Origin of the sequence: Curtobacterium sp. PhB137 (assembly GCF_003814955.1) — a bacterium.
Taxonomy (GTDB): domain Bacteria; phylum Actinomycetota; class Actinomycetes; order Actinomycetales; family Microbacteriaceae; genus Curtobacterium.
In genome coordinates, this window is record NZ_RKQO01000006.1 from 286,235 (window position 1) to 513,904 (window position 227,670).

The 227,670-nt window shown below is 71.0% G+C and carries 209 protein-coding genes and 3 tRNA genes (2 of these 212 only partly in view); 88 read left to right on the forward strand and 124 right to left on the reverse strand.

Annotated features, from left to right (window positions below; all coding sequences use genetic code 11):
* Both EDF28_RS10995 and EDF28_RS11000 read right to left on the reverse strand, forming a co-directional pair.
* Positions 1-425, reverse strand: the 5' portion of a protein-coding gene (locus EDF28_RS10995) for an SGNH/GDSL hydrolase family protein (protein ID WP_185094215.1). Its footprint begins 271 nt before the window's first position; the window shows 425 of its 696 coding nt (coding positions 1-425); it begins with the start codon at positions 423-425; its stop codon lies beyond the left edge, outside the window.
* Between the two features lie 92 nt (positions 426-517).
* A complete protein-coding gene (locus EDF28_RS11000; RefSeq protein ID WP_123938298.1) occupies positions 518-2,191 on the reverse strand; it encodes a glycosyltransferase family 2 protein in 1,674 nt (557 codons plus the stop codon).
* Between the two features lie 133 nt (positions 2,192-2,324).
* On the opposite strand from EDF28_RS11000, the gene EDF28_RS11005 reads away from it, so the two are divergent.
* The 4 genes from EDF28_RS11005 (at position 2,325) to EDF28_RS11020 (ending at position 9,594) form a co-directional block, all read left to right on the forward strand.
* The gene (locus EDF28_RS11005; RefSeq protein ID WP_185094216.1) at positions 2,325-5,012 is read left to right on the forward strand and encodes a CDP-glycerol glycerophosphotransferase family protein; all 2,688 of its coding nucleotides are present in this window, start codon (positions 2,325-2,327) and stop codon (positions 5,010-5,012) included.
* Positions 5,013-5,039: 27 nt separating this feature from the next.
* Positions 5,040-6,149, forward strand: coding sequence for an acyltransferase (locus EDF28_RS11010; RefSeq protein WP_123938300.1), 1,110 nt, complete (start codon positions 5,040-5,042; stop codon positions 6,147-6,149).
* Positions 6,149-7,846: a polysaccharide pyruvyl transferase family protein gene (locus tag EDF28_RS11015; RefSeq protein ID WP_185094217.1), complete on the forward strand. Its 1,698-nt coding sequence runs from the start codon at positions 6,149-6,151 to the stop codon at positions 7,844-7,846. The genes EDF28_RS11010 and EDF28_RS11015 overlap by 1 nt, the downstream gene beginning before the upstream one ends.
* Positions 7,847-7,917: 71 nt before the next feature.
* On the forward strand, positions 7,918-9,594 hold the full coding sequence (locus tag EDF28_RS11020; protein WP_123938302.1) for a DUF563 domain-containing protein: 1,677 nt from the start codon (positions 7,918-7,920) through the stop codon (positions 9,592-9,594).
* A gap of 72 nt (positions 9,595-9,666) precedes the next feature.
* On the opposite strand, the gene EDF28_RS11025 is transcribed toward EDF28_RS11020, so the two are convergent.
* Both EDF28_RS11025 and EDF28_RS11030 read right to left on the reverse strand, forming a co-directional pair.
* Positions 9,667-10,365, reverse strand: a complete 699-nt coding sequence (locus tag EDF28_RS11025) for an ABC transporter ATP-binding protein (protein WP_260154878.1) — start codon at positions 10,363-10,365, stop codon at positions 9,667-9,669.
* 26 nt (positions 10,366-10,391) lie between these two features.
* Positions 10,392-11,213, reverse strand: a complete 822-nt coding sequence (locus EDF28_RS11030; RefSeq protein WP_123938303.1) for an ABC transporter permease — start codon at positions 11,211-11,213, stop codon at positions 10,392-10,394.
* 168 nt (positions 11,214-11,381) lie between these two features.
* Here EDF28_RS11030 and EDF28_RS11035 point away from each other — a divergent pair, with 168 nt between their 5' ends.
* Together EDF28_RS11035 and EDF28_RS11040 are read left to right on the forward strand one after the other, a co-directional pair.
* Positions 11,382-12,752 carry a glycosyltransferase family 4 protein gene (locus tag EDF28_RS11035; RefSeq protein WP_123938304.1) on the forward strand — a complete coding sequence of 457 codons (1,371 nt, stop codon included), beginning with the start codon at positions 11,382-11,384 and terminating at the stop codon, positions 12,750-12,752.
* Positions 12,749-14,203 (forward strand): glycosyltransferase family 2 protein, encoded by a 1,455-nt coding sequence (locus EDF28_RS11040; RefSeq protein WP_123938305.1) that lies wholly within the window; start codon positions 12,749-12,751, stop codon positions 14,201-14,203. The genes EDF28_RS11035 and EDF28_RS11040 overlap by 4 nt, the downstream gene beginning before the upstream one ends.
* Positions 14,204-14,256: 53 nt before the next feature.
* Here the strand turns inward: EDF28_RS11040 and EDF28_RS11045 are convergent, their stop codons facing one another.
* The 25 genes from EDF28_RS11045 to EDF28_RS11165 form a co-directional block, all read right to left on the reverse strand.
* A complete protein-coding gene (locus EDF28_RS11045) occupies positions 14,257-15,093 on the reverse strand; it encodes a phosphotransferase (RefSeq protein ID WP_123938306.1) in 837 nt (278 codons plus the stop codon).
* Positions 15,090-15,440, reverse strand: a complete 351-nt coding sequence (locus tag EDF28_RS11050; RefSeq protein ID WP_123938457.1) for a DUF2200 domain-containing protein — start codon at positions 15,438-15,440, stop codon at positions 15,090-15,092. The genes EDF28_RS11045 and EDF28_RS11050 overlap by 4 nt, the downstream gene beginning before the upstream one ends.
* A gap of 13 nt (positions 15,441-15,453) precedes the next feature.
* Positions 15,454-18,936, reverse strand: coding sequence for a DNA polymerase III subunit alpha (gene dnaE / locus EDF28_RS11055; RefSeq protein ID WP_395875176.1), 3,483 nt, complete (start codon positions 18,934-18,936; stop codon positions 15,454-15,456).
* Positions 18,937-19,421: 485 nt separating this feature from the next.
* A complete protein-coding gene (locus EDF28_RS11060; protein ID WP_123938308.1) occupies positions 19,422-20,351 on the reverse strand; it encodes an RluA family pseudouridine synthase in 930 nt (309 codons plus the stop codon).
* Positions 20,348-21,016: a signal peptidase II gene (gene lspA / locus EDF28_RS11065; protein WP_311394738.1), complete on the reverse strand. Its 669-nt coding sequence runs from the start codon at positions 21,014-21,016 to the stop codon at positions 20,348-20,350. Before lspA ends, EDF28_RS11060 begins: the two co-directional genes overlap by 4 nt.
* 2 nt (positions 21,017-21,018) lie before the next feature.
* Positions 21,019-21,705 carry a DivIVA domain-containing protein gene (locus tag EDF28_RS11070; RefSeq protein WP_165900993.1) on the reverse strand — a complete coding sequence of 229 codons (687 nt, stop codon included), beginning with the start codon at positions 21,703-21,705 and terminating at the stop codon, positions 21,019-21,021.
* A gap of 198 nt (positions 21,706-21,903) precedes the next feature.
* Positions 21,904-22,200, reverse strand: a complete 297-nt coding sequence (locus tag EDF28_RS11075) for a YggT family protein (RefSeq protein ID WP_111085780.1) — start codon at positions 22,198-22,200, stop codon at positions 21,904-21,906.
* A gap of 71 nt (positions 22,201-22,271) precedes the next feature.
* On the reverse strand, positions 22,272-22,850 hold the full coding sequence (locus EDF28_RS11080) for a cell division protein SepF (RefSeq protein ID WP_123292468.1): 579 nt from the start codon (positions 22,848-22,850) through the stop codon (positions 22,272-22,274).
* 43 nt (positions 22,851-22,893) lie between these two features.
* The gene (locus EDF28_RS11085) at positions 22,894-23,619 is read right to left on the reverse strand and encodes a YggS family pyridoxal phosphate-dependent enzyme (protein WP_123938309.1); all 726 of its coding nucleotides are present in this window, start codon (positions 23,617-23,619) and stop codon (positions 22,894-22,896) included.
* Positions 23,620-23,626: 7 nt separating this feature from the next.
* The gene (gene ftsZ / locus EDF28_RS11090) at positions 23,627-24,787 is read right to left on the reverse strand and encodes a cell division protein FtsZ (RefSeq protein WP_111085783.1); all 1,161 of its coding nucleotides are present in this window, start codon (positions 24,785-24,787) and stop codon (positions 23,627-23,629) included.
* A gap of 145 nt (positions 24,788-24,932) precedes the next feature.
* Entirely contained in the window at positions 24,933-26,306 is a 1,374-nt protein-coding gene (locus tag EDF28_RS11095; RefSeq protein ID WP_123938310.1) for an FtsQ-type POTRA domain-containing protein, read from the reverse strand.
* Entirely contained in the window at positions 26,303-27,706 is a 1,404-nt protein-coding gene (murC, locus tag EDF28_RS11100) for a UDP-N-acetylmuramate--L-alanine ligase (protein ID WP_123938311.1), read from the reverse strand. The genes EDF28_RS11095 and murC overlap by 4 nt, the downstream gene beginning before the upstream one ends.
* Complete coding sequence (gene murG, locus EDF28_RS11105) at positions 27,703-28,842, reverse strand: undecaprenyldiphospho-muramoylpentapeptide beta-N-acetylglucosaminyltransferase (RefSeq protein WP_260154880.1); 1,140 nt, start codon at positions 28,840-28,842, stop codon at positions 27,703-27,705. The genes murC and murG overlap by 4 nt, the downstream gene beginning before the upstream one ends.
* Positions 28,839-30,098 (reverse strand): putative lipid II flippase FtsW, encoded by a 1,260-nt coding sequence (ftsW, locus tag EDF28_RS11110; protein WP_123938312.1) that lies wholly within the window; start codon positions 30,096-30,098, stop codon positions 28,839-28,841. Before ftsW ends, murG begins: the two co-directional genes overlap by 4 nt.
* Positions 30,067-31,596 carry a UDP-N-acetylmuramoyl-L-alanine--D-glutamate ligase gene (murD, locus tag EDF28_RS11115; RefSeq protein ID WP_123938313.1) on the reverse strand — a complete coding sequence of 510 codons (1,530 nt, stop codon included), beginning with the start codon at positions 31,594-31,596 and terminating at the stop codon, positions 30,067-30,069. Before murD ends, ftsW begins: the two co-directional genes overlap by 32 nt.
* 4 nt (positions 31,597-31,600) lie before the next feature.
* The gene (mraY, locus tag EDF28_RS11120) at positions 31,601-32,704 is read right to left on the reverse strand and encodes a phospho-N-acetylmuramoyl-pentapeptide-transferase (RefSeq protein WP_123938314.1); all 1,104 of its coding nucleotides are present in this window, start codon (positions 32,702-32,704) and stop codon (positions 31,601-31,603) included.
* Positions 32,701-34,209, reverse strand: coding sequence for a UDP-N-acetylmuramoyl-tripeptide--D-alanyl-D-alanine ligase (murF, locus tag EDF28_RS11125; protein ID WP_123938315.1), 1,509 nt, complete (start codon positions 34,207-34,209; stop codon positions 32,701-32,703). Before murF ends, mraY begins: the two co-directional genes overlap by 4 nt.
* On the reverse strand, positions 34,206-35,882 hold the full coding sequence (locus tag EDF28_RS11130; RefSeq protein WP_123938316.1) for a Mur ligase family protein: 1,677 nt from the start codon (positions 35,880-35,882) through the stop codon (positions 34,206-34,208). Before EDF28_RS11130 ends, murF begins: the two co-directional genes overlap by 4 nt.
* A 14-nt stretch (positions 35,883-35,896) precedes the next feature.
* Positions 35,897-37,666, reverse strand: coding sequence for a penicillin-binding protein 2 (locus EDF28_RS11135; protein WP_123292460.1), 1,770 nt, complete (start codon positions 37,664-37,666; stop codon positions 35,897-35,899).
* A 49-nt stretch (positions 37,667-37,715) separates the two neighbouring features.
* Positions 37,716-38,432, reverse strand: coding sequence for a hypothetical protein (locus EDF28_RS11140; RefSeq protein ID WP_123292459.1), 717 nt, complete (start codon positions 38,430-38,432; stop codon positions 37,716-37,718).
* A gap of 1 nt (position 38,433) precedes the next feature.
* Positions 38,434-39,399 carry a 16S rRNA (cytosine(1402)-N(4))-methyltransferase RsmH gene (gene rsmH / locus EDF28_RS11145; protein ID WP_123292832.1) on the reverse strand — a complete coding sequence of 322 codons (966 nt, stop codon included), beginning with the start codon at positions 39,397-39,399 and terminating at the stop codon, positions 38,434-38,436.
* 106 nt (positions 39,400-39,505) lie between these two features.
* Positions 39,506-39,937, reverse strand: a complete 432-nt coding sequence (gene mraZ, locus EDF28_RS11150) for a division/cell wall cluster transcriptional repressor MraZ (RefSeq protein ID WP_071254530.1) — start codon at positions 39,935-39,937, stop codon at positions 39,506-39,508.
* Positions 39,938-40,592: 655 nt separating this feature from the next.
* Complete coding sequence (locus EDF28_RS11155) at positions 40,593-41,927, reverse strand: sugar ABC transporter substrate-binding protein (protein ID WP_173169216.1); 1,335 nt, start codon at positions 41,925-41,927, stop codon at positions 40,593-40,595.
* Between the two features lie 100 nt (positions 41,928-42,027).
* The gene (locus EDF28_RS11160; protein ID WP_207906668.1) at positions 42,028-43,017 is read right to left on the reverse strand and encodes a carbohydrate ABC transporter permease; all 990 of its coding nucleotides are present in this window, start codon (positions 43,015-43,017) and stop codon (positions 42,028-42,030) included.
* Entirely contained in the window at positions 43,014-43,961 is a 948-nt protein-coding gene (locus EDF28_RS11165; protein ID WP_111086247.1) for a carbohydrate ABC transporter permease, read from the reverse strand. Before EDF28_RS11165 ends, EDF28_RS11160 begins: the two co-directional genes overlap by 4 nt.
* A gap of 191 nt (positions 43,962-44,152) precedes the next feature.
* On the opposite strand from EDF28_RS11165, the gene EDF28_RS11170 reads away from it, so the two are divergent.
* Entirely contained in the window at positions 44,153-45,184 is a 1,032-nt protein-coding gene (locus EDF28_RS11170; protein WP_123938317.1) for a LacI family DNA-binding transcriptional regulator, read from the forward strand.
* Between the two features lie 443 nt (positions 45,185-45,627).
* Here the strand turns inward: EDF28_RS11170 and EDF28_RS11175 are convergent, their stop codons facing one another.
* Complete coding sequence (locus tag EDF28_RS11175; protein ID WP_123938318.1) at positions 45,628-47,133, reverse strand: alpha-N-arabinofuranosidase; 1,506 nt, start codon at positions 47,131-47,133, stop codon at positions 45,628-45,630.
* Positions 47,134-47,441: 308 nt separating this feature from the next.
* Here EDF28_RS11175 and EDF28_RS11180 point away from each other — a divergent pair, with 308 nt between their 5' ends.
* The 3 genes from EDF28_RS11180 to EDF28_RS11190 all read left to right on the forward strand — a co-directional run bounded on the left by EDF28_RS11180 (position 47,442) and on the right by EDF28_RS11190 (position 50,769).
* The gene (locus EDF28_RS11180) at positions 47,442-48,797 is read left to right on the forward strand and encodes an extracellular solute-binding protein (RefSeq protein ID WP_111086245.1); all 1,356 of its coding nucleotides are present in this window, start codon (positions 47,442-47,444) and stop codon (positions 48,795-48,797) included.
* An 84-nt stretch (positions 48,798-48,881) separates the two neighbouring features.
* Positions 48,882-49,853 (forward strand): carbohydrate ABC transporter permease, encoded by a 972-nt coding sequence (locus EDF28_RS11185; protein ID WP_111086244.1) that lies wholly within the window; start codon positions 48,882-48,884, stop codon positions 49,851-49,853.
* A 1-nt stretch (position 49,854) separates the two neighbouring features.
* A complete protein-coding gene (locus tag EDF28_RS11190) occupies positions 49,855-50,769 on the forward strand; it encodes a carbohydrate ABC transporter permease (RefSeq protein ID WP_123938319.1) in 915 nt (304 codons plus the stop codon).
* Positions 50,770-50,946: 177 nt separating this feature from the next.
* On the opposite strand, the gene EDF28_RS11195 is transcribed toward EDF28_RS11190, so the two are convergent.
* Entirely contained in the window at positions 50,947-51,786 is an 840-nt protein-coding gene (locus EDF28_RS11195; RefSeq protein ID WP_123938320.1) for a siderophore-interacting protein, read from the reverse strand.
* A gap of 28 nt (positions 51,787-51,814) precedes the next feature.
* Here EDF28_RS11195 and EDF28_RS11200 point away from each other — a divergent pair, with 28 nt between their 5' ends.
* From EDF28_RS11200 to EDF28_RS11215, 4 genes are read left to right on the forward strand one after another with little or no spacing between them, the layout of a single operon-like run.
* Positions 51,815-52,894 (forward strand): iron ABC transporter permease, encoded by a 1,080-nt coding sequence (locus EDF28_RS11200; protein ID WP_235035880.1) that lies wholly within the window; start codon positions 51,815-51,817, stop codon positions 52,892-52,894.
* Positions 52,891-53,967 (forward strand): iron chelate uptake ABC transporter family permease subunit, encoded by a 1,077-nt coding sequence (locus EDF28_RS11205; RefSeq protein ID WP_243648873.1) that lies wholly within the window; start codon positions 52,891-52,893, stop codon positions 53,965-53,967. The genes EDF28_RS11200 and EDF28_RS11205 overlap by 4 nt, the downstream gene beginning before the upstream one ends.
* Positions 53,964-54,833 carry an ABC transporter ATP-binding protein gene (locus EDF28_RS11210; RefSeq protein WP_123938321.1) on the forward strand — a complete coding sequence of 290 codons (870 nt, stop codon included), beginning with the start codon at positions 53,964-53,966 and terminating at the stop codon, positions 54,831-54,833. The genes EDF28_RS11205 and EDF28_RS11210 overlap by 4 nt, the downstream gene beginning before the upstream one ends.
* A gap of 11 nt (positions 54,834-54,844) precedes the next feature.
* Positions 54,845-55,855: an ABC transporter substrate-binding protein gene (locus EDF28_RS11215; RefSeq protein ID WP_123938322.1), complete on the forward strand. Its 1,011-nt coding sequence runs from the start codon at positions 54,845-54,847 to the stop codon at positions 55,853-55,855.
* Between the two features lie 98 nt (positions 55,856-55,953).
* On the opposite strand, the gene EDF28_RS11220 is transcribed toward EDF28_RS11215, so the two are convergent.
* Positions 55,954-58,008, reverse strand: coding sequence for a transglycosylase domain-containing protein (locus tag EDF28_RS11220; RefSeq protein WP_260154885.1), 2,055 nt, complete (start codon positions 58,006-58,008; stop codon positions 55,954-55,956).
* A 148-nt stretch (positions 58,009-58,156) separates the two neighbouring features.
* Entirely contained in the window at positions 58,157-58,603 is a 447-nt protein-coding gene (locus tag EDF28_RS11225; RefSeq protein ID WP_123938323.1) for an NUDIX hydrolase, read from the reverse strand.
* Positions 58,604-58,645: 42 nt separating this feature from the next.
* Between EDF28_RS11225 and EDF28_RS11230 the strand changes: the two genes are divergently transcribed.
* Complete coding sequence (locus EDF28_RS11230; RefSeq protein WP_123938324.1) at positions 58,646-58,876, forward strand: hypothetical protein; 231 nt, start codon at positions 58,646-58,648, stop codon at positions 58,874-58,876.
* Here the strand turns inward: EDF28_RS11230 and EDF28_RS11235 are convergent.
* Positions 58,873-59,829, reverse strand: coding sequence for a phosphotransferase enzyme family protein (locus EDF28_RS11235; protein ID WP_123938325.1), 957 nt, complete (start codon positions 59,827-59,829; stop codon positions 58,873-58,875). The genes EDF28_RS11230 and EDF28_RS11235 overlap by 4 nt on opposite strands.
* A gap of 62 nt (positions 59,830-59,891) precedes the next feature.
* Between EDF28_RS11235 and EDF28_RS11240 the strand changes: the two genes are divergently transcribed.
* Positions 59,892-60,131 (forward strand): hypothetical protein, encoded by a 240-nt coding sequence (locus tag EDF28_RS11240; protein WP_123938326.1) that lies wholly within the window; start codon positions 59,892-59,894, stop codon positions 60,129-60,131.
* Between the two features lie 4 nt (positions 60,132-60,135).
* Here EDF28_RS11240 and EDF28_RS11245 read toward each other — a convergent pair whose 3' ends face one another.
* The gene (locus EDF28_RS11245; RefSeq protein ID WP_123938327.1) at positions 60,136-60,384 is read right to left on the reverse strand and encodes a hypothetical protein; all 249 of its coding nucleotides are present in this window, start codon (positions 60,382-60,384) and stop codon (positions 60,136-60,138) included.
* Positions 60,381-60,887: a MarR family winged helix-turn-helix transcriptional regulator gene (locus EDF28_RS11250; RefSeq protein WP_123938328.1), complete on the reverse strand. Its 507-nt coding sequence runs from the start codon at positions 60,885-60,887 to the stop codon at positions 60,381-60,383. The genes EDF28_RS11245 and EDF28_RS11250 overlap by 4 nt, the downstream gene beginning before the upstream one ends.
* A 92-nt stretch (positions 60,888-60,979) precedes the next feature.
* On the opposite strand from EDF28_RS11250, the gene EDF28_RS11255 reads away from it, so the two are divergent.
* Positions 60,980-61,909 (forward strand): NADP-dependent oxidoreductase, encoded by a 930-nt coding sequence (locus EDF28_RS11255; protein WP_185094218.1) that lies wholly within the window; start codon positions 60,980-60,982, stop codon positions 61,907-61,909.
* A 6-nt stretch (positions 61,910-61,915) separates the two neighbouring features.
* Here the strand turns inward: EDF28_RS11255 and EDF28_RS11260 are convergent, their stop codons facing one another.
* Positions 61,916-62,776 (reverse strand): pentapeptide repeat-containing protein, encoded by an 861-nt coding sequence (locus EDF28_RS11260; protein WP_123938329.1) that lies wholly within the window; start codon positions 62,774-62,776, stop codon positions 61,916-61,918.
* A gap of 224 nt (positions 62,777-63,000) precedes the next feature.
* Between EDF28_RS11260 and EDF28_RS11265 the strand changes: the two genes are divergently transcribed.
* Positions 63,001-63,192 carry a hypothetical protein gene (locus EDF28_RS11265; protein WP_123938330.1) on the forward strand — a complete coding sequence of 64 codons (192 nt, stop codon included), beginning with the start codon at positions 63,001-63,003 and terminating at the stop codon, positions 63,190-63,192.
* Here the strand turns inward: EDF28_RS11265 and EDF28_RS11270 are convergent.
* Genes EDF28_RS11270 through EDF28_RS11285 form a run of 4 tightly spaced genes read right to left on the reverse strand, consistent with a single transcriptional unit; the run spans position 63,189 to position 66,953 of the window.
* Positions 63,189-63,845: a response regulator transcription factor gene (locus EDF28_RS11270; protein ID WP_123938331.1), complete on the reverse strand. Its 657-nt coding sequence runs from the start codon at positions 63,843-63,845 to the stop codon at positions 63,189-63,191. The genes EDF28_RS11265 and EDF28_RS11270 overlap by 4 nt on opposite strands.
* Positions 63,842-65,182, reverse strand: a complete 1,341-nt coding sequence (locus EDF28_RS11275) for a sensor histidine kinase (protein ID WP_185094219.1) — start codon at positions 65,180-65,182, stop codon at positions 63,842-63,844. Before EDF28_RS11275 ends, EDF28_RS11270 begins: the two co-directional genes overlap by 4 nt.
* Positions 65,179-66,045 (reverse strand): ABC transporter permease subunit, encoded by an 867-nt coding sequence (locus tag EDF28_RS11280; protein ID WP_185094220.1) that lies wholly within the window; start codon positions 66,043-66,045, stop codon positions 65,179-65,181. Before EDF28_RS11280 ends, EDF28_RS11275 begins: the two co-directional genes overlap by 4 nt.
* Positions 66,042-66,953 carry an ABC transporter ATP-binding protein gene (locus EDF28_RS11285; protein ID WP_123938333.1) on the reverse strand — a complete coding sequence of 304 codons (912 nt, stop codon included), beginning with the start codon at positions 66,951-66,953 and terminating at the stop codon, positions 66,042-66,044. Before EDF28_RS11285 ends, EDF28_RS11280 begins: the two co-directional genes overlap by 4 nt.
* Before the next feature lie 113 nt (positions 66,954-67,066).
* Between EDF28_RS11285 and EDF28_RS11290 the strand changes: the two genes are divergently transcribed.
* Together EDF28_RS11290 and EDF28_RS11295 are read left to right on the forward strand one after the other, a co-directional pair.
* Positions 67,067-68,062 carry an alpha/beta hydrolase gene (locus EDF28_RS11290; protein ID WP_123938334.1) on the forward strand — a complete coding sequence of 332 codons (996 nt, stop codon included), beginning with the start codon at positions 67,067-67,069 and terminating at the stop codon, positions 68,060-68,062.
* 9 nt (positions 68,063-68,071) lie between these two features.
* The gene (locus EDF28_RS11295) at positions 68,072-68,638 is read left to right on the forward strand and encodes a GNAT family N-acetyltransferase (RefSeq protein ID WP_123938335.1); all 567 of its coding nucleotides are present in this window, start codon (positions 68,072-68,074) and stop codon (positions 68,636-68,638) included.
* A 215-nt stretch (positions 68,639-68,853) separates the two neighbouring features.
* Here EDF28_RS11295 and EDF28_RS11300 read toward each other — a convergent pair whose 3' ends face one another.
* The 4 genes from EDF28_RS11300 to EDF28_RS11315 form a co-directional block, all read right to left on the reverse strand.
* Entirely contained in the window at positions 68,854-69,225 is a 372-nt protein-coding gene (locus tag EDF28_RS11300) for a VOC family protein (protein ID WP_123938336.1), read from the reverse strand.
* 107 nt (positions 69,226-69,332) lie between these two features.
* Positions 69,333-70,040, reverse strand: coding sequence for a YafY family protein (locus tag EDF28_RS11305; protein ID WP_123938337.1), 708 nt, complete (start codon positions 70,038-70,040; stop codon positions 69,333-69,335).
* Positions 70,037-70,537 (reverse strand): AAA family ATPase, encoded by a 501-nt coding sequence (locus tag EDF28_RS11310; protein ID WP_123938338.1) that lies wholly within the window; start codon positions 70,535-70,537, stop codon positions 70,037-70,039. Before EDF28_RS11310 ends, EDF28_RS11305 begins: the two co-directional genes overlap by 4 nt.
* A 96-nt stretch (positions 70,538-70,633) precedes the next feature.
* On the reverse strand, positions 70,634-72,115 hold the full coding sequence (locus EDF28_RS11315) for a mannitol dehydrogenase family protein (RefSeq protein ID WP_123938339.1): 1,482 nt from the start codon (positions 72,113-72,115) through the stop codon (positions 70,634-70,636).
* Positions 72,116-72,299: 184 nt separating this feature from the next.
* Between EDF28_RS11315 and EDF28_RS11320 the strand changes: the two genes are divergently transcribed.
* The 7 genes from EDF28_RS11320 to EDF28_RS11350 all read left to right on the forward strand — a co-directional run bounded on the left by EDF28_RS11320 (position 72,300) and on the right by EDF28_RS11350 (position 80,761).
* A complete protein-coding gene (locus EDF28_RS11320) occupies positions 72,300-72,938 on the forward strand; it encodes a TetR/AcrR family transcriptional regulator (RefSeq protein ID WP_165901448.1) in 639 nt (212 codons plus the stop codon).
* A 75-nt stretch (positions 72,939-73,013) separates the two neighbouring features.
* Complete coding sequence (locus EDF28_RS11325; protein ID WP_123938341.1) at positions 73,014-75,689, forward strand: MMPL family transporter; 2,676 nt, start codon at positions 73,014-73,016, stop codon at positions 75,687-75,689.
* A gap of 300 nt (positions 75,690-75,989) precedes the next feature.
* On the forward strand, positions 75,990-76,430 hold the full coding sequence (locus EDF28_RS11330; RefSeq protein ID WP_123938342.1) for a MarR family winged helix-turn-helix transcriptional regulator: 441 nt from the start codon (positions 75,990-75,992) through the stop codon (positions 76,428-76,430).
* A 52-nt stretch (positions 76,431-76,482) separates the two neighbouring features.
* Positions 76,483-76,695, forward strand: coding sequence for a hypothetical protein (locus tag EDF28_RS11335; RefSeq protein ID WP_173169183.1), 213 nt, complete (start codon positions 76,483-76,485; stop codon positions 76,693-76,695).
* A 41-nt stretch (positions 76,696-76,736) separates the two neighbouring features.
* The gene (locus tag EDF28_RS11340; RefSeq protein WP_123938344.1) at positions 76,737-77,828 is read left to right on the forward strand and encodes an alkene reductase; all 1,092 of its coding nucleotides are present in this window, start codon (positions 76,737-76,739) and stop codon (positions 77,826-77,828) included.
* 241 nt (positions 77,829-78,069) lie between these two features.
* The gene (locus tag EDF28_RS11345; RefSeq protein ID WP_123938345.1) at positions 78,070-80,196 is read left to right on the forward strand and encodes an acyltransferase family protein; all 2,127 of its coding nucleotides are present in this window, start codon (positions 78,070-78,072) and stop codon (positions 80,194-80,196) included.
* A 241-nt stretch (positions 80,197-80,437) separates the two neighbouring features.
* Entirely contained in the window at positions 80,438-80,761 is a 324-nt protein-coding gene (locus EDF28_RS11350; protein ID WP_185094221.1) for a DUF4190 domain-containing protein, read from the forward strand.
* Positions 80,762-80,815: 54 nt separating this feature from the next.
* Here the strand turns inward: EDF28_RS11350 and EDF28_RS11355 are convergent, their stop codons facing one another.
* Entirely contained in the window at positions 80,816-81,190 is a 375-nt protein-coding gene (locus EDF28_RS11355) for an HIT family protein (RefSeq protein ID WP_123938347.1), read from the reverse strand.
* A 36-nt stretch (positions 81,191-81,226) separates the two neighbouring features.
* Here EDF28_RS11355 and EDF28_RS19255 point away from each other — a divergent pair, with 36 nt between their 5' ends.
* Positions 81,227-81,388 carry a hypothetical protein gene (locus EDF28_RS19255; RefSeq protein ID WP_165901078.1) on the forward strand — a complete coding sequence of 54 codons (162 nt, stop codon included), beginning with the start codon at positions 81,227-81,229 and terminating at the stop codon, positions 81,386-81,388.
* A gap of 97 nt (positions 81,389-81,485) precedes the next feature.
* Here the strand turns inward: EDF28_RS19255 and EDF28_RS11360 are convergent.
* From EDF28_RS11360 to EDF28_RS11370, 3 genes are all read right to left on the reverse strand, one after another.
* Positions 81,486-81,558: transfer RNA gene (locus tag EDF28_RS11360), tRNA-Arg, on the reverse strand.
* A gap of 110 nt (positions 81,559-81,668) precedes the next feature.
* Complete coding sequence (locus tag EDF28_RS11365; protein ID WP_123938348.1) at positions 81,669-82,454, reverse strand: dienelactone hydrolase family protein; 786 nt, start codon at positions 82,452-82,454, stop codon at positions 81,669-81,671.
* 28 nt (positions 82,455-82,482) lie between these two features.
* Positions 82,483-83,904, reverse strand: a complete 1,422-nt coding sequence (locus EDF28_RS11370; protein ID WP_123291881.1) for a glucose-6-phosphate dehydrogenase — start codon at positions 83,902-83,904, stop codon at positions 82,483-82,485.
* 76 nt (positions 83,905-83,980) lie between these two features.
* Here EDF28_RS11370 and EDF28_RS11375 point away from each other — a divergent pair, with 76 nt between their 5' ends.
* The 3 genes from EDF28_RS11375 (at position 83,981) to EDF28_RS11385 (ending at position 88,530) form a co-directional block, all read left to right on the forward strand.
* A complete protein-coding gene (locus EDF28_RS11375) occupies positions 83,981-85,138 on the forward strand; it encodes a Gfo/Idh/MocA family protein (RefSeq protein ID WP_165901077.1) in 1,158 nt (385 codons plus the stop codon).
* On the forward strand, positions 85,135-86,058 hold the full coding sequence (locus EDF28_RS11380) for a sugar phosphate isomerase/epimerase (RefSeq protein ID WP_123938349.1): 924 nt from the start codon (positions 85,135-85,137) through the stop codon (positions 86,056-86,058). Before EDF28_RS11375 ends, EDF28_RS11380 begins: the two co-directional genes overlap by 4 nt.
* 111 nt (positions 86,059-86,169) lie before the next feature.
* The gene (locus EDF28_RS11385; RefSeq protein ID WP_123938350.1) at positions 86,170-88,530 is read left to right on the forward strand and encodes a bifunctional UDP-sugar hydrolase/5'-nucleotidase; all 2,361 of its coding nucleotides are present in this window, start codon (positions 86,170-86,172) and stop codon (positions 88,528-88,530) included.
* A 329-nt stretch (positions 88,531-88,859) separates the two neighbouring features.
* On the opposite strand, the gene efeB is transcribed toward EDF28_RS11385, so the two are convergent.
* Genes efeB through efeU form a run of 3 tightly spaced genes read right to left on the reverse strand, consistent with a single transcriptional unit; the run spans position 88,860 to position 92,960 of the window.
* The gene (gene efeB, locus EDF28_RS11390; RefSeq protein WP_123938351.1) at positions 88,860-90,161 is read right to left on the reverse strand and encodes an iron uptake transporter deferrochelatase/peroxidase subunit; all 1,302 of its coding nucleotides are present in this window, start codon (positions 90,159-90,161) and stop codon (positions 88,860-88,862) included.
* A complete protein-coding gene (gene efeO / locus EDF28_RS11395; protein WP_123938352.1) occupies positions 90,158-91,378 on the reverse strand; it encodes an iron uptake system protein EfeO in 1,221 nt (406 codons plus the stop codon). Before efeO ends, efeB begins: the two co-directional genes overlap by 4 nt.
* Entirely contained in the window at positions 91,365-92,960 is a 1,596-nt protein-coding gene (gene efeU / locus EDF28_RS11400) for an iron uptake transporter permease EfeU (protein WP_123938353.1), read from the reverse strand. The genes efeO and efeU overlap by 14 nt, the downstream gene beginning before the upstream one ends.
* A gap of 69 nt (positions 92,961-93,029) precedes the next feature.
* Between efeU and EDF28_RS11405 the strand changes: the two genes are divergently transcribed.
* Complete coding sequence (locus EDF28_RS11405; RefSeq protein ID WP_123291876.1) at positions 93,030-93,815, forward strand: trimeric intracellular cation channel family protein; 786 nt, start codon at positions 93,030-93,032, stop codon at positions 93,813-93,815.
* A 258-nt stretch (positions 93,816-94,073) separates the two neighbouring features.
* Positions 94,074-94,682, forward strand: coding sequence for a TetR/AcrR family transcriptional regulator (locus EDF28_RS11410; RefSeq protein ID WP_159573171.1), 609 nt, complete (start codon positions 94,074-94,076; stop codon positions 94,680-94,682).
* A gap of 135 nt (positions 94,683-94,817) precedes the next feature.
* Here EDF28_RS11410 and EDF28_RS11415 read toward each other — a convergent pair whose 3' ends face one another.
* The 5 genes from EDF28_RS11415 to EDF28_RS11435 form a co-directional block, all read right to left on the reverse strand.
* The gene (locus EDF28_RS11415; RefSeq protein WP_123938355.1) at positions 94,818-97,163 is read right to left on the reverse strand and encodes a DUF3488 and transglutaminase-like domain-containing protein; all 2,346 of its coding nucleotides are present in this window, start codon (positions 97,161-97,163) and stop codon (positions 94,818-94,820) included.
* Positions 97,160-98,491, reverse strand: coding sequence for a DUF58 domain-containing protein (locus tag EDF28_RS11420; protein ID WP_123673877.1), 1,332 nt, complete (start codon positions 98,489-98,491; stop codon positions 97,160-97,162). Before EDF28_RS11420 ends, EDF28_RS11415 begins: the two co-directional genes overlap by 4 nt.
* A complete protein-coding gene (locus tag EDF28_RS11425) occupies positions 98,491-99,483 on the reverse strand; it encodes a MoxR family ATPase (RefSeq protein ID WP_235035938.1) in 993 nt (330 codons plus the stop codon). Before EDF28_RS11425 ends, EDF28_RS11420 begins: the two co-directional genes overlap by 1 nt.
* Positions 99,484-99,655: 172 nt before the next feature.
* A complete protein-coding gene (locus EDF28_RS11430) occupies positions 99,656-100,660 on the reverse strand; it encodes a sugar phosphate isomerase/epimerase (protein ID WP_123938356.1) in 1,005 nt (334 codons plus the stop codon).
* Positions 100,657-101,877, reverse strand: coding sequence for a Gfo/Idh/MocA family protein (locus EDF28_RS11435; RefSeq protein WP_123938357.1), 1,221 nt, complete (start codon positions 101,875-101,877; stop codon positions 100,657-100,659). Before EDF28_RS11435 ends, EDF28_RS11430 begins: the two co-directional genes overlap by 4 nt.
* Positions 101,878-101,974: 97 nt before the next feature.
* On the opposite strand from EDF28_RS11435, the gene EDF28_RS11440 reads away from it, so the two are divergent.
* Positions 101,975-102,976, forward strand: a complete 1,002-nt coding sequence (locus EDF28_RS11440; protein ID WP_123938358.1) for a LacI family DNA-binding transcriptional regulator — start codon at positions 101,975-101,977, stop codon at positions 102,974-102,976.
* A 64-nt stretch (positions 102,977-103,040) separates the two neighbouring features.
* Here the strand turns inward: EDF28_RS11440 and EDF28_RS11445 are convergent, their stop codons facing one another.
* Positions 103,041-103,490 (reverse strand): MarR family winged helix-turn-helix transcriptional regulator, encoded by a 450-nt coding sequence (locus EDF28_RS11445; RefSeq protein WP_123938359.1) that lies wholly within the window; start codon positions 103,488-103,490, stop codon positions 103,041-103,043.
* A 171-nt stretch (positions 103,491-103,661) separates the two neighbouring features.
* Between EDF28_RS11445 and EDF28_RS11450 the strand changes: the two genes are divergently transcribed.
* Positions 103,662-104,858 (forward strand): MFS transporter, encoded by a 1,197-nt coding sequence (locus EDF28_RS11450; RefSeq protein ID WP_123938360.1) that lies wholly within the window; start codon positions 103,662-103,664, stop codon positions 104,856-104,858.
* Between the two features lie 141 nt (positions 104,859-104,999).
* On the opposite strand, the gene EDF28_RS11455 is transcribed toward EDF28_RS11450, so the two are convergent.
* The 4 genes from EDF28_RS11455 to EDF28_RS11470 all read right to left on the reverse strand — a co-directional run bounded on the left by EDF28_RS11455 (position 105,000) and on the right by EDF28_RS11470 (position 109,342).
* Positions 105,000-105,088: transfer RNA gene (locus EDF28_RS11455), tRNA-Ser, on the reverse strand.
* 464 nt (positions 105,089-105,552) lie between these two features.
* A complete protein-coding gene (locus EDF28_RS11460; RefSeq protein WP_260154915.1) occupies positions 105,553-106,743 on the reverse strand; it encodes an LCP family protein in 1,191 nt (396 codons plus the stop codon).
* A 293-nt stretch (positions 106,744-107,036) separates the two neighbouring features.
* Positions 107,037-107,717 carry a GntR family transcriptional regulator gene (locus EDF28_RS11465; protein ID WP_123938362.1) on the reverse strand — a complete coding sequence of 227 codons (681 nt, stop codon included), beginning with the start codon at positions 107,715-107,717 and terminating at the stop codon, positions 107,037-107,039.
* A 170-nt stretch (positions 107,718-107,887) separates the two neighbouring features.
* A complete protein-coding gene (locus tag EDF28_RS11470) occupies positions 107,888-109,342 on the reverse strand; it encodes an MFS transporter (protein WP_311316753.1) in 1,455 nt (484 codons plus the stop codon).
* A 284-nt stretch (positions 109,343-109,626) separates the two neighbouring features.
* Here EDF28_RS11470 and EDF28_RS11475 point away from each other — a divergent pair, with 284 nt between their 5' ends.
* Positions 109,627-111,012, forward strand: a complete 1,386-nt coding sequence (locus EDF28_RS11475) for an AAA family ATPase (protein WP_123291862.1) — start codon at positions 109,627-109,629, stop codon at positions 111,010-111,012.
* Positions 111,005-113,023 (forward strand): VWA domain-containing protein, encoded by a 2,019-nt coding sequence (locus EDF28_RS11480; protein WP_185094222.1) that lies wholly within the window; start codon positions 111,005-111,007, stop codon positions 113,021-113,023. The genes EDF28_RS11475 and EDF28_RS11480 overlap by 8 nt, the downstream gene beginning before the upstream one ends.
* Positions 113,024-113,386: 363 nt before the next feature.
* Here EDF28_RS11480 and EDF28_RS11485 read toward each other — a convergent pair whose 3' ends face one another.
* Genes EDF28_RS11485 through EDF28_RS11505 form a run of 5 tightly spaced genes read right to left on the reverse strand, consistent with a single transcriptional unit; the run spans position 113,387 to position 117,252 of the window.
* Entirely contained in the window at positions 113,387-114,145 is a 759-nt protein-coding gene (locus tag EDF28_RS11485; protein WP_123291860.1) for an SCO1664 family protein, read from the reverse strand.
* Positions 114,142-114,669, reverse strand: coding sequence for a DUF3090 domain-containing protein (locus EDF28_RS11490; RefSeq protein ID WP_123291859.1), 528 nt, complete (start codon positions 114,667-114,669; stop codon positions 114,142-114,144). The genes EDF28_RS11485 and EDF28_RS11490 overlap by 4 nt, the downstream gene beginning before the upstream one ends.
* A gap of 33 nt (positions 114,670-114,702) precedes the next feature.
* Positions 114,703-115,425: an MSMEG_4193 family putative phosphomutase gene (locus tag EDF28_RS11495; RefSeq protein WP_123938363.1), complete on the reverse strand. Its 723-nt coding sequence runs from the start codon at positions 115,423-115,425 to the stop codon at positions 114,703-114,705.
* A 10-nt stretch (positions 115,426-115,435) separates the two neighbouring features.
* Entirely contained in the window at positions 115,436-116,137 is a 702-nt protein-coding gene (locus tag EDF28_RS11500) for an ABC transporter ATP-binding protein (protein ID WP_123291857.1), read from the reverse strand.
* Entirely contained in the window at positions 116,134-117,252 is a 1,119-nt protein-coding gene (locus EDF28_RS11505; RefSeq protein WP_123938364.1) for an ABC transporter permease, read from the reverse strand. Before EDF28_RS11505 ends, EDF28_RS11500 begins: the two co-directional genes overlap by 4 nt.
* Before the next feature lie 150 nt (positions 117,253-117,402).
* Here EDF28_RS11505 and EDF28_RS11510 point away from each other — a divergent pair, with 150 nt between their 5' ends.
* Genes EDF28_RS11510 through EDF28_RS11530 form a run of 5 tightly spaced genes read left to right on the forward strand, consistent with a single transcriptional unit; the run spans position 117,403 to position 122,096 of the window.
* The gene (locus EDF28_RS11510) at positions 117,403-118,572 is read left to right on the forward strand and encodes a sensor histidine kinase (protein WP_123938365.1); all 1,170 of its coding nucleotides are present in this window, start codon (positions 117,403-117,405) and stop codon (positions 118,570-118,572) included.
* On the forward strand, positions 118,569-119,189 hold the full coding sequence (locus EDF28_RS11515) for a response regulator transcription factor (protein WP_123291854.1): 621 nt from the start codon (positions 118,569-118,571) through the stop codon (positions 119,187-119,189). Before EDF28_RS11510 ends, EDF28_RS11515 begins: the two co-directional genes overlap by 4 nt.
* 46 nt (positions 119,190-119,235) lie before the next feature.
* Positions 119,236-120,450, forward strand: coding sequence for an MFS transporter (locus EDF28_RS11520; RefSeq protein WP_123938366.1), 1,215 nt, complete (start codon positions 119,236-119,238; stop codon positions 120,448-120,450).
* A gap of 59 nt (positions 120,451-120,509) precedes the next feature.
* Entirely contained in the window at positions 120,510-121,655 is a 1,146-nt protein-coding gene (locus tag EDF28_RS11525; RefSeq protein WP_123291852.1) for an AI-2E family transporter, read from the forward strand.
* 12 nt (positions 121,656-121,667) lie between these two features.
* Positions 121,668-122,096: a BLUF domain-containing protein gene (locus tag EDF28_RS11530; protein ID WP_111084665.1), complete on the forward strand. Its 429-nt coding sequence runs from the start codon at positions 121,668-121,670 to the stop codon at positions 122,094-122,096.
* Here the strand turns inward: EDF28_RS11530 and EDF28_RS11535 are convergent.
* The 4 genes from EDF28_RS11535 to EDF28_RS11550 all read right to left on the reverse strand — a co-directional run bounded on the left by EDF28_RS11535 (position 122,059) and on the right by EDF28_RS11550 (position 126,094).
* Positions 122,059-122,691, reverse strand: coding sequence for a ScbR family autoregulator-binding transcription factor (locus EDF28_RS11535; RefSeq protein WP_134194579.1), 633 nt, complete (start codon positions 122,689-122,691; stop codon positions 122,059-122,061). The two genes, EDF28_RS11530 and EDF28_RS11535, sit on opposite strands and share 38 nt — an antisense overlap.
* A 97-nt stretch (positions 122,692-122,788) precedes the next feature.
* Entirely contained in the window at positions 122,789-124,162 is a 1,374-nt protein-coding gene (locus EDF28_RS11540; RefSeq protein ID WP_123938368.1) for a sugar ABC transporter substrate-binding protein, read from the reverse strand.
* A gap of 27 nt (positions 124,163-124,189) precedes the next feature.
* Positions 124,190-125,131, reverse strand: coding sequence for a carbohydrate ABC transporter permease (locus EDF28_RS11545; protein ID WP_123291849.1), 942 nt, complete (start codon positions 125,129-125,131; stop codon positions 124,190-124,192).
* A gap of 15 nt (positions 125,132-125,146) precedes the next feature.
* A complete protein-coding gene (locus tag EDF28_RS11550) occupies positions 125,147-126,094 on the reverse strand; it encodes a carbohydrate ABC transporter permease (protein WP_123292300.1) in 948 nt (315 codons plus the stop codon).
* A 230-nt stretch (positions 126,095-126,324) separates the two neighbouring features.
* Here EDF28_RS11550 and EDF28_RS11555 point away from each other — a divergent pair, with 230 nt between their 5' ends.
* Both EDF28_RS11555 and EDF28_RS11560 read left to right on the forward strand, forming a co-directional pair.
* Positions 126,325-127,557, forward strand: a complete 1,233-nt coding sequence (locus tag EDF28_RS11555; protein ID WP_333925394.1) for a Gfo/Idh/MocA family protein — start codon at positions 126,325-126,327, stop codon at positions 127,555-127,557.
* 74 nt (positions 127,558-127,631) lie between these two features.
* Positions 127,632-128,645: a LacI family DNA-binding transcriptional regulator gene (locus tag EDF28_RS11560; protein WP_243692417.1), complete on the forward strand. Its 1,014-nt coding sequence runs from the start codon at positions 127,632-127,634 to the stop codon at positions 128,643-128,645.
* 57 nt (positions 128,646-128,702) lie between these two features.
* Here EDF28_RS11560 and EDF28_RS11565 read toward each other — a convergent pair whose 3' ends face one another.
* Positions 128,703-129,158, reverse strand: a complete 456-nt coding sequence (locus tag EDF28_RS11565) for a helix-turn-helix domain-containing protein (protein WP_123938370.1) — start codon at positions 129,156-129,158, stop codon at positions 128,703-128,705.
* A gap of 85 nt (positions 129,159-129,243) precedes the next feature.
* Here EDF28_RS11565 and EDF28_RS11570 point away from each other — a divergent pair, with 85 nt between their 5' ends.
* Positions 129,244-129,939: an SDR family oxidoreductase gene (locus tag EDF28_RS11570; protein WP_123938371.1), complete on the forward strand. Its 696-nt coding sequence runs from the start codon at positions 129,244-129,246 to the stop codon at positions 129,937-129,939.
* A 41-nt stretch (positions 129,940-129,980) separates the two neighbouring features.
* Positions 129,981-130,235, forward strand: coding sequence for a hypothetical protein (locus tag EDF28_RS11575; RefSeq protein WP_123938372.1), 255 nt, complete (start codon positions 129,981-129,983; stop codon positions 130,233-130,235).
* A gap of 42 nt (positions 130,236-130,277) precedes the next feature.
* On the opposite strand, the gene EDF28_RS11580 is transcribed toward EDF28_RS11575, so the two are convergent.
* The 5 genes from EDF28_RS11580 to serS form a co-directional block, all read right to left on the reverse strand.
* On the reverse strand, positions 130,278-130,841 hold the full coding sequence (locus tag EDF28_RS11580) for a GrpB family protein (protein WP_123938373.1): 564 nt from the start codon (positions 130,839-130,841) through the stop codon (positions 130,278-130,280).
* Positions 130,838-131,380, reverse strand: coding sequence for a GNAT family N-acetyltransferase (locus EDF28_RS11585; protein WP_123938374.1), 543 nt, complete (start codon positions 131,378-131,380; stop codon positions 130,838-130,840). Before EDF28_RS11585 ends, EDF28_RS11580 begins: the two co-directional genes overlap by 4 nt.
* A tRNA-Ser gene (locus EDF28_RS11590) sits at positions 131,380-131,467 on the reverse strand. Before EDF28_RS11590 ends, EDF28_RS11585 begins: the two co-directional genes overlap by 1 nt.
* Before the next feature lie 88 nt (positions 131,468-131,555).
* A complete protein-coding gene (locus tag EDF28_RS11595) occupies positions 131,556-132,419 on the reverse strand; it encodes an HAD-IIB family hydrolase (RefSeq protein ID WP_123938375.1) in 864 nt (287 codons plus the stop codon).
* Positions 132,416-133,678 carry a serine--tRNA ligase gene (gene serS, locus EDF28_RS11600; protein WP_123938376.1) on the reverse strand — a complete coding sequence of 421 codons (1,263 nt, stop codon included), beginning with the start codon at positions 133,676-133,678 and terminating at the stop codon, positions 132,416-132,418. The genes EDF28_RS11595 and serS overlap by 4 nt, the downstream gene beginning before the upstream one ends.
* Positions 133,679-133,750: 72 nt before the next feature.
* On the opposite strand from serS, the gene EDF28_RS11605 reads away from it, so the two are divergent.
* Positions 133,751-134,827 carry a diacylglycerol kinase family protein gene (locus tag EDF28_RS11605; RefSeq protein ID WP_123291840.1) on the forward strand — a complete coding sequence of 359 codons (1,077 nt, stop codon included), beginning with the start codon at positions 133,751-133,753 and terminating at the stop codon, positions 134,825-134,827.
* Positions 134,828-134,961: 134 nt separating this feature from the next.
* On the opposite strand, the gene pheA is transcribed toward EDF28_RS11605, so the two are convergent.
* The 4 genes from pheA to EDF28_RS11625 all read right to left on the reverse strand — a co-directional run bounded on the left by pheA (position 134,962) and on the right by EDF28_RS11625 (position 138,376).
* Positions 134,962-135,918, reverse strand: coding sequence for a prephenate dehydratase (gene pheA, locus EDF28_RS11610; protein ID WP_123338582.1), 957 nt, complete (start codon positions 135,916-135,918; stop codon positions 134,962-134,964).
* A 65-nt stretch (positions 135,919-135,983) separates the two neighbouring features.
* Positions 135,984-136,529, reverse strand: coding sequence for a MarR family winged helix-turn-helix transcriptional regulator (locus EDF28_RS11615; RefSeq protein ID WP_123291838.1), 546 nt, complete (start codon positions 136,527-136,529; stop codon positions 135,984-135,986).
* 9 nt (positions 136,530-136,538) lie between these two features.
* On the reverse strand, positions 136,539-136,988 hold the full coding sequence (locus EDF28_RS11620; protein ID WP_123291837.1) for a hypothetical protein: 450 nt from the start codon (positions 136,986-136,988) through the stop codon (positions 136,539-136,541).
* Positions 136,985-138,376 (reverse strand): molybdopterin-dependent oxidoreductase, encoded by a 1,392-nt coding sequence (locus EDF28_RS11625; RefSeq protein ID WP_185094223.1) that lies wholly within the window; start codon positions 138,374-138,376, stop codon positions 136,985-136,987. Before EDF28_RS11625 ends, EDF28_RS11620 begins: the two co-directional genes overlap by 4 nt.
* A gap of 21 nt (positions 138,377-138,397) precedes the next feature.
* Between EDF28_RS11625 and EDF28_RS11630 the strand changes: the two genes are divergently transcribed.
* From EDF28_RS11630 to EDF28_RS11640, 3 genes are read left to right on the forward strand one after another with little or no spacing between them, the layout of a single operon-like run.
* A complete protein-coding gene (locus EDF28_RS11630) occupies positions 138,398-139,837 on the forward strand; it encodes a glycosyltransferase family 87 protein (protein WP_123938377.1) in 1,440 nt (479 codons plus the stop codon).
* A gap of 5 nt (positions 139,838-139,842) precedes the next feature.
* Positions 139,843-140,907, forward strand: a complete 1,065-nt coding sequence (gene moaA, locus EDF28_RS11635; protein WP_123938378.1) for a GTP 3',8-cyclase MoaA — start codon at positions 139,843-139,845, stop codon at positions 140,905-140,907.
* 3 nt (positions 140,908-140,910) lie between these two features.
* Positions 140,911-141,150, forward strand: a complete 240-nt coding sequence (locus tag EDF28_RS11640) for a MoaD/ThiS family protein (RefSeq protein WP_123938379.1) — start codon at positions 140,911-140,913, stop codon at positions 141,148-141,150.
* 293 nt (positions 141,151-141,443) lie between these two features.
* Here the strand turns inward: EDF28_RS11640 and EDF28_RS11645 are convergent, their stop codons facing one another.
* Genes EDF28_RS11645 through EDF28_RS11670 form a run of 6 tightly spaced genes read right to left on the reverse strand, consistent with a single transcriptional unit; the run spans position 141,444 to position 146,725 of the window.
* Entirely contained in the window at positions 141,444-142,544 is a 1,101-nt protein-coding gene (locus EDF28_RS11645) for a calcium:proton antiporter (protein ID WP_123938380.1), read from the reverse strand.
* A 12-nt stretch (positions 142,545-142,556) separates the two neighbouring features.
* Complete coding sequence (locus EDF28_RS11650; RefSeq protein WP_123938381.1) at positions 142,557-143,582, reverse strand: ATP-binding cassette domain-containing protein; 1,026 nt, start codon at positions 143,580-143,582, stop codon at positions 142,557-142,559.
* Entirely contained in the window at positions 143,579-144,379 is an 801-nt protein-coding gene (locus EDF28_RS11655) for an ABC transporter permease (protein ID WP_123938382.1), read from the reverse strand. Before EDF28_RS11655 ends, EDF28_RS11650 begins: the two co-directional genes overlap by 4 nt.
* Before the next feature lie 3 nt (positions 144,380-144,382).
* On the reverse strand, positions 144,383-145,189 hold the full coding sequence (gene modA / locus EDF28_RS11660; protein WP_123938383.1) for a molybdate ABC transporter substrate-binding protein: 807 nt from the start codon (positions 145,187-145,189) through the stop codon (positions 144,383-144,385).
* Positions 145,186-145,602 carry a molybdopterin-binding protein gene (locus EDF28_RS11665; protein WP_123938384.1) on the reverse strand — a complete coding sequence of 139 codons (417 nt, stop codon included), beginning with the start codon at positions 145,600-145,602 and terminating at the stop codon, positions 145,186-145,188. The genes modA and EDF28_RS11665 overlap by 4 nt, the downstream gene beginning before the upstream one ends.
* Positions 145,603-145,654: 52 nt before the next feature.
* A complete protein-coding gene (locus tag EDF28_RS11670) occupies positions 145,655-146,725 on the reverse strand; it encodes a HesA/MoeB/ThiF family protein (RefSeq protein WP_185094224.1) in 1,071 nt (356 codons plus the stop codon).
* 95 nt (positions 146,726-146,820) lie between these two features.
* On the opposite strand from EDF28_RS11670, the gene EDF28_RS11675 reads away from it, so the two are divergent.
* Positions 146,821-148,473: a glycosyltransferase family 39 protein gene (locus EDF28_RS11675; protein ID WP_123938386.1), complete on the forward strand. Its 1,653-nt coding sequence runs from the start codon at positions 146,821-146,823 to the stop codon at positions 148,471-148,473.
* Positions 148,474-148,539: 66 nt separating this feature from the next.
* Here EDF28_RS11675 and EDF28_RS11680 read toward each other — a convergent pair whose 3' ends face one another.
* The 5 genes from EDF28_RS11680 to EDF28_RS11700 form a co-directional block, all read right to left on the reverse strand.
* Complete coding sequence (locus EDF28_RS11680; protein ID WP_111084697.1) at positions 148,540-149,472, reverse strand: 4-(cytidine 5'-diphospho)-2-C-methyl-D-erythritol kinase; 933 nt, start codon at positions 149,470-149,472, stop codon at positions 148,540-148,542.
* 9 nt (positions 149,473-149,481) lie between these two features.
* A complete protein-coding gene (locus tag EDF28_RS11685) occupies positions 149,482-150,789 on the reverse strand; it encodes an O-acetylhomoserine aminocarboxypropyltransferase/cysteine synthase family protein (RefSeq protein ID WP_123938387.1) in 1,308 nt (435 codons plus the stop codon).
* Complete coding sequence (locus EDF28_RS11690; protein ID WP_123938388.1) at positions 150,789-151,841, reverse strand: LLM class flavin-dependent oxidoreductase; 1,053 nt, start codon at positions 151,839-151,841, stop codon at positions 150,789-150,791. The genes EDF28_RS11685 and EDF28_RS11690 overlap by 1 nt, the downstream gene beginning before the upstream one ends.
* A 108-nt stretch (positions 151,842-151,949) precedes the next feature.
* Entirely contained in the window at positions 151,950-152,939 is a 990-nt protein-coding gene (locus EDF28_RS11695) for a RimK family alpha-L-glutamate ligase (RefSeq protein ID WP_123938389.1), read from the reverse strand.
* Positions 152,940-153,109: 170 nt separating this feature from the next.
* On the reverse strand, positions 153,110-153,952 hold the full coding sequence (locus EDF28_RS11700) for a helix-turn-helix transcriptional regulator (protein WP_123938390.1): 843 nt from the start codon (positions 153,950-153,952) through the stop codon (positions 153,110-153,112).
* 102 nt (positions 153,953-154,054) lie between these two features.
* Here EDF28_RS11700 and EDF28_RS11705 point away from each other — a divergent pair, with 102 nt between their 5' ends.
* On the forward strand, positions 154,055-154,795 hold the full coding sequence (locus EDF28_RS11705; RefSeq protein WP_123938391.1) for an SDR family oxidoreductase: 741 nt from the start codon (positions 154,055-154,057) through the stop codon (positions 154,793-154,795).
* Between the two features lie 11 nt (positions 154,796-154,806).
* Here EDF28_RS11705 and EDF28_RS11710 read toward each other — a convergent pair whose 3' ends face one another.
* From EDF28_RS11710 to rsmI, 8 genes are all read right to left on the reverse strand, one after another.
* Positions 154,807-155,274, reverse strand: a complete 468-nt coding sequence (locus EDF28_RS11710; protein WP_123938392.1) for a hypothetical protein — start codon at positions 155,272-155,274, stop codon at positions 154,807-154,809.
* 52 nt (positions 155,275-155,326) lie between these two features.
* Positions 155,327-155,866 carry a hypothetical protein gene (locus EDF28_RS11715; protein WP_123938393.1) on the reverse strand — a complete coding sequence of 180 codons (540 nt, stop codon included), beginning with the start codon at positions 155,864-155,866 and terminating at the stop codon, positions 155,327-155,329.
* 37 nt (positions 155,867-155,903) lie between these two features.
* Positions 155,904-156,437 (reverse strand): type II toxin-antitoxin system VapC family toxin, encoded by a 534-nt coding sequence (locus EDF28_RS11720; RefSeq protein WP_123291820.1) that lies wholly within the window; start codon positions 156,435-156,437, stop codon positions 155,904-155,906.
* Between the two features lie 2 nt (positions 156,438-156,439).
* Positions 156,440-156,712: a hypothetical protein gene (locus tag EDF28_RS11725; RefSeq protein ID WP_123938394.1), complete on the reverse strand. Its 273-nt coding sequence runs from the start codon at positions 156,710-156,712 to the stop codon at positions 156,440-156,442.
* Between the two features lie 92 nt (positions 156,713-156,804).
* Positions 156,805-157,656 carry a 16S rRNA (adenine(1518)-N(6)/adenine(1519)-N(6))-dimethyltransferase RsmA gene (rsmA, locus tag EDF28_RS11730; protein ID WP_123938395.1) on the reverse strand — a complete coding sequence of 284 codons (852 nt, stop codon included), beginning with the start codon at positions 157,654-157,656 and terminating at the stop codon, positions 156,805-156,807.
* Positions 157,656-158,564, reverse strand: a complete 909-nt coding sequence (locus EDF28_RS11735; RefSeq protein ID WP_123338561.1) for a TatD family hydrolase — start codon at positions 158,562-158,564, stop codon at positions 157,656-157,658. Before EDF28_RS11735 ends, rsmA begins: the two co-directional genes overlap by 1 nt.
* A complete protein-coding gene (gene metG / locus EDF28_RS11740) occupies positions 158,561-160,138 on the reverse strand; it encodes a methionine--tRNA ligase (RefSeq protein ID WP_123291816.1) in 1,578 nt (525 codons plus the stop codon). The genes EDF28_RS11735 and metG overlap by 4 nt, the downstream gene beginning before the upstream one ends.
* Positions 160,139-160,272: 134 nt before the next feature.
* A complete protein-coding gene (rsmI, locus tag EDF28_RS11745) occupies positions 160,273-161,094 on the reverse strand; it encodes a 16S rRNA (cytidine(1402)-2'-O)-methyltransferase (protein ID WP_123292295.1) in 822 nt (273 codons plus the stop codon).
* Between the two features lie 66 nt (positions 161,095-161,160).
* Here rsmI and EDF28_RS11750 point away from each other — a divergent pair, with 66 nt between their 5' ends.
* Positions 161,161-162,792: a dolichyl-phosphate-mannose--protein mannosyltransferase gene (locus EDF28_RS11750; protein ID WP_123938396.1), complete on the forward strand. Its 1,632-nt coding sequence runs from the start codon at positions 161,161-161,163 to the stop codon at positions 162,790-162,792.
* A gap of 155 nt (positions 162,793-162,947) precedes the next feature.
* Here the strand turns inward: EDF28_RS11750 and EDF28_RS11755 are convergent, their stop codons facing one another.
* Positions 162,948-163,610, reverse strand: a complete 663-nt coding sequence (locus tag EDF28_RS11755) for a TetR/AcrR family transcriptional regulator (protein WP_165901439.1) — start codon at positions 163,608-163,610, stop codon at positions 162,948-162,950.
* 169 nt (positions 163,611-163,779) lie between these two features.
* On the opposite strand from EDF28_RS11755, the gene EDF28_RS11760 reads away from it, so the two are divergent.
* The 7 genes from EDF28_RS11760 (at position 163,780) to EDF28_RS11790 (ending at position 174,278) form a co-directional block, all read left to right on the forward strand.
* Positions 163,780-165,321 carry an MFS transporter gene (locus EDF28_RS11760; RefSeq protein WP_123291813.1) on the forward strand — a complete coding sequence of 514 codons (1,542 nt, stop codon included), beginning with the start codon at positions 163,780-163,782 and terminating at the stop codon, positions 165,319-165,321.
* 244 nt (positions 165,322-165,565) lie between these two features.
* Positions 165,566-166,438 (forward strand): sulfurtransferase, encoded by an 873-nt coding sequence (locus EDF28_RS11765; protein WP_159573772.1) that lies wholly within the window; start codon positions 165,566-165,568, stop codon positions 166,436-166,438.
* Positions 166,439-166,469: 31 nt separating this feature from the next.
* Entirely contained in the window at positions 166,470-167,537 is a 1,068-nt protein-coding gene (locus EDF28_RS11770; protein WP_123938399.1) for an NAD(P)-dependent oxidoreductase, read from the forward strand.
* 2 nt (positions 167,538-167,539) lie between these two features.
* Positions 167,540-168,079, forward strand: coding sequence for an AAA family ATPase (locus tag EDF28_RS11775; RefSeq protein WP_123938400.1), 540 nt, complete (start codon positions 167,540-167,542; stop codon positions 168,077-168,079).
* A gap of 90 nt (positions 168,080-168,169) precedes the next feature.
* Positions 168,170-170,014, forward strand: coding sequence for a thioredoxin domain-containing protein (locus tag EDF28_RS11780; protein ID WP_123938401.1), 1,845 nt, complete (start codon positions 168,170-168,172; stop codon positions 170,012-170,014).
* Positions 170,015-170,032: 18 nt separating this feature from the next.
* The gene (gene hrpA / locus EDF28_RS11785; protein WP_123938402.1) at positions 170,033-173,890 is read left to right on the forward strand and encodes an ATP-dependent RNA helicase HrpA; all 3,858 of its coding nucleotides are present in this window, start codon (positions 170,033-170,035) and stop codon (positions 173,888-173,890) included.
* Between the two features lie 19 nt (positions 173,891-173,909).
* Positions 173,910-174,278 carry a VOC family protein gene (locus tag EDF28_RS11790; protein ID WP_123292292.1) on the forward strand — a complete coding sequence of 123 codons (369 nt, stop codon included), beginning with the start codon at positions 173,910-173,912 and terminating at the stop codon, positions 174,276-174,278.
* On the opposite strand, the gene EDF28_RS11795 is transcribed toward EDF28_RS11790, so the two are convergent.
* On the reverse strand, positions 174,279-174,833 hold the full coding sequence (locus EDF28_RS11795) for a YbaK/EbsC family protein (RefSeq protein ID WP_123938403.1): 555 nt from the start codon (positions 174,831-174,833) through the stop codon (positions 174,279-174,281).
* Between the two features lie 42 nt (positions 174,834-174,875).
* On the opposite strand from EDF28_RS11795, the gene EDF28_RS11800 reads away from it, so the two are divergent.
* Genes EDF28_RS11800 through EDF28_RS11810 form a run of 3 tightly spaced genes read left to right on the forward strand, consistent with a single transcriptional unit; the run spans position 174,876 to position 176,403 of the window.
* Positions 174,876-175,529 carry a CatA-like O-acetyltransferase gene (locus EDF28_RS11800; RefSeq protein ID WP_123938404.1) on the forward strand — a complete coding sequence of 218 codons (654 nt, stop codon included), beginning with the start codon at positions 174,876-174,878 and terminating at the stop codon, positions 175,527-175,529.
* On the forward strand, positions 175,526-176,026 hold the full coding sequence (locus tag EDF28_RS11805) for a GNAT family N-acetyltransferase (RefSeq protein ID WP_260154921.1): 501 nt from the start codon (positions 175,526-175,528) through the stop codon (positions 176,024-176,026). The genes EDF28_RS11800 and EDF28_RS11805 overlap by 4 nt, the downstream gene beginning before the upstream one ends.
* On the forward strand, positions 176,023-176,403 hold the full coding sequence (locus tag EDF28_RS11810; RefSeq protein WP_123938405.1) for a VOC family protein: 381 nt from the start codon (positions 176,023-176,025) through the stop codon (positions 176,401-176,403). Before EDF28_RS11805 ends, EDF28_RS11810 begins: the two co-directional genes overlap by 4 nt.
* 178 nt (positions 176,404-176,581) lie before the next feature.
* Here EDF28_RS11810 and EDF28_RS11815 read toward each other — a convergent pair whose 3' ends face one another.
* The 3 genes from EDF28_RS11815 to EDF28_RS11825 are packed head-to-tail and all read right to left on the reverse strand — an operon-like array spanning position 176,582 to position 180,122.
* Entirely contained in the window at positions 176,582-178,204 is a 1,623-nt protein-coding gene (locus EDF28_RS11815; RefSeq protein WP_123938406.1) for a hypothetical protein, read from the reverse strand.
* Positions 178,205-178,209: 5 nt separating this feature from the next.
* Positions 178,210-179,136 (reverse strand): carbohydrate ABC transporter permease, encoded by a 927-nt coding sequence (locus EDF28_RS11820; RefSeq protein ID WP_123291805.1) that lies wholly within the window; start codon positions 179,134-179,136, stop codon positions 178,210-178,212.
* Positions 179,133-180,122: a sugar ABC transporter permease gene (locus EDF28_RS11825; RefSeq protein WP_235036018.1), complete on the reverse strand. Its 990-nt coding sequence runs from the start codon at positions 180,120-180,122 to the stop codon at positions 179,133-179,135. The genes EDF28_RS11820 and EDF28_RS11825 overlap by 4 nt, the downstream gene beginning before the upstream one ends.
* A 164-nt stretch (positions 180,123-180,286) precedes the next feature.
* On the opposite strand from EDF28_RS11825, the gene EDF28_RS11830 reads away from it, so the two are divergent.
* On the forward strand, positions 180,287-181,294 hold the full coding sequence (locus EDF28_RS11830; RefSeq protein ID WP_123938407.1) for a LacI family DNA-binding transcriptional regulator: 1,008 nt from the start codon (positions 180,287-180,289) through the stop codon (positions 181,292-181,294).
* 40 nt (positions 181,295-181,334) lie between these two features.
* Positions 181,335-181,721, forward strand: coding sequence for a VOC family protein (locus EDF28_RS11835; protein WP_260154922.1), 387 nt, complete (start codon positions 181,335-181,337; stop codon positions 181,719-181,721).
* Between the two features lie 189 nt (positions 181,722-181,910).
* On the opposite strand, the gene EDF28_RS11840 is transcribed toward EDF28_RS11835, so the two are convergent.
* Positions 181,911-182,657, reverse strand: coding sequence for an alpha/beta hydrolase (locus EDF28_RS11840; RefSeq protein ID WP_308221997.1), 747 nt, complete (start codon positions 182,655-182,657; stop codon positions 181,911-181,913).
* 83 nt (positions 182,658-182,740) lie between these two features.
* Here EDF28_RS11840 and EDF28_RS11845 point away from each other — a divergent pair, with 83 nt between their 5' ends.
* The 3 genes from EDF28_RS11845 (at position 182,741) to EDF28_RS11855 (ending at position 185,211) form a co-directional block, all read left to right on the forward strand.
* Positions 182,741-183,241: a hypothetical protein gene (locus tag EDF28_RS11845; protein ID WP_123938408.1), complete on the forward strand. Its 501-nt coding sequence runs from the start codon at positions 182,741-182,743 to the stop codon at positions 183,239-183,241.
* Positions 183,242-183,260: 19 nt separating this feature from the next.
* Positions 183,261-183,809, forward strand: a complete 549-nt coding sequence (locus EDF28_RS11850; protein WP_123938409.1) for a dihydrofolate reductase family protein — start codon at positions 183,261-183,263, stop codon at positions 183,807-183,809.
* Positions 183,810-183,912: 103 nt separating this feature from the next.
* Positions 183,913-185,211, forward strand: coding sequence for an NAD(P)/FAD-dependent oxidoreductase (locus tag EDF28_RS11855; protein ID WP_111084726.1), 1,299 nt, complete (start codon positions 183,913-183,915; stop codon positions 185,209-185,211).
* Between the two features lie 266 nt (positions 185,212-185,477).
* Here EDF28_RS11855 and EDF28_RS11860 read toward each other — a convergent pair whose 3' ends face one another.
* Positions 185,478-186,383, reverse strand: coding sequence for an SDR family oxidoreductase (locus tag EDF28_RS11860; protein ID WP_123938410.1), 906 nt, complete (start codon positions 186,381-186,383; stop codon positions 185,478-185,480).
* A gap of 109 nt (positions 186,384-186,492) precedes the next feature.
* Between EDF28_RS11860 and EDF28_RS11865 the strand changes: the two genes are divergently transcribed.
* Together EDF28_RS11865 and EDF28_RS11870 are read left to right on the forward strand one after the other, a co-directional pair.
* A complete protein-coding gene (locus tag EDF28_RS11865; protein ID WP_123938411.1) occupies positions 186,493-187,065 on the forward strand; it encodes a TetR/AcrR family transcriptional regulator in 573 nt (190 codons plus the stop codon).
* Between the two features lie 35 nt (positions 187,066-187,100).
* Positions 187,101-188,282 (forward strand): NAD(P)/FAD-dependent oxidoreductase, encoded by a 1,182-nt coding sequence (locus tag EDF28_RS11870; protein ID WP_123938412.1) that lies wholly within the window; start codon positions 187,101-187,103, stop codon positions 188,280-188,282.
* A gap of 30 nt (positions 188,283-188,312) precedes the next feature.
* Here EDF28_RS11870 and EDF28_RS11875 read toward each other — a convergent pair whose 3' ends face one another.
* Entirely contained in the window at positions 188,313-189,182 is an 870-nt protein-coding gene (locus EDF28_RS11875) for a UbiA family prenyltransferase (protein ID WP_123938413.1), read from the reverse strand.
* Positions 189,179-190,102, reverse strand: coding sequence for a DMT family transporter (locus EDF28_RS11880; protein WP_111084731.1), 924 nt, complete (start codon positions 190,100-190,102; stop codon positions 189,179-189,181). The genes EDF28_RS11875 and EDF28_RS11880 overlap by 4 nt, the downstream gene beginning before the upstream one ends.
* A gap of 71 nt (positions 190,103-190,173) precedes the next feature.
* Here EDF28_RS11880 and EDF28_RS11885 point away from each other — a divergent pair, with 71 nt between their 5' ends.
* From EDF28_RS11885 to EDF28_RS11925, 9 genes are all read left to right on the forward strand, one after another.
* Positions 190,174-191,022 (forward strand): LysR family transcriptional regulator, encoded by an 849-nt coding sequence (locus EDF28_RS11885; RefSeq protein WP_123938414.1) that lies wholly within the window; start codon positions 190,174-190,176, stop codon positions 191,020-191,022.
* 74 nt (positions 191,023-191,096) lie between these two features.
* Positions 191,097-191,531 (forward strand): excisionase family DNA-binding protein, encoded by a 435-nt coding sequence (locus EDF28_RS11890; protein ID WP_221182561.1) that lies wholly within the window; start codon positions 191,097-191,099, stop codon positions 191,529-191,531.
* A gap of 28 nt (positions 191,532-191,559) precedes the next feature.
* Positions 191,560-192,126 carry a putative toxin-antitoxin system toxin component, PIN family gene (locus EDF28_RS11895; protein ID WP_235036020.1) on the forward strand — a complete coding sequence of 189 codons (567 nt, stop codon included), beginning with the start codon at positions 191,560-191,562 and terminating at the stop codon, positions 192,124-192,126.
* A 45-nt stretch (positions 192,127-192,171) separates the two neighbouring features.
* Entirely contained in the window at positions 192,172-192,984 is an 813-nt protein-coding gene (locus tag EDF28_RS11900; protein WP_123938416.1) for a fructosamine kinase family protein, read from the forward strand.
* Positions 192,985-193,173: 189 nt separating this feature from the next.
* Entirely contained in the window at positions 193,174-195,351 is a 2,178-nt protein-coding gene (locus EDF28_RS19685) for a glycosyltransferase family 39 protein (protein WP_311394739.1), read from the forward strand.
* Between the two features lie 35 nt (positions 195,352-195,386).
* Positions 195,387-196,109 (forward strand): response regulator transcription factor, encoded by a 723-nt coding sequence (locus EDF28_RS11910; protein WP_123938417.1) that lies wholly within the window; start codon positions 195,387-195,389, stop codon positions 196,107-196,109.
* Entirely contained in the window at positions 196,106-197,692 is a 1,587-nt protein-coding gene (locus tag EDF28_RS11915) for a cell wall metabolism sensor histidine kinase WalK (protein WP_123938418.1), read from the forward strand. Before EDF28_RS11910 ends, EDF28_RS11915 begins: the two co-directional genes overlap by 4 nt.
* 108 nt (positions 197,693-197,800) lie before the next feature.
* Positions 197,801-198,070 (forward strand): hypothetical protein, encoded by a 270-nt coding sequence (locus tag EDF28_RS11920; protein WP_123938419.1) that lies wholly within the window; start codon positions 197,801-197,803, stop codon positions 198,068-198,070.
* 308 nt (positions 198,071-198,378) lie between these two features.
* Positions 198,379-198,867: a hypothetical protein gene (locus EDF28_RS11925; RefSeq protein WP_111084734.1), complete on the forward strand. Its 489-nt coding sequence runs from the start codon at positions 198,379-198,381 to the stop codon at positions 198,865-198,867.
* A 57-nt stretch (positions 198,868-198,924) separates the two neighbouring features.
* Here EDF28_RS11925 and EDF28_RS11930 read toward each other — a convergent pair whose 3' ends face one another.
* On the reverse strand, positions 198,925-199,755 hold the full coding sequence (locus EDF28_RS11930) for a helix-turn-helix transcriptional regulator (protein WP_123938420.1): 831 nt from the start codon (positions 199,753-199,755) through the stop codon (positions 198,925-198,927).
* Between the two features lie 122 nt (positions 199,756-199,877).
* Here EDF28_RS11930 and EDF28_RS11935 point away from each other — a divergent pair, with 122 nt between their 5' ends.
* The 3 genes from EDF28_RS11935 (at position 199,878) to EDF28_RS11945 (ending at position 208,869) form a co-directional block, all read left to right on the forward strand.
* Positions 199,878-201,173 carry a bifunctional glycosyltransferase family 2/GtrA family protein gene (locus EDF28_RS11935; RefSeq protein ID WP_123938421.1) on the forward strand — a complete coding sequence of 432 codons (1,296 nt, stop codon included), beginning with the start codon at positions 199,878-199,880 and terminating at the stop codon, positions 201,171-201,173.
* A gap of 341 nt (positions 201,174-201,514) precedes the next feature.
* Positions 201,515-207,082 (forward strand): glutamate synthase-related protein, encoded by a 5,568-nt coding sequence (locus EDF28_RS11940; protein ID WP_123938422.1) that lies wholly within the window; start codon positions 201,515-201,517, stop codon positions 207,080-207,082.
* Complete coding sequence (locus tag EDF28_RS11945; protein ID WP_123938423.1) at positions 207,079-208,869, forward strand: sulfite reductase subunit alpha; 1,791 nt, start codon at positions 207,079-207,081, stop codon at positions 208,867-208,869. Before EDF28_RS11940 ends, EDF28_RS11945 begins: the two co-directional genes overlap by 4 nt.
* Positions 208,870-209,267: 398 nt before the next feature.
* Here the strand turns inward: EDF28_RS11945 and EDF28_RS11950 are convergent, their stop codons facing one another.
* From EDF28_RS11950 to EDF28_RS11965, 4 genes are read right to left on the reverse strand one after another with little or no spacing between them, the layout of a single operon-like run.
* The gene (locus tag EDF28_RS11950) at positions 209,268-209,663 is read right to left on the reverse strand and encodes an ATP-dependent DNA ligase (RefSeq protein WP_123938424.1); all 396 of its coding nucleotides are present in this window, start codon (positions 209,661-209,663) and stop codon (positions 209,268-209,270) included.
* Positions 209,664-209,671: 8 nt separating this feature from the next.
* Complete coding sequence (locus EDF28_RS11955; protein ID WP_123938425.1) at positions 209,672-210,829, reverse strand: S9 family peptidase; 1,158 nt, start codon at positions 210,827-210,829, stop codon at positions 209,672-209,674.
* A gap of 4 nt (positions 210,830-210,833) precedes the next feature.
* The gene (locus EDF28_RS11960) at positions 210,834-211,739 is read right to left on the reverse strand and encodes a hypothetical protein (protein WP_123938426.1); all 906 of its coding nucleotides are present in this window, start codon (positions 211,737-211,739) and stop codon (positions 210,834-210,836) included.
* Positions 211,739-212,128 carry a hypothetical protein gene (locus EDF28_RS11965; RefSeq protein ID WP_123938427.1) on the reverse strand — a complete coding sequence of 130 codons (390 nt, stop codon included), beginning with the start codon at positions 212,126-212,128 and terminating at the stop codon, positions 211,739-211,741. Before EDF28_RS11965 ends, EDF28_RS11960 begins: the two co-directional genes overlap by 1 nt.
* Positions 212,129-212,286: 158 nt before the next feature.
* Here EDF28_RS11965 and EDF28_RS11970 point away from each other — a divergent pair, with 158 nt between their 5' ends.
* Both EDF28_RS11970 and EDF28_RS11975 read left to right on the forward strand, forming a co-directional pair.
* Complete coding sequence (locus tag EDF28_RS11970) at positions 212,287-212,631, forward strand: helix-turn-helix transcriptional regulator (RefSeq protein ID WP_123291783.1); 345 nt, start codon at positions 212,287-212,289, stop codon at positions 212,629-212,631.
* Positions 212,631-213,614, forward strand: a complete 984-nt coding sequence (locus EDF28_RS11975) for an SRPBCC family protein (RefSeq protein WP_123938428.1) — start codon at positions 212,631-212,633, stop codon at positions 213,612-213,614. Before EDF28_RS11970 ends, EDF28_RS11975 begins: the two co-directional genes overlap by 1 nt.
* Before the next feature lie 171 nt (positions 213,615-213,785).
* Here EDF28_RS11975 and EDF28_RS11980 read toward each other — a convergent pair whose 3' ends face one another.
* From EDF28_RS11980 to mvk, 5 genes are read right to left on the reverse strand one after another with little or no spacing between them, the layout of a single operon-like run.
* Positions 213,786-214,946: a hydroxymethylglutaryl-CoA synthase gene (locus tag EDF28_RS11980; RefSeq protein ID WP_123938429.1), complete on the reverse strand. Its 1,161-nt coding sequence runs from the start codon at positions 214,944-214,946 to the stop codon at positions 213,786-213,788.
* Positions 214,943-216,007: a hydroxymethylglutaryl-CoA reductase gene (locus tag EDF28_RS11985; protein WP_123938430.1), complete on the reverse strand. Its 1,065-nt coding sequence runs from the start codon at positions 216,005-216,007 to the stop codon at positions 214,943-214,945. Before EDF28_RS11985 ends, EDF28_RS11980 begins: the two co-directional genes overlap by 4 nt.
* Entirely contained in the window at positions 216,000-217,082 is a 1,083-nt protein-coding gene (locus EDF28_RS11990; protein ID WP_123291779.1) for a phosphomevalonate kinase, read from the reverse strand. Before EDF28_RS11990 ends, EDF28_RS11985 begins: the two co-directional genes overlap by 8 nt.
* Positions 217,079-218,104 carry a diphosphomevalonate decarboxylase gene (gene mvaD, locus EDF28_RS11995; protein WP_260154926.1) on the reverse strand — a complete coding sequence of 342 codons (1,026 nt, stop codon included), beginning with the start codon at positions 218,102-218,104 and terminating at the stop codon, positions 217,079-217,081. The genes EDF28_RS11990 and mvaD overlap by 4 nt, the downstream gene beginning before the upstream one ends.
* The gene (gene mvk, locus EDF28_RS12000; protein ID WP_123938432.1) at positions 218,104-219,099 is read right to left on the reverse strand and encodes a mevalonate kinase; all 996 of its coding nucleotides are present in this window, start codon (positions 219,097-219,099) and stop codon (positions 218,104-218,106) included. Before mvk ends, mvaD begins: the two co-directional genes overlap by 1 nt.
* Positions 219,100-219,180: 81 nt before the next feature.
* Between mvk and EDF28_RS12005 the strand changes: the two genes are divergently transcribed.
* From EDF28_RS12005 to EDF28_RS12015, 3 genes are read left to right on the forward strand one after another with little or no spacing between them, the layout of a single operon-like run.
* Positions 219,181-219,654: a MarR family winged helix-turn-helix transcriptional regulator gene (locus tag EDF28_RS12005; RefSeq protein ID WP_185094226.1), complete on the forward strand. Its 474-nt coding sequence runs from the start codon at positions 219,181-219,183 to the stop codon at positions 219,652-219,654.
* A gap of 21 nt (positions 219,655-219,675) precedes the next feature.
* Entirely contained in the window at positions 219,676-220,098 is a 423-nt protein-coding gene (locus EDF28_RS12010; protein ID WP_017885422.1) for an organic hydroperoxide resistance protein, read from the forward strand.
* Positions 220,099-220,125: 27 nt separating this feature from the next.
* Positions 220,126-221,100: a zinc-binding dehydrogenase gene (locus tag EDF28_RS12015; protein ID WP_185094228.1), complete on the forward strand. Its 975-nt coding sequence runs from the start codon at positions 220,126-220,128 to the stop codon at positions 221,098-221,100.
* A 152-nt stretch (positions 221,101-221,252) separates the two neighbouring features.
* Here EDF28_RS12015 and EDF28_RS12020 read toward each other — a convergent pair whose 3' ends face one another.
* The 4 genes from EDF28_RS12020 to EDF28_RS12035 all read right to left on the reverse strand — a co-directional run bounded on the left by EDF28_RS12020 (position 221,253) and on the right by EDF28_RS12035 (position 224,797).
* Complete coding sequence (locus EDF28_RS12020) at positions 221,253-222,710, reverse strand: sugar porter family MFS transporter (RefSeq protein WP_123938434.1); 1,458 nt, start codon at positions 222,708-222,710, stop codon at positions 221,253-221,255.
* 158 nt (positions 222,711-222,868) lie between these two features.
* Positions 222,869-223,402 (reverse strand): hypothetical protein, encoded by a 534-nt coding sequence (locus EDF28_RS12025; RefSeq protein WP_123938435.1) that lies wholly within the window; start codon positions 223,400-223,402, stop codon positions 222,869-222,871.
* Positions 223,403-223,442: 40 nt separating this feature from the next.
* Positions 223,443-224,246, reverse strand: a complete 804-nt coding sequence (locus tag EDF28_RS12030; protein WP_123938436.1) for a zeta toxin family protein — start codon at positions 224,244-224,246, stop codon at positions 223,443-223,445.
* Positions 224,243-224,797 (reverse strand): hypothetical protein, encoded by a 555-nt coding sequence (locus EDF28_RS12035; RefSeq protein ID WP_123938437.1) that lies wholly within the window; start codon positions 224,795-224,797, stop codon positions 224,243-224,245. The genes EDF28_RS12030 and EDF28_RS12035 overlap by 4 nt, the downstream gene beginning before the upstream one ends.
* Before the next feature lie 140 nt (positions 224,798-224,937).
* Between EDF28_RS12035 and EDF28_RS12040 the strand changes: the two genes are divergently transcribed.
* Positions 224,938-225,840: a LysM domain-containing protein gene (locus EDF28_RS12040; RefSeq protein ID WP_123938438.1), complete on the forward strand. Its 903-nt coding sequence runs from the start codon at positions 224,938-224,940 to the stop codon at positions 225,838-225,840.
* A gap of 184 nt (positions 225,841-226,024) precedes the next feature.
* On the opposite strand, the gene pgi is transcribed toward EDF28_RS12040, so the two are convergent.
* On the reverse strand, positions 226,025-227,670 hold the 3' portion of the coding sequence (pgi, locus tag EDF28_RS12045) for a glucose-6-phosphate isomerase (protein ID WP_123938439.1). 76 nt of this gene lie beyond the right edge of the window; only the last 1,646 of its 1,722 coding nucleotides appear in the window; its start codon lies beyond the right edge, outside the window; the stop codon is at positions 226,025-226,027.

The window sequence follows — 227,670 nt, forward strand, 5'->3', positions numbered from 1 at the left end:
GGGTGGATGACCTCGGCGATGCGGTCGTAGGAGTCGGCCGTGTCGGCGACCGTCTCCCCGTGCAGCACGGCGTTGGTGCCCGCCAGGACGACGAGCACGTCGACGCGCTCGACGGGGCGGACGGCGTCGGCCATCTGCTCCGGCGTCGCGCCGGCCCGTGCCCACCCGCCTGCGAACTGGATCCCGTCGCCCACGGCGTACGTCATCCAGGAGTCCTCATCGAATCCGTTGCCGAGGAACGGCGAGTGCCCGGCGCTAAGCGAATCCCCGACGACCGCCACCCGGAGCGGCGCCGACGGTGAAGCGTCGGCCGCGATCAGGGTCGACTCGGTGTCGCGGAGCGACTCGGCGCTCACCCAGGCGAGCGCCGCCACGACGAAGGCCACCACCAGCACGGCCACGACGACGGGTACGGAACGGCGCATGTCCCCCATTCTCGACGATGCGCGCCATGGGCCGCACATTGCTCGGCGCAACTGCGGCGATCGACCTGCGGGTCAGCGGCCATCCCTTCCGGTCAGCGGAGGCGGCGCGCGATCCTGGCAAGGAGGCTCCCGAGCCCCGGGCGTTCCGGGGTGCGGCGGTCGACCAGGAAGCGCCAGCCGTCCTTGCGGTCCGCGAGGGGTTGCATCGGGACGGTGTCGGCGACGGGCGGGAGAGGCATCCGTGCGGTGACCACCGGGAAACGGCCGTCGACACCGGCGAAGGACACCGACACCCTGTGGCGACCTGACGTGACCCGCTCAGCGAGCACCTCCGCTCGCCAGCGAGCACCGTCGGCGAAGACCGCGACGGCGTGCTCGTTGGCGTCGGTATCCGCCAGCAGCACGGTGGCTCGGAGCCCGCGTGCCACGAGGTCGACCGGGCCACCGATCACCAGGCCCGTCGCCGTGACCTCGACTCGGTCAACCATGAGGGGCACGACGTGCCGGAGCGCCGACACCGCCCGGACGCCGTCGGGGTCGCGCATTCCGACCGCAGCTGTCATCGCGTCGGCGAGGACCGCGCCCGATGGAGGCACGACGACCGCGACCGCCGGCAGCCGGTGAGCCAGCCAGACCGGGTCGACCTCCTCGGCGGTGTTCACCAGCGTCGGCACGAGCCCATCCCGGGCAAGGGTCTCAGCGATGTCCGGTTCCGCCCGGGACGCCCGCGCCACGGCGTCGATCCACGCCCCGATCCGTTCGGTCGCGATCGTGCTCGCCTCGCCGAGCACGAACGACCGCGCAGCGGGCCAGTCGCCCTGCAGGACCAGTGCCCAGAGCGCACGACGGGCGGGAGCGACGTCGCGCAGGAGATCGACCGGGAGGGCCGCTGCGAGCGCTGCCGTAGCTCGCGCGACCGTCGCCATCGCAACGGCGTCGGGATCGGTGAGCAGGAACCGGTGCAGGTGCGCCCAGCCGTCCGCGTCGAGGACGACCATAGCGTGCTGAGCACGGAGCACGGGGCTACCGCTCACCGCAACGGCGCAGGCAAGCTCCTGTTCGAGGTAGCGCACGGTGCCCGCCGCATCGGCGCGGAGCGACAACGACGTCGTGTCCCCGCGGTCACGGTACAGGTAGACACACTGAGGGACGATGTCGATGCTGCGCGCCTCGACGAACGCCCGCGTCATCGGCTGTATGTCCTCGACGCTCTGGACCTCGGGGAACCACAGTCCCATACGGTCCCAGGCGGACCGACGGAACACCCGGTTCCAGCAGGCGCGTCCGGACAGGAGCTCCGGAACAGCCTCCGGAGCGGCGGCTCGGACGACCTCGTCGAACCGGTACCAGCGGCGGGTGGGACTCCACGTCCTCGTCGCGGAGAACTTGAGGTGGTCGCCGATCACCACGTCGGAACCGCTCGCCTCCAGCGACGCGAGCATGGCCGCGTAGGCGCCGTCAGGGACGATGTCGTCGGCGTCGGCGAAGGCGAGGTACTCGCCCGTCGCAGCGGCGACACCCTCGTTCCGTGCGGCGGCGGCGGTCGGTGCGGTCGAGACGAGGAGACGAACGCGAGGGTCGGACCGCGCCGCGGCTGCCACCCGTTCCGCGGTGTCGTCCGTCGACCCGTTGTCGACGACGAGCACCTCGGCCACCGATGGCCCCTGGGCGAGCAGGGAGTCCAGCGCTTCGTCGATCCAGCGCCCAGCGTTCCGCGCCGCTATGACGACCGAGAGGAGGGCGTCGTCGTCACTGTGCTCGATCACCCGCCGACGCTACCAAGAGTCGGGCGTTCCTCCTGCACCGGGCGCGGCTGCTGATAACCTCTCCGGGCGTCGCTCCGCTCGGCGCGTTCGCCCATGGCCGAGCTCGACGTCCACACCCCGAAAGGCACGCGCGTTGCGCAGCGAAACTTCCCCCCTCATCTCTGCCGTCATCCCGTGCTACAACGTCGGTCGGTACCTGCCCGAGTTCCTCGCCTCGCTTGACGCTCAGACGAGCGGCCTCGACGACGTCGAACTCGTCTTCGTCAACGACGGTTCCCCGGACGACTCGCTCGCAGTCATCGAGCGCTGGGCCGTCGGGCGCGACGGCGTCGTCGTGGTGGACCAGGAGAACGCTGGGCTGTCGAACGCGCGGAACGCCGGCATGGCCGAGGCCTCGGGCGTGTGGGTGAGCTTCCCAGACCCGGATGACCGGCTCGACGCGAACTACTTCGCCGAGGCGCTGAAGTTCATGCGCCTCTACGACCTTCCCGACCTGACCCTGCTGGGCACGCACCAGGTGGTGTGGGATGAGACGACCGGCCTTCTCACAGACACCCACCCGCTCCGTCACAAGTTCGCGACGGGGAGCCGGATCGCGGACTTGCACGTGGAGCCTCTCGTCCACATGAGCGCGAACTCCTCGTTCATGCGCCTCGGACTCATCCGGGAGCTCGGGCTGCTCTTCGACCCCGAGGTGCGCCCCAACTTCGAGGACGGGCACTTCATCGCGCGGTACTTGCTCCTCAACGGGACACACAAGCTCGGACTGCTCGCCTCGGCGAAGTACCACTACCGGACCCGCACCGACGGCAGCTCCCTCGTCCAGGTGAGCTACCTCAAGGAGGACAAGTACACGCAGCTCCTCGAGGCCGGGTACCTCGACCTCGTCGAGACAGCGCACCGAGCAGCCGGCGACCTGCCGCGGTGGCTCGAGAACGTCCTGCTCTACGAACTCTTCTGGTACTACAAGAACGAACGCAAGATCCGCTCCATCACGGCGGCGGCACCCACGACGGTGCTCCCCCGCTTCCACGAGCTCGTCGGGCTCGTCCTGCAGTCGATCAGCGACGACGCGATCCGCGAGTTCAACGTGATGGGCGTCGAGTTCCCGATCAAGGCGACGTTCCTGCACGGCTACGCCGGCGCACGGTGGGCTCCCGAGTACGTCCGACTGAACGAGGTCGACGAAATCCGTCAGGAGGTTCATCTCACCTACTGGTTCACCGGGGTGAACCCGCAGGAGCGCTTCGTCGTCGACGGTCAGCAGGTCGAGCCCTTGCACGCCAAGACCGAGGACTTCGCCTTCTACGGTCGGGTGACGATGCGACGACGCCACGTCTGGCTCGCCCGTGGCACGAGGACCGTCGTCGAGGTCGACGGCCGCGCCCTCCCGAGCGTGCGGCACGAGCAGTGGGGGCACACCGAGGCGATCACCATCCGTGACCTCGCACCGGTGATCCACGACGAGCGCCGCCGAGCCACCCCACGGCTTGGCGCACCCGAGGAGACAACTCGTCAGCGCACCGGTGCGCTGCTCCGCCGCATCCGCGGCGACGTCCGCAAGTACGTCTCGAAGCGCGCCCGCGAGAACGCCGCGACCTCCCGCCACCTGCACAAGCAGTCGACCCGCGACAAGTTCGCGCACGCTTGGGCGTTCATGGACAAGGACACCGACGCCGGTGACAACGCTGAGCACCTGTACCGGTGGGTGGCGGCGAACCGGCCGGACATCAACGCCTGGTTCATCCTCGACCGGCGGTCGAGCGACTGGGACCGGCTGGAGCGCGAGGGCTTCCGGCTCGTCGAGTACAAGTCGAAGGACTGGGCGTCGCTCCTGCTCTCGGCCGACCACCTCGCCTCGTCACACATCGACCACTACGTGATCCACCCGCTGGACGCGCGTCGGTACGGCAAGTCGCACTTCAAGTTCACCTTCCTACAGCACGGCATCACCAAGGACGACCTCTCACGCTGGCTGAACATCAAGCCGATCGACGTGTTCGTCACAGCGACGCCGCCGGAGTGGCACTCGATCGCGGGAGATGGACCCTTTGTGTTCACCTCACGCGAGACGCAGCTCACTGGCTTCCCGCGGCACGACGCACTCCTCGCCAAGCGGGCGGCGTTGTCCGAGACCGAACGCGACTCGATCGTGCTGATGCCGACTTGGCGGCAGGTGCTCCTTGGGGCCTCGATTCCGGGCTCCAACGCTCGGGCGAAGGGCGAGAACTTCGCCTCGAGCGAGTACGCCCAGCAGTACGGAGCGTTGCTCCGATCCGAGCGGCTGCGCGCGATCGCGGAGGCGTCGGGCAAGCGCATCGTCTTCATGCCGCACCCGAACATGAAGCCTCACCTCGACGACTTCGACGTCCCGGACCACGTCACCCTGCTCGGCTACGACGGCAACGACGTCCAGTCGGTCCTCGCGCGTGCCTGCCTCGTCCTCACGGACTACTCCTCGCTCGGTTTCGAGGCCTCGTTCCTGCACATCCCGGTGGTCAACTTCCAGTTCGACGCCGAGGACTTCTTCAACGGCATGCACATCGGGCGACGCGGGTACTTCGACTACGAGCGGGACGGGTTCGGCGAGCGCGTGCTGACCGTCGATGCGGCGGTGGACGCCATCGGGGCGGTCGCCGCCAACGGCTGGCAGCTGGCTGAGCCGTTCGCATCGCGGGTGGCGCGGACGTTCACGATGCGGGACGGCCGCAGTTCCGAGCGCGTCATCGCTGCCATGCAGGCCACGCGTGGGCGCGGCCCTCGTCCCGCGGCCCCCGCCGCGCTCGCCACCGACTCCGACGCTGACCTGATCCGCGGCTGAGCCGCGGCCCGACCGAGAGGTTCGAGCATGGTCGAGATGACCCCTGCCCCCCTGCTCCGTGAGCGGGCGCTCCCGCAGACCCAGCGGTACGCAGCGCTGGACGGTCTTCGCTTCGTTGCCGCACTGGCGGTGTTGGCCTTCCACTACACTGCGCGCGAGACCGACGCCTGGACGACACCCGCCTCGGAGTTCGCCCCAGGAGTGTTCGACGTTTCGAAGTACGGAGTCTTCGGAGTCGACCTCTTCTTCGTCATCAGCGGCTTCGTCATCCTGATGAGCGCGTGGGGCAGACCGCTGGACGGTTTCGTCGCTTCGCGCATCGCACGGCTGTACCCCGCGTATTGGGTCTCGGTGCTTCTGACGGCCGCGGTGCTGATCGCGACCGGGGCGTACTGGCTCTCACCGAGCGAGATCGCCATCAACCTCACGATGTTGCACGAACCGTTCGGCGTCGACCACGTCGATGGGGTCTATTGGACGCTCTGGGTCGAGATGCGGTTCTACTTGCTAATCGCGATCTTGCTCTGCTTCAGGCTGACCGAGCGGAAGGTGCTCGTCTTGTCGGTCGTGTGGCCCGTTGTCGCCGTTCTTGCAGAACGCCACGGCTTCGACTTTCTGGCGTACATGCTCGTCTGGCAGCACGCTCCGCTGTTCGCGGGCGGCATGTTGATCTACCTCATCGTGCGTGAGCGTCGCAACGTCATGGCTTGGATGCTGCTCGCCGTCAACATCGCCTTTGCGATCACCACTGCTGGCCCGGAAGCCGCGCAGAGGATCGAGAGCACCACGGGGAGCCCGATCCCTGAGTGGACCCAGTTCGTGCTCATCGTGATGTGCTTCGGCGCAGTACTCCTCGTCACGCTGACTCCCGTCCGGCGCCTGTCGTGGAGCTGGCTCACAACCGTCGGAGCGTTGACCTATCCGCTCTATCTCCTGCACGAACACATCGGCTGGAAGGTCATCGCCCACACGCAGCAGTACGGCTGGCTCGTCGCGGTCCTACTTGCAACGACCGTGAGTATCGCACTTGCCGCCGGTGTTCATTACGGGATCGAACGCCCGTTCGCCCCGAAGCTCCGTCGTGCCGTGCAGGCTGCCATCGGCGATGCCCGGTCTCATGGCCGGAGGGCTGAATGATGAACGACCATCCCGCTCCCGCGCGTCGGGTCGTCGTCATGGGCGACGTCGGCTGGCCGCACCTGTACCACGTGGGTGACGAAGCGATGACCCAGGTCGCGATCGACCGGCTCACCGCTGACGGTGTCGTCGACGTCACCGTGGTTGCGGCCGATCCCGAGGTTGCGGCACGGCTCCATGGAGTGGCAGCAGTCCCCCGCTTCCACTTCAAGCTCGGGTGGCCCCGTGACTGGCACGACAGCCACCTCGAGAAGGTCCTCGCCCCGTTGGCCGGCTTCCAGCGCAGGACGGGACCGGCGCAGACCGTCCTGGACGCTGTGCACGACGCGGACGCGGTCGTCATCGCCGGCGGCGGAAACATGACGAGTCAGTACGTGCACCAGCTGTACGAGCGACTCGCCCTGGTCCGTGTGGCTCGCCATTTCGGCCGGCCGGTCTTCGTCACGAGCCAGACGCTCGGCGCCACCTTCAGGGAAGTCGACCTGCCGGTGATGACCGAGATCATCGACTCAGCGGCTGTGTTCGGGGCTCGCGAGGGGACCAGTGCCACGCTCGCTCGCTCGCTGGCCGCCGATGCCGGACGCGTCTTCACCACCGGCGACGACGCGTTGCTCCTCCCCCGGGCACCGCTCGACGACGAGGTAGACGACCTGCCGGAACGCTACTTGGTCGCGAGCTTCGAGCGGCCGCCGGGCCTCGACGACGAGAGGGCACGAGCACATGCCGACCGCGTCGGCCGGGCACTCGAGGCGGTCAGCCAGGCGCTCGACTGCGCCGTCGTGTTCGTCCCACACGCGGGCTCGCTCGACGTCGAGACTCCGAAGGACGACATCGTCTACCACGCTGCGATCGCCGTTAATGTCTCCCGGCCGGTGCTGCTCCCGGTGCTGCCTGCCGGCCAGACCCTCGCGGTGACGTCGCGCGCGCTCGTGTCCCTGTCCACCCGGTACCACCCCGTCGTGTTCGCCGCGGCCGCAGGTGTTCCGGCGCTCGGCTTCGCCGACACGGCCTACACCTGGCAACGCATGGTCGGAGCCACATCGCAGTACGGACTGGCACGGACCGTGCTCCCCGGTACAGTCCTCGACGACCCGACGGTCCTCGCGGGCCTCGTCTCGTCGCTCGTAGACGAGTGGCCGCACGTGACCGAAGGCGTCAACTCGGCGGTCCGGGCCGTCCAGCAGGGCCAATCGGATTGGTGGCGCGCGCTCGGCTGCGCATTGCGGGGTGAGCCCTTCATGTTCAAACCGATGGACCCGCCTGCCCAAGTGCCGCTCGGAGTCACCGAAGCAGTGTTGGCCGACGCCGCCCCCGTCCTCGGTGTGGATTCCGGACGCGAGCGCGAAGCGCACCGCTGGACCACCGAGCGCTTGGAGGCCGTCGCTGCGGAACGCTCGGAGCTCGAACTCCGGCTCGGACGCGAGTCGCGGGAGCGTCGAACAGTCGAGCAGCAGCTCGGCGAGGCGCGGGAGCTCGTCGAGCACACACGCTCCGAAGCGGCGGCCCTCAGGAGAGAGTTCGCCGAGGAGCAGCGTGCCACCGCCGACCTGGCCGCCGAGGGCGAGCGTCTCTCTGCGGAGAAGGCGCGGTGGCGTGCAGCAGCGCTCGGGTACCGGCGCGAGGTCCAGCGGTACCGGGACCGGCGTATCACCCGTATCAGCGACGCACTCGCCCGCGCCTTCCGCCGTCCGTCCTGACCGGCCTCGTGGCCGCGACACCCCGGCGCTTCGGCGCTTCGGCGCTTCGGCGCTTCGGCTAGCCTGAAGGGATGAGAATCCTGCGTGGACGTGGCGACCGAACCGACGGTGGAACGCAGCTGAACGCAGCAGGACCCGACCTGGAGGAACACCTCGACGACCTCCGCCGGATGAAGCGCCCAGTCGTGCTCATCGCCGGCCCGACGTCGAAACGGGACCTCCCTCGGTGGCGCGCCGCGTTCGAGTACCGGCTCCACGTCTTGGCGGACCTCCGCGCCCGCCCAGAACTCGAGGAGTCGGGTGCCGTGCAGGCCGCGACCAACGACGAGATCGCGGCGTACCTCCGCTCTATCGGTCCCGTCGCCGCCGTGGTCGACGAGCAGGCAAGGACGCTCGTCGAGCAGCTACAGCGCTGGCAGCGGAGCTTTTTCCACATCGCGGCCGGGGGCTCGTTCATCTCGCTGCGCACCGAAGAACGCTCGCCGTGGGCTGCGGCGCTCGAGTCGCTTGGGTCGCGCCGCATCGGTGCCGGTGAAGTCGAAGAGCTCCAGGACAGCATCACTCGCACGTGGGACAGCGATGGCAGGACGATCTCCGCGAAGCAGCGGGACCACCTCGTCAAGGTACGACACGAAGACGCTCTCGAACTGCTTCCCGGCCGTCTCGGAGCCCAGAACGTCCGAGTCCTCGGCTCACGTAGGGCAGCGACGGTCAAGGACCAGCCAATCGTCCGCTCGACCGGTTCCGACGTCGCCCACAAGCTGCCCGCCTTCCCGATGCAGGCTCCGGAACTGTCCCTGCTCGAGGTGCGGGGCGGAACCACCCTCGGCCCGGCCATGCTGGCCGTGACCGGGTCGACGGTGCTCCCCAGCTCGTTCAAGCACCCGTGGCGCGCATGGAACGACGAGCTCCGCAACGTAAGTGAGCAGATCGCCCTGCCCATGACGGAGCCTCGGCCTGAAACGCCGCGGCTCGACGGCGTCTTCTTCGATCTCACGGCCCCGGAACCCGGCGACCGGGCCCAGTTCCTCTCGGTGTCGCTGTCGAAGCTGTGGGGGTGGGCCGAGGCAAAGCGCCGCGAACCGGCACTGCGCGCCCTGTACCGGACCAGCCCCGAGGACCCCGAGGCGGTGTTCCAGCGCGACGTCCTGCATGCGTTCGGCATCGTGCCGGAGGACGTCCACATGGTGGACTGCGACGTCGTGGTGGAGCGCCTGGTGATCGCGTCACAGTCCTGGCAGGACGGCGGCCACCACTACGCGCACCCGGTGAACGCAGAGACTTGGGCTGCGATCAGACGAGGTCTCGGGGTCGATGGAGATGGTCCGGACCGAGTCTTCCTCACCCGTCATGACAGCAACGGCGCGCCGCTCCCCCGCAACGCGGCAGAGGTCATGGCACGCTTCGGTGCGCTCGGCTTCACCATCGTCAACCTTGACTCCGCGACCGCATCCGAGGTTGCTCGGACCCTGCGCGGAGCGCGGACGGTGGCGGGGTTCTCCGGCGGCGCGCTCCACGCCTCGCTCTTCGCGGCGGACCCGGAGCACATCGTGGTCGTGACGCACGACTCGAACACGAGTCGGAGCGAGCACTTGTTCGCGACACTGCTCGCAACCGAAATTGATTACCTGTGGTCTCGCCCGGACGTAGCCCAGCCGAAGGACAAGTTCTCCTCAGCTGCCTTCCGGTCGACCTGGGACGTCGACCTCGGTGCCAACGCGACCGCTCTGGACGCGCTCCGGCGCTGACCTGGGTGTCTCACTCCAGGCGAGCGTCAGAGCGACGCCCGTCCGGGTTGAAGGAAGCGAGGTACGAGGCCGTCAGACGGTGGCGTTGTACGCCTTGGCGATCTCGTCGGTCTTGCCGATCATCTTCAGCTCACCCTGATTGAGCCAGGCCACCTCGTCGCACATGTCCTTCACCGTGCTCATCGAGTGGGAGACGAGGATGACCGTGCGGCCGTCCTGCTTCATCTCCTTGAACTTCTCACGGCACCGTTTCTGGAACGTGGCGTCACCGACGGCCAGCACCTCGTCCACGACGAGGATGTCCGGTGTGACGGCTACGGCGACCGAGAAGCCGAGGCGGACGTACATGCCGGACGAGTAGTTCTTGACCGGCTGGTCGATGAAGTGACCCACGCCGGAGAACGACACGATCTCGTCGAACTTCCGCGCCACCTCCTTGCGGCTCATGCCGAGGATCGAGCCGTTGAGGAAGACGTTCTCGCGCCCGGAGAGCTCGGGGTGGAAGCCCGAACCGACCTCGAGCAACGAGGCTTGCTTGCCACGGGCGGTGATCGACCCCTCCTCCGGCCAGAGGATCTTGGCCAGGCACTTCAGCAGCGTCGACTTGCCCGAGCCGTTCTTGCCGATCAGCCCGAACGTCGTTCCGTGCGGCACCTCGAATGAGACGTCCTTCAACGCCCAGAAGTCTTCGTGGACGGACTTCTTCCCCCGCATCACCATGCTCTTCAGCGAGTCGTTCCGCTCGTGGTACATGCGGAAACGCTTGGACACGTGTTCGACGGTCACGGCAGCATCGGTCACAGCAGTTCAGCCAGTTTCTTCTCGTTGCGGGAGAACACGAAGTAGCCGAGTGCGAGCGAGGCGCATCCCGCGAGGGCGCACGCGACCAGGTCGGTCCAGTTCGGGAGACGGTTGTCGTACATGAGGTTCCGGAAGACCTCGGAGAACCGCTCGATCGGGTTGAGCTTGTAGACGTGGATGATCCACGGGTGTCCGGCCTTGTTCGCGGCGTCCTCGACGAGCGACAGCGGGTAGATGATCGGCGACAGGTACATCCACATCTGCAGGCCGATGCCGACGAGGTGCTGCATGTCGCGGAAGTGCACGTTGATGATCGACAGGATCAGCCCGAGGCCGGCGGCGAACATGGCGAGGAACACCATCGTCAGCGCGATCAACGGAAGGTAGATCCAGAAGTTCGACCCCGCGATCGCGAGGGCGATCAACAGCACACCCATCTCGACTAGCCAGGTGAAGCCGAACGACCCGACGGCCGCGAGCGGCAGTGTCATCCGCGGGAAGTAGACCTTCTTGATCAGCGAGCCGTTGGCCACGATCGAGGTCATGCCCGAGTTGATGACGTTGCGCGCGAAGATCCACGGCAGCAGGCCGCACATCAGCCACAGCGGGTAGATGTTCAGTCCGCTGGGGTCGCCGACCTCGAGACGCGCCCGGAAGATGAACGAGTACACGATCGTGTAGATCAGCATCGTCGCGAGCGGGTTGATCAGGGACCACAGCTGCCCGAAGACCGTGCGGCGGTACTTGCCCTTGACCTCGCGCGCAGTGAGGTTCGCCAGCAGCTCGCGCGACGACATGAGCTCGTTCAGGTACGTCATGCTTCGGGTGCAGGCTCCTCCGGGGCGCAACGGAGCGCTCCTCACAGGGATTCAGGGACGAGGCATTCTCGCACACTGGTTGCACAACGCACGTTCGACGCGGTGACACGGGCGCGCGGCGAGTGGCCAGAGAGCAAACGCTTGGAAAATCATTAGTAGAGTTGATGGGTGATCGTCAGCTTCGCCAACCACTCGACGGCGCCCGTCAACCTCGGCGGCGCGGAGCGGTCCCTCCTCCGGTTCGTCGAGGACTGGCTGGCGATCGACCCGACGATGACCCCGACCTTCGTCACGAAGGCCCCGAAGGGCAAGTTCATCGAGGCGCTCGACGACCGCGGCTGGTCCTACGACGCCCTGCGGTTCCGCGGGTGGGCGCTGCCGAGCCCGCAGCCGGCTCCGGCCGCGGAACGTGCCGCGTTCGCCACCGTCGACTACGCCGCGGTGAACGCGATCATCCGTCTGTACGAGCGGCAGCGCCCGGACCTGGTGGTCACGAACACCCTCGTCGCACCGTGGGCGTCGTTCGCCGCCGCGGTCCTCGGGATCCCGCAGGCGTGGTTCGTCCGTGAGTACGGCGACCTCGACCACGGGCTGCAGTTCCAGACCGGGCGCGCGGGTGTCCTCGGCGACATCGGCCTGCTGTCCGGCGCCGTCGTCACCAACTCCGAGGCGATGCGCGAGCACCTGGCGCAGTACATCCCCGCCGACAAGCTGTCCGTCGCGTACCCGACGGTCGACACCGAGCGACTCCTGGCCACGAAGGACGAGAAGCCGGCGGTCGCACCGTTCCCGCAGGCCGAGCCCGGACTCCGGATCACGGTCCTCGGGCGTGTCGAGGAGTCGAAGGGGCAGCACCGGGTCGTGGACGCCCTCGGCGCGCTGCACGAACGTGGCGTCGCCGCGAGCGTGTGCTTCGTCGGCAGCTGGAAGCACCCCGGCGAGGACCAGCGCCTGACCGAGCGCGCCCGCGCGCTCGGCGTCGCCGACCGTGTCGTGTTCGCGGGCGAGCAGCACATGCCCGCTCCGTTCATCCAGGCGGCGGACGTCTGCATCACACCGTCGACGATCGAGGCCTTCGGCCGCACGACGGCCGAGTACATGACCCTGGGCAAGGCGGTCGTCGCGACCCGCCAGGGCGGGAGCGCGGAGCTGGTCGACGACGGTGTCACCGGCGTGCTCGTGGACGCCGACGACGTCTCGGCCCTCGCGGACGCGCTCGCGTCGTACGCGACCGACCCGGACACGGCCAGGAGGCACGGTGCGGCTGCTCCGGACCGGCTCGGCTCGGTCACGGGCACAGGCCACGACAACGCGGCAGCGATCGCACGCCTCGTCGCGCTGGTCGGCACCGAGGGCTACCGACTCCCCCAAGCCGCGCGGTACTGGTTCGAGCTCCCGGGCGCGTACGCGTCGCTCGGTGCCACGAGTGCGCGCGCCGCGCTCGGCCTGCTCGCGAACCGGGTGCGCGCCCGCTCCGGGACGGTCGGCCGACTGCTCGCCCGACCGGGTGTGGTCGCGCGGAAGCTGGTGCGACGATGAGCCGCGACCGACGTCCGGTGACGATCGTCGTCCCGATCTACGACGACCTCCCCGGCCTCGAGCGCTGCATCCAGGCGCTGCTGGAGACCGTCGACTTCTCGGTCGACCGGGTCCTGCTGGCCAACGACGTCGGTCCCCACGTCGACACGATCGAAGCCCGCGTCCTCGAGCTCGTCGGCGAGCACCCCGGTTTCGAGTACACCCGCAACCCGCGCAACCTCGGGTTCGTCGGCAACTGCAACCGCGCCGTCCTCGACCTCGACCGGACCGGCAACGACGTCCTGCTGCTCAACAGCGACACGGTGCCGATGCCCGGGTTCCTCGACGAGATGACCGCGGTGCTCGCGTCCGACGACGCGATCGGCGTCGTGTGTGCGCGGAGCGACAACGCGACCATCGCGTCGTTCCCGTACGCCCGGCGCAACCCGCGTGCGACGCTGCCGCCGCGCCGGACGCGCGAGCTGCACGGCCGCACGAAGTACCTGCTCCCCCGCTCGACCGTGTCACCGGTGGCGATGGGGTTCTGCTTCCTGATCCGGCGCGAGATGGTCGACCGCTTCGGCCTGTTCGACGAGGTCTTCTCCCCCGGCTACGGCGAGGAGAACGACTTCTGCCTGCGCATCAACGAGCACGGCTACACGTCGGTCCTGGCGAACCGCGCGCTCGTCCTGCACACCGGCTCGACGAGCTTCAGCGGTGACCGCGGCCCCTCGCTCCGGTTGGAGCACGAGCGCGTCCTGCTCGAGCGGTACCCGTTCTACGCCGGTGCCGTCGCCCTGTTCCTCGCCCGCTACCGCGATGCCGTCGACGTGTTCGCCGACGCGTTCCTGCCCGACGACGACGTGGTCCGCGTCGCACTGCACGTGCCGGCGGACCTGACGAACGAAGTCGTCGCTCGAGTCCTCAACACCCTCGAAGCCGCTCCGGACGACGTGGTCGTGACGGTCATCGTCGCGAAGTCGCAGATCCGGACCGCGCGGCAGGCGTTCCCCGGGGCAGCCATCGCCGTGGGCGGTCGCCCGCGGCAGATCTTCGACGTCGCGATCGCCCTCGGCACCCTGACGACGTTCGCGCAGCTCTCGGCGCTCAACGCGAACGCCCCCCGCTGGATCCTCGTCGACCCGGTGTCGCAGGACGTGCGCTGGTCGCACGCCGTCGCGAACCACCGTGCCTCGGCGATCGACCGCATCCTGCGCCGCTTCGAGAACCAGAGCACCTCCTGGCGTGGCGGCGAGGGGCTCGTCGAGCTGATCCGGATGGCGGCCGCCACCGAGATCGACCCGGCATCGCTCCGTGCCCGGTGGCACGCCGTCTCCGACATCGCCGAGGCGACGGGCCTGCTCGTCCACCGGGCGACCGTGTCGCTCCGCCGGCTCACCGCGCTGAGCTTCGGGGCGCGCAACCCCCGCGTCGTCGCGCGGATCCGCGCGATCACCGGGCGCGGCGCCTGACACGACGCACCTGCTGACGGGAGGCCCGTGGCGGCCCCGCCACGGGCCTCCCGTCAGACGGCGACCACGTCGACCACCGGACGGTGGCGTGCGACGCACGTCGCGTCCCACGCGCCCAGCTGGTGGAGCGTCGCGATGCGGAACACGAGCGCCCGGACCAGCAGCTGACGCCACTCCGGCTCGTCGTCGCCGAGCGCGTCGAGCCGACCAACCGGGACCCCGTGCCAGCACACCGCGTCGACGGCCGCGATCGCGGTGCCGAACCCCGCCGGACGCCAGTACGGCGGCCAGTCGATGATCGTCGGTGGCTGCCCGTCGGCGAACAGCACGTTGCCGAGCAGGTCCCCGTGGACCAGCTGCGACGGTGCTCGGACCGGGCGGAACGCCGCGGCGAGCCGGTCGAGGGTCGGGTCCGACGGCAGCGGTTCCTCGCCCCACGCCATCCGGTCGGCACGTGCCCACGGGTCGGTGCCGGCGCTGGATGCGGTGCCGGGATCGGTGCCGAGGAACGCGGGCCGTTCCAGGCCGGCGATCGCGCGGTGGAAGGCACGACCCGCCCGGATCACGTCCTCGACGCGGGACTCGTCGGCCGCGCCGGGCACGAACTCCCATGCTTCCCAGTCCCCCGACCGCCAGCTGCCGTCGCGGGTGGCCACGGGTCGGGGTGTGCGGAACTCGGCCGGGTGCTCGGACTCCGCTGCGCGCTCGAGTTCCGACAGGACGCCGGCACGCCAGTCGGTCACCGCAACGCCGTCGTGGGGCCGGAGGACGATGCCCCCGGCACGCCAGGTCAGCCCGCGGCCACCCGCGAGCGGCACGGGCGTGGACCCGGCGACCCCGAACGCACGCAGCACCTCGGCGCCGGGAACGCTCCCGCCGGCTCCGGTCACGCGGTCCGCAACACCTTCGCCATCGGACGGCCCTTCGCGACCTCGTCGACGAGCTTGTCGAGGTACCGGATCTGCCGCATGAGCGGGTCGTCGATCTCCTCGATCCGGACGCCGCAGATCACGCCCGTGATCAGCGGCGCGTTCGGGTGCAGCTGCGCGGCGGCGAAGAAGTCCTCGAACGTGGTCTCGTCCGCCAGGTGCCGTGCGAGCGCTGCGTCGTCGAACCCGGTCAGCCACGTGATGACGGCGTCGAGCTCGCCCTTCGTGTGGCCCTTCCGCTCCACCTTCGCCAGGTAGTGCGGGTAGACCGCCGCGAGGGGCGTCCCGAAGATCCGGTGTCCGGCCACGGTCACGCCCCCGCTACACCAGGCAGCGCGGCCCGAGCAGGCTCTTCAGCTCGCCGAACAGGTCGGGTGTCAGGTTCACCGGGAACGGCAGCTCGAACGTGCGCGCGACGTCGTCCTTCAGCAGCTTCAGCCGGACCTCGGTCTCGCCCTGGTGCCGTCCGAGCACGGCCGCGAGCTCCGTGACCGTCGAGGTCGTGGCCTGCCGCTCCGGCAGCGACAACGTGAGCGGGCCGGAGCCCATCGCGTCGCCGATCGCCGGCTGGAACATGCTCACCGCGTGCAGGGCCTTGCCGTCGTCGCGGACGTTCACGCGACCGCGCAGGACCACGATCGAGTCGGCCACGAGCGACGGACCGAACTCCTGGTAGGTCTTGCCGAGGAACATCACGCCGATCTGGCCGCCGAAGTCCTCGATGTCGACGATGCCGTACGGGTTGCCGCTCGTCTTCGCCACCCGGTGTTGCACGCTCGTCAGCAGACCCGCGACCGTGACGGTCTCGCCCTCGACCGAGTCGTCGGCCGCGATGAGGTCGGCGATGGTGATCGACTGGTGCTTCGCGAGCTCGATCTCGAGCCCGGCGAGCGGGTGGTCGGAGACGTAGAGGCCGAGCATGTCGCGCTCGAACGCGAGCTTGTCGCGCTTGGACCACTCCGGACGGTCAGGCACCTGTGACACCGGACCGGTGGCCGGCGATTCCTCGGCGACCTCGGCGAACAGCGAGTCGAAGTCGAAGCCGACGTTGCCGTGGGCCTCGTCACGCTTGACCTTGACGGCGCCTTCGACCGCGCCCTCGTGGATCTCGACCAGGGCGCGGCGGGAGTCGCCGAACTCGTCGAAGGCACCCGCCTTGATGAGCGACTCGACGGTCCGCTTGTTCGCCGACGAGATCGGGATCTTGCGCAGGAAGTCGTGGAACGACTCGAACGCGCCCTTTTCGGTGCGGGCCTTCACGATGTCGTCGACGACGTTGAACCCGACGTTGCGGATCGCGCCCATGCCGAACCGGATGTCCTCACCGACAGCGGCGAAGAAGCCGATCGACTCGTTGACGTCCGGCGGCATGACCTTGATGCCCATGCGGCGGCACTCGTTCAGGTACAGCGCGAGCTTGTCGCGGGCGTCGCCCACCGAGGTGAGCAGCGCCGCCATGTACTCGGCCGGGTAGTGCGCCTTCAGGTACGCGGTCCAGAACGAGACGACGCCGTACGCGGCGGAGTGCGCCTTGTTGAACGCGTAGTCGGAGAACGGCAGCAGGATGTCCCACAGCATCTTGATCGCCGCGGCCGAGTAGCCGTTGTCCAGCATGCCCTTCTCGAAGCCCGCGTACTGCTTGTCGAGCTCGGACTTCTTCTTCTTGCCCATCGCGCGGCGGAGGATGTCCGCCTGGCCGAGGGAGAACCCCGCGACCTTCTGCGCGATGGCCATGACCTGCTCCTGGTAGATGATCAGGCCGTAGGTCCCGCCGAGGATCTCCGCCAGGGGCTCTTCGAGCTCCGGGTGGATCGGTGTGATCGCCTGCTCGCCGTTCTTGCGGAGCGCGTAGTTCGTGTGCGAGTTCGCACCCATGGGGCCCGGACGGTACAGGGCGATGAGCGCGGAGATGTCCTCGAAGTTGTCGGGCTTCATCAGGCGCAGCAGGCCACGCATCGGTCCGCCGTCGAGCTGGAAGACGCCGAGTGTGTCACCGCGCTGCAGGAGCGCGTACGCCTCGGGGTCCTCGAGCCCCATGGTCTCGAGGTCGAGCTCGATGCCACGGTTGTTCTTGATGTTGTCGAGGGCGTCACTGATGATCGTGAGGTTGCGGAGCCCCAGGAAGTCCATCTTGATCAGGCCGAGCGACTCCGCTGCCGGGTAGTCGAACTGCGTGACGACCTGGCCGTCCTGCTCCCGCTTCATGATCGGGATGATGTCGATGAGCGGGTCGCTCGACATGATGACGCCGGCCGCGTGCACGCCCCACTGGCGCTTCAGCCCCTCGAGCCCGAGCGCGGTGTCGAAGACCGTCTTCGCCTCGGGGTCGGTCTCGACCACGGTGCGGACGTCGACGGCTTCCTTGTAGCGCGGGTGGTCCTTGTCGAAGATCCCGGTGAGCGGGATGTCCTTGCCCATCACGGGCGGCGGCATCGCCTTGGTGAGCTTCTCGCCCATGCCGAACGGGAACCCGAGGACGCGCGAGGAGTCCTTCAGTGCCTGCTTCGCCTTGATCGTGCCGTACGTGACGATCTGCGCGACGCGCTCCGACCCGTACTTCTCGGTGACGTACTTGATCGCCTCACCGCGGCGCCGGTCGTCGAAGTCGACGTCGAAGTCGGGCATCGAGACGCGGTCCGGGTTCAGGAACCGCTCGAAGATCAGGCCGTGCCGGATCGGGTCGAGGTCGGTGATGCGCATCGCGTAGGCGACCATCGAGCCGGCACCGGAACCACGGCCGGGGCCGACGCGGATGCCGTTGTTCTTCGACCACAGGATGAAGTCGGAGACCACCAGGAAGTACCCCGGGAACCCCATCTGGTTGATGATGCCGACCTCGTAGTCGGCACGCTCCTGCACCTCGGCCGGGATGCCGTCGGGGTACCGGTAGTCCAGCCCCTTCGCGACCTCTTTCTCGAACCAGGAGTGCTCGGTCTCGCCCGCCGGCACCGGGAACTTCGGCATGTAGTTCGCCGAGGTGTCGAACTCGACGTTGCACCGCTCGGCGATGAGCAGCGTGTTGTCGCAGGCCTCGGGGTTGTCGCGGAAGACGTGCCGCATCTGCTGCGGGGACTTCAGGTAGAACTCGTCGGCGTCGAACTTGAACCGGTTCGGGTCGTTCAGCGTCGAACCCGACTGCACGCACAGCAGGGCCGCGTGCGACTTGGCGTCGTGTGCGTGCGTGTAGTGCAAGTCGTTCGTGCCGACCAGCGGGATGTCGAGGTCCTTCGCCAGCCGGATCAGATCACTCATGATCCGACGCTCGATCTCGAGCCCGTGGTCCATGACCTCGGCGAAGTAGTTCTCCTTGCCGAAGATGTCGCGGTAGTCAGCGGCAGCCTTGACGGCTTCGTCGTACTGGCCGAGGCGCAGGCGCGTCTGGACCTCGCCCGACGGGCACCCCGTCGTGGCGATGATGCCCTCGTGGTACTCCTCGAGCAGTTCGATGTCCATGCGCGGCTTGAAGTAGTAGCCCTCGAGCGACGCCTTCGACGACAGCCGGAACAGGTTGTGCATGCCCGTCGTGTTCTCGGCGAACATCGTCATGTGCGTGTACGAACCGGCACCGGAGACGTCGTCCCCACCGCCGTCGCCCCACCGCACACGGGTCTTGTCCGTGCGGTGCGTCCGGGGCGTGATGTACGCCTCGGTCCCGATGATCGGCTTGACGCCGCCGGCCTTGGCGGCCTTCCAGAACTCGAAGGCGCCGAACATGTTGCCGTGGTCGGTCACCGCCACGGCCGGCATGCCCTGCGCAGCGGTCTCCTGCACGAGGTCGCCGAGCCTGGCCGCGCCGTCGAGCATCGAGTACTCGCTGTGCACGTGTAGGTGGACGAAGGAGTCGGAATCCGCCACGGAACCTCCGGTCGAACGAGCTGCTTGCGGGACGCGAACAGCCTAACCGCGACCGCGGACAAACCCGCGCGTGTCCGAGCGGTCCGACGCCGAGGTCGCACGACACGCCGCGCGCAGCCCGTCGAGGGTGCAGGAACCGTCGGTCGGCGGGCCCGAAGCCTGCAGATCGTGTCACCACGGCGGTGGAGCCCGCGCGTGGCGGACGGGAGGCACAGGGCGGCGGCGCCACGGGCCTCCCGGCCGGTTGTGGGCGTCACGCGCTCGTCACGCGCGCGACACGCCCGTCGCTCCCCTGTCGAGGTTCCACAACACGCCGCGGGCGCTCCGCCGGGGTTCCACAGACCGACGCACAGCGCGCCCAGATGCCGAGATTTCGGAACCTCGGCGGGACGACGCGACCGGCGCGACCGGCGCGACGACGACGCGCACGCGCGTCAGGACGAAGCGGCTCGGATGCGGTCGAGCGCGAGGCGCAGGTCGTCGGGGTACTCCGCCTGGAACGACACCCACTCGCCGGTGCGCGGGTGGTCGAACCCGAGTCGCACGGCGTCGAGCCACTGGCGGGTCAGCCCGAGCTCCTGCGCCAGCACCGGGTCGGCGCCGTACATCGTGTCGCCGACCAGCGGGTGGCGGGTCGCGGCCATGTGCACGCGGATCTGGTGGGTGCGCCCGGTCTCGAGGTGCACCTCGAGCAGGGTCGCCGACCGGAACGCCTCGAGGGTCTCGTAGTGGGTGACGCTCGGCTTGCCGTCGGCCGTGACCGCGAACTTCCAGTCGCTCGACGGGTGCCTGCCGATCGGGGCGTCCACGGTGCCGGAGGTCGGGTCGGGGTGCCCCTGCGCGAGCGCGTGGTAGACCTTCTCGACCGTGCGCTCCTTGAAGGCGCGCTTGAGGTGGGTGTACGCGAGCTCGGTCTTCGCGACGACCATGAGTCCCGACGTGCCGACGTCGAGGCGGTGCACGATGCCCGCACGCTCGGCGGCGCCCGAGGTCGCGATGGTGAACCCAGCTGCGGCGAGGCCCCCGGGCACGGTCGGGCCGTCCCAACCGGGCGAGGGGTGCGCGGCGACGCCGATGGGCTTGTCGACGACCACGATGTCCTCGTCGTCGTGCACGATCGTCATCCCGGGCACGGCCGCCGGCACGATGCGCGGCGGCTCCTTCGGGGACCACTCGACCTCGAGCCACGAGTCGGCGTGCAGGCGGTCGGACTTGTCGACGGGGACGCCGTCGACCCGGACCCCACCGGCGGCGACCACGTCGGCCGCGAACGACCGGCTGAACCCGAGGAGCTTCGCGATGGCGGCGTCGACACGCTCGCCGGCGAGCCCGTCGGGGACGGGAAGGGAACGCGACTCGCTCACGTGGCGTCGTGCCCCAGCGCGTCGCGCCGGTCGCCGTCGTTCGGTCTGGAGGCGCGGGTCGGCTCGTCGACAGCAGCGTCAGCTGACGAGAACGCGGCCCCACCGTCGAGCGGCTCCGTCGTGTCCGCCTGCGCAGCGCGCTTGGCGGACACCGTGCGGGACCCGTCGAGGTTCACCCCGAGGATCACCAGCAGCACGAAGACCACCATGCTGATGCAGATGAACGAGTCGGCGACGTTGTAGATGGCCGGCATCATCCACGGCGTCGAGATGAAGTCGACCACGTGGCCGCGGCCGAAGCCGGGCTCACGGAAGAGTCGGTCGATCAGGTTGCCGAGCGCGCCGCCCAGCAGCATGCCGAGCACGACGGCCCACCACATCGACCGGATCCGACGCGAGTAGATGATGATCGCGACGACGACCGCCGCCGAGATGATCGAGAACACCCACGTCATGTTCACCGCGAAGGAGAACGCAGCCCCGGGGTTCCGGACGTACAGGAACTGGAGCGCCCCGCCCAGGATCGGGACGGGGGTGCCGTACGGCAGGTTCGCGACGACCAGTGCCTTCGCGACCTGGTCGAACGCCACCACCACGACAGCGGCGAAGGCCAGTGCCGCGATAGCGCAGACACTGACCTTCGCTCGTGATGCTGGTCGCGACAACGTCAGTTGCCGAAGCCCTGCGCCGATGCCGGCGCCGGGGTGAGACCGGACTGCTCGTTCGAGGAGTCGAGCTCGGAGAGCTGCCCCTGGATGTAGCTCTTGAGCTGGGCGCGGTAGTCGCGCTCGAACGTCCGGAGCTCGTCGATCTTGCCCTCGAGCTGGCGCTGCTCCTGCTCGAGCACCTGGACACGCTGACGGTTCGTGTTCTCGGTGTCGGCGATGATCTGGCGCTGCTTGGCCTCGGCCTCGGAGACGAGACGCGCTGCCTGGGCGGTGCCCTCGGCGATGAGCGCGTCGCGCTTCTCGACGCCTTCGCGGACGTGCTCCTCGTGGAGACGACGCGCGAGCGTCAGGAGGTTCGTGGTGCCCTCGGTGTCCTCGTCCGCCGGGACCGTGGTCGCCGGGGCGGCCGCTGCGACCGGAGCGGGCTCGGGAGCCGCCTCGACCGGGGCCGGCACGGGCTCCGGCTCGGGTTCTGCCGCGGGAGCGGGCTGCTCGGCCTGCGCCGACTGCGGGGCCGACTCGGCCGCCTGCAGGCGCTGGCGGAGCTCGTCGTTCTCCGCGGTCAGGCGACGCAGCTCGACCACGACCTCGTCGAGGAAGTCGTCGACCTCGTCCTGGTCGTAGCCCTCGCGGAACTTCGTCGGCTGGAACCGCTTGTTGACTACGTCTTCCGGCGTCAAAGCCATTGCCGTCACCTCAATAGAACTGCTGAACGTGTGGAACCACTTGCGTCGTGACCGAACTTACCAGTCACCACGTGTGGTGCGGATGCCGCGCCGGAGGCGAGCATCGATCCCGACCACCGTACACCGACGACGGGGAGGAACGACGACCACTGCATCGGCGCGGCGCGTGTCGCGGACCTGGATCGACCCTGGATCGGGTCAGACCGCGACGGCGATGCCGTTGACGACGACCCGGGCGATGATCACGACGAGCATGACGATCGTCCAGCCGAAGTCGAGTGCCACCGGCCCCATGCGGAGCGGCGGCAGGACCCGCCGGACCGCGCGGATCGGCGGATCGGTGATCGTGTAGACGAACTCGGAGACCACGAGCAGTCCCCCGCGCGGCCGCCAGGACCGGTTGAAGTTCTGCACGAGGTCGAGCGCGAACCGCCCCCACATGACGAAGAAGTACAGCAGGAGGGCGAGGGAGATGATCCCTAGGATCACGGACACGATGGGGCTCGCTCGTCTCGGGCGAGTGCCGTCATGCGACGACGCTCACGGGCGGGTGGCCGGGGGACGGCTCAGGACTGGGCGAAGAAGTTCGCCTCGATGTCGGACTCTACCTCAGCCGGCTCACCGCTCACTGCGACGTGTGCGGGCGACAGCAGGAAGACCTTGTTGGTGACGCGCTCGATCTTGCCGTACAGGCCGAGCGACAGGCCGGAGGCGAAGTCGATCATGCGTCGGGCGTCGTTCTCGGTCATCTGCGAGAGGTTGATGATGACGGGGATCCCGTCGCGGAAGCTCTCGGCGATGGACTGGGCGTCCTTGTACTCGCGCGGGTGGACGGTGAGGATCTCGTTCATTTCCTGGACCGGGGTCGCCTTCTGTGCGGTCGTGTGCGAGCGGCGGAGCGGAGTGACCTGGGCGCCGCGCTGGTGGGTGTGCGTCTTCGCGGGAGCGGCGGCCGGGGCCGCTGCCGGAGCTGCGGCGGCCGCGGGAGCGTCCGCCGGGGCGGGGGCATCCTGCGGGGCTGCGGCCGGAGTGGCGGGAGCCTGCTGGCGCGCGGGCGCGGCCTGCTGCGGCTGCTCGTCCTCGTAGTCGAGTTCCTCGTCGGCGAGGCCGAGGTAGACCATCGTCTTCTTCAGCGGGTTGGCCATGGTTCCTCCGGAGGTTGGTGCACGTGGATGCCCTGCAACGAGGCTAGGGTGCCGCCGGCCGATTTCCCGTGATTGCGGTGCCGATCCGCAGGTGTGTCGCGCCCTCGAGCACGGCGTCGGCGTAGTCGCCGCTCATGCCGGCCGAGATGTCGGTGGCGCCGGGCTCGAGCGCCACGACCCGGTCCGAGATCGCCCGCAGCCGAGCGAACGCCGCACGGGGCTCCTCGTCCAGCGGCGCGACGGCCATGACCCCGCGCAACCGGATGGTGCCGGTCTCGAGCACGCGTGCGGCCATCGCCTCGACGTCGTCCGGTTGCACGCCGCCGCGGCCGGGGTCGTCGGTCAGGTTGACCTGCACGAACCCGTCGATGACCGGTGGATCCGGCTCGGCCTCGGTCGGTGCGAAGGCATCCACGACCGACGTGCGGTCGAGGGACTGCACGACGTGCGCGTAGCGACGGACCTGCCGGGCCTTCTTCGACTGCAGCTGCCCGATGAAGTGCCAGGTCAGGTCGAGGTCGGCGAGCTCCGCGGCCTTGGCCTGTGCCTCTTGGTGGCGGTTCTCCCCCACGTCGGTGACGCCGAGTGACGCCAGCGCACGGACGAGTGACGCCGGGTGGTACTTCGTGACGACGATCAGCGTGAGGTCGTCGGCCGAGCGCCCTGCGGCGCGCGCCGCGTCGGCGATGCCACCTCTGACGGACGCGAGACGCGCCTCCAGTCCGTCGTCTGATGACGAGGCGGACGGGAGGCGCGTGTCTGCTACCAAGGAGGGGTTACTTCAGGAAGTCGGGGACGTCGAGCTCGTCGTCGTCGTCGAACGCCGGGTCGGCGGCGCGCTGCACCGGCGGCTGGTGTTCCTGCGAGGCCCAGGAGGGGCTCGACGTGCTGGAGTCCTCGATCGCACCGGTCGAGGCGGCGACGGGGGCCGTCGCGCTCGACTCGGGGTCGACGTAGCTCGAGCGACGCTCCTTCTGCTGCTGCGCCGGCTCGCCGCCGTCGAAGCCCGCGGCGATGACGGTCACGCGGACCTCGTCGCCGAGGGTGTCGTCGATGACCGCACCGAAGATGATGTTCGCCTCGGGGTGCACGGCTTCCTGCACCAGACGCGCGGCGTCGTTGATCTCGAAGATGCCGAGGTTCGAGCCACCCTGGATCGAGAGCAGCACACCGTGCGCTCCGTCGATCGAGGCCTCGAGCAGCGGGGACGCGACGGCGAGCTCGGCGGCCTTGATGGCACGGTCGGCACCGCGCGACGAGCCGATGCCCATGAGCGCGGAGCCCGCACCCTGCATGACGGACTTGACGTCGGCGAAGTCGAGGTTGATGAGACCCGGGGTGGTGATGAGGTCGGTGATGCCCTGCACGCCGGCGAGGAGCACCTGGTCGGCCGTGGCGAAGGCCTCGACCATCGAGATGCCGCGGTCGCTGATCTCGAGCAGGCGGTCGTTCGGCACGACGATGAGCGTGTCGACCTCGTCCTTGAGCCCGGCGACACCGTTCTCGGCCTGGGACTGGCGACGCTTGCCCTCGAAGCTGAACGGCTTCGTGACGACGCCGATGGTGAGGGCGCCGATCGACTTGGCGATGCGGGCGACGACGGGCGCACCACCCGTGCCGGTCCCACCGCCCTCACCGGCGGTGACGAAGACCATGTCGGCACCGGCGAGGGCCTCTTCGATCTCCTCGGCGTGGTCCTCGGCGGCACGACGGCCGACCTCGGGGTCCGCGCCGGCGCCGAGGCCGCGGGTGATCTCGCGGCCGACGTCGAGCTTGACGTCGGCGTCGCTGAGCAGGAGCGCCTGCGCGTCGGTGTTGATCGCGATGAACTCGACGCCACGGAGGCCGAGTTCGATCATCCGGTTGACGGCGTTGACGCCGCCGCCGCCGACACCGACGACCTTGATGACGGCGAGGTAGTTGTGGTTCGTGGTCACGTCAGTCAGGCCTCCGGTTGAACCCTCAACCTCTACTTGAAGTTCAGGGGCAATGCTGGTAGATGTGGTGCTGGCTTCGACGCTACGGGTGGGTTCCGCGCACTGTCGCCCCGCCACGCCGCGTGTCGCCGATCAGGTCGGCAATTCAGTCCTTCGCGCGGATCACGCCGTTGTCCGGTGCGGACACGTCGTACTCGACCACGACACCCGGGTTCCGCGCCGCGTGGTCCTTCACCAGGGCGGCGAGCAGCGCGGCCTTCGCCTCGGAGTCGTCGGGGCTCCCCCACACGACGGTCGAGCCGTCCTTGAGCGTCAGGGTCACGTCGTCGGCGGTGGACCCGGCGACCCGCGTGACCTGCGACCGGACGGTCGACGGCAGCGCCAGCACGACCTCGGTCATCGTGCGGAAGCTCGAGGACCCGAGGCGCGCACGGGCGATGTCGGCGAGCGGCATGGTGGCCGGACGCTGCGGCGACGACTGCACGACGATGCCGGCCGGGTCGACGAGGTCGAACGAGCTGCCGGACTTCACCGCGACGACGGGGGTGCGCTCGGTCACCGTCACGACGAGGGTGTGCGGCGGGGCCTCTTCGGTCACGTAGCTCTCGATGAGCGGGAAGCCGGCGATGTCCTGCTTGATCTCGTCGAAGTCGAGCCGCGCGAGCGGGGTGCCGATCTGGTCGGACAGGGCCTGCCGCAGCGCGGTCTCGTCGACGCGGTTGGTGCCCTTGACCTCGATCGTCTGCAGGGCCATCAGCGGCGAGAACACCGCCACCAGGATCGAGACGCCGAGCACGAGCACGATGCCGGCCGCGGTGATCCACGCGGCGCGACGGTGGCGGCTCCGCCGGGTGAACCGCCGCACCTCGGCCCGCTCGAGCAGGCGACGGCGACGCTTCGCGATGCGCGCCTCACGCGCGGTCTCGGCAGCGCGGACGCCGGCACCGATGGGTGCGTCGTCGTGCTGGACCGGCCGGGAGGCACTGCCCGCGTCGAGCACGTCGGTCACGGTCGCGTCGTGGTCGCGTGCACTGCCCGCCGCGCCCCCGGACGGTCGTTGCGCCCCGTCTCCTCGGGGCGCGTTGCCCGCGTCGGGGCGCGGGTCGCGGTGCTCCTCGTCCGGTGTGTACTCGCGCAGGCGGTCGGCGACGGCACCGAAGCCGGCGCCGACGCGGCGGCCGGCCGCGCCCGCGAGGGCGCCGACGCGGTCGCGCGTCGAGTCTGCGGCATCGGTGGTCGGTTCCGCGCCCGCGGACGGCCGTCGCGCCCCGGTGCTCGGGGGCGCACCGACCGCTGGGGGGCGCGATTCGGAGGAACCGGGTGCGGGAGTGACGGCCGGGGCCTCGTCGCCCGCAGCGGACTCGTCGGGCGCGGGACGGGCCTCCCGGTCGTCGGGTGTGCGCCCACGGAACGGGAGCCGCGGCATCGAGGGGCCACGACGCTGCCGGGGCGCGTCGGCGCCCTCGACCGGGGCGTCCCTACGGGCGTCCCCCTCGTCGAACCCCTCGGGTCGCCTCACCGGCCCAACGCTCCCAGTACCTGCGGGATGATCCGGTACACGTCACCGCAGCTGAGCGTCATGATGATGTCGCCGTCGCGGGCGACCGCGGCGGCACGGGTGGCGGCCTCGTCCCAGTCCGGCAGGAACTCCACGCGGGACTGGTCGGCGAAGCGCTCCTGCACCAGGGCGCCGGTGACGCCGGGCTCCGGGTCCTCGCGCGCGCCGTAGACGTCGAGGACGACCGTGTGGTCGGCGAGCTCCTCGTAGACCCGCGCGAAGTCACCGGCCATCAGACGGGTGCGCGAGTACAGGTGGGGCTGGTGGATCGCGATGATGCGGCCGTCGCCGACGACGTTGCGGGCGGCCTTGAGCGCCGCGGCGACCTCGGTCGGGTGGTGCGCGTAGTCGTCGTAGACCGACACCCCGCGCTCGACACCGTGCAGTTCGAAGCGGCGCTGGGTGCCGCCGAAGGCCTCGAGCCCGCGGATCGCGTCGGCGGCGCTCACGCCCAGACCGGTCAGGACCGCGAAGGCACCGACGGCGTTGATCGCGTTGTGCCGGCCCGGCACGCGCAGGGTCAGGTGGTGTGCCTCGCCGCCGGCGCGGAACGCGACCTCGACGCCCGCGGACTCGATGATCCGCTCGATGCGCACGTCGGCGTCGACGGCCTCGCCGAAGGTGACGACCTCGGGGGCGTCGGCACGCGCGCGGATGCCCGCCGTGACGGTCTTCGCGCCGGCGTCGTCGCTCGAGATGACGACGCGCTCGCTCGCCTTCGCGGCGAACTCGACGAACGCCTCGGTGAAGGCCTCCTCGCTGCCGTAGTGGTCGAGGTGGTCGGCGTCGACGTTCGTGATCAGGGCCACGGCGACGTCGTAGAGCAGGAACGAACCGTCGGACTCGTCGGCCTCGACCACGAACAGGTCGCTCGAGCCCGGCGCCGAGCTCGTGCCGAGCGACTGGATGACGCCGCCGTTGACGAAGCTCGGGTCGAGGCCGAGCTCGACCATCGCGGTGACGATCATGCCGGTCGAGGTGGTCTTGCCGTGCGCGCCGGCGACCGCGACGAGGCGGTGCTCGGCGATGAGGGCGGCGAGGGCCTGGGACCGGTGCAGCACCGGCAGGCCGCGGCGCTGCGCCTCGAGCAGTTCGGGGTTGTCCGGCCAGAGCGCGCTCGTGACGACGATCGTGTCCGCGTCGCCGACGTTCGCGGCGTCGTGGCCGATGTGCACCGCGGCGCCGAGGTCGCGCATGATGCCCGTCGTCTCGGTCTCGCGGGAGTCGCTGCCCGTCACGCGGTGACCGGCGGCGAGGAACATCCGGGCGATGCCGCTCATGCCGGCGCCGCCGATGCCGACGAAGTGGACGGTGCCGAGGTCGTCCGGGATCGGCTGCGTCAGGTCCGGCTTGATGGTCATGGTTCCTCCGTGGTGCTGGCGGCGCCGTTGCCTCGTTCGGTTCCTCGTGCGGCACCTCGTTCGGTGCCTCGTGCTGCGTCCAGGACGAGGTCGGTCATCCGGTCCGCGCCGTCGCGGTGTCCGACGCTGCCTGCCCGGACCGTCATGTCCGCGATGCGGGCCCGGTCCTGCAGGATCGTCAGGAGCTGGAACGTCACCCAGTCGGGGTCGAATTCCCCGTCCGCCACGAGCACTGCTCCCCCGGCGTCGACGACGTCCTTGGCGTTGTGCCGCTGCTCGCCGTTGCCGACAGGGTACGGCACGAGCACGCTCGGCAGCCCGACCGCGGTGAGCTCGCAGACCATGCCGGCGCCGGAGCGGGACACGACGAAGTCGCTCGCCGCGTACGCCAGGTCCATCCGGTCGCAGTAGGCGAGCACGTGGTAGCCGTCGAGGTCGCTCGGACCGATGTCCGACGCGGCACCGACGACGTGCAGGACCTGCCAGCCGGCGCCCACGATGGTCGCCGCGGACTTGTTGATCGTGCGGTTGATGCTGCGGGCGCCCGAGGAACCCCCCGTGACGAGGAGCACCGGGCGAGCCGGGTCGAGCCCGAACTCGGCGAGGGCCTCGGTACGACTGGCACGGCGGTCGAGCGACTCGATCTCGCGCCGGAGCGGCATGCCGACGACCCGGCCGTGCCGCAGTCGGGTGTTCGAGAAGGTCAGGCCGACGTGCTCGGTGAGGAACGCGGCGAGGCGGTTCGCCAACCCCGGCTTCGCGTTCTGCTCGTGCACGACGATCGGGGTGCCGGTGCGCCGGGCAGCGATGTACGCCGGCGCCGCCGCGTAGCCGCCGACGCCGAGGACGACCTCGACCTCGTGCTCGCGGATGATCTGCTCGGTGCGCTTGACGGCCGCGGCGAAGCGCTGGGGGAAGCGCAGGGCCGCGCCGTTCAGCTTCCGGGGGAACGGCAGGCGCGGGATCGTCAGGAGCTCGTAGCCGCGCATCGGCACCAGGCGGGCCTCGAGACCCTCGGCGGTGCCCAGGACGAGCACCTCGGCATCCGGCTCGCGCTCGGTCAGCCGGTCGGCGACCGCGAGCAGGGGGTTGACGTGTCCGGCGGTGCCCCCGCCGGCGAAGAGGTACTTGCTCACCGGAGTCGTCCGTTCGTGGTGGTGCTGTCGAGGGGCGGGTTCGTGGTGCGCGGGTCGTTCTTGCCGGGCAGGTCGCGGGCGAACGACAGCACGACGCCGATCGCCACCAGGGTCATGATGAGCGCGGACCCGCCGGCCGAGATCAGCGGCAGTGGGACGCCGAGGACCGGCAGCAGGCCGAGCACCACGGCGATGTTCACGAGCGCCTGACCGATGATCCACGCCAGGATGCCGCCCGTGACGGTCTTCACGAACGGGTCGCGGGACTGCCGGATGATCTTGATCATGCCGACGGCGAGCACGACGAACAGTGCGAGCACGACGACGGCGCCGATCAGGCCGAGTTCCTCGCCGATGATCGCGAAGATGTAGTCGTTGTCCGCCTCGGGCAGCCACGACCACTTCGCCTTGGAGTTGCCGAGTCCGACGCCGAACACGCCACCGGACGCCAGCGCCCACATGCCGTGCACGGGCTGCCAGCACAGGTCGGCGTACTGGTTCGAGTCGGTGCAGCCGGACAGCCAGGCGCTGATGCGCACCTGACGGGACGACGACGCCATCGTGACGAACGGCAGCATGACCGCCATCGCCGCCAGGCCGACGAGCAGGTGGCGGGCGCGGGCTCCGCCGACGTAGAGCGCACCGAGGATCAGGATGAGCATGATCATCGCGGTGCCCTGGTCGCCACCGAGGATCACGAGGCCGAGCGACAGGAGCGAGGCGATCCCGATCGGGATGAACACCTCTTTCCAGTCGTCGAGCTTGTCGCGCTTGACGTACATGATCGCGCCGATGCCGAGCACCAGGCCGAGCTTGACGACCTCGGACGGCTGCGCGGTGAACGAGCCGATGCCGATCCAGTTCCGGTTGCCCTGGACGTCGATGCCGAGCGGTGTGTACACGAGCAGCTGCAGGACGAGCGCGGCACCGAGCAACCGCATCGCCCACTTCCGCCACAGCCGTGTCGGGATCCGGCTCGCGACGAGCATGAGCGGAACGCCGAGGACCGCGTACAGACCCTGGCGGGACGCTGCGCCGAAGAAGTCGTGCGTCGCGGCGTACTGCTCGACGCTCGACGACGACAGGACCATCACGACGCCGAAGACGACCAGGAAGAGCGTGACGCCGAGGATCGTGTAGAACGTGCTGGACTCGGCGACGAAGACGTTCTTGACGGCGACGAGTGCACCGTTCGTGCGACGCGGGTTGCCCGTCGCCGGCGTGCTACGACTGTTCGGAAGATCCGTCGTCGCCATCGGCGTTGCCTCCCAGGTGCTCGTGGACCGCCGCCGCGAAACGACGCCCCCGGTCGGCGTAGGAGCCGAACTGGTCGAACGACGCAGCCGCCGGGGCGAGGAGGACCGTGTCGCCCGGCCTCGCGACCGATGCGGCATGCCGGACCGCCTCGGGCATGACCTGATCAGTGTCCGTCGTCTCCACCTGGAGCACCGGCACCCCGGACGCGTGTCGCGCGAATGCCTCCAGGACGGGGGTCCGGTCGGTGCCGATCACGACGACGGCACGGACCTCGGGGCCGAAGCGTGCGACGAGCCCGTCGACGTCGACGCCCTTGAACAGGCCGCCGACGATCCACACCACGGTGTCGAACGAGGCGAGCGAGGCGGTGGCGGCGTGCGGGTTCGTGGCCTTCGAGTCGTCCACCCACGCGACGCCGGCCGACTCGGCCACGAGCTCCGTGCGGTGGTGGTCGGCGCGGAAGGCCCGGACGGCGGACTGGATCGCACTCGGCTGGACGGTGCCGGCACGGGCGAGGGCCGCGGCGGCCAGGACGTTCATCGTCATGTGCGGGCTGGCGAGCCCGGCGACCTCGAGGTCGGCGAGGGTCGACAGCTCGAGCGCGCTGTTCCGACGGTCGTCGTTGAAGGCGCGGTCGCACAGGACGTCCTCGACGATGCCGACGTCCCCGGGCGCGGGCACCCCCGGCGTGAAGCCGACGGCACGGCAGCCCTCGACGACGTCGGCGTCCTGCACCATGTCGCGCGTGACGTCGTCGGCGGTGTTGTAGACGCACGCCATCACGGTGCGCTCGTAGACCTTGGCCTTCGCGGCGCGGTACGCCGCGGCGGAGCCGTGCCACTCGAGGTGGTCGTCGGCGATGTTCAGGCAGGCGCTCGCGAGCGGCACGACCGCGCCGTCGCCCGAGGTCGCCATGTAGTGCAGCTGGTGGCTGGAGAGCTCGACCACGAGCACGTCGTAGCCGTCCGGGTCGCGGACGACGTCGAGCACCGGCACGCCGATGTTGCCGCAGGCCACGGCACGCAGGCCGCCGGCCTCGTACATCGCGGTCGTGAGCTGCGTCGTGGTGGTCTTGCCGTTCGTGCCCGTGATCGTGATCCACGGCGCCGCGACCGGACCTCGCACGACCTTGTCGCGCACGCGCCAGGCGAGCTCGATGTCACCCCAGACCGTGCTGTTCTGGACGGACCACTCGACGGTCGCGTTGTGCGGCGGCAGGCCGGGCGACACGATGACGACGTCCGGTGCCTGCTCCTGCAGCGCGGCCGGCACGGTGTCGAGCGCCGTCTGCACGAAGCGCGCGCCGATGACGTCGAGCAGGTCGACGTTGTCCGACGGCGCGTCGGACGAGTAGACCGTCACCGCACTGCCGAGCTCCACCAGGGTGTCGGCGACCGAGAACCCGGTCGCGCCGAGCCCGAGGACGGCGACGTTCAGGCCCTTCCACCCCTCGGAGTACCAGCTGTCGAGGGACTGGAGGCGGGAGGACGTGGACACCGGGTCAACCAACGCGTGCGATCCATTCGAGGTAGAAGAGGCCGACCCCCGCGGCGACGAAGAGCCCCGCGATGATCCAGAACCGGACGACGACCGTCACCTCGGCCCACCCCTTCAACTCGAAGTGGTGGTGCAGCGGACTCATCCGGAAGATCCGCTTGCCGTGGGTGATCTTGAAGTACGCCCGCTGCAGGATGACCGAGCCGGTGACGATGAAGAACAGGCCACCGATCAGGATGAGCAGGAGCTCGGTGCGGCTGAGGATCGCGAGACCCGCCAGCGCCCCACCGAGGCCGAGCGAACCGGTGTCGCCGAGGAAGATCTGCGCCGGCGAGGTGTTGTACCAGAGGAACCCGATGAGCCCACCGCAGACCGCGGCCGCGACGACCGCCAGGTCGAGCGGGTTGCTCACGGTGTAGCAGGCGTGCTCCGTGCTCGCGTCGAGACGGGCGCCGCCGCAGATCTGGTTGGACTGCCAGAAGCCGATGATGACGTACGAACCGATCGCCAGGATGCTCGAGCCGGTCGCGAGACCGTCGAGCCCGTCCGCCACGTTGACGCCGTTCGACGTCGACACCGTGAGCAGCACGATCCAGGCCAGGAACAGCACGGTGCCGATGACCGTGCCGAGCGCCATGAAGTCGAGCCACGGGATGTCACGGATCGCGGAGATCATGGTCGACGCCGGGGGCTTGCCGTTCGACGTCGGCACCACCAGGGCGACCGTGGCGAAGATGACGCCGACGATGACCTGGCCGAGGACCTTGGCCCACCCGCCGAGCCCGAGGCTCCGCTGGCGCCGGACCTTGAGGAAGTCGTCGATGAACCCGACGAAGCCCAGCCCCACCATGAGGAACAGCACGAGCAGGCCGGACAGGGTGATCGAGTCACGTCCGACCAGGTGGCCGACGAAGTACCCGATCACGGCGCCGATGATGAGGACGATGCCGCCCATCGTCGCGGTGCCGCGCTTGGTGTGGTGCGACTGCGGACCGTCGTCACGGATGAACTGTCCCCACCCGAGACGGTGGAACAGCTTGATGAAGAACGGGGTGAGCAGCAACGTGAACACCAGCGACGTAGCGCCGGCGATGAGGAGCGCGATCATTCGGTGACACCTCCGAGGCGGTCGCCGAGGAATCGCAGTTCGGCCGACTTCGAGGACTTGACCAGGACCACGTCGCCGGGGCGGAGCATGTCCTGGAGTGACCGGACGGCGTCGTCGACGTCCTCGATGAACACCGACTCGCCGTCCCACGATCCCTCGAGGGTGGCGGCCTGGTGGATGGGCATCGCGCCGCGGCCGACGACCACGAGCTGTCCGATGCCGAGACGGACGACGAGCCGACCGATGCGGTCGTGCTCCTCGGTCGAGAACTCGCCGAGCTCGGCCATCTCGCCGAGCACGGCGACGGTCCGCTCCCCCGGGCGCACGATCTGCGCCAGGGTCCGCAGCGCCGCCGCGGTCGAGTCCGGCGACGCGTTGTAGGCGTCGTTGATCACGGTGACGCCCTCGGGGCCGCCCTGCAGCAGCTCCATGCGCCAGCGCTCGGCGCGCGTCATCGACGCGAGCGCCGCGGCGCCGTCGGCGAGCGGGACGCCCCAGCGGTGGGCGACCGTCAGGGCCGCGGCCGCGTTCATCGCGTGGTGCTCACCCAGGATCGCGAGGCGCACGTCCACGTGATCCGGGCCTCCAGGCTGGCTACCGTCCGTCGGACGGTCGCCTTCCTGATCGACGGGAGGCGCGGTGAGGGTGAAGCGGGTGCCGCTGCGGTCCGTCTCGATGCCGGTGATGCGGTAGTCGGCATCCGCCGACGTGCCGAAGCCGACCACCTGGGCGGCCGTCAGGTCGCGCATCGACGCGACCCGGTCGTCGTCGACGTTGAGCAGTGCGGTCGCGGAGGCAGGCAGGTCGGTGACCATCTCGGACTTCGCGCGCTGCGTCGCCTCGATGCCGCCGAACTCGCCGGCGTGCGCCAGGCCCACCTTGAGCACGACACCGACGTCCGGCTCGGCGATGCGGACGAGCGCCGCGATGTGGCCGACGCCACTGGCCCCCATCTCGACGACCAGGAACCGGGTGTCGTACGTGACCCGGAGCATCGAGATCGGTGCCCCGACGTGGTTGTTGAAGGACCCCTGGGGCGCGACGGTCTCGCCGTGCTGCTCGAGGATCGTCCGGAGCATGTTCTTCGTGCTCGTCTTGCCGTTCGAGCCGGTGATGCCGACGACCTTGAGCGGTGCCGGACGCCCCTCGGCGTCGACGCGGTCGGCGGATGCCATCCGGACCCGGGTGACGACCTCGTGCGCGAGCGCGGCGAGGGCTGCGTAGCCGTCCGCGACGACGATCTGCGGCGCGGTGGTCTCGACGCGCTCGGGCGTGATGACCAGCGCGGCACCCGCCTCGGTCGCGGCGGGCACGAAGCGGCGCCCGTCCGTGACCTCGCCGGGCAGGGCGAAGAAGACACTGCCGGGGCGGACCAGGCGCGAGTCGGTCTCGACCGAGCCCTCCACCACCAGGTCGCCGGGCTCGGCGACGTCGGTCGCCTGGGCACCACCGATCAGCTCGCCGCCGACCGCGGTGGCGATCTCGGCGAGGGTGAGCGCGATCATCGGAGGTCCTCGGCCGGACCGGAGTTCGGCTCCCAACCGGCTTCGCGCAGGGCCTGACGGGCCTCGTCGCGTGCCGAGTAGGGGGTGCGGACCCCGGCGATGTCGCGGTAGTCCTGGTGGCCGGGGCCGGCCCAGAGGATGGAGTCGCCTTCGCCGAGCAGACCGACGGCCAGGCGGATGGCGGCCTCGGGCGGGCTCACCTCGTGCAGCTCGTGGTCCGGGAACGCCTCGCGCGCGGCGTCGACCAGGGTCTTCCGGATCGACGCGGCGTCCTCGAAGCGGGGGTGGTGATCGGTGACGACGAGGATGTCGCTGCCGGCCGCCGCGACGCGAGCCATGTCGCCGCGCTTCGTGGTGTCGCGGTCGCCGTCGGCGCCGAACAGCATGAGGACCTTGCCGGACGTGAACTGCCGGACGGCCGCGAGGGTGTTCTCGAACGCGTCGGCGCTGTGGCCGAAGTCGACGTAGACGCTCGGGCCGTGCTCGCCCGAGACGCGCTCGGTCCGGCCGGGCAGGTAGCACTCGATGGCGGACACGCGGCGCACGGCGCCGTCGCGGTCGCGGTCGCGGTCGCTTCGGGCCTCGTGCTCGTCGCGGTCGTCTTCGTCCGGGTAGCGGCGGTGGTTGCTGTCGAGCGCGTGTGCGATGGCACCGAGCTCGAAACCGCCTTCGACCAGCATGACGATCGCCAGTGCGGCGTTCGCGGCCATGTGCCAGCCGATCAGGGGCACACGGGTGGTGAGCTCGCGGCCCTCGGGACCGGTCAGGCGGAACTCGGTGTACGCGGCGTGCGCCTCGACGATGTCGACGTGCCACTCGGCCTCGACGTCCGGGTGCACCGTGATCGTCGTGACCGGGATGCGGGAGTCCTGCACCACGCGGTGGCCCCAGTCGGTGTCCAGCGAGACGACGCCGCGACGGGCGTGCTCGGGCTGGAACAGCGGGAGCTTCGCCTGGTAGTACTCCTCCATGTCGGCGTAGTCGTCGAGGTGGTCGTGCGACAGGTTCGTGAAGGCCGCGACGTCGAAGACGATGCCGTCGACCCGGTGACGGCTGAGGGCCTGCGCGCTCACCTCGACGGCGACCGCGCGCACCTCGCTCTCGCGCATCCGGGCGAGGAGCGCGTGCATCTCGCTGGCCTCGGGCGTGGTGAGGCGGCTCGTCACGCTGAGCGTGCCGATGTGGCGCTCGGCGGTCGAGCTCAGGCCGGTGACCAGGCCGAGCTGCTTGAGGATCCCTTCGAGGATGTACGACGTGCTCGTCTTGCCGTTCGTGCCGGTGACGGCGAACAGCTGCGGCAGGTCGGTGGCCTCGTCCGGGTGGGTGCGGTACACCCAGGCGGACACGTCGCCCAGGGCTGCACGGGGGTCGTCCACGACGAGGACCGGCAGGCCGGCCGCTCGTGCGCTCTCCACGCCCGCGTCGTCGGTCAGGACGGCGACGGCACCGCGCTCGGCGGCCTCGGCGGAGAACTCCGCGCCGTGCCGGTTCGCACCGTGCACGCCGACGAAGACGTCACCCGGCTGCACCTCGGCGGCGCTCAGCGTGACACCGGTCGTCTCGACGGCGTCGAGGGACCCGACGACGCGGAGGCCGAACGCGTTCGCGAGTTCGGCGACCGCCCTCGGGGTCGGGTGTTCGGGCCGGAGGACCGGGGGGATCCGTGCGGACAAGTGTTCCTTCTTCCTCACCACGTGGACGGGTAGAGCTTCGCCTCGGACGCGGAGGGGGCTACTCGGTACTTCTCGAGCACCTGGGACATGAGTGTGCGGAACGCCGGAGCCGCTCCGCTCGACCACTTGTTGGTCTGCGGCTTCGTGAACGTCACCGTGACAACATACTGGGGGTCTTCGGCGGGTGCCATTCCGGCCACCGAGGTGATGCGCTGACCGCCGTAGCCCTTCGACCCTTCGGCCACCTCGGCGGTACCGGTCTTCGCGGCGATGTTGTAGCCCGAGATCGGCTTCATGCCCACGAGCGTGCCGCCCGTGACCACGCTCTGGAGCATGTCGGTGACCTGGGTCGCAGCGTCGGCGGACACGACGCGCTGCTTCTGCACGTCGGGCGCGTCGATGGTCTTGCCGTCCGAGGTGGTGCAGCCCTTGACGAAGTGCAGCGGGATCCGGACACCGTCGTTCGCGATGGTCTGGAACACGCTGGCGACCTGGACCGCGGTCGTCGAGATGCCCTGGCCGAACATCGAGTTGATGTTCGTCTGCTGGTCCCAGTTCGGGCTCGAGCCGTAGTCCATCGACGGCTGGCCCGGGTAGTCGATCGCCGACTCCGGCTCGAACAATCCGAACTTCTGCATGTAGTCGTACCGCTGCTGCGCGGTGAGGCGCGACCCGAGCTCGGTGATGCCGACGTTCGACGAGTTCTGCAGGATGCCCGTCAGCGTCAGGTTCTCGGTCTCGTGGAACTCGGAGTCGTGGATCGTGCCACCCCAGGGGAAGGTGCGCGAGTACGGCACGACCGCCTGGTCGGTGGGACTCGACTTGCCCTGGTCGATCAGGGCCGCGGCGATGGCGGCCTTGATCGTCGATCCGGGCTCGTAGCTCGCCGTGAGCGCCCGCGAACCGTACGCCCCCTTGTCGGTGGTGGCGTCCACGTCGTTCGGGTCGACGGTGGGGTAGTCGGCGACCGCGAGCAGCTCACCCGTCTTGACGTTCGTGACCGTGGCCGTCGCGGACTCGGCCTGCAGGGTCTTCGAGGCAGAGGCGATGGTCTGCAACGCCATGTACTGCAGGTCGCTGTCGATGGTCGTGACGAGCGTGCCGCCGTCCTTGGCCTGCTTCTTCGTCACGGTGCTGCCGGGCAGCTGGACGCCGTCCTCGCCGCGCTCGTACGTCTCCGAGCCGTTCGTGCCCGCGAGGCACTTGTTGTAGGCGTACTCCAGGCCGGCCTGTGCGCCGTCGGTGCCCATGAAGCCGGTGACGTTGCCCGTGGTCGCACCCGTCGGGTAGACCCGCGACGCCTGCTGCTCCTTGTAGATCCAGGGGATGCCGAGGTCGGTGACGGCCTCGTAGTGCTTCACGTCGAGGCCCTTGACCAGGTAGGCGAAGTCCGACTTCGGGTTCGCGGCGATGTTCTTCCGCATGGTCGCGACGTCGCCACCCGAGGCCTTCGCCAGGGCGGTGAGCGCCGTCGACACGCTGATGTCCTTGACCCGGGTCCCGCCGAGCTTGCCCTTGAACTTCTTGACCAGGCGCGGGGCGGTGGTGATGTTGTACCGGGTGACGCTGTCGGCGAGTTCCGTGCCGTTGCGGTCGACGATCGACCCGCGGGTGCCGTAGATCGTCACCGGGATGCTGCGCTTCTGGGTCGACTGCTCGTTGAGGGCCGAGGCCTGCACGACCTGGATGTCGACGAGGCGGACCACGAAGACACCCACCAGGGCGATCACGGCGATCATCACGATGCTGTAGCGCAGTCGGCGGTTGCGGATCGTCTTCGTCACGCGGTGCGGTCCTTCCCGGATGGTGCTGAGGGTGGTTCAGACCCGCAGGTCACCGGGTGGAGGGCGCCTGGAGCTGGTTCGCGTCGGACTCTACGGAGGACTTCGAGGAACCCCCGTCCGACGCGCTGGCGCCGCTCGTCTTCTCAGACGCGGCGCTGCCGGCCGTGCTGCTCGTCGCGCTGTCGGCGGCGTCATCGGCCTTCGCGTCGGCGCTGCCGGCGGTGCTGGCGCTGCCGGTGGTCGAGCCCGTCTCCTTGCTCGTCGACGTGTCGCCCTGCTTCGCGGCGAGGGGGACGTCGTTCAGCAGGGAGTTCGGCACCTGGTTCTCCGTGCTCGCCGTGGCCGGGTCGGCGACCGCGGGCGTCGGCGTGCCGTACACCCGGCCCGTCTTGGGGTCGAGGTACACCGGCGTGGAGTTGGCGATCATCCCGAGCGACTGCGCGTTGCGGGCCAGGTTCTGCGGCGAGTCGAGCACCCGGAGTTCCTCGGAGAGCGACTGCTGCGTGCGGGAGAGGTTCGTCTGCTCCGTGCCGAGGGCGCTCAGCGTGTAGGCCCCCTGGCTGAGCACCATGCTGATGCCGAGCTGGGCGAGCAGCAGGATGCCGAGCGCGACGACCGCGGTGACGGCGTAGCCGATGCGGGGCCGCGCACGGCGCTGGGCCGCGGTCGGTGTGACCTCGACGAGCTCCGGTCGGCTCTGGCGGTCCGGGCGCGGGGCGCGGGACGGGACGACGGCGGGGTCGACGAGTGCGAGGTTCGTGCTCATGTCACTTCCGGATCCGCTCGGCCGCGCGCAGGCGCACGGGTGTTGCTCGGGGGTTGGCGGCGCGCTCGGCCTCGTCGGCCAGCTCGGCGCCCTTGACGATCAGGGAGAAGGTGGGGGCGTGCTCGGGGAGCTCGACCGGCAGCCCGGCAGGGGCGCTCGACTTCGTGCGCGCCACCAGTGCCCGCTTGACGATGCGGTCCTCGAGCGACTGGTACGACTCCACGACGATGCGACCGCCGACCGCGATGGCGTCGAGCGCCGCCGGGATCGCGCGTTCCAGGACGCTGAGTTCGGCGTTCACCTCGATGCGCAGCGCCTGGAACACGCGCTTCGCGGGGTGGCCCTGGCGCTGGATCGCGACCGGGGTCGCGTCGTGGAGCACCTGCACCAGGTCGCCCGACATCTCGAACGGCACGCTCGCGCGGCGGTCGACGATGGCCCGGGCGTAGCGGCCGGCGAGCTTCTCCTCGCCGTAGCGCTGGAAGATGCGGCGCAGTTCGCCCTCGTCGTAGGTGGCCAGGACGTCGGCGGCGGTCTGCCCCTCGGTCCGGTCCATGCGCATGTCGAGCGGGGCGTCCTGGCTGTACGCGAACCCGCGCTCGGCCCGGTCGAGCTGCAGCGAGCTGACCCCGAGGTCGAACAGCACGCCGTCGACCTGGCGGAAGCCCTCGCCCTCGATCGCGTCGACGATGCCGTCGTACACGGTGTGCACCAGGCGGACGCGGTCGCCGAAGCGGGCCAGGCGCTCCCCCGCGATGCCGAGGGCGTCGGTGTCACGGTCGAGACCGATCAGCGTCAGGTCCGGGAACCGCTCGAGCAGCCCCTCGGAGTGTCCGCCCATGCCGAGCGTGGCGTCGACGACGACCTTGCCCGGTCCGTCGAGCGTCGGCGTGAACAGGTCGACGATGCGCTCGAGCATCACCGGCGTGTGCGGGAAGCGTGGTGTCCCGTTGTCGTTGTCGGCCATGTGCAGCCCCTCGTCTTCCGGGCCGCGGGTCCGGATCCCCATCCATGCGACCTGACATCGGGGAAGTGATGTCAGGGCTTCACGGCTGGGAGTCCCGATCCACGGATCAGAAGATCCCCGGGATCACCTCCTCGTCGTTGTCGGCGAACGCCTCTTCGGCTTCGGCGTAGTAGGCCTCCCACGCGGTGGTCGACCAGATCTCGGCACGGTCACCGCTGCCGATGACCGTCAGGTCCCGCTCGAGCCCCGCGTACTCACGGAGGTTCTGCGGGATCGTCACGCGGTTCTGCTTGTCGGGCTGCTCGGCGCTGGCCCCCGAGAGGAACAGGCGCATGTAGTCCCTGGTGCGCTTCGACGTCATCGGTGCGGTCCGGATGCGTTCGTGGAGTTCCTCGAACGTCCGGGCGCTGAAGACCACGACGCAGCGTTCCTGGCCGCGGGTCATCACGAGTCCCCCGGACAGTTCGTCCCGGAACTTGGCGGGGAGGATCACGCGACCCTTCTCGTCGAGCTTCGGGGCATGAGTACCGAGCAGCACGTCGGGCCTCCCCTCCGCTCCACCGGACCGTTGCGAGCCCCACTTTACTCCACTGCCCTCCCCTCGGCCAGGATCCCGCTCCCTTTTCGCCCCGTGGCACCCCTTTTGGGGCCGTTTCGGCAGCACCGAAGCCCGGACAGCGGTGGCGGATGCCCGTCGTGCCGGGGATCTGGGCGGGTGTGGCGGCCGTGGAGGAAAGTGGAGGACTTTCGCAGCCAGTGGAGCGTCCCGTGGCGCGCCGAGGCTCACGGTCCGCTCCACCACGGCCGGCCACCGGTCAGCGCACGGTCACGACGCGCTGCCGCCGCGACGCCGAGTGGTCACGAACCGTCGCTCGCGCGGACCCCAGCCGACAGTTCGTGACCCCCGGGCAACCACCGCGCGGCATGTCGTGACCACTCGCGCGCACACGACCCTACCCCCCCCCCCCCCGGCCCCCCCCCCCCCCCCCCCCCCCCCCCCCGGCGCGCCCCCCCCCCCCCCCCCCCCCGCCCCGCCCCCCCCCCCCCCCCGCGGCCCCCCCCCCCCCCCCCCCCCCGCCGCCCCCCCCCCCCCCGCGGGCCCCCCCCCCCCCCCCCCCCCACCCCCCCCCCCCCCCCCCCGGGGGGGGGGCGCCCCCCCCCCCCCCCCCCACCCCGGGGAGTTGGTGCCGGTGCTACTTGGTCGAGACCGTGAAGCCCTGGTCCTTGCCGTACTTGGCGAGGGCCTTCTGCCAGGCCTCGAGGCCGGCGTCGAGCGAGGTGCCGTTCTCGTACGCCTGACCGACGGTGTCGGCGTAGACGCTGTTCGCGTACACCTGGTACGGCAGGTAGGTGAAGTCGTTGTCCGAGGACTTCGACGCGTCGACGAGCACCTTGTTGATCTGCTGCCCACCGAAGTAGGACGGCTTCTCGTCGAGGAAGGCCGACGAGTCGAGGTCAGCGGTCGTCGATGGGAACCCACCGGACTTCATGAAGACGCCGGTCGACTCCTTGGACGAGTTCAGCCACTTCAGGAAGCCCGCGGCGAGGGCCGGGTTCTTCGACTGCTTCATGACGACCTCGGCGCTGCCGCCGTTGTTCGCGGTCTGGGCGGTGCCGCCGTCGTAGGTCGGCATCGGGGCGACGCGCCAGTCACCCGAGGCCTGGGCGACGCCGGACTCCAGGTTGCCGGGCATCCAGGCGCCGGTGATCATCGTGGCGATCTCACCGTTGCCGAGCTGCTTGTACCAGTCGTCGGTCCAGCCGACGGTCTTCGACAGCAGGCCCTGCTCGACGAGCTCGTTCCAGGTGCTCGTCCACTTCTTCGAGCCCTCGTCCTGCAGGTTGATGGTCACCTTGTCACCGTCGGTGGTGAACGGGGTACCGCCGGCCTGGGCGATCATGCTCGTGGTGAAGCCGGCGTCGCCGGAGTCGGCCGCGATGTAGGCGTTCGGGTCGGCCTCGTGCAGCTTCTTCGCGGCGGCGACGTACTCGTCCCAGGTCTTCGGCACGGCGATGTCGTGCTTGTCGAAGACCGTCTTGTTGTAGAACAGCGCCATGGGGCCGGAGTCCTGCGGCAGGCCGTAGACCTTGTCGTCGATCGACACCGAGCTCCAGGTGCTCTTCGCGAACTTGTCCTCGAGCGAGTCGAAGCCGTAGCCGGACAGGTCGAGCAGCGAGTCGGACAGGGCGAACTGCGGCAGCGCGAAGTACTCGACCTGGGCGACGTCGGGGGCGCCCGAGCCGGCCTTCACGGTGTTCTGGAGCTTGGTGTACTGGTCGGCGCCGGTGCCGGCGTTGACGAGCTTGACCTTCACCTTGGGGTACTGCTTCTCGAACGCGGCGACCTGGGCCTTGGCGGAGGGGGTCCACGACCAGTAGGTCAGGGTGCCACCGTCCTTCAGTGCCTTGGTGATGTCGTCGGACGAGCCACCGGACGACGAGCCGCCGGTCGCGCAGGCGGCGAGGGCGATCGTGGCGGTGACGCCGATGGCGAGGGCGCTGAGCCCGCGCCGGAGACGCTTGTTCATGGGGGTGCCTTTCACTTCTTCGTGGAGAGGGGGGTAGGGCTGCTGCGTTCCGGACCGGATGGCGCGTGGCGAGGTCGCCACGGGCCTCCCGTCCGACGGATCAGGCCTTGACGGACCCGGCCGCGAGGCCGGACTGCCAGAAGCGCTGGAGGAAGAGGAACGCGACCACGATCGGGATGATCGTGAGGAGCGATCCCGTGACGACGAGGTTGTAGATCGGCTGCGCACCGGAACCGGTGGCCTGGGCGTTCCACTGGTTCAGGCCGACCGTCAGGGGGTACCACTTCGGGTCGCTCAGCATGATGAGCGGCAGGAAGTAGTTGTTCCAGGTGGCGACGACCGCGAAGAGCAGGACGGTGACGACACCGGGAGCGAGCAAACGGAGCGCGATGGTGAAGAAGATCCGGAACTCGCCGGCGCCGTCCATGCGGGCGGCCTCGAGGAGTTCGGCGGGGATCGCGTCGACCGCGTAGGTCCAGATCAGGTACATGCCGAACGGGCTGATGAGCGACGGCAGGATGATCGACCACGGGGTGTTGGTCAGGCCGACCTGCGAGAAGAGCAGGAAGGTCGGAACCGCCAGGGCCGTGCCGGGGACCGCGATGGCACCGAGCACGATGGCGAACACCGCGCGGCGTCCGGGGAACTGGAACTTCGCCATGCCGTAGCCGGCGACGGTCGCGAGCAGGGTGGCGCCACCGGCACCGACGACCACGTAGAGCAACGTGTTGCCGAACCACTGCAGGAAGATGCCGTCGTTGTACGTGACGGTGTCGACGATGTTCTGCCAGAGGTTGAAGTCCCCGCCGAACCAGAGCCCGAACGTGGAGAGCAGCGACGCCTGCGTCTTCGTGCTGTTCACGAGCAGGTAGAACAGCGGCGCGAACGAGTAGACGACGAAGACGACCATGACCGCGGTCAGCAGGCCGGAACGCTTCGGCTTGCGTCCGTCGACGTGCTGCTCAGCCTTCCGCTCGGCCTTCCTGGAGGCCCGGGTCGAGCGGGTGCGCGGGTCGCGCTGCGTCGTGGTCGCCTCGGTGACCGTGGCCGGTCCGGCGGCGCCGGTCGCGGGGTGCTGGATGGTGCTCATCGGTTCTCCTGGCGGGTTCCGCGGACCTGGACGACGTAGGCGATCACCGCGGTGATCACGCCCATCACGATCGCGACGGTGGCGGAGTAGTTGAACTGCTGGCCGCTGAAGGACAGCGAGTAGGCGTACATGTTCGGGGTGAAGGCGCTGCCGATGACGTTGGGGGCCAGGGTCTTCAGCAGGTTCGGCTCGTTGAAGAGCTGGAAGCTGCCGATGATCGAGAAGATCGTGGCGATGACCATCGGGCCGCGCAGCGCCGGGAGCTTGATCGAGAAGACCGTGCGCAGGGGGCCGGCGCCGTCGAGCTCGGCGGCCTCGTACAGCTCACCGGGGACCGTGCGGAGTGCGGCGTAGAAGATCAGCATGTTGTAGCCGAGGAACTCCCACGTGACCACGTTGCCGATGGAGGTCAGCACCCAGCTGGGGCTGAACGGCTGCAGCAGGTCGATGCCGAGCGCGTCGTTCGCCGCACCGGTCAGGCCGAACTGGTTGCCGTAGATGAAGCCCCAGATCAGGGCCGCGACGACACCGGGGACGGCGTAGGGCAGGAACACCGCGATGCGGAAGAACGACGTGCCCCAGAGCCGTGCGCTGTCGAGTGCGAGGGCGGCGACGAGTGCGAGCCCGAGCATGATCGGCACCTGGACGACCAGGAAGATCGCGACCCGACCGAAGCCGGACCAGAACTTGGCGTCCTGGAAGAGCTGGACGTAGTTGGCGAACCAGACGAACTGGTTGCCGCCGATGAGCTGGTCGCGGAACAGGCTGAGCCAGAGGGCGTAGCCGATCGGGACGATGAGCATGGCGATCAGGACGACCACGAAGGGGCCGACGAACAGCCAGCCGGTGTAGCGCCCCCGCGCCTTGGTCCGGCGACCTGCCGGGCGGGGGGCTGCCGGCTGCGCTGCGGCTGCCTCGCCGGGCCGCGCTGCGAGCGTGCTCATGTGACTCCTTCGTCTGCTGCGTTCGGGTGTCCGGTGTCTCGGCCGCGACCCGGGCCCGGTGACGGGCGCCCTGGCGGTCGCAGATGTTGACGTCAACATCGAACGTCAGGACGATAGCATGGCAACGTCAACATGCGCTAGCGTCCGGGAACGCAGACTGCGTGATCCCGCAACGGAAGGAGCTCGAGCCGATGACGACCGAGTCCCCCGCCGGCACCCGCCGCTCCCCCTCGATGGCCGCCGTCGCCGACGCCGCCGGGGTCTCGATGCAGACCGTCTCGCGCGTCGCCCGCGGGTTCGACAACGTCAGCCCGGACACCCGCGACCGCGTGCAGCGCGCGATGGACACCCTGGGCTACCGGCCCAACCGTGCCGCACGGGCCCTGCGATCGGGGCGCTTCCGCACCATCGGCGTGATCATGTTCACGCTCGCGTCCTTCGGCAACATGCGCACGCTCGAGGCGATCGCCGACGCCGCCGGCACCGCCGACTTCACGATCACGTTGCTGCCGATGGCCTCGCGCACCGAAGAAGGCGTGCGCTCCGCGTTCTCCCGCCTGCACGAACAGGCCGTCGACGGCGTCGTGATCATCATCGAGTCGCACATCATCGACACGGCCGAGGTGGTGCTGCCCGACGGCGTGCCCATGGTCATCATCGACTCCACCGGCAGCACCGACCACCCGGCGATCGACACCGACCAGACCGACGGCGCGCGCCAGGCCACCCAGCACCTGCTCGACCTCGGCCACGAGACCGTCTGGCACGTCGCCGGACCGACCTCGTCGTACTCTGCCGCGCGCCGGTTGGCCGCGTGGCAGGACACCCTCGAGCGCGCCGGACGGCTCGTCCCGCCGGTGTTCCACGGTGGCTGGAGCACCGACTCCGGCTACCGCGCCGGCCTGACCATCGCCGCACGCCCGGACATCACCGCCGTCTTCGCCGCCAACGACCAGACCGCGCTCGGAGTGCTCCGCGCCGCGCACGAGCTCGGGCGGTCCGTGCCGTCGTCGCTCAGCGTGGTGGGCTTCGACGACTCCCCCGAGTCCGACTCCTTCTGGCCGCCGCTCACCACCGTGCACCAGTCCTTCGACGAGGTCGGGCGCCGAGCCGTCGCGAACCTGCTCGCCCAGATCGACGGCGAGAGCGTGTCCTCCGCCCCCGACCTGGTGCCCGTGCGCCTGGTGGAGCGGGCGAGCACCGCGCCGCCGCCCGAGCGCTGACGCGCCCGGGCTCGGGCGCCGGATCGCGGCCCCGGTTCGCGGAAGCGACACTGTGCCGCCAACCTTCCGCGGAGAACTGTCGCTTTCGCGGGCCTGACGGCGCAGCGGGCCGCACATCTGTCGCTTTCGCGACCAACAGGCGGACGGGAGGCACGGTGCCAGCCCGCCACGGGCCTCCCGTCCGCCGCCCGGGGCACACCCGCGAAAGCGACAGTGTGCTGCCAACCATTTGCGGAGAACTGTCGCTTTCACGGACCGGACGCCGCAGCATGCCGGGAGACTGTCGCTTTCGCGGACCGGACCGGACCGGACCGGACCGACACACGACACGCGACACGCGCCCCGCGCCCGCGCCCCGCACGAACGAGCAGAGGACGTCGGGCGCGAGCGCCCGACGTCCTCTGTGCTCACTCGACGCCCGCCGCAGCGAACGCCGAGGCGTCTCAGCCGATCGACACGGCGGTCCAGGACACGGGCGGCAGCTCGATCGTGATGGTGTCGCCGTCGCGGCTGACCGTCTCGTTCGTGCGGAGCCCGACGCGCTCGGTGGACGAGAGGTCGTTCACGGCGTGGATGTCGTCGTCCCAGACGCCCTCGGCACGGACGTCGCCCGAGGCCGCCAGGCCCGCGAGGTCGATCGTGACGGTGGTCGACTCGGACGGGTGGCGGTTGATGAGGAAGACCGCTGCCTTGCCGTCCTCGGTCACGGTGGCGGCCGAGTCCACGACCGGCACGTCGCCGTACTTGCCGCCGTCGACGGTGTCACCCGAGGACTTGACCTGCAGCGACGTGCCGTTCGCCAGGCGCGACGTCACCGAGAACGGGAAGAACGTCGTCTGGCGCCACGCCGGGCCGCCGGGCTCGGTCATGATCGGGCCGATGACGTTGACGAGCTGCGCGAGCGAGGCCGATGCGACGCGGTCCGCGTGGCGGAGCAGCGAGATGAGCAGCCCACCCACGACGACGGCGTCGGCGACGGTGTAGACGTCCTCGAGCAGACGCGGGGCGACGGGCCACTCGTCGAGCGTGAACTCGGCGGCCTGCTCGTGCCACTTCGTGATCGACCAGACGTTCCACTCGTCGAACGAGATGTCGATGCGCTTGTCGGACTTCTTCTGCGCCTGCACGTGGTCGGCAGCGGTGGTGACCGTCTTGATGAAGTGGTCCATGTTGACGCCGGCGGCGAGGAACGACGGCAGGTCGTTGTCCTCTTCGTAGTAGGCGTGCGCGGAGATGTAGTCCACGTCGTCGTAGGTGTGCTCGAGGACGGTGCGCTCCCACTCGCCGAACGTCGGCATCGACGCTCCGGACGAACCGCAGGCGACCAGCTCGAGGTCGGGCTGGATCTGGCGCATGGCCTTCGCGGTCATGGCGGCGAGCTTGCCGTAGTCCTCGGCGTTCTTGTGGCCGAGCTGCCACGGGCCGTCCATCTCGTTGCCGAGGCACCACATCTTGATGGCGAAGGGCTCCTGGCGGCCATTGGACTTGCGGTACTCGGACAGTGCGGTGCCGGCGTTGATGTTCGCGTACTCGAGCAGCTCGATCGCCTCGGCGGTGCCGCGCGTGCCGAGGTTCACGGCGAGCATGAGCTCCGAACCGACCTGGTCGAGCCAGTGCTGGAACTCGTGCAGGCCGACCTCGTTGGTCTCGGTCGAGTGCCAGGCCAGGTCGAGGCGCTTCGGGCGCTGCTCGACGGGGCCGACGCCGTCCTCCCACTTGTAGCCGGAGACGAAGTTGCCGCCGGGGTAGCGGATGGCGGAGACGCCGAGTTCCTTGACGAGCTCGACGACGTCCTTCCGGAAGCCGTGCTCGTCAGCGGTCTCGTGCGCGGGCTCGTGGATGCCGTCGTAGACGTGGCGGCCGAGGTGCTCGACGAACCCGCCGAACAGGCGACGTCGCACCGGCCCCACGGTGAACGCGGCGTCGAGGACGAGGTGTGTGCGGGGCATGGATCTCCTTCGATCGTGCGAGAGCGGGTACTGCGGGTCGTGCGGTGCGCGTGCTCGGTCCGGCGCCAGGGGTAGCGAAGCGGACCGTCACGAAAGTGAGCGCTCACCTGCCTGAAACGCTACCGGGTTCCACGGCGACGCGAAAGGGGTGGCGGATGATCTTCGCGAGCGCTAATGTGAGCGCTCACGGAGCACCGACCCACGGCTCTCGTGCACGGAGCAGCAGTGTTCCGCGAACGGAGCAGCGATGCTCCGGCGGGAGCACCGACCCTGCTCCCGAGCCCGGCCCATCCCGATGGAGTGATGCCATGCCGAACCGCCCAGCAACACCCGCGTCGCGCCTCTCGCGCCGCGGCTTCCTCGCCGCAGGAGCGGCCGCCGCGACGGTGCTGCCGCTCGCCGCGTGCTCGAGCCCGATCGCGGCCGGCCTGGCCGGCAGTGCGCTCAACCCCGAGACGCTCGTCTTCTGGAACCTCTTCGGCGGCGGTGACGGCCTCCGCATGCAGGCGATGGAGGACGGCTACGCAAAGCAGCACGGCGGATCGAGCTCACTGCAGGCCACCACGTTCGCGTGGGGCAACCCGTACTACTCGAAGCTGACACTGGCCACCGTCGGGAACAAGCCGCCGGACGTCGCGGTCGCCCACCTGACCCGCGCGAAGCCACTGTGGGACGGCGACCTGCTCGACCCGATCACGTCCGAGGACCTGGCGAGCGTCGGCCTGAGCGCCGCCGACTTCAACCAGAAGGCGTGGACGGCGCAGAAGACCGACGGCAACAACATCGCCATCCCGCTCGACACCCACCCCTTCGTGCTCTTCTACAACGTTGATGTGTGCAAGAAGGCGGGCCTGCTCGACAGCGACGGCAACCTCAAGGACCTGTCCGGCATGGACACGTTCGAGAGTGCCCTCGCCGCGGTCGCGAAGGTCACCGGCGGCACCGCGCTCAACGTCGCCAACGTCGTGCCGGAGACCGCCACCCCGTGGCGCTTCTTCTGGACGATGTACAACCAGATCAACGACGCGACCCCCTTCATCAGCGACGGCGGCGCGAAGCTCACCGTCAACGAGGACGCCTACAACGAGGTCACCAGCCGCACCCAGAAGTGGGTCAAGCAGGGCTGGATGAACAAGGCGCTCGACTACGCCACGGCACAGTCCCTGATGTTCGACGGCAAGGCCGGCTTCTTCATGCAGGGCGAGTGGGAGATCAGCACGGCGCAGTCCATCAAGGGACTGAAGTTCGGCATGGCCCCGATCCCGCAGCTCTACGACAAGCCCGCGACGCAGGCGGACTCGCACACCTTCGTGCTGCCGAAGAAGGACCGCACGCCGGAGCAGCGCAAGCAGCACATGCTCTTCATCAAGCAGATGCTCGAGCAGAGCCTGACCTGGGCCGAGGGCGGGCACGTCCCCGCCTACATCCCGACCTTCGACAGCAGCGCCTACAAGGAGCTCAAGCCCCAGTCGAACTACGCGGCCGCAGCCGAGACCGCCGTGTTCGACGACCCCGCCTGGTACGGCGGCTCCGGCTCGACCTTCGAGGGCACCGTCGGCGCCCAGCTGGCACTCGTGCAGCAGGGCAGCTCGTCGCCCGCACAGGCGCTCAGTGCCATCAAGTCGCAGCTCGCGACCTACCTGAACACCCCGAGCCCGCTGTGACCGGGCACACGACCGCCCGGCTCGTACGCTCCGGGCACACGACCCACGCGATCGCCGTGAACACCGCGCGAAAGGCACGATGACGTGACCACAGCACCTGTCCTCGACCGGCCCACGGACGCAGCCACCGCGTCGCGTCCGCGCCGGAACCGCACCTACGGCACCAGCCTCACCCGTGGCCAGGGCCGCAGCGGCTGGCTCTTCCTCGCCCCGTTCGGCTTGTTCTACGCGGCCTTCCTGCTCGGCCCGACGGTCTGGATGATCGTCTCGAGCTTCTTCAACACCTCGACCGTGCGCACGGGCCTCGGCAGCTTCGCCGGGTTCGCGAACTACGCCGAGATGCTCGGACGCTCCGACTTCTGGTCGTCGCTCTGGCACACGCTGCAGTTCACGCTGTACACGACGCCGCCGCTCGTCATCCTGGCGTTCGTCTTCGCCGTGCTGACGAACCGGATGAACCGCGGCCAGTGGTTCTTCCGACTGGCGTTCTTCCTGCCGTTCATCCTGCCGTCGGCGACGATCTCGCTCATCTGGGTGTTCATCTTCACGCCGGCGACCGGCCTGTGGGCGAGCATGCAGTCGGCGATCGGCCTCACCCCGGGCTCCGGCATGCTGTCCAGCCCGAACACCGCGATGATCGGTGTCGCGATCGCCACCGTCTGGTGGACCCTCGGCTTCAACTTCGTGCTCTACCTGGCCGGCCTGCAGGAGATCCCGCGCGAACTGTACGAAGCGGCCGCCGTCGACGGTGCGTCGAACTGGCAGCAGATCAAGTCGATCACGCTGCCGCTGCTCGGCCGCACCACGACGCTGGTCATCCTGTTGCAGATCATCGCGAGCCTGAAGATCTTCGACCAGGTGTACCTGATGACGAACGGCGGACCGGGCATCTCCACCCAGGTCTCGCTGCAGCTCATCACGGGCGTCGGCTTCACCGACAACCGACTCGGTGCCGCCTCGGCAGCGTCGGTGCTCCTGTTCATCGTGATCGTCGCGATCGCGGTCATCCGGCAGCTCGTCGAGCGCGCTGCCGCCAAGCGAGAGATCGGGGCCTGACATGACCGCCACCGAGAGCATCACCACCGGCCGCGCCAAGCTCCGCACCGGCGTCTCGGCCGCCGCCCCCGCGAACGCCGCCAAGATCGGCGTCTCCGGCAAGGGCTTCAACCTGGTCGCCGGGATCATCCTGATCGTCTTCGCGATCATCTGGCTCATCCCCAGCCTGTTCGCCCTGAAGACGTCGCTGTCCGACAACGGCGTCGCCGCCCTCGGCGCGAACTCGATCCTGTCGAACTGGAACCCGACGCTGCACTCCTACGCGGCACTGTTCCAGGCCGGTGACATCTGGAACTGGTACCTCGCCAGCGCCATCACGAGCGTGATCACGGCCGTCCTGACGGTCATGTTCGCCTCGATGGCGGCGTTCGCGCTGTCCCGCCTGGTGTTCCGCGGTCGGAACATCGCGTTCCTGCTCATCATCCTCGGCATCATGATCCCGACGCAGGTCCTGATCATCCCGATCTTCCAGGAGCTCAACGCCGTCGGCCTGCTGAACACCTACTGGTCGGTCATCTTCCCGCAGGTGCCCGCCGTGATCGCGGTGTTCATCTTCAAGCAGTTCTTCGACGGCATCCCGAAGGAGCTGGAGGAAGCGGCTCGCATCGACGGCGCCAACATCTGGAAGATCTACTGGTCGGTCATCCTGCCGCTGTCACGTCCGGTGATCGCCGCGGTGACGATCCTGACGTTCGTCGGTGTCTGGAACAACCTGCTGCTGCCGCTGTTCGTGCTGTCGAACCCGGACCTCATGACGATCCCGGTCGGGCTCGCCACGGTTCAGGGCAGCTTCGGTCAGCGCTACGCGGACATCCAGGCCGGAGCGATCCTGGCGGCGTTGCCGCTGATCATCCTCTACCTGATCTTCCAGCGGCAGATCGTGGAGGGCGTGACGGGTTCCGGCCTCAAGGGCTGACGCCACCCCACGACGGACGGGAGGCCCGGTGCCAGCTGGCACCGGGCCTCCCGTCCGTCGTGCTGGTCGCGTTCCGGGCGTACCTGGCGGAAACGGGCGTACCTGGTGAGAAGTTCCGTGACGGTACGCCCGGAAGCACCAGGCATCGCACACGCCATGGGAAGGAACGGGCACCGCTCAGGCGGAGACGGACTCCTTGGCCTCGTGCTTCCAGAAGCCCGAGAACGTGATGCGCGCCTTCGGCAGACCCGCACGGTGCAGGTGCCGGCGGCCCTCGGTGGCGAGGGTCGACTCGCCGACCACGAAGGCGTACCCGCGGTCGTCGACGGGCACGTGCCGCTGCAGTTCGGCGAGCGCGGCGCGGCCCGGGACGGCGTGGTGGTCGACCTCGTCGCGGACGATCCACGTGACCGCGACCCCGGCCGGTGCGTCGATCTCGCGGACGTCGCCGGCGGTGGGGACCTCTTGGATGATGCGTCCGACGGCGTTCCGGGGCAGCGATGCGGCGATGCCGAGCACGCCGGGCAGGCCGGTCTCCTCGGCCGCGATCACGATCTCGCTGGTGTCGTCCGGGCAGTCGAAGATGCAGCCCTGGTCGAGCATCGCCAGCTGGTCGCCTGGGCGGGCGCCGCAGGCCCAGATCGCGGCACGGCCCTCGGGCTCGCCGTCAGCGTCGGTGTGCACGACGAAGTCGATGTCCATCTCGGCGGTGCCGTCGGGCATCGGGCGGAACGCGGCGACGGTGTAGTTCGCGCAGTGCGGACGGACGTCCTCGGGGATGGCCAGGAACGTCGGCCACCACTTCTTGCCGTCGAGGTCCGGCATCCGGAACGCGTCCTGGTCCGGACGCCCGGTGAACAGGCGGAACCAGTGGTCGAAGCCGAGGAACGGGAACTCGTGCAGGTCGTCGCCGGTGACGGTGACACGCTGCATCGACGGCGTCGTGCGCTCGGTCCGCAGGACCCGGGCACGGAAGAGCCGGGGATTCTCGGGCAGGAGCCGCGGAGTCTTCGCCATGAGGCAAGGCTAACCTAAGATGTTCTCCGTGCCAGCCCCCTCCCCTGCCCTGGCTTCCGTCTCGGAGGCCCGCACCGCCGATGCGTCAGCAGCCCTCGGTGTCCACCGCACCGCCGTCCGTCGGCGCGTCCTGGTGATCGCCGGACTGGTCGTCGTGCTGGTCCTGGTGGCGGTCGCGAGCATGCTCCTCGGCAGCAACCGGATCGGCGTCGACCGGGTGCTCGACGGCCTCTTCCGGACCGGGTCGACCACCGACGAGGCGATCGTCTGGGGCTCCCGGGTCCCGCGCACGCTCATCGGTGCCGCGGTCGGTGCGGCGCTGGGGATCGCGGGACTCCTGATGCAGGGACACACGCGCAACCCGCTCGCCGACCCCGGACTGTTCGGGGTCTCGTCGGGCGCCGGGCTCGCCGTCGTCCTCGGCGTCTACGTGTTCGGGGTCACGAGCACCGGCGCGACGGTGTGGTTCGCCCTCGGCGGTGCGCTGGTCGCGAGCGTCGTGGTGTTCTCGGTGACCATCGCGGGCAGCGGGACGGCGAGCCCGGTGCCCCTCGCCCTCGCGGGCGCCGCCGTCTCGGCCCTGTTGGGCGCGCTGACCTCGTTCGTCGTCCTGACCGACCAGGACTCGCTCGACGCGTACCGGCTGTGGGTCGTCGGTTCCCTCGCCGCACGACAGCTCGACATCCTCGGGGCAGTGTGGCCGTTCCTGGTCGCCGGGCTGGTGCTCGCGATCCTGAACGTCCGGGCACTCGATGCGCTCGGGCTCGGCTCGGACCTGGCCAAGGGCCTGGGCGAGAACGTGCTCGTCGCGCGGCTCGTCGGGCTCGGGGCCATCACGTTGCTCGCAGCCGGTGCGACCGCCGCCGCCGGGCCGATCGGCTTCGTCGGCCTGACCGTGCCGCACGTCGCCCGAGCCCTCGTCGGCACCGGGCACCGGTGGACCCTGCCGGTCTCCGGGCTCGTCGGAGCGGCGCTCGTGCTGCTCGCCGACGTCGTCGGACGCCTGATCGGCGGGTTCTCGGAGGTCGAGGTCGGCATCGTCCTGGCCGTCATCGGCGGCCCCGTGTTCGTCGCCGTCGCCCGTCGCCGATCGCTGGTGTCCCTGTGACGGGCGCTGCGGTCCGCGCGCCCGGCCGTTCCGGTGTCCGCATCGGTCCGATCGGCCTCGCCTGGCGCCCGCGGGTGTTCTGGTACACGGTGGCCTCGCTCGGTCTGGTCCTGGCGCTCGTCGTCCTCGGTGTGGCGATCGGCTCGACCTGGATCGCCCCGGGCATCGTGCTCCGCTCCCTGGTCGGGCTCGAGACCGGCCCGGACGGCTTCATCATCACCACACTCCGGCTGCCCCGTGTCCTCACCGGAGCGCTCGTCGGGCTGACCCTCGGCATCGCCGGCGCACTGACCCAGACCTTCACGCGGAACCCCCTGGGCACCCCGGACATCATCGGCGTGACCTCGGGCGCGAGCGTCGGCGCCGTGGCGGCCATCGTGCTCGGCGGGGGCACGTACTCGGTGTCCTCGATCGTGCTCAGCGGCGGGATCCCGGTGGCCGCGACGATCGGTGCGCTCGTCGCCGCCGCCGTCGTGTACGGGCTCGGCTGGCGCGGCGGGGTGCAGAGCTACCGGCTCATCCTGGTCGGCATCGGCGTGAGCGCGACCCTCGACGCCGTGACGAGCTACCTGCTCGTCCGCGCCAAGATCACCATCGCGACCGCGGCGTCGCAGTGGCTCGTCGGCAGCCTGTCGAGCACCTCGTGGTCGAGCGTCTGGCCCTTGCTGATCGTCGCCGCGGTCGCGGTGCCGATCGCCCTGGCGACGAGTGCGGCGCTCGGCATCGGACAGCTCGGTGACGAGGTCGCGACCGGGGTGGGGCTCGCCGTCCAGCGGCACCGCCTGCTCGTGATCGCCCTGGCCGTCGTGCTCACCGCCGCCGCCGTCGCCGCCGCCGGACCGGTCGGTTTCGTCGCGTTCGTGGTACCGCAGGTCGGACTCCGGCTGGCCGGCACGAACCGTCCGCCCCTGCTGCTCGCCGGTCTGCTCGGCGCAGCTCTCGTCCTCGCCGCGGACCTGCTGTCCCGATCGGCGTTCCCGTGGCAGGTGCCCGTCGGCATCATCACGACCGTGATCGGTGCCCCGTACCTGATCTGGCTCCTCATCCGTCACCGCAAGGAGATGTCCCGATGACTCCCCCGTCGACACCCCCGTCCACCCCGGTCCTCGAAGCCCGCGGCCTGTCCGTCGGCTACGACCGGCACCCCGTGCTGACCGATCTCGACCTGCGCATCGAGCGCGGCACCGTGACGACGTTCCTCGGCGCGAACGGCTGCGGCAAGTCGACCCTGCTCAAGGCCTTCGGGCGCGTGCTGAAGCCGCAGTCCGGCGAGGTCCTGCTCGACGGTGCCCCGATCCGCAAGGAACCGAACCGCCAGGTCGCGCGGAAGCTCGCGATCCTGCCGCAGTCCCCCGTCGCACCCGCGGGCACGAGCGTGCTCGACCTGGTGATGCGCGGCCGCAACCCGCACCAGTCGTGGGCGAAGCCGTGGACCGCGGACGACGCCGACGTGGCGGAGCAGGCCATCGCGGCGACCGGGCTGACCGACGTCGCCCACCGCGACGTCGCGAGCCTGTCGGGTGGCCAGCGACAGCGTGCATGGATCGCCCTGGTGGTGGCGCAGCAGGCCGACACGTTGCTGCTCGACGAACCGACGACCTACCTCGACCTCGCGCACCAGCTCGAGGTCCTGCGCCTGGTGCGCCGACTCAACCGCGAGCAGGGCTCCACCATCGTGATGGTCCTGCACGACCTGTCGCTCGCGGCCCGGTTCTCCGACCGGCTCGTCGTCCTGCACGACGGCGGCGTCGCTGCCGACGGCGCACCGCACGAGGTGCTGACCCCCGCGTTGCTCGAGCACGCCTTCGGGCTGCACGCGCGCGTGTTCCCGGACCCCGTGACCGGTGCCCCGATGATCGTGCCCGAGGCCGACGAGCACGACCCGGCGCCGCATGCCGAACCGGACGTCGAACTGGCGGGTGCCGCGCACTTAGGTTAGCCTCTCCTAACGTGAAGCTCTCCCGACGCGGCTCCCTCCGAGCCACTCTCCTGACCTCCGTGGCCGTCTCGGCCCTCCTCCTCGCCGGCTGCTCGAGCACCGACTCGAACGACTCCGACGGTGACACCGCGGCGTCGAAGGCCTGGTCCTACGAGGACGCCACCGGCACGACCGTCAAGGTCGACCACACGCCGAAGCGCGTCGTCGTGCTGAACGACATCGCGATCTCGTTCATCGAGTACGGCCTGAAGCCGGTCGGCACCTTCGGCCAGCTGACCATGGCGAAGGACGCCCGCTTCGACGACCTGGACACCGACGGCATCACGCAGCTCGGCACCGGGTACGGCGACGTCGACCTCGAGAAGCTCGCCGCGCTGAAGCCCGACCTCGTCGTGACCTCGGTCTACCCGACCGACGAGAAGGGCACGCTCGACGACACGCAGCCCGGCTACGGCTTCAAGGACAACGAGCAGGAGAAGCAGATCGAGGCCATCGCGCCGGTCGTCCAGGTCAAGTGGGGCGGCAAGGGCGAGGACGTCATCGAGAAGATCGCCGACCTGAGCGAGTCGCTCGGTGCGAAGGAGTCGACGATCGAGGCCGCCGAGAAGCGCTTCGACACCGCCGGCGACGAGCTCGAGAAGGTCGCGAAGGAGCAGGACCTGTCGGTCGTCTCCATGTACGCCGACGGTGACGGCGCCTACGTCACCCGCCCGACCGACGAGCCGCTGCTGCAGATGTACTCGTCGTTCGGTGTCGACTTCGTGAACCCGAAGCCGAAGGGCTTCTACTGGGGCATCTACTCGTGGGAGAACGCGGGCCAGATCAAGGCCGACGTCCTGCTGCTGTCGCAGCAGGGCTACCAGGTCGCGGACCTCGAGAAGCAGCCGACCTTCGCCGACAACGCGGCGCTCGAGGCCGGCCAGGTGCACAGCTTCACCTTCCCGGCGCTCGACTACGCCTCGCAGGCCGGCTACATGACGGAGCTGGCGGGCTGGCTCGAGGACAGCAAGAAGTTGTCCTAGGACGCAACCAACGATCGGACGGGAGGCCCGTTGCCAGCTGGCAACGGGCCTCCCGTCTGTTCGGTGTCGCGTCTCGTGCACGTGACCCGCTGCTGTCGTCAGCCCGCCGGCAAGGCGGCGTTCACCGCGGTCTGCGCATCGCGCCAGACCGCTGCGCGGGACCCCGCGTAGGTGCCGCCCTGACCGTTCGAGTAGTACCGCAGGTTGTGCTTCCCGCCGTCGGTGTTGCCCTGCCAGTACGCGGTCACAGCACGCGAGCTCCCGCCGACCAACCACACCTGGTCGGCGGCGTCGGCCGTCCCGGTCTTGCCGAACAGCGTGGTGCCGTCCGGGGTCTGGCCGCCGCTCGCCGTGCCGCCTCGGAACGCGCCCTGCATGACCTCGAACGCCGTCGCCGCGGTCTGCGGCGAGACGGCCTGCGAGCAGGTGCGCGGCTGCCCGCCGAGCTCCGTGCCGTCCGGTGCGGTGACCTGGTCGATGACGACCGGCGCGCAGTACCGACCACCGTTCGCGACGCCCGCGTACGCCGCCGCCATCGTCAGCGGCGCGATGCTCTCGGTGCCGAGCAGCGACGCGGGGTTCCACGGCAGCTCGCCGCCGGCGGCCAGGTGCACACCGAGGCGCTTCGCGACGTCGCGGATGTCGCAAAGGTCGAGCTGCGCGGCCATCGACTGGTAGGCGGCGTTCACGGACTGGGCCGTGGCCGAGCGGACCGAGTACGGCCCCTTCTGGCCGGGCGAGTCGTTCTTCGGCTGCCAGAAGGCCGTCGTCTGTTCGCCGCACGCCGTCCACGTGCTCTGCGGGTGCGGGGTGCCGTTCACGACCGTGTCCGGGCTGCGGCCGGCTTCGAGCCACGCCAGCAGGGTGAACATCTTGTAGGTCGAGCCGGTCTGGAAGCCCGTCGAATCTCCGTCGGTCTGGTCGACGGCGTAGTTCAGCGACGTCGCCGTCGGTGGCGCCTGCTCCGACCGGTCGTAGTCGGTGTTCTGCGCCATCGTGAGCACCCGGCCGGTGCCCGCCTCGACGGTGTTCAGCGTCGCGCCCAGCGCCAACCGGGTCTCGGTCTTCGGGTCGTACCGGTCGAGCAGTTCCTTCTGCTTCGTGTTCAGGTCGAGGTCGAGCGTCGTCTGGATGCGGTACCCACCCGTCCGCCAAGCATCGGCGCGCTGCTGCTTCGTCGCGCCGAGCTGCGGCAGACGTTCGGCGACGCGCTTGGCGTAGTCGCAGAAGAACTCCGCCCCGGTCTCGACGGCCTCGCACCCCTGCTGCGGCGCGGTGATGCGCACGTAATCGGCCAGCCGCGACAGCCGTGCCGTGCGGTACTCGTCGGTCGTCAGGTGCCCCTGCTCGTGCATCGAGCGGAGGATCACGTTCCGCCGCGCAGCGTTGTCGCGGTAGTGGTCCGGCGTGGACAGGTCGCGGCGCTCCGGCCACTGCACGATCGCGATGAGCGATGCCGCCTCGGCCGGGGTCAGGTCGGTGGCGGACTTGCCGTAGTAGTGCTGCGCGGCCGACTGCACGCCGTAGGTCTGGTCGCCGAAGTACGCGATGTTCAGGTACGCCGTCAGGATCTGCTCCTTGGTGTACTTCTTCGCCAGGCCGATCGCGAGCTTCATCTCGGCGAGCTTCCGCTGGGGCGACCGCTTCGTCGCCTCCTTGTAGCCGGCCTTCTGCTCCTCGAGCGTCGGCAGCTCGCTCGCCCGCTGGATCTTGATGTTGCGCACGAGCTGCATCGTGAGCGTCGAGCCACCCGATCCGCCCTCGCCCTGCGACGCGGCGACGCTCACCAGGGAGCGGACCATCGATGTCGCGTCCACACCACCGGTCTCGTAGAACCGCTTGTCCTCGCCGTCGACCGCAGCGTGCTTCAGCTGGTCGCTGATCTGGTCGAACGACAGCTCCTGCCGGTCCTGCGCCCACACGTTCGCCAGGTGCACCGGTTCGCCACCGCGGTACGCCCAGACCTGGTTGCGCTGCGGCAGGTCCCCGATCTCGATGTGCTCCGGCAGCGACTCGAACACCCCGATCGCCGACGTCGTGCTCACCCCGGCGACCGCGATCATCGGCGTCACGCCGACCCCGATCATCAACCCGGCGAGCACACTGCCGCCCACGAAGCCGAGCGCGGCTCCCCCTGCACGTCTCATCGTCATCGCTCTGGATCCCCCGTGGTGCATCACCGCACCGATCTGGTGCTGTCGTTCGGGAGCGTCCCAGCCGATCTCGGGCGGTCGCCGGGACTTCGCCGCGGAACACCGCCGTGTCCGCTGGGAATGCGCCCGTCGTGACGGGATCGTGACGTCAGCGGGTCGAGTGGTCACCTTGCGTCGCCGGGATGGTGCCTGCGAGCAGGTCGAGCACGCCGTCCGGGAACACCGGGACGTCCGTGTCGACGGGTACCCAGCGCACCGGGCTGCCCTCGTCCAGCACCACGAGTTCAGCGTCCAGCGGCACCGCGTCCAGCTCCGCCGACCGGACGGCGAACACGTGGACGTACTCGTGTCCGGGCTGCCCCTCGTACTCGAACAGGTTCTCGAGGACACCGAGCAGCCGGACGTCGTCGAGGGCGACGTCGAGCTCCTCGCGGAACTCCCGGCGGAGCGCCTGGACCGCGGTCTCGCCGAACTCGATGCCGCCGCCGACGGCACGGTGGAAGCGGAGGTCCCGCACGCCGTCGAACGACTCGGACAGCAGCACGTGGCCGTCCTTGACCGGCAGCCCGACCGCGATGTTCCGGATGCTCCCCATCACGCCACTCTGCCACCGGTTCGGGTTCGGTAGGTTCGGACCATGCACGCCATCCGCTCGATCGTCACCCTCGCGATCGTCTTCCTCGGTCTGGGCTTCCTGCTCACCGCCGGTGGTTCCGTCTGGACGATCCTCACCCCGGACGGCACCGGCGTGAACTTCGCCGCGGGGTTCATGTACATGGGCGGCATGGTCGTCGGCATCGCCGGGATCGCACTCGGGGTCACCGCGCTCGTGGCCGTCGCCCGGTCGGCGAAGCGCTTCGTCCGCTAACCGGCGAGCGCCCCGGCGGCAGCGCCCCACCCGGTGGGGTCATCCCCCGGCGGGACGAACAGCATCGTGTTCCAGAGCACCAGGACGTCCCACCACGCGAGCTCGTCGGCAGTGAGCGCGCTCACCGAGCGGTAGCCGTCGAGCAGCTCTCGGTGGACCGCCGCGGGGACCGGGCCCCAGTCGTGGAAGAGCGTCCCGAGCAGGACGGCCGAGCGTGCCAGCTCGACGATCCTGTGATCGAGGCGCAGGTCCTCGAAGTCGATGACGGCGACGACGTCCGCGTCAGCGCACAGGACGTTCGCCGCTCGGTAGTCGCCGTGCACGATCTGGACCGGCAAGTCGTCGGAGGGCGCGGCCCCGAGCCGGCGTCGAAGCGTCCGCTGGACACGCTCCGGCAAGTGCATCGGCGCAGCCTCGAGCCACCCCTCGACCTGCTGCACGAGCGGGGTCGGTGGCGGGCGCACACCGGCTGCGCGCGCCCGATCGGGGCTGTCCCGCAGGGCGTCGTGGATGCGGGCGAGCGTCGCACCGGCGGCGTGGACCTGTGCCGGGTCGCGGACGTCCAGCAGGGTTCCGCCGATGACGTGCTGGAGACCCATCGAAACCCCGTCGTCCTCGACCTGCACCCGTCCGTCGGGTGTCGGCACCGGGGCGGAAACGGGCAGGCCGCGCTCCGTGAGCCACGCCGTGAGGTCCGCCGCGAACGCCAAGCGCTCGAACCCCTCCGGTGCGATCGACCACTTCAGGAGCATCCGGCCGCCAGCGGTCGAGACCCAGGCGAGCGCGTTGTGGTCGCTCATCACGATGCGCTCGCATACGACGACGCGCACGTTCCACCACCGCTCGAGCGTCCGGATGAGCCAGTCCTCGGCAGCGGCGACGTCCGTGAACCCGAAACGGCTCCGCAGCACCTCGGTGGGATCGGCTCGTTCCCAGAGCATCTCGAGGGTCATCGCTCCACCCTCGCAGGTCGCGCTACCATCCGGTACCGGTCCACGCACGGAAGCGAGCCACCATGACCTCCCAGAGCACGAGGGTCCTGCACGTGATGTGCACGGTGTTCCTGTTGGGCGCCTTCCTGTCGGTCGGGATCGGTGGGTGGTCGCTCGCGAACGACACCGGGGGCGGTGCGAACATCGGCGGCGGAATCCTGATGCTGTTCGGCTACCTGCTCGGTCTGATCGGGATCGCGCTCGGCGTCGCCACGCTCGTCGTCGGCACCGTGTCGCGGCGACGGTCACGCACGCGCAGCTGACGCCTCAGCGGCGGCGGGTGCGGAGCCGCTGCACGCCCACCCATCCGGCGACCGCGAAGCAGCCGAGCGCGAGGATGTACGAGACGAGCAGGTCTGCCCATGCGCGCGGGTTGATCGATCCGTCGGGCAACCGCTCCTGGAGTTGGAACGACGTCGGGAACAGCCAGTAGGACGTCGCGTAGACGGTCAGCGCCAGTCCGACGACGACCGAGCCGACGACGATCCACCGAGCGGCGCGCGCTCCGACGGTCACGCGGACGCCCCCTTCACGGATCGTCGCGACGCCGACCGCGGTGGGTTCGCTCGCAGGTGTTCGCTGATGCGTCCGAGGACCCGGGCGAGGTCACTCGCGTCGTCGTCCGTGATCGGTGCGAACAGGAGTCCGTGCACGGTGCCGATGTGGCCGGGGAACACGTCGGCAAGGACTTCGCGCCCCGCGTCGGTGATCGCGACGACGGTGCTGCGTTCGTCGTCCGGCGACGGTGACCTCGTGACGAGGCCGCGCTGTTCGAGCAGTTGCGCCTGGTAGGTCAGCCCGCTGCGGCTGTACACGACACCGTCGGCCAGGTCCGTCATGCGCAGGTGCCCCTCCGGAGCGTCCCCCAACCGCGCCAGGAGCTGGAACTGCACGGCGCTCAGCCCGCCGACGTCGCGGAGCTGCTTCTCGACCGCAGGGCGCAGGAGCGCACTCACCTCGGTCAGCGCGAAGTAGGCCCCGAGCTGTGTCGGGGTCAGTGCGGTGGGGGTGTCGCTCATGGAGCCATCCTACCTGTTGCTTCGAGTTCGAAGCAGTGCTAGCGTCTCCGACAAGCGCTTCGAATTCGAAGCAAATCCGAGAGGACATCACCATGAAGGCAGTGCAGTTCCACGAAGTCGGCGGACCCGAGGTCCTCCAGTACGGCGAGGTCGAGCAGCCGACTCCGGCAGCAGGACAGGTGCGACTGCGCGTCGCGGCGTCCGCGTACAACGCCGCGGACAACGGCATCCGGGCCGGCTTCCTGCCGATCCCGATCCAGCTGCCGCACGTCCCCGGATACGACGTCTCCGGCACGGTCGAGGCGATCGGCGAGGGCGTGACCGGGTTGACCGTGGGCGACGCGGTCATCGCGTTCCTCCCCATGGACCGCGACGGCGGGGCAGCCGAGTACGTCATCGCACCGGCGGACGCCGTGGTCGCAGCGCCGACGAGCATCCCACTGGCCGACGCGGCCGCCCTGCCGTCCGTCGCTCTGACCGCCTGGCAGGCCCTGTTCGACGACGGCCGGCTCACCGCCGGGCAGCGGCTGCTCGTCGTGGGTGCCGGCGGGGTCGTCGGCAAGTACGCCGTCCAGCTCGCCAAGCGCGCCGGAGCACACGTCATCGCGACCGCCAGCCCCCGCAGTGCCGATGCCGTGCGCGCGGCCGGTGCCGACCAGGTCATCGACCACACCGCCACCGACCTGCTCGACGCCCTCGACGGTCAGGTCGACGTGCTGCTCAACCTGGCGCCGATCGAGCCCGAGCAGTTCGCGGCGGATGTTGCTGCGGTCCGTGACGGCGGAGTCGTCGTGAGCACGACGGCGTTCATGGCCACGCCGGGTGACGCGTCCCGAGGCGTGCGCGCGTCGACCGTGTTCGTCCTGCCGAACCGGGAACGCCTGGCGAAACTCGTCGCGCTGGTCGACGACGGTGCCCTGACGGTCGAGGTCACGCGGCGCATCTCCCTGGCCGACCTGCCGGCGCTGCACGCCGAGGGCGCAGCAGGTCGGATCGCCGGCAAGGTCATCGTCCTGCCCTGACCCGGATCACGGGAGCGACCAGTGCCCTGGACGATCGAGGTCGTCGGGCAGCACCGTTGACGCATCGCCCTGAGCGGCGTTCACCTGCGGCTGGGTGAGGAACAGCGCGTTCGACAGGTCCGCTCCCCCGAGCCGGGCATCGCGCAGGTCCGCCCCGAGCAGGTCCACGCCCGACAGGTCGCATCCCCGCAGGTCCGCGGCGATCAGGACCGCACCGCGCAGATCGGCGCCGACCAGGACGCGAGATCGCAGGTCGCGGCCGGCCAGGTCGGTCGACGGGTGCAGGTCACCGGCCGAGTCGCCGGCAGCGGGGTACCCACCTCGGGCCTCCGCGCTGACGTCGATCAGGACGGAACGGACCTCGGACCGGAGCGACTCGACGTCCACCGCGAGGACGCCGGCCAACTCACCGTCGAGGACCTGCTGGACACGGTGCTGGCGCACGGTCGGTGCATCCGCTGACCCCAGAGTCGTCGAGCGGGACACCGCCTCGGCCAGGTACCAGAGCATCTCGTGGAGCTGCCGGGCGACGGCGAAGGCCCGGAACATCTCGGGCTTCGAGTCCGGCCGGTCCACCCAACTCGTGCCGTCGAACAGGACCTGCGAGACGTACTGGCCGGCCCCGAAGCAGTCGAACGTGGTGCACCCGGTGAAGCCCCGCGGACGGAGCGCCTGGTGGATCGTGCAGGAGAAGTCGTCGGCCAGGTTCCGGCACGGGGTGCCGGCGGGCTTGTCGATCGGGAAGTCGCTGGACCGCTGGAACCCGAAGGCGGTGCAGCAGAGCGCGAAGCAGTCACCGCACGAAGCGCGGAGCCCCGAGCGGTCGGAGGGAGCAGAAGGAGAGGATGAAGAAGAAGACGATGACATGGACGAACGGTCTCTCTGGAGTGGTCTCGACAGGGCGCCGGGGTGCTGGGGAACTCCGTCGGGAGTCCCCGTTCCGGGCGCACGAGATCACCGCCCCTCGTCCGAGGAGCGAACCGGTGTCGCTGGATGGGCTCTGCGTCACAGAGCGGGAGATTGTGTCACTTCGGCCAGGCTAGCGGCGCGCGACTGCGCCCGTCCGCAGTCCCGACGCGTACGGTGCACCTGTGACCAGAACCCACCCGGCAAGACCGCACCGCCTCGTGCTGATCGCCGCCGCCGTCGTGCTGGTGATCGGCATCGTGCTCCTGTTCACACCGTGGGACGGCTTGATCCCCGTGCTCGCCTGGGTGCTGATCGTCGCGTCCATCGCCCTCGGCGCGATCACCCTGTTCTTTGCGAGGGCCCCGCGCAGCTAGGACCGCGGCACGAGACCGTGCTCGTAGGCGAAGATCACCGCGTGCACCCGGTCGCGCAGGCCCAGTTTGCCGAGCACCCGCCCGACGTGCGTCTTGACCGTGGACTCGCTCGTCACCAGGTGTGCGGCGATCTCGGGGTTCGACAACCCGCGGGCCATAGCGAGCAGCACCTCGCGCTCCCGCGGGGTCAGGGGCTCCAGCGGGTCCGGACCCGCCGGCCGGTCGTCCGGCAGCACGGAGCCGAAGAGCTCGAGCATCCGCTGCGTCACCCGCGGTGAGACGGCGGCCTCTCCCGCTGCCACGGACCGGACGGCGTCGAGGAGCTGCGCGGCGCTGACGTCCTTGAGCAGGAACCCGCTCGCCCCGGCACGCAGGCCACCGAACGCGTACTCGTCCAGGTCGAAGGTCGTCAGCACGAGCACCCGGGTCTCGGGGACCTGCTCGACGATCGCGGCCGTCGCCGTGACGCCGTCGACGTGGGGCATCCGGACGTCCATCAGCACGACGTCCGGACGCAGGGCACGCACGAGCCGAACACCCGCACCGCCGTCGCCGGCCTCACCGACGACCTCGATGTCGGACTGTGCCTCGAGCAGCAGTCGGAACCCCGTCCGGATGAGCTGCTGGTCGTCGACGATCGCCACGCGGATCACCGGTCCTCCGTCCTGACCGGGATCGTCGCCCGGATCTGCCAACCATCGGTGCCGTCGCGGGAGCCCGCGCGCACCTGCCCACCCAGCGCACGGATGCGCTCGTCGATCCCGATGAGCCCTCGACCCGACCCCGCTGGGGCGTGGGCCGATCCGCCCGGCCGAGTCGGGCCTCCTGTCCGTCCGTCGTCGGTGACGACCACGGTGACCTCGGTGGCGGACGCGGCCACGCGGACGTCGACCGATCGGACGTGCTGCGCGTGCCGGGCGGTGTTGGTGAGGCCCTCCTGCACGACCCGGTACACGGCGAGCTGCAGGGCGTCGTCGTCGGGGACGACGCCGACCAGTTCGAGGGCGACGGGGGCGCCCAGCGCGCGGAACCGGTCGACGAGCTGCGGGACGTCGTGGATGCCCGGTTGCGGCGCGAGCGCGGGTTCGCCGTCGCCTCCGAGCACCCCGAGCATGCGGCGCATGTCGCCCATCGCGCCACGGCCGACGTCGGCGACTCCGCGCATGGCCGCCGTCGCTGCGGACTCGGCCCCACCGGACGACGCCCCACCGGACGACGCCCCCGCGGACGTCGCGGCCGCCGATCCGGCCGCCGACCCGGCTGCCGACCCGGCCGCCGCGCCCTCGGCCAGCCGCACCATCACCGTGAGCGAGTGCGACACGATGTCGTGCATCTCCCGCGCGATCCGGGCCCGCTCCGCGGCGGTGGCGAGCTGCGCCTGCTGGTCGCGCTCCCGGGCCAGCTGGTGCGCGCGGTCGATGAGGGCCTGGGTGTAGCGACGGCGGTTCGACACGTTGACCCCGATCAGGACCGCTGCCAGCAGGAACGTCGTGGGCTGCGGGTACAGGACGTCCGCGAGTCCTCCGGACCCCGGCGCGACCACGAAGACGCGCAGCGCCGTCGCCCCCGCCGCCAGCACGACGGCGACCGCGCCCGTCCACCACCCGGCGGCACGCGACCACCACACGGTCGCGGCGTACACGGTGAAGAGCACCGGCGAGTACCCCGCTTCCGTCCACGTCATCGCGACGACGGACGCGAGCCCGAGCACCGCCGTCACCGCGGGGTGCGTGCGCCGGAGCGGGATGCCGGAGACGGCGATGACCACGAGGACGACGACCGTGCCCCGCGCGGCGGGGCTCCCGTCGACCTGCCACGCACTCCGGAACGCGACGACGACCTCGATCGCACCCCAGAAGACCATGAGCAGCGCGTCGGTCATGACCGGGTGGCGTGCCCAGAACCGCCGGAGCCGGCCGGGTGCGTCGGGCAGGGCGATGCCCCCGGCACCGTCCTGGACGGCACCGGGGGCGAGGTCGGCAGGGGTCACGCGTCCCGCTTCTCGACCAGGGCGAGCGCCGTCACCGAGGCGACGACCACCCAGGCCAGCAGTACCGCGAATCCGCTCCATCCCCCCAAGGCTAGGACGCCGTCGTGCCACCCCGACGTCACCTCGGTGCCGAACTGCATGAGCGGTTGGCCCGCGTTCTGCGGCAGCAGGTTGGTCAGCGTGCCGAGCCAGTCCGCCCCGGTGAACGACTGCACCAGCTGCACGACGACCGGGGCGACCAGCATCAGGCCGAGGACCCCGGCGATCGCGCCAGCTGTGGAGCGCAGGACCACGCCGACCGCGAAGGCCAGCAGCGCGATGAGCGTCAGGTAGACGGAGGCACCCAGCAGCGGCATCGCGACACTCGCGTCCAACGACGCCTCGACGTTCCGTCCCGCGGCGATGGGCAGGGTGGTGAACGCGGTGGCCCAGACGCTCACGGCACTCGTGACGAAGACGGCCACGGCGAGGACGATCGCCTTCGCCGCCAGCGCGACCGACCGCCGTGGGACCGCCGCGAACGACGAGCGGATCATGCCGGTGCCGTACTCGCCGGTGACGACGAGGGCGCCGATCACCGCGACGATCAGCGACGAGAGCATCGTGCCGCTCGTGCTGTAGAGGACGAGGGCGTTCCGAGCCGCGTCACCCGAGAGCCCCTGACCGCCGTTGTCCGCGAAGGACGCCAGGAGCACACCGATGCCGATCGGCAGGACGAGCACCAGCAGGAAGCTCCACGCCGTCGACCGCAGCGAGCGGAGCTTGATCCACTCCGAGCGCAGGACGCCGGAGAAGTGGACGCCGGACGAGTGGCCGCCGGCTCCGTCGTGCCGCGGCAGGGTGTTGCTCGTGACCGCGCTCACCGGGCCACCTCCGATCGGTACTCGACCTGGTCGTGCGTGAGTTCGAGGTAGGCCTGCTCCAGGCTCGCCTCGGTGGTGGCCAGCTGGTGCAGGACGATGCCCGCGGCACCCGCTGCCTCGCCGATCTGCTCGGCGCCGAGGCCACGGACCTGCAGCGACCCGTCGCCCTCGTAGCCGATGGTGACGTCCGGTCCGGCGATCGCGTCGAGGAGCCGCTCGGGCTCCGGCGTCCGCACGGTGACCGACCGCTCCGTGGCGGCGGCGACCAGGTCCGCGATGTCCATGTCCGCGAGCACCCGGCCGCGACCCATCACGACGATGCGGTCGGCGGTCAGGGCCATCTCGCTCATCAGGTGGCTCGAGATGAACACCGCACGTCCCTCGGCGGCCAGGCTGCGGGCGAGCCGACGCACCCACACGACGCCCTCGGGGTCGAGGCCGTTGACCGGCTCGTCGAGGATCAGCGTCTGCGGGTCTCCCAGCAGGGCCGCCGCGATCCCGAGCCGCTGCCCCATGCCGAGCGAGAAACCGCCGACGCGCTTCTTCGCGACGTTCTCGAGGCCGGTCATCCCGATGACCTCGTGCACCCGGGCCGTCGGGATCCGGTGCGTCGCGGCGAGCGCCGACAGGTGGTCGAAGGCGCTGCGTCCCTTGTGGACCGCCTTGGCCTCGAGCAGTGCGCCGACGCGACGCAGCGGGTCGCGCAGCTCGCGGTAGGGGCGTCCGTCGACGTGGGCGGTGCCCGAGGTCGGCCGGTCGAGTCCGACGACGGCGCGCATCGTGGTGGACTTGCCCGCGCCGTTCGGACCGAGGAAGCCGGTGACGACGCCGGGGCGCACCGTGAAGGACACGTCGTCGACGGCGACCTTCTCGCCGTAGCGCTTGGTGAGGTTCTGGATCTCGATCATGCGGCAACGGTACGGAGACGGCCGGGTCCACCACATCGCCGTCGCAGACGATCTCCGCGGAGCGACCGTGGTACCCCGGTACCACCCGCAGCGGTGCCGGATACGGTGGGGTCATGGTCGTCCAGCGGTGGCACGAGGACGTCCTCGGAGCGCCCTACGAGCGACTCGAACTGCCGCTCGGCTCCGACCCCGAGGGGCCGGTCGTCGCCACCCTCGTCCGTCGTCGGCACACCCCGACGGACCTGCTGCTGCACGGGCGCGGGCCGCTGCACGGCGCTGACGTGCTGTACGTGCACGGGTGGTCGGACTACTTCTTCCAGACCGAGCTGGCGGAGCGGATCGAACGGCTCGGGGCCCGCTTCCACGCGCTGGACCTGCGGAAGTACGGCCGGAGCCTCCGCCCCCACCAGACCCCGGGCAACGTCGACGACCTGGCGGTGTACGACGAGGACATCGCCGCAGCGCTCGACGCGGTGTCCGCCGAGCACCCCGGCCCCGGCGAGCGGCGGCTCGTGCTGATGGGGCACTCCACCGGCGGTCTGACGCTGTCGCTGTGGGCTGCGCGCCACCCCGAACTCGTCGACGGCGTCGTCCTGAACAGTCCCTGGCTCGAGTTCCAGGCGACCGCCGTGGGCCGGGCGATCGTCGCGCCCGTCATCAAGCTCGGCGCGAAGCGGAACCCCCTCGCCCCGATGCCCGCCGTCGACCCCGGCTTCTACACGCGCACCGTGTCGGCCGCGGGCGAGGGCTCGTGGACGTACGACCAGCAGTGGCGGCCGGAACGCGGGTTCCCCCTGCACCCCGGTTGGCTCGCGGCGGTCTTCGCGGGGCAGGAGACGGTCGAGCACGGGCTCGACATCCAGGTCCCCGTCCTGGTCATGCTCAGCGACAAGAGCATGTTGCAACCCCGGTGGGACCCCGGCATGGCACACGCCGACGTCGCGCTGAACGTCGACACGGTGGCCCACCGAGCCCTGTCACTCGGCAACGAGGTGACGGTCCGCCGACTGCCGGGAGCCGTGCACGACGTGGTGCTGTCCGCGCCCGACGTGCGGGAGCAGGCGTACGACGCGATCGGACGCTGGGCCACCACGCTGCAGCCCCGCTAGCGTGGCGCGATGACCGACCGCTCCGTCCGGCTGACCCGGCTCGACCCGATCGGGATCGACCACGATGCCCTCGTCGACTTCCTGTCGACCGAGGACTTCCCCTTCCACGTGCGGCGGTCGTGGACCCGTGCGCAGGCCGTCGAGGCCGTGGCGTCCGGCTCCTACCGCGACGACGAGCACGACTCGTACTGGGTCGACCACACGGAGCACGGCCGCATCGGGTTCGTCCGGCTGGAGGATCTGGAAGACCCGGTCCCGCTCTTCGACCTGCGCATCGCCGGCGCGTTCCGCGGCCGCGGACTCGGCGTCCCGACGCTTCGCGCGGTCACCGACCACGTCTTCGGCACCCTGCCGTCGGTGACCCGCTTCGAGGGCCAGACCCGCGAGGACAACACGGCGATGCGCCGGGTCTTCGTGCGTGCCGGGTGGGTCAAGGAGGCGCACTACCGCGAGGGGTGGCCGATCGAAGGCGGCCGCGCGGTCGCGTCGGTCGGGTACGGGATGCTGCGCCACGACTGGGAGACGGGCGAAACGACGCCGGTGCCGTGGGACGACGACGTGCTTCCTGACGACTGACGGTTCTGGTTCGTGATCCACGGGGAACGTGAACCAGAACCGTCACCGCACGAGGAACGTGCTTGCCCGGCGCGTCTCGCGTCACGGTCCAGAGCGGACGGGAGGCGCGGGGCACGCCCGCCACGGCCACTCCGCTGGGGCGGGTGGCTGCGTCCAGGGCGTGACGCGCGATCGGCCGCCGGTGGCCGTCCGCAGCGCCAGCACCGCCAGCGTGCTCATGCGGGACGGGTGAAGATGTTCACGAGGTTGCCGTCAGGGTCACGGAACAGCGCCGACCGGTTTCCCCAGGGCATCGTCGTCGGCGGCAGCACCACGTCGTCGAGGGCACCACGCAACCCCGCGAACGCGACGTCGACGTCGTCCACCACGAACTCGAGGAACACGCTGCCGTTCGTGCGGGGCTCCGGCGCGGCCGGTCCGAGCATCGCCACGGTCACCGGGATCGCGAGGGCGAGCACGGCGCCACCGGTCACGATCTCGGCGAAGACGGGTGCGGGCCGCCGCGCCTCGGTCCCGGTGACGCGCTCGTAGAACCGCACCATCCCGTCGAGGTCGTCGGTGATGATCCGGATGGACGCGAACTGCATGGGAAGCCCTCCTGGCCGGCCACCGTGACCGGACTCGTCGAGCATGCGCGACCACCGCGACACCGTCCTGTCGGTGTTTCGGCGAATGAGCAAGCGGATCTGGCGGTTCAGTTCCCGAGCAGTTCTCCGAGCACGGGGCGCAGGACGCCGTGCGGGATGTCGAGTTCGTCGAGGTCGACCACCCGGGGCGGGGCCTGTTCATCGGTCTCCTCGACCGCCAGCACCCGGTCTCCGCGGAAGGCACGGACGCCGTCGCGCAACCGGCACCACGCGACCAGGTACCAGTCCTCGCCCTTCCCGATGTACCCGAGCGGTTCGACGACGCGATCGGTCTCCACGCCCGCTGCGTCGCGGTACCGCATCCGGACGACGCGCCCGCCGGTCAGCGCACCGGCGAGCGCCGTGGGAGCAGGCGCGCGCTCCCCCGACTCCAGCAGGTGCACGCGACTCGCGAGTCGCGCTGCCCGTCGGGCGTCGTCCTCGGCGAGCACCGCGGTGACCTTGCGGGCAGCGCTGCGCGCCGCGTCCCGGAACGGGCTGGAGCCGAGCGTGCCGAGGCCGATCGCCACCGCGAGCGCTTCGTCGACGGTCAGCCCGAGCGGCGGGAGCGTCGCACGGGCGTCGATCGTGTACCCGCCGGTCCGCCCCGGCTCGGCCCAGATCGGCACTCCGGCTTGCTGCAGGGACAGCAGGTCCCGCTCGACCGTGCGCACACTGACCCCGAACCGCTCAGCGAGTCGGCGCGCGCTCCGCAGCGCGGGCGCAGCGGCGCGGAGCTCCTCGACGAGCGCGTACAGGCGGTCGGTCCGGTTCACGACGGAGCACGCAACCAGTCGACGACCCGCAGGAGCTCTGGGTCGTAGCCGTCGGTCGTGTCCACGTCGAGGCGTGAGACCCCGAGGTCGAGCGGCTCGGTGACGACCGGCGCGTTGCGTGCGACCCGGTCGTTCAGCTCCTGTGGGTGACCTCGGGCGACGAACCGGTCGAACGCCAGCGCGGATCGGCAGTGCACGTTCCGCACGTCCCCGACCGACACCAGGGCAGTGCGCACGTCAGCCTCGGACTGACCGCGGTACAGCGTCGCGTCGGCGATGACGCTGCACCCGGCTGCCGCGAGGTGCGCCGTCACAGTCCAGAACAACCGGACGCCGTGCGGCACGACCTCGTCGCGACCGAAGTCGGCACCGGCCATCAACCCGGCGTACAGCTGATCGCGGTCGACGCGCGGCCAGCCGAGTTCGGCGGCGAGCGCCGACGCGAGCGTCGTCTTGCCACTCCCGGGAGCGCCACTGATGAGCGCGATCGTCGCCATGGTCTCGACGCTACCGGGCACCGGACGGGAGGCACGGTGCCAGCTGGCACCGGGCCTCCCGTCCGCCGTCTGGTCACGCGCAGAGCGCGACTCGCGTCAGGAACGCGACAAGCGTTCGACCGTGGCGTGGGCGCCGTCGGCGATGAGCCCGTCGAGGGCGTCGCGGTACGCCGCGACGAACCGTTCGTCGTCGATCAGGTCGCCGAAGACCTGCCGGTTCGCGATGAAGGCGAGCCGGTCGTCGCGCTGGGTGAGGGCGATGCGGTGCAGCGGTTCGGCCAGCCGGTCGACGATCTGGATCGGCTCGCCGGACTCGTCCGTTCCCTCGTCGTAGCGCGCCCACGACGCGACGATGCCGGCGGACAGCGTGACGGGCCGGCCGGCGGCGAGGTTGTCGCGGACCACCGGCAGCAGCCACTTCGGGATCCGGTCGCTCGACTCGGCACAGAGCCGGGCCAGGGTGTCGCGGACCTCGGGGTTCTGGAAGCGCTCGATGAGGGTGGACTTGTAGTCCTCGAGGTCGATGCCGGGCACGGGGTGCAGGGTCGGCGAGCCCTCTTCGTCCATGTAGCGGCGCAGGAACGTGGCGATCGCGGGGTCCTGCGTGGCCTCGTGCGCGTAGCGGTACCCCGAGAGGTACCCGAAGTAGCACAGGCCCTGGTGCGAGGCGTTGAGCAACCGGAGCTTCATCAGCTCGTACGGCTCGACGTCCTCGACGATCTGCACGTCGGCGTCCTGGTACGGCGGACGTCCGGCGGGGTGGTCGTCCTCGAGCACCCACTGGAAGAACGGTTCGGCGACGACGGGCCAGGCGTCCTCGATGCCGAGCTCGTCGCGGACCCAGGCGCGGTCCTCGTCGGCGGTGACCGGGGTGATGCGGTCGACCATCGAGTTCGGGAACGACACGTGCTCGTCCATCCAGTCGGAGAACGCCGGGTCCTGCAGGCGTGCGTAGGCGGTGAACATGTCGCGGGCGACGTGGCCGTTGCCCTGGATGTTGTCGCAGGACATCACGGTGAACGGCTGCTCGCCGCGGTCACGCCGTCGACGCAGGGCTTCGACGACCAGACCGAACACCGTGCGGGGCGGTCCGTCGCCGCGCAGGTCGGCCGCGACGCCGGGCTCGTCCGCGACGAACTCGCCGGTGACGTGGTCGAAGTTGTAGCCGCCCTCGGTGATGGTCAGGCTGACGATCCTGGTGTCCGGGTGCGCCATCTTCTCGACGACGGCGTCCGGGTCGTCGACGGCGAGCAGGTAGTCGACGATGCTGCCGACGACGCGGGACTCGCGGGTGCCGTCGGGGTGTTTGAGGACGAGCGTGTAGAGCCCGCCCTGCTCCGCCATGGCCGTGGCCATCCGGCGGTCCTGCTCGAGGACACCGACGCCGCAGATGCCGTACTCGCGCGCCTCGCCCTGCTGGAGCAGCCGGTCGATCACCATCGCCTGGTGCGCGCGGTGGAAGCCGCCGACGCCGAAGTGCACGATGCCGGCGGTGATCCCGCTGCGGTCGTAGGTCGGGACGGCGACACCGCTCGCGGCGATCTCGTCGAGGGTCTCCGGGGACAGGCGGACGGGCATCGGGTACTCCTTCGTACGGCGGTCGTTCTGGTGGTCGCGCCGCCGGTCGCACCGGCGGTCGTGCTGGGTGCAGTCAACCATGCGCACATCTGTTCAGAACCGAGTTTCCACCGCGGGGTACGAACCTGAAGATGTACTCCTGGTCGTTGCACCGAGTGCATCGATGCACCTAGTGTTCTCATTCGTGACCCTCACGACCGACCGCCGCGCCGCCCTCAAGGCGAAGCACCGTGCGGCGATCCTGCAGGCCGCACGCGACCTGGTCGACGAACGCGGCGGCCGTGAGTTCAGCGTCGACGACCTGGCAGCACGGGCCGACATCGCGCGGCGGACGGTGTTCAACCACTTCGCCTCGCTCGACGAGGTCCTGCTGGCCGTGTGCGAGCAGGAGCTGTCCGTGATCATCGACCGGTTCCTCGCCGACATGGCACGCACCCCGGTCGGCGACGGCAGCCGGGCCTCGATGTTCGACGAGCTCGAGTCCGCCGCACGCGGGGCCGACCTGGCAGCCGCGATCTCGAGCATGTACCGGATCCTCGGCGACCCGGGCAAGGACGACCCGAAGGCCGCGGTCCTCACCCAGACGGCGTTCTCGCGGGTCACCGAACGACTCCGCGACGAGGTCGCACGTCGCTACCCGGCGGCGGATCCCCTCGATGCCGCCCTGCTCGTCGAGTCGCTCATGAGCGGCATCGTCGTGATCGCGGAACACTGGTTGGCCACCTCCGGCCCCGCGATCGACGAGCAGTCCGTCGCCGACTGGGACGCCCTGCTGGCACGACTGGTGCACAGCGTCCGCAGCGGCTACATGCCCACCGACTGACACTTCCCTCCCCAGGGGTCCACCGGCGCACCCCGCTCCACACAGCACCTGCAACGAAAGGAACGGGGCAACCGCATGGCCGGTCTCCTCTACCGTCTCGGACGGTTCTCCGCACGACGCCACTGGTTCGTGATCATCACCTGGGTGGTGATCATGGCCGTCGCCGGCGTCACCTACAGCCTGTTCTCGGGCACGATCTCGTCGGCGATCTCGATCCCGAACACCAAGACCAGTCAGGTGCAGGACGAGCTCGCCGACAAGTTCCCGTCCGCGAACGGCGGCAACGGCACGATCGTCTTCGAGACGAAGAACGGCAAGGCGTTCACCGACGCGCAGAAGTCGGAGGTCGCGGACTTCCTCACCAAGGTCGAGAAGCTCGACGGCGTCAAGGGCGCGACGAGCGGCTTCGACACCCAGGACCAGCTCGACGAGCAGCGTCAGAAGATCGTCGACGGCCGCAAGGAGATCACCGACGGCCGCGCGAAGCTCGAGACCGGCCAGGACCAGCTCGACGCCCAGAAGGCGCAGCTGACCTCCGGCAAGCAGCAGATCAAGGACGCCCAGGCGCAGCTCGACGCCCAGAAGGCCCAGGCCGAGGCCGCCGGCGCAGCGCTCCCCGCAGCGCAGGCGCAGGCCGCGGCCGCGCAGCTCCAGCAGGCCCAGGCGCAGGTCGACGCCCAGCAGGCGCAGATCGATGCCGGCGAGCAGCAGATCGCCGACGCGCAGAAGACGATCGACGCCAACACGAAGAAGCTCGACGACAGCTCCGAGGAGCTGGAGCAGGGCTCGAAGCTCCTCAACCTGTCGAAGGACGTCCGCTTCGTGTCGTCGAACGGCAGCGCCGTCATCGGCACCGTCCAGTTCACGAAGTCGACCTACGAGGTCCCCGCCGACACGAAGACCGCCATCGCGGACGACGCCGACTCGGCCGACATCAGCGGCGTGAACGTCTACGTGTCGAACGACATCGCGCAGGGCGTGCCGTCGATCCTCGGCCCGGGCGAGATCGTCGGCGTCATCATCGCCGCGCTCGTGCTCTTCCTGATGCTCCGCACCATCATCGGTGCGGCGATCCCGCTCGTCAGCGCCGTGCTCGGTGTCGGCGTAGCGTCACTCGCATCGCTGTCGTTCTCCGGCCTGGTCGAGTTCATCTCGGTCACGCCGGTGCTGGGGGTGATGTTGGGCCTGGCGGTCGGCATCGACTACTCGCTCTTCATCCTGAACCGACACCGCACCCAGCTGAAGCAGGGCATGCAGGTGCACGAGTCCATCGGCCTCGCGAACGGCACCTCGGGCAACGCCGTGGTCTTCGCGGGTGCGACCGTCATCGTCGCGCTGCTCGCGCTGAACATCACCGGCATCCCGTTCCTCGGGCTCATGGGCACGGTGGGTGCGGTCGCGGTGCTCTTCGCGATTCTCATCGCCACGTCCTTCACGCCGGCACTGCTGTCCGTCATCGGCATGCGGATCCTGCGGAAGAAGGAGCGCACGACGATCGGCAACACCGGCTCGACCCGGGTGCCGAACAAGCCGATGAAGACCTGGCGCGCGATCGTCACGCTCGTCGCCGGTGTCGCCGTGCTCGGTGTCATCGCACTCCCCGCGACGCAGATGCGCCTCGGCCTGCCGACCGGTGCGTCCGAGTCCGTCGACTCGAGCCAGTACAAGGCGTACAAGGCCCTCGACGAGGAGTTCGGTGCCGGTCAGAACGGCCCGCTGCTCGTCGTCGCGACCCTGCCGGAGTCGATCAGCAAGTCCGACGTCACCGCGACCGAGGTCACCATCGGCGAGGCCCTGGCGAAGAACGACGACGTCAAGGCCGTCCTGCCGATCGGCACCTCGTCGGACCGCGACATCATCGCGTTCCAGGTGAAGCCCGGCGGCGGTCCCGACAGCATCTCCACCGAGAACCTGGTCAAGGACCTGCGCGAGCAGACCGTCACGACCGACGACGGGACGGTCACGCTCGGTGTCGCGGGCAACGCGTCCGCCAACATCGACGTGTCCGAGAAGCTGTCGAACGTCCTGCCGCTCTACCTCGTGGTGGTCGTCGGCCTGTCGCTCATCATCCTGATCATCGTGTTCCGGTCCTTCCTGGTCCCGATCACGGCGACGGCGGGCTTCATCCTGTCCGTGATGGCGTCCTTCGGTGGCCTGACCGCGATCTACCAGTGGGGCTGGCTCGGCTCCGTGTTCGGCGTGCACGACCCGGCGCCGATCCTGAGCTTCCTGCCCATCATCGAGATCGGCATCCTGTTCGGTCTGGCGATGGACTACCAGCTGTTCCTGGTGTCCGGCATGCGTGAGGCCTACGCCCACGGCGCCTCGGCGAAGGTCGCGGTCCAGCGCGGGCTGCACGCCGGTCGCGCGGTGGTCACGGCAGCGGCGATCATCATGATCTCGGTGTTCGCGGGCTTCATCTTCTCGGACTCCTCCACCATCAAGCCGATCGGCTTCGGGCTGGCGTTCGGTGTGCTCATCGACGCGTTCGTCGTCCGCATGCTGCTGATCCCGGCGGCGATGCACCTGCTCGGCCAGAGCGCGTGGTGGTTCCCGAAGTGGCTCGACCGGATCGTGCCGGACGTCGACGTCGAGGGCGCGAAGCTCGAGCGGTCGCACCCGGTCGCCGGTCAGCCCGGCCAGCCCGGCCAGCCCGGTCGCGAGGACACCCACACGGGGTCGCACGCCCTCCCCGTGGCGCCGGACGCCAACGCGCACGAGTCGGGGCACCCGCCCGCGCACCGAGCGTAGTCGACGCACCCAGCCTGGAGGCCCGGGGCCAGTCCACGAGACCGGCACCGGGCCTCCCGTGCGTGCGCCCACCCCGCGCCCGGCGGCCGGACGCATGCGTCCGCACCTTCCGACGAACCACCCGTTGATCGACGCGTGGAACGTCGGAACATGCGCACGCACCTGATGTGTCCGCATGGTGCGACAGAACACGCGTTGATCGACTGGTGTTCTGTCGAATCCTGCTCACGCATGGAAGCGCCCGCGCGGCATCGTGAGAGGACCCCGGAACACTTCGTGGGCGAACGGTATCGTGGGCGCATGACCTCCGCACCCGACCCGCTCGCGCTCGACCGGCAGCTCTGCTTCGCCCTCGCGGCCACGAGCCGGAGCGTCATCGGGCTGTACCGCGACCTGCTCGAGCCGATGGGCCTGACGCATCCGCAGTACCTCGTGATGCTCGCACTCTGGGAGCAGGACCCCCGGTCGGTGCGCGAGATCGCCGGCGAACTGCGGCTCGACTCGGCCACCCTCAGCCCGTTGCTCAAGCGGCTCGAGGCCTCCGGCTACGTCCGCCGGACCCGCAGCGCCGCCGACGAACGGCAACTCGAGGTCTCGCTCACCACGGCCGGGCGGGCCCTGCGCGACCGCGCACGAGCGGTCCCCCTGGCGGTCGCGGACCGGCTCGGGTGGCCACTGGAACGCCTCGAAGCGCTCAAGGACGACCTGATGGAACTGCTGGAGCGGGTCGACCAGGTGTGATCCCGGGGCCGATGGTGCCATAATGGTTCGTGCACGAACGAAAGGACGCACCGTGGGGCGCTTCGGCAAGTGGTACGAACGGTGGAACACGACGCTCATCAACAAGATGGGACCGTCGCAGATCGGCGCCGGACACCCCGAGGGGGTCGACGACCGGTCAGTGGACCGCGGCTGCCCGATCTGCGGCAAGCCCCTCTCCCTGCACCAGGTGATCCGCCCCGAGGGCCAGGTCCGTTCGTCGACCCTGGTCTGCCCGCGCGACTGACGGCGGGAATTGCACCGAGCAACACGACGTTCCACTCCCTCGTGAAGCTCTTCGAACCCACCTCCTTCGGCGCCCTGCGCCTGTCGAACCGCGTCGTCATGGCCCCGCTCACGCGCACCCGCGCCGGTGAGCACGGCATCCCGAACGACCTGCTCGTCGAGCACTACCGTCAGCGTGCGGGCCTCGGCATGATCATCACCGAGGGCACCTGGCCCGTGCAGGAAGGCCGCTCCTACCCCGGGCAGCCCGGCATCGAGACCGACGAGCAGATCGCCGGCTGGCGCCGCGTCGCCGACGCCGTGCACGCCGAGGGCGGCACCATCGTGATGCAGCTCATGCACGGTGGCCGCGTCTCCCACCCTGACATCTCGCAGACGCCGCGCATCGTCGCCCCGAGCGCCATCGCCGCTCCCGGACAGACCCACACCGCGACCGGCAAGGCCGACATGCCCGTCCCCCACGAGCTGACCACCGCCGAAGTGCAGGACGCCGTGCAGGGCTTCGCGCAGGCCGCCCGCAACGCGATCGCCGCCGGACTCGACGGCGTCGAGGTCCACGGTGCCAACGGCTACCTCGTGCACGAGTTCATGTCCCCGGTGTCGAACACCCGCACCGACCAGTACGGCGGCTCGCCCGAGAACCGCGCCCGCTTCGCGATCGAGGTCACGACCGCCGTCGCCGAGGCCGTCGGCGCGGACCGCACCGGCATCCGCCTGTCGCCCGAGCACGGCATCCAGGGCGTCATCGAGGACGACGCAGCCGACGTCCGCGCGACCTACACCGCGATCGCCGAGGGCCTCGCGCCGCTCGGACTCGCCTTCATCGACGTCCTGCACGCCGAGCCGACCGGCGGCCTGGTGCAGCACGTCCGTCGCACCGCGGGCGCACCGTTCATCGTCAACTCGGGCTTCAGCGCGATGACGACGCGTGAGGAAGCGATCACCGTCGTCGACGACGAGGACATCGCCGACGCGATCGCCGTCGGCCGTCCCGCCATCGCGAACCCGGACCTCGCGCACCGCTGGGAGCAGGATGCGGAGCTCAACGAGCCCCGCCCCGAGCTCTTCTACGGCGCGACCGCCGAGGGCTACACCGACTACCCGTCGCTGGCCGAGGTGCGCGCGACCGTCTAGGGCTGCGCGCGGATCCGCGACACGCAGCGCGCTGTGCGTCGAGGTTCCACGACACCCCGCGTGCGTTCCGTCGAGGTTCCGATCAGGACGGCGCGTGCCCGCGAGGTTCCGAGATCTCGGAACCCCACGGGGTGGGGGCGAGCGAACGACGGACGGGAGGCCCGTGGCGAGACCGCCACGGGCCTCCCGTCTTCTCGCGTGCCGTCCCAGGGCGTGACGCGCTTCTCGTAGGATCGTCGCAGTGAACACTGCAACGCCGGGCGAGCGGGGCCCCGCGCACCGCGCGCGCGACACGACGCGGTGGGACATCCAGGGTCTCCGCGCGTTCGCGGTGCTGGCCGTCGTCGTGTACCACCTGTGGCCGCACGCCCTGCGGGGCGGGTTCGTCGGGGTCGACGTCTTCTTCGTGATCTCCGGGTTCCTCATCACCGGACTCCTGCTGCGCGAACAGGTCGCCACCGGCACGATCCACCTCGGCCGGTTCTGGTCACGCCGGGCCAAACGCCTGCTGCCGGCCGCGTTCCTCACCATCCTCACCACCGGCGCAGCGGTGCTCGTCGCCGTGCCGAGCGCCCTGTGGGGGCAGTACGGCCGCGAGCTCATCGCGTCGACGGTCTACCTGCAGAACTGGGAGCTGGCGGCGAACTCGGTCGACTACCTGGCCTCGGCGGACGACCCCTCACCGTTCCAGCACTTCTGGTCGCTGTCGGTCGAGGAGCAGTTCTACATCGTCCTGCCGCTGCTGCTGATCGGGTTGGCCGTCGCCGTGCGCGGGCGCCTCTCGACGCTGACCACCGCACGCCTGCTGCTCGGCGCGGTCGTCGTGCTGTCCCTGGTGTGGAGCATCGTGCAGACCAGCACGAACCCCGGCGTCGCGTACTTCTCCACCGGCACCCGCGCGTGGGAGTTCGCACTGGGCGGCCTCGCCGCGACCGTGCACCTGCCCGAGGTCCGCACCGAGGTCGCCCGGCGGGTGCGCATGATCCTGACGAGCATCGGCGCCGTGGCCCTCGTCCTGTCCCTGTTCGTCATCGGGGCGGAGACGCCGTTCCCCGGGATCGCCGCGCTGCTCCCCGTCGCCGGTGCGACCCTCGTGGTGCTGTTCGGCGGACGCACCGTGTTCGAGTCGATCGGCGCGCTCGGACCGGTCGCGTTCACCGGACGGATCTCGTACGCGCTGTACCTCTGGCACTGGCCGCTCGTCGTGATCCTGCCGATCATGCTCGGAGGCCCGCTGGACTGGGCGACCAGCACCTCGGTGCTCCTGGTGTCGGTCGGACTGGCAGCCGTCACGACCATCTGGTTCGAGGAACCCGTCCGCTTCTCGACCTGGCTGCGCGACCTGCGGCCCCGCGGGGTCGTCGCGCTCGGCGTCATCTGCACCTTCACGGTCGTCACGCTCGGCGCCTCGACCCTGACCGCCGTCTACGTGCAGGAGGTCCACGCCGAAGGCGCCACCCAGCAGCTCACGAAGCGGCTCGCGACCGAACGGGCACAGGACGACGAGTCCTGCATCGGAGCAGCCGCACGGATCAGCTCAGCCGACCCCTGCGTCGACCCGGCCCTCGCCGACACACGGATCCCGGCCCCCGCCGCGGCCGAGGACGACGACGCGAACCGCCCCGAGTGCTGGAACGGCACCTTCCGCACCTGCGTGCTCGGCAAGGCGACCGGCTGGTCGAAGCACCTGATCGTCATCGGTGACTCGCACAGCAACGCCCTGCTCGGCGCCTACGAGAAGATCGCCGACGACAACGGGTGGCGCATCGACCTGGCCGGCATCGGCGGCTGCTACCTCACCACGGCGCAGCAGAACTCGGTGAACGCCGGCGCGCTGCGCGGCTGCAACGCGTGGAAGCACGCGGCCATCGACTACGTCCGAGCCAACCGCGACGCCGACGCCCTGGTCGTCACCCACTCCGCCACGCAGATGCCCGTCAGCCTGCCGGCCGGAGCCTCACGCGACATCGCGACCCGCAACGGCCTCGTCGACGCCTGGGAGCAGGCCGCCGGCGACGAACTCCCCGTCATCGCGATCCGCGACAACCCGGTCCCCCGGCCCGACGTCATCGCCTGTGTGAGCAAGATGTCCGGGCCGACGAACACGTCGTGCGACCGGCCCCGCTCCGAGGCGCTCGCCCAGACCGACTCGTCGATCGAGGCCGTGCGGGCGTTCAAGGCCGCCGGAGGACGAGCCGGGGTGATCGACCTGACCGACTACTACTGCACCGAGACGACCTGTCCCGCGGTGATCGGCGGCGTGCTGGTCTACCGGGACACCACCCACATCACGGCGACGTGGGCGACGTCGTTGGAGCCGTACCTCGAGCGCGGATTGCAGAAGCAGCTCACGGCGCTCGGGCGCTGAGCGCGTGCGCTTCGTGAGCGCGAGCGCTTCGTGAGCGCGTGCGCTTCGTGAGCGCGTGCGCTTCGTGAGCACAAATGGTCGAGTCCCGTCGATGAACCCGACCATTTCTGTTCACGAAGTCGCCCGACCGGGCAGCTGGACCCCGAATGCGGGCCTCCGCTCCGGGCGCCGTCGCTCTACTCTTGAGCGGACCTCGCACGCCCGCAGCTCGCCACGTGCGCCGACTGAACGGAAGACACCCGTGACCGACCTCGCCCCCGAGCGTTCCGCGCCGGCCGCCTCCGCCCCGGCAGCCTCCACCCCGAGCACGGACGGGACACCCGGACTCGCGCCGCTGAGCCTGCTCGCCGTCGTGGCGATCGCGCTCGCCTTCGTCGCCCCGATCGGCGGCGTCGTCGTCGGGTTCATCGCGCGGCACGAGGTCCGACGGACCGGCGAGCGCGGGGACGGACTGGCGTTCGCGGCCATCCTGATCGGCGCGACGCTCACGCTGTTCGGCGTGCTCGTCCCCGGAGCCCTCGCGCTGTCCGGCGTCATCGACTCGACGATCCACCTCTGGGGCTGACTCGTCGCCCCGTCGTTCCACCGGCCACTGGCCACTGGCCAATGACCACCGCGCTCAGGAGTGGCCGCGCCCGACGACGGCGTGCCGCACCCCGCCAGCCGGCGCCGGGACATCGCCGTCGAAGCGCGGGATGACGTGCAGGTGGGCGTGGAAGACGGTCTGGCCAGCGGCCGATCCGTCGTTGAACCCGACGTTGTAGCCGTCGGGGTGGTGCTGCTCGTCGAGCCGGGCCTTCAGCAGCGCCACCATCCGGGTCATCGCGGCGAGCTCTCCCTCGGTCGCATCGAACCAGCTGGTGATCCGCCGCTTCGGGATGACGAGCGTGTGACCAGGTGACACCGGGTGTGCATCGAGGATCGCGAAGACGAACTCGTCGTCCGCGACCCACTGCGCTCGTGGTACCTGTTCGAACACGGACGTCGTCGTCATGTTCCCCATCCAACCTCGCCGTGCTTCACTCGGACCATGACCGCGACGACCGTCCTCGCCTCCTGTGCCGTCGCGAACGTCGACTGCCACGACGACACCGCGTCGATCAACCTGCTTCCCCTGCTCGTCGTCGTCGGGCTCGTCGTCGTGGCGCTGGTCGTACTGGGGATCGCGCTGCTCGGGCGTCAGCGCCGGTGAAAGACGACTCGCGCACGAACCACCAACGACGAAGGGCCCCGGCGGAATCCGCCGGGGCCCTTCATCTGTTCGGTGTCGCGCCGTTCAACCGGCACTGTGCGCTCGAAGGGACTCGAACCCCCAACCTTCTGATCCGTAGTCAGATGCTCTATCCATTGAGCTACGAGCGCGTGGCCTTGCGGCCGTGGAAGACTCTACAACAGCTCCGGCCCGGGCGCCAATCGAGGCCGCCCGACCGCTCCACCCGGCGTGTCGCGAGGCGACAGCCGAGCCCTCGACCTCACAGCGCCGCGGCCTCCTCGCCGAAGACCTCGGCCAGGAACACCCGCAGCGCCTGCCACGATCGGCGGTCGGCGCGCTCCTGGTACTGGGCGCCGTGGTCGGGCGCGTCGGTCCCCGGCACGGCGAACGCGTGCATGGCCCCGGCGTACGTGACGACCTGCCAGTCGACGCCGGGCTCGGTGCGCATCTCGTCCTGCCAGGCGTGCACGGCGTCGTCGGGCACGACGGGGTCCGCTCCCCCGGTCAGCACGAGCAGCTTCGCCTGGATCGCCGAGGCGTCGGCGGGGTCGTGCGTGATGAGCCCGCCGTGGAACGACACCGCACCGACGAGGTCCGCGCCGGTGCGTGCGAGCTCGATCGCGGTGGAGCCGCCGAAGCAGTAGCCGATGACGACGATGCGGGCCGGATCGACGTCGGGGTCCTGTCGCAGCCGGTCGAGGCCGGCGGTTGCACGTGCCCGGAGCAACGGCAGGTCCTGGTAGTACGACCCGGCGACCTGGCCGGCGGTGTCGTCACCGGGCCGCACGCCGGCACCGTAGATGTCCGCACCGAAGGCGACGTAGCCCAGGCGGGCGAGCATCGTCACGCGCGCTTCGACGTGCTCGTTCACGCCGTGCCAGTCGTGCACGACCAGGACGGCCGGGCGAGGACCGGCGACGGCCGCGTCCTTCGCGAGCACGCCGAGCAGGTCGGTGCCCTCGTGGTCGTAGTGGACGGGCTCGACACGGATGTCGGCGCCGGCGGGTTCGGGAACGGTCTGCAGGACGTCGTCGATGGTGGTCACGTCGTCCGACGCTACGCCGCCGTCCGGCTCAGGCGTCGATGTTGTCCCAGTCCTCAGGACCGCTCGACCCGGCCGGGTACTCGTCGAGCGGCGTCGTGCCGGCCTTCCACGCCTCGAGGAACGGTCCGACGACCTTCCAGCCCTGCACGGCACTGTCACCGCGGACCGACAGCGTCGCATCGCCCTCGAGCACACCGGCCAGGACCTCGCCGTAGGCGCTGAGTCGTCCGGGGTTGAACGTCGTCTCGAGACTCGTGCGGTCGATCGTGTACGGGTCGCCGGGCCCGTTGACGTTCAGCTCGAGCTGCATCTCGTCCGGGGCGATCCAGATCCGGAGCCGGTCCGGGTGGGCGGCACCGGACAGGCCGACGGGCACCTGCGGGGAGTCCTTGAACGTGATGACGATCTCGCGGCGCTGCTTCGCGAGCGCCTTGCCGGAACGCAGCGTGAAGGGGACGCCGGCCCATCGCCAGTTCGCGATCTCGAGGGTCAGCTGGGCCAGGGTCTCGGTGCCGAGCGACGGGTCGACCCCGTCCTCGTCGGCGTACGACGGCAGCTTGCGGTCGCCGACCGTGCCCGCGGTGTACCGGGCGCGCTTGCCGGCGGCGACGACGTCGCCGCCCCACGGCCGCACGGCGCGCAGCACGAGTTCCTTCTGGGTCCGCAGGTCGTCGGCGTCGATCGACGCCGGCGCCTCCATGGCCACGACGGCCATGACCTGGAGCAGGTGGCTCTGGATCATGTCGGTGAGGGCGCCGGCCTTGTCGTAGTAGCGGGCGCGACCCTCGAGCCCGAGGGTCTCGTCGTACACGATGTCGACGCGTTCGACGTGCTGCGAGGACAGCAGGGGCTCGATGATGCGGTTCGCGAAGCGCAGCCCGATCAGGTTGAGCACCGTCGAACGGCCGAGGAAGTGGTCGACCCGGTGGATGCGCTCCTCGGGGATGAACGAGTGCAGCAGGTCGTTCAGGTGCTCGGCGCTGGCGGCGTCGGTACCGAACGGCTTCTCGAGCGCCAGGCGGGTGCGCTTCGGCAGGTCGAGGTGGGCGAGCTGTTCGCAGCTCTTCTCGGTCACGGCCGGGGGCAGCGCGAAGTAGATCGCGGGGTCGTGGTCGCAGGCTCCGAGCAGCGCGCGCAGGTCGTCGGCGCTCGTGACGTCGGCCTTGCGGTACGAGGACGCGTCGATCACGGCCTGCAGCCGCTCCGACAGCGACGACTCGCCCTCCGCGCCTTCGTCGCCCTCGTTCTTCGACGCCTGCGCGTTCTCGAAGGACTCGCGCACCTGCGCCTTCCAGTCGGCGTCGGAGAGGTCCTCGACACCCGCCCCGATGAGCTGGACGTCCCAGTCGTCCTTGACCTCGAGCAGGGTCGCGAGACCCGGCAGGAGCAGGCGCTTGGACAGGTCGCCGCTGGCTCCGAGGATGAGCAGGCTGGTCTGGAGGCTCGACATGCCTCCGACCGTACTCATCGGCCCCGGTGGACGGCCGGGCCGCTACGGTGGTGACAGTTCGGCGCGAGGGAGCACCATGAGCAGTGGGTACGAAGGACGACGCCTCCGCGTCGTCGTGATCGGCACCGGCATGATCGCGGGGGTCCACGCCCGCGCGGCCCGGGCCGCTGGTGCCGAGGTGCTCGGGGTGCTCGGCCGGAACGCATCGCGCTCCGAGCAGGTCGCGGCGCAACTCGACCTGCCTCGTGGGTACGCCTCGCTCGACGACGTCATCGCGGACGCCCCCGACGTCGTGCACATCTGCACGCCGAACGACCAGCACCACCCGCAGGCGATGGCGGTCATCGCCGCGGGCATCCACGTGGTGTGCGAGAAGCCCCTCGCGATCGACCCGGCGCAGGCCGCCGAACTCGTCGCCGCGGCGGCGGACGCCGGTGTCGTCGCCACGGTGCCGTTCGTGTACCGCTACCACCCGATGATCCGTGAGATCCGCGCGCGCATCGCCGACGGCGACCTCGGTCGACTGCTCGCCGTGCACGGCCACTACCTGCAGGACTGGATGCTCGACGAGGACGCCTCGAGCTGGCGGGTCGACCCGACCTCGAGCGGGTTGTCCCGCGCGTTCGCCGACATCGGCTCGCACTGGTGCGACCTGGTCGAGTTCGTCACCGGTGAGCGCTTCACCTCGGTGTCCGCGGCGACCGACATCGTCTACCCGACCCGCCCCGCGGCCTCGGGGCCGTCGTTCTCCGGCTCGCCGGACCCCGACCCGGTCGCCGACGCCGCGGAACGGGCCGAGGTCACCACCGAGGACACCGCGGTCGCGACGTTCCGCACCGGCACCGGGCGCATCGGCAACGTGGTGATCTCGCAGGTGGCGTCCGGTCGGAAGAACCGCCTGTGGTTCGAGGTCGACGGCACCCGGGGCAGCGCCGCCTTCGACCAGGAACAGCCCGAGTCCGCGTGGTTCGGCAACGAGCGTGGTGCGCAGATCGTCGTGCGCGACCCGTCGCAGGGGTACCCGGACCAGCGGCGTCTGGCGGTCGTGCCGTCCGGGCACCCGCAGGGCTACCTCGACGCCTTCGCCGCGTTCGTCGCCGACACCTACACCGCGGTCCGCACCGGTGTGGCCCCCGACGGCCTGCCGACCTTCGCGGACGGCGCACGTTCCGCCGACATCATCGACGCCGTGATCACCAGCGCGGCCGAGACCACGTGGCGGGAGATCCGGTGAAGCTCGGCATGCTGACGGCCTGCCTGCCCGGCTGGCCCCTCGACCGCATCGCGGACTTCGCCGCCGAGCAGGGGTACGAGCGGCTCGAGGTCGGCGTGTGGCCCGGCACCGGTGGCCGCGACTTCGAGGCGGCGCACCTGCCGGTGGCGACGTTCACCGACGAGGACGCCGCTGCGACCCGTGACCTGCTCGACCGCACCGGCCTCGAGATCTCGGCGCTCGCGTACTACGAGAACAACCTGCACCAGGACCTCGACCGGCGCGAGGAGGTCCGCACCCACCTCAAGCACGCGATCGATGCCGCGCAGGTGCTCGGCGTGCCGTACGTCGGCACGTTCATCGGCCGCGACAACAGCAAGTCGGTGCGGGAGAACATGGCCGAAGGGAACCAGGTCCTCCCCGAGCTCGTCGACTACGCCGGCGAGCGCGGCGTGCGGTTGATCATCGAGAACTGCGTGATGGAGGGCTGGCACCCGGACGGCTACCCCGGCAACCTGGCGTACTCCCCCGAGCTCTGGGGTTGGGTCACCGGCCTCGGCTTCGGTCTGAACTGGGACCCGTCGCACCTGACCTGGATCGGCATCGACCCGGTCGAGACGATCCTGCCGTTCGCCGAGCACATCGTGCACGCGCAGGCGAAGGACCTCGAGCTCTTCCCGGCGAAGCGCGACGCGTACGGGTTCTTCGGCAAGGTCGACAAGGGCGGCGACCCGTGGGACATGGGCTGGTGGCGCTTCCGGGTGCCGGGCCGTGGCGTCGTGGACTGGCCGCACGTCGTCGACCGCCTGTACGAAGCGGGGTTCGACGGCACCCTGTCGGTCGAGCACGAGGACCCGCTCTGGGGCGGCACCGACGAGAAGGTCCTCGAGGGGCTGCGCATCGCCCACCGCACGCTCCGCCCCCTCATCGCCGCGGAGTGACGGCACGTCGAGCAGCACGCAGCACGACGGGTGTTGCTCATGTGAACGTCGTGTGACGACTTCGACCCGACACTGGCGGGTCGGCTGTGCGTCCTCATAGGTTCTCCGACGATGAACCTCCACTCCTCTCCGCGCCGCCGACGGCGCATCATCAGCGGCGCGGCCTTCGCCACCGCGGGTGTGCTCGTCGCACTGTCCGTCCCCTCCACCGCCGTCGCCGCCGAGGGCGACACGACGATCGACATCATCGACGTCAACGACTTCCACGGCCGCATCGAGTCCGAGGGCACCGCCGTCGACAAGGCCGCCGGTGCCGCCGAGCTCGCCGGTGTCGTGCAGTCGTACCGCGAGGCCAACCCGAACACGATCTTCGCCAGCGTCGGCGACAACGTCGGTGCCTCGACGTTCACCTCGCTGATCCAGCAGGACGCCCCGACGATCGATGCGCTCAATGCCATGGACCTCGACGTCAGCGCGATCGGCAACCACGAGCTCGACAAGGGCCAGGACGACCTGACCGGGCGCATCGAGGACCGGGCCGACTGGCCCTACGTCTCGGCGAACATCGTCAAGCAGGGCACGACCGACCCCGCGTTCGAGCCGTACTCCATCGTGGAGAAGGGCGGCGTGAAGGTGGGCTTCATCGGCGCGACCACCGAGGACCTCATCCCGGGGCTCGTCAGCCCCGGCGGTGTCGAGGGCCTCGCGATGGCCCCGATCGTCAGCCAGGTCAACAAGTACGCCGACCAGCTCACCGACGGTGTCGACGGCAACGGCGAGGCCGACGTGCTCGTCCTGCTGGTGCACGAGGGTGCTCCCACGAACGCCCTCGCCGACGCGACCGGGTCCGGCGTGTTCGGCACGATCACCTCGGGCGTCTCGTCGAAGGTGTCCGCGATCGTCTCCGCACACACCCACGCGACCTACAACCACCAGATCGCGGGTCCCGACGGTACGACCCGCCCGGTGATCCAGACCGGTTCCTACGGCGTGAACTACGGACACCTGCAGCTCACCGTCGACGCCGACAAGCAGCTCACCGGCATCACGTCCGAGGTCAAGTCGGTCAACGGTGAGAACCGCGTGCCGGCCGACTCCACCTCGGTGGACGCGGTGGCCGACATCGTGACGGCTGCGAAGGCCGTCGCCGACGTCGAGGGCAGCAAGAAGCTCGGTGAGATCACCGGCGACCTGCGTCGTGCGGTGCAGTCGGACCGCACGACCGAGAACCGCGGCGGCGAGTCCGTCCTGGGGAACTACATCGCCGAGGTGCAGCGCTCCGCGACCGAGCGCAACGGCTCGCAGATCGCCTTCATGAACCCCGGCGGGCTGCGCACGGACATGGTCTACGCGTCGAGCGGTGCCGGCGACCCGGACGGCACGGTGACCTACAAGGAGGCCGCGCTCGTCCAGCCGTTCGCGAACACCCTCGTCACCGAGGACATGACCGGCCAGCAGATCAAGGACGCCCTCGAGCAGCAGTGGCAGCCGGACGGCCTGCCGCGTCCGTTCCTCAAGCTCGGCGTCTCGGACGGCTTCGCGTACACCTACGACCCCGCGAAGGGCCGTGGCGAGCGCATCACCGGCATGACCTTGAACGGCGAGTCGATCGCCCTCGACGACACCCTCAAGGTGACGGTCAACTCGTTCCTGTCGACCGGTGGCGACAACTTCGCCGCCTTCGCGACCGGCGCGAACATCGCCGACTCGGGCCAGGTCGACCTGCAGGCGCAGGTGGACTACTTCCTGGCCAACCCGACGGTCACCCCGCCGTCCGACCAGCGTGCCGTCGGCACCACGGTCACGCCGACCCCCGAGGGCGGGTTCCAGCCCGGTGACGAGATCAGCATCGACCTGTCGTCGCTCGTGTTCAGCAGCGACGACCCCGCTGCAGCCGGCACCGTGTCGGTGAGCGCCGGTGACGTCGAGCTCGCCACCGCCGAGATCGACGCGACGATCGTCGACACGAACGACGAGCAGGGTCGTGCGACGCTGACCTTCGCCGTGCCGACCGTCGAGTCGTCGGCCGACGCAGCGACGGTCCGGACGGCTGCCCGTGCCGCCGCGACGACGGACGAGCCGCTCGTCGTCACCCTGCCGGGCGGCCAGACGATCACGCTCGCCGTGACCATCCCGCTCGCCGCGGCCGTCGACCCGACGGACCCGACCGAGCCCACGGACCCGACCGACCCCACGGACCCGGCCGACCCGGGCGCGGGCAACGGGGACGCCCCGGGTGCCGGCAACGGCAACGGCAACGGCAACGCTCCGGGAACGGACACGGGCACCGGCACGGACCTGGCGGGCGACCCGTCCGACTCGACGAACGCCGGCGGTGACCTCGCCTACACGGGCGCGGACCTGACGGCGCCGGGGATCGCAGCGGGCCTGCTCCTGCTGGCGGGCATCACCGCACTCGTCGCCGTGCGCCGGAAGCGCGCACGGACCGACGCGAGCGTCCAGACCGACTGACACCGGGCCTCCAGTCCGACACGAACGGGCCGTCTCACCACCGTGAGGCGGCCCGTTCCGTCGCGCCGGGAGGCACGGATCGCGTCCGGCGCGCACCGCGCGCGGATCCGCTGCCGCGCTCCCTGTCCCATAGCAGCGCTCGCACTGCGGATCCGGGGATCGGCGGGGTACTCTCGGGGCTGTCGCATCGCGACGCGTCGCGCCGGGTCGCCTCTCAGGTCGGCGGTGGTTCCGTTCGACGAGACCCCGCGGCGCGGGTGCCCTCCGCCTCCAGGGAAACGGCGGAGGGCGCCCTCTCCCCCAGCGGCGTCAGCGCGCTCCGGACACGGTCAGCGGAACAGCTGCTCGCCGATGTACGACCCCTTGCGCGGTGCCGGCGGGATCGCGAACACCGCGGAACCGATGTGCGAGATGTACTCGTTCAACCGGTCCGAGGCGCCGAGCTTCCGCTGCAGCCGGGTGAAGTGCTCCGGATCGTTCATGTACGCCAGGAACAGCAGCCCGGCATCGAGCTGGCCGTACTCGTTGAGGCCGTCGGTGTAGTTGTACGGTCGACGCAGGATCTTCACCCCGCCGTTCGCCTCGTGGGCGGCCAGGGCGATGTGGGACGTCGCATCGATCTTCGTGGCACCGGACTTCCCGGTCGCCGCGAAGTCCGGCGTCGTGTGCTCGGTCCCACCGGACAACGGTGCGCCCTCGATCTTGGTCCGACCGAAGACGCGCTGCTGGTCGCTGACGACGTCGGCGTCCCAGATCTCGATGTTCATCCGGATCTTCCGCACCACCTGGTAGGTGCCGCCGGTCATCCACGCCGCACCGTCGCCCGGGTCGTCGACCCACACGAAGCGGTCGTGGTCCTCGTCCGTCGTGATGTTCCTGGTGCCGTCCTTGAAGCCCATCAGGTTGCGCGGCGTCGTCTGGTGCGGGCCGGCCGACGCACGACCGAAGCCGAGCACGGTCCACCGCACGGTCGCCGTCCCCCGCGCCATCCGGGCCAGGTCGCGGACCGCGTGGTACGCCACCTGCGGGTCGTCGGCGCAGGCCTGCAACGACAGGTCGCCCCCGGTCAGTCCGGCCTGCAGGTTGTCGCTCGGCAGCCGAGGCACGTCGGCGAGGGCCGCCGGACGCTTGTCGGCCAGACCGAAGCGTTCGTCGAAGACGCCGGGGCCGAGTCCGACGGTGACGGTCAGGGACGCCGGGCCGAGGTCGAGCGCCTCACCGGTGTCCGCGCCGACGCCGTCACCGTGGGCGGGCTCGACGCTGCCGACGGTCTTGCCGGCCTGCAGCTGGGCGATCGCCGCCGACCAGCGGGCGAGGAGCACCTGGAGTTCGGTCGTGACGCTCGTGGACAGGTCGAACGTCATGAACACGCAGTACCGCTGGGGCGCGGTCTGCACCCCGCCCTGCGACTGCCGTGCAGCGGTCGCGTAGAACGGGTGGCTCTGCGACAGGTCGATGGACTCGTCGCCGTTCGCGGCCGCCGTGAACGGGTTGACGCCCGTCGCGGCCGTCGCGCCGCCGATGCCGACAGCGGCGCCCGCCCCGGCTCCGGCCGCGGCGAGTCCCGCGCCGAACAGCCCGCGCCGGGAGACCCCGGTACGGGCTGCGCGGTCGTCGTCTGGCTGCGTCACGCGGTGGCGACCTTCTCGGCGAGGCGGGACAGCGGGTCCTGCAGCGCCTGGATCTGCTGCGAGACCGCGTTGGCGTCGGACTTCTTGGTCGCGGCGTCCCACGTGTCGAAGCCGCCGAGGTCGTCGGCGTTCCGGTAGCCGTCCATCAGCGTGTTCGTCGCGTCGAACTGCTTCGCGATCTGCTTCGTCAGGGTAGGGTCGAGCTTCGTCAGGCCCGGCTTGAGGTACGCGAAGGCCTGACGGGCACCCTCGACGTTGGCGGCGAGGTCGACGAGGTCGATGTGGCTGTACGCCTCTTCCTCACCGGTGACCTTGTTCGACTGGACCTCCTCGAGCAGGCCGGCGGCACCGTTCGCCAGGTCCTCGGGCTTGTAGTCGAGCGTCGGGACGAGCTTCGCGAGCAGCTGCACGTTCTCGGTCAGGTCGGCCGCGGTCTTCTTGGTCGACGCGGTGATCTCCCCCGCCTGGAACAGGTCCTTCTCGACGGCGTGGAACCCGCTCCAGCCGACGGCCGGGTCGAGGTTCGAGGCGCGCATGTCGATCAGGTAGTCGAGGTTGCCGGCGTTGTCGGTCGCCTTGTGGCCCTTCTTGACGAAGCCGTCGACGTCGCTCTCGACGTGCTCGTAGAACGGGCGGGCGTTCGCGTAGTCGGTCTTCGCGGCGTCGAGGTCGCCGGCATCGATGTCCTTCTGCAGGAGTTCGACCGCGGCGACCATGTCGGTGACCTGGCCGTCGACGTAGTCGGCGTAGCCCTTCGTGCCCTCGTCGAGCAGGGTGGCGGCGCTGCTGTTCGCGGTCGAGGTGACCTTGCCCGTGACCGTGAAGTCGGTGAGCTCGGTGTCGGCTCCGGGGCAGTACACCTGGTACTTCCCACCGGTCAGGGTCGCGGTGAACTGCACGGCGTCGAGGCCGGGTGCCAGGTTCTCCTTCTCGCCCAGGATCCGCTGGTCCTGCAGCAGTTCGACCTCGGTGATGGCGGTCGAGGACTCGTTCTTCACCGAGAACGTGACCGGCCCGGCGGGGACCTTCGTCTCGGAGACCTTGCACTGGTCCGAGCCGTCGTTCGTCAGGGTGATGGTGACGCGCGAGACCTTCGCGGCGTCGGTGGAGCTGTCAGAGGCACCGTCGGAGCTCGCGCAACCGGTCAGTGCGAGGGCGGTGACGACGCCGAGGGCGCCGAGGGTGATCAGGGGTCGAACGGGCTTACCGAACGGCATAGTCGTTGCTCCTTGCAGGGTCCCCGGCGGGTGGGCCGCGTGTCGGGACGGTTTCGGGGGTGGGGTTCACGGGTGCCGTCCGACGACGGCGGTCACGGAGCGCGAGCAGCGCCTGGGCGGCCGCTGCGACGCCGAGGGCGATCGGCAACCAGGCCTTCCAGAGCAGCAGCTCGGCAGCCCGCGAGTCCGCGGTCGCCACCGCAGTGGCGGACCGCTCGACGCGGGAGTCGGGAACGGACCACACGGAGCGGTCCAGTGTCGTGGTGCGCGCGGACGGGAGGCCCCCACCGCTCAGCGTCAGCACGGTGCGTTCGTCGCGGGTGGCGTCCAGGACCCCACCACGGACCGTCCACAGGGTCACGGTGTCGCGCACCGCCCAGCGGGCGGTGAACGGGCCGGGGTTCGTCGACGGCGAGACGCCGACCGGGATCCGGCCGAACAGGTCGACGAGGTCGTCGAGCGTCAGCGTCGCCGGGCGGTCCGCGGCGGTGGCCGACGTGCGGATCCGCCACCGGTCGGCGGCCACGCCCGCGCGGGTCACGCGGCGGTGGGCCGACGTCGGCAACGTGAGCCGTGCCTCCTGGCCGGTGGTGGTGCCGGCGACGCGGAGGACGCCGGACGCACCGTGGATGTCCGCCGAGACGGACGTGGCGTCGCCGCGGACGGTGGCGGAGCCGGGCAGGTCGACGCCGCCCGTCGGGACGGCGATCGCCAGCGCGGCTGCGGCCACCGCGAGGGCTCCGGCGACGGTGGCGCGGACCATCGGGACGCGTGCCGACGACGGACGCAAGGCGCGGGGCCAGAGCGTCAGGGCGAGGACCGGCACCACGTAGAGGACCCAGCCGAGCACCTCGATGACGCGGGGGTCCGGCGGGATGCCGAGCACGCCCGTGACGAGCGCACCCTGCACCGACCCGTTCGGGGCGAGCCAGGACAGGTCGACGGTCCGCTGCTGCCCGATGACGATCCACCCGGCCTCGTGCGCGCGCCGGAGCACCGTCAGCACGAGCCCGCCGGCGACGAACACCAGGAAGACGCCGGTGCCGGTGAAGAACTTCGACATGTTCAGCCGGACGCCGCCGGTGTAGATGCCGTAGCCGATGACGACGGCGCCCGCGATGCCGATGACCGCGCCGAGGGCGGCGAGACCGGTGTCCGACGACGCCTGGAAGGTGGCGAGGAGGAAGACCGCGGTCTCGAAGCCCTCCTTGAGCACGGCGAGGAAGGCCATGCCGGCCAGTGCCCACGCGGTACCGCGGCCGAGCGCCTCGGTCGCGCTCGCCTCGAGTTCCTTGGTCAGGGTGCGCGCGTGGGTGCGCATCCAGACGATCATGCCGGTGACGAAGACCACGGCGACGATGCCGATGATCGCCTCCATGCCCTCCTGCTGCGCCTGCGGCAGGGCCTGCTCGACGACCTGCAGGCCGAACCCGACGCCGATGCTGAGCACGACGGCGACCCCGACGCCGAACCACATGGGGGCGAGGGGGACACGGTTGCGACGCAGGAACGCGGCGATGATGCCGACGATGAGCGTCGCTTCGAGGCCTTCACGGAGGCCGATGACGAGAGTGGCGAGCATGACGTAGGTGAGGCTAACCTAACCGCCGTTCGGCCCGCCAGTCGTTCGGCGTGGGGTTTGATGGTTCTCATGAACCTGCTGTCCGTCGATGGCCTGGCGTCGGTCACGAACGTGCTCGACCTCGCCGGGGTGTTCGCGTCCGCCCTCCTCGGTGGATCGATCGCCCGCGCGATGGACTTCGACCTGTTCGGGTTCCTGGTCGTCGGCTTCGTCTCGGGGCTCGGCGGCGGCATGCTGCGCGACACCCTGCTGCAGAACGGCCCCCCGGTCGCACTCGTCGACCCGCTCTACGTGCCGGTCGCGCTGGCCGGGGCACTCATCGCCTTCTTCGTGTCGTTCTCCGAGATCACCTGGGACCGGCTGTTCACCGTGCTCGACGCCGCGGTGATCGGGTTCTGGGCGGTGGTCGGGGTGCAGCGCACCTACGACGCCGGCCTGGAGTGGCCCGCCGCGATCATCATGGGCACGATCACCGCGGTCGGCGGCGGCGCGATGCGGGACCTGCTGCTGCGCCGGGTGCCCGCGGTGTTCGGTGGGAACGCGCTGTACGCCACCGTGGCCGTCGCGGCGTCGGTGGTCATGGTCGTCGCGTCCGCCCTCGGGTCGCCGTCGATCGGGATCGTGGCCGCGATCGCGCTGTCGCTCGGTCTGCGCTGGGGTGCGGTCCGCCGCGGCTGGGGACTGCCCAACGGTCGTGACTGGCAGCCGAAGTCGACGCTCGGCTCGCTGCTGCGGCGCGGGCGGAGCCTGCGACCCGACGCACTCCGGCTGCTCCGACGCCCCGGACGGCGGACGGGAGCGGGCAGTGTGCGCGAAGAACACGACACGGCAACGGATTCCTCGTTCGACGACTGAGGGGTGTCATCTGTCAGTGCTCCGGCGTAGCATCCCTACCGTCGGGTATCGACCCGGCTCATGTCGTCCGCACCGAACCGACGCGACCCGAACGCGCCGGTTCAGCGCAGACGTGGTGATGGGGGCTTCGCTGATGCCGTGCGTGATCAGACGCGCGGCGCGGCAGGTCTCCCACCCCAAGCTCGCCCGCCCCCAGCTCGCCCGCCCCCAGCTCGCCCGCCCGGGTTCCAGCCCCGGTGCCCCGCCCCGGCAGGAACGATGAACGACGACGTCTCCGACTCCCCCACGCCGCGGACACCACGGGCCGAAGTCCGAGAACGTCTCCTCATCGCCGGCGCTGCCGTCTTCGCCGAACAGGGCGTGCACGGAGCGCGTCTCGACGAGGTCGCCGCCCGTGCCGGGTTCAGCAAGGGCGCGGTCTACTCGAACTTCTCGTCGAAGGAGGACCTGCTCGCGCAGGTCATGCAGCGCGGGACGAACCTGGTGCTCGGGTCGCTGCAGGAGCTCATCCGCGCCGACATCGCCGCGGCGGACATCGCGGACGTCGTGCGAGCGGCCTTCGGACGGCACGACCAGCGCGCGCAGTTCGCCCTGCTGTCGGAGTTCCGCGCCTACGCGATCCGACACACCGACCTGCTGCCCGAGTTCGTGCGGCAGCGACGGGTGCTGCAGGACGGCGTGCACGAGCTGGTGCGACTGTGGTTCGGGGCGCACCCGGAGGTCGACGCCGGCATGCCGCTCGACGCCTTCGCCACGGCGCTCGTCGCCGCCAACGTCGGGGTCGTGTTCGACGGGCCCGCGCTGCCGGGGGTCGACCCCGGCGAGGTCATCGCCGCCCTGGTCGAGGCGGTCGTCCGCCGCCGCTGACCCGGCGCGGCGGCGCACGGCGCGGCGGCATGGCGCTCTGGCGTGGTGCTGCGGCGTAGTGCGGCGTTGACCACTCGGTGCGAGCTTGTTGCGCCGCACCGAGTGGCCAACCTCGCACCAGCCGAGACTCCGGGGTCAGGCAGGGCGACGGGAGCGCCGACGACCCTCGTGCGACCACGCGGACGACGGCAGCAGGCTCGGCGGCAGCAGGCGCGACCGCAGCACCCGCCCACCGGAGACCGAGGCGTCGAGGGCCTCCCGCGCGTGCTGCACGTGCCGCACGAGCGCCTCGCCGTCGACCGCTGCGACCCCGCCGGCCGCGAACCGTTCACGGTCGACGGCGTCGACCACGGCGTCGAGGTGCGGGAGCGCCGAGGCCGGCAGCACCGGACGGAGTCGCCCGAGGACGGCCCGGGCGGTCCGGGCCGCAGCCCCTGCGTCACCGGGTGGTGCCAGCCCCGGGGCGTAGCCGTGGTCGGCGACGTCGTCGAGGGCCTCACGCCAGGCGTTCACCGCGGGTGAGCGACCAGCGGCGACGGCCGACAACCGCGACCGCCGTCGGAGTGCTCGGACGAGTCCGGGGGCGATGAGCAACGCGAGGACGAGTGCCGCGCCGAACAGCAGGCCGGCCGGACCGCTGCCACCCGAGGCACCGGCCGCACCGGGCTGCGCCGACGCCGAGGGGGTCGGCGTCGCCGAGGACTCGGCGGGAGCGGACTGCTCGGGCGCGGGCAGCGGGGACTCGGGCGTCGCGGCGGTCGGGGTCTCGGTGGGTTCGGTCGAGGGCTGCGCTGCCGCGTCGGAGTCCGGCGTCGGCTCGAACGCGACCCAGCCGGCCCCCTTGATGTACAGCTCGGGCCAGGAGTGCAGCTGCCGGTTCGACACCGCGTACTCACCGTCGGGCTGCGCCGCACCGGCCCGGTACCCCACCGCGATCCGGGACGGGATGCCGAGCGTCCGGGCCATCACGGCCATCGCCGACGAGAAGTGGACGCAGTAGCCCTCGCGCACCTGCAGGAAGGTCGAGACGACGTCCATGCTGTCGCCGTCGTAGCCCTGCTCGACGGGGGCCGTCTCGGAGTAGGTGAACAGGTCGCTGCGGAACCACTGCTCGAGGGCGCGGGCCTGGGCGTAGTCGTCGGACGCGGCCCCGGCCACCCGCTCCGCGGTCGACGTGATGTTCGCGGGCAGGTCCTTCGGCAGCGTCAGGTCGGTCTGCAGCTGGTCGCCGCTCGGCTCGCGGAACCCCCGGCCGTCGGCACGGGACAGGACACCCGAGGCCGCGACGGCGTCGAGGTACGCGTTCGCGAAGGTCGAGGCACCGTAGACCTCGTACGTCGCACCGCGCGGCGTGGCCGGACCGGTCGACCGCACGGTGCTCGAGGACCCCATCCAGCGCCACTGCGACAGGTCGAGGTTGGTGGAACGCGACTCGATCGACACCGCCCCGGACGGCACCGGTAGGTACGTGCTCGACAGCCCGGTGATCCGGACCGTGACGTCGCCGCGCGTCGCCAGGCGGGGGTTCACGCCCTCGGCCCACTGCTGTTGGTCGGCGGTGTCGGCCTCAGCGGCGTTCGTCACCGTCGGCACCCAGTCCCCGGTGCCGAACTCGTCCAGGTCGGCGAGCTTGAGGTACTCGGGCTGGCCGTCGGACGACCGGTAGCGGAGCACCTCGAGTTCGCTCGGCTGCCGCAGGTCGTTGCCGAGCTCGAGCAGGGTGCCGGGTCGCCCGGGTTGGATCGGCGACTGGATGGCCCCGGTGACGCCGGACAGCCAGCTCGCGTTGAGCGGCACGATCGCGGGCAGGCCGATCGCGACGACGAGCCCGATCGCACCGACGACCGCGGCCGGGACCGCTCGCTGCACGGGTCGGACCGACAGCCACAGCAGGGCGAGGAAGGCGACGGCCGTGGTGATCACGAGTGCGGTGCCCGCCGGCTGTCCGGTGATGATCCCCGGGACGATGAGGATGACGAGTGCCGGCGCGGCGGCGAGCGACGGGATCCGGGCGATCGCGGCGAGGAACAACGAGACGCCCGCCACCCAGGCGATCGACACGGTCACGACCAGTCGGATCGCGTCGGTCTGCGGCAGCGGCGCGGGGTTCAGGCGGATGGCGGCGAGCGTCTCGCCCAGCGCTCCGTCGGCGTCGAGCCAGCCGAGGGGTTGCACGTCGTTGACCAGGGCGGCGGCGCACGAGCACAGCACGAGGGTGGCGACGAGTGCCACGAACCGGACCCCGGCGGCCCGGCGACGCACCGCGAGCATGACGGCCACGAGCACCGCGACGACCACGACGCCGGACACCCACCAGGCGGTGCCCTGCACGAGCGGGCGGATCGCGAGCGCGGCGATGAGCACGGGCACCGGGGCGAGCGCGACGACCCAGGTGCTCGGGGTGTCACGGGTGTCGTCGTCGCGGTCCAGGACCTCACGCACGTCGACGGGCCGACGCGACGACGCAGCGGTGCCGCTCACCGTGCGGCTCCGGACGCGGTCGCCCCGGCGACCGGTACCACGAGGGTGCGCCAACCACCGCGGTCGAGGATCCCGCGGACCACCGGGTCCGGCGGCACGATCGTCGCCATGATCCCGCGGCTCGATCCGCTCGTCGCCGTCACGAGTTCAGCCGCTTGCTCGGCGGTGCAGTTGCCGGTGACCACCGCGGTCATGCCGTGCACGTCCCGCCCACGCACCTCGGGCAGGACCTCGGTGACCGGACGAGCGTCGCTGCGGAGCCGGACGTCCGCGAGTCCGACGAGCACGTCGGTGAGGCCGCCGACGTCACCGGCGTGCCGGGTGCTGCCGGACGGCCCGTCGCTCACGAGCACGACGCGCGAGGTCCGGGCGGCGAGGGCGCGGGCGACACTGGCGGCGACGACGACCGCGTGCTCGAAGGCCTGGTCACCGCCCAGGTCGGACAGCTCCGCCAGGTCCTCACGCCCGAGGCCCTGGTAGGACTCGCGCCGGACGTCGAGCGCGATGACGGCCTCGGGTGGTTGCGCCTGCGTGGTCTGCCGGACGTGCAGTTCGCCGCGGCGAGCACTCTGCGCCCAGTGCACCCGACGGATCGGGTCGCCGGGACGGTACGGCCGGAGTTCGCTGTCGTCGGCGGACCCGCCCTGCCCGACCCGTCCTTCGTCGGCGGAGACGGCCCCGGCGAGGGCGCCGGTGTCGATCGCGGCGAGGGGTGCGCTCGCGGGGACGACGACGACCTCTTCTGCCGGCACCACCGGGCGGTCGATGCGGAGCAGGCCGAAGGGGTCTTCGACCCGGATGGTGACGGGTCCGACGAGCGTGCGGCCGCGGTGCATCGCGAGCGCCTCGACGTCAAGCACCGCTGGCGGCAGGCCCGGGCCGACGAGCGCGTAGGTCTCCGCCTCGGACGCACTGGCGAAGGCGTCCTCGAGCTGTTCGCGGACGAGCAGGGTCGACCGCGGGCCGATCGGCAGGCTGGTGCTGCCGAGGGTGATCCGCTCGCGGTACACCTCGCCGACCTGCACGATCGCGCGGGCCGTGCTCCGGCTGCCCCGGAGCGGCGCGGCGACCACGAACGCCATCACGATGCCGAGCACGACGAGCACGAGCAGCAGCAGCCCGGCCGAGACGGCGACGCTGGTGGTGCCCACGAGCCCGCCCCCGATCAGCCCGATGCCGATCGCGATGACGGTCCAGCCGCGCACGGTCGGACGGGGGAACGGCGTGCGCCGGAGCAGGGACAGCCCACGGCGGCCGAAGCGCCCCAGCGTCGAGCGCGCGGCACCGGTGCGCCGCAGCAGCGACGACGGTGCCGATCGGCCGGGCATCAGGAGCGGACGGGGGTCGCCGTGAACGGCACGGCGGTGTCGGAGACGATGCGGACGACGATCTCGCGCACGGTGTCCTCGCCCGTGCCACCGAGTCCGCGCGCCACCGGCACGAGCCGGTGGGCGAGCACGATCGGTGCCAGCGCGGCGACGTCGTCCGGCGTGACGAACGGCCGGCCGAGCAACGCCGCGTGGGCACGGGCCGCCTGGGCCAGGTGCAGCGTGGCCCGGGGGCTGGCGCCGAGCACCAGGTCGGGGTGGGTGCGGGTGGAGCGGACGATCGCGATGACGTACGCCTCGACGTCGGGGGCGATGTGGACGTTCGCCACGGCCTCGATGATCCCGCGCAGCGTGGTCACGTCGACGATCGGTCGCAGGTGCGACAGCGGGTCGCCGCCGCCGCGGTTCGCGAGCATCTGCCGTTCGGCGTCGACGCTCGGGTACCCCATCGTGATGCGCGCCATGAAGCGGTCACGCTGGGCCTCGGGCAACGGGTAGGTGCCCTCCATGTCGATCGGGTTCTGCGTCGCCACGATCATGAAGGGGCGGTCGAGCAGCCGGGTCACGCCGTCGACCGTGACCTGGGACTCGGCCATCGCCTCGAGCAGGGCGGACTGGGTCTTCGGGCTGGTGCGGTTGATCTCGTCACCGATGACGACGTTCGCGAACACCGGCCCCGGTGAGAACCGGAACGTGCCCGAGGACTGGTCGAAGATGTTCACCCCGGTGACGTCCGACGGCAGCATGTCGGACGTGAACTGGATGCGGTTCACCGAGCCGCCCACCGAGGCGCCGAGTGCCTTCGCCAGGACCGTCTTGCCGACGCCGGGGACGTCCTCGACGAGCAGGTGTCCCTCGGCCAGCATCACGGTGAGGGCGGTGCGGATCGCCTCGGTCTTGCCGTCGATCACCGTCGAGACGGACGCGACGATGGCGTCGCCGACCTCTCGGATGCGCTCGAGGGGGAAGGCGGGGTCGGTCGGCTCCGGCACGCAGGGCTCCTCGTCTCGGGACAGGTGTCGTGCATGCTACATCGGTCCGGTGACAGCGCCCGGTGGGCGTGTCACCGATGCGCACTGGACGGGAGGCCCGTGGAGCGTGCGCCGATCAGCGCACGTCCCACGGGCCTCCCGTCCGGATCACGTGGTGCGTCTCAGACGCGACTCACGCGCGCATCGTGAGCGCCGTGTCGGCTGCGAGCAGGACCTTCGCGGCGACCGCGACCCCTTCTTCGCGACCGAGCTCGGTGTCCTCGTGCTCGATGTTGACCCACATGTCCGGGTCCACCTCGCGCAGGGCCTCGAGGAACGCCGACCAGTACGCCTCGTCGTGACCCTTGCCGAGCGCGACGAAGTCCCACGCGGACGGCTTCGGCCACTCGTTGGCCCACTCGTCGCCACCGAGGTTCGTGCGCGGCTCGTCCGGCGACAGCCGACGGAACGAGTTGTCGAGCACGCCGTTGATCGCCGCGTGCGGGTTGATCCGGACGTCCTTCGCGGCGGCGTGGAAGACCAGGTCGCCGAGGTCGCGGACGACCGCCACCGGGTCCATCTGCTGCCAGAACAGGTGACTCGCGTCGAGTTCGACGCCGGTGTTCGTCAGGCCACCACGTTCTACGAGCTCGCGGATCGTCGCCGGGTTGAACACCACGTTCTGCGGGTGCAGCTCGAGTGCGACCTTGACCCCGTGCTCCCGCGCAAGGGCGTCGATCTCCTGCCAGAACGGCACCGCGACGCTCCACTGGTACTCGATGACGTCGAGCGCGGCGGAGTTCCAGGCGTTCACGATCCAGTTCGGTCGGGTGCCGCCGGGCTCGCCGGCCGGCAGCCCGGACATCGTGACGACGCGGTCCTGGCCGAGGCGTGCGGCGAGGCGGATGCTGCGCCGGATGTCCTCCGCGTGGGCCTGGCCGATAGCTCGGTCCGGGTGCAGCGGGTTGCCGTTGCAGTTCAGGCCGGCGATGGACACCCCGGTGCCCTCGAACCGGGCGAGGAAGGCGTCACGTGCTGCGTCGTCCTCGAGGATCGCGTCGATGTCCGGCACGTGCACCGGCGGCAGGAACCCGCCGGTGTTCAGCTCGATGCCGGTCAGGCCGTTGCCCGCGATGGCCGTCAGGGCGTCGGCGAGCGGCCGGTCGTGGAAGATCGCGTTGTACAGACCGAGCTTCATGAGTGCGCTCCTTCGGTGGTGCGGACGGGCGGCACGTCGAGGGAGGCCCCACCGGCCCCGGCGGACCGTGCCACCGCGTCGAGGATCTCCATGTTGTGCACGCCGTCGTCGAACGTGGCGTTGGCGGGGAGCGGGTCCGCGACGCCGGCGACCTCGTCGAGGAACGCGCGTGCCTGGTACTCGAACATCTGGTTCTGTCCCCAGCCGACACCGGGCGCGTCCATCGCCATGCCTCCGGCGACGTAGGGGTGGTCCGGGCCGAGGACGACCTGGCGGTAGCCACCGAGGCGGGAGCCGTCGGACTGCAGCGCGAGGCCGATCTCCGAGGCGCGCTCCTGGTCCCAGCGCGCTGCACCGTTCTCGCAGAAGACCTCGATGACCAGGCCGTTCGGGTGCGCCGTGGCGACCCGGGACACCTCGAGCGAGCCCACCACGGAGCCGTCACCGAAGCGTGCGTTGAAGGTGGCGTAGTCGTCGTTCTCGACGTCGGCGAACTCACCCGTCAGCGGGACGGCTTGCCCGCGCAGGGCGAACCCGGCGGCGATCGGGCGCTTCGTGATGGCGGTCGTGAACATGCCGCCGTTGACGCTCTGCACCTCGCCGGCCAGGAACTCGGCCACGTACGCCAGGTGCGAGCCGACGTCGGCGAGGGCTCCGGTGCCGGGGGCACCCGCGAAGCGCCACGAGAAGGGCACGTCGGGCGACGAGCCGTAGTCGGTCCAGTAACGGGCGGAGACGTGCAGGACACGGCCGAGCGTGCCGTCCTCGACGAGCTGCTTGATCGCGGCGAGGCCAGGGGCGCGGCGGTAGGTGAAGCCGACGCGGGCGACGAGCCCGCGCTGCGATGCCTCGGTGGCCGCGGTGGCCATCGCCCGTGCGTCCTCGAGCGAGTCCGACAGCGGCTTCTCGCACAGGACGTGCTTGCCGGCGGCCAACAGCCCCTCGACGATCTCGCGGTGCAGCTTGTTCGCGACGACGACGCTCACGACGTCGATGTCGTCGGCCTCGGCGATGGCTCGCCAGTCCGTGTCGTGGCGGGCGTAGCCGAAGCGCTGCGCAGCCTCGGCCGCCAACGGCTCGTACACGTCGCCGATCGACACGAGCCGCACGGGCGGCAGCGTCGGGGCGAAGAGTGAGGGTGCGTTCCGCCACGCGGCCATGTGGGCCTTGCCCGCCATGCCCGCCCCGATGACGGCGACGCCGATGCTGTCGCTCATGTTCTCTCCTTCGAGAAGTCCGGTGCCAATTCTGGAACGTTCCAGAACGTGTCGGTAGACTGTAGCCCGACCACCCCATGTCCTGTCAAGGAGCCGCGTGTCACGACCCCCGACGATCATCGACGTCGCGACCCGTGCCGGCGTCTCGAAGTCACTCGTCTCGATGGTGCTCCGCGACGACCCGGGTGTCTCCGACGCACGCCGCTCGGCCGTGCTCGCGGCCGCCGCCGAGCTCGGCTACCGCCCCAACCGCGCCGCCGCGATCCTCGCCGGCACCCGGACCCGCACCGTCGGCGTCATCGTCGACGACTTCCGCAACCCGTGGTTCGTCCCCCTGCTCGACGGCATCCGCGACGCGCTCGCACCGCACGGCCTGCGACTCACCCTGGCGGACACCCGAGCGAACGCCCACCTCGACTCCTCGCCGTTCGACGACCTCGTCTCGCTACGGGTCGACGGCGTCGTCCTCGCCGCCGAGGGCTTCCCCGACCTCGTCGTGCCGGCCGACACCCCCGTCGTCGTCGCCGGCGCCCGCGCCGACGTGCCCGCCGGGCTCGACGTCGTCGCCTCGGACGAGGCCGCCGGCGGCCGGTTGGCAGCGGATCACCTGATCGGACTCGGTCACCGCCGCATCGTCCACGTCACGGGTTCAGGAGGCCCGGCTGCGGTCCGCCGCGAGGGCACCGTCGCGCGGATGGTCGCGTCCGGCATCGCGCCGCTGGTCTACGGCGACGGCCCGACGTCCGAGACGACCGGGTACGAGGGCACCCGCCGCGCACTGCGGGACCACCCGGACCTGACGGCGGTGTTCGCCGCGAACGACGTCATGGCGATGGGCGCGATCGCCGCCGTGCGCGAAGCCGGACTCCGGGTCCCCGAGGACGTCTCGGTGGTCGGCAACGACGAGACCCCGCTCGCCGCCTCACCCCTGCTGCGCCTGACCACGGTCGACCCGCACAACGACGAGGTCGGGCGGCTCGCGACCGCGCGGTTGATCGACCGCATCGGCGCGACCGCCGGGGATCCAGCGGATCCCATCCGGACGCTCGTGCCGCCGACGCTCGTCGTGCGGTCCACGACGGGGCCGCCGCGGGCCTGAGACGCAGCCACCCACCGACCGCAGCACGCGGGGCGGTGGTGCGCCGGGCCTCCCGGCCGACGGATCAGACCGTGGCACCCTCGAGCCGGTCGACCGAGACCGCGAGTTCTTCGAGTTCCGGGACCTCGCGCGCTTCGGCGAGCGCCCCCTCGAGCGCAGCGGCGTGGATCGGCGTGGCCGCGTCGAGCAGCCGCTGACCGGCGTGGGTGAGCTCGGTGTAGAGCCCGCGGCGGTCGTCGGCGCAGAGCACGCGGGTGAGCAGCGCACGTTCCTCGAGTCGGTTGACCAGCCGGGTCGTGGCGCTCGGGCTGAGGGCAGCTGCGCGGGCGAGCTGCTGCATGCGCATGTGGAAGCCGTCCTGCCGGCGCAGCGCATCGAGCACGGTGTACTCGACCACGGACAGGTCGACGTCGCGCAGTGCGCGCTCGAGTCGCGTCTCGATCAGGCCGTGCAGTGCCGCCAGGGTGCGCCAGCCGTGGGCGCGGACGGCGGTGGAGGTGTCGTCGACGGACATCGGGCTCCTTCTGGTCGGTTGCGCGGTCGGTTGCCGCGGTCGGTCGCCGCGGTCGTTGCGGGCGCGTGCAGTTGCTTGCGCGGATACCCCGCGTGTGCAACTATCGATACCGCGCGTCTGCAACAACCAGCGTACGCGGCACAGCGCCACCGCACAACGGAAGGAACCCCCATGCCCGCGGGACTCATCGCCCTCGCACTCGGCGGATTCGGCATCGGACTGACCGAGTTCGTCATCACCGGCCTGCTGCCCGAGGTCGCCGCCGACTACGGCGTCACCGAGACCACGGCCGGCTGGCTCGTCACCGGCTACGCACTCGCCGTCATCGTCGGCGCCCTCGGCCTGACCGCAGCCACGACCCGACTCCCCCGCAAGCCCGTCCTGCTCGGGCTGCTCGTGCTGTTCATCGTCGGCAACACGCTGTCCGCGATCGCACCGACCTACGAGGTCATGATGTCCGGACGCGTCATCGCCGCCCTGTGCCACGGTGCGTTCTTCGGCATCGGCTCCGTCGTCGCCGCGAACATGGTCGAACGGTCGAAGCGTGCCTCCGCGGTCGCCCTGATGTTCACGGGACTGACGGCGTCGAACGTGCTCGGGGTGCCGTTCGGCACGTTCCTCGGCCAGGCGCTCGGCTGGCGTTCGACCTTCTGGGCCATCGTCGCGATCGGTGTCGTCGCCCTGGTCGGCGTCCTCGTGCTCGTCCCCGCCGTCCGTCAGACCGAGACCCCGTCACTGGCCCGCGAGCTCGGGGTCTTCCGCTCCGGCCAGGTGTGGCTGTCGCTCGGCATGACCGTGCTCGGCTACGGCGGGATGTTCGGGGCGTTCACCTACATCGCGTACACGCTGACCTCGGTGTCCGGCTTCCCGTCCTCGGCGGTGCCGTGGCTGCTCGTGGTGTTCGGCCTCGGGCTGTTCGTCGGGAACTTCGTCGGCGGCAAGCTCGCCGCACGCTCGATCGACCGGACCCTGCTCGTCGTGCTCGTCGCCCTCACCGTGGTGCTCGGGCTGTTCGCCCTCGTCGCGACCTCGCCCGTGCTGACCGTCATCGCGCTCGTGCTCATGGGCGCCTTCGGGTTCGCGACCGTGCCGGCCCTGCAGACGCGCGTGATGCAGTACGCGGACCACGCGCCGACCCTGGCGAGCGGGGCGAACATCGCGGCGTTCAACCTCGGCAACGCGCTCGGTGCCTGGATCGGTGGGCTCACCATCGCCGCCGGGCTCGGCTACACCTCGCCGATCTGGGCGGGCGCCGGGATCACCCTGGCTGCCGTGGCCCTGACGCTCGTCGCCACGGGTGCCGTGCGGCGTGGGCGTTCGCGCGGCGCTGGCGAGCTGACCTCGACAGGGAGCATCGCGACGGCCTGACGGCAGCCCGGCAGAACCTGGTTCCGGACACAGCACCACGCCGTTCCGCGGTGCCGTGTCCGGAACCTGGTTCACGCGGCGTGCAGACCAGCACGGAGACGACGAAACCCCGGTCCGATCGGACCGGGGTTTCATGGAGTGCGGAGACGGAGGGATTTGAACCCTCGGTCCCCTAAAGGGGACTCCACCTTAGCAGGGTGGTGCACTCGGCCGGACTATGCGACGTCTCCAAGCACTCTCGCGAGCGCTCCGACCACCATACAGGAGGACCGGGCCACTCTCGACCCGACCGCACCCCGCGCGTGGCACGGTCGCAGAACGCGGGTCCCCCGAAGTGGGGACACCTCGGGGTTGTCCCGACGTACCCCGGTGAATAGCATCATCGAGACGCGGCGATCACATTCCGGGGCTCGTCCCCGTAGTCGCGACACAGCACCGACGTCGCTCTCCGAGCCGGGCCCGGCGCGCCCGGTTGTCTGGCGCCCGCTCGGGGAGCGGCTTCCGGGGGCGCGGTCCACCACCGCGCCCCCGTTTCTGCGTCCGGGCATGGCGGCCGACCAGTACGCGAAAGCGACAGTGCCCCAGCACGGCCCGTGGTCTGTGCCGTCAGCGCGACAGTGTGCCGCCGATGTTCGGCGGCAGACTGTCGCTTTCGCGTGGGCGGGAGCCCGGCGGGCCCAGAGCCCCAGCCGGGTCAGTAGCCGAAGGCCTTGGAGCACGTTTCCTGGTCGGCGGACTGCCCCTCGAGCCCGTCGATGGTCTCCGGCGTCGCGGAGGCAGTCGGAGCAGCAGCGGCAGGCGACGACGGCGCAGCAGCCGCGGGTGCGGACGCCGGAGCCGACGGCGCCGCAGCAGCCGGCGACGAGGCCGCTTCCGACGGCGCCGCGTTCGCCTCGGACCCGATGCCCGTGCTGTCCTCCCCCAGGGAGAACGACTGGTCCGCCTTGATCTTCGCGAACAACTGGTCGGCCAGGTACGTCGTCGGCTGGACCTTGCCCGCGTAGACCCCGGTCCCGCCGGTCGTGCCCGGGTACTGCACGAAGTTCACCTGCGACAGCGGGAGGTCCTGCAGCGCCCGACCCATCTGCACCATCGTCCCGATGTCGTTCAGGCTCTGGGACAGCTGCATGTTCGACGCCGCGGCGCGGGCCAGCTTGTACAGGGTGGGCGGCGACGTGAGGGTGTCGTTCGACTTCACGGTCCGGAGCAGCGACGACAGGAACACCTGCTGGCTCGAGATCCGGCCGAGGTCGGAACCGTCACCGACGCCGTGCCGGGTCCGGAGGAACGCGAGGGCTTCGTCGCCCTGCAGGGTCGAGGTGCCGGCGGGCAGGTCGAGCCCGGTGTAGGGGTCCTCGATCGGCTGCGCCACGCAGACCGGCACACCACCGATCGCGTTCGACATCTCGATGACGCCGTTGAACGAGACCGCGGCCGAGTACTGGATGTCCAGGCCGGTGAGCCCCTGCACGGTCTGGGTCACGCAGTTCAGCCCGCCGTCGCTGAACGAGGTGTTGATCGGCTGCGCAGCCATGGCCGGTGCGGTCCCGGAGCCGTCGGTCTTCTTGCACGCGGGGATCGGGGTGACGAGGTCACGGGGGATGCTCACCGCGGTCGCGTTGGTGTGGTCGGCCGACACGTGGAGCAGGATGTTGACGTCGTTGAGCGTGGCATCGCGCTCCCCGAACTCCGCGGACTGGTCCGGGTCGTTGTCCGTCCCGACGACGAGCATGTTGAAGCCGCCCTTGTACGCGCTGAGCGACGGGGCCTTGGTGCCGTTCGACCGCGGCGCGGGCTGCCCCTCGATCTGCACGCCGTCACCGAGGTCGTCGGTCACCTGCTTCGCGGCGATCGCGGCGACCGAGGCGGTGCTGACGAGCGCCACTGCGGCCACGCTCGCGACCAGCGCAGCGACGGTCCGGAGGGGTCCGGAACGACGGAGACGTCCGTGCCGTGCGATCCCGTCGGCTCGGTTGAGTCGGTGGGAGCGATCGCGGACGTCGTTCACGGGCTCTCCTGTCGTCGGTGGACGCGCCGGGGCGGCAACCGGTCAAGGCTGCCACGGAGGTCCCTGGCGATCCAGTGCGAACGACGTCGGAGCGAGCCCACCGGGCCACCGTCGACCCCCGGATCCGTGCGCCGTGGCGCCGACCTGTGCGAACCCGCAGCCGGGACGGCTCAGGAGGCCACGGCCACCCGGAACCGGTCCGGCAGGGCGATGAGCGCCGCCGCGAGCTCGAGCAGCACCACGGCGCAGTCGTCGAGCGCGTCACGCTCCGCTGCCCGCACGGCCTGGTCGACGAGGTCGAGTCGCCGCGCCCGGTCGACCACGGCGTCGATCCCGTTGGCCAGTGCGATGTCGTCGGTGAAGAACGTGTCGAGCACGGTGCGCTGCGACAGCATCCAGTCGGCGCTGACCGAGGCGCCGCGCCGCCGGAGGAACCACGCGGCGAGTTCGACGAACGCCCCGGCTTCGGTCCAGCACTCGCGGAGCCAGGCCGGGTCGAATCGGTCGTCGTGGCCCGTGCCGCTCACCGGCGGGTCGACGACCAGCGCCCGGGCGATGCGCAGGCGCTCGGTCATCTGCCCGACGGACCACTGCGTGATCACCACGCCGACGTACCGCTGCACGGTGACGAGCTGATGGGACTCGAGGGAGACGAGGGCTTCGCGCACCGGCGTGCGGGAGACCCGCATGTCCTCGGCGATGGTGTCGAGGCGCAGGCGCTGCCCGCGGCGGTACTCGCCGCGCAGCACGCTGTCGAGCAGGCGGAGGAAGACCGCGTCGCGCAACAGACTGCGCCGGAGGCCGTGGGGGTCGCGGTCGCCCCGGCCGACACGCATCGGTGACTGCTCCATCGCGCCAGCCTCACGCACGGCGGTCACCCTGGCCGACCGCACCGGCACCGTCGTGGATCGTCGTGGTGGGTGTCGCGCTGTGGAGGAGTGCCATGCCAGCACCGTGACACCACGACGACGGCCGTGCTAAACACTCTGAATACAGAATGTTGCATGGCCGCCGTTGCTGTTCAGCGTCGCTGCTGTTCCGCGTCCCCGGTCAGGACGGACAGGGGCTGGGTGACGTCCTCGAGCCCCTTCCGTGCGGCATCGACCCCGAAGACCAGGGCTATCACCCCACCGCCGATCATCACCGCAGACCCGAGCAGGTACCCCCAGAAGAGCGGTTCACGCGAGGACCCGTCCCCGATGAAGGCACCGTAGATCAGCGGTGCGACCGCACCGAAGACCTGCGCGAGCGCGAAGAAGTACGAGATGGCCTGCGACCGCAGCTCGAGGGGGAAGATCTCGCTGACCGTCAGGTACGCGCTCGAGGCACCGGCGGAAGCGAAGAAGAACGACACGCACCAGAAGGCCACCTGCACCGTCGCCGAGATCGCGTCGGCGCGGAAGAGGAACGCCGAGGTCGCCAGGACGAGCCCCGACACCAGGTACGTCAGGAAGATCATCTGCCGACGGCCCCACGTGTCGAAGAACCGACCGAGGATGATCGGTCCGAGCAGGTTCCCGATCGCGAACGGGAAGAAGTAGATCGACGTCTGCGCGGTCTTCAGGCCGAAGAAGTTCGTCAGGACGAGCGCGTAGGTGAAGAAGATCGCGTTGTAGAGGAACGCCTGCGTGATCATCATCGACGCACCGACCAGGGTGCGCGTCGGGTACTGCTTGAGCAGCACGCGCGCGATGGTCAGGAACCCGACGCGGTCGGTCGGCGTGACGGTCATGGCCTTCGACTCGTCGACGTCCGGCAGCCGCTTGCCCGTGGACTTCTCGACCGCCTCCTCGATCTGGGTGACGGTCGCTTCGGCCTCTTCCTCGCGCCCGTGGGTCATGAGCCAGCGCGGACTCTCGGGGATGTGCCGCCGCAGGAAGATGATCGCGATGCCGAGCACCGGGCCGAGGAAGAAGCCGATGCGCCAGCCGATGCTCTCCGAGAAGTTGGCCGTGTCGAGCAGGTAGATGTTCGCGAAGGCGCCGAGCGCGGCGCCGCCCCAGTAGGTGCCGTTGATGGCGATGTCGACGTGGCCGCGGTACTTCGCGGGGATCAGTTCGTCGATCGCCGAGTTGATCGCCGCGTACTCGCCGCCGATGCCGAGACCGGCGACGAACCGGAACGCGGCCAGGAACCAGAAGTCCTGGGCGAGACCGGCGACGCCCGAGCCGATCAGGTAGATCGCGAGCGTCAGGATGAAGAGCTTGCGCCGCCCGAGCCGGTCGGACATGCGCCCGAACACCAGCGCTCCGACCACCTGGCCGACCAGGTAGATCGTGCCGAGGGAGGTCACCTGTTGCGTCGACAGGTTCAGGTCGGCCTGGAAGCCGGCGTTGGAGACGATCTGGATCTCCAGACCGTCCAGGATCCAGGAGACCCCGAGTCCGACGACGACACTCCAGTGGAACCTCGTCCACGGCAGTCTGTCCATCCTGGCGGGGACCAGGCTCTTGATCGCCCCGTTCGTGCTGCTCACGAGAGGGGAACCTACGCCGAGATCGGCGAGATGGTTCACATTCGGTACGACGGGGCCGGCTCGGAGCCGGATCCCCCTATCGAATCCGGCTCCGATGCCGGAGCCTCAATCATTGCGGTTGCTATGGAAACCCACAAGCGGACGGGCGCGCCCCGCTCAGCGGCAACGCGAAGCGTTGCGCGGGGCGCGCCGACCGAGCCTGCGAGGGAGGACGGGGCGGGCCCGCCACGGGCCTCCCGTCCGCCTTCCGGTCGCTTTCGCGATCGCGGCGTAGCGTCGAAGCGGTGACCCGACCCGACATCCGCACGGTCGGCGAGCTCCGCACTTCTGGCCACGTCCAGAAGACGGTCCGCGCCGAGATCCGCGACAACCTGCTCACCGCGCTGCGCGCGGGAGACGACCCCTGGCCCGGCCTGCACGGGTTCGAGACGACCGTGATCCCGCAACTCGAACGTGCCCTGATCGCCGGACACGACGTCGTCCTGCTCGGTGAGCGCGGCCAGGGCAAGACCCGCCTGCTCCGCACCCTGCAGGGCCTGCTCGACGAGTGGACCCCTGTGATCACCGGCTCCGAGCTCGGCGAGCACCCCTACGAGCCCATCACCACCGCGAGCGCCCGCCGAGCCGACGACCTCGGCGATGCCCTGCCGATCTCGTGGCGGCACCGCGACGACCGCTACGTCGAGAAGCTCGCGACGCCGGACACGAGCGTCGCCGACCTGATCGGCGACGTCGACCCGATGAAGGTCGCCGAGGGGCGCAGCCTGGGCGACCCGGAGACCATCCACTTCGGACTCGTCCCCCGCGGCCACCGCGGCATCGTCGCGATCAACGAGCTGCCGGACCTCGCCGAACGCATCCAGGTGGCGATGCTCAACGTGATGGAGGAACGCGACGTCCAGATCCGTGGCTACGTGCTCCGACTCCCCCTCGACGTGCTCGTGGTGGCCAGCGCGAACCCGGAGGACTACACGAACCGCGGCCGGATCATCACGCCGCTGAAGGACCGCTTCGGCGCGGAGATCCGGACCCACTACCCGATCGAACTCGAGGACGAGATCGCGGTCATCCGGCAGGAGGCGCAGCTCACCGCCGAGGTGCCGGACGCGATCGTCGAGATCCTCGCCCGCTTCACCCGTGCCCTGCGCGGGTCGAGCGCGGTCGACCAGCGCAGCGGTGTCAGCGCCCGGTTCGCGATCGCCGGCGCCGAGACGGTCGCCGCGGCGGCCGTGCACCGTGCAGCACGCCAGGGCGAGCCGGAGGCCGTCGCGCGACCGATCGACCTCGAGACGGCGGTCGACGTGCTCGGCGGCAAGATCGAGTTCGAGAACGGCGAAGAGGACCGCGCGGACGAGGTCCTCGAGCACCTGCTGCGGACCGCCACGGCCGAGACGGTGCGTGCCCGGTTCCGCGGACTCGACTTCGGGGTGCTCGTCGAGGCGCTCGACGGAGGGACGATGGTGACGACGGGCGAACAGGTCGGCGCACGGGCGTTCCTCGAGGGGCTGCCGTCGATCGGCGAGTCCGACCTGTACGACCAGGTCTGCGAACGCCTCGGTGCCACGAACGACGGCGAGCGCGCGGGTGCGATCGAACTCGCGCTCGAGGGGCTCTTCCTCGCCCGCCGCATCAGCAAGGAGTCCGGCGGGGGCGAAGCCGTCTATGGCTAGGCAGAACCGACGACTGACGCGGGACACCCGGTACGGCGCCGCAGCGCTGTACGGGAAGTACCACGACGGTCCGGACCCGCTCGCGCCGCCCGCCGACCTCGCCGAAGCACTCGACGCCATCGGGCAGGACGTGATGGCCGGCACCTCACCGGAGCGGGCCATGCGGGAGTTCCTGCGCCGTGGTGGCCGGACGCAGCGCGGACTCGACGACCTCGCGCGCAAGGTCGCGGAGCGGCGGCGGGAACTCACCGCGAAGAACAACCTCGACGGCACCCTGCAACAGGTCCGCGAACTGCTCGACCAGGCGCTCCGCGCCGAACGCGGCGAACTCGCACGCAACGTGGACCTCGACGACGGCGACCGCGCCCTGGCCGAGATGCAGCTCGACAGCCTGTCCCCGTCGCCGGCCGCCGCGGTGCAGGAGCTCGGCGGGTACGACTGGACGAGCCGCGAGGCCCGGCAGAAGTACGACGAGATCAAGGACCTGCTCGGCCGCGAGGTGCTCGACCAGCGCTTCGCGGGCATGAAGCAGGCGCTCGAGGGGGCCACGGACGAAGACCGTGCCGCGGTCAGCGCGATGATGCAGGACCTCAACCAGCTGCTCGAGGACCACCGCGCCGGCACCGACTCGCAGGAGCAGTTCGACGCGTTCATGGCGGAGCACGCGGAGTACTTCCCGTCGAACCCCGCGAACGTCGACGAGCTGCTCGACGACCTCGCGGCACGGGCCGCCGCCGCCCAGCGCATGCGGAACTCGATGACCGAGGAGCAGCGCGACGAACTCGACGCCCTCGCCCAGCAGGCCTTCGGCTCCCCCGACCTGATGGGGCAGCTGTCCCAGCTCGACGGCAACCTGCGGTCCCTCCGCCCCGGTGAGGACTGGGGCGGATCCGAGCGCATGGAGGGCGACCAGGGGCTCGGACTCGGCGACGGGACCGGGGTCTTCCAGGACATCGCCGACCTCGACGCCCTCGCCGACCAACTCGCCCAGTCCGGACCGGGCTCCGAGCTCGACGACCTGGACCTCGACGCCCTGACCCGGCAGCTCGGCGCCGAGGCCGCCGTGGACGCCAGGACCCTGCAGCAGCTCGAGAAGGCCCTGCGGAACTCCGGGGCGATGCGCCGCGGTGCCGACGGGCAGCTCCGGCTCACCCCGAAGGCCATGCGGCAGCTCGGTAAGAGCCTGCTCCGTGACGTCGCCGAGCGGATGTCCGGCCGACAGGGTGCCCGCGACATCCGGCAGTCCGGTGCGGCCGGCGAACCCTCGGGCGCGACCCGGCAGTGGGCGTACGGCGACACCGAGCCGTGGGACGTCACCCGGTCGATCACGAACGCGCAGACCCGGACCGCGGCCGACGGGCGGGTGGGCCCCGGCGTCCGCCTGACCATCGACGACGTCGAGGTGCAGGAGACCGAGTCCCGCACACAGGCCTGCGTGGCACTGCTCGTCGACACGTCGTTCTCGATGGCGATGGAGGACCGCTGGGTGCCGATGAAGCGCACGGCCCTGGCGCTGCACACGCTCGTCTCGACGCGGTTCCGCGGCGACGACCTGCAGCTCATCGCGTTCGGACGCGAGGCCGAGGTCGTGGACATCGAGCAGCTCGTGGGTCTCGACGCGATGTGGGACAAGGGCACGAACCTGCACCACGCGCTGCTCCTCGCCAACCGGCACTTCCGGAAGCACCCGACCGCCCAACCCGTGCTGCTCATCGTCACCGACGGGGAACCGACGTCGCACCTCGAGCCGAACGGACAGGTGTGGTTCGACTACCCGCCGGACCCCGTGACGATCGCACTGACCGTTCGGGAGCTCGAGAACGCCGGTCGGCTCGGCGCCCAGACGACGTTCTTCCGCCTCGGCGACGACCCGGGGCTCGCACGGTTCATCGACGCGATGGCGAAGCGGGTGGACGGCTCGGTCGTCGCTCCGGAGAACGACGACCTCGGTGTCGCCGTCGTGGGGTCGTACCTGGGGTCGCGCCGCGGCGGGCAGTCGTTGTTCGACTAGCCGCCGAGTCGATCCCGACAGGGGCTGTTGCGCGGGGTTCCGCAGTCGTATGCTGAGCGCCACCACAGTTGCCCCAGACCCCGGCCGCCGTGATCGTTCTTCCCGCGCTGACCTCGTCGGCGCGCCGGAAGCGGTCGGCCGAGTGCACCTGATCCGTTCTCGACCGGTCGACTCCCGCGGGGTCCCGGAGTGCAACGGCGCACGCCACCGGACGCCACGGGTATCCGCGTCCACGGATCACGGACGCGGACCGGTCGGTGGGGTCCGGACCCGACGGGCCCCACCGTCCCGGACCGGGGTGTCCACGGCCGGCCGGGGTCGCCACGGCAGGCCAGGCCGGGGCGCCGGCTCACGACGGGTGCGTCAGAACAAGGGCCACGGCACCGCGGGGCCGTGCCCCGGCGGTGGCGGGAAGATGCCGACGGCCCGCAGCGCTGCACACCGCGCGCGCACCGTGTCGACTTCTTCCGGCGTCAGGTGTTCGGCGAGTTCGTCGCCCAGGGCACCGCGGAGCGCTTCCGACACCCGGTCGAGCCCCTCGAGTTCGTCCGGCCCGAGCGGCTCACCGATCCAGCCCCACAGCACCGTGCGGAGCTTGTGCTCGACGTGGAAGGCCAGCCCGTGGTCGACACCGAACCGGTGTCCGTCGGGCATCGCCAGCACGTGCCCGCCCTTGCGGTCGGCGTTGTTCACCACGACGTCGAAGACGGCCATGCGGCGCAACGCCTCGGAGTCCTCGTGCACGAGCGTCACCGGCTGGTCGTGCTCGTCGATCGCCTCGAGGACGGGCAGCCACGGCGAACCGTCCGCCTCGGCGGCCTCGGGGGTGACGAGGTCGACGGCGTCCTGGTCCGGGTCGATCGTCTGCCAGCGCTGCACCATGCCGGGGCCGAACGGGCCGTCACCGAGCCACGTCGGTGGCACGATGCCCCAGCCGAACGCCTCGGACACCAGGTGCGCGGCGACCTCGCGGCCGGCGAGCGTGCCGTCCGGGAAGTCCCAGAGCGGGCGCTCCCCCTCGATCGGCTTGTACACGACCGCCTCACCGTCCAGTTCGGCCAGGAACGTCGCGTTCGAGGCCTCGCGGATCCGCGCCGTGATGCTCAGTGAGCCGTCGCTCATGCGTCGCCGGGCGGACGGCCGGCGGCGACGATCTCGCGGGTGCGTTCGACGAACGCGCGTGCGGTGCCGACCGGGATCTTGACCTGGAAGAGCTCGTCGGGTTCGGGGATCTCGACGACCGCCTCGATCTCGAGGCCGTCCTCGCTCTCCTCGGACACGATCTCGACGTCGTCGTCGATCGGGTACGCCTCGATGACCACCTGCGCCGTCGACGGGTCGAAGCCCAGGCTCAGGGCACCGGCGCGGAACTCGGGCTCCACCGGCTGGTCGAGCGGTTCCGGGTCGCGGAGCTCCACGGGGGCGGTGTCCGGCACGCTGAAGCGGTTCGCCTCGACCGTGGCGACCTCGTCCAGCAGCTCGTCGATCTTCTCGGCGAGCACGGCGGTCTGTTCCTTCTCGAGGGCGACGCTCGTGACGCGCTTGCCGGAGCGGGCCTGCAGGTAGAAGGCGCGCTCGCCCGGACGGCCGATGGTGCCGACGACGAGGCGGTCCGGCCAGTCGAAGCCGTGGACGATGGAGGGCATACCCGCATTGTAGGAGTGCGGGCCTGCGCCCGTTCAGGGTCTGGCAGGGCCTGCCTCGGACGGGGCCTCCGGATGTCCGGCCCCGCCGCCGACCGCTGCGTCCCCGCTGGGCGCCGGAGCGGTCGCGAGCCACGAGAGATCGCCGGACTCGGTGTTCGTCGCGACCACCTCGGGACGGTGCTCGCCGTACCGCACGACCGACACCGACGCCGGCCCGACCCCGATGCGCTGGAACAGGTCGAGGTGCATGCCGAACGCGTCGGCCAGGACGGACTTGATGATGTCTCCGTGGCTCACCGCGACCCAGACCGCTCCGGGCCCGTGCTCCGCCTCGACCTCGGCGTCGATGCGCCGGACGGCCGACACCGCCCGGGACTGCATGGTCTGCATGGACTCGCCGCCGGGGAACACCACGGCGCTCGGGTTCGCCTGCACCGTCCGCCAGAGCGGCTCCTTCGCCAGGTCGACGAGCTTCCGCCCTTGCCACTCGCCGTAGTCCGCCTCGGTGATCGCCCGCTCGATGGCCGACGCGGGGTCGCCCGGCTGTCGCTCCAGGATCGCCCGGGCCGTCTGCCGGCACCGCTCGAGCGGACTCGACACGACGGCGACGACTGGCACGGCAGCGATGCGCTCCGCGGTGCGGTCGGCCTGCTTCCGGCCGACGGCGTCGAGTCGCACGCCGGCGGTGCGTCCGGCGAGCACGCCCGTGGCGTTCGCGGTGGTGCGTCCGTGTCGGACGAGGAGGACGGTCGCCATGTGCCCGATCCTAGGCGGCGATCACCGGCGCCCCGGCCAGCCGACCGTCCACCACCGTGACGAGTTCGTCGAGGGTCCCGCGGTGCACCAGGTCGTGGGTGACCAGCATCGTCGCGGTGTCCCGCTCGCGCGTCAGTTTGGCGATGAGCTCCATGATCGCCGCGCCGCGCTCCTGGTCCAGCGCACTCGTCGGTTCGTCCACGAGCAGGACGTCGGGTTCGTGCACGAGTGCCCGGGCGATCGCGACGCGCTGCCGCTGCCCGCCGGACAGCTGCGCCGGCCGCTTGTCCAGGTGGTCGGACAGCCCCACGGCGTCCAGCAGGTCGTCGGCCCGGTCCCGGAGCCCTCCCGCGCGACGACCTCCGGCGGGGTGCCGGCCGCCGAGGTGCGCCATCACGAGCACCTGCTCCCGTGCGGTCAGCGACGGCAGCAGGTTCGACTGCTGGAACACGATCCCGATGTGCGCACGCCGCAGGGCGGTGGCTTCGTCCCGGGACAGCGCGGCCGCGTCGACGTCGCCGATGAGCACCCGACCGGAGTCCGGCCGGATGAGCGTCGCGGCGACGGCGAGCAGCGACGACTTGCCCGATCCGGAGGGGCCGGTGATGCCGGTCACGACGCCGGGCCGGGCGACGAGGGACACGTGGTCGACCGCGGTGATCCGCCGGTCGCCGTCGGGGAAGGTCAGGGTGACGTCGTCGAGGGTGATCATCGGTTGCTCCCGAGGGCGGTGAGGGGGTCGGCGGAGGTGACGGTGCGGAGCGCGACGGCGGCGCCGGCGAGTCCGAGGACGGCCATCGCGGCGGCCGGCACGACGGTGGTGACCGGGCTGAGCAGGAACGGCAGTGCACCGCCGGCGAGCGCGCCGAGTCCGACGACGGCCAGCATCCCGACGCCGATCCCCAGGACGAGCACGACGAGCGCCTGTCCGAGCGCATCGCGGACGAGTGATCCGGTGCTCGCGCCGAGGGCCTTGAGCACGGCGACGTCGCCGGCCCGCTGCATGGTCCAGACCGTGAAGAACGCCCCGACGACGAGCGCGGACACCCCGAAGAGCATGACGATCATCAGGCCGAGCGACCCGATCTCGGACCGGAAGGTCTCGAGGGCGGTCAGCGACCCGAGCGGCGACGCGGCGGACGTGCCGGTGGACGCTGCGACGGCGTCCCAGTCCGGGCTGCCGCTGACGGCCAGGACGGTCGGCGCGCCGTCGCCGCCGAGCCGCCGGTCGGCCGCGGCCCACGCCTCCGGGGTCATGGCGAGCACCGGTGTGTGGCTGTACCAGGCGTCGCCGCCGACGACGGCGACGCGGTAGTCCGTCCCGGTGACGGTGATGCGGTCGCCGACCTGCACGCCGAGGTCGGCCGCAGCACCGGACGACAGCCCGACCTGGTCGTCGCGACCGGGTGCGATATCGGTGACGGGGGTCGACCGTGCTCCCGTCGGCAGCCCGACCAGCGCGACGCCGACGGCCGCGCCCGACCCCGCAGCGCCCGACCCCGCAGCGCCGGACCCCGCGCCAGGTGCCGTCGCCCGGCCCTGGACGATGCCCACCGGCACCACGTCGTCGACCCCGCGGGCCGCCTGCCAGCCGTCCACGGCCCGCTGCCCGATGGTGGAGTCGCCGAACGACGGCTGCCCGGTGGACGGCTGCTGCAGGACCAGGCGGTCGCCGGGCAGGTCGAGCACCGCCGAGACGTTCTGCGACGCGAGCCCGCCGGTGAGCCCGGCGAGGAACCCGACGAGCAGGGTGATGAGCGCCACGACGGAGCCGATGAGGACGAACCGGCCACGGGCGAACCGGAGATCGCGCCAAGCGACGAACACGGTGTTCCCTTCCCGGGTCGCAGACCTTCCACGACCACGACTCCCAGCCTCGCCGCGGTGCTCCCACCCGGCATCGCCGGAGGGTTCGGTCCTCCGATCGAACTTTCGGTTGATCCCCACCGGCCGGTGCCTCCGTACGCTGGGGAGCACATGGCGCACAGCACCCTCACCCCGGTCTTCGTCGGTCTGCGGACCGGCCTGCACGTGCTGTCGGCCGCGCTGCTCGCCCTGGTCGTCGTGCGGGTGCTCGTGGACGGTGGCGCCGGCACGTGGGTGCGGTTGGCCCTGGCTGCGGTGTTCGCGGGCGTGTACCTGCTCGGGGCGGTCGTCGCGCGCGGCGACGGCCCCCGTCGGACGGTCGCCGGTGCGGTCTGGCTCATCGCCCTGACCCTCGTCTGGATCGCCCTGCTCGTCGGTGTCCCCGAGGCCGCCTACCTCGTCTTCCCGCTCTTCTTCCTGTACCTGCACGTCCTGCCGCGCATCGTCGGACCGGTGGCCGTCATCACTGCGACCCTGGTCGCCGTCGTCGCCCTCGGACTGCACGGCGGCTTCACCGTCGGTGGTGTGGTCGGTCCGCTCGTCGGAGCGGGCGTCGCACTGCTCATCGGACTGGGGTACCGGGCGCTCGCGCGCGAGGCGGTCGAACGCGAGGCCCTGGTCGCCGAGCTCCTCGCCACGCGCGACCGGTTGGCCGTCACCGAACGCGAGCAGGGCGTCCTCGCCGAGCGGGCCCGGTTGGCCCGTGAGATCCACGACACCGTCGCGCAGGGGTTGTCGAGCATCCAGATGCTGCTGCACGCGGCCGAACGCGCGGACGGGGAGCGTCCGGGGACGGAGCACATCCGGCTCGCCCGTGAGACCGCTGCCGAGGGCCTCGCCGACACCCGGCGGTTCATCCGCGAACTCGCACCACCGGCGCTCGAACGCGGACTCGGGGCAGCGCTGGAACGGTTGGCCGGCTCCCAGTGGTCGCGCGACGGCCTCGACGTCACGGTCGACGTCGCGGAGGCCTCGTTGCCGATGGACGTCCAGACCGCGCTGCTCCGCATCGCCCAGGGCGCCGTCGCCAACGTGGTGCAGCACGCCGCGGCCACCCACGTCCGACTGTCACTCACCGTGGACGGTCAGGAGGCCCGGCTCACCATCGCGGACGACGGCGTCGGTTTCGACCCGGTCGCCGTCCACGACCGGTCGGGCACGACGGACTCGTTCGGGTTGCGTGCCACCGAAGAGCGCGTCGAGCAGTTCGGCGGCCGGCTCGAGGTCGACTCGGCCCCTGGCCGCGGGACGACGCTCGTCGCGATCCTGGAGGTCCGGTGATCCGCATCCTCATCGCCGACGACCACCCGGTGGTCCGCGCCGGGCTCCGAGCACTCCTCGACGGCACGGACGGCATCGTCGTCGCGGGTGAGGCGTCCACCCCGGACGAAGCCGTGGACCTCGCCGCCCGGCTCTCGCCGGAACTCGTGCTCATGGACCTGCAGTTCGGGCAGGACCTCACCGGGGCGGACGCGACGCGACGGATCCGCGCGCTCGACGCCGCGCCGTACGTGCTCGTGCTGACGAACTACGACTCCGACGGGGACATCCTCGGTGCGGTCGAGGCCGGCGCGAGCGGGTACCTGCTCAAGGACGCGCCCCCGCACGAACTCGTCGCGGCCGTCCGCGCCGCCGCGTCCGGACAGAGCGCCCTCGCGCCGACGATCGCGGGTCGGCTCATGGCGCGGATGCGCGCCCCGTCGGTGAGCCTGTCGGCGCGGGAGCTCGAGGTGCTGCGCCTCGTCGCCGAGGGGGCGTCGAACGGCGCCGTCGCCGCGCGCCTGCACATCAGCGACGCCACCGTGAAGTCGCACCTGGTGCACGTGTTCTCGAAGCTCGGGGTGTCCTCGCGCACGGCCGCGGTCTCCGAGGCCCGCGCCCTCGGCATGCTCCGCTGACGACCGCACCCTTGACGGGCCGTCGGCGGACCGATCAGATGGTCACATGACCCGGCACCCTCGAGGGGCCCTGTTCGCCACGTCGACGATGACCGGCTTCGGCATCGCCACGTGGGTGACCAGGACGCCCGCCATCCGCGACGAACTCGGGGCGTCGATCGAGGCGATGGGGCTCGTGCTCCTCGGGCTGTCGATCGGGTCGATGATCGGGATCCTCGGCGCCGGTGCGCTCGTCCGACGGCTCGGGACACGACCCTTGATCCTGCTCGGTGGCGCGCTGCCCGTGGTGGGGATGGTCCTCGTCGCCCTGCTCGCCCCGGCACAGGTGCCGGCGGGTGTCTGGGCGGGGCTGTTCCTGATCGGGTTCGGGTCGGGGGTCGCCGAGATCGGGCTGAACGTCGAGGCCGCCGCGGTCGAGCGGCGCATCGGCCACCCGGTGGTGCCGGTGCTGCACGCCTGCTTCAGCCTGGGGACCGTCGTCGGCGGTGTCGTCGGCATCGCGATGACGGCTGCCCGGACACCGGTGCTCGTGCACCTGCTCGTGGGGGCTGCGGTGATGGCGGCACTCGCGGCGTTCGCTGCCCTCAACCTGCAGCCGCTGCCGCGTGCCGGAGTGCAGACGGAGGGAGCCGACACCGCAGACGCCGCCGGCACGTCCCGCGTCACCACGGCCACCCGCCGCTCCGTCATCACCGTGCAGCTCGCGCTCATCGCGGTGATCACGCTCGCGATGGCCTTCGCCGAAGGTGCCGCCAGCGACTGGCTCCCGCTCCTGATGACGACCGACCACGACGCCCCGGAAGCGGTCGGCTCGCTGGTCTTCACCGGGTTCGCGCTCGCCATGCTCATCGGCCGGTCGGCCGGCACCCCGCTCGTCACGCGGCTGGGGCGGGGCCCGGTCGTCCGGCTCTGCGCCGCGGTCGGCGGGATCGGGGTCCTGCTCGTGGTGGTCTCGCCGAGCCCGGTGGTCACGGCGATCGCCGCGGGTGTCTGGGGGCTCGGCATCGCGCTCGGGTTCCCGCTCGCGATCTCGGCAGCGGGTGACCACCCGACCGACGGGGACCGCCGGGTGTCGGTCGTCGCGACCGCCGGCTACATCGCGTTCCTGGTCGGACCGCCCCTGCTCGGCTTCGTCGGCGAGCACCTCGGGCTGCAGGCGGCGATGCTGGTGCCCCTCGTGCTGCTCGTCGCCGCCTTCGTCGTCGCGCCCGCCGCACGGGACTCCCACGACGTCGACGTCCGGCGGACCGTCTCCACCTGATCCGCGACGCCGGGCGCGGGTCCGGGCGCGCCGTCCCGCGGATCAGTACGGTCGATCCCATGCCGTTCTTCCGCGACAGCCCCCAGCCGACCACCCCCTCGAAGATCCAGGCGGCGTGGTCCGACTCGACGGGCCGCCTGGCGACGCGGTGCCTGCAGGTGATCATCGTCGTCGTGGTCATCGCCGGCGTCGTCTACGCCGGCAGCGTGCTGAGCGTCGTCACCATCCCGGTGCTCCTCGCGCTCATCATCGCTTCGGCCATGCACCCGATCGTGTCCTGGTTGCGCAAGCACAAGGTGCCGTCGGTCCTCGCGACCCTCGCGGTGCTCATCGGTGTCCTCGCGGTGCTCGGGCTGATCGGGTGGCTCATCGTCGTCGCCGTCGAGAACCAGTGGTCGCAGCTGCAGAAGTCGGCCGTCGACGGGTTCCAGCAGTTGCAGGACTTCGCGAAGAACCTGCCGATCTCGATCTCGGACAAGCAGGTCGACGACGCCGTGGCGTCCGTCACCGACTTCATCACGAGTGCGCAGTTCGGCTCCGGCGCCCTGGCCGGCGCCTCGGCCACCGCGAACTTCCTGACCGGCCTCGTGCTGATGATCGTGGTGCTGTTCTTCTTCCTGAAGGACGGCCCGAGCATCTGGGAGTTCCTGCTCCGCCCGTTCACCGGTGAGCGCTACGACCGTGCACGCCGGGTGGGCGACCGGGTGGTCTCGACCCTCGGCGGGTACGTCCGCGGCACCGCCACGGTCGCCGCCGTCGACGCCATCGGCATCGGTGTCGGCATCGCGATCGTCGGCGTCCCGCTGGCACTCCCCCTGGCCGTCGTCGTGTTCATCACGGCCTTCATCCCGATCGTCGGTGCGACGGCAGCCGGCATCCTGGCCGCGCTGGTGGCGCTCGTCGCCCTCGGACCGGTCCAGGCGCTCATCGTCGTCGGGATCGTGATCCTCGTGAACCAGCTCGAGGGCAACCTGCTCCAGCCGGTGCTGATGGGACGCACCCTGAAGCTGCACGGCCTGGTCATCCTGATCGGCCTGACCGCGGGCACCGTCCTGGCGGGCATCACCGGTGCCATCATCTCGGTGCCGCTGCTGGCCGCCGCGTGGGGCGCGATCCTGGTCTGGGACGGCCCGAACACCCCCGCGCGTCCGTGGCGCAAGAAGCGCAACGAGGACGTCACGGCCCACGAACTCCCCGCCGACTGACACCATGGACCCGTGCTCGTCTCCATCGTCTACATGAGTCGCGCCGTCGTCCCCTTCGACGACGGCGACCTCGCGACGCTGCTGGACGGCTCACGGCTCCGCAACGAGGCGCTCGGCGTCTCCGGGCTGCTCGTCGTGAAGGGCGGCCGCTTCATGCAGTTGCTCGAGGGCCCTGCGTGGAGCGTCGACGACCGGTTCGCCGCCATCAGCCGTGATCCGCGGCACGGCGAGGTGAAGTCGCTCATCCGCGAGGACATCGAGCGACGACGCTTCGACGGCTGGTCGATGGCCTACCGCTCGCTCGACGACGCGGACGTCCACGCGGAGCCGGGCTTCAGTCCGTTCCTGTCCGGCGAGACGGACTTCCCGCGGTCGTTCGACCGCACGAGCGCGGCGTGGCTGCTCAAGTGGTTCCGCGACCGCGAACTCCACGACCGCTGAACGCCTCGTCGACGACGCCGAGCAGCCGGTCGCGGTGCGCCGGGTCAGCCGTGGCCGTCAGGACCACCCGCCACATCGTCGCGACCGCGGGGAACAGATCGGCCCGCCCGGTGCGGACGTCGGACACCAGTTGCACGCCCGTGAAGTACGGCACGACGGTGGCGCCGAGCTGTTCCGCGGTCAGGTCGGTGCGGAGCTCGCCGCTCGCGATCGCCAGCCGGAACACGTCGACGATCCCGCCGATCCACTGCTCGTAGAAGCTGACCGTGGCCGCGTGGAACTCGCCGCGCTCCAGTGACAACCGGATGCCCGCCCGCACGATCGGGTCGGTCCGCAGCAGGTCCGCGATGGCTCGCGAGGCGCCGACCAGGGCAGCTGCTGGTGACTGCTCGGTGTGGCTCACGACGTCGAAGGTCCGGACGTTCTGCTCGTCGATCACACCGAGCGCGAGGGCCAGCTTGGTCGGGAAGTGGAAGTGCAGCGCCCCCTGCGAGACGCCCGCCCCGCGGGCGATGGCCGCGATCGTCGCGGCGGCGAAGCCGACGCGGTCGAACTCCTCCGCAGCGGCCACCAGGATCTGCTCACGTCGTTCCACGTGACCAGTCTGACGGTCTGGAGGCGCGGGGCGGGCGTGCCCCGTGCCTCCAGACCGAGGGGTGGTCGCGTCAGACCGCGTCAGGCGACCCGCGCGCTCAGGTGAGCGCCAGCAGGTTGTTGACCTGCTCGTTGATGCCGGTCAACGTCGAGATCGGCTTGCCGTTCGCGTAGACGTTGTCGAAGGCCGGCTGCAGCAGCGCCTGCACGTCCGCCGGGTTGCGGGTGACGGGGAACAGGAACGTGGTCTTCTCCTCGACCTGCCGGGTGAACGCCGACACGTCCAGCCCGCGCTTCCGGAACGACGCGACCGCCGCCTCGGTACCGGCGGGACGGGCCGGGAACACGACGCCCGCGCGGCCGACGATCTCCTGGGCGGTGTCGCTGCCGAGGAACGCGACCCACTTCGCCGCCGCCTCCGGGTCCTTCGCCTGCTTCGTGATCGAGTCGCCGAGCCCGTTGAACATCGACGCCCGCTTGCCCGTCGGCCCGATCGGCGTCGGGGCGACGGCGATGTCGAGGTCCTTCATGTTCAGGTACGTGCCGATCATCCACGAACCGTTGAACGACAGCGCACACTTGCCCGCGCCGAGCTGCACGTCCGGACCGGTCGTCGTCGAGAAGACGCCGTACTTCGCCATGTAGCCCTTGTCGGCCAGGCGGTAGTACCAGGCGAGGGTGTCCTGCACGGTCTTCTCGTCGTAGCGGAACTTGTCGCCCCACGGGTTCTCGTTCGTGTAGAACCAGTCGGTCGACCCGGTGAAGGGCGACCACTGCGTCTGGCCGAAGCCGTCGCCGCCAGACCCGTTCGACGAGATGCCGTAGACCTCGACGTTCTCCTTGTCGAAGCCGGGCTCGTCACCCCGCCGACCCTTGGAGTCGATGGTCAGGTGCGCGAGCATCCGTTCGAACGAGCCGCCGTCGTCGGGGTTCCACTCGAGCGTGGCGAGCTCGTCGTCGGAGACGCCGGCCTTCTGCATCGCCTTCCGGTCGTAGAACATCCCGATGGTGTCCCAGTCCTTCGGCGAGCCGTAGCGGTGCCCGTCCTGGCCCTTCCACAGCTCGGCGAGGCCGGACTGGTAGTCGTCGTCGCTGATGGACTTCGTCGCGTCGAGCTCGTCGAGCTTGTAGAGCACGTCGAGGTCGGAGAACTGCGGGAACTTCGTCAGGTGGTCGGTGAAGACGTCCGGCGCGGTGCCGGCGATGAACCCGGCCGTCAGCTTGGTCCAGTAGTCGGCCCACCCGAGCTGGGTGATCTGCACCGTGATGTCGGGGTTCTCGCGGTGGAAGGCCTTCGCGACCTGCTGGTAGGCGGGCAGCTGGTTGGAGTCCCAGAGCCAGTAGCTCACGGTGCGGGCGCCGCTCTTGGACGCGGTCCCACGGCTCGGGGACGAGCAGGCGGCGAGCGCACCGAGGGCGAGGGCTGAAGCGCCGCCCGCGAACAGTGCGCGGCGGGAGAGGTTGTTCGTCATGGTGTGGTGGTCCTGTCCGAGCCGGGGCTACTTGATCCCGGAGAAGCCGATGGAGTTGACGATCCGCTTGGCGAAGACGCCGAACAGCACGATCATCGGGAGCGCCGCCACGAGGGTCGCGGACATCAGCCCGGCCCAGTCGGTGCCGGACTGCGGGGACTGCGACTTGAAGACGCCGAGTGCGACGGTGAGCACCCGCGAGCTGTCCGTGTACGACACCATGAGCGGCCAGAAGTAGTCGTTCCAGCTCGTGATGTACGTCAGCACGGCGAGCGTCGCGATCGGCGCAGCGGCCATCGGGATGACGAGCCGGAAGAACACCCGGACCTTGCCCGCGCCGTCGATCAGCGCGGCCTCCTCGACCTCCTTCGAGATGCCGAGGAAGAACTGCCGCAGGAAGAACACCGCGAACGGGGTCATGAACATCGTCGGCAACGCGATGCCGAGCAGGTTGTCGACGAGCCCGAGCTGCTTGATGAGCGTGAAGTTCGGCAGCAGCGTGAAGATCGCGGGCACCATCAGGCCGGCGAGGAACACCCCGAAGACCTTGTCGCGTCCGGGCCAGCGCAGTCGGGCGAAGGCGTACGCGGCAGCGGCCGAGAAGAACACCTGGCCGACCGTCACGAGCGTCGACACGATCACCGAGTTGAGCAGGTACCGCCAGAAGTTCAGGGCGGCGCCGGAGCCACCCTGGGCGAGGGCCTCCTCGGTGGACTGCAGGCCGAGGACCCGCTCGAACCCACCCAGGCTGAACCCGACGGGCAGCAGCGACGTGGGGTCGGAGTTGATCGCACCGTTCGACGACAGGGCGGTGCGCAGGATCCAGTAGAACGGGAACAGGGTGACGACGATGACGATGATCATCGCGACCCAGGCGAGGACGCGGCCGACCGACGGACGGCGACGGTGGCCGGCTCCGGGTCGGGGCGGACGCTTCGTGGTGACGGAACGGGTGAGGGTCGTGGTCATGGTGCGGCGCTCCGTTCAGTCCAGGTCCGACTCACCCGAGCGGGTGAGGCGGTACTGGATGATCGTGATGATGCTGAGGACGATGAGGAGCGCGACCGAGACCGCGGACGCGTAGCCGAACTGGAACCGGCCGAACGCCAGGTTGTAGATGTAGTTCTGCACGACGTTCGTGGCGTTCGCGGGGCCGCCCTGCGTGGTGACGGCGACGGTGTCGAACACCTGGAACGACCCGATCACCGTGATGATGAGCACCAGCGACAGGATCGGGCGGAGCAGCGGCACCGTGATGCGCCAGAACATCTTCCACTCGCTCGCACCGTCGATGCGGCCGGCTTCGTACACCGTCTCGGGAAGCGACTGCAGGCCGGCGAAGATCAGGAGCGCCGTGTAGCCGACGTGCCGCCACACGTTGATGAGCGCGATCGACGGGATGCCCCAGACGTCGCTCTGCAGGAACGGGATGCGGTCCAGGCCGAGGGCCGCGAGCATCTCGTTGCCGATGCCGAGCTGGGTGTCGAGGATCCACAGCCAGACGAGCGCCGCGACGACGTTCGACACCAGGTAGGGCGCCAGGACGATGCCGCGCACGAAGGTCGACTTCGTCAGGCGGTGCATCATCACGGCGATGAACAGTGCGACGACCGTCTGGATGACGATGTTGATGAGCACGTACTCGATCGTGACGACCATCGAGTGCCAGAAGATCGAGTCCTGCACGAGCCGCGCGTAGTTCTGCAGCCCGGTGAACTCCGGCTCGGTGAGCAGGTTGTAGGACGTGAAGCTCAGGTAGATGCCCCGCACGGTCGGCCAGGCGAGGAACACCACGAAGCCGATCGCGGCCGGCGCGATGAACAGCAGCGCGAGCCACAGGTCGTTCCGGGGACGGCGGCGGCGTGGGACGGTGGTGCTGGCGAGCGGGAGGTCGGCTGCCCGACTCCTCCGTCTCGTGCTGGCGGTCGTCAAGGGTGACGACACAGGGCTCTCGGTGGCCATCGCGACTCCTTCGTCTGCGGTGAACTGACGTGCAGCAGTCCGTGAGCCGGGAATCTACACGTGGTGACACCGGGTGGCAAGAGGCTCTTTCGCGCTCCGAATCCGGGGTTGTCACGTGTAGACAATCGTGTCAGGATGGCGGTCGATCGCATCGGCGCGACCTGCCCGGCGACGCATCCCTCACCCTGGAAAGGTCACTGATGATCTCTGTCGGAATGGTCGGCGCGGGCCAGTTCGCCCCCCAGTTCGCCAAGCTGTTCAAGCTCCACCCGGACGTCGACCGCGTCTTCGTGACCGACCTCGTCGACGACCGCGCGTCGGAGCTCGTCGAGTCGCAGCACCTCGACGGCACGTTCGCCGACTTCGACGCCGTGCTCGCCTCGGACGTCGACGCCGTCGCGATCTTCACGCAGCGCTGGACGCACGGTCCGCTCGTCGTCAAGGCGCTCCGCGCCGGCAAGCACGTCTACTCGGCGGTGCCGATGGCGATCTCGGTCGACGAGATCCGCGACATCATCGAGGCCGTCCGCGAGACCGGGCTCACCTACATGATGGGCGAGACGAGCTACTACAACCCCGCGACGGTGTTCGCCCGCAAGCAGGTCGCCGACGGCGCCTTCGGCCGGGTCTTCTACTCCGAGGGCGACTACGTGCACGACATGGACCTCGGGTTCTACGCCGCGTACCAGTTCAGCGGTGGCGAGGACTGGAAGCGCACCGCCAGCTACCCGCCCATGCTGTACCCGACCCACTCGGTCGGCGGCGTCCTCGGCGCCATCCCCGGACACGCGGTCAGCGTCAGCTGCATCGGCGTCAAGGACGACCGGGGCGACGGCGTCTTCGACAAGGACGTCAGCCAGTTCGACAACGACTTCTCGAACGCCACCGCCCTGTTCGAGCTCGACAACGGCGGCGTCATGCGCATCAACGAGATGCGCCGTGTCGGCTACCCGTCGCACATCCGCGAGTCCCGCTTCCGCTACTTCGGCACCGAAGCGAGCTTCGAACAGCTCGCGAAGACCAGCGTCTGGCAGGACAAGGAGGACTCGCACGACATCAGCGACAAGATCAACACGCAGGCGACGATGGACCTCGACGACCCGCGTCTCGCCGGCGTCGACCCCTCGCTGCGCGACGCGTTCGTGTCCGGCTACGCCGAGGTGCACGACACCGACCGCCTGCCCGCCGAGTACGCCGGCGTGCCGACCGGGCACGAGGGCTCGCACCAGTTCCTGGCCGACGACTTCGTCCGCGCCGTCGTCGACCGGACCCTGCCGCCGGTGAACGCCTGGACCGCCGCACGCTTCACGCTGCCCGGCATCATCGCCCACCAGTCGGCCCTGCAGGGCGGCGCACGCCTCGAGGTGCCGGACTTCGGGGACGCCCCGGAGACGACCTCGGCGGTGCCCTCGTCTAGTATCGCCAGCGAATAGCAAGTGGTGTTCGGGTGTCGGTCCACACGGGCCGGCACCCGAACGCGACTTCCGAGCCGACGAAGGTGGCACCCGTGAGCGTCCCGACGACCCCGAGGGCGGTCACCCGCGCCGACGTCGCCCGGTACGCCGGCGTGAGCACCTCCGTCGTCAGCTACGTCGTGCACGACGGCCCCCGCCCCGTCGCGGCGGCCACCGCCGCCCGGGTCCGTGACGCCATCCGGGTCCTCGGCTACCGCCCGAACGCCAGCGCCCAGGCCCTGCGCACCGGGTCGTCGAAGATGCTAGGGCTCATCGTCCCCGAGCTCGACAACCCCTTCTGGTCCGAGCTCGCCGTCGAGGTCACCCACGCCGCAGCAGCCCGCGGCTACGACGTCCTGCTCGCCAACAGCGACGGCGACGCCAGCCAGGAGCGCGAGCGGCTCCGCAGCCTGTCCGCCCGCCAGGTCGACGGGATCATCGTCACGAGCATCATGACCCACCCGGACCTGTCCACCGTGTCGGACCCGGGTATCCCGATGGTCCTGCTCAACACCTTCTTCGAGGTGCCCGAGTACGCCAGCATCGGCGTCGACGCCCTGCGTGGCGCGTACGACGGCACCCGCCACCTGGTCGAGCACGGCTACGGGTCGATCGGCCTGGTCATGGGGCACGCCGGCTCCATGGAGCTCCGCGAACAGGGCTGGATGCGGGCCCTGCGCGACGCCGGGCTGCCGGACGGCCCGATCGTGCGCTGCGACTTCACCCGGCGGGGCGGGTACGAGGCCGGCCTGCGCATGTTCGCGGACGGGACGGGACCCCGCGCCGTCTTCGTCAGCTCGGACATGCAGGCCGTCGGTGTGCTGCGGGCACTGTGGGAACTCGGGCTGCGCGCACCGGAGGACGTCGCGATCGTGTCGTTCGACGGCGGTGCCGAGGCCGACTACACGAACCCGCAGCTCACGACGGTCCGGCAGCCGATCGAGACGATGGCGACCGCCGCCGTCGACCGTGTGCTCGGGCTCGACGCGGACAACCAGTGGCACCGCGACCTTGTGCCCGCCGAGTTGGTCCTGGGCGCGAGTTGCGGGTGCGACGTGCGTCGCTGACGCACCACCAAACCGTCCTGGAGGCGCGGGGCGGGGCCGCCACGGGCCTCCCGTCCGTCAGGTGGCCGGGTCCATGACGGCGGTGAGCCGCTGGAGCGGCACACGCTGCTGGGACTCCTGCGTCACCGCGACCGCTTCGACCGGCTCGCCGGAATCGGAGTCGACGAAGCGCAGGTCCGACGTCAGCTCCGTGGGGCGGTACCGATCCGCCCAGCCGCCGAGCGCCAGGAGCACCAGCGAGAGATCGCGGCCGGCGTCGGTGAGCACGTACTCCTCGCGCGCCCGGGCACCCTCCGGCTTGTAGGTCGTGCGCTCGAGCACTCCCCCGTCGACGAGGGAGGCCAGTCGTGCGGTCAGGACTTCGCGCGGGACGCCGAGGCTCTGCTGGAACTGGCTGAAGCGCGTGGAACCGGCGAGGGCGTCACGCACGATCATGAGCGTCCACTTCTCGCCGAGGACGTCGAGGGACCGTGCGATGGGGCAGCGCTCGTCGCCGCCGAGGATGCCGAGCATGCGTTCATCCTAGCTGGGTTCGATTTCCGGACACAACGTGCTAGGTTCGGTTTCCGTACTCAACTTCTCTCGTCTGGAGCCCCTCATGACCGACCTCACCAACGCCATCGTCCTCGTCACCGGAGCGAACGGCGGCCTCGGCGCCGAGTTCGTCCAGCAGGCCCTGGACCGCGGCGCCGCCAAGGTCTACGCGACCGCCCGCACCCCGCGCACCTGGGACGACGAGCGCATCGTCCCGCTCGCCCTCGACGTCACGAGCCAGGAGAGCGTCGACGCCGCTACCCGTGCGGCCGCGGACACCACGATCGTCGTGAACAACGCCGGGATCGCCGGCGCCGACCCGCTCGTCGACACCTCGGTCGCAGAGGTCGAGCGCATCTTCGCGACGAACGTCTTCGGCGCGCTCCGGGTCGCCAAGGCCTTCGCCCCCTCGATCGGCGGCGGCGCACTGATCGACGTGCACTCGGCTCTGAGCTGGGTCGCGCTCGCCGGCGCGTACTCGGCGTCGAAGGCAGCGTTCTGGTCGATCACGAACTCGCTGCGCCTCGAGCTCGCACCCCAGGGCACCCAGGTCGTCGGCGCACACCTCGGCTACACCGACACCGGCATGACGGCGGGGCTCGACGTCGAGAAGTCCGACCCGGCCGACATCGTCCGGCTCATCTGGGACGCCGTCGAGGCCGGCGAGCACGAGGTGCTGGCGGACCAGGTCAGCCGTGACGTCCGCGCCGGGCTCAGTGCGCCGCTGGCGGCGCTGTACCCGGCGCTCGCGACCGCCTGAGGTCCGGTCGCGGGCGCGGCGTACGCCGTACGGTGGAGGACGTGCAGTTCCTGGCGTCCGCCCTCCGAGTCCCGATCACCGGCTTCGGCGCGCTCGCGCTCTGGCTGCTGGCGACGTCGGACGGCGAGCTGCTGAAGATCCTGCTCGGGGTCGGCTCGGCGCTGCTCGCCGTCGCTGGCTACGTCGGTCAGACCGCGGCGGAGCGTGCCGTCAGGAACCAGCAGCTCGACCAGGCGGTGGCGCGGAAGGACGAGTGGGAGCGCGAACACGGCGACGTCGAGGACCGGGCCGGTTGACGGTCCTGGTTCGGGAACCGCGAGGTTCCCGAACCAGGACCGTCAACCGCGGGCGCCTCGGCCGGTCATGTCGCGGTTGACGGCGGTGATCGCGGCGCGCTCCTCGACCGAGATGCCCGCCGCAGCGAGGACACGACCGAGCACGTCGCTCTTCCGCTCGATGTAGTCGTCGATGTCCTCGGCCTCTGCGGCCGCTGATCGCTTCACGGCGGCGTACTCGTCGCGCAGGGCCGGGTCGGCGCGCAGCACGTCGCGGACGGCGAGGTGGTTCCGGAGCGAGAGCGATCCGGCGGTGGCGACGTAGGTGTTGCTCGGGGCGAAGCGCTCGGGTGTCCGGAAGGCCTGCCGGTCGGGGACGCCGAGGTCTCCCCGTGGCTCGAAGCCGATCACGGCCAGCGCTGCGACCGCCGCCGCGACGTCGCCGGCATCGACGACGATGTCGACGTCGATCACGGGCTTCGCCGCGAGGCCGGGCACTGACGTGCTGCCGACGTGCTCGATGCTGCGGTAGGGCGCACCGGCGGCGTCGAGGGCTGCGGCGTACGCGTCCCGCAACACCGCGAACCGCACGGGCCACGACGGCTGGTACTCGACGACCTCGATCATCGAGTGCGCCGTGTGGCAGGAGGGGGTGCGAGGAGCTGGAACATGACGTGGTCGCGCCAGGCTCCGTTGATCGTGATGTACTCCGGCGCGAACCCGTAGCGCTTGAACCCCGCGGACTCGAGGGCACGCTGCGACCCCACGTTCTCCGGAAGCGTCTCGGCCTGCACCCGGTGCAGTCGGAGGACGTCGAACGCGTGGACGGCAGCGGCGGCGACGGCGCGGGATGCGTGGCCCTGGCGCAGCCGATCGGCGCGGATCCAGTACCCCATCGCGCAGGACTGCAGGGCCCCGCGGGTGATGCCGCTCAGCGTGATGCGCCCGAGGACTTCACCGTCGGTCGACTCGATCACGAACGGGACCGCGGTGCCGGCGCGCTCTGCGGCGAGCGACTGCACGATGACGTCGTGCTGGCCCTGCTCGGTGAAGTACGCCGGGGCCCGGGACGGCTCCCACGGGCGTAGGTGCTCGGCGCTCGCGGTGATGACGGCGGCGAGCGTCGCCGCGTCGTCGACGCGGAGCAGGCGCAACCGGGTGTCCATGGCGGAGGGTGTGGGATTCGAACCCACGAGACATCTCTGCCCACCTGTTTTCAAGACAGGCTCCATCGGCCGCTCGGACAACCCTCCAGTGACGCGACCACGTGGCGAGACGTGACCGCGTCCCGGGAAGTCTAACGGGCCTCCCGTCCGCCGTGCGCGTCAGCGCATGCCGGGGTCAGCGCGGCAGGGAGTCGAGCGCCGCTGCCAGGCCGTCGTCGGACACGCCACCGGTGAGTTCGTTGCCGGCGTCGACGACGTCGTCGGGCGCCTGGCCCATCACGACGCCGCGACCGGAGGTCGAAGCCCACCGGAGCATGTCGATGTCGTTGCGGCCGTCCCCCGCGGCGAAGACGCGGGAGCGCGGGATGTCGAGCCACTCGCGCACGCGTTCCATCGCGGTGGCCTTCGTCACCCCCTCTGGTGCGATGTCGAGCCACGCGGTCCACCCGACCGTGTACGAGACCTTGTGCAGGCCCATGTCCTCGACGATCTGCAGGAACTCCTCGAGCCCGTGCTCCGGCGAGATCACGACGACGCGGGTGGCCTCGACCGTGAGCAGCTGCTCGAACGGCACCAGCTCGCCGGCGTTCGTCATGGTGTCGGCGGGGAAGTTCTCGGACAACCGGAAGTGGCCGGTCTCGTCCTCGACGCCGAAGGCCGCGTTCTCCAGGGCACCACGGATGGTCTGCAGCACGTCGCTCGGGTCGAAGTGCTCGACGTGGACACGCTCGTAGGACCCGTCCGGACGGCGGGCCAGGGTCAGCGCACCGTTGGCGCAGACGAGGTACTTCGGCTCGATGCCGAGGGTCTCGAGCAGCGGCACCGTCATGCCCTCGCTGCGGCCCGTGGAGAGCATGACCTCGTGCCCGGCGGCCTCGGCATCGCGCACGGCGGCGACCACGGGCTCGGTGACGACGCCGTCCTCGCGCATCGTGGTGCCGTCGATGTCGAGGGCCACCAGCCACCGCTTCGTGCGGGCGGGAGCACCGGCGCCCGCGCCCTGCGCCGCACCGTCCACGAACCGCCCCTGCGTGCTCATCGGGGCTCGATCACCTCGACGCCACCGAGGTAGGGGCGCAGCACCTCGGGCACGACGACGGAGCCGTCGGCCTGCTGGTGGGTCTCGAGGATCGCGACGATCCAGCGGGTGGTCGCGAGGGTGCCGTTCAGGGTGGCGACCGGGGCGGTCTTGCCGCTCTCGGTGCGGTACCGGATGTCGAGGCGACGGGCCTGGAACGTCGTGCAGTTCGACGTCGAGGTGAGCTCGCGGAACGTGCCCTGCGTCGGGACCCAGGCCTCGATGTCGTACTTCTTCGCCGCGCTCGTGCCGAGGTCACCAGCGGCGACGTCGATCACGCGGTAGTGCAGCCCGAGGTCCTGCAGCATCTGCTCCTGGTACGACACCAGCTTCTCGTGCTCGGCCTCGGCCTGGTCCGGGTGGACGTACGCGAACATCTCGAGCTTGTTGAACTGGTGCACGCGCAGGATGCCGCGGTTGTCCTTGCCCGCCGAGCCGGCCTCGCGCCGGTAGCAGGTCGACCAGCCGGCGTAGCGGTGCGCGGTGTTCTCGATGTCGAGGATCTCGTCGGCGTGGAAGCCGGCGAGGGCGACCTCGCTCGTGCCGGTCAGGTACAGGTCGTCGGCCTCGAGCCGGTAGACCTCGGCCGCGTGCTCGCCGAGGAAGCCGGTGCCCGCCATGGTCTCGGGGCGGACGAGCGTCGGGGTGATGAGCGGCTCGAAGCCGGCAGCGATGGCGCGGTCGAGGCCGAGCGACATGAGCGCGATCTCGAGCCGGGCGCCGAGGCCGCGCAGGAAGTAGAAGCGCGAGCCGGAGACCTTCACGCCGCGCGGGATGTCGATGATGCCGAGGTGCTCGCCGAGGTCGGCGTGGTCCTTCGGCTCGAAGTCGAACTCGGGCTTCGTGCCGACGGTGCGGAGGGTGACGAAGTCCTCTTCGCCACCGGCGGGGACGCCGGGCAGCACGACGTTCGGGATGGCGCGCACGACGGAGTTGAAGGTCTCCTCGGCCGCGGTGACGGTCGCCTGGGCTTCCTTCACCCGGGCCGAGAGCGCCTGGGCCTGCTGCACGAGCGCGGCCTTCTCGTCCTTCGGGGCCTTGGCGACGGTCTTGCCGAAGGCGTTCTGCTCGGCGCGGAGCGACTCGAACGCGGTGATCGCGCTGCGTCGGGCGGCGTCGGCGGCGACGGCCTCGTCGACCACGGCGACGGATGCGCGGCGGGACTCCTGCGAGGCCTTGATGACGTCCGGGTTGTCACGAAGCAGCTGGGGATCGATCACCGCTCCATCCTAGAGGCGGCGACATGGGGAGGAACCCGCCGCTCGCAGCGTCCGATCGGTACCGTTGATCCCATGTCGACCCCTTCGGAGACCGCGCCCGCGGACCAGGACGCCCTCCCCACCGAGCACCGGACGGCTGCCGTGGTCTACAACCCGGTCAAGGTCCACCTGCCGACCCTCAAGGCCACCGTGGAACAGCACCAGCAGGAAGCCGGCTGGGCCGAGACGCTCTGGTTCGAGACCACCGAGGAAGACCCGGGCGGGGGCATGGCCCGCGCAGCGCTCGAGGCGGGGGCCGACGTCGTCGCCGCCGCGGGTGGCGACGGCACCGTGCGCGCGGTCGCCGAGGTCGTGCACGGCTCCGGTGCCTCGCTCGCGCTGCTGCCGAGCGGGACGGGCAACCTGCTCGCCCGCAACATGAAGCTCCCCCTCGACGACCTGGCGAGCAGCGCGCACACCATCTTCTCCGGCCACGAGCGGGCGATCGACTTCGGCCTCATCGGCATCGAGCGGCCGGACGGTGCCCGCGAGCAGTTCGGCTTCGTCGTGATGGCGGGACTCGGACTCGATGCCCGGATGATCGCGAACACCCGCCCCGAGCTGAAGAAGCGCGTCGGGTGGCTCGCCTACCTCGATTCGCTGCTGCGCTCCGTGCGGGACACCGACGGCTTCGAGTTCAAGTACCGGCTCGACGAGTCGGCCCGCAACGGTTCGGTGCGCGCGCACTCGGTGATCGTCGGCAACTGCGGCATGCTGCAGGCGAACGCGATGCTGCTGCCCGACGCCGAGATCGACGACGGCGTGTTCGACATCGTCGTGATGCGCCCCCGCGGCTTCTTCGGCTGGGTGCGGATCGGCGCCCGCGTGTTCTGGGAGAACGGGATCCTGCGCTGGTTCCGGCGTTCGGCCCTGTCCGAGACCCTGATCGGTCGACGCATCACCACGGCGGCGAAGCAGGAGCGTCCGCTGCGGTACATGCGCGGCGAGGAGTTCACGCTGCGACTCGAGAAGCCCGACGAGTTCGAGATCGACGGCGACCCGGTGGGCGAGATCACGGCGTTCCGTGCGCGGATCGACCCCGGTTCGCTGACGGTCAAGGTTCCGACGGTGGAGCCGCGGCCGAGTTGGGTGCGCGGCCGCAAGCGCTGAGCGGCGGCGGGCCGTGCGGCCCGTGCGGCGTTGCTCACTCGGTGCGAGGTTGTTCGGGCGCACGGAGTGATCAACCTCGCACCGGGCAGCACCGACCGACGAGCCAGCGCCGCGCGGAAGGACGGCAGAGCGCGTCAGCCCGCGTCAGGCTCGCCGGACACGATCGCGCGCAGCCAGTCCCGCGCCTCGACGAACGCGGCGTCCGAGTAGCGCGCCGGCACCTCGGGCTGCGCGCCGTCGGCCCGCGGGTACGACCCGAGGAACGTCACGCGCGGGCTGAACCGCCGCAGACCGAGCAGTGCGTCGGCCACGCGCTCGTCCTGCACGTGCCCGTCCAGGTCGATGACGAACCGGTAGCGGCCGAGCTCGTCACCGATCGGCCGCGATGACAGCAGCCCCATGTTGATGCCGCGGGTGGCGAACTGCTCGAGCATGTCGACCAGGGCGCCGGGGTGGTCGGCGGGCAGCTCGACGATGACGCTCGTCTTGTCGGCACCGGTCGGCTCGGGCAGCGCCAAGGTCTTGGACACGAGCACGAAGCGGGTCACGGCCGAGGCGTTGTCGCCGATCGACGACGCGAGCACGACGACGTCGTGGTGGTCGGTGATGCCGGGCGGTGCGACGGCGGCGTCGGCGGTGGGGTTCGCCTCGAGCAGGGCGAGCGCGGCGGCGACGTTCGACGACGCCGGGATGTGGCCGTGACCGGGCAGGTTCGCCTCGAGCCAGTTGTGGGTCTGCGCGTAGGCCACCGGGTGGGCGTTCACGGTGCGGACGTCGGCGAGCACGGTGCCGGGGCGCGCGACGAGCACGAAGTCGACCGGCACGAGGTACTCCCCCACGATCCGCACGCCGGGGATCCGGGCGAGGGCGTCTTGCGTCGCGCTGACGCCGCCGTCGACGCTGTTCTCGATCGCGATGACCGCGCCGACCGAGCGGCCGGACATGACGTCGTCGAGCGCTTCACCGACGTTGTTGACGCTCCGCCAGGGCTTGCCGGCCGCGGCCTCGACGAGCTTGAGGGCCGCCTCGGTGAAGGTGCCGGCGGGTCCGAGGTAGGAGTACGTGTCGGACGGCGCGGCGGGGTCGGTCATGGGCCGAGCCTATTGCAACGACCGAGCCCGCAGACGCGGGCGCAGACGCGGGCGCACAGCGCCGTTCAGTCGGTGCTGGCACCGGTCAGCCGGGCCTCGCAGATCGCGGTGTCGTCGTCGTCCCGCGGGTACGTCAGGGCAGCGAACCGCCCCTCGGGGTCGAGCCGTGTGAGCAGTGCGGCCGCGATGCCGTCGAGCTGGACGACCTGCTCGTCGCTCAGGGCGTCGATCACGACGTGGCGTGCGGTGCGGACGTGGTCCGGAGCGGCCTCGACGATCGTGGCGTACCCGGCGTCGGTGAGCCGGACGTCGGTCGCACGGCGGTCCGAGGTCGAGGGGCAGCGCGTCACGAGCCCGCGCTTCTCGAGCCGGGACACCACGTGCGACAGCCGGGGCAGCGAGGCGTTCGTCGCCGAGGCGAGGGCCGACATGCGCAGCGTGCGACCGTCGGTCTCGGAGAGCATCGCGATGACCATGTAGTCGAAGTGCGTCAGGTCCGCGTCACGCTGCAGCTGCTGGTCGAGCGCCGCCGGCAGGAGTTCCATGACGGCCACGAGCTTCATCCACGCGCGCAGCTGCTCGCGGGTGAGCCACGGGGTCTCGTCGGTCATGTCTGCATCCTACCGAATGGTTGTCGCTTTAACCAGTGCCGTCCGCCGCGCACGAACCACTCCGACGACGAGCACCGCCACCACCACGAGCAGCAGCACCCCCTCGACGATCAGCAACCGCGTGCCGTAGTCGAACGGCAGGATCGTGGGGTTCTTCTGCCCGTGCCGCTTCGCCGCGATCTCGGGCAGCACCACGAGGGCGAGCACACTGCCGAGCACGATCACCGTCTGCACCACGACGAGCACCCACGCCCGGAGCGACCGCCCCGCCCGACGCAGGAGCAGTCCGGCGCCGACGACGAACGGCGACAGGATCGCGTCGTGCAGGATCACCGCGCCGAGCAGCCAGGTCGCCAGCCCGCCGATCCGGTTCGGCTTGACCGACGTCACCAGGACGTAGGCACCGAACGCGATCACCAGCACGCCGAGCACGACGAGCACGATCCGCGCGGCCTTCACCGCAGCACCTCGATCTTCTCGATCCACTTGGTCTGCAGCACGCCCGGTCGCCCCGGAGCGATGATCCGCGCCGGGAACCCGTGGTCCAGGTCGAGCGTCGAACCGTTCAGCTCGAGCGCGACCAGGGTGGTCGGGTCCTCGGCGTACTCCGGCCCCATGTCCATGATCCGGTAGCCGCCGTGTCGTTCCAGGCTCGTGACGCGCACGTGCGATCCGGGTTCGGCCTGCACGGCGCCGAGCAGGTCGCGCATCCGCACGCCCTTCCAGCTGCCCATCTGGCTCCACCCCTCGACGCACGAGATCGGCAGGTCGACCTCGGTGGTGCCGAGGGCGACGAGTTCCGCGCGCACGAAGGTCCGGGTCACGTCGGGTCCGACGACGGTCAGCGTCCAGTCCGCGGCGGTCGCGCTGGCGAGCACCCCCGCCGCGCGGGCGGTGCGGTTGACCGGCAGGCCGTTCGCGCCGAGACCGCGCTGGCGCGCGCCGAACACGTTGAACGGTTCAGCGAGCTTCGAGGACTGCCCCGCCGTCAGGGCGACGACGCCGACGACCGCGGCCGTCACGCCGCCGAAGAACCCGCGTCGTGCGATCCGCTGGCGTCGGCCCTGTGCGCGCTCCTCGACCGACCGGGAGGCCCGGGTCGGCTCCGGCGCATCGGCCGCCGGTCCGTCCGGGGCTGCGTCGACCGCCTTGACCGCGTCGACGCCGTCGATCCAGCGGAACACGCGGCCGAGCAGGCCGGGGGCCGTGGACTGGGCCGTTTCGGCACCCGCAGCCGGCGGGGCGGACGCGGGGCGGGCCTCCCGTACCGGGGGAAGCAACTCGCTGCCGGACGCGGGGTCCACGATGAACCGGCCCTGCTCGTCGTAGGAGTCGCGCTTCCGCCAGTAGCGGGCGATCACCGGCAGCTTCGACGCGATGTGGATGATGAGCGACCCGATGATCACGTACGCCATCGCGTTGTGGACCTGGCGGAACGGGAACGGCCACGGGTACCACTGGTACGTGTTGAGCAGGCCGGTCGTGACCTGGATGATCGACGCCGACACGAGCACGGCGATCGACAGCCGCTCGAACAGGTGCAGCACGCCGCGCACCGGCGGGACCTGCACCAGCGCGGGCATGACGGTGTTGAGCTTGGCCAGCAGCAGCGGGATGATCGCGATGCCGGTGGTGATGTGCAGGCCCTGGGTGAACTGGTAGAGCTGCGTCGGCCGGGTCGGGAACCGCATCCAGCCGAGGGGCTCCTGCAGCAGGTGACTGTAGATGCCGGTGCCGAAGCACACCACGAAGGCGATGCCGAGCAGTCGTCCGAGCACCACCGCGGAGCGCGCGTTCCGGTTCGGCGAGGCCAGAGCGGCCCGCGCCTCGAACAGCAGGTGCCGCATGCCCGCTAGCCTCGACGGACCATGAGCGACCGACTGCGTGCCGTCCGACCGTCCTCCGCCGTCGGACCCGGTGCCCGCCTCGCCGTGGTGGGCGCGGTCGTCGGGGTACTGGCCCTCGCGGGCGTCATCGCCTTCGGCGTCACGCATCTGGGGTTCCTCCGATCCGACACTCGTTCGTCATTCGTTGCGTGGACGCTGATCGCTTGGACGGTGTTCGTGATCGCCGTGCTCGCGCTGCGGTTCGTGCCCGCCCGGTGGATGACCGCCGTGGTCATGGTCGGGGCGGTGGTGGTCGGCCTCGCGGCGCTGGCCGGCCCACCGAGCACGAGCACCGACTCGGCGCGGTACGCGTGGGACGGCATCGTCCAGCATGCCGGAGTCTCACCGTACGCGCACACCCCCCAGTCCACGGCACTGTCCGGTCTGCGGCCGGACTGGCTGTTCCCGGACAAGGTGAACGGCACGTGCGACGACCTCAAGCCCCGGTTCCGCGGCCTGGGTGACGGCGCGGACGGCCACTGCACCGCGATCAACCGGCCGGACGTGACGACGATCTACCCGCCGATGGCGCAGCTCTGGTTCGCCGCGGTCCGTGCGTTCGTGCCGGCGACCGCGCAGTACATGCCGTTCCAGGTGGCGGGCCTGCTCCTCTCGCTCGTGGTGACCATCGCCCTCGTCGTGGTGCTGCGGAAGACCGGTCGTCCGACCTGGTGGGCGGCGCTCTGGGCCTGGTCGCCGCTCGTGGCGTCCGAGGCCGTGACGAACTCGCACGTCGACGCCCTCGGCGCGGCGCTCGCGACCGCGGGTGCCGTCCTCGTCGCGTTCGGTCGACCGATCTGGGGCGGGATCGCGCTCGGAGCGGCCACGGCCACCAAACTCATCCCCGCGATCGTGTACCCGCCGTTGCTCGGCCGGTGGCGTTCCTGGTGGGCGATCCCGGTCGGCATCGCCGTGTTCGGACTGCTCTACGTGCCCTACGTGCTGACGACGGGGCTCGACGTGCTCGGGTACCTGCCCGGCTACCTGAGCGAGGAGGGCTACGAGGACGGCTCGCGCTTCGCCCTGGTGTCGCTGGTCTTCCGGGGCGACGCCGCGACCGTCGTGGTCGGGCTCGCCGTGCTGCTCGCCGCCTTCGTGGCCTGGCGGCTGTCCGACCCGTCGCGGCCGTGGTCCGGCGAGGTCCTGATGATCGGCGTCACGTTCCTCGCCGTGACCCCGCGCTACCCCTGGTACGCGCTGCTGCTCATCCCGTTCGTGGTGCTGTCGGGGCGGTGGGAGTGGCTGTCGATCGGGCTCGCCATCGCGCTGCGCGGGGTGTGGCCGTCGACGGACGCCTACCGGTGGTGGCTGCTCGCCGCCGTGGCCGTCATCGTGGTGGTGACGCTCCTGCGCACGAGCCGGTCGGACTGGCGGCGCTGGTGGGAACGGCTGTCGTTCCGGAGCGTCGAACACGTACGCTGAGCCGCATGGCACCCGCGACCCTGCTCGGCACGACCGTGGACCCGGCGTCCGCCGGGCTCGTCGACCGCTTCGGGCGTCGTGCGATCGACCTGCGGGTGTCGCTGACCGAACGGTGCAACCTGCGCTGCACCTACTGCATGCCGGCCGCCGGGCTGCCCTTCGCCCCCGACGACGCCCTGATGACCGCCGCCGAGATCGAGCGGCTGGTGCGGATCGGGGCGTCGCGGTTCGGTGTGCGCAAGGTGCGGTTCACCGGCGGCGAGCCGATGCTCCGGCACGACCTGGTCGACGTGATCGCCCGGTGCGCCGCGCTGCCCGACGCCCCGGAGCTGTCGCTCACCACGAACGCCATCGGTCTCGCCCACCGCGCCCAGGCTCTGTACGACGCCGGGCTGCGGCGCGTGAACGTGTCGCTCGACACCGTCGACCCGGACGTGTTCACCACCGTGACCCGCCGCCCGTTCCTCGACAAGGTCATCGCCGGGCTGTCCGCCGCCCACGACGCCGGCCTCGACATCAAGGTCAACGCGGTGCTGCTGCGCGGGATCAACGACGACGCCGCGCCGGAGCTGCTGCGCTGGTGCCTCGACCGCGGCTACGAGCTGCGGTTCATCGAGCAGATGCCGCTCGACCCCGACCACGCCTGGGACCGCACCGAGATGGTGACCGCTGCCGAGACCCGGGCGCTGCTGGCGTCGTCGTTCGTGCTGACGCCGGACGAGGCCCCGCGTGACGGCGCCCCGGCCGAGCGCTACCGGGTGCACGCACGCGACCACGCCGCTGCGTCGGGCATCGGCGTGCTGCTCGGCACCGTCGGGATCATCGCGAGCATCACCGAGTCCTTCTGCGCCGACTGCACCCGCACCCGGTTGACCGCCGATGGCAACGTCCGGAGCTGCCTGTTCTCCGACGCCGAGACCGACGTGCTCGGCCCGATGCGCGCGGGGGTCTCCGACGACGACCTGGCCGAGCTGTGGCGCCGGGCGATGTGGGCGAAGCCGCGCGACCACGGCGACGACAGCGACGAGCTCGTGCACCCGACGCGCGGCATGAGCGCGATCGGCGGCTGAGACATGACCACGATCCGGTTCTTCGCCGCTGCCCGGGCGGCGGTCGGCGCGGACACGCTGACCACCGCGGCCGACACGCTCGACGAGGCGCTGCGCGAGGCCACCGCCACCGACCCATCGCGCTGGAGTGCGCTGCAGGAGCGGTGCTCGTACCTGGTCGACGGCGTGACCACCCGCGACCGGGCCACCGCGCTGTCCGGGGTCGCGGTCGTCGACGTCATGCCCCCTTTCGCCGGCGGCTGAGCGCCCCTCGCCCGTTCTTTCCCAGAACGCCCGCGATGCCTGGTGTTTCCGGGCATACCGGGTCGAAACTTCCGACCAGGTACGCCCGATCCGACCAGCTACGCCCGATTCGACCAGGTACTCCCGACTCGTCCCCGTGTCTGCGCGCCCTGTGTCCGTTCTTTCCCAGAACGCCCGCGATGCCTGGTGTTTCCGGGCATACCGGGTCAGAACTTCCGACCAGGTACGCCCGAATCGACCAGGTACGCCGCCGGCCGGCCGCGCCCGCCGCCGCGCCGCCGCGCCGCCACCCGCTACGGCGAGACGGACAGCACGATGAACGCGGCGAAGATCACCAGGTGCACCCCGCCCTGCAGTCGCGTCGCCCGACCCGGCAGCACGGTGAGCACCGCGGCGACGATCGTCAGCGCGAGCAGCACGATCTGCGACGACCCGAGGCCGAGCAGCAGCGTGCCCGGCATGAACAGCGACGCCACCGCGATGGAGGGGATCGTCAGACCGATCGACGCCATCGCCGACCCCATCGCCAGGTTCAGGCTCGTCTGGATCCGGTTGCGGGCGGCAGCCTTCGACGCCGCGATGCCCTCGGGCAGCAGGATGAGCAGGGCGATCACGACACCGACGAACGACGGCGGGAACCCGACCGCGGCCACGCCGGCCTCGATCGCGGGCGACTCGACTTTGGCGAGCCCGACGACGGCGACGAGCGCGACGACGAGCAGTGCGAGCGAGATCATCGTCGCGCGTCCGGTCGGCCGGGCGGCGTGGGCGTCCTCGGACTCCGTGAGCACGCCGCCGGAGCGGTTGACCGGCAGGAAGAAGTCGCGGTGGGCCACGGTCTGCGTCACGACGAACAGGCCGTAGAGCACGATCGACGCCACGGCCACGAAGACGAGCTGCGTCCCGGTGAAGGACGCGTCGTCGGTACCGGTGGTGAACGTCGGCAGCACCAGGGTCAGCACCGCGAGCGCGGCCACCGTCATCGTCGCGGCGCTCGCGCCCTCCTGGTTGAAGCGCACGGTGTTGTGCCGGAGCGTCCCGATCAGGATCGCGAGGCCGACCAACCCGTTCATCGTGATCATCACGGCCGAGAACACCGTGTCGCGCGCCAGGGTCTCGGCCTGGGCGCCGCCGGAGCTCGACAGCGAGATGATCAGCGCGACCTCGATGATCGTGACCGCGACGGCGAGCACGAGTGAGCCGAACGGTTCCCCGACCCGGTGCGCGACGACCTCGGCGTGGTGCACCGCCGCGAGCACGGTGGCGGCGAGCACGACCGCGACGATCGCCACGACCACGGTGCCGAGTCCGTAGCGGCCGTACGAGAACGCGAGCACGACGGCCGCCAGGATCGGGATGGCCACGGGCCACGCCTTGGGGAACCAGGAGGTCATCCGTCCATTGTCTCAACCGCGCGGCGCGTACACCGCCAGTTCGGACGCGGGAACGTCCACGTGGACCGCATCGCCGGGTCCGATCCCGAGCGCCGTGACCCGCGCCAGGGTCAGGTCCGCGACCAGGTCGCCAGCGCGCACCCGCACCAGACCGTCCCGCGGCTCGAGCGACGTGACGGTGCGCTCCGGTCCGGCGCCGTCCCGCGTGAACACGGCGGCCGTCGGGTGGAAGGCGCCCAGGGCGGGCCGTCCGGGAGGCACGGCGTGCGTCCCGGACGCCAACTCGCCCCCGCCGTCGGTCGCGATCCCACCCGCGGTGGCGGTCCCGCGCACCAGCGCGAGTCCGGAGAACGCCGCCGCGAAGGCACTCGTGGGCCGTCCGAGCACGGCCGCTGGGGTGCCGTCCTCGACGACCCGGCCGTGCTCGACGACGACCACCCGGTCGGCCAGGGCGACGACCTCGACCGGGTCGTGGGTCACCAGGACGCTCGGGCGCCCGGCGATCGCGGTGCGGAGGGCTGCACGGACCTCGTCGCGCGCGGCGACGTCGAGCGCCGACGTCGGTTCGTCGAGCAGCAGGACCGCCGGGTCGGTGGCGAGCGCCCGGGCGATCGCGGCGCGTTGGGCCTGCCCGCCGGACAGCGTGTCCGGGCTCCGTCCTGCCAGGTCGTCGACGCCGACGGCCGCCAGGGCACGGAGCGCGCGGGCACGGGCCGCGGCGCGTCGGACGCCGGCTGCCCGCGGGCCGAACGCCACGTTGCCGATGACGTCGAGGAACGGGAACAGGTCGGGCCGCTGGGCGACGAGTCCGATGCGGCGGCGGTGGGCGGGGACGGTCCGCCGCTGGTCCGACACCACGGTGCCGCCGAAGGCCACCTGTCCGGCGTCGATCGGCAGCAGGCCGGCGAGGGCCTCGACCACGGTGGACTTGCCCGCGCCGTTCGGCCCGATGACCGCCACGCACTCCCCCGTCGCGACCTCGATGGCGACGTCGACCCCGCGTCGCTCGACGACGATGCGTGCGGTGACCCCGCTCACGCTGCCACGCCCCGGGTCCGGAGCGACGAGGCGCCGATGACCACGACGGCGACCACGACGAGCACGACCGCCAGTGCGACAGCGGTGTCCGGGTCGACCTCGCGCTGCAGGTAGATCTCCAGCGGCAGGGTCCGGGTGACCCCCTGCAGGCTGCCCGCGAACGTCAGGGTCGCACCGAACTCGCCGAGTGCTCGCGCGAAGCAGAGCACCAGTCCGGAGACGATGCCGGGCAGGACCCTCGGGGTCGTGACGGTGAGGAACGTGCGGGTGGGACCGGCGCCGAGGGTGGCGGCGACCCGCTCGTACCGGTCCCCCTCGACGCGGAGCGCACCCTCGATCGAGGACACCAGGAACGGCATGGCGACGAACGTCTGCGCGATGACGACCGCCGTGGTGGTGAACGCGATGTGCAGCCCGTGGTCGTCGAGGAACGACCCGACCACCCCGAGGCGACCGAACGCCGCCAGCAGCGCGAGCCCGCCGACGACGGGCGGCAGCACGAGCGGCAGCAGCACGACGGCGCGGGCGACGCCCACCCACCGTGACCGGGACCGGGCGAACAGCACGGCGAGCGGGTACCCGAGCACGAACGCGACGGCCGTGGCGGTCAGCGCGGTGCCGAGGCTGAGCCCGAGGGCCGTGAGCGACGCCGTCGAGGTGACGAGGGCGACGAACGACGACCAGTCGACCCGACCGAGCATCGCGAGCACGGGGACGACGACGAACAGGCCGCCCAGCACCGCGGGCAGCGGGAGCCACCAGGCGACCGGCGGCCGTCCGTCAGCCCGCGAGGCCACGGGTCACGGCTTCCCGAACCCGGCGGCGGTGAGCACCTTCTGGCCGGTGGCGGACCGGACGTAGTCGGAGAAGGCCTGCGCGAGCTCCGGGTCCTCGGACGCCTTGAGCACGCCGATCGGGTACGTGTTGACGGCCTTGCTCGACTCGTCGAACCGGACACCGTCGACCTTGCCGTCGGCACCCTGCACGTCGGTCACGTAGACCAGCCCGGCGTCGGCCTGACCGGACTCGACCTTGCCGAGCACGTCGGTGACGGACTGCTCCTCGCTGACGGGCTGCAGGTCGACGCCCGAGGCGGACTCGACCTTCGCCGTCGCGGCACCGCACGGCACCGGGGCGGCGCACGTGACGAGCTGGACGTCGGAGCCGGTCAGGTCGTCGAGGCTCGTGATGCCCTTCGGGTTGCCCGGCGCGACGGCGATCTCGAGGACGTTCGTCGCGAAGTCCTCCGGTGACCCGCTCGCCAGGTCGGTCGCGGACAACTTCGCCATGTTCGCCTCGTCGGCGGAGGCGAACACGTCGGCGGGTGCACCGTTCTGGATCTGGGTGACCAGGTCGCTCGAGCCCGCGAACGAGAACTCGATCGAGGTGCCCGGGTGGGCGGTCTCGAACTGCTTGCCGAGCGTGGTGAAGGTCTTCTGGAGCGACGCGGCGGCGAACACCGTGATCGAGCCCGACACGCTGGCGTCCACGCTCGACGACGACGGCGACGACGACCCCGCCGGAGCGTCGGCGGTGGAACACGACGCCAGGCCGAGGGCCGCGACGACGGCGAGGGGCACGAGCAGCGAGCGTAAACGACGGGTCATCGGGGGTCCTCCTGGTGGGTGGGCGCCTCGACGGTGACCATCGTGGCCTTGACGGACGCCACGGCGACGGACCCGACCTCGAGCCCGAGGTCGCGCACCGCCTCGGCGCTCATGAGCGAGACGACGCGGTGCGGGCCGCACTGCAGTTCGACCTGCGCCATCACGGTGTCGACGACCAGGTCGGTGACGATGCCGACGAAGCGGTTCCGTGCCGAACTCTTCACACCGGTGTCCGGTGCGGCCAGCTCGGTGCTCCGCGTCCGGGCGTACTCGGCGACCTGCCGACCGTCGACGACTGCGCGCCCGGCGTCGTCGGTGGCCCGGTCGAAGGTGCCCCCGTCGACGAGTCGGCGCACGGTGTCGTCACTCACCCCGAGGAAGGCAGCAGCGTCGCGGATCCGCAGTTGCGTCATGATGCGACGATCCTAGCCGCGGAAGCGGCGCTCTGGACCCGACCGTGTCGGATCAGGACGTGTGCCCGATCGCCACGGGCAACCCTTCGCGGCGCCAGGCCTCGAACCCGCCGTCGAGGACCGCCACGTGCCTCCAGGCCGGTTGTGCGGCAGCCCACGCGTCCGCACGCGGGCCACGGGCGCAGTAGACGACCACGTCCGCCGCCTCGGCGTCGCCAGCGACCGCGTCGTCCGTGACGGCTCCGGCGACCACACCGTCCGCCCGTTCGGCGTCGGTGCGCACGTCGACGACGACCACCGGGTCCGCGGGGTCGGCCAGGCGCGCGGCGAGCGCCGACGGAGCGATGCGGTCGGTCCGAGCGGGAGCGACCACGACGGGTCGGCGTGATGCCGGCCCGCGCCGGACGGGGCTCTCGCTCCACCGCCAGCGGCGCGCGTCGACGGTCAGGACGCGTCCGAGCAGCGGTTCGCCGGTGCCGGTGACCAGGGCCAGCACCTGTCCGGCCATCACCGCTCCGACGGCGCCGCACAGTGCCGGCACGACGCCGTCCAGGGCGCAGGAGCCCTCGTCGGGCAGGGCCTCGGGGTGCAGGTCGTGGAAGTCGACGCCGTCCGGTTCGGCGTCGCGGAACACGCTGACCTGGCCGTCGTGACCGAGCACCGTGCCCCAGACGAACGGCACGCCGGCGTCGGCACAGGCGTCCGAGACCGCCCGGGTGACCAGGACGGAGTCCGCCGCGTCGACGACCACGTCGTGCCCGGCGACGAGCTCCGGGGTGAAGGAGCCGACCACGGCGACGGCGTCGAGTTCCGGGTCGACGGCGCGGGCGCGGGCGACGGCGACCGCGGCCTTCGACGATCCGACGTCGGCCGCGGTGAAGAGCGTCTGACGTGCGAGGTTCGACGCGTCGACCACGTCGGGGTCGACGACCGTGAGCCGTCCGACCCCCGCGAGGTACGCGACGACGGGAGCCCCGAGCCCGCCGGCGCCGACCACCAGGACGCGTGAAGCGGCCAGCCGGCGGAGCCCGACGGCGCCGACGTCGGACAGGGCAGCGGTCCGCGAGCCGAGCCGTGTCCGCCACGGGGAGAGCGCTGCGACGGGGGCGACGAGGGGGTCCATCCCGTCATTCTGGCCGGTCGCACCGAATCCCTGCATGTGAATGCTCAGCGGGTGGACGCGGCGGATGCTCAGTGCCGCTCGGTACGGTCGCGGGCGTGAGTTCTCCCCGCACCGGCACCGTCACGGTCCGACGCACGACGTCGGACGCGTCGACGCGCGCACGGCTCCGGACACTCGCCCTGTCGACCGTGCGGACCCTGGTGCGTGCGCCGGAGATCACCGTCGGTGTGGTCGGTGTGGTCGTCGCCGCCGCCTTCACCTGGGTGCCGTCGGTCTGGTACGACGAAGCCGCCACCCTGACCAGTGCGCAGCGCAGCTGGCCGGCGCTCTGGGCGGAGCTGCAGAACGTCGACGCCGTGCACGGTCTGTACTACGCGCTCATGCACGTCTGGCTCGCGCTGGTCGGCTACTCCCCGTTCACGCTCCGCTTCCCGAGTGCCCTGGCGATCGGGATCGCCGCCGCCCTCGTGGTGGCGCTCGGCCGGCGGCTCGGCGGTGTCCGGCTCGGGGTCGTCTCCGGTCTGGTCTTCCTGCTGCTGCCCCGCGTCGCCTGGGCCGGCACCGAGGGCCGCCCGTACGCGACCGTCACCACCTTCGCCGCGCTGCTCACGCTCGTCGGCCTGACCGCGGTCCGTCGCACGCGGGTGCGGCACCACGCGACGCGGTGGTGGGTCGTCTACGGCGTGCTGGCGGCCGTGGCCGTGCTGTTCAACGTCTACCTGTCCCTCGCCGTCGTGGCGCACGGCGTCGTGCTCGCGTGGACCGGCGTCGCCGACCGGGCAGCCCGACGGCAGGCCACGGTGACGGATCGCAGCGGCACGGTGCCCGCGGCGATGGTGGACCGCGCCGTCGTCGTCCGCTGGGCCGTCGCCGCCTCCGCCGCAGCCGTGGTCGTCCTGCCGTTCATCGGACTCGCCGCCGGTCAGGCCAAGCAGGTCGGGTGGATCACCGGCATCGGGTGGGCCAGCCTGCGCCAGGTGTTCGCGACCGCGTGGTTCGGGGTCGTCTACCCGTACGCCGCCCTCGGGTGGCTGCTCATGATCGTCGCCGTCGTGCTGGCGGTGCGCGCGGCCCGACGCCCGTCGCCGGCCGCCCGCGACGTGCTCCGCATGCAGGCCGTCCGGGTCGCCGTGCCCCTGACGATCGTGCCCACCGCGCTGCTGGTCGCCGCGACCGCCGCCGGCGAGCACCTGTACTCCCCCAAGTACGCGAGCATCAGTCTGCCGTTCGTGGCGCTCCTGATCGGACTCGCGATCACGGCCCTCCGTCCGCGGCGCTGGATCGCCGGCGCGGTCGTCGCGATGCTCCTGGTGTCCGTGCCGACGTCGACGATCGTGCGGCTGCCGCACGCCAAGCAGTCCTCGCACTGGGCGAACGCGGCGGCGATCATCGAACGCGAGCGGAACGTGACCACCGACGCCGACGAAGGGGTGATCTACGGCAGCGTGTGGGAGCACCCGACCGCGACGGCGCAGGTCATCGCCGACGCCTACCCCGAGGCCTTCAGCGGCATGCGGGACCTGGCGGTGGCGAGCACGGGTGCGCAGCGCGGTCAGCTGTGGAACGTGAACGGCGACATCGCCACGACCGTGCCGGCACGCCTGGCCGACATCGACACCGTCTGGTTCGTCGGCGCCAAGTCGCGGAACATCCGCCCCGAGGTCTCCGAGACGCTCAAGGACCAGGGCTTCCACGTGGTGCGGTACTGGCACACCGACACGGTCATCCTGTGGAAGTACAGCCGCTGAGCTGACGGCCGGTCAGCGTTCGTCGTACGGTCAGCGTCTGTCGTACGGTCAGGGTCTGTCGTACGGTCAGTGCACGAGGCGGGCGCCGTGCACCGGACCGGTGGCACGGAGCGCGACCAGGCCGGCAGCGCTGAGCTCGACCTGCAGTTCGAGCGCGGCGTCACGGTCACCGACCAGGAACGCCACCGTCGGACCGCTGCCCGACACCAGACCCGCGAGCGCTCCGGCCTTCTCGCCGAGTTCGAGGGTCGACGCGAGTCCGGGCTGCAGCCGCATGGCCGGGGCCTGCAGGTCGTTGTGGACGCAGTCGGCGAGCAGGTCGGGGTCGCCGGCACGCAGCGCCTGCAGCACGTTCGACTCCACCACGGGGTGGGACGGCGCCGGTGCGATGTCGGCGCGGTAGCGCTCCCGGTGCTCGTCGAGCGCACGGTAGACCGCCGGGGTCGACAGCCCGTCGTCACTCAGCGCGAGGACCCAGTGGAACTCGCCCTTCGCCAGTGCGGGGCTGAGTTCGTCGCCGCGGCCGGTGCCCACGGCCGTACCACCGGCGAAGGCGAACGGCACGTCCGCGCCGAGCTGCGCGGCGAGACGGAGCAGTTCCTCACGCCCGAGGGCGGTGCCCCAGAGCGTGTCCACGGCGAGCAGCGTGGCCGCGGCGTCCGCCGAGCCACCACCCATGCCGCCGGCCACCGGCACCTGCTTGTCGATCGTCAGCCGGACTCCGCCCCGATGCCCAGCGGCGTCGGCCACCAGCCGGGCCGCACGGATCGCCAGGTTCGACTCGTCAACCGGCACGTTCGACGTGTCGATCGGACCGGTGAAGGTCACCGAGAAGTCGTCGGCGTGCTCGGCCGTGACGTCCTCGTACAGCGACACGGCCTGGTACGCGGTCGCCACGTCGTGGTAGCCGTCGTCCTGCAGCGCACCGACGGACAGGAACACGTTGATCTTGCCGGGGGCGCGCGTCCGCACGCGGGTCGGGGCGGCCAACGTGGTCATGCCCCCAACCTATCCCGCTGCGGCTGCCGCGAAGCCCCGCGCCAGGTCGGCGAGGACGTCGTCGATGTGCTCGAGGCCGATCGACAGCCGGATGAGCCCGTCGCCGACACCGGCCGCAGCCCGTTCCGACGACGTCATCTGCACGTGGGTCGTCGACGCCGGGTGCACGACGAGCGACCGGACGTCACCGATGTTCGACACGTGATCGAACAGCTCGAGGGCGGCCACGAACCGCCGTCCGGCCTCGACCCCGCCGTCCAGGTCGAACGCCAGGACCGCCGACGGCCCCTTCGGCACGTACCGCTGCTGCAGGTGGTGCCACGGCGACGACGGCAGCCCCGCGTAGTGCACGCCGAGCACCTGGTCGTGCGCGTCCAGCCACGACGCGACGGCGGCCGCGTTCGACACGTGCCGCTCCATCCGCAGGGAGAGCGTCTGGATGCCCTGCAGCACCAGGAAGGCGTTGAAGGGGGCGATCGCCGGACCGAGGTCGGCGGAGAGCTTCGACCGGGTGCGCTGGATGAACGCGCGCCGCCCGAACTTCGACGCGAAGTCCGTGTTCGCGAACCCGGACTGTTCGGTGGTCGCGAGCTGCGGGAACTTTTCGGCGTGGGCCGCCCAGTCGAAGTTGCCGCTGTCCACGATGAGTCCGGCGATGGCGCTGCCGTGACCGGCCAGGTACTTCGTCGCCGAGTGCACGACGATGTCCGCACCGTGCTCGATCGGACGGACCAGGTAGGGCGTCGCGATGGTGTTGTCGACGATGAGCGGGACGCCGGCGTCGTGCGCGACCCCGGCCACCCCGGCGAAGTCCAGGACGTCACCGCGCGGGTTCGGGATCGACTCGCCGAAGAACGCCTTCGTCTCCGTACGCACCGCGGCAGCCCACTCGTCCAGGTCCGTGGGGTCCTGCACGAAGGTGAACGCGATGCCGAGGTCGTGCAGCGTCGACGCGAACAGCGTGTACGTCGCGCCGTACAGCGAGGCACTCGACACGACGTGGTCACCGGCCCGGGCGACGCCGAGGACGGCCAACGAGGTGGCCGCCTGGCCGGACGCCAGCGCGAGCGCGCCGACGCCGCCCTCGAGGTCCGCGATGCGCCGCTCGAGCGCCGCCGCCGACGGGTTGTTCACGCGCGAGTACGTGTGCCCCGGGGCGTTGAGCATGAAGCGGTCCGCCGCGTCCTCACCGGACGGGTAGACGAAGGCCGCGGTCTGGGCGATCGGCGGGACGTTGCCACCGAACCCCGGGTCGGCCTTGAAGCCCGCGCGGATCTGCCGGGTCTCGAACGCCCACTCCTCCTCGGTCGTGCCCATCAGACGACCGCCTCGGACGCCGCGACCACCGACGGGCGGACGAGCGGGATGACCTGTTCGCCGAAGCGGTCCATCTCCTCGAGCTGCGGCGAGAACTGCAGCAGCAGCGTGTCCACCCCGGCGTCCTCGAACTCCTTGATCCGGGCAGCGACCTGCGCCGGCGTGCCGACGAACCCGGGGCGCAGGCCGCGGTTCGACACCGAGTAGTCCTCGAGCGAGGGGATGTGCTCGAGCTGCGACTTCGAGATGAAGTCCTGGTACGACTCGTACGCGTTCCCGTGCTGCACGTCGGTGATCCGCGCGAGTTCGGCCTGTGCCTCTTCCTCGGTCTCGCGGACGATGACGTACGCGGCCATGCCGAACGCCTCGAACGGCGGCAGTCCGGCGTCGATGCGGCGCTGCTTCATCTCGGCGATCTTCGTGCGGAGTTCCTCGACCGTGCCGCCGTGGGTGACGTAGGCGTCGGCGTACCCCGTGATCGCGGCCTTGCCCGCCTCGCTCTCGCCGCCGGCGTAGATGCGCGGGGTCACGCGGGGCTTCGGCTCGAGGTGCGCGTTCTCGATGTCGTAGTACTCGCCCGAGAACGAGTACGGCGTCTCCCGCCACATCCCCTTCATCACCTCGACGAACTCCGCCGTCCGCTTGTAGCGGTCGTCGTGCTCCGAGAAGATGCCGCCGTACTGCTTGGCCTCCTCCGCCCACCACGCGCTCACCACGTTGAACGTGAAGCGGCCGCACGAGATGTCGTCGATCGTCGCCGCCTGCTTCGCCGTCACCGCGGGCAGGTGGTAGCCGGGGCGCATGGCCGCCATGATCTCGAGGCGCTCGGTCGTCGCCGCGATGGCCGCCGCGAGCGACCAGGCCTCGAGCGACGGCGCGGCCGTGCCCTTGATGTCGTTGAGGTTGAGCTCCGGCACGAGCGTCAGGTCGAAGCCGATCCGCTCGGCGCGCTGCGCCAGCCGCTTCACGTAGTCGAAGGTGACCGGCATGTTCTCGTTGTCGACGTTGCGCAGCCAGCCGCCGAAGAGCGGGGTCCAGTATCCGAATCGCACGGGGTGAGTTCCTTGGGGAGGTGGGGAGTGCCCGGGAAGGGGCGCGGAACGGACGGGAGGCCCGTGGCGGGCCCGCCACGGGCCTCCTGTCCGGTGGTTCTTGCGTGCTCAGGCCGTGAGTTGCGCCGCGTACTGCGTTTCCAGCAGGCCACCGAGGTAGCGCGCGATGGAACGCGGGCCGGAGGCCGGCGCGGACTCCTCGACGGCGGGGTTGTAGTTCGTGTTCGTGTTGATGTCGTAGACGACCGTGCGGCCGTCCGTGGTCTCCATGAACTCGACGCCCGCGATCGTGACGCGCTGGTCGGCGAGGAACGTGCGGAGCTGCTGGACGAGCGGGTGCTCGGCCGTGACCTCGGTCCGGACGCTGAACGCGCTCGGCTGTTCGGCTCCCGGCACGTCGCAGACGGCCCCGGCGATGACCTGGGGGACCTCGCACGCGTCCGCCGGGCACAGCTCGAAGCTGCCGGCGCTCGTGTCGACGCGGACGGCGTACACGAACTCGCCGCCGACGAACTCGACGCGGGTGATGAAGGGCTCGCGGGCCGTCAGGAACTCCTGCAGCAGGGTGATGCCGTCGACCGGCGCCTCGAACTCCGGCGAGTCGACGTAGGCGTCGAACTCGGCGAGCGAGTCGAACCGGCGGACGCCCAGGCCCTTGCCGCCCTGGTTGTGCTTCGTGATGAACGGGACGTCCTGGCCGTTCGCGAAGGTACGCGCGGCCTGCTTGAGCGTCGTCGTGCCGAACACGGCGGTGGTGCGGGGCACGTCGAACCCGGCGTGCTGCAGCAGCCCGTGCTGGGCCACCTTGGACACCTCGAGCTCGAGCACGTGGCTGCCGCCGACGACCTGGCGACCCGCTCGTTCGAGCCAGCCGAGGACCGCGCGAGTGTACTCCTTGCTGTGCTCGTGGCCGCGGGTGTGGCTCGACGCCGACATGCGGGACCAGTACACACCGGGCTCCGGCTCGACACCGAGGTCGATCTGTCCCTCGGTCAGCAGGATCTCCTGCACCGGGACGCCCTCGGCCTCGAAGGCTGCGGCGAGCGGCGGGAACCACTCGGGGTTCTCGTGGATGACGTACACGCGGGGACTGCTCACCCGCCCACCCTAGGCACGGTATACCGCACGCGGCCAAGTGTGTGACGCGCGGTTGCTCCGTGTGGTGCGCCCGGGTGCGTCTTCGTGGTGCGAGGTTGGTCACTCGGTGCCGGCCTGTAGGGCGGCACCGAGTGGTCAACCTCGCACGAGCCGCGCGGGCCCGCGCCGCGTCAGCCGGCGAAGGCCTGCTGGCCGACGACGCCGAGGAGCTCGAGCTTCTGCGCGTCCTCGGACCCTGGGGGTGCGGTGAAGAGCAGCAGCGCCTGGGCTTGGTCGTCGGTGTGCAGGACCTGGCAGTCGACGGTGATCCGGCCGAGCTGCGGCTGCACGATCGTCTTGTTATCGGACCAGCGACTCGTCACCTCGTGCAGTGCCCAGAGCTCGCGGAACTCGGGGCTGCGGGTCTCGAGCTCGGCGATCAGCTCGGTGGCCCGACGGTCCCCCGGTCCGGCCAGCCCCGCCGCCGCCCGCAGCGACGCCACCACGACCCGGGCCAGTCGCTCGTGTTGCTCCGGCGCGTACTTCGCGAGCTCGTCGCCGGTCACGAACCACCGCCACGCCTGGTAGCGCTCGTTGCCGGGCAGGCTGACGGACGACCCGAGCAGCGCCGCCGCGAGCCGGTTCTCGACCAGCGTCTCGCCCAGGTGGCTGACCACGATCGCGGGGGTGTCCTCGAGCCGGTCGAGCACCCGCAGGATCGCGGGGTCGACGTGGTCGGCCCGGTGCAACCGGGTCGGGGCGTTCTGTCCGGCCAGGTGGAACAGGTGGTCGCGTTCGTCGAGGCTGCAGCGGAGCGCCCGGGCGATCGCGGCGATCATCTGCTCCGACGGCTGCGGTCCGCGCTGCTGTTCGAGGCGTGTGTAGTAGTCGACTGACATGCCCGCGAGCGCAGCGACTTCTTCGCGCCGGAGACCAGGCGTCCGGCGTCGTGGTCCCTGACCGAGGCCGACGTCCTCGGGGCGCAGCAGTTCGCGGCGACGGCGGAGGAAGTCGGCGAGTGCAGCGCGGTCCATGGTCCCGATTGTCGTCGGGTTCCCGCCGCCGTGCCAGGGATCGCCGATCCCCCGATGACCGAGGTCTGGATGGGTTGCCGACGACAGCGCATGGTGGTGGACATGGACATCACGAACTCCACCGTCTTCATCCCCGGCGCGACCTCCGGCATCGGTCTCGCCCTGGCCCAGCGCCTGCAGGCCGCCGGCAGCACCGTCGTCATCGGCGGGCGCCGCCAGTCGCTCCTCGACTCGCTCGCCGCCGAGCACGGCTTCGGCACCGTGCAGATCGACGTGAGCGACGCCGCATCCATCGAGAAGGCCGCCGCCTCCGTCCTCGAGGCGTACCCGTCGCTCGACGCCCTCGTCACCATGTCGGGGATCATGCGCAACGAGGACCTGCGCTCCCCCGACCACATCCACGACGCGCTCGAGATCATCCAGACCAACCTGGTCGGCACGATCCGCCTCATCGACGCGTTCCTGCCGCACCTGCTGGCGCAGCCCGCCTCGACCATCGTCACGGTCTCGTCCGGCCTCGCGTTCGTCCCGCTCACCGCGACGCCGACGTACAACGCCACGAAGGCCGGCGTCCACTCGTACACGCAGTCGCTCCGTCAGCAGCTGCTCGGCACCCCGGTGTCGGTGCTCGAACTCGCTCCCCCGGCAGTGTCGACCGATCTGATGGGCGGAGCGGACTTCGGTGGCATGCCGCTCGACGCCTTCGCCGACGAGGTCATCGGGCTGCTGTCCGCCGGCGATTCGCCCGAGATCCTGGTGCAGAACGTGCTGCCGCTCCGGTTCGCCGAGCGCGACGGCACGCACCAGCAGATCTTCGAGGCGATGGCGTCGCGCGCGCACTGACGCGCGGCACGTCAGTCGGCTGCGCCCTCGGCTTGCTCGTTGCGAGCGATACGCCGGTCGAGGGCGCGGTTCAGCATGGGGAGTCCCGTCGCGATCACCGCTCCGCCGAGCGCCCAGCCGACCGGCACCTGTTGCCAGCGGGTGCCCGCGTAGATCCCGGTGAACACCATCACCGTCAGTGCTGCGCTCAGCAGACGATGTGCTCGGTCACGGTGCATGCGCGGCACGGACCCGACCGCTGTCGTGCCGGGCTCGTCGGTGTTCGGTTCGTCGGTGTTCGGCTCGTCGGTGTCCGGTCCGTCGTCCAAGTACGCGAACGCGACCCCCCACACGACGATGCTCAGACCGAGCACCACCGCGGCCCACGCCCCGTCGCTGGACGGATCGCGGACGATGACCGACACTGCGAAGCAGTCGATGGCGAGCCCGCCGAGCACGGCGACGATCGCGAGCCACTGGGAAAGGGTGATGCGACGCACCCGCCGATCGTAGGGCCGTGACGACCGTGCGCGCGCTCCCCCGTTCGCGGCGTCAGAGGCCGGCGAGCAGTTGCTGCAGTTCGGCCTTGGCGTCGGGCATCCGCTCGGGGCCGGTGAGCCGCTCCCGCTGCACCGAGATGCGGACGGTGTCGGGCTTGGGACCGTCCTCGGTGTTCAGCAGCACGGATTCGCGGTCGGGGAAGGTCCACCGGGCCGACGGGCGCTTGCCGCCGCGGCGCTCGGAGGTCGGCGTGGACCCGAGTGCGGCCGTGAACACCGGGACGATCCGATCGAGCACCGCCTCGCGCTCACCGGGGACCTGCCGTGAGGCCGACACCGCGAAGGTGCCGTCCGAGCGCTGCCCGGGGACGCGGAGCCCACGAGCCTGTTCGTACCCGATGGTGATGCCCTGCGCCCACCATGGCTCGACACCTTGGCCCACGATCCACGACGCGATCGCAGCGTGCCCGATGGTGGCTCCGCCCGCCGTGTCGATCAGCGCGTGCCACTCGTCCGGTGACTTGCCCGTCGCCGCGAGGACACGGTCCGGCGCCATCCCCTGCGCGTGCGAGCGAACCGTTCCGTCGGTCATGCCGCCATCGTAGGCCGGAGGACACCGCCCTCGCGGATCAGCGCTGGGAACCTGCCCGCAGGCGACGCGCCAGCTGAGCACCCTCGGCGTCGATGATCAGCGGGAGGCGCTCCTTGTCGACGACCCCGAACGCGGGATCGACCGTCACGAAGCCGTCGACTTCCCAATGGAAAGCCGTGGCGACGTGCACAGCACCCGAGGCAGTCAGGCCGAACTCCTCGATCAGCCCCGGGACTCCGTCGCTGACGTCATCGATCCCGACCCAGTGCAGTTGCGTCGACCGCAGCAGGTCTCGCCATGCAGCCACATGGCGACGTGCGGCCTGCAGTCCCCTGTGGTGGGCCGATTCGAACAGTTCGAACTCGGTGAACGCGCTGTACAGGATCCGCGTGTCGGCCAGGTCGAGGTGGTCCCAGAACGCTGACGCCCCGCCATGCTGCGGCTCCGCACGGTGCAGCACGCATTCGATGAAACTCGTCTCAACGAGGACAGCATCCGGCCTGCTGGTGCATCCGTCGAACTCCAGTACCCGATGCTCGTCGAACTCATCGGATCCGAGCCGCTCGAACACGGTCAGCCCACCTGGCGGATGCGCGCGATGGGTTCAGCCCGGCAGTCCGGATCGATCGACTCGATCGCTCGTCGTCGGCGCTCGCGGCGCTCTTCGAACGTGCCTTCAGGTCGCGGCGTCCGAGCGAACAGCGCTTGCCGTTCGGCTTCGGTGAAGATCCTCGGCCCACGCTGCCGACCGGGGTCCGCACTGAGCAATGCGCGACGACGTCCCGCTGTGAGCTGTTCCTCGGTCAGGCCGCGGCGGTTCGGTCGGCGTGGTTCGGTCGGCTGCATGGTGTCTCCTTGGTCGATGTGATCAACCGTAGGAGCACCGAACGGACGGTACCAAACATTCCGTATTTCGCCGATCCGAGGCGGGAGACGAGCTACTCCGCAGCAGCCAGGACCGTCCGACCGAGCCGCACGAAGTCGTCGACCCCGATCGCCTCGCCCCGCGCCGTCGGGTCGATGCCCGCCGCCGTCAGGACCTCGGAGGCGTGGGCACTGCCGCCGAGCACACCGGACAGGCTCTGCCGCAGCATCTTCCGACGCTGCTGGAACGCCGCATCGACCAGGGTGAACACCCGCGACCGCAGCCGCTCGTCCCCCGGGGGCTCGTGCCGGTCGAACGCCACGAGCACACTGTCGACGTTCGGGACGGGCCAGAACACCTGTCGGCTGACGAGCCCGGCCGTGCTCCACGAGCCGTACCAGGCGGCCTTGACACTCGGCGACCCGTAGACCTTGCTGCCCGGGCCCGCCGCGAGGCGGTACCCGACTTCGGCCTGCACCATCACGAGCGACCGCTCGATCGACGGGAAGGTCGCGAGGAGGTGCAGCAGCACGGGCACCGAGATGTTGTAGGGCAGGTTCGCGACGAGGTGGGTCGGTTCGGTGTCGAGGTCCGATGCGGCGACGGTCATCGCGTCCTGCTGCACGACCGTCAACGAGGCCTCCGGCTGCATCGCGCTCACCGTCGACGGCAACCGCGCCGCGAGCCGCTTGTCGATCTCGACGGCGGTGACGTGGGCGCCGGTCTCGGTGAGCCCGAGCGTCAGGGAGCCGAGGCCCGGCCCGATCTCGAGCACTCGGGACGACGGCGTCACGCCGGCGACCGACACGATGCGCCGGACGGTGTTGGCGTCGTGCACGAAGTTCTGCCCGAGCTTCTTCGTCGGGGTCACGTCGAGTTCGGCGGCGAGCTCCCGGATCTCGGCCGGGCCGAGCAGCGCGCCCACTACTCGTCCACCGTCACGGGCTCGGCGTCCCACGCACCGTAGACGAGCTCGGTGTTCGACGCGATCTGCGCGGCGAGCATCGAGGCATCGGTGCCGAGGGTCTCCGCCATCGACCGCAGGGTGATCGGGATCAGGTACGGGGCGTTCGGCCGGCCGCGGTACGGCGTCGGGGTCAGGAACGGCGCGTCCGTCTCGACCATGATCAGGTGCCGCGGCGCGACGACGAGGGCTTCGCGGAGCAGTGCCGCGTTCTTGAACGTCACGGTTCCGGCGAACGACATGTACCAACCGCGCTCGGCACAGAGCCGAGCCAGGTCGGGTCCGCCGGAGAAGCAGTGGAACACGGTGCGCTCCGGAGCCCCGACGCGGTCGAGCACCTCGACCACGGCGTCGTGCGCGTCGCGGTCGTGGATGGTCAGCGCGAGGCCGTGCTCCTTCGCGATGCGGATGTGCTCTTCGAACGAACGGATCTGGGCGTCGCGCCCGTCCTCACCGGTGCGGAAGAAGTCGAGCCCGGTCTCACCGATCGCCCGGACGCGGGGCAACGCTGCCAGCGCCTCGATCCCGGCGAGGTGCTCGTCGAGCAGCCCCTGCTCCTGCAGCGACGGCGCCTCGTTCGGGTGCAGTGCGACCGCTGCGAGCACGCGGGGTTCACGGGCGGCGATCGACGCGGACCACTGCGAAGTGGCGAGGTCGGTGCCGACCTGCACGACACCGCGGACGCCGACGCTCGAGGCACGGCCGAGGTGCTCGCGGTAGTCGAGCGCCCCGTCGCCACCGTCGGCGATCTCCATGTGCGTGTGGTTGTCGTAGACCGGGACCACGAGCGCCTCGGGCAGGGGCGGGTAGGTCAGGTCGCGCTTGGAGCCGTCCCCGTCGCCACGGGAGCGGAGGTGGGCGTCGGTCACGCGGCGCCCTGCTCCGCCTGCTCGATGCGCGGGAACAGCCCGCTCTCGAGCGCCACGACGTGCGAAGCACCCTGCCACTCGAAGGCACGATCGACTCGCTGCTCGGCGATCGAGCCGCCGGCACCGATCGACGCCCACAGCTTCTCGGTGGCCTTCGGCATCACCGGGGAGAGCAGGACCGCGACGGTGCCGAGCCCACGGAGCGCGGTGGTCAGGACGGTGCCGAGCCGCTCGCGGTTCGCGTCGTCCTTCGCCAGGGCCCACGGCTGCTGCTCGGTGATGTACCCGTTCAGGGCATCGACGAGCTCCCAGACGGCAGCGATCGCCTCGTGCGGGGCGAACGCGGCGATGGCGGCGTCGGCACGCTCGGTGACCGAGACCGCCAGGGCATCGATCGCCTGGTCCGACTCGGTCAGCGAGCCGCGCGCCGGCACTGCGCCGTCGAAGTACTTCTGCAGCATCGCGACCAGGCGCGAGGCCAGGTTGCCGAAGCCGTTCGCGAGCTCGGCCTGGTACCGCGCCGAGATGTCCTCCCAGCTGAAGTTGCCGTCCTGCCCGAAGGTGATGGCGCGGAGGAAGTAGTAGCGGAAGGCGTCGGAGCCGAAGGTGTCGGTGATCTCCGACGGCGCGATGCCGGTCAGCTTCGACTTGGACATCTTCTCGCCGCCGACGAGCAACCAGCCGTGACCGAAGACGCGCTCGGGGACGGGCAGGCCGGCAGCCATGAGCATCGCCGGCCAGATGACCGCGTGGAAGCGGGCGATGTCCTTGCCGACGATGTGCACGCTCGGCCACAGGCGCTTGAAGGCCTCGTCGTCCTCGGTGCCGTAGCCCAGCGCCGTGACGTAGTTGAGCAGGGCGTCGAACCACACGTACAGGACGTGGTCGCTGTCCCACGGGATCTTGATGCCCCAGTCGAAGCTGGACCGCGAGATCGACAGGTCGCGGAGGCCCTGCTTCACGAACGAGATGATCTCGTTGCGGACGCTCTCCGGCTGGATGAACAGCGGGTTCGACTCGTACAGGTCGAGCAGGCGCTGCTCGAAGTCCGACATGCGGAAGAAGTAGTTGCGCTCGGACAGCACCTCGACCGGGATCGAGTGGATGGCACAGACCTGCTGCCCCTCGTACGCACCGGTGCCGGGGACCAGGTCGCTCGGCTGCTTGTACTCCTCGCAGCCCACGCAGTAGAAGCCCTCGAACTCGCCGGCGTAGATGAAGCCGTCGTCGTAGAGCTTCTGCAGGAACGCCGTCACACCGCGCTCGTGGCGCTCGTCGGTGGTGCGGATGAAGTCGTCGTTGGCCACGTCGACGGTGTCGAGCAGCGGCTTCCACGCCTCGGTCACGAGTCGGTCGGCCCACTCCTGGGGCGTGACCTCGTTCGCCGAGGCGGTGCGCAGGATCTTCTGTCCGTGCTCGTCGGTGCCGGTGAGCAGCCAGGTGTCGTCACCCCGCTGCCGGTGCCAGCGCGCGAGGACGTCCGCGGCGACCTCGGTGTAGGCGTGCCCGATGTGGGGCACGTCGTTCACGTAGAAGATCGGCGTGGTGATGCTGAACGAGGACCCGGCGGACATGCGGACCATCCTACGGGCGCGCGGAACCCGGATGACGCGCGCGGCGGTGGACTGTGGAAAACCGGATCCGGGAGGCCCGTGGCGGGCCCGCCCCGCGCCTCCAGACCGGCCGACGCGAACGTGACGAGCCCCGCTCAGCGCGCCGCGAGCGCCCCTTCGTACAGGTCCCGCTTCGACAGCCCGGTCGCGTCCGCGACCGCCGCTGCGGCCTCCTTCATGCGCATGCCGGCGGCCACCCGCTCGAGCACGAGGCGGACCCCGTCGTCGAGCGTCGCCTCCTCGGTGGCCTCGGCGGCACCGGCGACGACGATGCAGATCTCGCCCCGGACCCCCTCTGATGCCCACGTGACGAGCTCGTCGAGCGGACCGCGCCTGACCTCTTCGTACAGCTTCGTGAGCTCACGGCAGACCGCGGCACGACGGTCGCCCCCGAACCCGACGGCCATGTCGGCGAGCGTCTCGGCCAACCGGTGCGGCGACTCGAAGAAGACCATCGTGCGCTGCTCCCCCGCGAGCGCCTGGAACGCGCGGCGACGCTCCCCGCCCTTGCGCGTCGGGAACCCCTCGAACGTGAAGCGGTCCGTCGGCAGTCCGGAGACGGCGAGCGCCATGAGCACCGCCGACGGGCCGGGCAGTGCCGTGACCGTGACGCCAGCGGCTGCCGCTGCCTCGACGAGCGGGAAGCCGGGGTCGCTGATCGCGGGCATGCCGGCGTCGGTGAGGACCACGACGTCCTCGTCACGAGCGAGCTCGACGACCTCGGACGCCTTCGCCCGTTCGTTGTGCTCGTGCAGGGCGATGAGCCGCGGACGGTTCTCGATGCCGAGGGCACGCATGAGGTGGATGGCGGTCCTGGTGTCCTCCGCCGCGACCACGGTGGCGTTGGAGAGGGTCTCGACGAGACGGCGCGAGGCGTCCCCGAGGTTGCCGATGGGGGTTGCTGCGAGGACGATCACGCCACCCATTGTCGTCGCAGCGGGGTCGCAGCGCGGACATGCGGTCGATCCGTAGGATGCTCAACGATGACCAGCGAGCTGACCGACGACCGCACGGCCGTGTCCGACGGGCCGGTCGGCTCGCGCCTCGACGACTGGTGGGGGCGGGTGCTCTCCACCGCCCAGCGCGTCGCGGTGTGGCGCTGGGCCGGACCGATCGCGGTGACGCTGCTCGCCGCCGTGCTGCGCCTGGCGAACCTGGGGAACCCGCACTCCCTGGTCTTCGACGAGACCTACTACGTCAAGGACGGCTGGTCGATCGTCCACCTCGGCTACGAGGGCACCTGGCCGGCGAACCCGAGCAGCGACTCCGCCCCGACGACCGACGACCGGTTCTCGAGTGGTGAGACGGACATCTTCACCAGCGCCGCGGAGTTCATCGCGCACCCGCCGCTCGGCAAGTACCTGATCGGGCTCGGCATGCTCCTGTTCGGGGCGGACAACTCGTTCGGCTGGCGGTTCGCCGTCGCCGTGCTCGGCATCGCGACGGTGTTCCTCACCGCGGTGATCGCCCGGTCGCTGTTCCGCTCCACCCTGGTCGGCACGCTCGCCGGCGGCCTGCTCGCGATCGACGGCCAGGCCATCGTGATGTCCCGCGTCACGCTGCTCGACGGGATCCTGACGTTCTTCGTCGTGCTCGGGTTCGGGGCGCTCCTGCTCGACCGGCGCCGGAGTCAGCGGCGGCTCGACGACTGGGTCGCCGAGCGCGTCGCCGCCGGCCGGGACACCCTGTGGGGGCCCGTGCTCTGGTGGCGTCCGTGGCTGTTCGCGATGGGGCTGACGATGGGGTTGGCCACCGCGACGAAGTGGTCGGGGATGTACTTCCTGGCGTTCTTCGCCGTGTACTCCGTGCTGAGCGACATGATGATGCGCCGCCGTGCGGGGGTCGAGTTCTGGTCGTCCAGCGCGCTGCTGCAGCAGGCCCCCGTGTCGTTCCTGCTCACCGTGCCGATCGCCGCCGTCACCTACGTCGCGTCGTGGACCGGCTGGTTCGTGTCGAAGGACGGCTGGGACCGGAACTGGCTGGCCTCCGGCGGCGAACGCTGGACCGGATTGCTCCGGTGGGTGCCGGACAGTCTGCAGAACTGGTGGCACTACCAGTCGGAGATCTACAACTTCAACATCGGGCTGCACACGCCGCACTCGTACCAGGCGAACCCGCTGCTCTGGCTCGTGATGCAGCGGCCCACGTCGATGTTCTACGTCGGGACCGATGCCGGCCAGGACGGCTGCTCGGCGAGCCGCTGCGGCGAGGCGATCACCGGCGTCGCGAACCCGTTCATCTGGTACGCGGCGGTCATCGCGACCGTGGCGCTGCTCGTGCTCTGGATCCTGCGCCGACAGTGGCAGTACGGCTTCGTCCTGCTCGGCGTCGCCGCGGGCTACCTGCCGTGGCTGATGTACGTCAACCGGACGGTCTTCCAGTTCTACACGATCGCCTTCGAGCCCTTCATGGTGATGGCACTGGCGGCGGCGATCGGGTTGGTGCTCGGCTCACGGACCGATCCGCGGCCCCGACGGACCCGGGCGATCGTCTGGGTCGGCGTGTACCTGGTCGTGGTCGTGCTCGCGTCGGCGTACTGGTACCCGATGTGGACCGCGATCCAGGTGCCGTGGGACTTCATCCGGTCGCACTACTGGCTGCCGAGCTGGCTGTAGCGCGCGTCGGGTGTCGGCCCGGCGCGCTGGTCGTGACCGGCCCGGCGCACTGGTCGCGACCAGACCGCCGGACGGGAGGCACGGGTCGACTCCGCCACGGGCCTCCCGTCCGGAGTCGGTTGGCACCGGAGCCGCGCGCGGTCCGCGGGGACGCGTCAGGACTGCGCGTGCAGCGCGCGCTCGATCGACTCGCGGTCGAGCGGGTCGCCGACCATGCTCGGCGCGGTCCGGGTCTGCGGCAGGACGCCCTCGATGAGGAGTTCGGCGTACCGGCGCCAGGCGTTCGGGTCGTGCTCGCGGGTGGCGTCCGCGACGGCACCCACCATGGCGGTGAGCATCGGGAGGTCGCGGTAGTCGAAGCCGGGGCGGACCACCCCGGCGGTCTCGGCCCGCCCGATGATCGCGGAGACCTGGCGTTCCAACCGGTCACGCTCCTGCACGATCGACGGACGCGCCTTGCCCGCACGCACGATGGCGTCGGCGAGCGCACGGTCGCGGGCGCGGAACTCGAACACCCCGGTCAGGTAGACCCGCAGGGCCTCGCGCGGGTCGACGACGTCGGCGGCGCGGGCCGCTGCGTCGTTCATCGCCTCGAACTTGGTGGCGAGCAGCGCCTCGATCAGGGAGTCCTTGTCGGCGAAGCGCCGGTACACGGTGCCGACACCGACCCCCGCTTCGTGCGCGATGTCGTTCAGGGTGACCGACAGCCCGCGCTCCGCGAAGCACTTGCGAGCGGTCTGCAGGATCAGCTCGCGGTTGCGTGCCGCATCGGCGCGCAGCGGGCGCTCGAGGTCGGGCGCGGACTCGGTGGTGCTCACGATGCCGAACCTAGTTGAACTTTCTGGGAATAAGTGGATGCGGACCCTCCGTTTCGGTCTACACTGTCGACAAACGGATGCCGTGCATCCGTTTGACACCTCCCCTCTTCGAAACGCCCGACGGTGCGCGCTTCGTGCTCCCCCTCCAACCTTCTCGAAGGAGGCTGCCGTGACGGCAGAACACACCGTGCCGACCCCCACCGGGGCAGCACCCACGACTTCTGGCACCACCCCCGCCAAGAGCAACCACCGCTGGATCGCCCTGGCGGTCATCGCCCTCGCCCAGCTGATGGTCGTGCTCGACGCCACGATCGTGAACATCGCGCTCCCCTCGGCCCAGGCCGACCTGGGGTTCGGCACCGACCAGCGCCAGTGGATCGTCACCGCGTACTCGCTGGCGTTCGGCTCGCTCCTGCTGCTCGGCGGGCGCCTCGGCGACCTGTTCGGCCGCAAGAACACGTTCATCATCGGCCTGGTCGGCTTCGCGGTCGCGTCCGTGCTCGGCGGCCTCGCCGACTCGTTCGGCCTGCTCGTCGCGGCCCGCGCCCTCCAGGGTGTCTTCGGCGCCCTGCTCGCACCGTCCGCGCTCGGCATGCTGACCACCACGTTCCGCGACCCGAAGGAGCGCGGTCGTGCGTTCGGCATCTTCGGCTCGATCGCCGGTTCCGGTGCGGCCATCGGCCTGCTCCTGGGCGGCGTGCTCACCGAGTACGCGTCGTGGCGCTGGTGCCTCTACGTCAACGTCGTCTTCGCCGTGCTCGGCGTGATCGGCGCGCTCGTGTTCATGGAGAAGCCGCCGAAGGTCGATCGCCCGCGCATCGACGTCGCCGGCGTCATCACCATCACCGCCGGTCTGGTCGGCGTCGTCTACGGGTTCTCGAACGCCGAGACCAACGGCTGGGACTCCCCCGTCACCATCGCGATGCTCGCCGGTGGCGTCGTCCTGATCGCCGCGTTCGTGTTCATCGAGACCCGTGTGGCGCACCCGCTGCTGCCGCTGCGGGTCGTGCTCGACCGTGACCGCGGTGGGTCGTTCATCGCGATCGGCCTGGTGGCGATCGGCATGTTCGGCATCTTCCTGTTCCTGACCTACTACCTCGAGCAGACCCTCGGGTTCAGCTCGCTGCAGACCGGTCTGGCCTTCCTGCCGATGCCGCTGTCGATCATGATCTCGGCGACGCAGATCGGTGGGCGACTGCTGCCGCGCATCGGCCCGAAGATCCTGATCTTCGCCGGTGGCCTCGTCGCCGCGATCGGCCTGCTCCTGCTGCTGCGCACCGACCTGGACAGCTCCTACGCGGGCACCGTCCTGCCGGCGCTGATCGTCATCGGGCTCGGCATGGGCACGATCTTCTCGTCCGCGATGAACACCGCGACCACCGGGGTGGCCCGAGCCGACGCCGGTGTGGCCTCGGCGACGGTGAACACCATGCAGCAGATCGGTGGCTCGATCGGCACGGCGCTGCTGTCGACGATCTTCGCCGACGTCGTGAAGAACAGCCTGACCGGGCTGTCGGCGGCGCCCACGAAGCTGCAGCAGGCGCAGGCCACGCTCGACGGCTACCACGTGGCGTTCGGCATCTCGGCCGGTGTGCTCGTGCTCGTCGCCCTGGCGGGTGGCCTGCTCATCAACCGGCAGTCGGTGCGGCTCGACCGGCTCGCCCACGCCGCGTCCACGACGACCGGGAGCATCCCCGCCGCCGCACACTGACGCGTCAGCTCGTCCGAACGGCCCGTCCTGGTTCTGCCGGGGCGGGCCGTTCGTGCGTGCGTGTGGGTGCGGGCCGGGGCGGGGCGGGCGCCGGCGGGGCTGCCGACTCGGAACGACGATCGCGATGTCGTACGACGACCACCGTGTCGTTCCGAGTCGACGCACCAGCCACCACACGCGCCCCGGTTGCGCAGTGTGTCGGTTTCCCTGTCACCCGTCAGTGGTCCGCATTATCGTGTGCGGCATGGCCCCCGTCCTGACCTCGCCGCTCGTGTCGACGCAGTGGCTCGCCGACCACCTCGGTGGTGACGAGCTCGTCGTCCTCGACGCCTCCGTGCACACGGTGGGGACCGGCCTCGAGACGATGTGGCACTCCGCGGTCGACTCCTACGAGCAGCGCGGGCACGTCCCCGGCGCCCGCTTCGCCGACCTCGTCGACGCGTTCTCCACGCCGGGCGCCGAGGTGCCCTTCACCCGCCCGAGTGCCGAACGGTTCGAGGCAGCTGCCGGCGACCTCGGCGTCACGAACACCTCGACGGTCGTGGTCTACGACGACAGCGTCGGCGAGTGGTCGGCGCGGCTGTGGTGGATCTTCCGGTCGTTCGGCTTCGACTCCGTCGCGGTCCTCGACGGCGGGTTCACGAAGTGGCGCGACGAGGGCCGGCCGGTCCGCGTCGGTGCACTGCGCCAGGCACCATCGCCGGCGAAGGCGCCCGACGACGACAGCGCCTTCCTCGCCGGTGAAGAACGCCCGCTCTGGGCCGACCACGCCCGTGTCCGCCGAGCAGTGACGGGCGAACAGCCTGCGGCACTGGTGTTCGCTGCGCCCGCAGCGGCCCTCGGCGACGACCACCCGCCGATCATCCCGGGGAGCACCCCGATCACCGTGGACACCCTGGTCGACCCGGACACCAACGCGTACCTGCGCGGGCCGAAGCTCGCCGAGGCGTTCGCCGCGGTCGTCGGCGAGGACGAGATCGTGACGTACTGCGGGGTCGGTAGCGCCGCGTGCGTCGATGCCCTGGCGCTGACCGTGCTCGGCCACGACAAGGTCACCGTGTACGACGGCTCGCTGCTGGACTGGTGGCGGCACGAGCCCGAGGCCCTGGCGTCCTGACGACGACGCGCGCCCCGGCTAGCGTTGGCGCATGAGCTCCAGACGCGCGGTCATCCTCGGCGGTACCGGCGGGATCGGTTCGGCCGTCGCGCGTGAACTCCTCGACGCCTCCGGGCGGGGCGGCGACGACTGGCAGGTCGACGTCATCGCGCGCCGCGGTGGCCCGGCAGCCGATTCCCTCACCGCCCGCGGCGCGACCTTCACCGCGGGTGACCGCCGCGACACGAGCACCCTGCGCGACGTCCTCCGCCCCGGCGCGGACCTGCTCGTCGACACCGTGGGGCTGACCCGCGACGACGCGACGCAGCTCCTGCCGTTCCTCGACGACGTCGGGTCCACCGTGTTCGTCTCCTCGCGTGCGGTCTACGTCGACGACCAGGGCCGGCACGCGAACTCGACGGACAAGCCGGTCTTCGGCGCCGCGGTCACCGAGATCCAGCCGACCGTCACGGCGGGCGACGGCGACCCGACCAGCCGTGACGGCTACGGCGCGGCGAAGGTGGCGTCCGAGCAAGTGCTGCTCGACCACGGCGCCCCGGTCACGGTGCTGCGCCCGTCGAAGGTGTACGGCATCGGCATCGGCCGTCCGCGAGAGTGGTTCGTGGTCCGCCGGGTCCTCGACGGCCGGGAACGCATCCTGCTCGCCGACCACGGCCGCGGTGTGGACCACACGACGGCGGCGAGCGGCATCGGCTCGCTCGTCCGACTGGTCGCGGACGCTCCGGACCGGCGCATCCTCAACGTCGCCGACGACTCCGCTCCGACGGCGCTCGAGATCGTGCGGACGATCGCTGGGCACCTCGACCACCGGTTCGACGAGGTCCTGCTCGACGCGGACGCCCCTGCCTTCGTCGGCACGACCCCGTGGTCGTCGCCGTCACCGTTCGTCCTCGACACGACGGCGGCACGGACGCTCGGGTGGCAGCCGCCGACCTTCGCGACCGCGGTCCTGCCCGAACTCGACTGGTTGGTGGAGACGGCGCAGTCCACACCGGCGGACGGCGACGTGCCGTGGGCCGACGACCCGTTCTGGGAGCGCATGTTCGACTACGGCCCCGAGGACGCTGCCCTCGCGCTCCTGTCGCTGGGCCTCGGGTGACGGTGCCGAGCACGCCCCGCTCCGAGGTCCTGTTCATCGGCGGGCGGTCCGGTGTCGGCAAGTCCACCGCTGCCGAGGCGCTGCACGACCTGCTCGTCGCCGCGGACGTGCGCCACGCGGTGATCGAGGGCGACCTGCTCGACCTGGCGCACCCGGCACCGCACGTCGAGCACCCCGAAGCGCGGCTCGCGGAGCGGAACCTCGCAGCCCTGTGGACGTCCTACCGCGAGCTCGGCCACCACCGGCTGGTCTACACGAACACCGTTTCCGTGCTGGAACACGAGCGTCTGGCGGCCGCCATGGGCGACGACCCCGTGGTCACGACGGTCCTGCTGCGCGCGGCGGACGGTCCCACCGCCGAGCGGCTGGCCCGACGGTCGGGTGGCGAGGTCCCGCAGGCGCAGCTCGCGCACAGCACGCGGACGGCCGGGAGGCTCGACTCGGCTTCCGGGGACACGGTCACCCGGGTGGACACGGACGGTCTCACCCCCAACCAGGTCGCACAGCGTCTCGCCGCGTTGACGGGGTGGCTCCCCCGCTGACCGTCCCGCTGCGGCCTGTGGACTCCGCGATCCGTCCACAGATCGCGTCCGTCGCTGGCCCGCTCAGTCGCCACGGGGCACGCTGGAGCCATGAACGACAACCGACTCGGCACCTCGGTCAGCCCGTACCTCCGGCTGCACGCCGACAACCCCGTGGACTGGCGCGAGTGGGGCCCCGAAGCCTTCGCCGAGGCACGTGAGCGCGGCGTCCCGGTCCTGGTGTCGGTCGGCTACGCCACGTGCCACTGGTGCCACGTCATGGCGCGTGAGAGCTTCGCCGATCCGGAGATCGGCGCACTCCTCCGTCAGGACTTCGTCGCCGTCAAGGTCGACCGCGAAGAACGTCCCGACGTCGACGCAAGCCTGATGGCCGCTGCGAGCGCGTTCACGCAGCAGCTCGGGTGGCCCCTGACGACGTTCCTGACGCCCGAGGGCCACGTGTTCTTCGCCGGCACCTACTTCCCGCCGACCCCCGTCGGTCAGGTGCCCGCGTTCCGGCAGATCCTGGCGGCGGTGCTCGATGCGTGGACCGAGCGGCGGCACGAGGTCGACGCGAACGCCGCGGCCATCGCGACGGCGATCCGGCAGGGGGCCGAGGCGGACGCGACCGCCCGCGCTGGCGAGGGTGCTGGCGGAGCAGCCACGGGCCTCCCGTCCGCCGACAGCATCCGGGCCGTCACCGATCAGTTGTCGCAGGCAGAGGACACCACCTACGGTGGTTTCGGCGGTGCTCCGAAGTTCCCGAGGACGCCGCTGCTGGAGTTCCTCGCCGACGCGGCACGCGACGGCGACGCCGAGGCCGACGGCCTGCTGGACCGGTCGCTCCACGCGATCCGGGCCTCCGAGCTGACCGATGCCGACGGCGGTGTCTTCCGGTACGCCACCAAGCGCGACTGGACTGTGCCGCACTACGAGCGGATGCTCTACGACAACGCCGGACTCCTCGCGGTCGCCGGTGCCGAACAGGCGCGCGGCATCGCGGACTTCCTGCGCGACACCCTGCGGCAGGACGACGGGGCGTTCGTCGCCGCGCAGGACAGCGAGTCCACGATCGACGGCCAGCGGGTGGAGGGCGGGTGGTACCGGCGGCCGCTGTCGGAGCGCGCGCTCCTCGAGCCGCCACCACTCGACGAACAGGTCCTGACCGGCTGGAACGGCCTGGCGATCCGCGGACTCGCGATCGCCGGTGACCGCCACGACGACCCCGAGATGATCGGCCTCGCCCGGGATGCGGCCGATGCGCTGCTGCGGTCGCACGTGCGTGACGGGCACGTCGTGGTCCGCTCGAGCACGCCTCGCGGCGCGTCAGCAGCACCGGCGACCATCGAGGACGTCGGGCTGCTGGCCGAGGGTCTGCTCCAGCTCGCCCTGGTGACCGGCGAGGTCACCTACGCCGTGACGGCTCGTTCCCTGGTCGACGACGGCCTGGCGAACCGGTTCGACGTCGACGCCGTGCTCGCCGGAGCGGGCACGGCGACCGGGGAACAGCCGCAGACCGCGATGCGCTCCGGCACGGTGGCGCTGGCCGCAGCGGCAGCCGGCCTCGCGGCGTTGACCGGGGACTCCGCGTACCGGACAGCGGCGGCGCGGTTGGTGGCCGACCGCGCGACGACGGGTACCGAGCGACCGCTCGGGCACGCCGACGCCCTCGGTGTCGCACTCGGCCTGCAACGACCCTCGCGCGAGGTCGTGGTCGTGACGTCGGACCAGCACGACCCGCTCCGCGACGCCGTCCGCGCCGCGCGCCGACCCGGCACGGTCATCGCTCGTGTGACCCCGACGCAGGCTGCGGATTGGGCGGCTGCGGGGTTCGAACTGTTCGAGGCACGGGACGCCCTCGACCCGGCTGCGTACGTCTGCCACGACCGCGTGTGCGCCCTGCCCGCTCGATCCGCGGCGGACCTCGCCGCCGGACTCGCAGCACCGGCGGCGTGACGGTATCCTGGAATGCTCATGTCTCCCACGCCGCCAGTCATCACGTACCCGCCCGAACTGCCGGTCTCGCAGCGGCGGGACGACATCGCGGCCGCCATCCGTGACAACCAGGTCGTCATCGTCGCGGGTGCCACCGGCTCGGGCAAGACCACCCAGCTGCCGAAGATCTGCCTCGAGCTGGGGCGTGAGCACATCGGGCACACCCAGCCCCGCCGGATCGCCGCTCGCACCATCGCCGAGCGCGTGTCCGAAGAGCTCGGCAGCGACCTCGGCGACCTGGTCGGCTACCAGGTCCGGTTCACCGACAAGGTGTCGTCGAACACCCGCATCAAGCTGATGACCGACGGCATCCTGCTGAACGAGATCCACTTCGACCGCGACCTGAAGCGGTACGACACGATCATCATCGACGAGGCGCACGAGCGGTCGCTCACGATCGACTTCCTGCTCGGGTACCTCAAGCGACTCCTGGTGCGGCGCCCTGACCTCAAGCTCATCATCACGAGCGCGACGATCGACCCCGAGTCCTTCTCGAAGCACTTCGGCGATGCCCCGATCATCGAGGTCTCCGGGCGGACCTACCCCGTCGAGATCCGGTACCGCCCGCTCGTGTCCGAGGACGCGGACGACACCGATGAGGACGACGAGACCGACTCGCGCACGGCCGACCGCGGCGGGGCGAACGGCGCCGACGACCGCGACACCCTGCAGGGGATCACCGACGCACTCGACGAACTCGCGCGCGAAGAACCCGGCGACGTGCTCGTGTTCCTGTCCGGCGAGAACGAGATCCGTGACGCGCAGGACGCGATCGAGGGCAAGCGCTACCAGGGCACCGAGGTCCTGCCCCTGTACGGCCGGCTCTCCGCCGCCGACCAGCACCGCGTGTTCGACCGACGCACGACGCCGGGGATCCGCCGACGCGTGGTGCTCGCCACGAACGTCGCCGAGACCTCGCTGACGGTGCCCGGCATCAAGTACGTCATCGACACCGGGACCGCCCGCATCTCGCGGTACTCCCCGCGCGCCAAGGTGCAGCGGCTGCCGATCGAGGCGATCTCGCAGGCCAGCGCGAACCAGCGTTCGGGTCGAGCGGGCCGCACGAGCGCCGGCATCGCGATCCGGCTCTACTCCGAAGACGACTTCGAGCGTCGCGACGAGTTCACCGACCCCGAGATCCTGCGGACGAACCTCGCCGCGGTGATCCTGCAGATGATCTCGCTCGGGTTCGGCGACATCGAGTCGTTCCCGTTCCTGCAGCCACCGGACTCCCGCGGCGTGAAGGACGGCCTGGACCTGCTGCGCGAACTCCGAGCCGTCGACAAGGACGGCCGGATCACCAAGTCCGGACGACAGCTCACCCGGCTGCCGATCGACCCGCGGCTCGGCCGGATGGTGCTCGAGGCCGGGCGCCAGGGCGTCGGTCGCGAGGTCGTCGCCGTCGTCAGTGCCCTGAGCATCCAGGACCCCCGCGAACGCCCGCTCGAGAAGCGCGCCCACGCCGACCAGATGCACGCCCGCTTCGCCGACCCGACGAGCGACTTCCTCACCCTGCTCGCGCTGTGGAACTACATCGAGGACAAGCAGGACGAGCTGTCGTCGAGCGCGTTCCGCCGGCTCTGCAAGGCCGAGTTCCTCAACTACCTGCGCATCCGCGAGTGGCAGGACCTCTACCGCCAGCTCTCCCGCGCCGCGAAGCAGGTCGACGTCCGGGTCGGGCAGTCCCGTTCCGACGACGGCGACGCGGTGCACCGGTCCCTGCTCGCCGGTCTGCTCAGCCAGATCGGGCTGCGCGACCGCGAGAAGCGCGACTACCTCGGCTCGCGGAACACCCGGTTCGTGGTGTTCCCGGGCAGTGTGCTCGCGAAGAAGCAGCCCGACGCGGTGATGGCGGCCGAACTCGTCGAGACCAGTCGACTGTTCGCACGGACCGTCGGCCGGATCGACCCCGCCTGGGTCGAGCCCCTCGCCGGTGACCTGCTGAAGCGCACCTACGGCGAACCGCACTGGGAGAAGAAGCAGGGCGCGGTCGTCGCCTACGAGCGGGTGACCCTGTTCGGCGTCCCGATCGTGCAGCGGCGCCGCGTGCAGTACGCCCGGATCGACCCGGAGCACTCGCGCGAGCTCTTCATCCGCCACGCCCTGGTCGAGGGCGAGTGGGAGTCGCAGCAGGCGTTCGACCGTGCCAACCGGAAGCTCCGCAAGGAACTCGAGCAGCTCGAGGAGCGCACGCGCCGCCGCGACATCCTGCTCGACGACGAGAACGTCTACGAGTTCTACGACGCCCGCATCCCCGCCGACATCGCGACGACCCGCGACTTCGAGGGGTGGTGGCGGACGACGCGCCGCGACCAACCGGACCTGCTCACGATGCGCCGGGCGGACCTCCTGGACGAATCCGCTGCCGAGGCGGCGGAGGACGACGTCGAGTACCCGACCCAGTGGCGGAGCGGCGACCAGCGACTCGCGATCCAGTACCGCTTCGAGCCGGGCGCGCAGGACGACGGCGTCAGCGTGCAGGTTCCGCTCGCACTGCTCCCCCGCATGCGCGAAGAGGGCTTCGACTGGCAGGTCCGCGGCCTCCGCAAGGAGCTCGTGACCGCCCTCATCAAGTCGCTGCCGAAGCAGATCCGCAAGAACGTCGTACCCGCAGCCGACTGGGCCGAGAAGATCGTCGCCGAACTGCCGGACGACGCCCCGACCGAGCCGACCGAGTCGTTCCGCGCGACCCTGGCCAAAGCGATCCAGCGCATGACCTACGTGCCGGTGTCGGAGTCCGACTTCGACCTGGCCCGCGTGCCGTCGCACCTGCTGCCGACCTGGGCGGTCGTCGACGAACGTGGTCGGCGCGTCGAGGCCGGCAAGGACCTGTCGGTCCTGCAGACGAAGCTCAAGGACCGCACGCAGCAGAGTGTCGCCTCCGCCACGGTGCGGGCTGCGGGACAGCCAGGAGGCGCGGCTCGCGTCGCCGCCGCCGGTGGCGGTGCCGGGGTGGAACAGTCCGGCCTCACCACGTGGCCGCCCCAGGACCTGCCACAGACCCTCGACACCAAGCAGGCCGGTGGTGTCATCCGTGCCTACCCGTCCCTGGTGGAGGAGGGCTCCGGCCCGAAGGCGACCGTCGGCGTGCAGTTGCTCGCGACGCCGTCCGACCGGCAGGTGCGCATGCCCGCCGGGGTCCGTCGCCTGGTGATGCTCGCGGTGCCGTCGCCGGTGTCGTACATCCAGTCGCACCTGACCGCGCAGGAGAAGCTCGCACTCGCCGCGAGCCCGTACGCCTCCACGAACGCACTCTTCGACGACGTGCTCGCGGCCGTCGTCGACGCGGTGATCCGTCGCGCTCACCCGGACGGGCTCGTGTTCACGAAGGCCGCGTTCGAAGCGGTCCGTGACGCCGTGTCGGCGACGGTCGTCGACACGATGTTCACGGCGGTGTCCGAGCTCGCTGCCGTGCTCCTCGCCCAACGGTCCGCCGAACGAGCACTCAAGCAGGCGAACTCGATGTCCCTGCTCGGTGCGCTGACGGACATGCGCCAGCAGATGGAGCGTCTCGTCTCCCCGGGGTTCGTCTCCGTCGCCGGGACCGACCGGCTCCGGCGCATCCGGGTCTACCTGCAGGGCATCGAGGCGCGCGTGCAGAAGCTGCTGCAGAACCCCGGGCGCGATGCCACGTGGATGCGCGAGGTCACCGTCGCCACCGACCGCTACGTCGACGCCGGCGGGGCCTTCCCTCCGGCAGTCGGTTCGCACCCCGAGCTCGTGCACGCGCGGTGGATGCTCGAGGAGTTCCGCCTCAGCCTGTTCGCGCAGGAACTCGGCACCGCTGAGACGGTGTCGTTGCAGCGGATCACGAAGGCCCTGACCGCGGCGCGCTGATCGGTCTACCGTGACGGCCATGATCGGCACACTCGACATGGTCGTCCTGGACTGCGCAGACCCTCGCGGCCTGGCACGCTTCTACGCGGAGCTGCTCGGCGGCGAGATCGTCGGCTTCGACGAGGACTGGGCCGAGGTCGCGCTCCCCTTCACCGACCAGCGGCCGCTCCTGGCGTTCCAGCAGGTCGAGGACTACCGCGCACCCGAGTGGCCCGGCCAGCTCGTCCCGCAGCAGAGCCACCTCGACGTGAAGGTCGAGGACCTCGACGACGGCGAGGCCGCGGTCCTGGCGATCGGTGCGACCGCGACGGGCTCGGCGACCCCGACGTTCCGGGTCTACCTCGACCCGGCGGGCCACCCGTTCTGCCTCATCCGCCCGAACGACTGATCAGCCTTCGGTCGCGAGCCCCTCGGTCGCCAAGCCCTCGACGACCTGCACACCCGGCAGCGCTCCGAGGACGGTGCCGGGCAGGAACACCTTCGCACCGCGGCGGCCTGCACCGATCACCGCGTCCGGTGCATCGAGCACGCGGGAATCGACGTACACCGGCCAAGCGGAGGGCAGCCCGATCGGGGTGATCCCGCCGTACTCCATGCCCGTCAGCTCCACGGCCTGGTCCATCGGCGCGAAGCTCGCCTTCCGCACGTCGAGCAGCTTCCGGACGACACGGTTCACGTCGAGGCGGGTGTGAGCGAGCACGATGCACGCGGCGAACCGGACGTCCTCGCCGCGCTTGCCCGCGACGATGATGCAGTTCGCCCCGCCGTCGAGCTGGAAGCCGTACGCCTCCGAGAACGAAGCGGTGTCGGCCAGGTCGGGGTCGATCGGAGCTGCCTCGATCCGTGCGGCGACATCGGCGGGCAACGCGGCGAGCGCTGCGGCCACCGGTGCGGCCAGCAGTTCCGGGGCGGTCAGGGCAGGAACCCGTTCGAGCGTCGGCATGGCTCCACCCTAGGCACTGCCCGGTCGCGCGAGACTGACTTCATGACGGAGCTCCGACCGATCGACCTGGACACCTGGCCCCGTCGCGAGCACTTCGAGCACTACCGGCAGCGTGTGCAGTGCACCTACGAGGTGACCGTCGACGTCGACGTCACGGCCTTCGTCGCAGCGGTCCGCACGAGCGCGGCGAAGACCTACGCGTCCCAGATCTGGGCGATCGCGACCGTCGTCAACCGCCGCGCCGAGTTCCGGATGCAGCTGCTCGACGACGGCTCCCCCGGCGTCTGGGACGTCGTGCACCCGATGTTCACGGTGTTCCACCCGGACACGGAGACCTTCTCGGCGTTGGTCGTGCCCTACGACGAGGACCCCGGCCGGTTCCACGCCGCCGCGGTCGACACGATGGATCGGTACCGGGACGACGTCCGGATGTTCCCGCAGGACGACCGGCCCCGGAACGTGTTCGACGTCTCGACCTTCCCCCGCACGTCGTTCACGGGGTTCGCGCTGCACGTCCGCGACGGGTACGACCACCTGTTGCCGATCATCACGCTCGGCAGGTACCGGACGGAGGGTGACCGCACCGTGATGCCGCTGGCGCTGCAGATCAACCACGCGGCAGCCGACGGTTTCCACACCTCGCGGTTGGTCCAGGAACTCGAGGACCTGTTCGCCGATCCGTCGTGGCTGGCGTGACGGTCCGACCCGCGCTGCCGACCGATGCGGCCGCGATGGCCCGCGTCCACGTCGCATCGTGGCGGACGACGTACCGCGGCCTGATGCGGGACGAGGTCCTCGACGACCCGTCCTTCGTCGTCCGTCGCGAAGCGTTCTGGACGGCGGCACTCACCGACGCCCGGTTCGCAGCGAACCGGGTTGCCGTGACCGAACACGAGGGAACGGTCGTCGGCATCGCCATGGCGGGTCCGGCGACCGGCGGGGCGGGTGCCGGAGACGTGCACCTCTTCGTCCTCTACCTGCTCGACGGTCACCACGGATCCGGCGCCGGCAGCGGGCTCCTGGACGCGGTGGTCGGCCCGGACGAGCGGGTCACGCTCTGGGTTGCCGACCCGAATCCGCGTGCGCAAGCGTTCTACCGCAAGCACGGCTTCGTGCCGGACGGCAGCGAGCAGGTCGACGACGGCGTCCGCGAGGTCCACATGGTCCGCGCCGGGAGTACAACGGCCCCATGACGAACGCCGTGGTGCACGTCGAACTCATCGGCCCCGACCCGGATCGGTTGCGCGCCTTCTACGCCGCACTGTTCGGTTGGGATGCGCCACCCGGAGCGCCGGTCGCTGCGGCCGTCTCCGATCAGGCGTCGTACTCGTTCCTCGAACCCGTCGACGGCGCGGGTCCGGTCGCGGGCGGCATCGGCGGCGGTCCGGGCTTCGCCGCCCACGCGGTCTTCTACGTCGGCGTCGACGACGTCGCCGCCGCGCTGCAGGACGCGGAGCGCCTGGGCGGGTCGGTGGTACTGCCACCGCCCCGGAACGAGGGCGGCGGGGTCACCGTCGCGCACTTCCGCGATCCTGCGGGCAACCTGGTCGGGGTGGCCGGGCCACGCTGACGGACGGGAGGCCCGTGGCGGACCCCGCCACGGGCCTCCCGTCCGCTCGCCCCGAGTCCAGGGCCGCGCACGACGCCGTCGTGTGCGCGAGACGCCGCGAAACGGCGCGGCGTCTCGGTGATGGGAGGCGTCTCGGCACGACGACGGCGTCTCGCGTGGCAGACGACGACGCAGCGCGTCAGGACGACCGCGCTGCCAACGCCTGCTGGTTCTCGCGGCGGATCGCGTCACCGCCCCGGCGACGCCACTCCCGCACGGTCCCCTTCCACGACGACACCTTCGCCCGCCCGAGCAGCACGTCGTTGATCGCGTTCGTCGCGAAGGTGCCGAGGGCCGGCCCGGTCGTCGAGTTCGTCGGCGAGTACAGGCCGTAGGCGGGGTTCTGCAGCCCGCGGTCGACCCACGACGACAGCGACTCGTAGACGGTGTCCGTCATCGTCGGGTTGCCCGAGTAGTACAGCGGCAGCGGGCACTCGGTGAAGTACTGCAACGGGAACTCGCCGAGCGCGGTCTCGCTGTTGCCGGTCTTCGTGAGGACCGGGGACCCGTCGCGGTACTCGAAGTCGCGGCCCTCGATGCCGAACTTGCGGTACATCCAGGCCTCGGTGCCGAAGGGCGACGCGCACCAGTTCAGGACCTCGAGGAGCATCTTCACGCGCTCCTCACCGCCGGCGGCGACGGCCGCGATCGCGTTGTTCGGGTCGCCGAGCCACGGCTTCGACTCCGCTCCGGACGGTCCGACGAAGGGGGCGATGGTCAGCTCGAAGCCGCTGCCCGGGGTGGCCTGCTGCAGCAGTCCGGGGATGGCGCTGTACGTGTCGGAGAGCATGAGGGCGGAGCCCTGCACGAACCAGACCTTGCCGTTGTAGGTGGTGATGCTGTCCGGGTGGACGAGGTCCTCGGCGATGAGCTTCCGCGACACCTCGAGCAGGTCCTGGTACTCGTCCAGCTCGTACATGTGGGTGAACCGGCCACCCTCGACCTGCCACTGGTTCGGCAGCCCGAGCATCGGACCGAGGATGTTCGTCGGCACCGAGGCGAGCGCCCAGCGGTTGCTGTGCGGGTCCGAGACGTCGCGGCAGACCTGCACGAACTCGTCGACGCTCGAGAACGCGGGGTCGACGCCGAGGGCTTCGAACCGGTCCTGCCGGCGGTACAGGGCCTGCGACGTCAACGGTCCGCGCGGGACGGGGACGCCGTAGATGCCGCCGGAGAAGACGGTGCCGCGCCACGACGCGGTCGGCAGGTTGGCGAGGTAGGGGTAGTCGCGGACGCCACTGCCGGACAGGTGCGGACTGAGGTCGGCGGCCTTGGCCTCGAGGAACTGCGGCAGGTACGGGAACGACCCGAACACCGTGAACACGTCGCCGAGGGTGTCGCCGGCGACCTGCGTGGCGAACTTGTTGCCGAAGTCGGCGTTCGGCGTGATGGTGAGGTCGAGGTCGATCCCCATCCGCTGGTCGAGCCCCTGCCAGTACGGGTTGCTGCCCTTCGAGGGCGGCACGGGCGAGTTCGTCGGGACGCTGCCGTGCACGGTCGAGCCGTCGCCGGGCTTGCCGTCGGTGGGCACGAGGGCCGCCGGGATCTTCCGGAAGGCGCTCGGCATGAGGGCGCTCGTCTTCGGGAACGCCGGCTCCGGCCCGCCGGCCCACGGCACGTAGTCCGGCAGCGTGACCGCCTGGTTGATCGCCTTGACGTCGGTCGAGCGGGTCACGGTGGAGCAGCTGGCCAGGAGGCCCGTGGCTGCGACCCCGAGACCGCCCGCGATGAGCGCGCGGCGGGTGATTCCGTTGTTCGTCACGCTGGTCAGCCCTTCACCGCACCGGTCAGGACACCCTTGGCGAAGTGCCGCTGCAGGAACGGGTAGACGATGAGGATCGGCACGATCGAGACGACGAGGATCGCCATCTGGATCGAGGCCTGCGGTGGGAGGGCATCGGCGGACGCCCCGAGGTCGGCGCCGCCGAGCTGCGCGTTGTTGATCACGTAGGTGCGGAGCACCAGCTGCAGGGGCCACTTCGCGGTGTCGTTGATGTAGAGCAGCGCGTTGAAGAACGCGTTCCAGTAGCCGACGGCGTAGAACAGGCCGATGACGGCGAGGACGGCCTTCGACAGCGGCAGCACGATCCGCCAGAACACCGCGAAGTCACCGGCGCCGTCGATGCGTGCCGACTCGAGGAGCTCCTGCGGGATCGCCATGAAGAACGACCGCATCACGATGACGTTGAAGGCGCTCAGGGCGGTGGGCAGGATGAGCGCCCAGTACGAGTCGAGCAGCCCGAACTGCTTGACGACGAGGTAGTTCGGGATGAGGCCGGGCGCGAACAGCAGGCTGACGAGCACGAGGCCGAGCACGGCGCCCGACCCGTAGGAGCCCGGACGGCTGAGGGCGTAGGCGAGCATCGCGCTCACGAACAGGCTGATGAGCGTGCCGACGGTGGTGATGCCGATGCTCACGACCAGGGCCCGGGTGACGACACCGCCGGCGAAGATGCTCTCGTAGGCGCTGAGGTCGAAGCCCTTCGGCCACATCACGAACCCGCCGGCGTCGTTCACCTGGCTGGTGGGTGCGAGGCTCGTCGACACGATGCCGACGAACGGCAGGATCACCACGAGGCAGATCACGAGCAGGACCGCTCCGGTGAGCAGCCGTCCGGGCAGCGGAGCCGCGTCCGGGCCACCGCGCTTGCGCTTCTTCGCCCGTGGGACGGTCACGGTGTGCGTGGCGGTCATCGCGACTCCTTCTGGTAGACGCCCGCTTCACCGAAGACGTGCGCGAGCTTGTTGGCGCCGAGCACGAGCAGCACGCCCACGACGCCCTTGACGAGTCCGACGGCCGCGGCGACACCCCACTGCCCACCGAGCACGCCGTTGTTGTAGACGTAGGTGTCGAGGACCTCGCTGGCGGCACGACCGACGGCCTGCTGCTGCAGGATGATCTGCTCGAAGCCGACGGTGAGCGAGTCGCCGAGCCGCAGGATGAGCAGCAGGATGATGATGCCGCGCATGCCGGGCAGGGTGACGTGCCACAGCTGGCGCCAGCGCGAGGCGCCGTCCATCTTCGCCGCCTCGTACAGGCTGGCGTCGATCGAGCTGAGGACGGCGAGGAACAGGATCGTCGCCCAGCCGGTGTCCTTCCAGATCACCTGGCTGGTGAGCAGGGCGATGAACCCGTCGGGGTTGCCGAGGAAGTCGATCGCGTCACCGCCGGCGGCACGGATCGCGTTGTTCACGAGCCCGGAGCCGCCGAGGATCTGCTGGAACACCGCGACGACGATCACCCACGACAGGAAGTGCGGCAGGTACAGGATCGACTGCACGACGCCCTTGATCCGCTCGGACAGCAGCGAGTTGAGCATGAGCGCCAGGATGATCGGCGCGGGGAACACGAACACGACCTGCACGAGGGTGATCACGAGGGTGTTCCGGAGCGCGCCGAGGAACTCGCCGTTGCCGTCGAACACCACCGAGAAGTTCTCGAACCCGACCCAGGGGCTGCGGCCGAGCGGCACGAACGGCAGGTACTCCTGGAATGCGATGAGGTTCCCGAGCAGCGGCAGGTAGTGGAACCCGAGCAGCAGGGCGACTCCCGGCAGGCCCATCAGCAGCAGCACCCGGTCGCGGCGGATCCGCTGCCACGTGCTCCGTCGGCGGAGCCCGGGGTCGGGTGGTGGTGCGGTGTGCGCGGTGGTCGTCGCGCGGACGTCGAGCTTCGTCACTCGGTGGCCTCCTCCGTTGGATTCCTGCAGCGACCCTGGCGTGCGGAGTTACAACGTGGCAATCCGTTGCCAAACGTTTCCATCGTTGTAACGCTCCAGTGAGCGCACACCCGCAGCCCCGCACGACGACTCCACCGGAGACCGGCCGCGCTACGCTCGTCCCGATGCGCGCAACCGTGCGGGACGTGGCCACCCTCGCCGGGGTGTCGCCGAAGACCGTCTCCAACGTCATCAACGGCGGCGTGGTGGTGCGCCCGGAGACCCGCGAGCGCGTCGAGCGGGCCGTCGCCGAACTCGACTACGTGCCGAACCTGTCCGCCCGCGGGCTGCGGAACGGCCGCTCCGGTGCGATCGCCCTGACCCTTCCCGAGATGGGCAGCGCCTACTCCGCCGAACTCGCGCAGTGGTTCGTCGAACTCGCCCGCGAGCGCGGATGGGTCGTCCAGCTCGACCAGACCGGCAACGACCCGGCCCGCGAGCGCGAACTCGTCTCACGAGCCCGCGCCCACCTCGTCGACGGCCTCGTGCTCAACCCGGTGTCGCTCAGCGCGAGCGTCCTGGCCTCGACCGAGGGGCTGCCGCCGACCGTCGTGATCGGCGAGGTCGAACCCGAGCACGTCGACCAGGTGCACGTCGACAGCCGGGCCGCCGCCGAGCAGGTCACCGCCTACCTGGTGTCCCGGGGCCACCGCCGGATCGCGGTCGCCGGTGCCGCCCGGGCGTCCGAGCCCACCGCCACCAGTGAGCTGCGGGAGCGCGGGTACCTCGCCGCACTCGCCACCGCCGGGATCGAACCGGACCCCGCACTGCGGGTGCCGCTGCCGTCCTGGACGACGAGTTCGGCAGCGACGGCGTTCGCGGCCTGGCTCGACGAGCACCCCCTGCCCGACGCCGTGTTCGCCTTCACGGACTCGATCGCCTTCGGCGTGCTGCACGTCCTGGCCGCCCGAGGTGTCCGCGTCCCCGAGGACGTCAGCGTCATCGGGTTCGACGACATCGACGGTGCGGCGTACGCGATCCCCGCACTCAGCACGGTGTCGTTCGACCGGCGGGCGTTCGCGACGGCAGCACTCGACCTGCTGACCCGACGGATCGAGGACCGGAGCCTGCCGCCCGAGACCGTGGTGGTGCCGCACCGCATCGTCGAGCGCGCGAGCGTCGCCGACCGCTGACCGCTGATCGCTGATCGCTGATCGGCGTACGCTCCGCGGCATGACCAGCGAAGACGCCTCGATGCCGACGCTCGCCGCGACCGTCCTGCAGTCCCCGGAGCCGATCGCCCTCGCCCGGTTCTACGGCGCCCTGACCGGGTGGACCGTGTACGAGGACGACCCGACCTGGGCCCGCATCCGCCCCGCCGAGGGCCCGGGTCTGTCCGTGCAGTACGAGCCCGAGTACGTCGCGCCGACCTGGCCCGGCACCGCCGATGCCCCCGGCATGCAGCTGCACCTCGACTTCCAGGTGGAGGACCTGCCGGCAGCCGTCGCCCGCGCCGAGGAGCTCGGTGCCACAGAGGCCGCGTTCCAACCGCAGGACGACGTCCGGGTGCTGCTCGACCCCGACGGGCACCCGTTCTGCCTGTTCCTGCCCGGGGCCTGAGGCAGGCTGGCCGCGCCCCGAGGTTCCACAACATGCCGGATGATCTCCGCCGAGGTTCCGAACTGCGGCGATCCGAGCGCCGACATGCCGAGATTTCGGAACCTCGGGGACGAGACGAGACGAGACGGGACGACACGACACGGGACGGGACGGGCGCGGGGACGGGCGCGGGGACGGGACGGGCGCGCCTCAGGCCGGGTCGGCGGCCGCCAGGACCGCGGCGCGCGTGCGGGCGTCACCGAGGATCCGGAAGTGCCCGCCCACCGGCAGCCGCACGTTCGTCGCCCCGGACAGTTCACTGCCCTCGGGGATGAGCGTGTCGAACACCCCGTAGACCGAGGTGATGCGGGCGTTCGCGTCGAGCTCCCGCGCCAGTCCGGCCAGCACGGGGTCGGCCGCCCGGAACACCCGCAGGTGCCGTACCGGAGCCAGTCGCGCGTAGCCCGACCCGGCGAACGGCGTCGAAACGGCGACCATGCGGTCGATGCGGCCGTGGTCGTCGAGCTGGGTCATCGCGTACTTCCCGATGAGCCCGCCCTTGCTGTGCGCGAGCACGAGCACGTTCCGCAGGTCGTGCTCCTCGAGGTACGCGAACACGTCGCGCGCCGAGTCCGGCACCGGCCGCAGGTTGTGCCGCAGCACCGGCAGCACGTGCACCGGGTGCCCGCGGTCGTGCAGGGCGTCCATGAGCGGCCGCATGAAGTGCCAGGTCTCGTAGACGCCGGGGATCACCACGACGGGCTGGCCGTCACCGGTCCGGTAGTCGTCAGCGGTGGTGGGCCCGAGGCTCCGCACCTGCCACGAGATCGCGTACCACCAGTCGAGTGCGGCCCACCTCGCGCGTCGCACCAGCGGGATGCCGGGAGGCACGGGTCGGCCCGTGCGCGCCGGCTCCGTGCGGAACGTGGTCGGGTCCGTCTCCAGCTCATCGCGCACGCCCCGAGGGTACGCGGCGGTTCGCAGCACTGCGTCAGGCTCGTCATCGGCTGCACATAGGGGCGCGGTGTGCACTGCCTTCCATGAGCGACACGACTCCCACTAACGGCCACGAGCCGGGCAACGCCGCCCGCACTCCCTCGGCAGCGGCACCGGCCGGCTGGGGTTCGGCCCCGACGCCGACCTCCACGGCGACCCTCGACGCACCCGCACCGAACCAGTACGCCCAGCAGCCCTACCGCTCCGACGCCGGATCCTGGAACGCGGGCGACCCGAACGGCGCCACCCCGTGGTACGGCGCCTCGGCCCCGACGAGCCGGAAGAGCGCACCGAAGCCGCCGTGGTTCTGGCCCGTCCTGGCTGCGATCGTCGGACTCGCAGCACTGCTCGTCGGCGGTGGCATCGGCTTCGCCATCGGGCATGCGATCGGTGGGGACCAGTCCCAGTCAACGACGCAGGTGCCCGGCACGAACGGCGGCACGAACCAGTTCCCGGGCAACGGCACCGGGCAGCTCCCCGGGTACGGATCCGGCAGCGGCACGGACGGCAGCAGCAGCAGCAGCAACAGCGGCACCGGCAGCTGATCCGCAGTACGCTCCGGCCATGCGCAAGGTCACCGCAGGGCTGTTCACGTCGGTCGACGGCGTCGTGCAGGACCCGTACGAGTTCCAGTACGACAGCTTCGACGACGAGCTCGGGGCCGGGATGGGCGCGTTCATGGCCCGCACCGACACCGTCCTGCTCGGCAGGAACAGTTACCTCGAGTGGTCCGAGTGGTGGCCGGCACACCCTGACGACGGCTTCGGGCAGTGGATCAACCCGATCGAGAAGTACGTGGCCTCCACGACGCTCGGCGACGACCTGACGTGGCAGAACACCACCAGGATCCCGGGCGACCTCGACACCTTCGTCCGCGAGCTCAAGGAACGCGACGGCGCCGACATCGCGGTGTGCGGCAGCGTGAGCGTCGTCCGGCAGCTGCTGTTCGCGGGGCTCCTGGACGAGCTCCAGCTGATGGTGCACCCGGCGATCGCCGGCTCCGGCCGGAAGCTCTTCGAGCCGACCGACCCGGCCACGCGCCTGCGGCTGGTCGACAGCACCGTGACGAGCAAGGGGAACGTCGTGAGCACCTACGCACGGCTCGACGCCTGACGGAGCCGACCCGGGCCTCCCGGTCGGCAGTGGACGGGAGCGGTCCACAGCGCGCGTACCCTCGTGGGTGACCACCTCACGAACCGAAGAAAGCCGGATCAGCATGCCCCAGGACACCCGCCCGCACGTCGTCATCGTCGGCGGTGGATTCGCCGGTGTCGCTGCCATGCGCGAGCTGGCGGACGCTCCCGTCCGGGTGACGCTCGTCGACCGGCACGTCTACAACATGTTCCAGCCCCTCATGTACCAGGTGGCGACGGGCGGGCTGAACGCCGGCGATGTGACGTACTTCCTCCGCAGCCTGCGCGCCAAGCAGGACAACGCCGAGTTCCGGCACGGCCTGCTCACCGGCATCCGGACCGACGAACGCATCGCCGAGATGTCCGACGGCGAGCACCTGCACTACGACTACCTGGTGCTGGCGAACGGCGTGAACACGAGCTACTTCGGCACCCCGGGCGCCTACGAGTACGCGTACTCGATGTACTCCCGCTCGCAGGCCCTGCGGATCCGCGACGAGCTGTTCACCCGGTTGGAAGAGGCTGCCGCGAACCAGGGCCCCGACGAGATCAAGATCGTCATCGTGGGCGGCGGCGCGACCGGCGTCGAGATGGCCGGCGCACTCGCGGAGCTCCGCGACCAGGCACTCGAGGGGGCGTACCCCGAGCTGGACAAGGGTGCCATCACGATCACCCTCGTGCACCGCAGTGGCGAACTGCTCAAGCCGTTCGCTCCGCGCCTGCGCCGGTACGCGGCCAAGGTCCTGCGGAAGCGCGGCGTCGTCCTCCGGCTGAACACCGGCGTCTCCGAGGTCAAGACCGACGGCGTGATGACGGCCGACGGCGAGTTCATCCCCGCCTCGCAGGTCATCTGGGCCACCGGCGTCGCCGCCCACAAGGAGGTCTCGGGCTGGGGCCTGCCGCAGACCAGCGGCGGACGCATCCAGGTCGGCGACGACCTGCGCGTCAACGGCGCCGAGCGGATCTTCTCGGCCGGCGACATCGCGGCGCAGTCCGAGGCCCTCGCGCAGCTGGCCCAGCCGGCGCTGCAGGGTGGGCGGCACGTCGCGAAGCAGATCAAGCGTCTGCTCGAGGGCAAGCCCACCGAGCACTTCAAGTACTTCGACAAGGGCACGATGGCGACCATCGGTACGAACGCCGCGGTCGCGCAGCTGCGGGGTGGCATCACGCTCGTCGGTCCGGTCGCGTGGCTGGCGTGGGTGGCGGTGCACATCGCGTCGCTGCTCGGCAACGGCAACCGGCTGTCGACGCTGTCGCACTTCTTCGTCCGCTACCTGTGGTTCATGCGGAAGCGCGCGATCCCGATCGTCGGCGACGTCCGGCCCGTGCGCCCGAACGGCGACCGCGAGCCGGAGCCGTGGCAGATGCAGAAGTCCGAGTAGTCGGCGCCGACGCGCTCGCGCGTCGCGCGTCGCTTCGCGGTTCGCTTCGTGAGTAGAAATGGTCGGGTCCGGTGACTGAACCCGACCATTTCTGCTCACCATGCGCCGTGGTTCGGACCGGCGACGGCCGGGAGGCGCGGGGCGGGGCCGCCACGGGCCTCCCGTCCGTTGCTGGGGCGCGTGGGGCTGGCGCCGACTCGGAACGACCATGTCGACGTCGTGCGACATCGAACTCGTCGTTCCGAGTCGGGCCCGAGCCGCGCCGCCTACGCGACCCGCACGCCGGAGTAGGCGCCGGCGGCGATGTCCTCGAGCAGTCCGGGGCCGGTGGGCTCCCACCCGAGGAGCTCGCGGGTGGCGTCGGACGTGGCGGACATCTCCATGCCGAAGAACCGGCCGATGAACCCGAAGTGCGCGTCCGCGTCCGCCGGGTCGATCGAGGTCACCGGCAGCCCGAGGACCTCGCCGATGGCCTCGGCGATCGCCCGGGTCGGGATCGCGGTCTCGGCGACGGCGTGCATCCGAGTGCCGGCCGGCGCCTGCTCCAGACCGAGGCGGACGAGCCGGGCGGCGTCGGTGACGTGCACGGCGGACCAGCTGTTCGTGCCGTCGCCGACGTAGCCGGAGACGCCGCGCTGCCGGGCGGCGCCGACGATCGCGGCGATGAAGCCGTGGTCACCGGTGCCGTGCGTGGTGGGCGCGAACCGGGCAGCGATCGTGCGTACCCCCTGGCCGACGAAGTCGAAGCCGCGGTTCTCGCTGCCGCCGCGCATGCTGTCCGGCCCGACGAACGGGTTGGCGTCGGTCTCGTTCGAGGGGCGGCCTTGGGCGAGCCCGGCGACGCCCGACGCGAGGACGAACGGGCGGTCGGTGCCGACGAGCGCCGCACCGATGGTCTCGACGGCGGCCCGCTCGCTGGCATTGGTGGCGGCGGCGTTCGCCCAGTCGTGTTTGTTGGCGAGGTGCAGCACGCCCTCGGCCTCGGAAGCGCCCCGGCGGATGACGTCGAGGTCGTCGAGGTCACCGCGCAGGACGGCGACGCCCTTCGCCTCGAGCGCGGTGGCCGACGCGTCGGAACGCGCGAGCCCGGTGACGGTGTGTCCGGCGGCGAGCAGGTCGTCGACGGTGTGGGAGCCGATCCAGCCGGAGGCCCCGGTGACGAACACGTGCATGAGTGGTCCTTTCGCAGGTGTCCACGGCGGTGATGTCATGAACTGACATCACCGTAGCACTCGATGTCAGCCGCTGTCATCAAGGTGTCCTGTTCAGTAGACTCTGTGCATGGCTCGATGGCAACCCGGAACGCGTGAACGACTGCAGGCGGTCGCGCTGCAGCTCTTCGCGTCCGAGGGCTACGACGGCACCACGGTCGCGCGGATCGCCGCCGAGGCCCAGGTCACCGAGCGCACCTTCTTCCGGCACTTCGCCGACAAGCGCGAGGTCCTGTTCGCCGGCCAGGACGACTTCCTCGCGATGTTCGTCGACCCGATCACGGCCGCCCCGGCCGACGCGGCGCCCTTCGACCTGGTCGGACGCGCCCTCGACGCCGCCGCCGGGTTCTTCCCCGAGGACCGCCGGTCGTGGTCGCGGGCCCGGCAGACGATCATCGACGCGAACGCAGCGCTCGGCGAACGGGAGCTCGGCAAGCTCGCCACCCTGAAGGCACGCCTGGGCGAGGTCATGCGCGAGCGCGGCGTCCCCGAACCGGCGGCGACGATGGCCGCCGAGACCGCCGTGACGGTGTTCCACCTGTCCTTCGCCCAGTGGATCGCCCCGGGTGAGGACCGCCCCTTCGCTGCGATCGTGCACGAACGACTCGACGCCCTGGCGACGCTGGTGCACCCCGCTCACTGAGTGCCCCGGAGCGTGCCCGACCGTAGGCTCGGCCCGTGACCACGGAGCGCACCGACGTCCTCGTCGTCGGCGGTGGTCCCGTCGGCCTCTTCCTCGCCGCGCTGCTGGCTGCGCGGGGCATCGCCGTGCAGGTGTGGGAGCGCCGCCCCGGTCCACCCGAGGGGTCGCGCGCCATCGGCATCCACCCGCCGTCCCTCGATGCCTTCGCCGCGATCGGGCTCGACGTCCCGGTGCTCGCCGAGGCCACCCTCGTGCGCACCGGCGTCGCGCGGAGCCGCGGGCGGACGCTCGGCACGCTGACCTTCGACCGCGCCTCGGACACCCACCCGTACGTCGCAACGCTCGACCAGCACCGCACCGAGTCCCTGCTGCGGGACCGGCTCGCCGCTGCCGACGGAGCAGCGCTGCGCACCGGGACGACGGTGACCGCCCTGTCCCGGCACCGTGACCACGTCGACGCGGTCGGCACCGGCCCGGACGGCGCACGGGTCACCGTCCGGGCGGCGTTCGTCGTCGGGGCAGACGGCGCACGGAGCGTCGTCCGTGACCTGCTCGGCATCGGTACCACCGGACGTGACTACCCCGACCGCTACGTGATGGGCGACTTCGCCGACCCAGAGGGCGCCGACGCCCGGACCGCCGCCCTGGTGGACGTCGGCCCCGGAGGCGTCGTCGAGTCCTTCCCCCTGCCGCACGGTCGGCGCCGGTACGTCGCCCTGGTGCCGGACTCGCTGGCGTTCGCCCCGAGCGGCGCGGCCCCCGACCCGGAGCCGGCGGCACGACTGGCCGCGATCGTCGCCGCACGCACCGGCGTCGTCCCGGATCCGTCGTCCTGCACGATGCTCAGCGGCTTCCGGGTGCGGCGCCGAGCGGCCGACCGCGTCGGCGTCGGCCGGGTCGTGCTCGTCGGCGACGCCGCCCACGAGATCAGCCCGATCGGCGGGCAGGGCATGAACCTCGGCTGGCTCGACGCGGCCGAGCTCGCGCCGTTGCTCGCCGGTGCGGTCCGGACCGGCGTGGCCGGACCGTGGCCCGGCTACGCCGCCCGCCGGCAGGCAGCCGCCCGCCGTGCGGCCCGGCAGGCCGAGGCGAACATGGGCCTCGGTCGTCCGCTCGGTGCCGTCTCCACCATCGGACGGGAGGCGCTGCTCCGGACCGTCCTGTCGCTGCCGACCGCGCACGGCCTGGCTCGGCTCTACGCCATGCGCTGGGCCTGACGGCTCGCGTCGGCGCGCGGCCGGCTCGCGTCAGGCGACGAGCCGCACCCCGGCGAACCCGAGCTCGACGACGAGCACCAGGGACGACGCGATGACGAGCCGGAACAGGGTCCGCGACGCCCGTCCCGCCAGCACCAGCCGGACCCCCACCACGGCGAGCGCCAGCACGACGACCGCCCCGACCACGGCGAGCACGACCCCGATGCCGCGGACCGGGTCGTCGCCGAGCACCTGTCCGCCGAGCACCAGGCCGGCCGCGACGACGAGCGACCCGAACGCGACGATCCCGGCTCCCCGGAGCCCGAGGCGGTGCGGGAACCCGCGGACCCCGGTGGCGGCGTCGTCGACCAGGTCGGGCAGGACGTTCGTGCAGTGGATCGCGACGCCGAACACCGCGCCGGTGGCGATCGCCCACCACGCCGGCCACAGCTGCTCGGGACCGGCGGACACCGCGACCACGGGCAGCAGCCCGAACGCGACGACGAACGGCACGACCGACCACACGGTGCGCTTGAGCCCGGCATCGTAGGCCCACCCCGCGGCCACGAGCACGAGGTGCGCCACGGCGGCGACGGGCCCGAGGAACAGCGAGAGGACCACGGCGGCACCGGCCGTCACGAACGCCGCCGTGCGGACCGTCTCCACCGCGATGAGTCCGCGGGCGACGGGCTTGTCGCTCCGGCCGACGGCTCGGTCGCGGTCGGCGTCGATCCAGTCGTTCGCCAGGCCGATCGACAGTTGCCCGGCGACCACCGTCAGCGCGACCAGGACCACGAGCCACACCGGGTGTCCGACGGCTGCGGCGACCACGGCGGCGAGCACCGTGACCGTGACCGTCGGACCGGGGTGGGACGAGGCGAACAGCAGTCGCACCACTTTGGGGTCCCGGCCAGAGGTCACCCGGCCAGCGTACGGGCGGGGCGTGCCGGGCGACGCAGACTCCGGCGACCGAGCACCCCCGAGGCCAGCGCGATGCCGAGCAGCACGACCAGTCCGCCCACCGGCTCGTTCCACCGCACGCGCTCACCGAGCACGAGCACGCCGAGCGCCACGCCGACCACCGGCGTCAGGTAGGTGACCGTCGACGCCCGACCGGCGCCCCACGCCTGCACCAGGCGCGTGTTCCACGCGTAGGCCAGCCCCGTGCCGACGCAACCGAGCGCGACCATCGCGGCCACGATCCTCCCGTCCAGCTGTACCGGGCCGGTGGCGATTGCGGGCGCGACCAGCAGGAGCATGCCGGACGCCAGCGTGAGCTGCACCGTCGCGATCGTGACCGGGTCGTACGCGCTGCCCACCGCCACGCGCCGCAGGTAGGCGAGCCCGATGCCGTAGGACGCGGTCATGCCGAGCAACGCGACCTGCCCCGGGACGCTCGCCAGGACGGCCGGGTCGCCGAGCAGGTCCCACGGACCGACGAGCACCAGCACGCCGACGATGCCGACCACGATCCCGGCCACCTGCCGGCCCCGCAGCCGTTCGGAGGGCACGAGCACCGCGAGCGCCGCCAGCGTCATGATCGGGGTCGTCGCGTTGTAGATGCTCGCGAGCCCGGACGGCACGGTCTGCTCGGCCCACGCCATCAACGACGACGGCAGGGCGTTCAGGAAGAACGCGACGACCGCCAGGTGCGCCCACACGCGGGGCTCGCGCGGCCAGCGCCGACGGGTCGCGAGCAGCAGCACGACGAGCGTCACCCCACCCAGGACGGTCCGCACGGTGGCGACCTGCTGCGGTGCGAGTCCGTCGAGTCCGATCTTCGCGAAGAGGAAGCTCGAGCCCCAGGTGAGGGCGACGAGACCGTAGAGGAGGGCGTTCATGTGGCCTAGTGTCGAACCACCAACACCCATGCGGCAAACGCATGGGGTTCATGCCGACATGAGGAGCACGCATGCCCGTTTCGGTCCCCCAGCTCCGTGCGTTCGTCGCCACGCTCGACGCCGGGTCGTTCACGTCCGCGGCCTCCGTGCTCGGCGTCGGCCAGTCGGCCGTCTCGCACGCCGTCGCCGGGCTCGAGCGCGAGGTCGGCGGGCCGGTCGTCCAGCGCGGCGCGGTCGCCGTCCCGACCCCACTGGGCGACCGCCTGCTCGCCCACGCCCGCAGCGTGCTCGCCTCGGTCGACGCCCTGGAGGCAGTGGTCCGGCCCGCCACGGCGCGCGGCACCGTGCGACTCGCGGCCGTCCCCACCGTCTGCCAGGGCCTGCTGCCGCGGCTCCGCGAGCTGTGGGCGGTGACGTTGCCCGACGTCGACGTGCAGGTCTACGAGGGCGACGACGACGAGATGCCCGAGTGGCTCGAGAGCGGCACCGTGGACGCAGCCGTGCTCGTCGACCCCGCGCCGGTGCCGGCCGGGGGCGTCGTCGTCGCCCGGGACGAGATGGCCGCGGTCGTCCGACGCGACCACCCGCTCGCCGAGCTGCCCGCGCTCACGCTCGACGACCTGCACGAGGACGGCCTGGTCGCGGGCGGCGGCGGGTGCGAGTACCAGATCCAGAAGCTGCACGAGCTCGACGGACGCCCCTTCCGGTACGCCCACCGCGTGCGGGAGATGAGCACCATGTTCGGGATGATCGAACGGGGCGAAGGCGTCTCGATCGTGCCGACGCTCGGCCGGGTGATGCTGCCGCCGGACCTCGTGATGGTGCCGATGGCCCGGCGACTCGAGCGGACCCTGGTGCTGAGCGGCCCGTCGTCGCGCGAGTGGCACCCGCTGGCGAGGGCGTTGGTCGACGCGGTCTGACAGGTTGCACTTGCAAGTGCAACCCCGGTACCGTTGAGCCAGTTGCCCACCAACGGACGCGAGACGGAGACCCGATGCGCCAGACGACGACACGACGACCCCTCCGCGTCGACGAGGTCGCTCGCGCCGAGGCCGTCGACATCGTCGAGCGCGCCGGCGATCGACAGGTCGCGACCGTCGAGCTCCACCTCGACGACGGCACGGAACTCGTGCTCCCGGAGCGACTCGGGGGCTTCGTCGCGAACCTCGTCCGCAGCATGGCCGACGGGGCTGGCATCTCGACGAGCATTTTCCCCGACGAGATGACGACGACCGTCGCCGTCGACGTCATCGGGATCTCCCGGCCCACCTTGATGAAGGCCATCGGCCGAGGTGAGATCGCTGCACACACCGTCGGGACCCACCACCGGCTCCGGCGCGCGGACGTCCTCGCAGCCCGAGACACACGACGGGTCGCCCGCGCAGCGGCAGCTCGCGAACTGCTCGAGTCCGGTGAGGCCTTCGACTGACACCCGGTCGCACTAGGCTTGATATGTGATGCTTCAGCGGGTCTTCGTCGATGCGAACGTCTTCTGCAGCCGGACGTTGCGAGACTGGACGTGCCTGCTCCGACTGCACACGGACGGCATGTTCCAGCTCCACACGACCGAGGACGTACTGGCCGAGACCACGCACACCCTCCGCCGACTGCACCCCGACAGGCCCGGGTCGGCCGTCTCCCGGCTGCGAGCAGCGATCCTCGACTCGATCGACGAGCTCGTCAACGACTTCGACGCCACGGTCGAGTACCACGGAACCGATCCCGACGACCGGCACGTGCACGCCGCCGCGATCGCCTGCGGGGCGCACGTCCTCCTCACGCAGGACCGTGGTCTCCGCGCGACGGATGCAGCGATGTACGAGGTGTACCGCTGTGACGAGTTCTTCAGCCTGGTCGACGACTCGGCGCCGTGGATCGTGCGCGACGTCGTACGCGAGCAGGCGCGGTACTGGTCCAGCCGTCCCCGCGGCGCACGGAAGAGCCTGCCCGGGGCGCTCCGTGACGCCGATTGCCCGACGTTCGCCGGGCGGGTGGAACGACATCTGCGGTTCCTCGCCGGATGACCGTGCGCTGAACGGACGTCGACGGCCCCTCGGCAGGATGGACCGATGGCCGAGACGCACGTGAAGACCTTCACCACCCCGGACGAAGCGGCAGCCGAAGCCGCCGGACTCGTCTGGCTCGCAGCGGCCGAGGACACGGGCGGCACCAGGATCGCGCGGGTGCTGGACCGGCCGAGCCCGACCGTGCTCGACCTCGAGCTGATCACCGACGGCTCCCCCACCGCCGCACAGGCCGAGCGCTTCGGACGCTCCCTCGCGCACACCCACGCCGCCGGCGCCGACCACTGGGGCGCACCGCCCGCCGGCTGGACGACGGGTTCCGCGCTCCGGATGGGACGCTCCCGCACCCCGTTCGTCGACGCTGCGCATGCACCGAGTACCTGGGGCGCGTTCTTCGCCGAGTACCGGATCCGCGACTTCGTCCGCCGAATCGTCGACGCCGGCGGGTTCGACCACGCCCAGGCGGCCGTGTTCGAGCGGGTCGCCGACCGGGTGCAGGACGGCACGCTCGGGTCGCCGCAGCCCGCACTCGTCGGGGACCGTCCTGCACGGCTGCACGGCGACCTGTGGGCCGGCGACGTGCTCTGGCCGACGGACGCGTCCGAACCGACCGGCGCGGTGCTCATCGACCCGATCGCGCACGGCGGGCACGCCGAGACCGACCTGGCGCTGCTCGGACTGTTCGGGCTGCCTCGGTTGGAGACGGTGCTCGCCGCCTACGACCGGGAGTCGCGGCTCGCCAACGGCTGGCAGGAGCGCGTCGAGCTCCACCAGCTCGCGCCGCTGCTGCTGCACGTGTTCCTGTTCGGCGGGTCGTACACGGGGGCGGCCCTCCACGCGGCGCAGCGGTACGCCTGACCCGCGCACGGTGCGCGCTCGCTCACTCCGTGCGAGGTTGCTCGACCGTGGACCGGCGCCGCACCGTGCGCCGCCCCAGCCCCGCCAGCCCGGCCGGCGCCGAGTCAGCCAACCTCGCACCGTGCATCCTTAGGCCGCGCACAGCCGGCGCAGTGCCGCGCTCGGGGAACGCCCCGGATGCTCATCGACATGACCACGTACCCGATACCCGTGACCGATCGAAGTGGCCCCGCGCTGACCGACGCGCAGGATCGGCGTCGCAAGCCGCTCGCCCGCCTGTTCCTCGGCGAGCGCGAGGACGCCCGCTGGCTCCGGCCGGCGTTCTGGGCGCTCCTCGCCGTGACCGCCGTGGTGTACCTCTGGGACCTCAGTGTCTCCGGGTACGCCAACAGCTTCTACGCCGCCGCCGTGCAGGCCGGCACGAAGTCGTGGGAGGCGTTCTTCTTCGGCTCCCTCGACTCGTCGAACTTCATCACGGTCGACAAGCCCCCGGCGTCGCTCTGGGTGATGGTGTTGTCGGCCCGGCTGTTCGGTTTCTCGAGCTTCAGCCTGCTGCTCCCCCAGGCACTCATGGCCGTGGGCTCGGTCGCGCTGGTGTGGGGCACGGTCCGCCGCACCCTCGCCCGCGTCGGCACCACCACCGCGAACGTGGGCGCGCTGCTCGCCGGCTTCGTCGTCGCGGCCACGCCGGCGGCGGCCCTGATGTTCCGCTTCGACAACCCGGACGCGATGCTCGTGTTCCTGATGACCGCCGGCGCGTACTGCACCGTGCGGGCGCTGCCGCGGGGCAGCTGGAAGTGGATCGCACTGGCCGGGGTCGCCCTCGGCTTCGCGTTCCTGACGAAGATGCTGCAGGGGCTGCTCGTCCTGCCGGCCTTCGGCCTCGTCTACCTGTTCGCCGCCCGCACCACCTGGGGCAAGCGCGTCATCGGGCTGCTCATCGCCGCGGGGTCCCTCGTGGTGTCGGCCGGCTGGTGGGTCGTCGCCGTGTGGTTGTGGCCGGCCGAGTCCCGCCCGTACATCGGCGGTTCGACGAACAACACCGTCCTCGACCTGGTGTTCGGCTACAACGGCCTCGGGCGGATCTTCGGCGGATCGGGCAACGGCGGCGGAGGCGGGGGCATGACCGGCGGCACCGCGGGTGGCTCCTTCGGTGGCTCGACGGGCCTGAACCGGCTGTTCTCGTCCGAGATGGGGCTCGAGATCTCGTGGCTCCTGCCCGCAGCGCTCATCGCACTGGTGGTCGGTCTGGTCGTCGTCGGACGCCGTCACCTGGCCGACCCGGCCCGCGCCGGACTCGTCCTGTGGGGCGGCTGGCTCCTGGTCACCGGCCTGGTGTTCTCGTACATGTCCGGCACGATCCACCCGTACTACACGGTCGCGTTGGCACCGGCGATCGCCGGACTCGTCGGCACCGGCGGCGCGCTGCTCTGGCACGCACGAGCGCGGTTCGTCGGCCGGATCGGCCTGGCCGCCATGATCGGCATCACCGCCTTCTGGGGCTGGTGCCTGCTCAACGAGAACCCGACGTGGCTGCCGTGGCTCCGCTGGGTGATGCTGGCCGGCGGGCTGCTGTCCGCAGCGCTCGTGGTGATGGGCAGTGTCCCGTCGCTCCGCAAGCTGGTCACGGTCGGCGTCCTCGCCGGCACCCTGTTCGGGCTGTCCGGCACCACCGCCTACGCCCTCGCCACGACGACCGTCGCGCACTCCGGTTCGATCCCGAGCGTCGGTCCGGCGGGCAGCAGCTCCGGTGGGATGGGCGGCGGCGGCACGGGTGGCATGCCGGGAGGCACGGGCGGACCGGGTGGGTCGACCTCCGGCTCCGACGACGGCGGCTCCGACAGCACGTCCGACTCCCAGCAGGGTCCCGGCGGGACCCCGCCGGAGGGCGCGTCCGGCGAGGCGCCGGAGATGCCGGACGGCACGTCCGGCACGGCACCGGGCAGTGGCCAGGACGGCACGGACGACGCGACCTCCGAGGGTGGGTCGGGGACGGGCCTCCAGACCGGGGGCGGTGGCGAAGGTGCGTCGACCTCGTCGGCACTGCAGAAGCTGCTCGAGGCGTCCGACGCGAAGTGGGCGGCCGCCGTCAACGGATCGCAGTCGGCCGCGCAGCTCGAACTCGACACCGACACCGCCGTCATGGCGATCGGTGGCTGGTCGAGCGACCCGGCACCCACGCTCGCCCAGTTCAAGGCGTACGTCGCCGACGGGGACATCGGGTACTACGTCTCCTCCGGCTCCGGTGGCGGCGGGATGGGCGGCGGGTCGTCCACCGCATCGGCGATCCAGGAGTGGGTCGCGGCGAACTACGAGTCGACGACGGTCGGCGGGCAGACCGTCTACGACCTGAGCAGCACGAAGTGATCGACGACGAGGGCGCGGTGGATAGGCTCGCGGACGTGACCGGCCAACCGCTGCAGCGCACCGACCGCACCCCCGTCCGCGCCCTCGTCGTCGACGACGAGCACGCCCTGGCCGACGCCGTCGCCCTCGCGTTCGAGGGGGACGGCTGGGCCGTGCGGGCGGTGCACCGAGGACGCGACGTCCTGTTCGCCGCGCGGGAGTTCCAACCCGACGTCATCGTCCTCGACGTGATGCTGCCGGACATCGACGGCTTCGAGGTGCTCGAGCGGCTGCGCGACTCCCGCGACGCCGTCCGTGTGCTCTTCCTCACCGCGCGCGACGCCCCCGAGGACCGGCTCGCCGGACTCACCGGCGGCGGCGACGACTACCTGACGAAGCCCTTCGGCATCGACGAGCTGCTCGTCCGGGCGCGGATCCTGGCACGGACATCCGCTCGGGTCGCAGCGGTGGGCGGGAGCGCCGAGGTGGTGGTCGGTGACCTCCGCCTCGACGAGGACGCCCGCGCCGTCAGCCGTGCCGGCGAACCGATCGAGCTCACACCGACCGAGTACGAGCTGCTGCGGCACCTGGCGCGGAACGCCAACCGGGTGCTCTCGCGGGAACAGCTGCTCGCGGGCGTCTGGGGGATGGACTTCGGGTCGTCGTCGAACCTGGTCGACATGTACGTGTCGTACCTGCGGAAGAAGCTCGACGCCGGACGCGAGCCGATGCTGCAGACCGTGCGCGGGGCTGGGTACGTCTTGCGGCCGACGACGTGAGCCGATCGACGAAGGCGATCCGGGCCCGTCCGACCCGCGCCGGACGGGTGCCGTCGTTGCGGTGGCGGGTCGTGGCTGCCGTCGCGCTCCTGCTCGTCGCGACGAACGTCGTCGTCGGAGCGGTGACCGTCGTCGCGTTCCGGGGGTACCTGGTCGACCGCCTCGACGCGGAACTGTCGACGGCGGCGAACCGGACCGTCGGCGGCCGGGACGGCGCGGACGCACCCACCGGCCCGCCGCCCGGATCGTCGTCGGGATCGTCGTCGGGATCGTCGTCGGACCGTCCGGATCCGGACAACGCCTTCATCGGGGCGCCGGGGCAGTCCGCCGGCACCGTCGTCGCGATCGTCCGCGACGGCACCGTGGTGCTCGGCGGGTACACCGACAGCGACGGCGACCAGCACGGGCTGTCGTCGGCGCAACGGCAGACGCTCACCGCGGTCGACAGCGGCGCCGCCCCGGCGACGATCGACCTCGGCTCGCTCGGCACCTACCGGGTGCAGGCGGTCGGGGACGACGGCGACGTGTTCGTCACCGCACTCCCCCTCGGTGACCTGAACGCCGCCATCGCCCGCCTGTTGCTCGTCATCGGGATCGTCACGGTGCTGGGCCTCGTCGTCGCAGCGTGGGCCCTCGCACTGCTCGTGCGGCGGTCCCTCCGACCGCTCGAACGCGTCGCCGCGGTCGCCTCCGGGGTGACCGACCTCGACCTGGAACGCGGCGACACCGACATCCCGGTGCGGGTCGCCGACGCCGACCTCACCGCGAACCGCGAGGTCGGGCAGGTCGGTACCGCACTGAACCGGCTGCTCGGGCACGTCGCCCGAGCCCTGACGGTGCGCCGCGACGCCGAGGCCGGCATGCGGACCTTCGTCGCCGACGCCTCGCACGAGCTGCGGACGCCGATCGCGACCGTCCGGGCCTACGCCGAGCTGACCGCGCGCTCGTCGGACCTCGACGCGATCCACCGGAACGTCGACCGGATCGGCCGGGAGGCCGTGCGGATGGGCGACCTCGTCGAGGAACTCCTGCTGCTCGCGCGGCTCGACGCGACGGCCCTGGCGTCCGGGGCTCCGGTGTCCCCGCTCCTGCGCGAACCCGTCGACCTGACCTCGATCGTGGTCGAGGCGACGATGGACGCCCGGGCCACCGCGCCCGGGCACCGGTGGACCCTGCAGATCGTCGACGACCACCCGCTGACCGTGACGGGCGACGCGGAGCAGCTGCGCCGCGTCGTGACGAACCTGCTCGCGAACGCCCGGACGCACACCCCGACCGGGACCGCGGTGGTGGTGTCGTTGCAGCGGATGGGGCCGTCCGGTGCTGGTGCGGCCGCTCGCCTCGTCGTGGCCAACGACGGGCCGCCGATCCCGTCGGAGGCCCTGCCGACCCTGTTCGACCGGTTCACCCGGGGTGAGGCCTCGCGGACCCGTGCGCGGGGACAGGGGACGAGCGGCCTCGGGCTGGCGATCGTGCAGGCCGTGGTGTCGGCGCACGGCGGGAGCGTGCGGGTGGCCTCCGGCCCCGGTCGGACGGCGTTCACGGTGGACCTGCCGGACGTGGTGCCTGTGCCCGCTTCGTGACGTCTGCCTCACCCGCTTCGTGAGCAGAAAAGGTCGCGTGCTCTGGCGCGACTCGACCATTGCTGCTCACGAAGGACGCCGACCCCGACGGCGACGCATACTGGTCGCATGACGAAGGAGTACGGCGAGCTGCCGGGTCGCCCGGACCCGTCGGAACTCGTGGTCGAAGTGCCCGCGTTCGACGACGACCGTCCGCAGCCCGAACCTGCACCGCCGGCGGCCGCACCGGAGCTCGTCGCAGCGACCGAGTTCGCCCGGAGTTCCCACGCGCCGCCGACGATCCGCCGGACCCAGGTCCGTGCAGGGTTGTGGATCGCGGGCGTGCCGATCGCGGTCCTCGCGGTCCTCGCGATCGTGCAGATCCTGCTGCAACCCTGACGGTACCCGCGTGCTCGTTGCGGGTCAGTCGTCACGGACGTCGACGTCTGATCCGCAGAACTCGCCGGGAAAGCGCAAGACCCGAGCGCCCAACCGTCCGGATGGGTCTCGGGTCCACTTCTCGAAGCACGCCACCGGCGGGCCGGGCCCCGGAGGGTGGCACACCTTCGCGGCGCTGGACGGATCGTCAGACGATCGTCCAACGTCCGGGCCGAACGCGTGCAACCCGGCACCCGGCGACGCAGGCTGGGTCCTGTCCGAGCTGGACGACCCACACGGGTCACCACCGCAGAGATGGGAACACGATCATGAACTCGTTCAAGCGCAAGTCCGTCAAGCTCCTCGCCGGCACCGCACTCGGTGGCGCCGTCATCGCCGGGGCGTTCGTCGCGGCACCGGCACAGGCCGCTGAGCCCGCACCGAGCACCTCGGCCTCCGTCGGCGGCAACGTCAACGTGAACCTCGACCCGGTCGCGATCGTCAACGCGATCAAGGACGCCGTGAACGACCAGAGCGACCGCGGCGGCGCCGTGCAGGCCGCGCTCGACGTCGGCTACTGGAACGCGGGCAACCCCGACCGCCTCACCGTCGCGGTGGTCAACAAGAACCAGGACATCACGGTGTCCGGCGACGTCGCGGACGCGCAGTCGATCGACATCAAGGGCGGCAACTACGTCATCTACTGGTTCAAGGGCCCCGGCTCGATCACGAACAACGGTGACGGTGGCTGGCTGAACTGGGGTGCGTTCGGCAACATCGAGCGCATCGACAACGTCATCCACGTGAACGGCGGCTGATCCGCCAGCGCTGATCCGTCCGTCGGCGCTGCACCGGCGCCCCCGGGGACCACGGTCTCAGGGGGCGTCGTCGTGCGTGGTGGGACGCTCGGCGGCGGGCTCGATCGCCGGGGGCCAGGTCCGTGCTGCACCGCGGACCTCGCGCCGTGCACGGATCCACCCCTTCACGAAGGCGACCGACACCAGCGCCGTCCGGTTCGGCGCCTTCCACGACTTCATCAGCCGTCCGAGGTGCCACGCGACGGCCTGGCGGCTGTAGGCCGTCTCCTTCGCGATCTCGTCGTTGGAGAGCCCCTGCGCGGCGAGCGCGAGCATCTGCTCCTCGGTCTCGTCGAGGCCAGGCGCACGGGCGACGAGGTCGATCTCCCCGGTGGTGACCGCCGCCGCGGACTCGCCCGCCGATCGCCGGCGCTGCTCGGCCCAGGCCTCGGCCCAGCACGAGCCGAGTTCGTGGGCGACGAGCGAGGCGCGGCTCATCGCGAGCATCGTCCGGCCGGCGTGGTCGAGCGTGACGGCGTGGTCGCGGGTGGCCGTGTGCATGACGAGGGCGAAGACCCGGATCGCCGGCAGGGCCCCGCGGAGCACGACCGACACGTCGACGCGGGGGTCCTCGGCGCTCGCGGCCGCCACCGCGCGCAGCTGGGCGAGGCACTCGCGGTCGACGGGTTCACCGCGCTCGACGGCACGCAGCGCCGCGGGGAGCACGAGCGGGACGATCTCGGCGTACCGGCGTCGCAGCCAGTCGTGGCCGTCCGGTCGGATGCCGTGCAGCGGAGGCGTGAGCAGGAGCTCCTCGAACTCCGGACACCGCTCGTCGAGCGCCAGGCCGAGCCGCTCCCCCGGGAGCAGCACCGCCGATCGGTGTGCGTCGTCGCGCTCGGTCGTCATCGTCCGTCGACCGTATCCGCGCGACACCTGTCGTGTTCGACCGTGACGTGAACGGTCGCCGAACGCCGTTCTTACCGGGAGCACAGCGCACTGCCTCGGTCCGCATGTGCCCGCTGCCGAGCATGAGCGGCATGACGGAGACGAACCAGACCCTCGACATCGACATCGTCGTCCCCTGCTACAACGAGCAGGACACGCTCGCGGCCCACGTGCGACGCCTGCACACGTTCTGCCGGACGTCGTTGCACCACTCTTGGCGGATCACGATCGCCGACAACGCCTCGACCGACGACACCGCGCGGATCGCCGACGACCTGGCCGCCATGCTGCCCGGCGTGCACGCGGTCCACCTGCCCGAGAAGGGTCGTGGGCGGGCGCTCAAGGCCGTGTGGGGTGCATCTCCGGCGACCGTGCTCGTGTACGTCGACGAGGACCTGTCGACGGACCTCGCGGCACTCGAGCCGCTCGTGGCGCCGCTGCTCTCCGGGCACTCCGACCTGGCGATCGGCACGCGGTTGGCGGACTCGTCGCGGGTGGTTCGGGGTAGCAAGCGCGAGTTCATCTCCCGCTCGTACAACCTGCTGCTCCGCACGACGATGGGGGTGTCGTTCTCGGACGCGCAGTGCGGGTTCAAGGCGGTCACGAAACGGGCGGCCGACCAGCTGCTGCCGCTGTGCGAGGACGACGCGTGGTTCTTCGACACCGAGATGCTCGTCCTCGCCGAGCACGCGGGACTGCGCATCCACGAGGTCCCGGTGGACTGGGTCGACGACGTGAACTCGTCGGTGCAGATCGCCTCGACGGCCACCGAGGACCTGAAGGGCATGTGGCGCGTCTCGCGGGGCATCGCCAGCGGGCGGGTGCCGGTGGGTGCCGTGTACGAGACCATCGGCCGCCGTCCGTTCACGCCACTGCACGTCGGGTTCCTCGGGCAGGTGCTGCGCTTCGGCGCCATCGGGGTGCTGTCGACCGTCGCGTTCGCGGTGCTGTACGCGCTGTTCCGTCCGGCGATCGGGGCGCAGACCGCGGACTTCCTGGCCCTGCTGCTGACGGCGATCGGCAACACCGCGCTCAACCGGCGGTTCACGTTCGGTGTGCGGGGGCGTGCCGGAGCCGGGCGACATCACGTGCAGGGACTGGTGGTGTTCGGCATCGCGTGGGCGATCACCTCGGGGTCGCTGGTCGTGCTCCACAGCAGCGTGCCGGGAGCATCGCACGGTGCCGAGATCCTGGTGCTGACGGCCGCCAACCTGGTCGCGACCTGCGTTCGGTTCGTGCTGTTCAAGGCGTGGGTGTTCCGCAGCGGCCGCCGTCGCCCGGAGCTCATCCGCCCCGGCACGACCCCCGCCGCCGACGCCAGCACGGCGGTGACGGAGCCGATCGCCGTCGACGAACGGACCGGCGAGCGCGCGGCCTGACACCGTGCGGGGCTGGCCACTCGGTGCGGGGTCGTTCGGCCCGCGCGGCCCGTCGCACCGTGCGGTGTGGCCCATCCCGTGCGAGGTTGCACGCTCCGTGCAGCGCAACAACAGCGCACCGAGCGGGCAACCTCGCACCAGCCGAACAGACCCGCACGGTGCGACACCATCACACGCCCGGACCCGCGGTGTTGCGTGGGCGGTATACCGCGCCGTAGCATCGCCGTACCGCACCACAACCCCACAGGGCCCGACTGCCAACACCGGTCTGCCCGCGGCGAGCGCTCCATCGATGCAGCCTGGCCGTCCGCTGCCGGCAACGCCCCACTGGACCCGCACACGTGAACCCCACATCTTTCGGTCTCTACGACCCTGCCCGCGAATCGAGCGACTGCGGCGTCGGTTTCATCACCCGACTCGACGGCACGCCCCACCACGACGTCATCCGCAAGGGTGACGAAGCGCTCTGCGCCATCCCCCACCGCGGCGGCAAGTCCGCCGAGGGTGTCGGTGACGGCGCCGGTGTGAGCATCGACCTGTCGGTGGAGTTCTTCAGCGCCATCACCGGCCAGGAGCTCCGCGCCGGTCACTTCGGCGTCGCGAACTGCTTCGTGCCGAGCGGCGCGGGTGCGGCGGCGGACGCCGAGCGCGCCCGTGCGCGGCAGACCGTCACGGACGCCATCGAGCAGCAGGGCTTCGAGCTGCTCGTCGTCCGCGACGTCCCGGTGGACCACTCCGTCGCCCGGCCCGAGGCCGAGCAGTACCAGCTGCCGATCGTGCAGTGGGTCTTCCGCGCGCCCGAGCAGTGGGACCGCACCGAGGTCGACGCGGCGGCGAACCGCGCCCTGCTCGCGATCGAGTCGGTGTCCTACGGCGAGGCCGCCGAGCAGCGCGCCGAGCACGCGGCCCTGTACCCGCTGTCGCTCAGCGCCCGGACCCAGATCCTGAAGGGCCGCCTGAACTCGGGTGAGGTCATCGGGTACTTCACGGACCTGCGTGACCCGCGGCACTCGGTGCGGACGCTGTACTTCCACACCCGGTTCTCGACGAACACCGAGCCGCACCCGACGATGGCGCAGCCGTTCCGGCTGATGGCGCACAACGGCGAGCTGAACACCGACCGGAAGAACCGGCTGTCGGACGAGGCGCTGGCGCGTGCCCGCACCCGCAGCATCGTCCGCCCGCCCGGGCAGTCGGACTCGAGCCGCCTCGACCAGACGCTGCAGAGCCGCGTGTTCGACGACGGACTCGAGATCGTCGAGGCCGTGGTCTCGCTCATGCCGCCGGCGTGGGAGAACGACCGCACGCTGACCGCCGACGTGCGGGACATGCTCGAGTACTTCTCGCTGTACGAGGAGAAGAACGACGGTCCGGCCGCCGTGATCTTCAGCGACGGCGACGTGGTCGGCGCGCGCCTGGACCGCCTGGGGCTGCGTCCGCTGCGCACCGTCGAGACCACCGAGTACCTGATGGTGTCGTCCGAGGCCGGTCAGGTCACGTTCGACGCCGACGAGGTCGTGCACCGCGGTCGCATCGAGGCCGGCGGCATGCTCGTCGTCGACCACCGCACCGGCACCCGGATGCGCACGGACGAGGTGCTGCGCATGCTCGCGGCCCGCCGCGACTACGGCACGCTGCTCGACGCTGCCCGTGTGGACCTCGACGACCTGCCCGCTCCGGACTACGAGCGCACGACGACCACCCTGGGCTACGAGGGCGACCTGTCGCTCGCCGGCCGGTACGTGGCGTACTCGCTGAACCAGGAGAGCTTCCGGTTCATGCTCGACCCGATGCTGCAGAACGGCTCGGAGCGGATCTCGGCGATGGGCTACGGCAACGCCATCAACGCCCTGAGCGACACCGAGGGCGGCATGGCGAAGTACTTCTCGCAGCGCTTCGCCCAGGTGACGAACCCGCCGCTCGACTCGATCCGTGAAGCCGACGGCATGAGCATGCGCGTGGCGCTCGGCGCGAAGCCGGACGGCACGGGTTCGACGAGCCGACAGCTCGTCGTGCAGTCGCCGATCCTCGGCCACCTGGACATGGTGCGCCTGCGCGACCAGGACATCGTGCCGCTCGAGCGCTTCGACATGCTCTACGTGCCGGTGCTCGGCGACGAGCAGGCGAACGCGGACGCCGTGCGCGACGCCGTGGACGCCCTGTGCGACGCCGTGGAGCAGTTCGCGGGGACGTCCGGCGGCATCGCCGTGCTGACCGACCGCGAGGTCTCGTCGGCCCGTGCGCCCCTGCCCGTGATCCTGGCCGTGGCCGCCGTGAACCAGCGGCTCATCGAGACCGGCCTGCGCCTGCGGGTGTCCGTCGTCGCCGAGAGCGGTCAGCTGCCGTCGTCACACCACGTGGCGACGGCCCTGGGCTTCGGCGCCTCGGCTGTGTACAGCTTGAGCGCGCGCCTGCGTGCCGAGGAGAAGTACCCCGCCGCGCCGGCCCCCGCCGGTGAGCTCACCGCGACGGATCTCGCGCTGAAGCAGTTCCGCAAGGCCGCCGAGAAGGCGCTGGCGAAGACCATGGGCCGCGTCGGTCTGTGCACCGCCGAGAGCTACATCGGTGGCGCGTTCTTCGAGCCGAACTACCTGGACACCGGCGACGACGTCCTGGCGCGGGTGTTCCCGCACATGCAGGCTCCCGTGGGCGGCGTCGGCTTCGCCCGCATCGCCCAGGCGGCGACGGACTGGCACGAGCGTGCCCGCTCGGTCGCGGCCGAGGGCCAGGTCCCCCTGCTCGGCCTGTTCAAGGAGCGCTCGGACGGTGCCGGCCACTCGTTCGGCGTCGCGAGCGTCCGCGGGTTCGGCGGGATGACCGAGGAGCGTCCGGCCTTCGAGCGCTCCGGCGACTCGGACGCACTGCGCCTGCTGACGCTCGGTCAGCTCGACGACTCCTTCGGCATCACCGACGCCGCGTACCGCAACACCGGCTACGACCGCCTCAGTGACACCGAGATCGACCAGCACCGGATCACGCCGGGCTACGTCACGTTCCTGCAGACCACGCACGACGAGCGGTCGCGCCGTCCCGCTGCGCTCCGCGACGTGCTCGCGCTGCCCGCGGACGTCACCGGCATCGACACGGCCGAGGACTTCGCCCGCGAGCTGGGCCGGTTCTCGACGACCGGCAACGCCAGCGTCACCGTGCGCGGGCTGTCCGGCTCGCGTCCGGCGTTCTCCGACGAGCTCCCGGGAGGCACGGAGCGGTTCCGCCTCGCCCTCGCGTCCACGGGGACCACGGGTGCACTGCGCCACCAGGCCCTGGCAGACGGCCTCGCGCTGCTCTACCCGGGCCAGGTCGACGTCGACGCCGTCGACGCCACCCAGGTGACGCTCCGCGCCACCGGCGCGGCCGTCGGGCTGCTCGCCCTGCTCGAGAGCGCGCCCGACAGCGTCGAGCTCGACGAGGTCCAGCCGGCGCACGAGATCACCCGGACCCTGGCGTCCGGCGCGATGAGCCACGGCGCCCTCGTCGCCACCGCGCACGAGGCGGTGGCGCACGGCACGAACATGGTCGGCGGCATGTCGAACAGCGGTGAGGGCGGCGAGCACCACTCCCGCTACGGCACCATCCGCGGCTCGCGGATCAAGCAGTTCGCCTCGGGTCGCTTCGGCATCTGGGCGGGCTACCTCGCCGACCCCATGCTCGAGGAACTCGAGATCAAGATCGGTCAGGGCGCGAAGCCCGGCGAGGGCGGTCAGCTGCCCGCGCCGAAGGTCACGGTGGACATCGCCGCGGCCCGTGGTGGCACCCCCGGCGTCGAGCTCATCTCGCCGCCGCCGCACCACGACACGTACTCGATCGAGGACCTGGCGCAGCTCATCCACGACTGCAAGGCCGCCCGTGTCCGGGTGATCGTGAAGCTCGTGTCCTCCGAGGGCATCGGCACCATCGCGGTCGGCGTCGCCAAGGCCGGTGCGGACGTCATCAACGTCGCGGGCAACACCGGTGGCACCGGTGCCGCGGCCGTCACGAGCCTGAAGTACGCGGGACGTTCGGCGGAAATCGGCGTCGCCGAGGTCCACCAGGCCCTCGTCGCGAACGGCCTGCGCTCCAAGGTCACGCTCCGGTGCTCGGGTGCGCACCAGACCGGGTCCGACGTCGTGACGAGCGCCCTGCTCGGCGGCGACAGCTTCGAGTTCGGCACGACCGCGCTCATGATGCTCGGCTGCGTCATGGCGAAGAACTGCAACGTGAAGTGCCCGGCCGGCCTCACCACGAACGCCGAGGCGTTCGAGGGCGACCCGCGTGCCCTCGCGCAGTACCTGCTCAACATCGCCCACGACGTCCGGCAGATCCTCGCTCGCCTCGGTCTGCGCTCGCTGCGCGAGGCACGGGGTCGCACCGACCTGCTGCAGCTCCTCGACCACCCTGCGAGCGTCGGGCGTCTGGACGCCCGTGCCCTGCTCGCGCAGGTGCCGGAGAAGGTCGTGACGGACCCGGAGTACCTGGAGAAGGACTTCCACACCGACGACGCGCTGCTCGAGCGCATCCGCACGGCGCTGGTCGACCACGCCCAGGAGCACGTGCTCGTGCACGGCGTCCTGCTCGGCAACAGCGACAAGTCCGTCGGCGGTCAGCTCGGCATCGACGTCGAGCGCCTGCTCAACCACGAGCTCCGCGCCGAGGACGTCCAGGGGCTGCCCGCCGTGGCGACCGACGACCGCGGGCGCCGCCGGCTGGTCGACGGTGCGGTCACGATCCGTACCCAGGGCTCGGCCGGTCAGTCGTACGGCGTGTTCAACAACGACGGCATCGTGCTCGAGCACACCGGCACCGCGAACGACGGCGTCGGCAAGAGCCAGAGCGGCGGTCGGATCATCGTCCGCGCTCCGGGCGGCGGCAGTGCCGACCAGGGCGGGAACGTCCTGATCGGCAACTTCGCGCTCTTCGGGGCCACCGGCGGCCGCACGTTCGTCGAGGGCGAGGCCGGAGACCGCTTCGCCGTGCGCAACTCCGGCGCCACGGCCGTGGTCGAGGGCGTCGGCGACTTCGGGTGCGAGTACATGACGGGCGGCGCCGTGTTCAACCTCGGCGCGTTCGGCAAGGGGCTCGGCAACGGCATGTCCGGCGGGTTCCTGTACCAGTACGACCCGTCCGGTCAGGTCGCCCAGCGCGCCAGCACCGACTCGCTCCTCGTGTTCCCCGTCACCGACACCGAGCGCGGCGCGTTCCACGAGGCCGGCGCGCGCCTGCTGCTCGAGTGGCATCTCGAGGCGACCGGGTCGGCGCTGGCCGAGCGGCTGCTCGCCGACTGGGAGACCACCCGGCAGCACGTCTTCGTCGGCATGCCGCGCGCCCTGCTGCTCTCGCAGGACGCCGGCGAGATCCTCGCGGCGGCCACCCGCTCCGAGCTGCTCGACGAGCTCGCGTCCTCGATCGCCACGGACAAGCTCCGTGCGTTCAAGGTCGACTACCGCGACCAGCGCACCGTCCTCGACGGCCGGGCCCCGGCCCTCGGCGACCAGGGCGACGACATGTTCTCGCTGCTGTCGTCGTACACGGTGCTCGGTGTCGCCCAGGACGTCGCCCTCGAGCGCGTCCCCGGTGCGGGTCCGAACGACCCCCGCGTCACCGAAGCGGTGAAGAACCTCGTCCTGACCGAGGACTTCTCGGTGAAGCAGCGCGTCGTGAAGTACCTGCGCGGCACGCTCGACCGGTTCGCGGACGACCAGCTCGCGACGCTCATCGCGATCAAGCGGCTCGACGACTACAAGCGTGCGCTCACGCAGCGGAACAACCGCAGCATGGACGCACCGGGCACCACGGGGTGGATCATGCACCAGAACGCCAAGAACGACGGCCGCGTCCGCGAGGCCCGCTTCGACGAGCTGCTCGCCACCGCGGCGCTCGAGGACATCGCCCGCCGTGCACCCCAGGCGCCGACCGAGGCGGTGTCCGCGTGAGCCTGCTCCCCCCGACCGGATCGCTGATCCCCGTCGACGCACCGTTCTCGGCTGCCCAGGAGTCCTGGCTGGCCGGGTTCATCGCGGGCATCGCCGCCGCCGGCAAGAAGGCGTCCGGCGCCGCCCCCACGACGACGATCGACGTGCTGTTCGGCACGCAGACCGGCAACGCGGAGTTCCTGGCCGACGAGCTCGTCGCCGGGGCGAAGGCCCGCGGGCTCGGTGGCCGTGCCGCTGCACTCGACGCCGTCACCCCGGAGCAGCTCGCCGGGATGACCCACGTGCTCGTCGTCACCTCGACGTACGGCGAGGGCGAGATGCCCGACAACGCCGGTCTGTTCTGGGAGGCGGTCCAGGCGTCCACCGTGCCGCGGCTCGAGGGGCTGCAGTACGCCGTCCTCGGCCTCGGGGACACCAGCTACGACGAGTTCTGCCAGGCCGGCAAGCTCCTCGACACCCGCTTCGAGCAGCTCGGCGCGACCCGGGTGCACGACCGCGTGGACTGCGACGTCGACTTCGAGGACGCCGCCGCACTCTGGAGCGCCGCCGTGCTCGACCGGCTCGCTGCCGAGGCCGGCGCGACGGGCGCACCCGGCGCGACCACGGGCAGTGGGGCCGACGGCGGTGCCACCGCGACCGGCGGGGCGGGCGCGGGTCGTGCCTCCCGGCCGGGGTCGCAGTGGAACAAGCGCAACCCGTACCCGTCGCGGCTGGCCGAGAACCGGCTGCTCTCCTCGCCGCGCAGCGCGAAGGAGATCCGGCACTACGAGTTCGACCTCGGCGACTCCGGCATCGAGTACGCCGCCGGCGACGCCCTGGCCGTCGTGCCGGTCAACGACGAGGTCTTCGTCGCGGAGCTGCTCGAGCAGGTCGGCGCGAACGGCGGCGAGTCGTTCGACGGCCGACCGATCACCGAGGTCCTGCGGAGCGACCGCGAGGTCCGCACGCCGTCGAAGGACCTCATCGCGGACCTCGTGCAGCGCGCCCCGGCGAGCGAACTCGCCGCGGTCGTCTCGCACGGCGACAAGCACGAACTGGACCGCTGGCTGTGGGGCCGTGACGTCCTCGACCTGCTGCGCGACGCCGGACCGGCCGCTCCCGGACTCGACGAGCTGCTGCCGAACCTGCGCCCGTTGCAGGCACGCCAGTACTCGATCTCGTCGAGCCCACTGGCGCACCCGGACCGCATCCACCTGACCATCGCGTCCGTCCGGTACGGCGACCCGCACCGGATGTACGCCGGTGTCGCGTCGACGTTCCTGGCGGACCGGGTCGACCCCGACGGTACGGTCGACGTCTACCTGCAGCCGAACGCGTCGTTCGGCGTGCCGGCCGACGCGTCCGCACCGATGATCATGATCGGTCCGGGCACCGGCATCGCCCCGTTCCGCGGGTTCCTGCACGAGCGGGCCGCGGCCGGTGCGACGGGGCGCAACTGGCTGTTCTTCGGCGACCAGCACCGCGACACCGACTTCGTCTACCAGGACGAGCTCACCGAGCTGCAGGAGCAGGGCGTGCTGAACCGCCTCGACCTGGCGTTCTCACGCGACCAGGCCGAGAAGGTCTACGTGCAGACCCGGATGCGCGAGCAGTCCGCCGAGCTGTTCGCCTGGCTCGAGGACGGCGGCCACGTGTACGTGTGCGGCGACGCCTCGCGCATGGCGAAGGACGTCGAGGCCGCGCTGCTCGACGTCATCCGCACCGGCCGCGGCCGCGACGAGGACGACGCGCTGTCGTACCTGGCCGACCTGCGACGCACGAAGCGGTACGTCCGCGACGTCTACTGAGCCAGCAGCCCACGCCCGATGCGAGCAGCAGAACGCCCGGGCAGCAGAACGCCCCGGTAGCGGAACCCGAATCCGACTGCCGGGGCGTCCTGTGGAAGGGTGCCGGTCAGTGAGGCCTGACCGACGAGCCCAGTGGCGTGACGCAAGGACCCGGGTACGATGACCCGGCTTCCTGGACGACGAGTCTCCTGATCCGGGACTCCCGTCGTGCTCGCCACTCGATCGCCGATGGTTGGTCGGCGCCGGGCGCGCACTGCGTCACGGTCATTCGGGTCCCCCTCCTGCCGCGGTTCGTTGCCGTCACCGGCTCCCTGGATGCCGGCCCGAAGGGACGACTCTGATCCGCGGTACAGAAACCGTACGACGATCACGGGATCTTCGGAACCCGTTGACGGGAATCACTCAGCTGTGGTACCGCTCGGCGTCCCAGAGGCGTCGTCGGCGTCCCCCGGAGCGACCGCTCGCGACCACGCCGAGTCGGCCGCCGTGCTCGTGTCCGTCGGCTCCGGCGTCAGGACGAGTCCCGAACCCGACGTCGCCGAGGCGTAGAGGTCCTCGAGCCAGCTGCGGTTGATCGACGGCACCCGACTGCCGGAGAACTTGAAGTGCAGGCTGACGTTCGGGTTCAGCCAGATCGTGCTGCGGCCGTTGCCGTGGATGACGTCGTCCTTCCACGAGAACGCGAACCGGTGCTCGCGCCGGAGCATGTTCACGATCACGATCTGCAGGTGTGTGAGGGCCCGGTCGTCGATGCGGAGGTCGAGTGGTTGGCCGTCGTAGATGAGCTGACCCATGGCCCCTTCTACTCCATGGTGCCGGTGTGGTCCAGCGATCTCGCCCAGTTCGTGATCGTGGAGTCGAACCAGACGGCGTCGACGTTCCGCTCCCAGGCGTGTTCGGCGGGCTCGCTGACCGCCAACGTCACGGTGTCGGGGTGTGCGTCGGCGAACTCCCGGCTGACGGCGAACGGCACCGTGGTGTCCCCCGACGAGTGGATGAGCAGGGTCGGCGGCAGGCTCCGCGGCGCGTGCAACCAGGAGAGCGCGCGGACGTCCACGGGTGAACGGAGACCGACGAGTCGGCACACGAGCGGCAGTGCCATCGCCCGGAGCGCGGCACCGACGACGAACCCGGGGAGCCCGGCACGACCGGCCTGGGAGCGCACCGTGGTCGCCCAGTCGAGCGCCGGTGACACGAGGACCAGTCCGACGAATCGGTCGCGGTGCGCCGACCGTGCCAGCAGTTCGTGGGTGATCGTCGCGCCCATCGACCACCCCACGATGACGAGCCGTTCGGCCCCGTTCGCGACGGCGTGGTCGAGTGCGGCCTCGACGTCGGGCCACTCGCGGGCACCGAGGTGCGAGGCGCGGCCCTGCCAGGGCGCTTCGCCGTCGCCGCGGAACGACGGGACGATCGAGGTCCAGCCGGCCTCGAGTGCCGCCGGCACGGTCCGGAGCGCCGTCACGCGGGTGGTGCGGATGCCGTGCACGTGGACGGCCCAGGTCGCGGCGGGCGCGTCGGTGGCGGGCGCGGCCTCGGGGCCACCGGGCCGGATGACCCACGCCGGCGCCGGGCCCACGGGCGTCGCCAGGTCGACCTCCGCCCAGTCGACGTCCATCGCGGCGGGGTCCGGGTGCACGTGCCCGCTCCACCGCACCCGTGTCGACACGTCGCCCGTCGTCCGGACCACCGCACGCCGCACGGTACCGGCGGCCTCGTCGACGTCGAGCACCGGTCCGACCGTGGTGTGCCCGGTACCGTCGTGCCACAGGCCGTACTCCCCCGGGCGCACGGTGTCGTCGGTGATCGGGAGCCGGATCGAGTCGTCGGTCGTCTCGAGCACCGGGGTCCAGCGGTCGCCGCCGGGCAGCACGATCTTGCCGACGACCTTCCGCACCACGAGCAGGAACGCCGCCGCCAGCACGACGAGCACACCGAGCACCCACCAGACGATCGTCATCGCATCAGCCTCCGAGACTGCGGGTCAGGGTCAGTTCCGCCGAGCGCACCTGGGCGAGTTCGGCGTCGTCGAGGGTGCGGCCCTGCACCTCGGCGTCGCGGATCGCGATGACGAGGTCGTAGGTCCGTGCCTGCACGTCGCCGTCCCGTTCGACGGCGCGCAGTTCGTGGCGCCGGGCGATGCGGCGGAGCCGTCGGTGGTGCCGACGACACGTCACGTCCCGCCACCACCGGCGGAACGTCAGGGACGCCATCGCGACGACGATGAGGACGATGCCCAGGTAGAACGGCGGGTCGAAGCCCAGACGGAGTCCGTCGCGCAGCGGAGCGGGGAACCACCCGAAGTGGTCGGCGGTGAGGGAGAGGAGCTCGTCGATGCTCGCGATGACCACGAGCGACAGGCCCACCCGGAAGACCACGAGCGCGACCGGGTTGCGCAGCACGCCGTACCGGAGCGTCGCGGCGGCGATCACGCCGACACCGACCATGTAGACCGACCCGTAGAGCCACATCGCCGGCTGGTGGATCTCCCGCACGATGAAGTGGAAGTCGGTGCCGCCCCGGTCGCGCACGGCGAAGAACGGGACGGCGAAGGCCACGACCACCACGAGGAGCGCGAGCGGGCTCGCCAACCCCGGCCGCTTCGGCAGGTCGGACGTGCTCGCCCGGAGCATCAGCCAGAAGGCCGCCGTGGCACACACGTTCTGCACCAGGTTGATGAGGTTCGTGCCCCCGAGGGCGCCGTCGAGCACGGTCTGCGGCACGACGCTGCCGAGGGTCAGCAGCCCGAGCGCACCGACGCCGGTCGCACCCCAGGCGGCGCGGCCACGCGGGTTCCGCAGCACGTAGGGCGTGCGGGCGAGGAAGATCAGCGCCGCGCACCAGAAGGCGGCGGCGTGCAGGACGGCCATCAGCCGTAGGCCCGCTCGTCCGCGCTCGCGCTGCCGGCGAGCAGCACGGTCGCCAGCTCGTACGCGAACCGCTCGGCGAAGTGCTCGTCGTCGTCCGAGATGCTCACCAGTCCGGTGTCGCCGTCGAGGGCGCGGCGGCACACGTGCCCGCCCGAGGCGAACTCGGCGATCGAGGTGGTGGTCGGGGCTCCGGCGTCGCCGTGCACGAGGTGTCCGAGCTCGTGCAGGACGCAGTGCATCCGGTACAGCTCGGGGGCGCCGGCCGGCACCAGGACGAGGTTCTCGTGCTCGAACTGCGACACCAGCGCGGTGAGCGGCCCCCAGCTCGGACCGTCGACGTCGACCACGCGGGTCGGCTTGCCGACGAACCGACCGACCCCGGCGACCACGTCCGGGAGCCTCGGCGACGGAGGAAGGGTCGCGACGAGGGCACTGACGGTGTCCGACGCGCTCGAGCCCACTGGCATCGCCCCTTTCGATCTCCGCGGACAGACTACCTGCACGTCCCCCTTGCGCACGAGGGTGGACAGTCGTAACGTACAACCAAATGGTTGTACGAATTGCACTGTCCGACGCCGAGGTCGACCGGGTGTTCCACGCACTCGCCGACGCGACCCGTCGTGACATCGTCCGACGCACGCTCGTCGGGTCCTCGTCCGTCAGTGACCTCGCGGACGCGTACTCGATGTCGTTCGCCGCCGTCCAGAAGCACGTCGCCGTCCTCGAAGGAGCCGGACTCGTGAGCAAGGAAGCACGCGGCCGCACCCGCATCGTGCGCGCCGAACCGGGGCAGCTCGCCCGGGTCCGCGACCTGCTCGACGCCTACGGCGACCTCTGGCGGGGCCGGCTCGACCGCCTCGACACCCTGCTCGACACCGACAAGGAGCAATGATGCCCACCACGTCCGTCCACACCGATCCCGAGGCCCTCGCGCTGACGCTCGTCGCCGAGTTCCCCGTCCCGGTCGAGCGCCTCTGGGGCGCCTTCGCCGATCCCCGTCAGCTCGAACGCTTCTGGGGCCCACCCGGCTTCCCCGCCACCTTCACCTCGTTCGACCTGCGGCCCGGCGGCCGCGCCGACTACCGGATGACGTCACCACAGGGCGAGCGGTTCCACGCGGTCTGGCAGGTCACCGCGGTCGACGAGCCACACCGCATCGTGTTCCGCGACCTCTTCACCGACGCCGACGGCGAGGTCGACGACGGGTTGCCGGCCAGCGAGACCGTCTTGTCGTTCGAGACCGTCGGAACCGGGTCGCGGGTGACCGTCCGGTCGTCGTTCGGGTCCACCGCCGACCTCGAGACCATGGTGGACATGGGCATGGTCGAGGGCTACGAGCAGGCCTTCGGACAGCTCGACGCCGTCCTCGCCGACCTGCGCGAGTACGCCCTGGGCAACGGCACCGTCACCGAGCTCGTCGACGACACCCACGTCCGCATCACGCGGGCCTTCGCGGCACCACGCCACCTGCTGTGGCGGGCGCACACCGAGCCCGAACTCGTCCGGCAGTGGTTGCTCGGACCGGACGGGTGGGAGATGACGGTGTACGAGAACGACCTGACGCCGGGTGGCACGTTCCGGCAGGCGTGGGCGCCGACGGGTGACACCGAGGGCGAGCCGTTCGGGTTCGAGGGCGAGAACCTCGTCGTGGAACCGGAGCGGCGGATGGTGTCCACCGAGCGGATGACCGGTGCGCCGTTCCCGCCGAACACGAACGACCTGCAGTTCGACGAGGCCGACGGCGTCACCCTGCTGACGCTGCGCATCACCTACCCCGACCGGACGCAGCGGGACATGATCCTGGCCACCGGCATGACCGACGGCATGGAGACCAGCTACCAGCGTCTGGAACGCGAGGTCCTGTCCGCCACGTGACCAGCGGACGGACGGGAGGCCCGTGGCGGCCCCGCCACGGGCCTCCCGTCCGTCACGCGGAAGCGACAGATCCCTGCGAACGTTCCGCACAGATCTGTCGCTTTCGCGGAGGGGTGAAGCCTGCGCGGAGGGGTCAGGCCTGCGCGGAGGGGTCAGGCCTGCGCGGAGGGGTCAGGCCTGCGCGGTCGCCTCGTAGTGGCGCGCGCCGCCGCGCACTCCGGCGAAGCGGTACGGCCCTGCCGTGACGCGCGGACGCTCGACGTCGTCGCTCGTCGCGGCGCCGGTCGCGTGCAGCTCGCGGTACGCGTCCACGGTCAGCGGAACGCGGGCGGACAGGAGCTGCCGGACCCGGCCGACGCGACGGTGCTCACGGTAGGACGGCTGCACGATGCCGGTGAGGAGCTCGCCGACGCTGCCCGAGCCGTAGCTGAACAGGGCGATGCGCTCACCCGCCAGGTCCTCGTCGAGGTCGAGGAGCGCGGCGAGCCCGATCCAGAGCGACGCCGTGTACGTGTTGCCGGTCTGCTTGTTGTACGTGAATCCGACGAACAGCTCCGACTCGTCGAACGGCACGCCCACGTGCTGCGTCAGCTTCCGGTGGGCCTTGAGCGCCATCTTCGTGAACGGCTGGTGGTGGACGAAGCGCACGATGTCCTCGTACGCCGGTCCGCCTTGCTCGGCGAGGTCGTCCCACGCGCCCACGAAGGCGTCGACGTAGGCGCTGACGGACAGGCGGCCGTCGACCAGCGCGGTGGAGCGGTCGTTCGGGCGCCAGAAGTCGTCGACGTCCGCGGTGAAGACGCCGGCGGCCGGCTCGATCTCGATGAGGTCGGGGTCGGCGGACACCAGGATCGCGGCCGCACCGGCACCCTGGGTGGGCTCGGCGGCGGTGTCGACGTCGTAGCGGGCGACGTCGGCGGCGATCACGAGCACACGCTCGTGCGGTGCCCGGGCGATGATGCCGAGGGCGAGCTGCACGGCGGCCATCCCGCCGTAGCAGGCCTGCTTCAGCTCGACGACGCGGACGTTCTTCGGCAGGCCGAGCAGCCCGTGCACGAACACCCCGGCGGCCTTGGACTGGTCGACGCCGGACTCGGTGGCGAACAGCACGGTTCGGATGCCGTCGACACCGTGGCGGTCGATGACCTCCTTGGCCGCGGCGGCCCCCATCGTGACGATGTCCTCGTCCGGGGCGGGCACGCTGAAGGCGTCCTGGCCGATGCCGACGTGGTACTTCGCCGGGTCGACGCCGAGGCGCTCGGCCAGGTCGTCGAGCTCGAGCACGTGGTGCCCGGTCGCGATGGCGATGTCGTGGATGCCGATGCGCGTCATGCTGCGCCTCCGGCCGGCTTCGTGCCCCGTCGCTCCATGGCGACGTGGGCGGCCATCAGCTCACCCGGGTTCGTCTGGGCGGCGAGGAGCGAGAGTTCCCCGCACAGCACCGTGGCGGCACACAGGGCGGCGAGCCGACGGGCGTTCGCACCGGGCTCGCGGTCCTCGCGGCAGCCGAGGCGCACGAGGGCGTCCTCGACGACGGGCAGGTCCCCGCCCTTGCCGTTGCCGACCGTGCCGACGATCAGGTGCGGCAGCGAGGTGGCGAAGTACAGGTCGCCGTCGCGGTTCTCGGCACTCGTGATGCCCTGCGAGCCCTCGACGATGTTCGCGGCGTCCTGCCCGGTGGCCAGGTAGAAGCCGAGCAGCATGTTCGCGTAGTGCGCGTTCGCGGAGCGGAGCGCCCCGGCGATGGTCGAGCCGATGAGGTTCTTCGCGATGTTCAGTTCGACGATGCGCTCGGTGCTCGACCGCAGGCGCTTCTCGACGATCTCGCCGGGGATCACGATCTCGGCGATGGTGTTGCGGCCACGACCACGGATGCCGTTCACCGCGCTGGCCTTCTTGTCGGTGCAGAAGTTGCCCGACACGGAGACGTAGCGCAGGCCCGGCTGCCACGCCAGGATCGTGGGCAGGAGCTTGTCCGCCGCCTGCGTGACCATGTTGTGGCCGGAGGCGTCACCGGTCGTGAACGCGAACCGCAGGAACAGCAGGTCACCGACGATCTCGGGGTGCACCTCGATGAGCTTCGCGAACCGGCTCTGCCCGGCGACCAGCGCCTCGAGCTCGTCCTGTCGCGCGAGGATCTGCCCCGCAGCGACGTGCGCCGCGGCGGCACTGGCCGCGCGGACGACGACCGAGCGGGTCATCCGCTCGTCGACGACGGTCGCGACGATGCCGTCGTCGACCATGCGCGAGATGCGGGCGCCGCGGCCGACGGACGGCCAGAGCGGCGACTCGTACGTGGCGAGCGGGACCTCGTGCTCGCCCTGGACCGCGTTGCCGCTGATGCGGATCGGTCCGACCCACTTGGTCGGGATCGGCGTGAGCAGGTCACTCATCGAGGGCTCCTTCTGGTGCTCGCACCGCGACGCTGAGGTGTCTGATGTCGTGCGCCTCCCAGGCGCGGTGGATGCCGGCGGGGTCGATGTCCGCGGGGACGAGTGCGATGCCGCAGTCGCCGCCGCCGGCGCCGGACGGCTTCGCCGCTCCGCCGGCCGCCTCGACGACGTCGCACAGGGTCGCGAGGCGTTCGGTCTCGATCTTCGACCCGACCGAGTCGCCGAGGCGCTGCATCAGCACCCGGGCACGTCGGAGCGCGTCGAGCGTCTGCTCCGCGTCGCCGGTCTGGAGGCCCGTGGTCAGGTCGTCGACACAGCTGCGGCTCTCGTCGAGGAACGCCTGGTACCCGCCGTTGCGGTGCCGACGCACCACACCGACGAGCTTCGTGGTCGAGGCCGGCGAGCCGGTCCAGCCGACCAGGAGCTGCAGGTTCTCGGGGGCCGGCAGCCGCTGGACGTCGAAGCCCGCCCACGCGGCGGCGTCGGTGAGGATGTCGGACACGCGGCGCTCGTCGACGAACGACGCGAGGTGGTCGCGGTCCGGGGCGCTGTAGCGCAGCCACCCACCGAAGGTGCTCGCGGCGAGGTCCCCGCCGGAGGCCCGCGGGTTCACCCGGATGGTGGCGAGCAGGGCGACCTGGAAGCGCTGCCGCTGCGTCAGGCCGATGCCGTAGAAACGGTCGAGGGCACCGACGGTCGCGACGGTCACCGCCGCCGAGGACCCGAGCCCGAACTTCCGGCCGCTGGCGTCGTCGAGCTGGCTCTCGATCCGCAGGTCGTGGAAGCGCGGGGCGATCCCCCGCTCGGCGCGGAGCTTCTCGACGAGGTCGATCGTCGCCATCACGTAGTCGTAGGGGTGGTGCTCGCGGTCCAGGGCGAGGCCGTCCTCGTCGCGCGTCCACGTCAGCGGCAGGTGGCCGTACTCCTCCGAGTGCACGCTGCCCGCACCGTGCGCCTCGGACACGCGTGCCGTGATGGCACGGTCGAGGGCGATGAGGACGGACGGCTGGCCGGGTTCGACGACGGCGTACTCGCCGGCGACGAACAGCTTGCCGTGGGCGCGGAACTCGATCACTGCACGGACTCCTTCTGGTCGGGGCTGTCGCTCGCTGCGGCGACCCCGATCTCTTCGGAGCGGAGCACCCGAGCGGCAGGTCCGGTGCCGGACTCGATGACGTCGCCGAACGACGCCAGCGCGGTGGCCACGGCGGAGCGGTCCTCGGGCCGGCAGAGCACGACCACGTTCGGGCCGGCGTCGGCGGTGGCGTAGGCCTCGAGCCCGGCGGCGCGGAGTTCGCCCACGGCGTCGAACACGGCGACGCTGCGCGCGTTGAGGTAGCGGATGGGCGGAAAGGCGCCCTCGATCGTGGCGTGCATGCGCAGCGCGTTGCTCTCGGTGATCTCGCCGATGCGCGTGAAGTCGCCGGCTGCGCAGGCGTCGAGCATGTCGCCGACGGTCTCGGTGGTCGACGTGACCCAGGCCGGGTAGAACGGCGACGTGGCGATGGTGCGGCGCATCGCCTCGCGCGAACCGATGGGCTTCGGTCCGGCGTCGATCGTCACGACCACCATGGCCATCGGCGGTGCCGGGATCGGCTCGGCGAAGGACCCCTGGTCGTCGCCGGCGTGCCACACGGCGACACCGCCGGGGATCGACCGCGTGGCCGACCCCGAGCCGCGTCGGGCCAGGCGGGACAGGTCGCGCGGGGACAGGTCGAGGCCGTACGCCGCCGAGGCCGCGGTGGCGAGCGCCGCGAACCCCGACGCGCTCGAGGCAAGTCCAGCACCGGTCGGCACGGTGTTCTCGGACACGACGGACGCGCGGGCGTCGCTGCCGGCGAGCTCCCGCACGAGGTCGAGGAACTGCTGCACGCGCAGCAGGGCGCCGTCCTCGACGACGTGACCGTTCAGCGTGAACCGGTCACGGGCCTCCTGGCCGGTGCCGGACCCGCCGTCCAGCGTGACGGTCGTCGTCGTCGGGAACACGTCGAGGCCCATGGAGACGCTGCCCGTGGCGGGCAGCGCGAGCTGCGCGTCCGCCTTGCCCCAGTACTTGACGAGGGCGATGTTGGGGTGCGCGACGGCGGTGGCGGTCATCAAGCGCGGGCTCCGATCGTGGTGGTCCAGGTGGCTGCGGCCCCTGCGCCGCGGAGTGCGGCCGCGATGCGGTCCGCGTGGTCGTCGTCCGCGGCGAGTGCGAGCACGCACCCGCCCCGCCCGCCGCCGGTCAGCTTCGCGCCGAGGGCGTCCGCAGCACGTGCGGCGTCGACGAGCCGGTCCAGGTCGGCACTCGACACGTCGAGTGCGCTGAGCAGGTCGTGCGCGGCGTCCATCGTGGCACCGAGCCCCTGTGCGTCGCCAGCCTCGAGTGTCCCCCGTGCCCGCCGTGCGAGCGCGCCGATCCGGTCGATGACCGCGTCGACGGCGACCGGGTCCTGGTCGTGCCGTTCCCGCACGGCCGCGACCGCCTGCCGGGTGTGGCCGGGGACACCGGTGTCGGCGACGACGAAGGTGAAGCGGGCCCCGAGGGCGACGGGCTCGATGCGGCCACCCTCGAACCAGACCGGCACCGCGGCGACGACACCGCGGGCGTCGAGTCCTGACGGACGGCCGTGGGCGACCCGCTCGCACTCCTGGATGAGGTCGTGGTGGGTCTCGGCGTCGAGGGACTCGCCGAGGGCGTCCGCGACGGCTGCCGTCACGGCGGCGGCGACCGCTGCGCTCGAGCCCATGCCCCGGGCGGTCGGGACCTCGCTCTCGACCCGGACGTGGAAGTGCCGGTCGGTCACCCCGAAGTGCCGCAGCGTCGCGGTGACGGCGGTGACGGTCGGCATCACTGCTGCAGGTGCGAGGTCGAGCGGGCCGGTGTGCACCGTGGACTCGAGGGTGTGCCCGACGACCGTGCCGGTGGCCTCGTCGACGCCGGCGGTGACGGGGCTCACGGTCGCGACGACCCGGGCGTCGAGCACCGGCAGGACGAGTGCGGGTGCGCCGTAGACCACGGCGTGCTCACCGATCAGGATCGTCTTGCCGTGGGACGACGCGGTCCCGGAGCCGGGGGTCGTGGTGGAGTCGAGGTCGCTGCTGGTCATCGTGGGTCACGTCAGCCTAACCGTCCGGGCCGGAGCACGTGTTGGGTTGTGCACAACCGAGTTGCGTGCGATCCTGGTGGCATGCCCGTGACCGACGAGATGGTGTGCTTCTCCCTCTACGCAGCGAGCCGCGCGACGACGCAGGCGTACCGCTCGCTGCTCGAACCCTGGGGACTGACCTACCCGCAGTACCTGGTGCTCGTGACCCTGTGGATCGAGGGCGATCAGACCGTCTCGAGCCTCGGTGACCACCTGCAGCTCGACTCCGGCACCCTGTCGCCCCTGCTCCGCCGCATGGAGCAGTCCGAGCTCGTCCGCCGCGAACGCCGCAGCGCCGACGAGCGCGTCGTGACGATCACGCTCGGCGACCGCGGCCGCACCATCCGTGCCGACCTCGCGCACATCCCGGCGACGATCGCCGCCGGCATGGGGCTCCCCGACGAGCAGGCCGCCACGGAGCTCATCGCGACCCTGCACCGGCTGACCGAGACGATGCACGCCGCGGCCACGAACGACACCGCCGCGAGGCCCGACCGCGCCGCCGCGGACCACTGACCCCACGAAGGAAGGAACACCATGGAAGCCCTCTACACCGCCGAGGCCCTGGCCACCGGCGAAGGCCGCAACGGCCACGTCGCCACGAGCGACGGCACGGTCGAGTTCGACCTCGCCATCCCGAAGGAGATGGGTGGCTCCGGCAACGGCGCCAACCCCGAGCAGCTCTTCGCCGCCGGGTACGCCGCCTGCTTCCACTCCGCACTGCAGGGCGTCGCCCGCAGCCAGAAGGTGAAGATCACCGACTCGTCCGTCGGCGGCCGCGTGCAGATCGGCCCGAACGGCAACGGCGGCTACCAGCTCGCCGTCATGCTCGAGGTCGTCATCCCCGGCCTGGAGCACGACCAGGCCCAGGCACTCGCCGACGCAGCCCACCAGGTCTGCCCGTACTCGAACGCGACCCGCGGCAACATCGACGTCACCATCGTCGTCTCGGAGGACTGACCCATGAGCACCACCACCCCCACCACCATGCGCGCCGTCGTCCACGAGACGTTCGCCGAGCCCGCCGACGTCCTCGAGGTGCAGGAGCGCCCCGTCCCGACGCCCGGCGCCGGCGAGGTCCTCGTCCGCACGGTCCTCTCCCCCATCCACAACCACGACCTGTGGACCGTCCGCGGCACCTACGGCTTCAAGCCCGAGCTGCCCGCCGCCTCCGGCACCGAGGCACTCGGCGTCGTCGAGGCCCTGGGCGAGGGCGTCACGAACCTGACGGTCGGCCAGCGCGTCGCCGGCGGCGCCTTCGGCGTCTGGGCCGAGTACTACACCGCGAACGCCGCCGGGCTCGTCCCGGTGCCGGACGCCATGACCGACGAGGCCGCAGCACAGCTCGTCTCGATGCCGTTCAGCGCCATCAGCCTGCTGCACTCGCTCGACCTGCACGAGGGCGACTGGCTCATCCAGAACGCCGCGAACGGTGCCGTCGGGCGCATGGTCGCCCAGCTCGGCGCGGCCCGCGGCATCAACGTCATCGGCCTGGTGCGTCGCGCCGCCGGTGTCGAGGAGCTGCGCGAGCAGGGCATCGAGCGCATCGTCGCCACCGACGCGGACGACTGGAAGGACCAGGTCACCGCGATCACCGGAGGCGCCCCGATCGTCGCCGGTGTCGAGTCTGTCGGCGGCAAGGCCGCCGGCGACATCGCCAGCGTGCTCGGCGAGAACGCGACCCTCGTCGTCTTCGGCGCGATGGCCTCGCCCACGCTCGAGATCCCCTCCGGCAAGGTCATCTTCGGCCAGCTCACCGTGAAGGGCTTCTGGGGCAGCGTCGTCAGCAAGACGATGCCGGCCGAGACGAAGGGCCAGCTCTTCGGCGAGCTCATCACCCGAGTGCTCGACGGCTCGCTGACGCTCCCCGTCGCCGAGACCTTCGCGTTCGAGGACGTCCGCGACGCCGTGCGCGCCTCGGACACCGCCGGCCGCGTCGGCAAGGTGCTCCTGCGCCCGTAGCGCGACAGAACGACGGACGGGCGCGCCCCGCTCAGCGGCAACGCGAAGCGTTGCGCGGGGCGCGCCGACCGAGCCTGCGAGGGAGGACGGTGCCAGTTGGCACCGTCCTCCCTCGCCGTCTGCACGCGCGATCACCGCGCCACGCGCGCGACCTAGCCGCGCGACGCCTTCTGCGGGACCGTGAAGATGTTGCCGGTGGTGACGCCCTCTTCCACCTCTTCGAGGGTGCGACCGCGGCTCTCCGGCACGAACTTCCAGATGAAGAGCAGCGCAAGCAGACCGACGATGCCGAAGCCGAAGAACGTCCCGGTGATGCCGGTCGCGGCGACGATCGTCGGGAAGTAGAGCCCGAGGAACGCGTTGGCGATCCAGAGGCAGAACACCGAGATGCCCATGCCGAGCGCGCGGATCTGGGTCGGGAAGATCTCCGACAGCACCACCCACACGGCGATGTTGAGGAAGGTCTGCATCGAGCCGACGAACGCGACGACGAGGAACAGGATCACCCACGGGCGAGCCGGGTTGCCCTCGGGCAGTGCGACCGAGGCGATGCCGATCAGGAAGTGGCAGACCGTCGTCAGCGAGAACCCGATGATCAGGGTCGTCCGGCGGTTGATCTTCTCCATGTTGTACAGCGCGATGACGCCACCGACCACGGCGATCACGCCGGGGGCGATGTTCGCGATGAGGGCCGCCGACGCCTGGAACCCGGACTCGATGAGGACGGTCTGCCCGTAGTACATGATCGAGTTGATGCCGGTGAGCTGCTGGGCCACGCCGAGCCCGGCACCGATGAGCACGATGCGGATGAGCCACTTGTTGCCGCGCAGCGTCTGCCACCCGCTGACTCGATCGGCCTTCGCCTCGAGGTCGTTGCTCCGCTTGATGTCGTCGAGCTCGGCGGTCGCACGCTCCGTGGTGCGGACCTGCTGCAGGACGGACAGCGCTTCGTCGTAGCGCCCCTTCGACGCGAGCCAACGCGGCGACTCCGGCACCCGGAGCATGCCGACGAAAAGAGCGATCGCGGGGAGTGCACAGACGGCCAGCATGACGCGCCAGACGCCGTTGCCCTCACCCCACAGGTTGCCGATGATGGCGTTGACCACGAACGCGGCGAGCTGCCCGATCACGATCATGAGCTCGTTGCGGCCGGACAGCGAACCCCGGATCTCGTACGGAGCGAGTTCGGCGAGGAACACCGGGACGACCGTCGATGCACCACCCACTGCGAGGCCGAGGAGCACACGACCGACGACGATGACACCGAACGTCGGTGCGAAGACGCAGATGAGCGTGCCGAGGAAGAACGTCACGGCGAGGGCGATGATCGTCTTGCGCCGCCCCCACCCGTCGGCGATGCGGCCGCCGAGCATGGCACCGATCGCGGCACCGAACAACAGGGAGCTGGTGACGACGCCCTCGGTGAAGTTCGTGAGGCCGAGCTCGGCCTTCATCGGGTTCAGGGCACCGTTGATGACACCGGTGTCGTACCCGAAGAGCAGCCCGCCGAACGTGGCGACCAGGGCCAGGACGCCGAGGCGTCGGCGGTGCGGTCCGGTCCCGATCGGGGGCAGTGCGACAGTCGGGGCTGTCGGCTTGATGTCGACCATTCGGTGACTCCTTCGTCGGTGATCGCGCTTCAGTGCGTGCACCGATGGTAACCCGATTCCATGTCCTGTCAATTGGACATTCTGTCGTCAGGACGATTGGATCGGTCCACATAACGCCTGGTCAGGACGGGAGCGGTCCAACGGCCCCCGTTCGACCGTCAGGACTCGTCGGGCGTCGGGCTGTCCCCCAGCACGTCACCGAGCGACGCGATGTCCGCGCCGTGGTCGGTGTAGCGCCGGACGGTCCGTCGGGCAGCTGCGCTCGCGGCACCGGACAGCGCCGGGTTGCGTCGCGCGGCATCGGCCACCCGGCCCGCGTGCCCCGCCGTCGAGAGCAGGACGTTCGCCAGCGCCCGGGCGTCGCCGCGCTCGGGCACCCCGGTGACCGTCCACGCTGTGCGCACCTGGGCGTCCGGCGTCACACCGCGTCGGGTGCCCATGCGGTGCCAGTCGGACAGCACGCCCTCGGTCCGGGACGCCGCGCGGTCGGCCTCGCCCGCTCGACGGCGCGCGGCGTCGCGTGCAGCGGACTCGCTCGCGCCCTCGACCGTGTCGTACCGGTCGGTGAGGCCGTCGGCCCGGCGCCGGACACTCTCCGCCCGTTCACGAGCAGCACCGTCGTCACCGCCTTCTTCTGCGATGCGGGCGGCGTGCGCGGCGGCAGCCGCGGCGAGGATCTCCGAACGCTCCATGGCCTCGACGGTAGCCGTTCCGACCGACACCGGCGACCGCTCAGACGATCGACACGTCCCAGCCGAGGTCGGCGGCCCGGTCACCGAGGACCCGGGCGTTCGCGCCGCACACCGACTCGGTCGACCCGGTCGGGTAGTAGCGACGGATGGCTGCTTCGGGAACGAACCGACCACCGAGCGGATCCGTGGCGGCATCACGCACGCTCCACCACCGATCGGTCGCCTGCGCGATCGCCGTCTCGAGCGGGACCTCCACGGTGACGATGCGCAGCTTCTCGTACCCGGCGTCGTCGAGCTCGGCGAGGAGGTCGTCGAGGTAGTCCACGCTCGACAGGGTGCCGTGCACGACGACGTTCTCGCCGTTGCGGAGGGCGCGGCGGCGCAACGTGTCGGCAACGGTGGTCGACTCGGCGTGCACGAACCCGGCGATCTCACGCAGCTGCACCGGCCGGTCGTCGGCCAGGCGACGAGCCGTCCACCGGTCCACGAGACCGTCCGCCTGTGCGCGCAGGAGCAGCGGGTCCTTGAAGTCGTCGGCGTCGATCGACCGGTAGCCGCACAGCTCCGGCATCCGCTCCAGGGCGGTCGACTTCCCCGACCCCGGCGGTCCGGCCGTCACGACCACCGCGAGCGAGCCGTCGGTGACCGGCGACGGGGTCAGCGCGCGGTGCTCCTCGAGCACGGACTCGTGGAACCGCAGGCGGCTCGCCTCGTACAGGAAGCCGTCCGGCGCGTAGATCGTCCTGGTGCTCGCGCCGGCCGTGTCCGACCAGGGGTTGTCGAGCGAGTCGGCCCGGAGCGCACGGCCCAGCTCGACGGCCACCCGGTCGCGGAGTTCCGTCACCGGGTGCGCTTGCGGTTCTGCCGCTCGGCGATCGCCCGGCGGACGGTCTCGTACTCGACCTCGGACAGGAGGCCGTCCTGGAACGCCGCCGCGAGTTCCTTCGTGGTGCCGGTGGCCGAGGCGGCACCGTCGAACGCCGCACCACGCTTCGGGGTGCGGTGCGTCAACGCCATCGAGGACAGCTCGCGGAGCATCGTCTCCGAGTCGATCTGGCCACCCTCGCGCCGGGAGATGACCTCACGCGGAGACGGCCGCTTCGTGGTCAGGGTCCGGCGGGAGAGCCGCCGCGAGACCTCGGGCTGGGAGATCCCGGCGAGCTTCGCGATCTCGCGCTGCGGGACGCCGAGGTCGGCGAGCTTGAAGATCCCGCGCCGCAGTTCCATCTCGGCGTGGTGTTGCTGCTCACGACTGTGCAGGACGTGCTCGACCGCCGCACGGACGGTCGCGGGCGCACTGTCGGTCCGACCGGCCAACGCGCGCACGACGGCTTCCGTGTCGGGTCGACGCGGGTCCGACCCACCGCGCTGCCCGGGGACCACCCTGACGCCCATGACCACCTGCTCTCGTTGATACCGACGGTATCACTCGTCGTGGACGACGGAGGATCCGCGGTACGTCTGCAGACACAGGACGGAGGCGCTGCGTTCGCCCCGGGGACACCGCGCCGTTAGCATCGAGCTGAGGGGGAATCATGAACCGGACGCTCGCGATCGGGGTCGTCGTCGCGGCCACCGTGGCGCTCTCGGGGTGCTCGCTGCTGCGCGGGTCGGACCGAGCCCTCCCCGCCCCGTCCACCCCGGCGACGACGCCGACCTCGTCCGCCACGCCGACACCGACGCCGGACGCCGACCCGGAGGGTGACTTCCTCGAGTCGTCGGCGCACCCCCGCACCCCGACCCCGGAACCCACCGAGTCGGCGGCTCCGGCTCCGACGCTGACGCCGATCCCCGCCGGGACCGTCCTCGCCCAGGGCGACGTCGCGTCCCCGAAGGGCAGCGTGCACTTCCGGTTCCGCGTGGTCGCGGTCGGCGACGACACGTTCACCGCGCAGTACTCCGGCTTCACCTCGACCCTGCCGGTGCCGGTCGGGGTCGGCCTGTTCGACCTGCCGCGCGCGGTCGGCGACGGCCTGACCTACCCCGGCGTCGGCGACCGGACGCTCGGTGGGCCGACCAGCACGGCGACCGCGATGGACGTCCCGCTGAGCGGATCCGGCGTCGACCCGTCGCACCTCACCACGCTCGTGACCTACTCCGCGGCGGCTCCGGGGCAGGAGGCCCCGGTCGAGATCGGGGCCGGCAAGGTGCTCGCGGTGACGACCGTGCGGTGGTCCGTCCCGGCGCGGCAGACGAACGTGCACCCGGAGGACGCCGGCGCCCGGGCGAACGCGACCGGTCCGGTCACCGCGACGACGACCGGCGGGACGCCGCGGTCGTACACGGTCGCGCCGGACGACCTCATCGGAGACGTCGCCGCGCGGTTCGGCATCAGCGTGCGGGCGCTCGTCTGGCTCAACGAGGGCGTGCAGGTGTTCGGGACGGACCAGCACCTCTACGAAGGAACGACGCTCAACCTCGACCCGCTCGCCCGCTGACCGCGGCGGTGACCCCTCCACGAAAGCGACACTCTTCCGCGGAACATCGGCGCGTATCTGTCGCTTTCGCGGGCCTGACGGCGCCCCGTGGGGCGCAATTGTCGCTTTGGCAGCGACCGGCAGCCGGACGGGAGGCCCGTGGCGGATCCGCCACGGGCCTCCCGTCTCGCAGGTGGGTGCGTCGTTACTTGCGCAGCTCCAGGTACTTCGCGATGAGCGCCTTGGTCGAGGCGTCCTGCGCGTCGAGCGCGGCCTGGTCGCCCTCGACGGCGGGCGTGACCTGCAGCGCCAGCTGCTTGCCGAGCTCCACGCCCCACTGGTCGAACGAGTCGATGCCCCAGATCGTGCCCTCGGTGAACACGATGTGCTCGTAGAGCGCGATGAGCTGGCCGAGCACGCTCGGGGTGAGCTCCGGCGCCAGGATCGACGTCGTCGGCTTGTTGCCCGGGAAGGTGCGCGCCGCGACGATCCCCTCGTCGGTGGTGCCCTCGGCCCGGACCTCGTCGGCGCTCTTGCCGAACGCCAGCGCCTTGGTCTGCGCGAAGAAGTTCGCCAGGAACAGCGTGTGCACGTCGGTGCCGGGTGCGACGCCCTTGCCGTCGCCGGTCTCGTCCTTGAGCGGACGGGCCGGGTTCGCGACCGTGATGAAGTCGGCCGGGATCAGGCGGGTGCCCTGGTGGATGAGCTGGTAGAACGCGTGCTGGCCGTTCGTGCCGGGCTCGCCCCAGAAGACCTCGCCGGTCTCGGTGGTGACGGGCGAGCCGTCCCAGCGGACGCGCTTGCCGTTCGACTCCATGGTGAGCTGCTGCAGGTACGCGGCGAAGCGGTGCAGGTACTGCGTGTACGGCAGGACCGCGTGGCTCTGCGCACCGAGGAAGTTCGTGTACCAGACGTTGAGCAGGCCCATCAGGACGGGGACGTTCTGCTCGAGCGGTGTGGTGCGGACGTGCTCGTCGATGGCGTGGAAGCCGGCGAGGAACTGCTCCCAGTTCTCCTGGCCGATCGCGACGATGACGCTCGTGCCGATCGCGGAGTCGACGGAGTAGCGGCCGCCCACCCAGTCCCAGAACCCGAAGGCGTTCTCGGGGTCGATGCCGAAGGCCTCGACCTTGTCGAGTGCGGTGGAGACGGCGACGAAGTGCTTCGCGACGGCGTTCTTCTTCTCGTCGTCGGCGGCGTCGGTCAGGCCGAGCCGCTCCCACAGCCACTGGCGTGCGAGTCGCGCGTTCGTCAGGGTCTCGAGGGTGCCGAAGGTCTTCGACGCGACGATGAACAGCGTGGTCTCGGGGTCGAGGTCCACGGTCTTCTCGTAGATGTCCGCCGGGTCGATGTTCGACACGAAGCGGGCTTCGAGGCCGGGCTGGACGTACGGCTTGAGTGCTTCGTAGACCATGACGGGGCCGAGGTCGGACCCGCCGATGCCGATGTTGACGACGGTCTCGATGCGCTTGCCGGTGACACCGGTCCACGAGCCGTCGCGCACCTGCGACGCGAACGCGTAGACCTTGTCGAGCGTGGCGTGCACGTCGGCGTCGACGTCCTGGCCGTCGACGGTCAGCGGCGCCGCCGGGACGAGCCCCTCGGTTGCCTTCGGACGGCGGAGCGCGGTGTGCAGGACGGCGCGGTCCTCGGTGACGTTGATGTGTTCACCGGAGAGCATCGCCTGGAAGCGCTCGGCGACGCCGGTGTCCTTCGCGACCTGCAGCAGGGCGGCGAGGACGTCCTCGGTGACGAGGCCCTTCGACAGGTCCACGGTCAGGTCGGCGGCCTGGAACGTGTACTGCTCGGCACGGCCGGGGTCGCTGTCGAACCACCCGCGCAGGTCAGGGG

What these genes read in the sequence shown, in the direction of transcription:
- EDF28_RS11465 (WP_123938362.1), bottom strand. Translation starts at nt 107,717, where the DNA reads ATGGAGCAGTCACCGATGCGTGTCGGCCGGGGCGACCGCGACCCCCAC.
- EDF28_RS11595 (WP_123938375.1), bottom strand. Translation starts at nt 132,419, where the DNA reads ATGAGCACGCAGGGGCGGTTCGTGGACGGTGCGGCGCAGGGCGCGGGC.
- EDF28_RS11010 (WP_123938300.1), top strand. Translation starts at nt 5,040, where the DNA reads ATGGTCGAGATGACCCCTGCCCCCCTGCTCCGTGAGCGGGCGCTCCCG.
- EDF28_RS11315 (WP_123938339.1), bottom strand. Translation starts at nt 72,115, where the DNA reads ATGCCCGTCCGCCTGTCCCCGGAGACCCTCGACGAGATCGCCGCGAGC.
- EDF28_RS11195 (WP_123938320.1), bottom strand. Translation starts at nt 51,786, where the DNA reads ATGGCGAAGACTCCGCGGCTCCTGCCCGAGAATCCCCGGCTCTTCCGT.
- EDF28_RS11705 (WP_123938391.1), top strand. Translation starts at nt 154,055, where the DNA reads ATGGACATCACGAACTCCACCGTCTTCATCCCCGGCGCGACCTCCGGC.
- EDF28_RS11545 (WP_123291849.1), bottom strand. Translation starts at nt 125,131, where the DNA reads ATGACCACGACCCTCACCCGTTCCGTCACCACGAAGCGTCCGCCCCGA.
- EDF28_RS11885 (WP_123938414.1), top strand. Translation starts at nt 190,174, where the DNA reads ATGCCCGTTTCGGTCCCCCAGCTCCGTGCGTTCGTCGCCACGCTCGAC.
- EDF28_RS11795 (WP_123938403.1), bottom strand. Translation starts at nt 174,833, where the DNA reads ATGCCGACGCTCGAACGGGTTCCTGCCCTGACCGCCCCGGAACTGCTG.
- EDF28_RS11450 (WP_123938360.1), top strand. Translation starts at nt 103,662, where the DNA reads ATGCCCGCGGGACTCATCGCCCTCGCACTCGGCGGATTCGGCATCGGA.
- EDF28_RS11355 (WP_123938347.1), bottom strand. Translation starts at nt 81,190, where the DNA reads ATGACGACGACGTCCGTGTTCGAACAGGTACCACGAGCGCAGTGGGTC.
- EDF28_RS11930 (WP_123938420.1), bottom strand. Translation starts at nt 199,755, where the DNA reads ATGACGACCGAGCGCGACGACGCACACCGATCGGCGGTGCTGCTCCCG.
- efeU (WP_123938353.1), bottom strand. Translation starts at nt 92,960, where the DNA reads ATGCTCGCCACTCTCGTCATCGGCCTCCGTGAAGGCCTCGAAGCGACG.
- EDF28_RS11490 (WP_123291859.1), bottom strand. Translation starts at nt 114,669, where the DNA reads ATGCCCTCCATCGTCCACGGCTTCGACTGGCCGGACCGCCTCGTCGTC.
- EDF28_RS11030 (WP_123938303.1), bottom strand. Translation starts at nt 11,213, where the DNA reads ATGACGTACCTGAACGAGCTCATGTCGTCGCGCGAGCTGCTGGCGAAC.
- dnaE (WP_395875176.1), bottom strand. Translation starts at nt 18,936, where the DNA reads ATGCTCGACGGCGCGGCCAGGCTCGGCGACCTCGTGCAGGAGACCGCT.
- EDF28_RS11895 (WP_235036020.1), top strand. Translation starts at nt 191,560, where the DNA reads ATGCTTCAGCGGGTCTTCGTCGATGCGAACGTCTTCTGCAGCCGGACG.
- EDF28_RS11220 (WP_260154885.1), bottom strand. Translation starts at nt 58,008, where the DNA reads ATGACGATGAGACGTGCAGGGGGAGCCGCGCTCGGCTTCGTGGGCGGC.
- EDF28_RS11960 (WP_123938426.1), bottom strand. Translation starts at nt 211,739, where the DNA reads ATGGCCGTCCTGCACGCCGCCGCCTTCTGGTGCGCGGCGCTGATCTTC.
- EDF28_RS11385 (WP_123938350.1), top strand. Translation starts at nt 86,170, where the DNA reads ATGAACCTCCACTCCTCTCCGCGCCGCCGACGGCGCATCATCAGCGGC.
- EDF28_RS11520 (WP_123938366.1), top strand. Translation starts at nt 119,236, where the DNA reads ATGACCCGGCACCCTCGAGGGGCCCTGTTCGCCACGTCGACGATGACC.
- EDF28_RS11180 (WP_111086245.1), top strand. Translation starts at nt 47,442, where the DNA reads ATGCCGAACCGCCCAGCAACACCCGCGTCGCGCCTCTCGCGCCGCGGC.
- EDF28_RS11165 (WP_111086247.1), bottom strand. Translation starts at nt 43,961, where the DNA reads ATGAGCACGCTCGCAGCGCGGCCCGGCGAGGCAGCCGCAGCGCAGCCG.
- EDF28_RS11160 (WP_207906668.1), bottom strand. Translation starts at nt 43,017, where the DNA reads ATGAGCACCATCCAGCACCCCGCGACCGGCGCCGCCGGACCGGCCACG.
- EDF28_RS11980 (WP_123938429.1), bottom strand. Translation starts at nt 214,946, where the DNA reads ATGACGCGCATCGGCATCCACGACATCGCCATCGCGACCGGGCACCAC.
- EDF28_RS11920 (WP_123938419.1), top strand. Translation starts at nt 197,801, where the DNA reads ATGACGAAGGAGTACGGCGAGCTGCCGGGTCGCCCGGACCCGTCGGAA.
- EDF28_RS11585 (WP_123938374.1), bottom strand. Translation starts at nt 131,380, where the DNA reads ATGGACACCCGGTTGCGCCTGCTCCGCGTCGACGACGCGGCGACGCTC.
- EDF28_RS11500 (WP_123291857.1), bottom strand. Translation starts at nt 116,137, where the DNA reads ATGATCACCCTCGACGACGTCACCCTGACCTTCCCCGACGGCGACCGG.
- EDF28_RS11235 (WP_123938325.1), bottom strand. Translation starts at nt 59,829, where the DNA reads ATGACCCTCGAGATGCTCTGGGAACGAGCCGATCCCACCGAGGTGCTG.
- mvk (WP_123938432.1), bottom strand. Translation starts at nt 219,099, where the DNA reads ATGACCAGCAGCGACCTCGACTCCACCACGACCCCCGGCTCCGGGACC.
- EDF28_RS11765 (WP_159573772.1), top strand. Translation starts at nt 165,566, where the DNA reads ATGGCCCCCGTCCTGACCTCGCCGCTCGTGTCGACGCAGTGGCTCGCC.
- EDF28_RS11835 (WP_260154922.1), top strand. Translation starts at nt 181,335, where the DNA reads ATGACCAGCGAAGACGCCTCGATGCCGACGCTCGCCGCGACCGTCCTG.
- EDF28_RS11580 (WP_123938373.1), bottom strand. Translation starts at nt 130,841, where the DNA reads ATGATCGAGGTCGTCGAGTACCAGCCGTCGTGGCCCGTGCGGTTCGCG.
- EDF28_RS11175 (WP_123938318.1), bottom strand. Translation starts at nt 47,133, where the DNA reads ATGCCCCGCACACACCTCGTCCTCGACGCCGCGTTCACCGTGGGGCCG.
- EDF28_RS11225 (WP_123938323.1), bottom strand. Translation starts at nt 58,603, where the DNA reads ATGGGGAGCATCCGGAACATCGCGGTCGGGCTGCCGGTCAAGGACGGC.
- EDF28_RS11375 (WP_165901077.1), top strand. Translation starts at nt 83,981, where the DNA reads ATGAGCAGTGGGTACGAAGGACGACGCCTCCGCGTCGTCGTGATCGGC.
- EDF28_RS11850 (WP_123938409.1), top strand. Translation starts at nt 183,261, where the DNA reads ATGCGCAAGGTCACCGCAGGGCTGTTCACGTCGGTCGACGGCGTCGTG.
- EDF28_RS11625 (WP_185094223.1), bottom strand. Translation starts at nt 138,376, where the DNA reads ATGCGGCACCTGCTGTTCGAGGCGCGGGCCGCTCTGGCCTCGCCGAAC.
- rsmH (WP_123292832.1), bottom strand. Translation starts at nt 39,399, where the DNA reads ATGGCCGACAACGACAACGGGACACCACGCTTCCCGCACACGCCGGTG.
- EDF28_RS11830 (WP_123938407.1), top strand. Translation starts at nt 180,287, where the DNA reads ATGCGCGCAACCGTGCGGGACGTGGCCACCCTCGCCGGGGTGTCGCCG.
- EDF28_RS11890 (WP_221182561.1), top strand. Translation starts at nt 191,097, where the DNA reads ATGCGCCAGACGACGACACGACGACCCCTCCGCGTCGACGAGGTCGCT.
- EDF28_RS11970 (WP_123291783.1), top strand. Translation starts at nt 212,287, where the DNA reads ATGGTTGTACGAATTGCACTGTCCGACGCCGAGGTCGACCGGGTGTTC.
- EDF28_RS11800 (WP_123938404.1), top strand. Translation starts at nt 174,876, where the DNA reads ATGACGGAGCTCCGACCGATCGACCTGGACACCTGGCCCCGTCGCGAG.
- EDF28_RS12010 (WP_017885422.1), top strand. Translation starts at nt 219,676, where the DNA reads ATGGAAGCCCTCTACACCGCCGAGGCCCTGGCCACCGGCGAAGGCCGC.
- EDF28_RS11370 (WP_123291881.1), bottom strand. Translation starts at nt 83,904, where the DNA reads ATGTCGAGCCTCCAGACCAGCCTGCTCATCCTCGGAGCCAGCGGCGAC.
- EDF28_RS11880 (WP_111084731.1), bottom strand. Translation starts at nt 190,102, where the DNA reads ATGAACGCCCTCCTCTACGGTCTCGTCGCCCTCACCTGGGGCTCGAGC.
- mvaD (WP_260154926.1), bottom strand. Translation starts at nt 218,104, where the DNA reads ATGACCGCCACCGCCGTCGCGCACCCCAACATCGCCCTCGTCAAGTAC.
- EDF28_RS11630 (WP_123938377.1), top strand. Translation starts at nt 138,398, where the DNA reads ATGAGCGACCGACTGCGTGCCGTCCGACCGTCCTCCGCCGTCGGACCC.
- EDF28_RS11325 (WP_123938341.1), top strand. Translation starts at nt 73,014, where the DNA reads ATGGCCGGTCTCCTCTACCGTCTCGGACGGTTCTCCGCACGACGCCAC.
- EDF28_RS11480 (WP_185094222.1), top strand. Translation starts at nt 111,005, where the DNA reads ATGGCTAGGCAGAACCGACGACTGACGCGGGACACCCGGTACGGCGCC.
- EDF28_RS11935 (WP_123938421.1), top strand. Translation starts at nt 199,878, where the DNA reads ATGAGCGGCATGACGGAGACGAACCAGACCCTCGACATCGACATCGTC.
- EDF28_RS11040 (WP_123938305.1), top strand. Translation starts at nt 12,749, where the DNA reads ATGAGCCGCGACCGACGTCCGGTGACGATCGTCGTCCCGATCTACGAC.
- EDF28_RS11865 (WP_123938411.1), top strand. Translation starts at nt 186,493, where the DNA reads ATGGCTCGATGGCAACCCGGAACGCGTGAACGACTGCAGGCGGTCGCG.
- mraY (WP_123938314.1), bottom strand. Translation starts at nt 32,704, where the DNA reads ATGATCGCGCTCCTCATCGCCGGCGCTACGTCGCTGGTGTTCACGTTG.
- ftsW (WP_123938312.1), bottom strand. Translation starts at nt 30,098, where the DNA reads ATGGCGACGACGGATCTTCCGAACAGTCGTAGCACGCCGGCGACGGGC.
- EDF28_RS11750 (WP_123938396.1), top strand. Translation starts at nt 161,161, where the DNA reads ATGACCAGCGAGCTGACCGACGACCGCACGGCCGTGTCCGACGGGCCG.
- EDF28_RS11020 (WP_123938302.1), top strand. Translation starts at nt 7,918, where the DNA reads ATGAGAATCCTGCGTGGACGTGGCGACCGAACCGACGGTGGAACGCAG.
- EDF28_RS11640 (WP_123938379.1), top strand. Translation starts at nt 140,911, where the DNA reads ATGACCACGATCCGGTTCTTCGCCGCTGCCCGGGCGGCGGTCGGCGCG.
- EDF28_RS11140 (WP_123292459.1), bottom strand. Translation starts at nt 38,432, where the DNA reads ATGAGCACGAACCTCGCACTCGTCGACCCCGCCGTCGTCCCGTCCCGC.
- EDF28_RS11285 (WP_123938333.1), bottom strand. Translation starts at nt 66,953, where the DNA reads ATGATCGAGATCCAGAACCTCACCAAGCGCTACGGCGAGAAGGTCGCC.
- EDF28_RS11330 (WP_123938342.1), top strand. Translation starts at nt 75,990, where the DNA reads ATGACCTCCGCACCCGACCCGCTCGCGCTCGACCGGCAGCTCTGCTTC.
- EDF28_RS11950 (WP_123938424.1), bottom strand. Translation starts at nt 209,663, where the DNA reads ATGGGTCAGCTCATCTACGACGGCCAACCACTCGACCTCCGCATCGAC.
- EDF28_RS12020 (WP_123938434.1), bottom strand. Translation starts at nt 222,710, where the DNA reads ATGGTCGACATCAAGCCGACAGCCCCGACTGTCGCACTGCCCCCGATC.
- EDF28_RS11070 (WP_165900993.1), bottom strand. Translation starts at nt 21,705, where the DNA reads ATGGCTTTGACGCCGGAAGACGTAGTCAACAAGCGGTTCCAGCCGACG.
- EDF28_RS11510 (WP_123938365.1), top strand. Translation starts at nt 117,403, where the DNA reads ATGGCGCACAGCACCCTCACCCCGGTCTTCGTCGGTCTGCGGACCGGC.
- EDF28_RS11615 (WP_123291838.1), bottom strand. Translation starts at nt 136,529, where the DNA reads ATGACCGACGAGACCCCGTGGCTCACCCGCGAGCAGCTGCGCGCGTGG.
- EDF28_RS11410 (WP_159573171.1), top strand. Translation starts at nt 94,074, where the DNA reads ATGAACGACGACGTCTCCGACTCCCCCACGCCGCGGACACCACGGGCC.
- efeO (WP_123938352.1), bottom strand. Translation starts at nt 91,378, where the DNA reads ATGCCGTTCGGTAAGCCCGTTCGACCCCTGATCACCCTCGGCGCCCTC.
- EDF28_RS11665 (WP_123938384.1), bottom strand. Translation starts at nt 145,602, where the DNA reads ATGACGCAACTGCGGATCCGCGACGCTGCTGCCTTCCTCGGGGTGAGT.
- EDF28_RS19255 (WP_165901078.1), top strand. Translation starts at nt 81,227, where the DNA reads ATGACCGCGACGACCGTCCTCGCCTCCTGTGCCGTCGCGAACGTCGAC.
- hrpA (WP_123938402.1), top strand. Translation starts at nt 170,033, where the DNA reads ATGTCTCCCACGCCGCCAGTCATCACGTACCCGCCCGAACTGCCGGTC.
- EDF28_RS12025 (WP_123938435.1), bottom strand. Translation starts at nt 223,402, where the DNA reads ATGGAGCGTTCGGAGATCCTCGCCGCGGCTGCCGCCGCGCACGCCGCC.
- EDF28_RS11670 (WP_185094224.1), bottom strand. Translation starts at nt 146,725, where the DNA reads ATGGACCCCCTCGTCGCCCCCGTCGCAGCGCTCTCCCCGTGGCGGACA.
- EDF28_RS11015 (WP_185094217.1), top strand. Translation starts at nt 6,149, where the DNA reads ATGAACGACCATCCCGCTCCCGCGCGTCGGGTCGTCGTCATGGGCGAC.
- murC (WP_123938311.1), bottom strand. Translation starts at nt 27,706, where the DNA reads ATGACCATCAAGCCGGACCTGACGCAGCCGATCCCGGACGACCTCGGC.
- EDF28_RS11770 (WP_123938399.1), top strand. Translation starts at nt 166,470, where the DNA reads ATGAGCTCCAGACGCGCGGTCATCCTCGGCGGTACCGGCGGGATCGGT.
- EDF28_RS11445 (WP_123938359.1), bottom strand. Translation starts at nt 103,490, where the DNA reads ATGTCCGTCGACGACACCTCCACCGCCGTCCGCGCCCACGGCTGGCGC.
- EDF28_RS11955 (WP_123938425.1), bottom strand. Translation starts at nt 210,829, where the DNA reads ATGACGATCGTCTGGTGGGTGCTCGGTGTGCTCGTCGTGCTGGCGGCG.
- EDF28_RS11310 (WP_123938338.1), bottom strand. Translation starts at nt 70,537, where the DNA reads ATGGCGACGATCGCGCTCATCAGTGGCGCTCCCGGGAGTGGCAAGACG.
- EDF28_RS12005 (WP_185094226.1), top strand. Translation starts at nt 219,181, where the DNA reads ATGCCCGTGACCGACGAGATGGTGTGCTTCTCCCTCTACGCAGCGAGC.
- EDF28_RS11790 (WP_123292292.1), top strand. Translation starts at nt 173,910, where the DNA reads ATGATCGGCACACTCGACATGGTCGTCCTGGACTGCGCAGACCCTCGC.
- EDF28_RS11565 (WP_123938370.1), bottom strand. Translation starts at nt 129,158, where the DNA reads ATGCTCGGCATCCTCGGCGGCGACGAGCGCTGCCCCATCGCACGGTCC.
- EDF28_RS11420 (WP_123673877.1), bottom strand. Translation starts at nt 98,491, where the DNA reads ATGCCCGGCCGATCGGCACCGTCGTCGCTGCTGCGGCGCACCGGTGCC.
- EDF28_RS11260 (WP_123938329.1), bottom strand. Translation starts at nt 62,776, where the DNA reads ATGTCATCGTCTTCTTCTTCATCCTCTCCTTCTGCTCCCTCCGACCGC.
- EDF28_RS11210 (WP_123938321.1), top strand. Translation starts at nt 53,964, where the DNA reads ATGACTCCCCCGTCGACACCCCCGTCCACCCCGGTCCTCGAAGCCCGC.
- EDF28_RS11985 (WP_123938430.1), bottom strand. Translation starts at nt 216,007, where the DNA reads ATGAGTGACCTGCTCACGCCGATCCCGACCAAGTGGGTCGGACCGATC.
- EDF28_RS11405 (WP_123291876.1), top strand. Translation starts at nt 93,030, where the DNA reads ATGAACCTGCTGTCCGTCGATGGCCTGGCGTCGGTCACGAACGTGCTC.
- EDF28_RS11700 (WP_123938390.1), bottom strand. Translation starts at nt 153,952, where the DNA reads ATGGACCGCGCTGCACTCGCCGACTTCCTCCGCCGTCGCCGCGAACTG.
- EDF28_RS11240 (WP_123938326.1), top strand. Translation starts at nt 59,892, where the DNA reads ATGACCTCCCAGAGCACGAGGGTCCTGCACGTGATGTGCACGGTGTTC.
- moaA (WP_123938378.1), top strand. Translation starts at nt 139,843, where the DNA reads ATGGCACCCGCGACCCTGCTCGGCACGACCGTGGACCCGGCGTCCGCC.
- EDF28_RS19685 (WP_311394739.1), top strand. Translation starts at nt 193,174, where the DNA reads ATGACCACGTACCCGATACCCGTGACCGATCGAAGTGGCCCCGCGCTG.
- EDF28_RS11645 (WP_123938380.1), bottom strand. Translation starts at nt 142,544, where the DNA reads ATGACCTCCTGGTTCCCCAAGGCGTGGCCCGTGGCCATCCCGATCCTG.
- metG (WP_123291816.1), bottom strand. Translation starts at nt 160,138, where the DNA reads ATGTCCGCCGGGTCCTCGTTCAGCATCACCACGCCGATCTTCTACGTG.
- murF (WP_123938315.1), bottom strand. Translation starts at nt 34,209, where the DNA reads ATGATCGCGCTCACCCTCGCCGAGATCGCCACCGCGGTCGGCGGCGAG.
- EDF28_RS11485 (WP_123291860.1), bottom strand. Translation starts at nt 114,145, where the DNA reads ATGAGCGACGGCTCACTGAGCATCACGGCGCGGATCCGCGAGGCCTCG.
- EDF28_RS12040 (WP_123938438.1), top strand. Translation starts at nt 224,938, where the DNA reads ATGAACCGGACGCTCGCGATCGGGGTCGTCGTCGCGGCCACCGTGGCG.
- EDF28_RS11780 (WP_123938401.1), top strand. Translation starts at nt 168,170, where the DNA reads ATGAACGACAACCGACTCGGCACCTCGGTCAGCCCGTACCTCCGGCTG.
- EDF28_RS11525 (WP_123291852.1), top strand. Translation starts at nt 120,510, where the DNA reads ATGCCGTTCTTCCGCGACAGCCCCCAGCCGACCACCCCCTCGAAGATC.
- EDF28_RS11685 (WP_123938387.1), bottom strand. Translation starts at nt 150,789, where the DNA reads ATGGGCACGACCGAGGAGGAGTGGGCGTTCGAGACCCGGCAGATCCGC.
- EDF28_RS11430 (WP_123938356.1), bottom strand. Translation starts at nt 100,660, where the DNA reads ATGAAGCTCGGTCTGTACAACGCGATCTTCCACGACCGGCCGCTCGCC.
- EDF28_RS11080 (WP_123292468.1), bottom strand. Translation starts at nt 22,850, where the DNA reads ATGGCCAACCCGCTGAAGAAGACGATGGTCTACCTCGGCCTCGCCGAC.
- EDF28_RS11555 (WP_333925394.1), top strand. Translation starts at nt 126,325, where the DNA reads ATGATCTCTGTCGGAATGGTCGGCGCGGGCCAGTTCGCCCCCCAGTTC.
- EDF28_RS11860 (WP_123938410.1), bottom strand. Translation starts at nt 186,383, where the DNA reads ATGCACGTGTTCGTCACCGGGGCCTCCGGCTGGATCGGCTCCCACACC.
- EDF28_RS11435 (WP_123938357.1), bottom strand. Translation starts at nt 101,877, where the DNA reads ATGAGCGACAGCATCGGCGTCGCCGTCATCGGGGCGGGCATGGCGGGC.
- EDF28_RS11820 (WP_123291805.1), bottom strand. Translation starts at nt 179,136, where the DNA reads ATGACCGCCACGCACACCGTGACCGTCCCACGGGCGAAGAAGCGCAAG.
- EDF28_RS11925 (WP_111084734.1), top strand. Translation starts at nt 198,379, where the DNA reads ATGAACTCGTTCAAGCGCAAGTCCGTCAAGCTCCTCGCCGGCACCGCA.
- EDF28_RS11855 (WP_111084726.1), top strand. Translation starts at nt 183,913, where the DNA reads ATGCCCCAGGACACCCGCCCGCACGTCGTCATCGTCGGCGGTGGATTC.
- EDF28_RS11845 (WP_123938408.1), top strand. Translation starts at nt 182,741, where the DNA reads ATGAGCGACACGACTCCCACTAACGGCCACGAGCCGGGCAACGCCGCC.
- EDF28_RS12015 (WP_185094228.1), top strand. Translation starts at nt 220,126, where the DNA reads ATGCGCGCCGTCGTCCACGAGACGTTCGCCGAGCCCGCCGACGTCCTC.
- EDF28_RS11255 (WP_185094218.1), top strand. Translation starts at nt 60,980, where the DNA reads ATGAAGGCAGTGCAGTTCCACGAAGTCGGCGGACCCGAGGTCCTCCAG.
- EDF28_RS11155 (WP_173169216.1), bottom strand. Translation starts at nt 41,927, where the DNA reads ATGAACAAGCGTCTCCGGCGCGGGCTCAGCGCCCTCGCCATCGGCGTC.
- EDF28_RS11295 (WP_123938335.1), top strand. Translation starts at nt 68,072, where the DNA reads ATGACCGACCGCTCCGTCCGGCTGACCCGGCTCGACCCGATCGGGATC.
- EDF28_RS11900 (WP_123938416.1), top strand. Translation starts at nt 192,172, where the DNA reads ATGGCCGAGACGCACGTGAAGACCTTCACCACCCCGGACGAAGCGGCA.
- EDF28_RS11570 (WP_123938371.1), top strand. Translation starts at nt 129,244, where the DNA reads ATGACCGACCTCACCAACGCCATCGTCCTCGTCACCGGAGCGAACGGC.
- EDF28_RS11190 (WP_123938319.1), top strand. Translation starts at nt 49,855, where the DNA reads ATGACCGCCACCGAGAGCATCACCACCGGCCGCGCCAAGCTCCGCACC.
- EDF28_RS11605 (WP_123291840.1), top strand. Translation starts at nt 133,751, where the DNA reads ATGTCGACCCCTTCGGAGACCGCGCCCGCGGACCAGGACGCCCTCCCC.
- EDF28_RS11680 (WP_111084697.1), bottom strand. Translation starts at nt 149,472, where the DNA reads ATGACCACGTTGGCCGCCCCGACCCGCGTGCGGACGCGCGCCCCCGGC.
- EDF28_RS11975 (WP_123938428.1), top strand. Translation starts at nt 212,631, where the DNA reads ATGCCCACCACGTCCGTCCACACCGATCCCGAGGCCCTCGCGCTGACG.
- EDF28_RS11290 (WP_123938334.1), top strand. Translation starts at nt 67,067, where the DNA reads ATGGTCGTCCAGCGGTGGCACGAGGACGTCCTCGGAGCGCCCTACGAG.
- EDF28_RS11170 (WP_123938317.1), top strand. Translation starts at nt 44,153, where the DNA reads ATGACGACCGAGTCCCCCGCCGGCACCCGCCGCTCCCCCTCGATGGCC.
- EDF28_RS11540 (WP_123938368.1), bottom strand. Translation starts at nt 124,162, where the DNA reads ATGACGAACAACCTCTCCCGCCGCGCACTGTTCGCGGGCGGCGCTTCA.
- pheA (WP_123338582.1), bottom strand. Translation starts at nt 135,918, where the DNA reads ATGACCGACCCCGCCGCGCCGTCCGACACGTACTCCTACCTCGGACCC.
- EDF28_RS11810 (WP_123938405.1), top strand. Translation starts at nt 176,023, where the DNA reads ATGACGAACGCCGTGGTGCACGTCGAACTCATCGGCCCCGACCCGGAT.
- EDF28_RS11495 (WP_123938363.1), bottom strand. Translation starts at nt 115,425, where the DNA reads ATGGCGACCGTCCTCCTCGTCCGACACGGACGCACCACCGCGAACGCC.
- EDF28_RS11725 (WP_123938394.1), bottom strand. Translation starts at nt 156,712, where the DNA reads ATGCAGCCGACCGAACCACGCCGACCGAACCGCCGCGGCCTGACCGAG.
- EDF28_RS11300 (WP_123938336.1), bottom strand. Translation starts at nt 69,225, where the DNA reads ATGCAGTTCGCGTCCATCCGGATCATCACCGACGACCTCGACGGGATG.
- EDF28_RS11230 (WP_123938324.1), top strand. Translation starts at nt 58,646, where the DNA reads ATGCACGCCATCCGCTCGATCGTCACCCTCGCGATCGTCTTCCTCGGT.
- modA (WP_123938383.1), bottom strand. Translation starts at nt 145,189, where the DNA reads ATGACCCGTCGTTTACGCTCGCTGCTCGTGCCCCTCGCCGTCGTCGCG.
- EDF28_RS12035 (WP_123938437.1), bottom strand. Translation starts at nt 224,797, where the DNA reads ATGGGCGTCAGGGTGGTCCCCGGGCAGCGCGGTGGGTCGGACCCGCGT.
- EDF28_RS11250 (WP_123938328.1), bottom strand. Translation starts at nt 60,887, where the DNA reads ATGAGCGACACCCCCACCGCACTGACCCCGACACAGCTCGGGGCCTAC.
- EDF28_RS11715 (WP_123938393.1), bottom strand. Translation starts at nt 155,866, where the DNA reads ATGACCGACGGAACGGTTCGCTCGCACGCGCAGGGGATGGCGCCGGAC.